The organism is Emticicia sp. SJ17W-69 (genome assembly GCF_051209875.1).
GTDB lineage: Bacteria > Bacteroidota > Bacteroidia > Cytophagales > Spirosomataceae > Emticicia.
The window spans coordinates 1-230,686 of record NZ_JBNTQY010000001.1; the positions used below are offsets into that span (position 1 = coordinate 1).

Genomic DNA, 230,686 nt, shown 5'->3' on the forward strand with positions numbered 1-230,686 from the left:
ATTGAGACAATGCAACGGCTTATTAAATAGTTGTATCACAAAAAAAATATTTGGCCAATTTTCTAAAAATTATAGCTAAATAGTACTAAATGATAAAACAAAAAATATTTTTATTAGTATGCTTGCATAACAATTTAAAAATTCTTTATATTTGCAACAGTATGCACGCATACCATTTTTAACGCTCATATTCAATTCAAAATACCATGACAGCAACCGAAAACAAAGCATCGATAAAAGGTGGCGAATTTTTGATAAAAGACGTAGAAGCTCACCAAATTTTCATTCCAGAAGAATTTACTGAGGAGCAACAAATGATTGCCACCACTTGCCGTGATTTCTTGAGAACAGAAGTTCACCCACATCTCAACGAAATTGATGCAGCAAAATCTCCAGATTTTATGTCATCTTTAATGACTAAGGCTGGCGAATTAGGGCTTTTGGGCGTAGCCGTACCAGAAGAATATGGTGGATTCGGAATGAACTTCAATACCTCAATGTTGGTTGCTGAGGCTCTCGGAACAGGTCATTCGTTCTCGGTTGCTCAATCAGCACATACGGGTATCGGAACTTTGCCCATTGTTTATTATGGAAATGAAGAGCAAAAAGCTAAATATTTACCACTTTTGGCTTCGGGCGAATGGAAAGCTGCTTATTGCTTAACAGAGCCAGATTCTGGTTCGGATGCAAATGCTGCGAAATCGAAAGCTGTTTTGTCGGAAGATGGCAAAAGCTATATCATCAACGGTCAAAAAATGTGGATTACCAATGGTGGTTTTGCAGAGTTGTTTATTGTTTTTGCAAAAATTGATGATGATAAAACGTTGTCGGCATTTATCGTTGAGAAATCTTTCGGTGGAATCACAATGAATGAGCCAGAGCATAAATTAGGTATCAAAGGTTCAGATACTCGTCAAGTTTTCTTTAACGATTGTCATGTTCCTGTCGAAAACTTGCTTTCAAGTCGTGGGAATGGATTTAAGATTGCTGTAAATATTTTAAATATTGGTCGTATTAAATTGGGTATTGCGGTGATTGGCGGTTCGAAAGGTTCTTTGGAATATGCTATTAAATATGCCAATGAGCGTAAACAATTTGGTGTTTCTTTGGCAACTTTCGGAGCAATAAAATACAAATTGGCAGAAATGGCCACTCGTATTTTTGCATCAGAAACAGCCAATTATCGTGCAGGACAAAATATTGATGATGCCATCGAAGACCTAAAAGCACAAGGCTTGAATGATGCAGAAGCAAAATTAAAAGCATTAGAACAATTTGCCATTGAATGTGCCATCATGAAAGTACATAGTTCGGAGGTTTTGGATTATGTAGTTGACGAAAGTTTGCAAGTGTATGGAGGTATGGGCTATTCGGCAGATGCTCCGATGGAGCGTTCTTACCGTGATGCACGTATCAACCGAATTTTTGAAGGCACAAACGAAATCAACCGTATGTTGATTGTAGATATGCTATTGAAGCGTGCCTTAAAAGGTGAAATCGACTTGATGGGGCCAGCAATGGCAGTTGGCAAAGAAATTATGTCGATTCCAGATTTTAGTGCTTCTGATGACGAAACAATTTTTGCAGCAGAGAAAAAAGTATTGAAAAACTTGAAAAAAGCAGCTTTGATGGTTTCGGGTGCAGCAGTTCAGAAATTTATGATGACGCTTTCAAACGAACAAGAAATTTTGATGAATGTGGCCGATATGGCAATAGAAATATATGTAGCTGAATCAGCATTATTAAGAGTAGAAAAATTAATAGGTATCAAAGGTGAAGCGGCTTGTGAATTGCAAAAAGATATGGCATTAATTTATTTGAATGAAGCTGTAACTAAAGTAAATAACGCAGGACGTGAAGCAATTACATCTTTTGCTGAAGGCGATGAACTAAGAGTAATGCTCATGGGCTTGAAAAGGTTCACGAAAATTGAACCGATGAACCTCAAAAATGCACGTCGTCGTGTGGCTGATGCTATGATTGAGGAAAACAAATACATTTTTTAATGAATATGGTAAATTAAAAATGGCTTAGAATCAACAACTAAAAATCAATAAACCGTCTTTCTGCTTTGAGAGGCGGTTTTTAATTTTACTTCAAACTTGGCACAAATTGCCAAAAATCAGAAACTCCAATATATTTTTCAGTATTTATATTGGTTTTAGCAACGTAGTAGCCCATTCCTATATATACTTTTCCTGAAACTAAAGCCGTAGAAACTTTGATATTTCCACTGCCTGGGTAGGTGGCAAAGTTAATCCATTTATCGGTTTGTGGGTCATATTGCCAAATATCTCTAAAGCCCTTTGCCTCAGTTTTGCTCTGTCCAAGTCCGTAATATACTTTGTCATTGATTCCAAAAATTACACCTTCATAGCGGTCTTCTCCCGGGAAATTGGCTTTTCGGAACCATGTATCTGTTACTGTATTATACTGGTAAAACTCTTGTGACTTAACTTTTTCATCTTGACTTTCAGAAAGTAAATAACCATAGTCCTTTCCATTGATTTTAGCCGATGTGGTAGCAAATCTACCAAGAAAATTACCTGAGAATGGTTTCCTCTTTTCATAAATCTGACCATTGTTGATAAACCAAAGTTGTTTTTTAGTGTCATTCTCAAGGAAATAACCTGCATTATTGGCCATAAAACCCGTCAAGATAGCATCATTTACAATATCCCCTGTTTGGTTAAAATTAGACTGCAACCACCAATCCTTAATAAATTTAAAGCCCGAAGGATAGCTTTCATCAACGGAATAACCAGAGCCTAACAGAGAGAAATAGTTAACAATGCCAAATCTACCTTCGGCGGCAAATGGACCTAATAAAATTGGTGAATATCGAGGAGTTGATTCTGTTTTATTAACAACCCAATAATTATTTTCAGGGATGTATTCTCCTGAAATAATTGTTTGAGCATCAATATTTCCCATCATACTGATATGACTAAAATTATCAACTTTTAAATGGTCGTTTAGCGTATCTATTCTAACCATTACACAAGAATAGAGATTTTCTTGTTCTGTCTTTATCACACCATTATTAAATCGTGTGTTTGATGGGGAAACTAACTTCTTCCACATTGGCGAATCAGGCGTATATGTAGGAGCTGTTTCAGAAGGCGTTGTTATATCAACGAGTTCAACTCCGTTTTTTTGGCAAGAAAAAACGAATAAACAACTGATTATAAGTATTTTAAAGAAAGTTTTCATAAAAACATTTTATTTCCAATCTATCGGAGGTGTACAACCGAAGCTTGGATAGGTGGTTTGACAGTTTGTATTTGGTTTGGTTGTAATTACAGCTGGCGGGCGAAGGTCAATACTTACTTCTTCTGAAAAAGGTAAACTTGCTGGGTCAACTTTCAATCGTTTGGTACTTACCCCCGAAACACCAAAAAAACCAAGAGCAAAGTCTTTGTCATTGGTTTCATTCACCACATTGCCAATGATTGTTGAAGGCAAAGGGTCGAAAATGCTTCCTGTACGAGTTTTTTGTTCCTCATATTGTTGCCAAAATAAATACGCTTCTTGCGAAATAGACATTTGTTTTACCTCAACATAATGCAGTGAAAGTGGAGCAGCAGCATCAATAGGCGAATACTGAACCAAACGCTTTTTGATTTCTTTACCATTGATATATTTATCCGAATAAATATTTGCTGCATCTTCTCGATTATATGTCCAACATGAGAAATTACACGTGCCATTGCCACCAGAAGCACTTCCACCAGTTGTTTTCAAAGAAATAGAATAACTTTTCCACCGATAAAAATCTGCCGAATTTTCGGGGTCTTTAGTATCTACATAAAAACGAATGAAGTATTTGTTTTTATCAGCAGAAATAGAAGAAATAGGTGCGATACCTTTCATCAGTTGGGGCTTTGTAATATATACTTTTCCATCGGGTAGTTCTATTCGTAAGGAATAAGAGCGACCAATTTCACATTTATAATTAATGTCCGTTTGATAAAGAGCAGGTTCAAAAATATTTTGACGAAAACGAACAGAAGTACCTTTATCATCAGTCAAAATAACTCGTGCTCCATTGACTGCCAAATTAGAGGTGATAATACTACCAGAAACAAACTTTCCTGAATAACTCAACCTAAGACTATAAGGAGGTGCTTCATTAGTAATTTCTCCATCAACGACTAATTTAGGTTCTTCGTTACGGTAAGGTAACTCTACCTGTTCAACGCAGGAAATCAAAAACACAAAAGCAATAAAAAGTAATAAAGTATATTTTTTCATAATAAATTTTATCTAATCAAGATTTTATATGTTTTATTTAAAATCTTGGTAATTTCATCAATCTTTTAAATCGTGCTAAAAATTGTATGTGACAGATATGGCAGGAATGATGTTTCCAAAAACCGATAAACGATACGAACGAATAGAATTATTATAGCGTACGAAATAAATAGAGTAGGGGTTTCGACGACCGTAAACATTGTATAATGAAAAAGCAAAGGTTTTATAGCGTTTTTGGTCGGTAGTTTTTCGAGTATCTTTTAGCAATGCCATGTCAAGGCGATGATAATCTGAAATACGGTCGAGGTTGCGAGAAGAATAATCAATGACTGTTTTCCCCAAAAGTCGATAAGTGCGGTCGGGATAAGTAGCTGGGCGACCAGAAGCATAGACAAAATTGGCTGAGAAAGTCCAGCCATTATTAATAAAATGTTGAATAGAAAGAGCTAAATTATGTGGTTTATCAAATGTAGAAGGAAACCACAGTCCACGATTGATTTGCTCGGTTGGAAAATCGGACGCTACACGAGCCAAAGTTCTGGAATAAGTATAAGCCAAACTACCTTTCAAACGCCCTTTATTTTTTTGAATACTTGTTTCAATGCCATAAGCAATACCCTTTGCTGCCAAAAGCTCAGTTTCGAGATTTGGATTGAAAAATAACCTTGCTCCGTTTTTATATTCAACCAAATTTTGAATGTCTTTATAATAAGTTTCGATAGATGTTTCGTACATATTTTCTTTGAAGTTTTTGAAAACCCCTAAGGCAATTTGGTCAGCGATTTGGGGCGGAATATGCGTATCAGAAACTTTCCAAAAATCAATAGGGGAAATGGCAGTAGTATTTGAAATCAAATGAACATATTGTCGCATTCGATGATAACTCAATTTTAGGGCTGTTGTTTTTGTGACAGCAACCCGCAACGAAAGTCGAGGTTCAAGTCCACCATATTTTTGAATCGTTTGATTTTTGGTAAAAGAAACACTATCCTGAATGGTTTGAGTAGTTCGAGATTGACCTTCGGCATAATTGTAAACTAATTTAGGGCCTAAATTCTGAAAAGTAGAATATCGAATTCCTGCCTGTAAACTAATTTTTGAATTAATAGTATAGTCAAAACTCAAATAAGGAGAAACTTCACGAGCAAACTCATTAGGTAGTTTTAAATGAATAATATTAGAGGTTGGTTTATCTGGCTGTAAATCGCCTTGGTTGATATTATAATTGATCGCATTGATACCAATTTCAGTTTTTAACTTTTCGTTTGGGGTAAAAAGTGCAAAAGCTCGTAACTCAGCATGTTTGATTCCAGAGTTTAAAGTAAATTCATATTCATTTTTTAAGCCTTGTGTACCAAATTGATAGCCACAATAAACTCCTTGAAAATTGAGTGAAAGTTTTTTGCTGATATTGCTACTATATTGCAAACTAAGCGTCTGCGTTTTGCTGAAATAGAGCGTATCATCAGCAAATTTGAAATTATCATAACTGCCATAACTATTGAGCGTCAAGATATTTTTTGTGTTGATTCTATATTGAATTTTTCCATTCCAGTCATAGAAAAAAGCTTTGCTGCGGTCGGAAGGAGTAGGAAATTGCTTAATCATAAAATTAGGATAGGCAATTCTTCCCGCCACCATGAAAGTAATTTTGTTTTTTAGAATCGGGCCTTCCAGCACAACTTTACTCGTAATCAAACCAACACCAACCGAACCTGTGAGTTTTTCAGCATTTCCGCTTTTTGTATTCATTTCTAATAAAGATGATAAACGACCACCATATTGGGCGGGAACGCCAGCTTTATAAAGAGAAACACCAGCCAAAGCATCTGAATTAATACTACTTAAAAAGCCCAAAAGATGAGAAGTATTGTAGATAGGCATACCATCAAGAAGCACCAAGTTTTGGTCAACTCGTCCACCACGAACATTGAAGCCCCCCGCACCTTCGCCAACTGTTGTAATCCCAGGTTGCAAAGTAAGGGCTTTAATAATATCAGATTCGCCAAAAACTACTGGAATTTTCTTGAGATTTTTCATTTCAAGTTTTACCACGCCCATTTGGGTTTCCTTGATATTTCGGTCTTCTTTAGTCGTTTTTATTTCGACCTCAGCAAGTTCGCCCACACGAGTAGAAAGCTGCACAGATTTTGAAACATTTTGAATCAAATCAACATTAAAAGTCTCAACTTTATAGCCCAATGAACGTATAGTGACAGTATATCTTCCTTTGGGTAATCTTGCAGAAAACTTCCCAGCACTATCTGTTTGCATTCCACCTGATAAACCTGAGAAAAAAATACCCGCTCCTTGCAAAGCTTGCCCCGAAACAATATCCGTTACCGTTCCAGATAAAGTAAATTTACTTTGGGCTGCAATATTGAAGGAAATAATAAAGACTAGAAAACCATGTAGCGTAGTTTTCATAAGGAGGGTTGATGCGAGTTATAGGTGAAAGTATTTATTCAAAAATACGAATAATAATTTCTAAAATCAAAACAGATTAGACCACTCTTGTAGAAGTGAAGACCAACGGTTTTATTTTTGGAAAAGAAGAAGTAATAAAACAGCAATTTTTTATTTTTTAGAAAATAGTTACCTTTGAGCTTCAAATACAAAAGTGAGCATACAAGAATACACAGATTATTCGTAAATCGTAAATCGTAATCGCACGGGCGACCCCGTAGTAAATTCAAAATCATGGCATACGGACTCCTTAAAGGTAAAACAGGCATCATTTCTGGTGCATTAAATGAAAAATCAATCGCTTGGAAAGTAGCTTTGAAAGCACATGAAGAGGGAGCAAAAATAGTTTTAACAAATGCTCCAATAGCAATGCGTATGGGCGAAATCAATAAATTGGCAGAGGTTTGTGAAGCCCCAATCATTGCTGCTGATGCTACTTCAGTTGAAGACATTGAGAATCTTTATAATAAATCAATGGAACATTTTGGCGGAAAAGTTGATTTTGTGTTGCACTCAATCGGAATGTCTCCAAATATTCGTAAAGGAAAAGCTTATGGAGATTTAAACTATGATTGGTTTTTAAAAAGTGTTGATATTTCTGCACTCTCATTCCATAAATTTCTACAAACAGCAGAGAAATTAGATGCCATCAATGAATGGGGATCAGTAGTTGGTTTGTCCTATATGGCAGCACAGCGTACTTTCCCTTTTTATACCGACATGGCTGAAGCAAAAGCGATGTTGGAATCCATTGCTCGTAGCTATGGCTACCGTTATGGAAAATTGAAAAAAGTACGTGTAAATACTATCTCTCAATCTCCGACCGAAACTTCGGCTGGCTCAGGTATTGGTGGTTTTGATAAATTCTTTGACTTTGCAGATAAAATTGCTCCTTTAGGTAATGCTTCAGCTGAATCTTGTGCAGATTATTGTATTACTTTATTTTCAGACCTTACTCGTATGGTGACAATGCAGAACCTTTTCCACGATGGTGGTTTTGTAAATACTGGTATTTCAGAAGATGTAATGGCTTTGATGGAGAAGTAAAAAATATTCAAGTAAAGAAAAACCACCTTGTTTAAAGGTGGTTTTTTTGTACAACAAGTTTCCAACTTGTTTAATAGAGTCGTTCCGCGTGAACAAGTTGGAAACTTGTTGTACGAAGTTAAAATCCAACAGATTTCATCTTCAAGCCAGCCGATTCTTCTAAACCAAAAGCTAAGTTTAAATTCTGTACAGCTTGTCCCGATGCACCTTTTGTTAGGTTATCTATGATGCTGCTGATCAACAAGTTATCACCATGTTTTTCTAAGTGTAAAATACATTTATTGGTGTTAACCACTTGTTTCAAATCAATTTCTTGGTCGCTTATGTGAGTGAAAGGATGTGAAGCATAATAGTTTTTGTATAATTCTTTAGCTTCTTCGAGCGTTCCCGAAAACTTAGTATAAACATTAGCCATGATACCACGAGTGAAATTCCCTCGGTAAGGAATGAAATTTATCAAGTTTTCAAAGCTTGGTTGTAAACCTTTGATGCTTTGATTTATTTCTTGCAAATGTTGGTGGGTAAAGGCCTTATAAATCGAAATATTATTGTTTCTCCAACTAAAATGTGTTGTTGCCGAAAGTGATTGTCCCGCACCCGTGCTACCTGTAATAGCACTTACATGAATATCGTCTTTAATTAATCCTGCTTTTGCTAAAGGCAAAATAGCCAACTGAATACTCGTAGCAAAACAACCAGGATTGGCTATTTTTGTAGCATTTTTGATGGTTTCTCTTTGTAATTCTGGTAAACCATAAACAAAGCCATTGCTTTCATCACGAAAGTCGGTGCTGAGGTCGATGATTTTTACATTTGTAGGAACATTGTTTGCGGCTAAAAACTTTTTTGATTCGTTATGCCCTGAGCATAAAAAGATTGCATCAACCTTATCAAAAGATTGTTCATCTGAAAATAACAAATCTGTTTCACCTAATAAATCGCCGTGTGTGGAATAAACAGGTTTTCCTACTTGACTTTTTGAATTAACAAAATTGATGTTTACTTGTGGGTGATTGAGCAATATACGGAGCAATTCGCCTCCTGTATAACCTGCACCGCCAATAATTCCTATATTTATTTTCATCTGCAAAATTTTGCCGTAGCAATTGGTTCTTTTAAATTTTAACAAAAATTTTCATAAAAAAAGTTAAAAAATCAGCTTTTATATGAGATTTTTAACAATGAGCAACAAAATTACGCAAGCTATCAGATAAAACTCATATTTTTGAGGAAATTTCAAATCCAAACGTTAAATGATACTTTTAGAAATCCCTTGGAATGTCAATCCAATTATTGTAAAGTTAGGTAGTTTTGAACTACGCTGGTACGGACTACTTTTTGCTTCTGGATTTTTGCTTGGTTACCAAATCATGGCAAATATCTTTAAAAAAGAAGGAAAACCAGAAAAAGACTTAGATACACTTTTGTTCGTAATGATTATTGCAACCGTTATTGGAGCAAGATTTGGACATTATTTCTTTTATGAATTTGATAGTTTTCTAAAAAACCCAGGTACTTTTCTTTTAGAAATGATTACGCCTCCTTATTCTGGGTTGGCAAGCCATGGAGCGTTGGTCGGAATTGTTACAGCATTGATTATTTATGCTCGTAAGCATAAGGACCAGCCTTTTTTGTGGGTAGCCGATAGGATTGTAATTACAGTAGCTTTGGCAGGTTTTTTTATCAGGTCAGGAAATTTAATGAACCACGAAATTGTAGGCAAAGAAAGTAACCTGCCGTGGGCGTTTCGATTTAATCTTTTTAGTTTAAATCCCGATGGCTCGCTTAGAATGACTCCTGAAAGTTTTACTCGCCACCCTGCACAATTATACGAAGCACTTTCTTGTTTAGTTCTGTTTGGTATTTTATTTTATTTATGGAATCGTTTCAAAGAAAAAACGCCACAAGGACTTTTACTTGGTATCTTCTTGATTTGGGTTTTTGGTTTACGTTTTTGTTATGAGTTTTTGAAAGAAAACCAAGAAGCATTTGAAGACAAAATGGCATTGAACATGGGGCAAATTCTAAGTATTCCTGCCGTTTTGCTTGGAGTTGGTATATTAGTTTATACTTTTACCAAAGGGAAAGAAAAGAATTTAGCATAAAAATATCAAAATTGTTTCCCGCGTAGTCGCAGGAAACAATTTTAATTTATTGGTTTCCACCTATTGAATAAGCACCAGTATCGTACAAAGAAATCAAGTTAAGGTGCAAACTATCCGCTTGATGCTTGAGGTTTTCTACAACATAACGTTTGTTTGAATCATCTACAATTATCATACTTGTTTGAAATTTTGTAAATGCAGGACTAAGTTTTCTAATCGCATTATTTGAAAGCAATACATAATCAGCATTTCCTTCCAAATTCCCTTTGAATTTTTGCTGTAACCACAAAATTCGTTTCCCTTCAAAATCTACAAAGCTGATACCTTGCTTGTTGGCATATTGACCAGCATTCAAGAAGTTCTTGTTTGAAATACCATGCTTATCATAGTAGTTTTTAAGATGAAAATTATAGATTTTTGGACTTTCGAGTAGTGTTGAATCTGCAATGAAAGTAGCTGATTTTCCATCAATAATACTCATTCCTGATTTTTTGGGAATGAAATGAAAAGTAAGCGTTTTCTGGTTACTTTGTTTGTAATCTTCAAAAATATTGTAACAAGCTAAAATGGTGATAATCAATAAAGTAAATCGCAGATATTTTATTTCGGAGCGGAGAAAAAACAAAACACCCAAAAGAATAATGGCATAAAGCATAAACATTTCTACGATAGAAATAGAAAAACCTGTTAGTGTGGCAAAGGGCAGTTTTTCTACAATAAAAATGCTTTTATTGAGCCAAAGTAAAGAGTATTTTAAAATAAAAATAATGATACTTGACAAAATCGGAATCTTTGCAAAAAACAACAACGCCAAACCTGCAGGTAATACCGAAAAAGAGAAAAACGCAACAAAAGGGTTTGCAATAAGAAAATAGGCAGGAAATTGATGAAAATAATAAACACTTAGCGGAAAAGTAAACAATTGTGCAGAAAAGCAAACAACCGACCCTTCCCACATGTTTCTAACAATTAGATTATTGGGCGTAGCCAATTGATTCAAGTACGGATGTAAGAAAACAATGCCGATAATTGCTAAATAAGACAATTGAAAACCCACATCAATCAACCAATAAGGATTCCAACAAAGTAATAAAAGTGCCGAAATAGCCAACGTATTATAAATGTTTTGGCGACGGTCAAGTGCTGTTCCGAGTTGAATAAATGAAAACATTACTGTTGCCCGAAGTACCGTCGAGGAAAGTCCAGTGAAAACGGCATACGCCCATAAAATGCTGATAATCAAAGCAGTAAAAATTTGTTTGCCGTATTTTCCACGCTTTTTTATCCAACCGAAAATCCATCCAAGAAATAAAAATAAGATTCCAACGTGCATTCCTGAAACAGAAAGTACATGAATTGCTCCTGAAGCAGAATAGGCATTGAGCAAATCACTATCAATATCATCTCGCAAACCCACAACCATCGCATTGGCTACGGCGTATTCATTGGGTGTTTGAATACTTGCTTTAAAAACACTATCTGCATACTGATTGGCTTTGTAGGCAATAGCTAGAATTTTAGAGGGCGGTTCATGCCCGATTTTGATATATTCTTTTCCCCACAAAAAATGATGAGCATAAATACCTTTGTATTCCAAAAAACGACGGTAATCAAATTCTTCTGGGTTTTTGGGAGCTTCTACCTCACGAGGCATATTTTTCAATAAAAAAATATCGCCATATTGGGGCTTTTCTGAAGCTTCTCGATTAAAATAAAGCAAAACTTTTCCAGTCGAATTTTGCCATTTTCCATCAATTTTTATCGAATTTATTTCTGCTTCTACTTTATAAGTTTTGGGCTTTACTTCAACATTTGAAGTAATAATGGCTTGATAATGAGTAAATGTTGGAAGGTTTGTAAAATGTTTTGGCTGATTGATAGCTGTTTTTTGATAAGTCAATGACCAACCAGCCAAAAATAGAATAAGCATCAAGATAGTCCCCCGAAGTAGGGGAATGCTGCCCATCGACTTCCGAAAATTAATAGAAATACCAAAAAAGAGTAATAAGATACCAATCAAGTAATTGATATTTTGGAAAAACAAACGTGTTTGTAAATACACAGTTATTCCCAAAATAAAAAACAACAAATATCTGACTACAGGAAAGGCGTTAAACTTCATTTTTTAATAAGCTTGTCTAATAACCAATTCGTAACAACTTCATTTTCTTCTGGAAAAGTCCAATGACCAGTTTCTTGATAAAGTTTTAGTTCTTTTGGCGAAGAAATTGAATTATAAGCTGCCCACATAGATGTTGGTGGACAAGTTTCATCATTGAAGCCCATCGAATAAATACAAGGGATTTTCATTATTTTAGCAAAATTGACGACATCGTAATAAGACGCAGTTTTGATTTTTGCTTCTGTATTATTCAGGGCATTATTTTTATCAAAAATATGCGGCCAACCACCAGCTCTGCCTTTTAAATAACCAACCATATCGGCCATTGCAGGATAAATTGGTGCGGCCCATTTTACACGAGAGTCAAGACCTGCCGTAACAATTGACAAAGCTCCACCTTGGCTTCCACCTGTTACAGCTAAGTTTGTACCATCAAATTGTGGCATGCTCACCAAAAAGTCATTGGCACGAATACAGCCTAAAAATACCCTTTTATAATAAAAAGCATCACGGTTGTCTAAATTGTAAGTCCAATAACTACTCAAAGCCCCAGCCCCCAAATCAGCATAAACACTTGCATCCATCGTTACAGGAATGCCATGAATACCAATTTCTAAGGTAATAATGCCCTTTTCGGCAGTTCTAACATCACCACCGTAAGGTCGCACACCAGCCCCAGGTACACGTAGTAAGGCGGGATATTTTCCATCTTTTTTAGGTACACATAAAATTCCATAAAGTCGAACAGTACCATTTTCACGGTAATTTTGCAGATTGAGGTGATAAACATTCACCGTTTCAGTACAACGCTCAGGAAGCAAAGTCATTTTGGCATCGATAGGTACTTTGGCAAGGTTTGCTTTAGCTTTGTTCCAAAACTCAGCAAAATCACTTGGCATCTCCACGGCAGGTTGAATTTTTTCAGGCTCAAAAGCTGCAGTTGCCAAATTTCTATATTCTTTACCATCAACTTTCGCTATGACAGTACATCTTAAAAAACCCGAAGTTGTCATTGTTCCGCCATCTAATTTGATAACACCATCTTTTAACATACTGCTATCTTTTTTTGTCTCAAACTTTTCAGGGCCTATTTGGTAAGTGATTTTAGTGTTTTTTAGTGGATTTCCCCATTTTAAAACTGTTACCGAAAAAGTTACTTTTTCGCCAATTTTGTAAGTCCAGTCATCATGATCTGGAGCCACAATTACTTTGATGAGTTGGGTAGTTGGTTGAGAAAAGACCAAACTTGAAAATAGTAATAAGGGAATAAAAAAGAGTTTCTTCATTAGATTATAAGCTTTTAAGGTTGAATATTTGATATGATGGTGTTTAATCCATTAAAAGACGGAGTGGGAACTCCATCGTACTTAGTTAATAGTTTTTCAAGAGAATCGGTCTAATGATTTTTGTCCATTCAGCATAACCACTTGGTTTCATGTGAAGGCTATCACCTACAAAATAATCGCCATTAATACTTCCATTTGGGCGATACATGGCTGGGCGAATATCTACATAAGTGAAGTTTTTATGTTTTTTGATATAATCATTTATCAACTCATCAGCTTTTTGTACTTTAGACCAATCCGCTTTTCTTGAAATCGAAGGTTTCATCGAAATATAAAAAATCTTGGTTTTTGGTAAACGATTTTGAATGAAAGTTGCCAACTCTCCAAATGCGTCCATTACTTGTTCGGACGACTTTTGCGGTTTTCCCATAAAAAGGTCATTTTCACAGTAAAGAACTAAGATTTTTGGATTGTACGGAACAATCATGCGGTCGGCATAATAGATCATTTCGGGAAAAGTTGAAGCACCAAAACCATGATTGATGACAGGAAGTGGAGCAAAATCTTCCTTTAAACTCTTCCAAAGGCGAATACTCGAACTGCCATAAAATACAATCTGCCCTTGTAGTTTGTTTATACCGATAGCAGCATCTGCTTTCTCATAATTGACGATTTCATTTTCGAGTCGGTCTAATTTATAATCAGGAATATATCTTTCTGCTAAAGGTGTATAAGTCAAAGTTTTCTGGCAGGCAAGAATGATTGCTAATAGTCCAATTGTGAAGAAAAAATACCTTTTAAACATGGTTGAATAGATGATTGATGATTGAAATAAATATTGGATATTCAAAAATAGTAAAAACTTGTTAGATTTTAGATTTATTATCAATCATAGTATGTTTGCTTAGAATAGATAATTTAGTATAAAGACCTAAATTCAGTAAATCGAGCAAATCGTTTTTAATCGCATCTAAAAGGTTTAAATTTGTCGGAAAAATAAGAATATGAATAAAAATATCGACAACCTTTATAAAATTGCTAAAAAAGAAGAACGATTGATTATTGGTTTAATGTCAGGAACATCAATGGATGGCCTTGATGTAGCTTTATGTAAATTTAGGGGAAGTGGTGGTGAAACCGAAGTAGAAGTCGTTGCTTTTGAAACAGTAAGTTTTGAAGACGCCATAAAAGACGAAATAAGAAAAATATTTGCTAAAACAACGATTGATTTTCAACAATTATGTGTTTTGAATCCTTGGATTGGCAATCTTCATGGTCAAATTGTCAATGACTGTTTAAAAAAATGGCAGATTTTATCCGAAAAAGTTGATTTGATAGCCAGTCATGGACAAACCGTTTTCCATGCTCCCAAAATCTTACACAAACTTGAAAAATTTCCGAATGCAACACTTCAAATAGGTGATGGTGATCATATTGCAGTAAAAACAGGTATTATCACATTTTCAGACTTTCGGCAAAAGCATTGTGCTGCAGGTGGTGAAGGGGCTCCATTGGCAGTATATGGCGATTATTTGATTTTCTCGAAAAAAGGCGAAAATCGTATTTTACTCAACATGGGAGGAATTGCAAACTTCACCTATCTTGCTGGAAACCTTGATGCCAATGAGGTTTTTGCAACAGATACGGGCCCGGGAAATACCATAATTGATGCTTATGTGAAAAAACACTTTGGATTGGCTTATGATGAAGATGCTAAAATCGCAAGTCAAGGAAAAATCAATCAAGAATTACTAAAGGCATTAAAAAGAGATGTGTTTTTTGGAAAACCATTCCCTAAAACAACTGGGCCAGAGTTATTTAATTTAGAATATTTGATTAATGCTCAAGATCAGAGTCATACAACAGAACTTTCGCATGAAGCTATTTTAGCCACCCTTTGTAGATTTTCAGCAGAAACAATTGCCGAAGCAATCGGTTTTTTAAAACGAGAATCATTTAGTATTTATGGAAGTGGGGGTGGAGTACATAATCCTTTGATTATGAATTATTTGAGAGAGTTGTTGCCAAATTTTATATTTAAAAAAACAGACGAATTAGGGATTTCTGGTGATGCCAAAGAAGCCGTTCTATTTGCAACACTTGCTAATGAAGCAGTTGCTGGCGGGGAAACAAATTTTGGTTCAAGAAAGGGGGTGCCTAGTGTAAGTATGGGTAAAATTTCTTTTCCTGAATGATTTTTCTCAAATTTGTTAGTTATTTAGAAGTAAAATTTAGCCTTTAATAAATAGTAGCCAAAAAAGAATAGATAAAATAGCTATGAAAGTAAACAACGTATTAACCCTTCTTAGGGTATTTTTTGTTGTGTTTTATTTTGAGGTCTCAGCTCAAATTTCAATAACACACCCATTGGAACGAATGATTTTTCAAAGAAATAATTCTAATCAAGCAAATATTAATATCGCAGGTACATACTATTCTACAATTGATAGAGTTGAAGCAAGAGCAGTAGCTTTACAAGGAGGTTCAACGACCAATTGGACTGTTATTCAAACAAACCCGAGCAATGGTTACTATTCAGGAACACTTTCTGTGACAGGGGGCTGGTATCAGTTGGAAGTAAAGGCATTTTTAAATAATGTATTAATTGATACAAAAACACTACAAAAAGTAGGTGTTGGTGAGGTGTTTGCTATTGCAGGACAATCGAATGCACAAGGAGGAGCGGGTGTTAGCACACCCGCTACAGATGACCGAGTTAACTCGGTTAACTATGACAACGCTCTATCGGATTACAACAAACTACCTATTGGATTTACACAAATGGGTGGAGACTCAAATAGTATTGGGCCATTTCATTATGTGCCATGGGCATGGGGGAAATTAGGTGATTTATTAGCAACAAGATTAAATGTTCCAATTCTTTTTTTTGGAGCTGGGCATGGAGGAACGTCGAGTGAGCAATGGAGTAAATCATCACAAAACTTACCTTTTGATGGGCCAAGTTGGATGCGTCAAGATTTAGGAGCTCCTTATCGTGCATTGGAAAATAGTATTGCATACTATGGTAGTTTAACAGGAATTAGAGCGGTACTGTGGCATCAAGGAGAAAGTGACCAAAATACAGATTTAGCCACCTATTATAATAATATAAAAAATGTCATTAATAAGTCAAGAGAGAATGCAGAACATAATTCTTTAGCGTGGATGATTGCAAGAGTTTCGATGAGTAATTCAGCCACCTATGAAGGCCCAATATTTGGCCAAAATGCTTTAATATCGGGCTTCAATAATGACCCTAATTATCTACCTGTTCCTATGGTTTTTGCTGGCCCCAACACCGACTTGATAAATGGTTCTGCTAATCGAACAGATGGAACACACTTTGATACTTATGCTGGTCAAATAGAATTTGCCAACGCTTGGAACAACAATCTTAATGCTACCTTTTTTTCAAACTCAATCCCAATGATGGCTTCACCATTGATTTCTGTTTCATTAAGTTGTACGCCATCAACCCCATCGAGCCCAATAACGCTTAGTGTGCCAACAGGTTATAGTAAATTTGCATGGTCAAACCGACAAAATACACTACAAGAGTCTTTGGGTTTTAATTATAGTGGCTGTTGCCAATATACAAATATTTCTCCAGTAGGGTACGAAAACTTAAATTGGCGAACATTAGACAGTTTATCTACAATCACGGTAAGTGCTGCACGTTTTGCTGCAAATGTTAGAAAGTCTTCTATGAAAACACTTTTTAGTCCAATTATTGATTTAACAGTATTTTCTTTACCAACAACGCCAAACTTCACCGCTTCGGCAACACAAGTTCGCCCAAATGATAGCTTAACGCTTACAGGAGCGAATTGCAATGGAAGTTACCTTTGGTCAACAGGAGCAAATACAAACCCACTGACTTTTACACCTGTTTCAACAAATATATATACTGTTCAATGTAAAACGCTTCATTGTATCAGTCCAAATTCTTTGTCTCAAAATGTTATTGTTTCTTCTTGTTTCCCTAATAGTTTATCATTAAACGGTTCTGTTACTAATACAGAGTCATTATATGCAAGTAAGCAATCGATTCAAAGTATTCAGAAAGTGCAATTAAATGGTAAAATAGATTATAATGCCAAAACAAAAGTTGAACTTTTACCAGGTTTTGAAGCAAAATCTGGAGCAGTTTTTCGGGCAATTATTTTAGATTGTAATTAATAAAGTAGAAGGCATACCTATAAAAAAAGCAGTTTCAGAATATGAAACTGCTTTTTTATATAATTGAATGAAAATCTATGCGGTCTTAATCATTCAATTTACTTTTATTACGACTGTAAATGAAATAAACTACCAAGCCAACAATCATCCAAATGATAGCAAACTTTTGTGCTTTACCATCTAATAAGGCCATAAGAGCAAAATTTGTAATGATACCTAATGGTGCTACAATATTTAGTAATGGCGTTTTGAACGGACGGTCACGGTTTGGTTCTCTAAATCTAAGAATTAATACCGCTAAGCAGACCATAGCAAAAGCAAAAAGTGTTCCAAAGCTTGTCATATCACTCAAAATACCAATAGGAGTAAATGAAGCAACAATAGAAACCAAAATCCCAACTAAAACGGTACTTTTCCAAGGTGTTTGGAAAGTTGGGTGTATTTCTTTAAAGAAGTTTGGCAATAAACCATCTTTTGCCATTCCTAAAAATACACGTGTTTGACCCAACATCATTACTAACATTACTGAAATCAAACCAGCCGTTGCAGCAGCCGTAATAATAAATACTGCCCATGGTTGACCAACTTTATCAAAAGCATAAGCAACAGGAGCCTTCAAAGCATCACCAGTAATATCTTTGTAATTTAACATTCCTGTTAATACCAACGAAACCATGATATATAAAACAGTACAAATCAAAAGAGAAGCGATAATCGCAAATGGCACATCTTTTTTAGGATTAATTGCTTCACCCGCCGAAGTAGAAACAACATCAAAACCTATATAGGCGAAGAAAATAGCCGCCGCACCACTAAAAATACCTTTGATGCCATAAGCTTCTTTTGCAATACCATCATCGTGCATAATCATCTCTGGCTGTGGAATAAATGGATGCCAGTTGTCGAAGTTAACAAAAAATACCCCAACAAGGATTACGAAAATAATAGCCGCCAATTTTAAAATCACAATTAGATTATTAGTATTTGCCGCTTCTTTAATACCTTTTACTAAAATCCACGTTACCACCCAAGTGATAATAAAAGCAGGAAGATTTAAGGCAAAAGAAGACGGTTCAATGTTGTTGGCTTGAGCGTAAGTTGCTGCTGACCAAGGGTCGTTGCGTAAATAATAAGGAATTTCTATTCCAAATAAATGTAAAAGTTTATTAAAATACCCCGACCAACTAACCGCAACAGTCATAGCACCCATTGCATACTCTAAAATAAGCCCCCAACCAATTATCCAAGCGAAAAGCTCACCAATTGTACCATAAGCATAGGCATAAGCAGAGCCTTCAACAGGTAGCATAGAAGCAAATTCAGAATAGCAAAGTGCTGCAAAAACGCAACCAATACCTGCTATGATAAAAGAAAGTGCCAAAGCTGGGCCTGCATGATAATGAGCAGCTGTACCCGTTAGTACAAATATTCCACCGCCAATAATACCACCAATACCAATTGCAGTTAGGCTCCATTTGCCCATTACTCGTTTAAGTTGATTGTTTTTAATATCTGCTTCATAAGCGGACATCGGCTTTTTTCGCCAAATACTTTTTTCCATAAAGTTTTAGAGTTGGTTTTTAGAATGTTTACGAATTATATTGCAATATAACGCAAAAAAGGCTTGGATAGCCAAACCTTTTAGGTAAAAAACAAAATATTCTTTTTATAAATCAATATTTTGGACAAGATAATTCTTTTTTGTTTCTTCTTTTTCGTTGACCGTCCCTTTCAAGTGGGTCTAATTGATAGGCAATTGAAATTTCATGAGAGCCTCCAGTCGAGAATCCTAAACTCGAAATGGTTACGTCATAACTATATCCAATCGAGAAATTATCTTGACGAAAACCAACCAAAAACACTAAGGCATCATTATTGGTACGAGTAATGTTTTTCTTTTTAATAGGAATACCTCTATACCAAACCCCAGCAGTCAAAGGCGAATAAGTAGCATAAAAACCTAAATCTAATTGGTCAAATTGCCCTTGTCGTTTATATAAAAAAGCAGGCGAAATATTAAACTCTTTATCGGCATTTGCTGCTCCAGAATAAGGATTTGCTAAAGGAATTTTTAAACCACCACTTACGCTCAGTTTTCGAGGTAAACAATCGCCTGTTGGGCAACCAGGAACAGTTGAATTAGTTCCTGATGTAAGAAATGAATAAGCTGGTCGATTGATGTGGTGTACACTAACTCCTAACCAGCTTTTGCTGTTATAAAATAAAGCACCACCACTAAAATCTACGAATTTTATAGGAGTAAGATTGTTTTTGTCAGCAAAAGGGTCATTGGATGGATTTCCAGTAAAACCTGTATTTCTGTATTGGTCACCAAAAGTCAGGCCTAAATAGTCTAAACTTTTATTGGAATAAGTACCTTGAGCTCCCAAACGTAGGAAGTTTTCTTCTCCGATTTGAATCTGGTAAGAATATAAACCACTGACATCGGTGCTTTTTAGTCTTCCTGGTCCTTGCGAGTCATTGACTACCATCACCCCAATTCCACTATTGAGCCTCTCTATATAATGGTCAACCGAAAAGGCTGCCGTTACAAAGTTGGCATTGATAGAAGGCCATTGATTTCGATAATTCGCAATCAGACGAGGAGCATAAGCTCCTCCTGCAAATGCAGGATTCTGATACATAGGTGCCGCATAAAATTGCGAAAATTGTGGGTCTTGAGCCATGCTATTCAAGCAAACCGAAGACAACAGGATAATTCCTAAATAAAGTTTTTTCATTGCCTATATTAAAAGCATCTAACGAAATTATTTTTAAGCAAATTTCATTCCAAATCAATCTTAAATAATTATTAAACGGATTTAACCATCAATTCAATACTTTTTGTAACGTTTGTTTGTAAAATTCCGTCTTTGTAGTGTTATTGGTCTTATTATTGATAAAATTTGAATCCGATGTGTAATTTTATCGTTTGATTCAAATAATTTTATTTCAAAACACGTTAATTTTAAAACCAACACCTTAACTTATCCGTTTATCTAATTGCCTAACAATTAACGAATTATGCGGGGTCGTATTGGCAACAAACTTAAGATTTTTTTTCTAATTGCCACATTTTCATATAGCTCTCTCGAAGCTTTTAGTCAGTTTTATGTGGGTGGCAAGCTCTGTGTCGGTTCTGCGACACCGACTACACCTACTTTGCCCAATGCTCAAAGTACTGATTGTAGTGAGCCTACGGCATTTTTTGATACTGAAAAAGATGCTACTGCTTGGCTTTGGGATTTTGGTGATCCAAGCACAACATCAGACGTCTCTACTATACGTAATCCAAGATACAATTATGCAACACCGGGAAAATATATAGTTACCTTAACTCGCACTGTAAAAGGTATAATTCAAGCTCCAGTAACAAAAGAAATCACGATTAGCACACCACCGAAGCAACCTTTGTTTTTCAAGAAAAAGAAAGCTGATACTACACTTTGTGATGGGAAAACCCTAAAACTAGACCCGTATCTTTTACAATCGCCACCACCAGGTGCAACTTTTCTTTGGTTTCCAAAAGGCCAAACAACTCAAACAATTGATGTAGATTCGGCAGGATGTTATTCGGTTGAAGTTTTTGATGCTTCTGGGGGTTGTTCACGAACTGCTCAAATCAATGTTAAGTTTTGTTTACAAGAATCGGGAGGCGGGGGTTCTGAAAAATGGTATTTTGGAAAAGGTGCAACCTTAGATTTTCAGACACAAGGTTCGCCAGCTATGCCCAAAGATACGCTTGCCGATTCGGGTGATTTATTTGGCGACCCAGAACAACCAAGCCCAATATTTCTTCCTGCGGATGCAACAAAAAGCAATCCGATTGACTCTCCTGAAGGTGCAGCAATGGTGTATGACCCATTCGGTTCATTATTATTTTATACCGATGGTGTAAAAATTTATGGCAAAGATGATAATCCATTGGCTGCATTTCCACCATTGACAAATAGTGATTTGGGGGGAACAAACGATGCAACCCAATCATCAGTCATTATTCCTAAAAGTTCATGTAATGAATGTCCACATCATCTATATTATGTTTATACTATTAATAGAACAACAGGACTGCTTTCATATAGTATAATAGATTTACGTCGAAACAATGGCAATGGGGCTGTGGTGGAAAAAGATATTCCTGTAAACTTCCAAACATCTCAACGATTGACAGCTATCAGAACGCAAGATGAAACAGGGTATTTTATTTATTCGCATGATTCAGGAACAAATACTTTTAGAATTTTAAAAATAGATTCGACAGGAACAACAGAAATAGTGCAGAAGGTAGGAATGGCTTTTAACGATGCTACCAGTGAAAAAGGGTATATGAAACTTTCACTTACAGGAGCTAAAATGGCAGTTGCTATTTCGGTTGGTGGTAAAAATTATATTGAAGTATATGATGTTGACCAAACAACAGGACGTTTGGGGAATTCACCAACGACTATCGACTTGGGTGCTGCCCCTCCAAATGTTTATGGTGTTGAGTTTTCGGAAGATGAGCAAAAACTTTACGTTACGCTTCGTGGAGACCCCAAAAAAGGAGAAACTTCTTATTTATATCAACTTAATTTAAATCTAAAAAATCCTGTTGATATTGCTAATAAAAAAATAGAAATAGATAAATCAAAAACGCAAGCGTACGGAGCATTGCAGATGGGACCGATAAGCGGTGTTGGAAAAAAATTCATTTATATGGCCGTTGATGGAAGTACTATTCTTCCATATATTTCAGAACCTGATTTTGTAGGAAATGCCAGTATTGTTGGCTATCAACCAATCAATTCTGGTTTTGGTGCAGAAGTATTGGGAACCAGTGCTTTTGGATTTCCAAATGTCATTCAAGCAAAACCAAAACAAGATGGTGAAGGTCTTAGTGCAACATATCAAGGTACTTGTCAAGGATTACCAACCGTTTTTTCAACAGAAGGAATATGTAGCCCGATGAAAGGAGAAATAACATGGGATTTTGGTGATGGTACTGCCGGTTCGGGAAAAAGTACATCTCATACCTATGAAAAATCAGGCAGATATATCGTAAAGCTAAAAGTTGTTGTTTATTCCGAAACAGTTGTAAGTAAAAATGTAAACATTCCGATTTTAAAAAATGCTTTAAAAGAAAAATGTAAAGAGTTTAACGTAATAGACACACTTTATATCAAACCATCTCCAATCATAAATCTGCCAGATTCGGCTTTTGTCTGTGTCATTGAGGGAGGTACATTATTGCTTGACCCAAAAGTTCAACGAGCATATAATCCAGCATATCTTTGGAGTCCTACAAAAGAAACAACACCAACGATTACAATAAGTGCCTTAGGTAATTATAGTGTCAAAGCGACAAATCGTTTTGCAAATAATACAAGTTGTGCTGCCACCGACAAAATAGAAATAAAAGAAGGCTGTGAACCTCGCCTTTTTGCTCCCGAAATTTTTACAGCAAATAGAGATGGACTCAATGATGTTTTTGAACTTCCAAATGCACATATTACTGACTTTGAATTGAGAATATTTAATCGCTGGGGTGAAATAATTTTTGAATCTCATGACCCAGACACTCTTTGGGACGGTACTTATCATGGTAAAGTGATGGCTCCAATGATGTATGCTTTTGTTGTCAGTTATAGGAGTAAATATTTTCCTTATCGAGAAAAGATTACTCGCCGAGGTGGAATAATGTTGGTGAATTAAATCTCCCAAAAATTCGTATATTTGGCTTCTAAACAAAGAAGCAAACTTCTCTTTCCTTCATGCGACAAGATTATATCACAGGCGATGCCGAACCACTTTCACCCATCGAAAAAGAAATCGAAAAAGCATTGCGTCCGCTTTCTTTTGATGATTTTACAGGGCAAGATAAGATTTTAGAAAACTTAAAAGTTTTTGTTTTGGCGGCTAAACAACGAAAAGAAGCCCTTGACCACGTATTACTTCATGGCCCTCCTGGCTTAGGAAAAACAACACTTTCTAATATTATTTCTAATGAGTTAGGTGCTAATATCAAAATAACTTCTGGTCCAGTTTTAGATAAACCCAGCGATTTGGCTGGACTTTTGACTAATTTAGAACCTTTTGATGTCCTTTTTATTGATGAAATCCATCGCTTAAATCCTGTTGTTGAGGAGTATTTGTACTCGGCAATGGAGGATTATAAAATTGACATCATGCTTGATTCTGGTCCTAATGCAAGGAGTGTACAGATTGGCTTGAATCCTTTTACGCTTATTGGTGCTACAACTCGCTCAGGTTTACTTACTTCGCCTCTGAGAGCAAGGTTTGGTATTAACTCACGCTTGGAATATTATGATGCTGTCTTGCTTACCAAAATCGTGAAGCGTTCAGCCTTTATTCTGAATATGCCAATTGAAGAGGAAGGTGCGTATGAAATTGCTCGTAGAAGTCGTGGTACGCCACGTATTGCTAATAACTTATTGCGAAGAACACGAGATTTTGCACAAGTAAAAGGCGATGGTCGCATAACGATTGCGATTGCAGAAATGGCACTTACGGCATTAGATGTTGACCAAGATGGTTTAGATGATATGGATAACAGAATTTTGTTGACAATCATTGAAAAATTTAAAGGTGGGCCTGTTGGGTTAACAACGATTGCAACTGCTGTGGGCGAAGAGGCAGAAACGATAGAAGAGGTTTATGAGCCATTTTTGATTCAAGAAGGCTATTTGAAACGTACGGCAAGAGGGAGAGAAGCAACAGAAAAAGCCTATAAACACTTGAATATTTTGCCTAAATATAGAACAGGAGAGTTATTTTAGGTAGTCTATTGACTATCAACTAAAAAAAAGCATCTTCAAATTGTATAATTTCAAAGTTTTCACCGACCGTAATAGCAATAATATCAAATCGGACATTTCCATGCCAATCTTTCTGATAAATGTAGTTTTCTGCCGTTTTGATGATAAGATTGGCTTTGTTTTTTGAAATCGTTTGTTCAGGAAAGCCATGGGCTACTTCTGACCTCGCTCTCACTTCTACAAAAACCAACCAACCGTCTTTTAAAGCAATTATATCTACTTCTCCTTTGCCGAAGGTATAATTTTGATCAAGGATTTGATAGCCTTTATTCGCCAGAAAATAAGCAGCCATTGCTTCGGCTTTGTTGCCAGTGTCGTTGTGTTCGGCCATTTATTTATCAAGCGTTTGACTTTCTTCTTTGATTCTTCAGATAGCTTAAGAAGTTGTTCTACTATAACTCTGCAATAACCGTTTCTCCACCCACAGGCTTGTCATCAATATTTACTAAAATTTTGGCATCTAATGGTAAGAAAATGTCAATTCTTGAGCCAAATTTAATAAAGCCAAATTCTGAACCTTGTTCAACCGCTTGTCCTTCTTTTACATACCAACAGATTCTTCGTGCCAAAGCACCAGCAATTTGTCTAAACAAAACCTCTGTTCCATTGTGATGTTTGACTACAATCGTTGTACGTTCGTTTTCAGTACTTGATTTAGGATGCCAAGCAACTAAATATTTTCCAGCATGATATTTGACATAGGTAACAATACCCGCAATAGGGTTGAAGTTGATATGTACATTGAGTGGTGACATAAAAATAGACACTTGTCTGCGAGGTCCTTTGAAATACTCGGTTTCGATAACTTCTTCAATCACAACAACTTTTCCATCGGCAGGTGCAATCACATGTTTGGGGTTTATTGGTGTTGTTCGAATTGGTTTACGAAAAAATTGGACCACAATGACAAATAAAAATATACTTACAATTAGTAATAAAACATGTAGTAATTCTTGTTCGGGTAAAAAATACCTCAAAATACCATTGGCAACCAATAGGCCAATAATTGTCAATGAAATCGTCCCAGTACCTTCTTTATGAAGCGTCATTTTCTAAGATGTTTAGTTTTTTAGAACCGCAAATATAATCAAACAATGTTTTTACGTTATCTTCACAGCTCAAATATTTATCATGTATGTGAATAAACTGTGGATAAGTAGGTGTTTCACGTGGAAAAACTCTTAATATTTTTATGCAAAAACTCTTTTTTTGGCAAAACTGGCTTAAAACCGAACGATTTAACTTTCTTTTTTTCTTAACTTTTCTAATTATTTCAATCATCATCTTAGGAATATATTGGGTTCGTGGACTCGAAAATGTGCTGCATTGGGACATTTTAAGTGAGCTTGATGAAATACCTACAGTTTTGGATACTTTTTCAGATGGAAAGCTGAAGTTTACTGTAAATGGTAATGCATATATAATAAAGGAAAGGTTTTTAGCTTCAGGAATGTCGATAAATGTACTGGCTAATTATATGTTTTTAGGCTTTTTTATTTTAGGACTGAATCTACTGCTTGCTGCCTTTTCGAGTATGAGTCGTTATTGGTTTTTGGGAGGAATGATTGTTTTGGCAGGAGTGTTAATAACTTTTCATTTGGAAAACATATTTAATATTACCAATCAAGTGGCATTTCTTGGTGCATTTGGCGTTTTTGCAGGTTTAGCTTTTTACTTTAATACATTTGCTCCCCAAATCAACTTTTTAAAAAGATTACTATTCTTCGCATTTCTGACAATAGTAATCATTGTTTTGGTTGCTGTATTTACTAAAATTCAACAACCAGCCGTAGCCGTTGCTTCTTATGGTCTGCTTTCGGCTATTATTTTGACAGCTACTTTTATTCTTTTTATTTCACATGAGATATTGGCAGGGTTGGTTTGGGTCGTCTCAAATTCGGGCGTGAAAAATCGCAATCACTTGCCACAGTTTCTATTTATCTCAAGTATTTATCTATTAAATGTATTGTTAATTTATCTCGAAAAAGCTCAATATATTGATTGGAATATTCTGCCCATAAGTCCGATATTTTTGTTTGTTGTTTCTCTAATATTAGGTATTTGGGGATTTAGAGATTATTGTGAACAAGCTAATTTTGTCAATTTCCGAACGATTGGTTCGTGGTTTTATGTAGGATTTGCTATTATTTCAACGGGCACCATTGCTTATGCCTACGGCACAGCCAATGATCCTCTTATTGAAGCAATCGAAGATTTTATTTCTTATGCTCATTTAGCGATTGGATTAACTTTCTTTTTTTATGTTTTAGTAAATTTCATTCAACCATTACAAAAAGGTCTAACCATTCATAAAATAATATATAAACCAAAGTTTATAGAATTAATGCTTTTCCGTTTGGCAGCAATTGTGCTTGTTTTTATATTAATTTCAATTAAAAACTACAACAATTATTTCCAAACAAAGGCGGGCTATTATAATGCGATTGGAGATTTTTATGTAGCCGAAACAGATGTACAAGCGGCTGAAACATTCTACAAAGAAGCATTGCATTTTGATATTAGAAATCACAAGTCCAATTATGCCTTAGCATCATTGGCAATGAATGCCAACGACAAAGAAAATATAGGTATTTTCTTAAAAAATGCTTTAGAGAAAAATCCAAGTCCTTTTGCTTACATTGGTCTAAGTAAGGTTTTACAAGAAAAAGACATGTTTTTTGATGCTTTGTTTACCATTCGTGAAGGAGTCAACAAATTTCCTAAAAATCAACAATTGTTAACTAATTTGGCTTTTTTGTATGAAAAAACAAAAGTAACAGATTCAACGCTCCACTATTTAACATTAGCGAAAACAAACTGTACGCAATGCGATTTAGCAGAATCAAACTTGTTGGCATATCATTTGAAATATGGTGGTTCTGGTTTAGAAGAAGTGAAAAAGTTGACATTGAAAAATGAAAAAACCGATTACGAAAGTTTAAGAGCAAATAGAGCAGCAGTAGATAAACAATTAAGGCGACATGCCTCAACCAATATTGAATTGTCGAAAGATTCTGCTTTAAATGTAAGTCAGTTTGCATTATTGTATAATTTAGCTTCTTTCAATAACTATCAGTTTCCTTATACAAGTGCTGAATTACAAAAAATTCAGCGAAAAGAAGTCAATAATTCTTTTTATGAAGATTTGGAGTTTGCTGTTTCAGCGAGAAATTTTTTTAAAGAAAACAAAATAGATGGTTTGAAGCAGCTTTCTATTTTAGCAAATGATTCGACAAAACATAAAGCCTTATATAATCAAGTAGCAGGAATGTGGTTTTTGCAACAAGGTGTTTATGACAAAGCAATTACATATTTGAGTAGAGCGGGGGATCTCTCTTCGGTCGCAATTTTACAACAACAAGATTATCATAAAACAATAATTGATTTTCAAGAAGCTCAAGCTTCGGAGTTATTGGCAAATACCAAAACAAAAGCAGATTTTGATAAAGTTTTAGCAGAAAACCCTTTAAACCCAATTATTCTAAGCAAAACGCTTGATTTTTATAATACGAATTTAAAAAAGCCCAATGATGCTTATAATATCATTTTTAAGGCGATAGAACTGAATGATAATTCGGTAGAATTATGGAAACTTTATACACTACAATCGCTTAAAATTGGTATGGCTGATTATGCCGAAGATGGCATATTAAAGTTAAAACAATTGGCTACCCCTGCCGATTATCAAGCATTTCTTTCCACCTATCAAGCCCAAAAAGCATTGATGGAAAAAAATAAGCAAGGTTTTAATTGATTCTGTAATTTAGCCCTTAAACCGTAATAACGGTCTGCTCCAAAGGGGCTTACACTTTTCCATTCAAAGGGTTTATTTTTTATCACAATTTAATCTAAAGCCCCATAGGGGGTTTGGGGCAATGAAAATTATCGAAACAACCAATATTTCAAAACGCTACATCATGGGTAGCGAAATTATTGATGCCTTAAAATCGGTCACGATTTCGGTTAATAAAGGTGAATATGTAGCATTTATGGGGCCATCAGGTTCTGGAAAATCTACTTTGATGAATATTATAGGTTGTTTGGACTCACCTACGGGCGGACGATATATTTTGAATAACAATGATGTAAGTGGAATGAGTGAAAACGAATTAGCAGAAGTTCGTAACAAGGAAATTGGCTTTGTGTTTCAAACGTTTAACTTACTTCCCCGCCAATCGGCACTTGAAAACGTAGCTTTGCCATTGATATATGCAGGTTATACTAAATCACAGCGTACAGAAAAAGCAATGCAGACCCTCAAAAGTGTAGGCTTAGATAACCGAGCTCATCACAAACCCAATGAGCTTTCTGGGGGGCAGCGACAACGTGTAGCCATTGCCCGTGCATTAGTCAATGACCCAAGTATATTGCTTGCCGATGAGCCAACTGGTAATTTGGATACAAAAACCTCCTACGAAATCATGGAGCTATTTGACCAACTTTATTCTAAAGGAAATACAATTGTGATGGTAACGCACGAAGAAGATATTGCAAAATATTCACATCGAATCATTCGTTTGCGTGATGGCTTGGTAGAAACTGATAAAATTAATATCGAACCAACAAATCCACGAGAAATGGCAAAGATTTTTGCTGAAAAAGTGAAAGAATAATAAATACAAATGTCGATAAATTTGTAGTGATTCATCTCTCAAAAAAAACAATTTATCATTTAACCATTTAGTTTTTTTGATAAAAGTGCAATTTTGGCAAACTAAAATGCAATTTGTATCGTTTATAACTAAAATGTCTCAACAAAATCTAACTTTTAATGAAAAAAGGATTATTATTTTTAGCTTTAATGCTGTCAATCAGCTCATTAACATTTGCACAAAGCCCAAGAGCTTTTGCAGAAAGTGCCAATGTGAAAGTTTCTTATGGACAACCATCTAAAAAAGGACGTGTAATTTTTGGAGGTTTAGAAAAGTTTGGAACGGTTTGGCGTACAGGTGCAAATGAAGCAACAGAAGTTACTTTTAAGAAAGATGTGAAATTTGGTGGTAAATTTGTGAAAGCAGGAACATATTCACTTTTCTCGAAATTAGGAGAAAAAGAATGGACAATTATTTTAAATAGCGAATTGAAACAATGGGGTGCTTACGGATACGAAAAAATCAAAGATAAAAACGTAGCAGAAGTGACAGTTCCAGTAAAAGCATTAAAAGACGTAGTAGAGAAGTTAGCAATCACTACGGACGACAAGACTTTAACCATTTCCTGGGATACGACAAGTGTTGCCGTTCCTATGGAGTTTTAGGGTTTAGGTAAGTGTAGTAATAAAAAGCCGAGGCACTTGCCTCGGCTTTTTTTGTGACCCCTCCCAAGTTCAGGGAATGGCTTTTACTTCTTTCCAATAAATCTTTCAAAAAACTCATAAATGCGTAGCATACGGTCGATTCTTTGGTGAACGTTTCCTGTGCGAGAAAGTTCGTGTGTTGCCCCAGGCATTCTTACATATTCTACTTCTTTACCCATTATCTTCATTGATTTATACATCATCTCACTTTGAATTGGGCCTGTACGCAAGTCGTTTTCTCCGTGTTTGATAAGTAATGGTGTACGAATTTTGTCAACAAAAGTATAAGGAGAGTTTGATTCTAAAACGCCTTCCGTTTTGTCGTTCCAAGGAAAATTAAAATAACTTGGAATCAATCTCCACGCATTTCCTTCGCCCAAAAATGTTGTTAAATCATAGACACCACGTTGAGCAAATGCAGCTTTAAAGCGATGATCGTGTGCAACAATCCAAGCGGTCAGATAACCAGCATAAGAGCCACCAGTAATTACCTGACGAGCAGTATCGACCCATGCCAATCTTGCAGCATCACTTTCTGCCGCCAAAACGTCTTCTGCAGGGCCTGTTCCCCAATCTTTAATGTTGGCACGTAAGAAATCTAAACCATAACCGCCCGAACCACGTGGATTGGCATAAACTACACCATAGCCTTGCGAACAAAAATATTGAAACTCATGCCACATCGAAAACTCTCCTGGTCCCCACATGGCAGTTGGGCCACCGTGCATATTGAGTAAAAGTGGATATTTTTTACCAGTCTCAAAATTACTTGGTTTCATTATCCAATACTCAACTTTTTGCCCTTTTGTATTCGTATAAATACGTTTTTCTGGGAAACTCAAAGCTTTATTTTTTACCCAATCATTAATAGAAGTCAGTTTTACAGCGTTTTTCATCTGTAAATCTGCCACATAAAGTTCATTTGGGTTTGAAACCTCTGTTTTTGTATAAAGAATTTTATCGGCTGAAATGTCAAAACCAAGAATTCCAGATTCAAAATCGGTCAATTGTTCGATTTTTTTAGTTTGAGCATCAATTTTGTAAATTGGTTGTCCACCATTCGACTGTGCTGTAAAATAGATGCTTTTCGAGTCTTTTGTCCAAGTAAGTCCACCTACTGAGCGATCAAATTTGATAAGCTGAGGATTCGTACCATCAGCATTGGCTAAAAATAGCTCGCCAATATTTACACCTTGAGAGGTAGATTTTAAATAAACCATACTTTTCCCATCGGGTGAAAAAGTTACGCCGCCAAAAGATTTGCCTTTTTCTGATAAAAGTACTTTTCGACCTGAACCATTAGCATTGACTGCAATGATTTTATTGTCTTGCTCACGGTCTGGGTGTTGAAGCGAGTCTAATACAGTAGAAATAACAATTTTACCATCTTGAAGCCAAGCTCCGCCACCGTAACTATTGAAACCAAAAGTAATCGGCGTGGCTTTTGCTCCTTCACGAGCATCAATTACATAGATATGTGAAAAATTTAGCTCCGGTTGCGTAGTGGCTTCACCTTGAAAAGTGAGGCGATTGAAAACCTTTGCTTTTTTATCCTCTACGTCTTTGTCTAAATAGGCACGAATTTCTTCAATTGTACCATCAGGATTAGGTTTTACTCCTTTTGGAGGCTTTAAAAATTCATTATTCTTGAAACCTGGTTTTTCTAATGACCATGCAGGAACACCTTTTGTTGGATTAAGCAGAGAATCTTTTAAAAGTTCTGTTAGTGAAAGACTCACACTAAACGAAATTTTCGAGCCATCTTTCGACCAATTGGGGTTTGATGCACCATATTTGGAATCAGTTAATTGATACGCTTCACCACCATCAAGCGGCATAATAAAAATTTGCGACTTTCCTTTCACATTTCGGGCAAAAGCAAGTTGCTTACTATCGGGCGACCACGAAGCACTATTCACACTTTCTACACCTCTTGTAATTTGCTTAACTGTCTGAAAATCAGTTAGATACATATGCGAGCGATAATCGTATTCAAGCTTGTTTTCTTCGCTAACATCGGTTGTTCGTAATGAATAAATAGCTTTTTTTCCATCAGGAGCGACGCTAATACTACCAATTTGCTTGATTCGAGTAAGGTCGGTTACGACTACTTTTTCTTTGCCATTTTGGGCAAAAACTAAGTTTGAAATGAAGATTAAGGTTAGGAGAATTCTCATATTTGTTTGTTTAGAAGATTACGAGGTAAAAGTACAAAAAGCTAATCAATAAAAAATGAATTGGTGTTGTGCCAATTCATTTTTGTTTATCAAGATTTTTTTAAAAACATTTATACTAAATCACCATACAAGTCAAATTCTTCGGCATTGTTGATTTTTACATTAGCAAAGTCGCCAAGTCGAACATATTGTGACGCAGGAACAAGCACTTCGTTATCTACTTCTGGCGAGTCAAATTCTGTGCGACCGATGAAGTAACCGCCTTCTTTTCTATCAAATAACACTTTATAAGTGTTGCCGATTTTTGCTTGGTTCAGTTCTGCTGAAATACCTTGTTGTAATTCCATGATAATGTCTGTCCTTTCTTGTTTTACTTCCGCAGGAATATCATCAGGCATTGTGAATGAATGGGTATCGTCTTCATGAGAATATTGGAAAACGCCGAGTCTATCAAATCGCATTTTTTCGACAAACTCATACATTTCTTCAAAATGCTCTTCGGTTTCGCCAGGATGTCCCGCAATAAGTGTTGTACGAATAGCCATTTCTGGTACTTTTTCACGAATCGTATTTATCAAGGCTTCCGTTTTTGGGCGGTCAATGCCTCTTCTCATGATTTTCAACATTTCTGATGAGCCATGTTGCAAAGGCATATCTAAATATTTACAAACATTTGGGCGATTTTTAATGACGTCTAACACATCCATTGGAAATCCTGACGGATAAGCATATTGCAAACGAATCCAGTCGATACCTTCAACATCAGAAAGTTTATCTAAAAGTTCAGCTAAGTTTCTCTTTTTATAAATATCTAAGCCATAATAAGTCAAATCTTGGGCAATCAAAATCAGCTCTTTTGTGCCTTTCTTTGCTAAATTTTGTGCTTGCAAAACCATCTCTTCCATCGGACGACTCACGTGTCCACCACGCATCAACGGAATTGCACAAAAACTACATGGACGATCGCATCCTTCGGCGATTTTCAAATAGGCGTAGTGAGCAGGTGTTGTCAAGAGGCGTTCACCAACTAATTCGTGTTTATAATCAGCTTTTAGCGTTTTGAGCATTCTTGGAAGTTCATTTGTACCAAACCACGCATCAACCGTTGGAATTTCGACCGAAAGTTCATCTTTATAACGATGAGATAAACAACCAGTTACATATACTTTATCAACAATTCCCGCATCTTTTGCATCGACATAACGGAGAATGGTGTCGATAGATTCTTGCTTGGCATTGTCAATGAATCCACAAGTATTTATGATTACAATATTCGCATCATCTTTTTTCGACTCGTGTTCAACTTTTATACCGTTGCCTTTGAGTTGAGTATAGAGGACCTCTGAATCAACAAGATTTTTCGAACAGCCGAGTGTGACGATGTTGATTTTATTTTTTACTATTCCTTTTGTTTTCATTTTATCAATTTAAACGATTCAGGAGAATCGTTCTACATAATTTTTGCAAAGTTCGACAAAAATACCTTGTTTACCTACAACGATAAAAGTAAATAAAAAAGTCCCTCATTTTTCAACGAGGGACTTTTTACTATAAAAATTAGTCCAAAGACTATTCTTTTGATTTTTTAACGATACCGTCAGCAATGTTTTGAGGAACGATTTCGTAGTGGTCAAATGTCAAGTTGGCAGTTGCACGACCAGATGACATTGTACGAAGGTCAGTTACATAACCGAACAATTCTGACAAAGGCACATCAGCCTTGATAACTTGCGAACCAGCTTTTGTATCCATACCTTTCATCATACCACGACGACGGTTTAAGTCACCAGTGATAGGTCCAGTATATTCGTCTGGAGTAATTACCTCAACAGCCATGATTGGTTCAAGAATCTTAGGACCAGCTTGACGTGCAGCTTCTTTAAAGCCCATACGTGCAGCTAATTCGAAAGACAATGAATCTGAATCGACATCGTGGTAAGAACCGTGGAACAAACGAACTTTCATTGAGTCAACTGGGAAACCAGCCAAAGGCCCATTTACCATTGCTTGCTCAAATCCTTTCTGAACAGCAGGGATAAATTCTTTAGGAATAATACCACCCACAATATTGTTTACGAACTCTAAACCTTGTTTGTCATCTTCTCTTGGCCCGATTTCGAATACGATATCGGCAAATTTACCACGACCACCCGATTGTTTCTTGTAAACCTCACGGTGTTCAACCGTTTTAGTAATTGTTTCTTTGTAAGCAACCTGTGGAGCTCCTTGATTCACTTCCACTTTAAACTCACGACGCATACGGTCGATGATGATTTCCAAGTGAAGCTCACCCATACCACGGATGATAGTTTGACCTGTTTCTTCGTTAGATTCAACTGTAAGAGTTGGATCTTCTTCAATAAGCTTAGTGATAGCTTTCGAGAAGTTATCTTGGTCAGCTGTTTTCTTAGGCTCAATTGCATACCCGATAACTGGCTCAGGGAATACCATTGATTCTAAAACGATAGGGTTTTTCTCATCAGATAAAGTATCACCAGTTTTGATGTCTTTAAAACCAACTACCGCACCAATATCACCAGCACCCAATCTTGGAATTGAGTTTTGCTTATTAGCATGCATTTGGAAGATACGAGAGATACGCTCTTTGTTTCCTGAACGGTTGTTCAAGACATAAGAACCAGCATCCAAACCACCTGAATATGCACGAATAAAACACAAACGACCAACATAAGGGTCAGTTGCGATTTTAAATGCCAAAGCAGAGAATGGCTCGTCTTCAGAAGGCTTACGAGTTACTTCTGCACCTGTATCTGGGTTTGTACCGATAATTGCTTTTTTGTCTAACGGAGATGGTAAAAGAGCCATCACATAGTCAAGCATTGTTTGTACACCTTTGTTTTTGAATGAAGAACCACAAAGCATCGGAACAACTTTCATGGCAACAACTGCTGCACGAAGAGCGGCTAAGATTTCAGCTTCTGTAATTGAATTTGGGTCTTCAAAATATTTTTCCATCAAAGTGTCATCGAATTCAGCAACAGCTTCGAGTAATTTTTCACGGTATTCAGTTGCTTCTTCCATCATATCATCAGGAATTGGCACTTCAGTGAAAGTCATACCTTTGTCGTCTTCGTTCCAAACGATACCACGGAAGTTTACTAAATCAACAACACCCTTAAAGTTTTCTTCTGAACCAATTGGTAATTGTAATGGCACAGCGTAGCTTCCCAACATTTCTTTTACTTGCTTACACACGTTCAAGAAGTCAGCACCCGAGCGGTCCATTTTATTAACGAAACCTAAACGAGCAACATGGTAATTGTTTGCTAAACGCCAGTTAGTTTCAGATTGAGGCTCAACACCATCAACCGCACTAAATAAAAACACCAAACCATCTAATACACGTAACGAACGGTTTACCTCTACAGTAAAGTCCACGTGACCAGGGGTGTCAATGATATTAATATGGTATTTATCACCACGGTAGTTCCAATCTACTGTTGTTGCTGCCGAAGTAATTGTGATACCTCTTTCTTGCTCTTGCTCCATCCAGTCCATCGTTGCTGCTCCGTCGTGTACCTCACCAATTTTGTGGCTAACACCAGCATAGTAAAGGATACGCTCGGTAGTAGTAGTTTTACCCGCATCAATGTGGGCAGCAATACCGATGTTTCTTGTGAATTTTAAATCGCGTGCCATTTTTTTGTTTTAAATTATTTTTGATTTGTATTGTCTATCAATGAAGGTTTTTTATTAAAAAACACAACCTTTCTAAATTAGGGTGCAAAGGTAAGACTTTTTTCTTTTAATCATTAGTTTTCTTGAAAAATATTCGTAATAGTCGTCATACTCAAGCTAAAAATAATATTAAGTAAATGTTGAGTCGTTGAAAAAAGGGTATCTAATCGTAAATAAATTTTAATAGTCATGCTTAAAGAAGAATACAGAAACAAAAATCCTCACCAATCGTGAGGATTTTGAAACTATTAAAGCATAATGTTTCTTCTTGAAAATGTTATGAACCTAATTTCTTTATTTTGATTAATTGACGAATTAAGTAGATGATTGTACCCCACACACCAATAATGATGGAATAGGCCATGAACAATAACCAATAAGGGGTCTTAAAACGAGTTGTCCATAAAGTACGTTGCTCAAAGAAATTGTTATCAATTTTGGTTGCGATGCCCCATTTGACAGGTTTTTCAATGATCAAGTTTCCAAAAAACTCATTTTCATCTGCTTGAGCAATCAAAGTAATATTTCCCTTTTGGTCGCCAGGAAGGTTAAGTTTTTTAAATTCAGCCGTAATGGAGCCACTTGAGTCAGTAGTATATGTTTCTTCATCTCCTGCTGAAAGAACACCACCGTGACGTTGAATACCCACTTTCAGCTCTACATCTTTTGCAGGTACCCATTGATTATTTTCTAGCTTAAATACAGTAGCAACGATACTTCTTGCACCATCGGTATTCACAGTATCGAGGGTAATTTTTGCTTTTGTGATGATAAAATCAGAAATAATTTCCTCATCCTCCGCTTTTACAATAAATGTATGTTGAGGAGAAGCATCCCACGATTTTTTAAGAGCTGGCGGCAAAAATACTTTGCCTTTCCCTGTTGTGTCAGTTTTGACTTTCGCAATGAGATTTGTTCCTGAACTGTCAAGATAAACTTCATAAGTTTTATCTTTTTGAGGGGTAAAAACCTTGTTCTTTTTTAAAGTGCTTTCCAATATTAAATATTGTACACTGTTATTAAAATTATAATAATGTAGTTTGACAATTTCTTGTCCAGCATCTTGTGCAAACCCCCTGTTTTCAAACAACATTAATGAGAAAATGAAAAACAGGAGTATATATCTATTTTGATTTATCTTTTTCATGTTGTTCGGTGATTGTTTCGTGAATAGGAATGATTGGAAATATCCTTACAAAAAAAGTTACGATAAGTAATGCTCCTGCAAGTGAACCCAATGTAATGGCCCATTCTTCCCAACTTGGAAAATAATGTTTATAGTTTTCGGGAACATTCTGCATGGGTAAAAAAGGGTGTAGCAAGGTAGGAGTAACAATTAAGTACCTCTTGAACCACGCTCCAACAACAATCATGATTCCCGTTATGAACATAGGAAGTGGTTTTCTGCCACTTTTGAATAACATAATGAAGATTGGAATAATCATGCCGATCATGATAGCAAACCAAAACATGATGGAGAACTCACCCGTAAATAATTCAACTAAGTGAGCGGCCTCCGATTTTTTCATTTTGAAAGCAGGAACAAGGTATTCGTTGATGTTGAAATAAAGATAAATAAGCGATAGCATGACTGCGATTCGACCCATTTTTTCAAAATGTAGTTCGGTAATATATTTTTCGAGATGGTAATGTTTTCGAAAAACATACATCGCTACAATAACACCACCAGCACCCACTAAAAACGCCCCTGAAATGAAATAGGCACCAAAGTTTGTACTATCCCAGCCTGGTCGATAAGTTGTTGCAAACAGCCAAGAAGTAACGGTGTGGATACAAAAAGCCACTGGAATAATCATAATACAAAGGATATTGATGATTTTATCGCTTATTTTGACTTGTTCGCTATTGCCTTTCCAATATGAACCTAAGAAAGTATAGATTTTGTTTTGCCAAGCACTGTTTTTGCCTTTTTGCTGATTCATGATTTTCAAATCAGGCAAAAGAGGAACGTATAGCAGAAAAAGACTAATAAAAAGATAAGTAGTAATGACAATTACGTCCCAAGCAATGGGTGATTGCAAACGACCATGAGTAAATAAATTAAAAAGCCGTTCGGGGCGACCCATATCAACGATGATAATGAGAGATGCAAAAGTAATGGCAGAGACAGCAATAATTTCAGCGATACGTGTCAGAGGTGTACTCCATTCAACATTTGCCAAGCGAAAAATAGCCGTAATGAGTGAGCCTACCAAACTGATAGCAACAAAGAAAACGAAGTTCGATATATAGATTCCCCACGAAACATAGTCTCGCATGGAAGTAACACCTAATCCATAACGCAATTGTCGGTAATAAGCATAAGCTCCAATCAAACAAATGGTAGATAAGATACCCACCCAAATCATTCCGCTTTTGCTAAACTTTTGGGGCATCAAATCTTCTGTGATTTGTTTATCTTTAGAAGAAGTATTCATGGTTCAATATTTAGAGTTAAATAACATAAGTAGCTTTTTAGAGCTGAGTTTTTGTGAAATTCACAAACGATCAAAAAGTACTTATTTTTTTGTTTCTTCAGTGTTCTCACTTTCCAAACCAACTTCATAAGGGAAGTTTCGGTTGACAGGTGGTAGGTAATAAACACTTGGTTTTGTACCTAAATCTTCCATCAAGCGGTAGCCAGCTCTATCTTTTATCAAATCACTGAAACGGAATGTTTCGGCACCATTAGTTACTGAATCTTCATTCAAATCACCAAACATAAATACGCCATTGGGACAAGCCGAAACACAGTGAGGCAATTCACCTTTGCGAGTCATATCGGGACAAAAATCACATTTACCGACAGTTCCTTTCTTTTGAGGCATACTTGTTTCGCAAGAGTAGGGCTGTGCGGTCACTTCTTCTGTCAAAACAGGTTCTTCCCAGTTAAAAACACGAGTTGAATAAGGACATGCTGCCATGCAAAAACGACAACCAATACAACGGTCGCTATCAATTAACACGATGCCATCTTGGCGTTTAAAAGTAGCATCTACTGGACATACCTTTACACAAGGTGGCTCGTCGCAGTGCATACAAGTGGTTGGTTGCCAATAGGGAGCCGTATGGTCTGCATCTTCCATGCCAAGTACTTTAATCCAATTTTGATCAGGGTGTACTTGGTGCATGTGATTACAAGTACTTTGGCATTTTTTTAAGTTTTTACAGCGAGCAAGGTCAATAACCATGATAAACTTTTTGCCTGCAACACCTTGTCTTTCTTCTGCATTTGATAAATGAGGTACATCGGGAACTGGCTTTAAGAAAGCCCTGTCAATTTCTATTATTTGGCCGTCAACCGAAAGTAGTTTTACTTTTTCGCCAGTCAGCACCACTTCATCTTGAGCAAAGGGATTTTTATCTTGGCTACATCCTGCTAAAGCTGCTGTACTAAGTAAACCCCCCAGTAAAAAATCTCTTCTTGGTATATTATTATTGTCGTTCATGATTTATTAGGCTTAGTTTTTACCCATTTTTGCAACTCGGCGTTAGTTATTGTACCTCCGCATTGCGTAATGAGTTTTGTATTTATTTCAACCAAAGTGCCGTCTTGGGTAAGCATTTTTACAGTGTCACCCTCGTCTTTTTTCTTAGTTTCTCTTGTGAAAAATTTAAGAACCGTTGCCGAACACACGGCGGCAACACTCCATAGGATAAATTTTTTCCTTGTAGTATTTTCAGAATTATTTTTCATTATTTGGCTTGTATGATATTTTTTAAAATTAGGGCATTTCCCTGAAGTTGATTATCAATACAATCATCAGATTATATGATAACTGTCATTTATTTTCGAAAGTAAAAGTCTAATGCCGTATCAATATTCATCATATCAATGAGTAATGGGTCTTTTTTTTGATTAAAAAGAAGGATACCACAAATATCATTTTTAGTATTTAGGTCGATACAAACACTCGTATTATCGTCTTTTTTAAAGAGTAAATATTGATATTTTGACGATTCGATAATTTTAATTTTTGGCCAATATTGCTTCAAAACCATTCGTGCATTCCGCATTTGGTAGAAACAATCGTGTTTTAAACTCTCAAAAACCATTTTTTCATTGATTTTCTCAATTTTGATGAGTTGAACCGAATCAGGGTTATAAAAAACCGCAGATGGTTTATCAATTAGTAAAGTATCAGAATAACTTGATTGTGGTTTTTGCAAGTTTACAGCGAAGGGTATCTTCTTTTTTTCGTCAGAATCTTTGGGTTTGCTTTTACAAGCAATAACACAAACTAAGAAAAGAATGCTTATAATTTTTATAATAGGGCTGTTTGTTAGATTCATGGCAATCATACATTTATAAATAAACAGGATTGGTTACCCCAACCCTATTTATTAGAATTATATTCTTGTAATATTAAATCCTATCAAAAATTTACTACCAGTAACTTTGGTCCCTTTTTCATCTTTGGTATAACCAAAAGGATTGTTAGTATTATACAAACTATTACGTTGAGGACTAAGTAAATAGTAGTTGGTGAAAAATAATTGAAAACAGTGTCCACTTGTACCCAGCTCTACACCAAAGGAAATATTTGGATTTGGATTATTGGTTGCATGTTTAGTTATCGGTTGTTCATAGTTACAGATGAGCGAGGTACTTTGAGAAACCTTTAATCTTCCAGAAAATGCTACCGAAAAGTGATTGTTTTTCATATTTTTAAAAACCTCTTTTCCTGTACTATCATTTTTAGTGTAATAACCACTCACGGCATTTTGGTGAGCTAAACTAGGTGCTATTTGTAAAGATAGTTTTTCAGAAACTTTTCTGGCTATTAGCAACTGATTGAAGAAAGAAAATCTATCGGTACTGTGTGAAAAAATAGTTTTATCCACATCTTTTCTTGTATCATATCCTATGTTTGTATAGTACGAGATACTAACAGGGTAAACACCTTTTGTTTGAGTGATAATAGAATACTTTGCGTTAGCGTCCCATAGTAAATTACTTTTTGTAATACCAACACCAACAAAAAGCTTGTTGATTGGTGAATAGCTGACGCCAAGTCGGATGTTTGATGGAGCAAAAAAGCCCCAAAAATCCTTATATCCGTTGTTTACAACACCAAAACGGTGCATGATATCCATTTCAACGGTTCCTTTTACAGGTACTAAAACCGTTTGATTATCAATAATCCAAACACTTTGAAAGGTATTTTTTACTGGTTTTACCTTTGCGTGAACTTTCACAATCTGTGTTGCATCAGTAGTGTCATTTTGAGCTTTGCCGACTAAGTTGATAAAAAATAGGCAGACAATTAATGATACACTGAATGAAATTCGACGGAGTATATTAATTTTCATTGGAATGTTTTTTTAAATTATTAATTGTTTTGTGCCCCATTTCTTATCCAGTCATATACTTTTTGTCTATCAACAGCTGAAGGAATGTATTCTCGCATTTCACCGTTAATCATAAGGTATAAAATACTTTGTTTCGGTAGAGATGTATTTACAAAACCACCGTTAGTAATCTGACCGAAAGATACATCAGAAGCCATATAGGGTTTGTGTGCACCCGAAACATGGCAACCAGATAATGCACAACTTTTGTTGAATAATGGCATCAAATCGGCTTTAAAACTTACGGGTTGTGGAGGGCCATCGGGGTCAGCAGCGGCCGTTGGAATAACAACATCATTATAACAACTTGATAAAACCACTGCGAAATAAACTATTAATGCCAGAGATATTTTTATACGTTTCATTTCTTATCCAGTTTTGAATGTTTATTTATTATTGAAATTCATATTACATTGAATTTCTATTTTATCAGAAATACTAGTACTTGTGATTCCAAAATCTCGGCAATTGAATTGAAATGATAATTGTAAACCAAATACATCGTAAGTAGAGGCTGTGCCTGCACCAATTGTTCCTTTTGAAATATATTTCAATTTTCCTACAATTGTCTTTGTCAAAGGAGCGGCCAAGTTACCTTTCCAAGTGAGTTCAATAGTTGCGATATAATCAGACGTTAAAGGGTCGAATTCAACTTTAGTACTTCTAATTTTTGCAAGATTTGTAACAGTTAAGTTTTGTGTTCCAGCCACAATTGGAGTAGTTCCTAAAGCTGTGATATTACAGCCAGCATCCCTTCCTGGTTCCCCAGTATTTGAAGTATTCATCTGAACATAACCATTAAAATATGTTTTAGCAGGTTCGCTTTCGTAAAATGCCCATGAAGAGTCGGCTAATGGCTGGCCTGTAGTAGTGTAAGAAGTCATTCTCGCATTTTCCACATTATGCATACCAAATTGATTGAAACGACCAGTCAATAAACCAGCTGCACCAACGTAGTTTGTTTGCCACAAAACGCTTGAGTGTGCTTTGTCTAATTTCCATTCATTTTTATTTCCAACTGTAATCTTACCAGGTAAGTGTATATTTGTTCCCCTTGTAATTACAGGTTTAGTTGAAACGGGTTCTGGCGGGGTAATGTCTTCATGAGTACAACTTGAAATGTACCCATATCCACTCAATATGACAAATGTTAATAATAGTGACTTACTGATTAAAGTTTTCATAAAATATATTTAATTTAAGTGAATTTTTAGAATAGTGAACCAAATTATAGTGCTAATAATGGTAATTAGTTATAAGGGCTTAGGTTTATAAAGTGTCACTATCCATCTTTTAGAAGTATAGAAGCATTTCTAAATGATGGGTCAAAACTATTCTTAGAATGCTTTAGAAATTATGACAATGCAGAGTAATAGATATGATTATGAATAGGATTTTGAGTTAATAAATAGCAGATAAACAATAAAGACTTATTGAGCGGATACAAACTCAAAATACATCATACACAGGAGATTTTATTTTACTTTGATAAGACACTTAAATAATAAATTAATTAAAAATAGAAGAAGAAGACAGACGGAATTTATCAGTAAACTGATAGTGTAGATTTTCATATCATTCCTAATTATGTCATTTGTGGCCGAAAAAAAATCTTTTAATAATAATGAAAAGAAAACAAGGCTGTGTAATAAGCTATAAATAGGACGTTTGTTTAAAAAACCAATACAAAAAATAAGAGAAGAGGAAGCCCAAAATGTAAGGTATGGAAACTTGAATTGCTGGAAAAAGTTATTGACAGAATAATCAGGAAAAAGATTTTTAAAAACAAGGCCGACGAATAAAAGACCTAATAAAAAATAAGAACTTGGAAGAAGAGTATATAAAGTATGAAGAAAATGATAAAACGTGGATTCTTTAGAATTTTTGAAGGAATATAGAAAAGTAAAAAGTAATGGATAACCCAGAAAAAAAATCATTAGCTGAAGTTTTTCAATAAATAAGATAATATCAGTATCCATAAATGATCAGTTTAAAATTCAGAGAGGCAATAAATATTTTATTGCCCCTCTAACAATTATTTTTTCAATGTTCTTATGAAATATATTAGACTCCACCTGTCATCATCATCTGGGATTTTCTTTTTGAACGAAGGCATATCGTCTCTTCCTTCAGAAATTTTGTAAAATAAAGCACCATCGGTTTGAGACTGTGTTGCTGCTTGTGAAAAGTCGCCAGGCTCTGTCTTTAATTGTGCCGCTTTCGATCCGTCACCCAAACCTTTTGCTCCATGACAAGATTTACAGTGAGTACCCCATAATGTCTTAGCAGTAGCAAGAGCTTCAGCATCATTTGCAACAGGATTTTTCTTGCTTTTGGAGGCGTCTGGCACTGTCCAAGGCTTGCTTTGGGCAGTAGCATTAAAAGATAGACAGATAGTCATAATTCCAGAAATTAAGACTAATTGTAACAATTTTGCTTTCATTTGTATGATATAATTAAGTAAAAAATTAAATAAAAAGGGCTAAACAGAGATTTTTATCTTTGAATTTTTAGGCAAGTACGTTATTGGCATTTACATAAAATATGATGAACCCAAATGGAAAATATGACAGAAAACATATTTTACTACTAATAGAGGTAAGTTAAAAAAGCTGTTGAGCTGTTTGAACAAATCAAAGGAGAAATAGTAAAAAAGCAATAGATAATCAATTGATTTACAATATTTGACGAAAAGATTGATTACTATTTTTTATTTTTTCATTTTTACTGTTTGTATTAACAATTATCTTCAATCAACCACCTTAAAATTATGAAAAGACGGGATTTTATCCAGTTGTCGGGTATGGGTTTGGGAGCAATGATGGGAGCTTCGATTCCAGTTCTTGGCAACGAAGTGTCAATCGAACAATTGCTCAATCCAGTGGCAGATAATGCCATGAAAAAGAAAATGGCAGATGTGGCTCTCAATGCCGCTAAAGCGAAAGGTGCAACCTATACCGATGTTCGTATCGGCAGGTATCTTCAACAATTTTTATTTACCCGTGAAAAAAATGTACAGAATATCGTCAACGCCGAATCTTACGGTGTCGGTATTCGAGTAATTGCCAACGGCACATGGGGTTTTTCGGCCACGAGTGATGTGAGTAATGATGGCATTGCCAAATGTGCTGAAACAGCAGTAGCGATTGCCAAAGCAAATGCCAAAATCCAAAAAGAACCAGTTATTTTAGCTCCACAAAAAGGTGTTGGCGAAGTTGTTTGGAATACACCCATCAAGAAAAACGCCTTTCAAATCCCAATCAAAGAAAAAATAGATTTATTGATGAATGTAAACGGCAAAGCTATGGAAAATGGAGCAGGCTTTGTTACATCAAATTTGTTTTTTGTGAATGAGCAAAAGTATTTTGCCTCAACTGATGGTTCATACATCGACCAAGATGTTCATCGTATTTGGCCTACATTTACTGTAACTGCCATTGATAAAGCTGCAGGGAAATTCAAGACGCGTGATGCTATCAGTTCGCCAATGGGCATGGGTTACGAATATTTAGATGGCTTAGCAAGCGAAAAAATTGCTGGACCTAATGGCTTAGTTGGTTATCGTAACTCTTATGATATGGTGGAAGATGCTATCACGGCAGCCAAACAAGCAAAAGAAAAGCTAACAGCAAAGTCGGTGGCAGCAGGAAAATATGATTTAGTACTTGATCCAAATCATTTAGGCTTAACCATTCACGAGTCAGTTGGACACCCAACTGAACTTGACCGAGTTTTAGGTTATGAAGCAAATTATGCGGGAACAAGTTTCTGTACTTTAGATAAATGGAAAACCAAAGCCTTTAATTTTGGTAGCAAACAAGTAAATATTGTTGCAGACAAATTACAACCATATACTTTGGGAACTGTCGGCTATGATGACGAAGGTGTTCCTTGCAAAGAGTGGGATATTATAAAAGATGGTATTTTGGTAAATTATCAAGCTATTCGTGACCAAGTAAATATCATAGGAGAAAATGCTTCTCATGGTTGTTGCTATGCCGACAATTGGAACTCGGTGCAGTTTCAAAGAATGCCAAATATATCGCTTCGCCCAGGAAAAGAAAAGTTGAGCGTACTTGATATGATTAAAGGTGTGGAAAAAGGGATATATATTGTTGGACGAGGCTCTTATTCGATTGATCAACAACGCTACAATTTCCAGTTTGGTGGACAACTTTTCTACGAAATTAAGAATGGAGAAGTGGTAGGAATGTTAGACGATGTAGCATATCAATCAAACACGCAAGAATTCTGGAACTCATGTGTACAAATATGTGATAAAGATGATTACCGAACTTTCGGGTCGTTTTTTGATGGCAAAGGGCAACCTTCGCAAGTAAGTGCTGTTTCGCACGGAAGTGCCACTACTCGTTTCAATGGAGTGAATGTCATCAACACAGGTAGAAAAATTTAACCCAACCCTCCTCAATAGGGAGGGCTTTAAAATTACTTTCAACAATGGCTATATTAACAAAAGAAGAAGCTAAAAAGATAATAGATAAAGTTTTGGCATTTTCAAAAGCAGACGAAATGGCTGTAACATTAAGTGGCAGCCGTACAGGAAATATTCGTTATGCCCGAAATTCAGTTTCGACAAGCGGTGTTTCCACCGATATGTCTTTGGCGGTTACAGCGGTTTTTGGAAAAAAATCAGGCACGTCAACTATCAACGAATTTGATGATGCTTCCTTAGAAAAAACTGTTCGGAGAGCAGAAGAAATAGCAAAACTTGCTCCTGAAAACCCTGAATATGTACCAATGCTTGGACCACAAACGTATTTAGAAACCAATACTTTTGCCGAAAGCACAGCTAATATTGACCCAGATTTTAGAGCAAAAGCAGCATTTGATAGTATAGACCCTTGTTCAAAAAAGAACTTAACGGCGGCGGGCTATATGGAAGACTTTTCGGGTTTTACCGCATTTGGCAATTCAAAAGGGCTTTTTGGTTATAATAAATCAACAAATGTAGATTTTACGATTACCGTAAGAACAGCTGATGGTTTAGGCTCAGGATATGCTATTCATGATTATAATGACGTTTCAAAGTTAAATACAAAAGCAGCCACTGAAGTAGCCATCCAAAAAGCAATGGCCTCAGTCAATGCTCAGGCATTAGAGCCAGGAAAATATACTGTGATACTTGAACCAGCCGCATCAATTGATTTACTTCAAAATATGATGCGAAGCATGGATGCTCGAAGTGCCGACGAAGGTAGAAGCTTTTTGAGTAAAAAAGGTGGTGGCACTCGTTTAGGCGAAAAACTTTTCGATGAAAGAGTAAATATATACTCCGACCCAAGCAACTTAGAGATACCTAATGCTGGATTTGCTGCAGGCGGCGGTGGTGGTGGTGGTGGCCGATTCGGTGGTGGAGGCATTGATGGCAGACCACAAGAAAAAATAGCTTGGATTGAGAATGGGGTAGTAAAAAACATGACTTATTCTCGTTATTGGGCTGAGAAAAAAGGTGTGAAAGGAACACCTCCACCATCGGCGTTCATAATGGCAGGAGGCACACAGTCTTTGGCCGACCTTATTAAAGGTACAGAAAAAGGCATTTTGGTTACCCGTTTTTGGTACATTCGTGCCGTTGACCCTCAAACATTACTCTACACAGGACTGACCCGTGACGGAACTTTTTATATCGAAAAAGGAAAAATCAAGTTTCCTGTAAAAAACTTCCGATTCAATGAAAGTCCAGTTATTATGCTTAATAATTTAGAAGCAATGGGTGTTCCAACACGTGTTGGTGGATGCTTAATTCCCCCATTGAAAATCAGAGATTTTACATTCAGTAGCTTATCGGATGCGGTTTAAGATTTAAAATGAAGCACGAAAAGTATAAATTTTCATAAAAGAACTTTTTGAAAACTGATATTTTTCGTGCCATTTACATAAAGTTCAACCATTTATCTCCACAATTTACCCATTCATCAAAATCACCCATAAAGGGTTATTTTTGAATGGCTTTTAATGCTTAATTTTATATTTCAACAAGTAGTACCTATTCTTCATTATAAACAAAATAAACTGAAAAAGCTTTGAAAAGAAGAGATTTTATTCAATTATCCAGTTTAGGTTTTGGGGGGCTGATGTTACCCAATATGCCTATGGGGGGCATTCCGATTATTGGAAATGCCGTTTCGCAAGAGGCGATGCTTGATGGTGCGATTGATGTTGCTATCAAAAAACGCCTTGCTGATGCAGCTCTTAATGCCGCAAAAGCCAAAGGTGCAACCTATACCGATGTGCGTATCGGTCGCTATCTCAACCAATTTGTCGTTACTCGTGAAGACAAAGTACAAAACATCGTTAATACAGAATCGTATGGTGTTGGTGTACGTGTAATTGCCAATGGTTGTTGGGGGTTTGCGGCAGTTGTAGATGCAAAAAGCGAAGCCGATACGGCCAGAGCTGCCGAAGAAGCGGTGGCAATTGCAAAGGCCAATGCAAAATTAATGAAAGTACCCGTACAATTAGCTCCTCAAAGTGGCTATGGTGAAGTAAGTTGGAAAGCTCCTATTCAAAGAAATGCCTTTGAAGTGCCAATCAAGGAAAAAGTTGATTTGCTATTAGGAGTAAATGATGCTGCTTTGAAAAATGGTGCTAATTATGTGAACTCGGTGCTATTTATGGTAAATGAGCAAAAATATTTTGCTTCGTCAGATGGCTCATATATTGACCAAGATATTCACCGAATTTGGCCAATTGCAGCTGTAACTGCCATTGACCCAAAATCAGGTAAATTTGAAACTCGCCAAGCATTATCTGCTCCTGTCGGCATGGGTTATGAATATTTGCAAACCAATCCAAGTGATAAAGTTTCAGGTATTACCACTCGTTATAATAAAGGCTACGATATGCTCGAAGATGTAACTGCGGCAGCTAAACAAGCCAAAGAAAAATTGACAGCAAAATCAGTAGAAGCAGGCAAATATGACTTGGTACTTGACCCATCTCACTTATGGCTCACCATTCATGAATCTGTTGGACACCCACTTGAACTTGACCGTGTTTTAGGCTATGAAGCCAATTTTGCAGGAACATCATTTGCAACTTTAGATAAATGGCAAAGCAAAAACTTCAATTATGGAAGCAAAGAAGTAACACTTTTTGCTGATAAAACACAAGTTGGTTCGCTCGGAGCAGTTGGTTGGGACGACGAAGGAGTTAAAACCAAGCGTTGGGATTTAGTAAAAGACGGTACTTTAGTCAATTACCAAGCCATTCGTGACCAAGCACATATCATTGGTGAAAAAGAATCTCATGGTTGTTGCTATGCCGATAGCTGGTCGTCAGTTCAGTTTCAACGCATGGCTAATGTGTCGTTGGCAGCAGGAAAAACACCACTTTCGGTAGCCGAAATGATAAAAGATGTGAAAAAAGGTGTTTATATTATTGGTGATGGTTCGTTCTCGATAGACCAACAACGCTATAATTTCCAATTTGGTGGACAGTTATTTTATGAAATAAAAGATGGTCAAATCGCAGGAATGTTGAAAGACGTAGCTTATCAATCAAATACGCAAGAGTTCTGGAATTCTTGTGTAAAAGTTTGTGATGAGCGTGATTATCGTTTGGGTGGCTCATTCTTTGATGGAAAAGGGCAACCTTCGCAATCAAGTGCAGTGTCGCATGGTAGCTCAACGGCACGTTTTAACGGCGTAAACGTCATTAATACTGCACGTAAAGTCTAATCATTTCCTAACAATTAATCTCGAAAAAAAATGTCTGTAATATTAAATGAAGAAGAAGCTAAAGCCTTACTAAAGAAGGTTTTAAGCTACTCGAAAGCAGATGAATGTGAAGTAAATCTGCTGGGAGAAACACGTGGAAATCTTCGTTATGCTCGCAATGAAGTTTCTACAAGTGGAGCATTGACTAACCAAAATCTTCAAGTACAATCTTCTTTTGGTAAAAAAGTAGGTGTTGCCACAATTGATGAGTTTGATGATGCTTCTATCGAAAAAGTAGTGCGTCGTTCGGAAGAATTGGCTCGTCTTGCTCCCGAAAACCCTGAATACGTAGGTATTTTAGGCCCACAAGAATATATCAAATCAAATGGGTATTTTGAATCAACAGCAAATGTTTCGCCCGATACTCGTGCTGAAGCAGTTTATAAAAGTTTAGTGCTAACCCGTGAACAAAAATTGGTGGCAGCAGGCTTTTTGGAAGACCAAAAGGGCTATAATGCCATGATGAATTCAAAAGGGCTTTTTGCCTATTACAAAAGTACCAATGTCAATTTTTCATTAACCGTTCGCACCGAAGATAGTACTGGCTCTGGCTATGTAATCAAAGGATTTAGTGATGTAAATAAATTAGATACAGTAGCAGCAACAAAAATTGCTATTCAGAAATCTCTTGGTTCAAAAGATGCAAAAGCTCTTGAACCAGGTAAATATACGGTGATTTTAGAACCAACAGCAGCAGTAGTTTTGCTCGAAAATATCTATTTTGATATGGATGCCCGCAGTGCTGACGAAGGACGCTCATCTTTCAGTAAAGCAGGTGGAAAAACTAAATTAGGCGAAAAAGTAGTTGATGAACGAGTAACTTTTTATTCTGACCCCACTCATCCAGAATTGCCAGCTGCTGCATGGTCGGGAGATGGTCAAGCTCAGAAAAAGATGTTTTGGATTGAAAAAGGTGTAGTAAAAAACCTTTCTTATTCACGCTATTGGGCAGAGAAAAAAGGTGTTAAGCCTGTGCCAAGTCCAAATAATATGATTATGGAAGGCGGTACAGCAACTTTAGACGAAATGATAAAAAGTACGAAGAAGGGCATTTTAGTGACAAAATTGTGGTATATACGCACAGTTGACCCACAAACGCTCTTGCTCACAGGGCTTACTCGTGATGGAACTTTCTTAATCGAAGACGGTAAAATTAAATATCCAATCAAAAACTTCCGCTTCAACGAAAGTCCTTTGATTATGTTAAATAACCTTGAAACATTAGGAAAGCCAGAACGTGTTGTTAGTACAGAGTCAAATCAAAACTATATGGTACCACCGATGAAAATTCGGGAATTTACATTTTCAAGTTTATCGGATGCAGTATAAAATCAGTGTTCAGTTATCAGTAAACAGTTATCAAAATTTTCTCGGAATTCAGTTTTAATAACTGTTTTTAAAGAAACGCATTCTAAACTGTTTACTGATAACTGATAACTGTTAACTGATTATAATGAAACCATTTATTTTCACACGAATACAATACAACTCTGGAGATTGGGACACCGACCAGCGAATGCCTGCTAATATCTTGAATTCATTGGTAGAATATACGACGATTCCGATTGATGAAAAAGAAAAGGTAGTGCTTTTGAGTAGTAATGAAATATTTAAAAGTCCTTTTTGCTATTTGAGTGGGCATAAATTGGTAGAGTTTTCGAGTCAAGAAAGAGACCATTTTCGCAAATATGTCGAAAATGGCGGTTTTGTATTGGTGGATGATTGTAACCACGACATTGATGGGCTTTTTGCAAAATCATTTGAACAAGAAATGGCTCGTACTTTTGGAGCAAAAGCTTTGCAAAAAATACCCAATACACATGAAATTTATAACTGTTTTTTTAAGTTTGAAGGCCCTCCGACTACCAGTTTTGAATTAAATGGTTGGGGCGATGACCTTGTGCATGATTATTTGAAAGCAGTACAAATCAATGGAAGAATTGGCGTTTTATATAGCAATAAAGATTACGGTTGCGAGTGGGACTACGATTTTCGGAATAAACGCTTCTTGGCCGAAGACAATACTAAGTTTGGAGTAAATATTATTAATTACGCATTAACAGTATAGATTTTGTTCTACGGAGTAGGATAGGAACTCCGTCGTACATTTTTTATATAAGCATATAAACAAACTTTAACACTTCTTAGACAATTGGAAACCAAAGAACTTACACATTATAAATCATTGGTAGCAAAATTACCACACTTAAAAAATGAAATTGGCAAAGTAATCATAGGGCAACACGAGGCAATCGATGAGATTCTGATTGCCCTGTTAGCGGGCGGTCATTGCTTGTTAGAAGGTGTTCCAGGATTAGCTAAAACGCTGATGGTAAGCACATTGGCAAAATCTCTTGATATGAAGTTTAAGAGAGTGCAGTTTACGCCAGACTTAATGCCAGGAGATATTATCGGTACTGAAATTTTAGAAGAAGACCACGAAACTGGTAAAAAATTCTTCAAGTTTAATCAAGGCCCTATATTTGCTAATATCGTTTTAGCTGATGAAATCAATCGAACTCCTCCTAAAACACAAGCGGCTTTGCTCGAAGCCATGCAAGAATATAAGGTAACTTATGCAGGTACAAATTACGCTTTGCCGCTTCCTTTTTTAATCATTGCTACGCAAAACCCCATCGAGCAAGCAGGCACATATCCTTTGCCTGAAGCTCAATTAGACCGCTTTTTGTTGTATATCAAGCTAAATTATCCTTCGGAACAAGAAGAATTAGAGGTTTTGAAAAGCACTACAGGTACAAGCAAACCAGAACTGCAAACGATTCTGACCGATAAAGATATTATTGATTTACAAAAACTTACTCGTCAAGTTCATATAAGCGACGAACTGATTTTGAAAGTAAATCAATTAGTAAGAGGTAGCCGTCCAGCCAATTCTAACTCTGCTTTTGTGAAACAATGGTGCGAATGGGGAGCTGGCCCTCGTGCAGGGCAAGCTTTAGTGCTCTGTTCAAAGGCAAGAGCAGTGCTGAATGAACGTTTTGCGGTCATTCCAGAGGATATTGAGACTTTGGCGTATCCAATTTTAAGGCATCGCATCGCCCTAAATTTCAGAGCAGAAGCAGAGAATATCACCACTGATAATGTGATTAGAGACTTATTGAAGAATAGTAAATAATCATGCTCTCATCAGAACTCATTAAACTTAATAACCTACAACTCGCTGGAAAATTAGTCAGTGATGAATTATTGTTGGGTATTCATAGCAGCAAACGATTTGGACTTGGAACAGAGTTTGAACAATATCGCCATTACGAACCTGGCGATGACCCCAAAAGAATAGACTGGAAACTCTTTGCTCGCACACAAAAACATTTGGTTCGAGAATCTGCCACCGAAAGTAATTTTCAAATCAGGTTGGTTTTAGATTTATCAGGCTCAATGAATTATGCTGAAAAAGACGTCAATCGCCTGCAATATGCTAAAATTTTGTTGGCTTCATTGGCATATTTAGGTTATCGTCAGAGTGACCTTTTGAGCTTGTATTCATTACAAAATGGTGAAATTCAAACACTTGTTCCATCAGGAAAAAAGGCTTTTGAACGAATTTTATACTCACTCGAAAAAGCAGAAGCAAGTGGAACTTGGCAAAATGCTAATCCTAAATTTGCCGAGTTTCAACAAAAACAAAAAGAGTTGGTCATCATAGCTTCTGATTTTCTTCAAGTAGGAGAAGAATGGCTAAAATTGATTCAAAATATAGCAAATCCACGCCGTGATGTGGTTATTTTTCAAATATTGGGTAAGGAAGAACTTAATTTTAACCTAAAAGGATTCTATCGTTTCAAAGATTTGGAAACAGGAAAAGAGATAGAATTGGAAGCCGAATCAGTCAAAGATGATTTTAGAAAATCAGCAGAAAAATATTTGACAAATTTAGAAGAATCGCTCAGAATACCCAATGTTCATTTGATAAGGGCAACTTTACAAGACCCAATTGCAAGCGTAATTACAGAATCATTGAAGAAAAGACGACTATAAAATGGAATTTATAAACCCTTTCATGCTTTGGAGTACTTTGGCGGTTGCGATACCGATAATACTCCATTTTTGGCATCAAAAGAAAGGAAAATTGCTCAATTGGGCTGCCACTTCGTGGCTAATCGAAAAGAACCTCCAACAATCAAGAGGCATTCGATTAGAGAATATATTGCTTTTATTACTTCGGTGTTTATTACTCGTTATTTTAGCTTTCTTTTTGAGTAAACCAATATTTAATTGGCTGAATAATAACGATTTAGCTAAAAAAGTACATTTGGTTCAAGCCAATCGCTTGCTTGTTAATAATTATAAATTTGAGTTAGAAGAAGCACAAAAAAAAGGAGAAAAAATCTATTGGATTAACTCAAAAACGGAGCAAATAGATGATATTTCTAAAATGCCATCGTCGCAAGAATTTAATACTTTGATGCTTCAAGCGTCTATTAATAAGGTTTTTCAAAAAAATCTAAAAGAGCAATTTGAACTGTATTTTGTCAATAATGAAAGTTTGAATGAAGTACCAAATATCTTTGTTCCGAACAAGTTTTCGCTTCATACAATTATTGATTCGCTGAATTTTCCTGCAAAACCATATTTGGATTTTTCAAATAAGAGAAAATTATATATTAATGCTTCCAATCAATTGAGTAGTAGTTTTGCTTTAGACGCAAATGGAAAGTTTGAACAAAAACCAGCTCATTCGGGAGTAATAAATTTCCTTGTCGAAAATCAAAATAAGGTAGAAAAACAAGCAATAGAAGCAGCTTTAAAGGCTTTAGCAGAAGTTTATCAGATTGAAATTGCCATAGATTTTGAAAAAGTCTTAGGAAAAAAATATGACTTTAATTTTAATGAAAATTTTGCAGAAGAGGTTTCAACCTTAGTTTTCAGCGGACAGCTTCCCGAATATTTAGGTGAAAAATTAATCAAACATTATCAATTAAAAACCGTTCAAAAGCCACTCAGTCAGCAACAATTGAATTCATTATTTAAAATATCACAGCATCATTCTAAATTATCGGAAGAAAGTGGGTTTTCAAAAGTCATTTTATTGATTTTTATTATCATTTTAGGAATTGAACGCTGGGTTGCACTAAAGAAAAACGCATGAACCAAGTACGTAAAATAATTTCTTGGGTAAATTACCAATTATACGCCACTGCATTTCTAATGTGTCTGTTGGTAGCAGGGGCTATTTATTTATTAGTTTCGACTTTTTCAACTGTATTTTTTCTGCCAACTTTAGGAGCAATTGTCGGTTTTGGAATAATGGCATATAAAACGCAACTTTTCCAAAATAAACGTAATACAGCCCTTCAGTTGATTCACCAAAAACTCAATAATACCGAGTATAGCCTTCAATTATTAGATATTTCAAAACCTAATATTGCCGAACAATTACAATTAGAAAGATTATTATCGAGCATCGAAACGCAGCCCATACCCAATGTTATTTCTCCAAAATTGGGCATTTATTTAATGATTTTTTTAGCAGCTTTAGGGATAAATTTTGCGTATCCTTTTTTGAAAAAAAACATAATCGCAAAACCAACTGAAATACAAAGCAAAAAAAACTCAGAACTCATAATTCAGAACTCAGAACTTCAAACAGCAAAGCTCACAATTATTCCACCGAGTTACACAAAGTTTCCAATCAGAGTTGTGTCAGATTTGAATGCTTCTGCCATAAGTGGGTCTATTTTGAAATGGCAGTTGAATTTTACAAATTCTACTGATTTGGTTGTAAAATTGGTAAATAATAGAGCAGAAGAGTTGAATTTTAAGAAAATCGGTGATGCTTTTGAATATTCTGACCAATTATTGAGTTCGGGCTTATATGCTTTCAAAGCATATCTTAAAGACTCACTTATCTATCAATCAGATTATTATAGATTAGAAGCTATTCCAGATTTCGCTCCTAAAATTGAACCTAATTCTAAAGAATTATATACTTTTCATTATCTTAAAGACCCGAAAAACATTTCAATTGCTGCCAAAATCTCAGATGATTTTTTGGTAAATCAAGCGTTTATTGTAGCAACCTTGGCAAGAGGGTCGGGCGAAAATGTTAAATTTAGAGAAGTGAAATTTCCAATCAGTCAAGCCAATTTTAAAGAAGCCACTGTTTCTAAAAATATTGACTTAAAAGCCTTAAACTTTTCTCCTGGCGATGAACTTTACTACTATTGGGCGGCAATTGATAATAAAAGACCAGAACCCAATTTTACAAAATCAGACACCTACTTTATTGTTTATAAAGATACGGCCAATGTTGAAGAAGCCGAACTTTCGACAATGGCAATGAATATTGTTCCAGAATATTTTAGAAGTCAGCGACAAATAATCATAGATACAGAAAAATTGATTGCTAAACGCAAAAAAACACCGCCTCAAGAGTTTAATAGTGCGTCTAACGAAATTGGTTTTGACCAAAAAGCCCTCAGACTGCGATATGGGCAATATTTAGGTGAAGAATTTGAAAATACGATTGGTGGAGCAAACGCTTTGCCAAGCGACGTTGAGACAGATGGTGATTTTTTGAAAGGCTACGTGCATGACCATGACGGTGGCGAACACGAAACCGAATCAAGCGGACATAAAGATGAGCATCAACATGAAGGAAGTAAACAAGAAGGAAAAGACCCTGTTGCCGAGCTTTTGGCAGATTATGTACACTCGCACGATGATGGTGAAGCCAATACATACTACGAACAATCAACTCGAAGTTTGTTGAAAATGTCTTTGGAACAAATGTGGCAGTCGGAGCTACATTTGAGATTATATGAACCCGAAAAAGCTCTTCCTTTCGAGAAAAAGGCCCTCGAATACTTAAAATTAGCTCAACAAAAAGCTCGAACTTTTGTAAAAAAGACCAGTTATGACCCACCGCCGATTAAAGAAAAAGAGAAACGTCTAACGGGTGAATTAACAAAGTTTAATGAAGCATTTAGTAGTGAAAAAAAATATTCACAACAACAATTACAAAACCTGATTGCCGAAGTACTGGGTATTATCGATGCAAAAATAGGCTCACAAAAGCTCAATTTTGTTCAGAAACAAAAATTATTGAAACTTGAAAATGACCTCAGTGGTAATACAATAAATAACAAAATCTCGAATTTGTCGATTTTGAGCTTATTACAAAAAATTATCAATGATAAAGAGCTTTCAGCCAATGAAAAGAGCGAGTTAAAAACCAAGCTTTATCAAATAGTTGGTAGCACTTTGCCAAATAAAAATAGTACAGGTAATAAATCATATTCGAGCGAAAAAAGTTTAGAAAAGGCATTTTGGAAAAACCTTCAAAAATAAGCGTTTTTCATACATTTTATTATAAAAATGACTCTATTAGCAAGCATATTAAGCATATTTTCAAGTTTCGACTGGCTCATTTATTTGGCTTTGATTGTCATTTTAGGACTTCAAATTTGGTTGATTTCAAAAGCAAGTTCCATAACAAAACAACGCAAAAAAATAAGATTAGCACTTAATTTATTGCTTTGGATAGTAATTTTACTTTTTGTTATTCAACCTCAGTGGAAGTCACCAGTCAATACTGGTAGAGTATTGCTGATAAGTGAAAATGTTCCCGCTGAAAATATCAAACATGTCAAAGATAGCCTTAAAATTACGGAATCATTTTCTACTAAAGATTTTCAACAAAGACTCTTTGACGACCCCACTTTTGTTGAACATTTGGGAAATATCTATCTTTTAGGAGAAGATTTTGAGCCAGAAGTTTTAAGTCAATTGAGACAAAAACAAGTGATTTGGTTGCCATTTTTTGAGAAAAATGAGTTACAAGATATTCGTTGGAAAGGAATTGTCAGAAAAGGAGACATACAAGAAATTGCTGGAGAAATAGAGCTTTCAGAAGAAAACACGCTTAAAATAAATTACGAAAATCAAATTTTAGATAGTGTTCTGTTGAAAAAAGGGTTAAATCGTTTTAAATTACACTTTCCAATTTTTTCTATCGGAAGAACAGAAACAGCGTTAAAACTTGGTGAAAAAGCACTTCATAAAATCGTTTTTTTTTCAAGGAAAAATACACCGATTGCTATTCAATTTATTTTAGAAAATCCCGACTTTGAAAGTAAATCTTTGGCAGAATGGTTGGGGAAAAATGGTAATCATGTAGAAATAACCACAACCGTTGCCAAAAACACTCAAAATCAAACCTCAATAAATAAACTAATATCAAAAGAAAAATTTGCCCCAAATATTGTCATAACTGACCCAAGCAATGCCTCAAACCCAATTGTGAAAAAGGTAATATCAGAAGGAAAATCTATTTTATTTTTGAATTTAACAAATCCAGAGCAAGAATTGAAAACCATTAACTTGACACTTGGTTCTCATTATTTTGCCAAAAAAACTACGAACGAAGATTTTATCAAAATCTCAGAAAACTTAACAGCATTACCCTATCGTTTCGAAGAAAAGCCCAATCAAAAAAATGTTTTAGACTATCCAGTAGCTATTCAAAAAAATGTTGGAAAAGTTGGTGTTAGTTTATTAAATGAAACTTTTCCATTAAAACTAAGCGGGGATAGTTTGACTTATGGAAAACTCTGGACAAGTATTTTTCAACAATTATATCCATCTTTTCAAGATAATATTGAAGTTTTGTCACCCATTTTTCAAGACACAAAAGCAACAATTTCTCTAAATAATCGTTTGATTGCTGCAAATGATTTGAAAATCTCTAATGATACTATTTCATTAGAAACTTCGGCAATGAACTCGCTTTCAAGTGAAACAGATTTTGTTTTTAGAAAAACAGGTTGGCAATCACTGCAAGACTCTTTGGAGATTTATGTAGAAGAAAATCCAACAATTTTGTGGAAAAGTAAGCAAATTGATGCATTTTTGACGAAAAAATCTAAAATGAATGCCCCAAATTCAGAAGAATTATCTCATATTTTAAATAGAAATTTGCCAGATTGGGCGTGGTTTCTTTTGATTTTATTCTGCTTAACGGCTGTTTGGGTAGAGCCTAAGTTGTAGATAAAAATTTTTTATATTTTTTGGGAAGTATTGTATGATGCTTCGCATCGAGCCACTGACCAACTTTTTAGATATTTTCATAAAAACAAAAAAGCCTCAGATTTCTCTGAAGCTTTAGTGGGAATTACTGGGTTCGAACCAGTGACCCCCTGCTTGTAAGGCAGGTGCTCTGAACCAGCTGAGCTAAACTCCCAAGTTTATTTTGTACTCTCTTTGTGTTTGGGACTGCAAAGATGCAGGTCTATTTTTTTATTTCCAAATATTGACATAAAAAAAATTGAAAATTTTTAATTTTCTTTTTTTTATCATATATTTCATTTGTTAGGTACAAATATTAAAAGCGGTTTTTAGCAAAAAAAGCTCTATTTGTCAAAAAAGTATTTATTCCTGTCAAAATATTTTTGGAGGGGTAGGTTGTAAATCCTAATTTTGTGTATCATTAATTCAACCTATATTTATGGCTCTCGAACAAACTTGGCGTTGGTTTGGCCCGAATGACCCCGTTAGCTTATCAGATGTGAGACAAGCAGGGGCAACAGGCATTGTTTCTGCACTTCATCAAATACCCAATGGACAAATTTGGTCTAAAGAGGCTATTTTAGAACGCAAATCTATCATCGAAAAAGCAGGTCTTGTGTGGTCTGTGGTTGAGAGTGTGCCTGTACATGAAGATATTAAAAAGGCTTCGGGTAATTATAAGCAATACATCGAAAACTATAAAGAAAGTTTGGTCAATTTGGCTGCTTGTGGCATAGATACTGTTTGCTATAATTTTATGCCAATTTTGGATTGGACTCGAACCGATTTAGATTTTGAGTTGGCTGATGGTTCAAAGGCCTTGCGTTTCGATATGACGGAATTTTGTGCATTTGAAATGTATATTTTAAAAAGACCTAATGCCGAAAAATCATATTCTGAAATAATCCTTGAAAAAGCGAAGAATTGGTTTGAGAAGGCATCTGAAGATGATATAAAACGGTTGACTAAAAATATTATCGCGGGTTTGCCAGGAAGCGAAGAAAGTTTTACAATTGAGGCCTTTAGAGAAACACTGGATACGTATAAATATATTGGTGATAAAGAATTACGCCAAAACCTTTACTCATTTTTGAAAGAAATAACGCCTGTTGCCGAAGAAGCGGGTATTTTGTTGGCAATTCACCCTGATGACCCACCTTATCCAATTTTAGGCCTACCACGAGTGGTAAGTACAGAAACAGATGCAAAACTACTTCTTGAAGCTGCTGAAAGCAAATATAATGGACTTTGTTTCTGCACAGGAAGTTATGGAGTAAGAGCAGATAATGATTTGGTTGGAATGGTTGAAAGATTGGGTGATAGGATAAACTTCATACATCTACGAGCTACAAAACGAGATACTGAAGGAAACTTTTACGAAGCCGACCATTTAGATGGTGATGTTGATATGTATGGTGTAATGCACGCTCTTGTTTTGGAACAAAAAAGAAGAGAAAAAGAGGGTAGAAGCGATTTTAGATTACCTTTCCGACCAGATCACGGACATAAAATGTTGGATGATTTGAATGCCACTAAACGTACAAATCCTGGCTATACTGCTATTGGACGCTTGCGTGGTTTAGCAGAATTGAGAGGTTTAGAATTAGGAATTAGAAGGTCATTGTAAGTTGTAAAACCTGCAAGGTCTGAAAAGACCTTGCAGGTTTTTTTACGTAGAAAATAAAAAAAGCAAATATGCCAAAAATAGTAACATTCGGAGAGGTGCTACTTCGCCTTTCGACACCAAATTTTCAGAAAATCGAACAAGCTACTTCTTTCAATGCCACTTTTGGTGGAACAGAGATGAATGTTGGTGCTTCTTTGGTCAAATTTGGCTTTGAGGCTTCTCACGTGACCACGTTTCCCAATAATTTGATGGGACAGAAAGCAAAGGCATTTTTACGACAATTAGATGTTGATACCTCACATGTTATTCTGGAAGGTGATAGAATAGGTGTTTTTTTCTTGGAAACAGGTGCTGTGATGCGTGCAAGTCAAATTGTTTATGATCGTGCCGATTCATCTTTTGCTAATATCAATCCTGATTTGTTTAATTGGGAGGAAATATTGGCTGGAGCAGATTGGTTTCACTGGTGTGGTATTACGCCAGCAATTTCAGAAGGTGCAGCAAAAGCTTGCTTAGAGGCGGTAAAGACGGCAAAAAAATTAGGGATTACCGTTTCGTCAGATATTTATTATCGTAGTAATTTGTGGAAATACGGTAAAACACCACAAGATATATTACCAGAATTGGCGTCCTACTCTGATATTATTTTGGCAAGTCGTAAAAATATTGAAGAAATTTTTGGACTTAAAGTTACGGTCGAAAAAGGAAAGTTTATCGAAGCTTGTAAACTGTTGATGGAAAATTATCCAACAATCAAAAAAGTAATTGATACTGAAAGAATTCAAGTAAGTGCTTCACATAATCAATATAGTGCCAAAATGTGGAATGGCGAAGAGTTGTTAGAGACTGACTTTCAAGATATTACACATATTGTTGATAGAATAGGTACTGGCGATGCTTTCTTGGGTGGATTTATTTATGGGCAAGTGATTTTGCAAGATGATTTGAAATCTTTGCAGTTTGGTGCAGCAGCAGCAGCACTGAAACATACGATAGAAGGTGACCAAAACATGGTAACCGTGACAGAAGTTGAGGCCGTAATGAGCGGTGATAAATCAGGTAGATTGAGAAGATAAATAAATTACGATTTACGAATTTTCTATAGAGAATTTTTCTAATAATCTGAAATCGTAAATCTGAAATCGTAAATTTTAAAAAAATGGCAAGATTTGATAAAAATATAACCTTAGCACAAGTTTCAGCGACGGGTTTAGTACCACTTTTTACACATAATGATTTTGATTTGTGTTTGGGAGTGTTGCGTGCATGCTATCAAGCAGGTGTGCGAGTATTTGAGTTTACAAATCGTACCGAAAACTCATATAATAATTTTGCCGAACTTGTTAAAGTAGCAGAAACTGAAATGCCTGAAATGATTTTAGGAATTGGGACAATCTACGATGCAGATACTGCTCAAAAGTTTATCGAGGTAGGAACAAACTTTATTGTTGCTCCAGTAATGAACCCAGAAGTTGGTAAAGTTTGTCAAGCCGCTGGAATTCCTTGGATGCCTGGGGTAATGACAGTAACTGAAATTTATAATGCCCGTGTAGCTGGTGCTGAGTTTATTAAAATTTTTCCAGGAGATGTATTAGGGGCTGGTTTTGTAAAAGCTCTCAAAAGTGGTCCAATGCCTGATGCACAAATTATGGTGACAGGTGGCGTTTCGCCAACAGACGAAAGCTTAAAACTGTGGTTTGGAGCAGGCACTACTGCTGTGGGTATTGGTTCGCAATTAGTTCCAAAGGATGTTTTGGCTGCTAAAGACTGGTCAAAGGTTACAGAAATCGTTGGTAATGCTTTGCGTATTATTCAATATTTGAAGAAATAGTTTTGTAATACAATTCTCTGAATTGTTCACCTGTAACAATTCAGAGAATTGTGCTACCTTTAAGCATAAACATTCAAAGCCGAAACGACTTCTCTTACGCCAATCACCATCATATTTGATAAATGTGTTGTCACATTTTCAGTAAAATCCTTCAATTTTGTTAAATCTGCTCCCCAAAGTTCTTGGTTAGATAATACTGCTTCTACAACTTTAGTAGCATCATGGGCATCATGGTTTTGCCAAACATCATAGAAATAGGCAGCCGAATCGCATTGAATAGGGTAAGATTCACCGTCTCTTTCACCAAAATATTTGCCATTTTCAACCTTTACCGCTTTCATAAATAGCAAATAAGCAGCAAAACCTCTCGTAAAATACTGCGGAACGGTATTAAATTCTTTGTAGTAATTTAATAACAATGGAATATTACGCATTTGCATTTTCATGGTGTATTGTAACGTAATACTTATCCATTGATGGTCTAAATATGGATTCCTGAATCTATCCAATACATCTCTTCCGTAGCGTTGAGCTACTTTGGCATCTATCTTATATGGTATTGCTGGAGCAATTTCACTCATCATCAAATTTGTAGTGAATTTTTCCATCATATCATCTGCCAAAGCTTCCTTTACAGTTTGAAAACCCGAGAGATAAGCCATTCCACAAAGAAGAGTATGGGTGCCGTTCAACATTCTAAGTTTCAACTCACGAAATTGTTCGATATTTTTTGCAATTTTCACACCGCTATCGGCATTAGCAAAACTCAGAATATCTTTTACTTTTTCGTTACCTTGAATTGCCCATAAACGGTAAGTTTCAGCAACAGCAACTAATTCATCTTCATATCCTAGTGATTTTTGGAGTTCAACCAAAGCATCACCTTTAGGTTTTCCTGGAACAATCCTATCTACCAATGAATTGCAAAAACTATTTTCATTTTCAAGCCATTCTACAAAACGAGCTGGAAGTTGATTATATGCACATAGTTTAAGAACAATCTCTTTTAATTTATCTCCGTTTCCAACGATGAGTTCGGTTGGAATAATTACTACACCATCTTGTTTTGCCTGAAATCTTTCGTATAACCAAGCTGTCAGTTTTGCAGGGAACGAGGTGGGTGGTGATTGGCGAATACTTTCTTCAACATATTGTAAACCAACTTCGGTTGTGTTTGATATGACCACTTCAATATCAGCACTTTGTGCTGTTTCAAGAATAGCGTTCCATTCGCTTTGAGCAGAAAGTACACGACTGATGGCAGAGCAGATAATGTTTTCTTCGGTCGGAACACCTTTGTCGATGCCTCTGACACACAAAGTATATAAATTATCTTGTTCTGTAAAAGCATCAGCTCCACCCGAATCAGTTGATTTTACGACTACAATTCTGCCATTGAAGATCCCTTCTTTATTGGCTTTATCAATAAAATAATCACACAAACCACGAAGCAGAACCCCAGTACCAAATTGGAGAACTTTTTCAGGAAGTTGGAGTGTTGATGTTTCGGTTAGTAAATTTTTGGAGAGTCTCATTAAAAAAACAATATGGATAGATTGAATGTAACAAAAGTAGGTACTTTCTTGACCTTCATCAACTAAAATTTAGTTAAATTATGATACTTTTTTGTGAATTTAAACTTTTTTTAGGACAAAAAGTATTAGTCTTATCTACCCTCTCTTTTTCTTATACTAAAAACAGCAAATTTCGTCACAAAATTTAACGATAGAACCTACTTAATTTTTCCGTTTATCTAATCTGGATTTGGCAGAAAGGCTTAAAAAGGATATTTTTGCTCAATCATTTAAACTTACTAAACCTTCAATGGAACAAATTTTTACAACCGCAGCTTTAACAAGCATCATATCGTTGACACTCTTAGAAATTGTATTGGGGGTGGATAATATTATTTTCGTTTCGATTATTTCTTCAAAACTTCCTCACGCAGACCAAAAAAAGGCTCGAAGAGTTGGACTAATTATGGCAATGTTTATTCGTATTGCCTTGCTATTTGTGTTAGGTTGGATTTTAGGATTACAAACAGATTTATTTAATTTAAAAGACATCGGATTGCCTTTCGATTTAGGTTTTAGTGGGAAAGATATTATATTATTGATGGGTGGTCTTTTCTTGTTGTATAAATCAACTTCTGAAATTCACCAAAAATTAGAAGGACATGAGGAAAATGTGAGTGGCAAAAAGACTGCTTCTAAACTTTCAAAAGCTGTTTTTGATATTGCTATTATTAATATTGTCTTTTCAATTGACTCTATTATTACAGCCATTGGTATGACTGATAATATTATCGTAATGGCAGTTTCTGTTGTACTTTCGACTTTTGCGATGTTGGCTTTTGCTGGAAGTGTAGGCGATTTTGTGGAAAAACACCCAACAATCAAGATGTTAGCTTTATCTTTCCTTGTAATGATTGGTACTTTACTTGTGGCAGAGGCTTTCAAGGTTCATGTGCCTAAAGGTTATGTTTATTTCTCAATGGCATTTTCATTTTTGGTGGAAACACTTAATATCAAAATGCGTAAAAATTCAAAACCAGTTAATTTACACGATGAGATTAAATAATGAGTGAATGAGTGATTGATAGAATGAGTGATTATTAATTTTTTGATTATCAAGAAGTTATCACTGTTAGTTGATTATTGTTCACTATTAATAGAATGGGTTTTTATGAAGGTATTTTCTTGGATATATACTGGTTGGTGTGCTTTTTGGTTTTTGTTGATTTTTTTGCTTTTGTTTCCTATCGTTTTTATTGCGTTGCAACGAGAAGAATGGAAGCCCGTGGCTCATTATTGTAATCGAATTTGGGGAAAAACTTTCTTCTTTTTGGTTGGAATGCCAATAAAAGTGACCTACGAAGTAGAGCTTGATAATAAAAAAGCTTATGTTTTTTGTGCCAATCATTTTAGTTATCTTGATATTGCGATGATGGGCGTGGTTATCAGGAATTTCTTTGCTTTTATGGGGAAAAGTTCAGCAAAAAACATTCCTTTGTTTGGCTATATGTTTGCCAAACTTCATATACAGGTTGATAGAGCAGATAAAAATAGTCGAATAAAAGCACTGACACGCTCCATAAAAGCGTTAAAATCTGGAAGGAGTATCATGATTTTTCCAGAAGGTGGTATTCTTTCAACAGGTATTCCTGAAATGGCACAACCATTCAAAGACGGTGCTTTTTCGATGGCAATTGAAAACCAAGTACCGATTGTTCCGATTTCGCTGTTGGATAATTATAAGGCAATGCCCGATAAACTTATTTCTTGGCATCGTTTACGTGTAATTATTCATAAACCGATTGAAACTATCGGCAAAACAAAGTCAGATATTGATGCTTTGAAAAAACAAGTTTATGAAATAATTCAACCAACATTGAATCAATACAAAGATTAATAACCCTACAATTTTTAAGTTGGAGGTGACAGTTTAAAAACCTAAAATAATAGAATAAATTTATTTTCTTAAAAGCAAAAAAGATGCTATCGACCACTGTCAATAGTTTATCGACTAACAAATATGGAAATTGACAAAAAAACAGTTGAAAAGATGGCACATTTAGCACGTTTAGAACTGAGCGAGCAAGAAAGTGTAAAAATGGTAGAAGATTTATCAAAAATCTTGAATTGGATGGATCAATTAAAGGAACTTGATACGACTCATGTGCAGCCCCTCACACACATGAGTGAGGAGGTAAATGTTTTTAGAGAAGATATTGCAAAAAATGAGCTTTCAAGAGAAAAAGGTTTGAAAAATGCTCCAAGCCAGAATGGTGAATATTTTCAAGTACCTAAAGTTATAGAATAAAAGGCTAAAACCTGTAAGGATTGCGAATCGTCGAACCGTTTCAAATCCCTGCAGGTTTTTTTATGGTGCTACGCAATTTGATGTTTTGAGGCTCTGCCGAAACAAAATAAACTAATAGCTAATAAATAATGATAGACATCAGTTGGATAAGAATCGTATTAGGCATAAAGCTTTTGTTATAGGTAGCTAAAACTAAGGACAAAACAGCTAAAACCATCCAAGAACCTACTGCCGAACGACCTTTGATTAATCCAAAAATACCAATCAATAAAACCAAAGGAATCGCAATCATTGATACATATTGCAATACTTTGAGATTGTTGGTAAATTGTACAAAAGCAAAAACCACAAAACCAATAGCTATAATAAGATAAGCAATATTTTTTTCGACAGGTTTGCTTAGTACTAAATAGATACTAACTAAAACCAAGCAAAACGCCCCAACAGTGCCTGCTAAATGTTGAAAAAACTCAGAAATAGGAATGGCTTGAGAATAACCTAAAAAGCGAATAACTCCGAAAAAAGCAGCAGCTGTAACTGACAAAATGAATGCTTCCCAAAGTAAACAAGTTGCTAATTCAAGTTTAAGTAAATATTTGAAAAATACAAAAGCTCCGACGAGTGTCAGCACGGCGTCGGAGATAACATGGGAGAGTTCCATTTGTTTAAAGGCTTAGAGTTGAGTAAAATATCTTCGAGAAATATTCTCAAATCCTGTATCTGAAATCTCGCATCTCAAAAACACAAACTGGCTGCACCCAATAAGCCTGCATCATTTCCAAGCGTAGCTTTTTTGATGATTAGCGTATTTAAGTAGTAAGGTGTCAACCAATATTCTAATTGTTTATTGATGGCAGGCATGATATAGTCAAAAGAAGCTGAAAGACCACCACCAACTAAAATAGTTGTAATATCTAAAATTCGAATCATCGAAACCAAGGCATTGCCTAACATTTCGCCAACTTCATCAAATATTTTTTGAGCTAATTCATCACCTTCTGCTGCTGCTGCTACCAAACCTGTTGTCGAAATAGTACCATCATCAGGGAGTTGCGTTTTGCCAGTATATGATTTTCTCATCGAATTGGCTAAGTCAAGCAATTCATTTTTGCCAATATTTCTTTCTAAAACTTTACCATTTTTAGAAGGAACATGGCCTGGTTCCATGGCATTTCCGCCACCGCCTTTGAATACTTGTTTGTCAATAATGGCTGCACCACCCACGCCAGTTCCAAGCGTAACCATGATATAATCTTCTGGAATCGAATCGTCTTCACCAAAATAATACTCGCCTAAAGCAGCAGCGTTTGCATCATTTTCTAAGAAGAAATCGCATTTTGGGAAGCGTTCCTTTAAATAAGGAATAATTGGTGTGCCGTTGATTTCAGGAATTGCCGTAATCTCCACAAGCGTTGAGCGGTCACGGGTAATAAGTCCAGGAACACCAATACCACATTTTTCGACATTTTTGTTTTCAATTAACTGAATTGAAATAGCATCGCCCAGGCGTTCAACAAAATGCCCTGATTTTCGCCAACTTGCGGTATCGTGGCTATAAAAATTTGAAAGCTTACCTGTTTGGGCTTCAACAATGCCCATTTTGACGTTTGTGCCGCCCACATCAATTCCTAAGTATTCGGTTGCCATTTAGCGTAAAATTATAGTTTTTAATAGGTCAAATATAAATGTTTTTCAGGAATTAGGAATTAGGTTTGTAGGAATTAGTCTAATTATTTTCTTTAAATGGGTTTTTAACTCGCAAATCTAATTTCTAAAACCTACTTCCTAAGAGCTAAAATCAAATATCTCCTTCTTGTGGTCGCATAACAATATCTTCAATAACGGCATTTTTTGAAAGAGAAAAGGCACTCCAAATGGTTTGAGCAACGTCTGTTACTGTCATAAACCTTTCTTTTGGAATTCCAGCTCCAGCCCAACTATCGGTATATACAGCCCCGGGCATAATTGAAGTTACTTTTACACCAAAAGCCTTCATTTCTTCACGTAAAACTTTGCTGAATCCTAACAAAGCAAACTTTGAAATGCTATATGAACCACCATTAGGATAAGCTTTTAAACTTGCTACTGAACAAATATTAAATATATGACCGCTTTTTTGTTCAATCATTTTTGGCGTTAAACCACGAGTAAGATAATAAGCACTATATAGATTAGTTTCGATGAGTTGTTCTAAAATACCATCGGCCTCTTCGTGTACATTTCCTGGAATGAAAGCACCTGCATTATTGACTAAAACCCCAATTTCTTGATTGAGGGAAAGAATAAAATCTGTAAAAGCAAAAACTTGAGTTTTTATTGATAAATCTGCTTGCTTAATAAAGCATTTTACAGCATATTTTTTTTCGATAAATACTTTTAAATCAAGTAAATCTGCTTCTTTTCGAGCAGAAACTACTACGTCAAAACCATTCTGAGCAAATATCTCCACTATTGCTTTACCTATGCCTCTTGTTCCGCCAGAAACTATCGCTAATTTTTGCATGATTATTGTTTAATCTATTTTATTGATTCAATATCGAGGCTTATTTTGTGAAAAACCTTCAATCTTGAACCTTCAACCTTGAACAAATCGTTATCTTTGCAAATAACGCAAATTTTTAGGCAAAAACTATGTTATCAGTCGTAGGAAGATATTTTATATTTCTCGGGAAATTGTTTACCCGACGTGAAACTTTCAAAGTTTATTGGGAGCGATTTATAGATGAATGTATAGGCATTGGTGTCAGTTCAGTCTTTATTGTAGCAATTGTAGCCGTTTTTATTGGTGCGGTGGTTTGTGTACAAACAAAGGCGAACTTGGTTAGCCCGTTTGTGCCAGTATATATTGTAAGTAATATTGTACGTGATATGACTTTGCTTGAACTGTCATCAACATTTATGTGTGTGGTTTTGGCAGGAAAAGTTGGCTCAAATATCGCAGGAGAATTAGGTACAATGAAGATAACAGAGCAAATTGATGCCCTTGAAGTGATGGGAATCAATTCAGCATCTTATATGGTTTTACCTAAGTTATTAGCTGCGGTTTTTACATTTCCTTTATTAGCTATTATTTCAGGTTTTTTAGGAATTTTGGGAGGCTACTTAGCGGGTACACTTTCGGGCATTATTACTCCCGAAGATTATATTTATGGGATTCGTTTTTCATTTATTCCATTCAATGTCTTTATTGCCATTATTAAAGCCATTGTTTTTGGTTTTTTAATTTCAACTATTTCTGCCTTTCAAGGCTATAATACACGTGGTGGAGCTTTGGAAGTTGGGCAAGCCAGTACGTCAGCAGTAACAAATAGCTGTATTGCCGTCTTGATAGCTGATTATCTTTTAGCAGAGCTGTTAACCTAATTTTAAATGAGCCAATGATAATGAGTAAATGCAAAGCCATTTTTCATTATCCATTATCCATTTTTCATTAAAATTCTTAAAATGATTGAAATAAAAAATATATCAAAATCTTTTGATGGCCGTCAAGTTTTAGACAATGTGAGTGGCATTTTCAAAAAAGGAGAAACAAGTTTAGTTATCGGAGCAAGTGGTACAGGAAAAAGCGTTCTCTTGAAATGTATGCTTGATTTGGTGCGTCCAGAAACAGGGGCAACACTTTATGATGGCCGAGATTTTTATATTGGTGAGGAAGATGATAAAAAGGATATTCGCCGAGAAATGGGCGTTCTTTTTCAAGGTGGAGCATTATTTGACTCGAAAACAGTTCACCAAAATATCCAATTCCCTTTAGATATGCTCACCACAATGGGTGAAGGAGAAAAAAAAGACCGTGTAGAATTTTGCTTACATCGAGTTGGCTTGGATGGAACAGGAAGTAGAATGCCATCAGAGATTTCGGGCGGAATGAAAAAACGTGTAGGTATTGCCCGAGCTATCGTAATGAATCCAAAATATTTGTTTTGTGATGAACCAAACTCTGGTCTTGACCCTCTGACTTCTATCAAAATAGATGAGTTAATCAAAGAAATTACAGATGAATTTAATATTACGACGGTTGTTATTACACATGATATGAATTCTGTACTTTCAATCGGCGATTATATAATGTTTTTATATAAAGGAAAAAAAGTATGGGAAGGCAATAGTCAAACAATTTTAGGCGAGACCGTTCCTGAATTAGAAGAATTTGTATTTTGTAATAAAGCTCTTAGCTTGATGCGAGCGAAGGGGGGTACAAATAAAAAGGCTTAGAAAATCATTTTCTAAGCCTTTTTATTTACCGAGAAATCTTTAAAATTAGAAAAAACTTTAACAAAAATTGAAAAGACTAATATTTTGGGGCCATACAAAACGCTACAAAAATATTTTTTATATCTTCGTAGAAGCATCAATCAAACTACAAACCCTATGCCTTCTCGCCGTAACTTTTTAAGCAAAGCCGCCTTTGTAGCTGGCTCTTCGTTGATTCCAACATTGAAAGCATTTTCGATGGATGATTTATTGAAAATCGAACATTTAGGTCGAAATAAAACTGCTTTTGAACTCGCAATCGATGAAGATTATTGGTGGCAGATTCAGCAAGCTTATACTGTTTCTCCGCAAATTATCAACTTAAATAATGGTGGCGTAAGCCCTTCGCCTTCTGTTGTGCAGAATGCTGTTGAACGCTACAATAAACTCGCCAACGAAGCACCAAGCTATTATATGTGGCGAATATTAGATCAAGGGCGAGAACCTTTGCGTGAAAATTTAGCAAAATACTCAGGCGTATCTCCCGAAGAAATTGCTATTAATCGTAATGCTACTGAGGCTCTTGATACTGTAATTATGGGTTTGCCTTTGCAAAAAGGCGACGAAATTATCATGTCTCGCTACGATTACCCTAATATGCTTCATGCTTGGAGACAAAGAGAACTAAGAGAAGGGTTGAAAATAAACTATGTTGAACTTGATTTACCTGCGGAAGATAATGACCTGATATTGAAAAAGTATGTTGAACAAATGACTCCACGTACGAAAGTTGTTCATATCACTCATATTATTAATTGGAACGGACAGATTTTGCCTGCCAAACGTATTGCAGAAGAGGCTCATAAACGGGGTATTGAAGTTTTGGTTGATGGAGCTCATTCGTTTGCTCATTTAGAATATAAAATTACAGATTTAGATTGCGATTATTTTGGCACGAGTTTGCATAAATGGCTTTCAGCTCCCATCGGTTCGGGAATGCTTTGGGTAAAAAAAGAGAAAATCAGCAAAGTTTTTCCATTGATTCCCAATGATAAACCTAATTCGGATAATATTCGCAAGTTTGAAAACCTCGGTACTCGTCCCTTTATGATTGAGCAAGCCATTGGACAAGCACTTAATTTTCAGCTCGCTATCGGGAATGCTCGAAAAGAAGCACGTTTACGCTTCTTGAAAGATTATTGGGCAAAAGAGGCGGAGAAAATGCCAAAAATAAAGATGAATACTTCGCTAAAGCCAGAGTTTTCGGGAGCGTTGGCTCATTTTGGTGTGGAAGGCTTAGATGCAGGAAAGATAGAAAACGAGTTGTTTTCAAAATACAAAATTCATACCTCGCCTATTAAATGGGAGAAATTGGATGGTGTGCGAGTTACGCCACATGTTTATACATCTTTACGAGATTTAGACAGATTATTGGAGGGTGTCCAGTACTTATCTAAACTATAAATAATTGAAAGTTAGTTGTTTTTTATTATTGGAGCTTTTCATCTTGAAATATATAAATAAGGGCGAAAAACTTTCGCCCTTATTTGTATAAAACTCATACTTTAATTACATATTTTTAAATTATTGCCCCACAATATCGGCTTTCATACCACCTAAAGCAGTCAATAATTCTATTTTGGCTTTCGACTGAACATTGTATTTCACCAATGAAGCAGTTAAATCTTGAACCAAAGCATTGAAATGAGCTTCGCTGATATTCATGCCTTTGTGAGCTGCTTTCATTGATAAACCCGTGTATTTTTCAGTTCCGCCAGAAGCTGCTCCAACTTGATTGATCAAATTATTACGTAATCTCATTAAACGAGCAGGGTCAGCCGCAGCTGCAGCAAAGAAGGAGTTAATACGAGTATCTGCAGCAACTTTACCAATGAAGTCATCAATTACAGCGGAGATACCTGCATTCATGCCCAAGCGTGCGTAAAGTGGTGTATTACCCTCTACAATGTCGCCTTTCATCGCTGCCAAAGCACCTAATAATTGACTTTTAGGTTTTGGTAAAACTTTAAATTTATCTAATGATTTTACTAAGTCTTCCACCAAAGCATTAAAATCAGCTTCGCTAACTCCCATTCCTTTATGTGCTGTTTTCATGTCAAGACCCGTGTATTTTTCAGTTCCACCAGTAGCCATACCCACTTGATTAATCAAATTATTACGTAATTTCATCAAACGAGCTGGGTCGGCAGCAGCATCTGCGAAAAATGCGTTAATTCTTGCATCTCCCGCAACGTTTGTAATAAATTGGTCAATTACAGCCGAAATAGCAGCATTCCCGCCTAATTGAGCGTACAATGAAGCACTTGGCTCAACGATGTCATTTTTCATTCCGCCTAATGCAGTCAATAGTTCATTTTTCTCAGTCATTGGCACACTGAATTTATCCAAAGATTTTGATAAATCATCAACCAAAGCATTGAAATCTGCTTCTTGAATGTTCATGCCTTTATGAGCCGTTTTCATGTCAAGACCAGTATAAACCTCAGGCCCACCAGTAGCAGCACCAACTTGATTTACCAAGTTATCACGCAATTTTTTCAAACGAGCAGGGTCAGCAGCGGCATCAGCAAAGAAGATATTGATACGAGTATCAGCAGCCACATTTGCGATAAATTGGTCAATTACGCCTTGTATGGCAGCATTTCCCCCCAGACGAACATACAAAGACTTTGGTGGTTCTTCCTCAGTCTTTTTGCAAGCAGTAAAGAACAACGCTCCCGCAAGCAATAAATAGACACTTTTTTTCATGATGAAAAATTGATTATAGTTAAAAAAATAAAAAATGAACACGTAATGCACTGATAATCAGTGGTCTAAAGATTTTTTAGGCAAAAAAATACCTTCTCGCAAAAATCGTTGTTTGCGAATTATTTAATAGAAAAAAATTCTTGTGAATATAAAATGCTGTATTTCAAGCATTGACGAAGTAGGGCAAAAGCAGAAAGTTTTTATAAAAAAACTTCTTATCTTAAACAAAGTGTTTGCTTCATATTAGTAAAAAAGTCAATGTATTCCATCGGAATGGGGCATTTGGGCCCTTCCATTTTGGCAAAATTGATTTTTGAAGCAATATAATTTTTTTGTTGAACAACAGCTTTCAAAGCATCTTCCGAAACTTGGTCGTCGTAATATGTAACGCTTACAGTCTTGAATTCTGGGTTTACTGTACAAGCGGTTACACCAAGCACAGCACTTAATTTGTTAGAGATTAAGGTACTATCTGCGGCGTCAACTTGTTTGTCAAGGTCGAAAACGGCGAGATGAATTGGTTTGAGATCAAGTTTTTGAGAAAGAGGTGGCTCTTCCCAGTTTGCCCAAACAAGCATTGATACAAAGAAAGTCAAGGTTAGAAAACCTATAGCTTTGGCGGATTTGAGGAGAATAGTTTTCATTGTTGTAAAATTTTGATTTGCTGTCTATCAGCATTTACGAGCAAACTGAAAACTTGGATTTATTTTTTTAGAAAGTTTTTTTAAACAAAAAGCAAGTCTCAACGACTTGCTTTTTGTTTGAATATATATATTGGTGTAAATCGAAAATTATTTTTCAACATCGACACTCACTATGAGCAAAAACTCATCCATTTCAATTTCAACAGTATTGGTAGGTTTTTCTTCAAAAATTTTCAAAGAAAGTGCTTGAACTTCTTGGCTGATGTATTCACGATTTGCTTCAATAGCATCGGCAAGAGCTGTGTTATTATTGAAAAGTTGGATTCTGATTTTGTCAGTCACTTCAAAACCATTGTCTTTTCTATAATTTTGGATACGATTGACAAAATCACGAGCGATACCTTCTTGGCGAAGTTCGTCAGAAATCGTAATATCTAAAGCAACTGTAATTCCATTATCAGAAGCAACTAACCAACCTGGCACATCTTCTGTTTGGATTTCGACATCTTCTAAAGCAATTAAGAATTGAGGATTCGGAATTAGGAATTGTTTTTCTTTCTCTAAAACCTTCAAATCTTCTGCACTTAATTTATTAATTCCTTCTGCAATTAACTTCATATCCTTACCAAATTTCGGCCCTAAAGTCTTGAAATTTGGTTTTATTTTCTTTTTCAAAATTCCTGAATCATCATCAAGGTATTCGATTGACTTAATATTTACCTCAGACTTGATGATTTCTTCTACATGGCGAATCTGTTCACGAACCTCTTCAGACAACACAGGAATCAAAATTCTTTGCAAAGGTTGGCGAACTTTAATCTTATGTGTTTTACGCAATGAGTGAACCAAAGATGAAATACTTTGAGCCAAATCCATTGAAGTCTCTAAGTTTTTATCGACCCAATTTTCATCATAAGTTGTCCAATCTGTAAAATGCACAGATTCGTGGCGAAGCGGCGTGTTTTTTTCGATCGCTTCTTCACGAATACAATCGGTCAAGCTTTTATAGAGCCAATCGGCATAAAAAGGTGCAATTGGCGACATTAATTGTGCAACAGTTACTAAACAATTTTGAAGTGTTTCGTAGGCTGCACGCTTATCTTGTGTCAATTCTCCTTGCCAAAAACGACGGCGACACAAACGCACATACCAGTTTGACAATTGGTCACAAACAAAATCTTGAATCAAACGCCCAGCTTTGGTTGGATTATAATCATCAAATTGCTCGCCTACTTCTTTAACCAAAGTATATAATTTCGACTGAATCCAACGGTCAAGCTCGGGCAATTGATTGTAAGGAACTCGGTCGAATTCGGTCATTTTATAATTGTCCAAATTGGCATAAAGAGCGTAGAAATTATACGTATTTGAAAGTGTTCCGAAGAATTTTCTTTGTACTTCGCCAATACCATCAATATTAAATTTCAAATTATCCCAAGGCTCCGCATTTGTAATCATGTACCAACGGGTTGGGTCAGCACCATATTTGCCCAAAGTTTCAAATGGGTCAACAGCATTGCCAAGACGTTTTGACATTTTATTGCCATTTTTGTCAAGAACAAGTCCAGTAGAAACGACATTTTTAAACGCAACCGAATCATACAACATACCCGAAATGGCATGAAGTGTAAAGAACCAACCACGAGTTTGGTCAACACCTTCTGAAATAAAATCGGCAGGATAATTAGCTTCAAAAATTTCTTTATTTTCAAATGGATAATGCCATTGTGCAAAAGGCATTGCTCCCGAATCGAACCAAACATCAATCAAATCTGCCTCACGTTGCATGATTTTCCCACTTGGCGAAATCAGATAAACTTCGTCCACGTAAGGGCGGTGGAGGTCTTCAATGCCATCTTTCAGCAAATCTAAAAACCTTTGGTTTTGCTGACGTTGTTCATCAGTTAAAACAGTATCGTTCAAAGCATGAAGAATGCCATTTTTCAACTCTTCTAACGAACCAATACAAACTTCTTCGCCGTCTTCCGAACGCCAAATAGGCAGTGGAGTTCCCCAATAACGACTGCGACTTAAATTCCAGTCAACGGCATTTTCAAGCCAATTGCCAAAACGTCCAGTTCCAGTACTTTCAGGTTTCCAGTTGATGGTTTTATTCAATTCTACCAATTTATCTTTCATGGCTGTTGTACGAATAAACCAACTATCCAAAGGATAATACAAAATAGGTTTATCTGTTCTCCAGCAATGTGGGTAAGTATGCTCATATCGCTGTACATTGAAAGCTTTGTTTTCAGTTTTTAACTTAATCGCAATGCGTTCGTCCACCGAAAGGTATTTATCTCTGTCCTGTTTGATGCGTTCAGCTTCTTTTTCTTCATCAGATAAATAGGCTTCTTTTACATATTCTAAAGCAAAATCAGTGATTTCTTTCACAAAACGACCTCTTTTGTCAACAATTGGCACATCTTTTCCTGTTTCATCTTTAACCATGATTGACGGAATACCGTGTTGCTGAGCAACTCTAAAGTCATCTGCACCAAAAGTTGGTGAAGTATGCACAACCCCTGTACCATCTTCAGTCGTTACAAAATCACCAATAATTACTCTAAAAGCGGCCGTTTCTGGTTGAACATAAGGCAATAGTTGCTCATACTCAATTCCGTCTAAATCAGAGCCTTTGCACTCGGTAATGATTGTCCACGGAATAATTTTTTTATCTGAATTTGCGAAACCATCAAAATCTCCATCTTTGCCTTTTTCAGTAAAATATTTTCCTACTAAATCTTTTGCCAAAACTACATTTACGGGCAAATAAGTATAAGGATTAAAGGTTTTAACCAAAACATAAGTAATGTTTTTTCCAACGGTCAAAGCCGAGTTTGCAGGAAGCGTCCACGGCGTGGTTGTCCAAGCTAAGATGAAAACATTACCTTCACTTGCTTTGAAAAGAAACTCCGATTTATGATTTTCTATAACTTTAAATTGAGCCGTTAAAGAAGTGTCTTTCACGTCTTTGTAAGTTCCAGGCATATTTAGCTCGTGCGAACTTAGTCCTGTTCCTGCAGCTGGCGAATATGGTTGAATGGTATAACCTTTATAAAGCAATCCTTTTTTGTAGAATTCTTTTAATAAATGCCAAATACTCTCAATATATTCGTTTTTATAGGTAATATAAGGGTTTTCTAAGTCAACCCAATAACCCATTTTTTCGGTCAGGTTGTCCCATTGGTCAGTAAAACGCATAACCGTTTCACGACATTTTTGGTTATATTCTTCTACACTTATTTTCTTGCCAATATCTTCTTTGGTAATACCCAATTCTTTTTCAACTTGTAACTCAACAGGCAGGCCGTGTGTATCCCAGCCACCTTTACGCTTTACTTGGAAGCCTTTGAGGGTTTTATAACGGCAAAAAATATCTTTAATCGAACGAGCCATTACGTGGTGAATACCAGGCGTTCCATTGGCTGAAGGTGGGCCTTCAAAAAATGTAAAAGCGGGTTGTCCCTCACGTACTTCTATTGATTTTTCAAAGATTTTTTCTTCTTTCCAAAACTCCAGAATCTCGTCGGCAATAGCGGCGTAGTTGATTGATTTATATTCTTTGTAGTACATAATAAATAAAAAAATAGGACAGGATTAAGCGATTTTAAGATTATAACATTCTTGATTTGTTTTTGTGTTTGAAAGAAAATTCTTGGAAACAAATCGTGTCTATCTTATTATCTTTTTAATCCTGTTAAGATTAAGGGTGCAAAGATAAGGATTTTTTACCCTTCAAAGAATATAATTCCAATACTGATTAAGCGGCTATTGACTTTTTTGTATGAAGAGGTTAGACATTAAGATAAAACAATAGTGTAGAAGCCAACTTCAATACCATCCATATAGGGAGAAGCTTAAACGAATAAAAGCCTAAAGTAGGCTACTAATCGAATAGATTTAGAGGAAGTGTGGTTGAATTTTTTTAATAAATTAATATTAAATTTTCAGAATTGGTTTAAAAGTAGGTAATAAGATTATTTTAGGAAAAGCGTTTAAAAGTTTAGTTTTACTTTAAAAAATGTAGCCAAAGATTCATAATTCAGAACTCAGAATTTAGAACTAAAAAAAAATAGCCATTAAATAAAAAAATAGAGAAAATAAGAATTATTAATAAAGAAGTACGTTATTTATATGCAATTTTGTAGTGATAACTGGCCATTTAACCTCTATGCGTATTCATTCAATTGTATTTCTTTTGGTTTTATTTTCGACTTCTGTATTTGCACAAGATTTGTGTAACAAAACAGGTGTCGAAAAAGGAGGCTTTACTTTTGAAACACCATCAACCGTTTGCGTCGGACAAGAAGTAAGAATCAAAGATAATTCGGGTGGAACGGAAGTAAAATATATCTATGGTTATAGAGGTGAGGCAGCTTCAAAGCTCGCAAGTCTTAATCCAACGACCGATACCAAATGGACATTTCTTGCAGCAGGGCAATACTTTATTTTACAATATGGGAAAAAGAATGGGAAAGAAATGTATTATTGTAATGTAGTTAATGTGCGTGAAAATAATCAACCTAGAGCATCATACTCAACATGTAATAATGATGTGATTGAGTTAAATATCCCCAATGATATTAAAATTAATAATTTTGACTTCTACCAGATTAGTTGGGGCGATGGAAATGCACCAGAAGTAGTTAATAAAAGTCAGCTACCGTATAATAAATCAAGAACATTAACATTACCTCGGACAATTAAAATTGAGGGTTTTTTCACAGCGGGTAGTAATTGCCCATCACCAAGTGCCATCATACTCCCGATTTTATTGCCAAGTGCATTCCCATTAGGTTATACGCAACCTTTCTACCCAAATATTGAAAAAATAGAACTTGAGACAGCTCAAACAGCTAAGTTAGAAATCAAAGGAGGGTTTCAAGAGAATGGTTATGATTTATTTATGACACCCCAAGGACAAGCCTATTCCTCAGATCCTATCTCAAAAAATATTAAGCCAGGTAGTTTTACTGTAAGTATCCCAGACAGTAGCCAATCGTATTGTTTTTATATACAACGAAATACAAACTGTGGATTGGAGCAATCTGCTGAAATTTGTACAGTCGTTTTATCAGATGCAAAGGCTGTTGATAAGCAAAATATTATTTCATGGGATGAGTATCCAACTACAATGACAGGAATTTCAAACGAAGCTTCGTTTGGTAGGTATATGAGTAGAACACAAACGCTACAAAAAAAAGAAAATGGTGTTTTATTGTCACCAATATCTGTTAATTCAAACAATGGAAATTTTATAGAAACAGTAGATTGTGCAAAAAAATATTGTTATCGAATTATTGCTGAAACTCAAGGACAATTTTATTATAATGCTTTTAAAGGACAAAGTATTTCCAAAGAAATATGTTTGGATCGAAAAGAAGTTCATCCAAACCCAATTACCGATGCTTTTGTAACAGTTAACAATGCGAATAATGTAGAAATTAAACTTAATGATAATAGCTCATGGGCTTTAAATCGTAAACGATATATACTTTATAGAGATAATGGAACAGCATTTGTAAAAATAGATAGTAGCACAACAAGTAAACAATTTACAGATACAACAATTGATGCTTCACAAAAATCTTATTGCTATAAAGTTGCGTTTGTTGATGAATGTGAAAGTACTTCAGAAGCTTCCCCACCTTTTTGTAGTACAAACCTGTCAGAAGGGGCTAATGGGTTTTTACAATGGACGAGTCAATCTCCTTTTGCTAATAGCACTATTAAAGCTTTTGAAATTCAGTCTTTTGATGAAAATTCTGGTTTACCAGTAACAGAGACAACACAAACAATAACAACGTTTGAACCTAAATTAGATAAGTTTGAAGAAGAAGCAAAGTTTCGTATAAAAGCTATTGCAACAGATGGAAAAGAGAGCTTTTCTAATATTTATTCTATACCTGTTAAAGTAAAGTTTTTTATACCTGAAGCATTCTCTCCCAACGAAGACGGTATTAATGATGATTTAGCGATGAAGGGTAGTTTTAAGCGATTTACGACCTTTCAAATAGAAATATATAATCGGTGGGGAGTTCCAGTTTTTATATCTACAGATGTAACAAATACATGGGACGGTAATTATCAAAATACAATCGCTCCGATAGATATCTACACCTATAAAATTTATGCAAAGCTCAATGATGGGCAGGAGTTCAATAAATCTGGAAAATTTTTGCTGTTGAGATAAAAACTCAAACTTTTATGAATAGATGTTTCCGTGCAACTTTGTTCTTTTCCTGTCTTTATATTAAAACTTGCTTTTCGCAATCGCTATTTTCTGATATAAAATATCAATTAGAGGCAGGTACTTATTTTTCTTCATCAAAAGCAACCCCATTTTGGCAACGTACCAATCAATATGGTATTGTACCTTTGCAATCTCCCATTATTACTTTTCGCGGGGCGGCTCACCTGGAATATGACTCTACAAGAAATGAGCAGCAAAAACTAAAGAAGTTTGGTATTGGTTATGGCTTATGGGGTGTTGTTAATATCGGTAATCAAAGTAAAGTTTTTTTGCCTGAATCCTATATAAAGATTCGCTATAGAACGGTTGAATTGTATGGAGGAAGAAGAAGAGAGGTAATAGGTTTGGTTGACACTACACTTACTTCTGGATCATATATTTGGTCTGGAAATGCTTTGCCTATACCAAAGATTCAGCTTTCTGTACCTAACTATTCTCAGATTGGTAAAAGTTCGTTTTTTTTTAAATTAGGAATAAGTCATGGGTGGTTTGGAAACCAAAGGGGTGTTAAAAACTTTTTTTTACATCAAAAATGGGTTTATGGGCGATTAGGTAGAGAAGATGCCAAATTTAAGTTTTATGCTGGATTTAATCATCAGGTGCAGTGGGGTGGGATTTCTGAAAACAAAGACCCTTCTTTTTCAAAAGATGGACAATTAGCACCGTATCCATGGTATAGTTATCAATTTGTATTAATTCCATTTTTACAAAAATTAATTAAACTAAATCCTGATAAATTAACAACATTTGATAGAGGCTTAGCAATCGGTAATCACTTGGGTTCGGCAGATATAGGATTTGAGTTTGACAATAAAAATGTTAAATTATTATTTTATAAGCAACAGCCCTATGATTTTGCTCGGTCTTTATATAATTTTAATAATATTGAAGATGGATTATATGGTTTGGGTATTAACCTCAAGCGACATTATTATGTTAAAAAAATACTAATAGAGTATCTTTATACCTTAAGCCAAGGATTGTACCGTTTTGGAAAATATCAAACATCCAATTATATTGAAAATGATGACTATTTCTCGCATGGACAATACACTGCATGGGAATATAATCATTTTATAATAGGGACTCCTTTTATTTTAGCTAATGAGAGTGGAATTAATAACAATCGGATAAAAGCTTTTTCCACATCTATAAATGGCTCATTATTTAAGCAAACCTCATACATTTTGGGCGGAACTTTTAGCTCTAACCTTGGCACTTACGCTTCAAAACTATCAAAAAAGCAATTTTCAGGAAAAGCTAATATTAACTACCCTTTAAATAATAACACATCATTATTAGGTCAAGTTACATTAGATATTGGTACACTTTATTCAAAAAATATTGGTTTTTCATTAATTTATAGAAAACTTTTGTAAGTTCGCATATATAATGACAGTGATTAATAAAAAAATACTTTCCGTGAATTGTTATTTATACCGTATCTCTTTATGTTTTTGGTTTCTTTGTGGTAAAATATGTTTTTCACAAACGCTTCTATCTAATGTAAAATATCAAGTAGAATCAGGGGCTTTTCTATCTACCTCAGGAAAAACACCATTTTTATTGCGATCAAATCAATATGGAGTAGTGCCAATGGAATCGGAATATCTAACCTTTAGAGGGGTTGCGTATAAAGACTATGATTCAGTTTCACTAAAAAAACAAAAAAAAATTGCTTATGGTTATGGCTTAAATGCCGTCATTAACGTGGGTAAAGCGAATCAAATTCTTTTTCCTGAAGCTTATGTAAAGATTCGTTATGGTGCATTTGAATTTTATAGTGGGCGTAGAAAAGAAATCTATGGAATAGTTGATACTTTACTAACATCAGGGTCATATATTTGGTCTGGAAATGCCTTACCATTACCCAAAATACAAGTTTCTATTCCAAATTATACTTCAATTATTGGACATGGCATACTATCCATAAAAGGTGGATACGCTCATGGCTGGTTTGGCCGTCAAGGAGATGTAAAAAACTATTATCTTCATCAAAAATGGTTGTATGGTCGCATAGGAAAACCTACTTGGAAGATTAAATTTTATGGTGGATTTAATCATCAAGTACAATGGGGAGGGCATCCAATTAAACCGTATATAGAAGATCAGACAGGCAGACTTATAACAAATTTTGGTAATGATTTTAAAACATATTTAAATGTAGTTACGGGTGTCAGTTTAAATACAAAGGGTGGGCTTGCTTTAGATGGAGTACCTCAAAATGAGGCATGGAATCGGTCTGGGAACCATTTGGGTACTGTTGATATTGCTACCGAAATCAATTTAAAGAATAATAATTTACTTATATATCGACAAAATATATACGAAGATGGGTCATTATTTTATTTAAATAATATAAATGATGGCTTATTTGGATTTTCTTTTGTAAGAAAGAATGTTGAGAATGGAATTATTAGGTTTTGTTTTGAGTATCTTAATACCACAAGTCAAGGAGGAAAGCCAGAAGAACGACACGATGAGATTTTTCAATTAAGAGGGGCTGATAATTATTTTAACAATGGGATTTATAGTAATGGGTGGACTTATAGAAATAATATCATTGGAACACCATTAATGACACAATTGAGTCAAATAAAAAGTACACTTATTAGTAAATATAACCTTTCTGAACTACCCTATATTATTAATAATAGATTAAGAGCATATAATTTTTCTTTAACAGGGAGAATGTTAAAAACGAGCTTTACTACGAAATTTATATGGAGTAATAATTTAGGAGTCTATAGTAATCCTTTTTCAGCTAAACAATTCTCTTTTATTCAACAATTGAGTTATGAGCGTCCAAAGTATATAGTAGTTTCAAGCTTGTCAATTGATAGTGGAAAGTTAATAGCTAACAATTTAGGGCTTTACTTCGGTGTACGGAAAGCTTTCCTCTAATTCGTCTAAATGCTCGTATATTGAATTATTACTAATATATTCTGGTATTATTCTTTTTAATTCAGTAACAATTTCAATATTATCCATCTTTGCTAATATATACTCCAATTGCTTTAAGGAGGCTGATAATATATCGAAATCTTCCGCCATTACCTTAGCAATCATTATTTTATTATGATAGGTTGGTATTGTATTTTCATTACTATGTAATAGTTCTTCAAAAAGTTTCTCACCAGGTCGCAACCCTGTAAATTTTATTTCAATATCTCTGCCTAAAGATAAACCAGATAATTGAACCATTTTTTTTGCTAAATCAATAATTTTAACTGGTTCGCCCATGTCAAACACATACACTTCGCCACCTTTTCCCATTGTACCTGCTTCTAATACTAATTGGCAGGCTTCAGGAATAGTCATAAAATATCGAATAATATCTGGATGAGTTACTGTAATTGGCCCACCAGATTCAATTTGTTTTTTAAATAATGGAATTACTGATCCATTTGAACCCAACACATTACCAAATCTGGTGATAATGAATCGAGTATTGTTACCATGATGTCTATTTAATCCCTGAACATACATTTCGGCTAAACGTTTAGTTGCACCCATGACATTAGTCGGATTAACAGCTTTATCGGTTGAAACCATTACAAATTTTTCAACACCATATTTAGATGAAAGGTTTGCGATTATTTTAGAGCCAAAAACATTTACTTTCACTGCTTTATAAGGGTTTTTCTCCATCAAAGGGACATGCTTATATGCAGCGGCATGAAAAACTACTTGTGGTAATTCTTCTTTAAATAATTTTTCGATTATTTTTTCATTCGTTACATTCAGAACCTCAACTCTAATATTTGGTAATAAAGTCGCTGAACCCATTCTTATTAATTCAGTCTCTAGATCATATAAAGCTGACTCGGCTTGATCTATAAGAATTAATTTACTTGGAGAAAATTTAATTAATTGTCTTACTAATTCACTACCGATAGAACCAGCAGCACCAGTGACCAATACTTTTTTATTTGTAATAAATTGTTTAACTAATTTATTATTAATAGAAATAGATTCTCTTTCTAATAAATCTTCAATTTTAATATTTTGAATCTGATTAATATTCAGCTCACCATCCATCCACTGACTTATAGGAGGAACCGTCTTGATAGTTACATCATGAGACAGAAATTCTTCAACAATTTTAGTTTTTCTTACAGGTGAAATAGATTGGATGGCAAAAATAACTTCTATATTTGAACCTGTAATTGCTTTAATATAGTTACCAATCGCTTCTTTTTTTGAAAGAACTTTTATTCCCTCTATAGTTTTGTTTATTTTCTGAGGATTATCGTCAACAAAACAAAGTATATCATATTTCTTTTTTTTGTCTTTAACCAAGGTATTTTTTACCATTAATCCTAAGTACCCAGCCCCATAAATAATTACATTAACGTTGGTTTTAAAAGAACCTAATATATTTTCATATATACTTTTTACTAATAAACGACTAAATATGAGGGCAAACGAAGAAATGAAGTAGTCAATTAATAAGATAGAGATAGGAATATGCAAGAACATATTAGCGTTACCACCCCAAGCAATAGTATGACAAAATAACAGTGAACCCAAAGCCAATGTATTAACTTTAAATAACATTTTAGCATCTTCAATAGATGTGTGTCGAACGATGCCGGTATATGATTTTAAATAGATAAAAGCGGCAAACTTTATTATTAGAACAAAAACTAAATGATATTTAAATAAGTTGGGGTTTATATAAATGAGATCGAAGTTAAACCTTAATAATGAAGCTAATGTGAATGTAACACCGCAAATAAATATATCTAAGACCAAAATGAGCCATTTCGATACAAACTTATCTGCATATTTTTGTAAAAATTGAGTCATATATAAAGCATTCAGATTATAACACAAGCAAATTTAACATGAAAGAAATACATGCCAATAATTAAAGAAAATAATTTAACAGAAATTTATTCATCGGTAAAATTATTAAGTTAAAAAAACCTTCGACTATTAATCGAAGGTTTTTTCGTAATCAAATTGATTAGTTAATCAAAATTATTTTTTCAATTTAGCATTTTCTTCTTTTAATGCTTTAATTTCTTTATTCATTTCGATCATATAGAGTGTAAGCTCTTCGATTTTTTCCATCAATTTAGCAGAAGTTTGCATAACATCTAAGCCATTTTTTGACATTTCCTCAGCTGATGGTACGTTTGGTAAATGTTTGTTTTCTTTTACGAAAGATTCAACTTTATCTAATGATAACAATTTATACGATGGTTCGAAAACATAATCAGCCCAGTCTGCTGTTCCAGCTACCGCAACTTTAATTTTTTCAGTAATCATACCACCTTTAACCAATAAACGGTAGCCACCTGAAGTAGCAGCAGCACGGTCTGCAGCAGCTACCTCACCAACAGCAAGATATTTTGTTGCAAAATCACCATAAACTAATGGAGTTGGAGTAGATGAGTTTGAGATGTAAAGTTTATCACTACCAGTTTCACTACTACCAGAGCTATAACCAATGAATACGTTATTTGAACCAGCGTATGCTGCTGTACCTCTACCAGCCCATGTACCTACGGCAGTGTTTTGGCTACCAGTAGCAAATCTAAGAGATTCAGTACCAATACCCATATTATTACTTCCTGTGCTATTTGAATATAGCGAAGCGAAACCAATCGCCATGTTATATACCCCAGCAGTATTTGCTCTTAGGGCATCTACACCAACAGCCACGTTATTAGATCCACCTACATTTGAAAACATAGCCGAGGCACCCACTGCTGTATTACTTTCACCAGTTGTATTAGAGAATAAAGATGCAGACCCAACTGATGTATTTGCTGCTGCAGTAGATAGTTTCTGGGAGTTGGCTCCTAAAGCTGTATTATTGTTTGAAGTTGTAAGGGCTCCTAATGTATTTGTACCAATACCTGTATTTCCAATACCCGTTATACTTGAAGCAGGAGTAGATGCTCCTAAAAAAGTATTAAATGCAGCTGGCAACGATATAAAACCACCTGTACCATTAGAAACTTTAAAAACGAGAGGCACTGCGTTTGTTGTACCTAAAAAACTACCAGCCGCAGGAGCATTTCCTGTAAAAGACCAGTCATTTGGATCTGCAGCAATAGAGTTAACCCCAGTAGCAGATGCCATTGATTTCCACTCTTTTCCATCAAAATAATAGAATCCTGAAAGAAAATCTGTTTGATAAATCATCAAACCATTTGCTGGGTTTTGAATAGTTCCTCTTTGTTGCAAACTCATGCGAGGAATTAATAAACCTTTTGTCTGTGAAGATAGGTCTAACAATGCTGATTGATCGGGTTTAGCTGTACCAATACCGACGTTATCTTTTTGGGCTTGAGCTGTAAGGCTTCCAATTATGGTCGCAACTAACAAAGTTGTTTTAAAATAAATTTTTTTCATTGTTATTGAATTTAAATATTTATGACGATTTTTATGTAACGAAATTAACAGCTTTTAATTTACAAAAAAAATAGTATTACAATTTTTTATTTAATGGTAAATGCGTTTTTATACTCTTTGCCGAGTAATGAATAATCTAATGCCCCAGTAAACACTAATAAGCAAGATTGTTAAACAGCCAATTATTAGATATTCATGAAATAAATCTTGTTTCATTGACCAAATAATTATTGTATTTACAGCTAATTGTACTGTAGAATATGCTATAGAAATATAAAGGGCATTGATCCCCAACTCATTTTTCAATAATTGGAAAAGGTGTTGACGATGAGGTTCAAAAATATTTTCTTTGAGATAAAGTCTTCTTGCAATAGTCATAGAAGTGTCAATACCATAGACAATAAAGAAGAATAAATAACCTAAATTTTGTGTTTTTAGGCATAGAACAAATAGAAAGAAAATTAAAATAAAAGCAAGACTCACGCTGCCAACATCACCAGCGAAGCATAAGGCTTGGTTTCTAAAATTAAAAATACTGAGTACTAAAAGACTAATAGCAGTGATTAGTAATAAGTCTAAGGGAATAAAATTATCATGAAAAATGTTTACCCAAATCAAACTTATGACAATAGTTAGCCCATAGGAGACCGTAATCCCATTGATGCCATCCATAAAGTTAAACGTATTGATGATTCCAATACAAATAAACACAATGGCTGGTATCCACCATGTTAGTGTTATCCAAGAATTTATTTCTTGAAAAATAAGCAAGACCGCAACAAGGTGAGTAAGCATTCTGATCCGTTTCCCCACCGTTTTAATATCATCAATAAAACTAATGCTGGCAATGCTTATTAGACCTAAAACAAAATAAGGAAATTGAAAATCGTTGATAAAAAAATAGAAAAGAATAGCGATTGGAAAAATGATTCCTCCTCCACGAATAACAGGTTTTTGGTGGGAACTACGGTGGTTAGGTATATCTAATATTTGATATATTCTTGCTATTTTAAAATAGATAAGTTCTATTAAAATAAGTAAAACAAAGATTATTAAGTAATAAGAAGTAGTCATTAGATTAAGTAGGTTTTTCCCTATTGATAAATAATTATCATGTTTTTTCGAGTATTGATTAAAAATTAATACTTAGGCTTATAATGGTTTAATATACTCACAGGATTCCAACCTAAATTTTCACGAGCTAAGGTATCTGAGAACGTTAGACTACTTGTAATTTTTTCAAGTTTATTAGAGTTGAAAATGAAAGGTTTTTTTGTAATTTTTTCAATCGAATCGCCTATATATGCCAGCACCTTTGCAATAGGCATTGGGATAGATTTAATACGCCTTTTGATGTGATAACTTAATAGTAGAATGTTTTCTAATTCACCAAAAGTTGGATGATGTCCATCAGTTAAGTTATATATACCTCCTTTAGTAGCTACTATTGGAATTACTTTTGCAACATCTTTCCCTAAGACCATACTTCTTTTTGCTTTCCCATCTCCAATACGGAAGTAGTATCCTTTTTTGATAGCATTAAGCATATTTTTGAGATTTCCAGGTGGATTTTCACCAACAACTAAAGGTAAACGCAAAATAGCAATGGTAATATTATTTTTGAGTCCCCATTCCCACACAAGTTTTTCAGCCTCAATTTTACTTTGTCCATAAGGGTCTTTAGCCGCTAATATGGTCGTTTCGGGCAACAAATTTCCAGAAGATATACCATATACAGCTACTGAACTAATAAAAACAAATGCCTTCGGTTTAATGGTTAATGTCTCAATACCTAATAGTAAATTTTTCGTTCCTTCTACATTAACAGTATAAAATGATTGTTTTTCTTCTAAAGTTTTCGGTATTATATGTGCTTTTCCAGCACAATGAATCACCAAATCAAAAGATAGATTTTTCAAATTTGGTATTTCTTTTGATAGATCAACATGAATACTTCTTTCTAATTCTGTCTTAGTTCTACTAATTTTCCAAACAAAATCCTGAATAGTGTTTTCAAAATATTGTGATATTATACTTCCTAAAAAACCACTACTACCTGTTATGAGAAGGTTCATTGATAATAACTTGTTTTAACTTAAAAACTAATCGTTTCAGATAAAAAAATAATGGCACATTAATATGGTTCATCTGCCATGATTGATATATTTCCTTATTCCCGAGCAAAATATTACGCCAATTCTTGGTGCTTTCTCCACCCATTCGCATTTTTACTAATACTTCATTGATATAATATGGACGATATTTATTTACTTTAAATGCTCGAAGCATCCATTCATAGTCAGAACTTATTTTAAAACCTGAATAATACAGGCCGATTTTTTCATAGACTTGTTTTCTTACAAAAAGCGTAGGATGGGGGATGACAAAACCATCATCAAAAAAAGAAGGATAATATGCCTTTGATTTCCAAAATCTTACACTTTTTGTTGGGTTTTCAGTGTTGAAATAGAATAAATCACCATAAATAGCATCAATATCAGTGTTGTTTTTAAAAGTATTGGATACGCAAGTTAAAACGTTTTCATGGTTAAATAAATCGTCAGAATTCAGAATCCCAACTATATCCCCAGTGGAGAGCCTAATTCCCTTGTTCATAGCATCATAAATCCCCTTATCAGGCTCACTAAGTAGTTGAGCAATCTTGTCTCGATAGTCATTAATAATAGACAAAGTGCTATCATTTGAACCACCATCAATAATGATATACTCAATTTCATTTATGTTATGAGTCTGCTGACTAAGTACAGATTCAATTGTTTCTCTGATCGTTTTTTCAGAATTAAAACAGACTGTAATGATACTAATTTTCATCAAAAATATTTATAAAACCGATGGCAAATTGATTAACTCTTTGTTCAAAGTCATCGAAAATAGGTAAAGGTTGCGTTTCTTTAGTTAGTAATTTGATTAATATTGACGCTAATGAGGTGCTATCATTGGGATTAAAATAAAAAGCCTTGTCACCCATTTGTTCATGATGTACTGGAATATCAGAACAAATAACTTGCTGTTGAAGTGTTTTTGCATCCTCAATACTCGTATTCCAACCTTCAAAGAAACTGGGTTGAATGGTTGCAATTGCTTTTTTAAAAAGAGCAAGTTGTTCATTACGAGGAATAACGCCTAAAATTTTTATATTCGACTGTAATTTATTGTCTTCAATATATTTTTCAATTTTTGGATAAAAAGTTTTATCTCTGTAATCTTCTTTTTTTCCAGTAAAAACAATATTAAAATCGGTATAACCTTTATCAAGCAGGTGTTTTACAGATTCAAGAACAACCAGATGATTTTTATGTTTGTAGAATTGGTTAGAAACGATAAAATAAGGTTTTTGAATATCATATTTTAATTTTATTGTTTCGCCGTCAGGACAATCAATCTTATTAGCATGTGAAACAAAATTTAACACATGTAGCTGAGCATTAATTTCACTATAAAACTGTAATAGATGAGACTTGGCATCATTGCTTGATAAGATTACATGATTTGTATTTTTGAAGGAGTTTTTAAATCGAAACTCTCGAATAATACGATTGATTCTTCCAAAAAAATGTGGGTAAAACTTATGCTGGAAATCTGTAACCCAAGCGACTGTTTTTTTGCCTTTTACTGGACTTTTAAATAGGATATCATTGACCGGTAAGGCTGCATCAAGCTGATATTGGCTCAATAAATTATTGATAAAATAGTTTTCTCTTTTGATACAGCTCCAAAAATACAACTTTAATACATGAGGGTAATCAAGTTGAATTGGCTGAATATAAGGATACGTATTAAAGATATTAATATACTTCTCGGTTGACGAATCATAAAATAAGACAATAAAAGGTTTTTTAATATCTTCTAAGTAGTGTAATGATTGTACAATATTACTTAGGTAATATACTACACCCAAATCATCATTATTCATCAAAAATCCAATTCTTTTTCTATTTGTTTCAGCCATGTGCAATAATCATTTAACCCTTTACTTATATCTATTTTTTTTTGGTAACCAATAGATTTCAACCGATCTATATCTGCCTGCCAATTTTGAGGATCGCCCTCTCGTGGTTTACCTTTGAATGTAATACTTATTTTTTTTTGTAATGCCTCAAAAAAATGAGTTGTTATATTTTTAATCTGGATTTCTTCCCCATTAGCTACATTGAGTATTGAAAATGGAAATTTTGTGGGAATAATCAATAGTTTTACTATTTCAACGATATCTCTTACCTCAATAAAGTCTCTTGACTCATTGCCCGTTCCCCATAGCTCGATATGGTCTAAATTTCTACTTTTATTAAATAAATCCCAAAATAATTGCTTACGAAGGCCAGCACCGTAAGCTGAAAAGACCCTAAGTGAACAAGTATCTATGCCATAAAATGCCCTAAATTGTTCACAAATCTGTTCGGCATATAATTTGTGCTTGCCATAGGGAGATAATGGTGATAGGGAGTGAAGCTCGGAAATAGGGAGAGTGCTTGGATTGCCATAAACTGCAGCACTTGAAAAGTTGATAAAGCGACATGTTGGGCAAAAGCGATGAATAGCCTCTAAAACTTTATAAACATTTACAGTATTTAACTGAAAGTCTCTTAAAGGGTTAAGTATTGAATCTGGTACACTTGCGGCTCCAGAACAATTGATACAAACATCAAACTTGTGTTCTTGAAAAATAATAGCAAAATCAGCATTAGTTGAATCAATCACATAGTAATTTGGTGTGTTGTAATCTTGTATCACATCACAACTTACCACAAAACAACTGGAATCATGAACAAACTCACGATAAATATATGAACCTATAAAACCTTTTGAACCTATAATGAGAATATTCATAATTAGTTTTTAATAGCAATAAAGCTATATAGTTTTCCAGGTAATGACTCTAATCTGTACTTGTTTACGACCCAAAGTAAGTTCACAGTTAAGGAATTATTGAAAGCTTTACCTAATTTATTTGAAATGATATTTGCTATTTTTTCTTTGTTCCAAGGAGAAAAATTAATAGCAGATTGACTTGGTGTAAGTATTTTTTTTATTGCTAAATTTGATTGTTCAATAGCTTCTTTATATTCATTGAATAGAAAAGCATTTTCTCCACCATAATACTTATGTAAAGGGTGTCTTTGCAAGAAGCTTTTTTTGTCTGTTTCATCTTTTATTACATGATCACGAACAGTCATTAAAATTCCATCTTTTTTTAAAACCCTTGCGGCTTCCTTCACAAATTTATTAAGATTATAAGCATGATGCATAACCTGTCTACCATAAACAATATCAAAACTTTCATCGTCAAAAGGTAAGCTTTCACCAAAAGCCTCTACAACCGTAATGTTTTTTAAATTATAATGACTTGTAAGAAATTTAATAGCTCCACTGCCTACAGTATTGCTTTTATCAGGTTCTAACGCGACAACGTCATACCCTGCTAAGGCAAATGCAAGAGATGAAATACCATTACCCGCTCCAATATCTAAAATTTTGATAAAACTTTTTTTAACGAAAGGTTGGAGTTCTTTTATTGTTTCAGACCATTCTTCACTATTCCTAAACCGTTCAATGTTTTGAATTAAATCTTCTTCTAAATAAGCATCTCTGGTAATTTGTTTATTTTCTGGTTGTGAGCGAAAATGAATCACCGTTTCTTCCCAAGTCATATTATTCGTCTTTATTGATATATTTCACTATTTTCGCAGGATTGCCAGCTACAATAGTAAAAGGTGGAACATCTTTAGTTACTACACATCCTGCGGCAACAATGGCCCCTTCTCCAATAGTAACACCTTTTAATATAATAGCGTTGAATCCAATCCAAGCGTTATTTTTAATCTGAATAGGTTTTTCCTGTAAATCTATATTTTTAGGGTGACCGCTATTATATATTTTTGAATAGTGTTCTTGTCTTTCACGTGAATTTATAGGATGAGAATTATTATCATGGATATTAACATTATGGGCTATTAAAACATTATTGCCAATAATAATTTCTGAAGAAGACCATATTTTAGTTAGTTCTCCAATATAACAATTATTACCAATAATAATTTTTCCACCATGTCCAAAAATAAACAACTCTCCTCTTAATGTAGTAAACTCTCCAATTTTAATACATGATTTATCACCTTGGGCATTCAATATTTTAGTAGAACTAAAAAATTTAACGCCTTTTCCTGCCTCTACAAGAGAACGATACATAATTGTTTTACTTGTATCACGAATTTTTTCAAAAATTCTATATATAAAGTAAAGGAATCTCCCCATTCTAAACAAATTTAATAAAAGCCCTAGCAATCGCATTCCAACTTAACTCTTTTTTAACATACTCAATGCCATTATTTCCCATTTCTTGCCTTAAATTTAGATTTAGTATCAAATTTGATAAAGCATTTTCCAATTCTATAAGATTTCCACCGTTAATCAAAATACCGTTTTTATATTTTACCCTTTCAGGCATGTGATGACTACAGATAATAGGGCAACCACAGGCCGAAGCATCTATGGTACTATTGGTTGTATGGTCGGGCCATACAGCAATATCGGCTGCGTTATATATGGCTGGAAGTAGAGGAATAGGTACTGCTTTCTTTATAATAACTTTATGCTTACTTTCTTTGATAGCATTATTGAGTTTAATTTGATACTTTTCGGCAACATCACCTACTAAAAGCACCACAATTTTATTATTTCCTACTACTTTTTCATCATTTAGGGCCTCAAAGATAAGATGAACTTTTTTATCTTCATACATTTTGCCTGTATAAATGACTAAGATTTCATCGTTTTTGATGCCAAGTTCGTCCCGAAAAGAAGTTCGGAGTTGGTCGTCTTTTCTAAAAATATCGGTATCTGTACCAAGAGGTATCATTACAACCTTATTACCCGTAAGACCAAATTCATCACGCATGACATCAATACAAGTATCTGATATCCCAACTAGTTTGTTGGAAATACGCATAAATCGTTTAGCAAATAGTGTTCGAAAGAACCAAAAGACAATTTTAGCTATCTTACCTTTACGGCTAAGATTTGTAGTAGTATGGTCATCAAAAATAATAGGACAACCCATTTTTTTATACATAAACAGCAAGCGAATAGACTGCCAAGTAAAAATTCCATGTGATACAATTAAATCGGGCTTCAATTCGAGGAGTTTTTTTCTAAACCCTCGGAGCCAAATAAGTCCTACATATTTTCGAGCAATACCTTTTAGTCGATGAACAGGAACATTATAACAATTCAAAAAAGTACCAACTCCCACATATTTATCTCCAATAATGTGCTTAACGGTATTATCATAGTCTGGATAGTCAAAATGAACATCAGAAGATATAAAATGAACTTCATGCCCCAGTTTTTTCCATTCAAGACCCAAGTAATAATCTTGATAGCCCAATCCATCTTGATAATGTACATTTATACTTATTATCTTCATATTTTTACACGTAAATAAACTCACCCCTCATTCCACACAAGGGAAGAAGTAACCAAAGTTAATCTGCTATCGCTTTTGATTCTTTGTTTTTTACTAATATTTTAAATAGAACAGGAAGGATAATTAATCCCCCTGTCAAAAAAGCAGTAAGTAAGGCATTTTCTATTAAGGTAAATAAAGACCCTACTAAGGCTGCAAAGAGAGCTGCTCCATACGAGTTTTTATAATATTTCAAAAAAACATCTATAAAACGGAGGGTAAAACCAACGATGATTGAAAATAGGAATACTCCAAAATAAGAAAAATCTACCCAAGCATCAGCTATAAAGATCGCTGGCCATGTTCCAACAAGCATATTTAATTCATCCGATGGAACATACTGATAAACAACTGTTTTATAAGCAGGTTCAAATTCTCCATTGCCCAAAATCGCATGAATAGGACGAATATTTAATCCATGTTTATGAGGAAAATGATCTGGCCACCAAATAAAATATTCTCGTAGTACTCTATTAGGTTCTGCTGTTATTCTTTCTAATGCTGCTGTAGCTGCATCCCCTAAATTATCATCACTTGTAAGTAACATATAAATAGGAATAATTAAAACGAATACCACAATAGAGGATATTAAAACAATTTTAGTATTCCACATCCAGTCCATGTTATTAAGTAAATAAAAGAATAACAGTAACTGAATTATATAAAAAAAGGCGATGGCTTTATGGAGTGTAGATGCCCCCCAAAGAATTATTAGAAAGCAGAAAATAACATTCAAGAATAAAAGTAATTTTCGGCGTTTTTGTATGGTATAAGAAAACATTAACATAGAGATTAATATCCCAATGGTTTCAAAATAACCAATAATTGAACCTACCCACCCATCTACTTTAAAGTCAAACCTAAGCCCTTTTAAATCATCTGGTGTTAAATCACCACCAGAGCTTAATACAATCAGCATATTGTTGATTCCTCCATACTGAAATAAAGCCAAGTAAAATAATAGGAATGTTAAAGCAAAAAGTAACAACAAAGCGTTGGGGTTAATAAAAGATTCTACTGTTTGATTAGAAGAAATTAAAACATTTTCTTGTCTTGGTTTGTAGATAACACTGTTGCACAAAATGCTACCGCCAAGTAATGAAATAACAGTTAATGTTAAGCATAGAGCTTCTGTAGTACTTACATCATCAATAGTTGAATTAAAGATAAAAAATGCGGGACCAAAAAAAACAAAGAAAAGCATCAAAAAAATATTGAATAACTCTATTCTCTTACCATTTTTATATAAATAATAACTAAGGAGTATTAATGATATGCCATAAGTAATATAAAACACCATAACTATTAATATTTATTTATCAGAGCTAATTAATAACTTAGCTTTTCTGAAGATGTCGAGAACGTATTTATTATTAGGATAATTCGAAAATGGGTTAGGTTTAGCATCCAAAATTTGTTGATATTCTAATTCTGTAATATCCAATTTTTTCATAACATATCTCTCTAATTCTTTTATATTCTGTGGGTCAAGGGGTGGCTTTTTTAGTTCATCCAAAGCTTCCTCTCTTGTGATTTGCCCAGACAAAATCATATCAGATAGATGTAGCCTTCGTTTATCATAACCAAATTTATGAGGAAGGTATTTTACCTGATGCCATTTCGTATATAAAGATTCGTGATGTTTGGCCCCATAAGACCGCCAACCTAATTTCTCAATCAGAATTTCTTTGGCTTGCTCTTTGTTATATGATATATAATTTAATATACTAAATTGTTTGATTTTTACAATTGATCTTAAAAAAAACTTTTTCGATATACTTAATGAAGGGTAAGTTTTTAGGTCTTGGTTACCAAAAATTCGATGAATACCTATGATTTGTTTCAAATCATCATAGCGATAGCCAGCAGCCGTTGTGGTTGGGCGACTGAATTCGGTGGCATTATTTACACCATCAATAATCCATTTAACTTTGTACTTTATTGCCATTTTGTATAACAAAGCAAAAATAGCATGATCAGTCGGAGCTTCTGCATTGGCAACTGAAGCTTTTAAAAATGATAGCTGTAAATCTTTGAACTCTTCCCAATTTATAACATGTGTATAAAGGTCAATATCCAATATTTTACAGATATTCTCAATGTTTTTAACGGCTAATTCGTCGTCCCAGCCATTATCTAAATGGACAGCTAATGGTCGTAATCCATATTCTTTTACTAAAAGAGCCACATAGCTGCTATCAACACCGCCACTTACGCCAATTATACAATCATACTCTTTACCTTTTCCATCTTTTCTGATTTGTTCTATAAAAGATTGGAGTTCTGCCTTTTTTTCTTCTATTGATTTTTCTTCAGCGACTATATGTTTGTCAAAATCATTACAAAAATGGCAAACACCATTCTCATCAAAAGTAATTGTAGGCTCACTCGTATCTAAAACACAACGATTACAGATTTGGTAGTTGTTATTCATAAATTCTGTAATGAAGATATCTCTTCTTTATTTGGGTAATTAATTAAAACAGCTCTATGTTTCCCATGGAAAACAAACATACTTCCTGCGGCAACGGCATCAACATTTGCTTTTTGAAGAGCATCTCTTAAATCGGTAATCTTGCCAGCTCCACCACAAGCTACTACAGGAATACTAACATTTTTGCAGATTTCTTGTAATAGTATTAAATCATAACCAGTCATCATGCCGTCTAAATCAACAGAGTTAATAAAAAGTTCTCCTGCTCCAAGTTGTTCGGCCTTTTGGGCTAGTTCTACAGGTGTATTATCAATAATTTTATTCTGTATATGAGTAAATCCTCGATATTTTCCCCAAAGATTCTTTTTAACATCTATTGAGACAACTGTACTCGAACTGCCGATGTATTCAGATACCTCTGTAATAAAACTTGGTTTTTGAAGGAAAGCAGAATTAATAACTACTTTTTCGGCACCAGCGTACATGATTTTCTTCACATGGCTAATCTCAGAAATACCCCCCCCATAAGCAAATGGAACGAATGCTTCTGACCCAATTTCTGCTATTAAATCAAAATTAGGTTCTCTCTTTTCTTTAGAGGCATTAATATCTAACAACACAATCTCATCAACCTCTTTTTCATTGAAGATTCTAACGGCATTAATAGGATCTCCTACATAAGTAAAATCTTTGAACTTTATAGATTTAACCAATCCTTTATTCTTGAGTAATAAGACTGGAATTATACGAGTTTGCAGCATTACTTCTAAGAATTAATGTAAAAGTTTTTTATGTTTTGAGCGATATATTGTATTTGCTCTTCAGTCAGTTCAGGATAAATAGGGAGTGAAAGTATCGTTTTTTGGTTCTCAGCAACTACCCTAAAATCATTTCTATCAATCTGTAAATAGTCATAAGCAGGCATAAAAGGTAGCGGTGTTGGGTAATGAATTTCACATGCAATACCATTTTTTTGCAAAAAAAGCCTTAATTCATCTCTTTGTTCGGCTTTAATGACATAAAGATGATAGCTATGCTTGGTATTTGAACGGATTTTAGGTAATTCAATACCTTTAATACCAGATAAATATTTGTTATACATCTCTGCTTTATTGTTACGCTCTGCCGTCCATTGCAAAATGTAAGGTAATTTGGCTGATAGTATTCCTGCTTGTAAGCCATCTAATCTACTATTAATACCTTCCATTAAATGAGTATGTTTTACCAATGCTCCATGCGTAGAATACATTCTGCATTTCTCAGCCAAGGCATCATCATTAGTAAGAATACATCCTGCATCCCCATAGGCTCCTAAATTTTTCCCCGGGAAAAAACTGAAAGTAGAAGCGATACCAAATAAGCCTGCTCTTGTCCCTTTATATTCCGAAAAATGTGACTGTGCACAGTCTTCAATTAAGTGTAAATTATGCTTTTTACAAATTTCTTGTATTTTATCCATTTCTGCCATTTGCCCATATAAATGAACAGGAATAATGGCTTTCGTACGATTGGTTATTTTATTTTCTATTTTTGAGGCATCAATCGTAAAATATTCGTCAACATCAATGAATACAGGTTTTGCTCCTGTTTGAGAAATGGTTTCAGAAGTTGATATCCAACTGTTGGCAACAGTAATAACCTCATCACTGTCTTTGATACCCAACATCTTCAATATTATATAAATAGCGTCAGTTCCATTGGCTACACCAATGCAATGTTTTACACCATAAAGTTCAGCGAATTGTTTTTCAAATTGTTGAACATATTTTCCTTTGATAAAGGCTGTTTCTTCTATAACTGAAGCAATAGCATCATCAATATCTTTTTTTATAGATTGGTATTGTGCTTTTAAGTCAACAAAAGGGATATTCATTAAAATTTTTAGTTTTTATATTCTGCAAAATTTTTTAATACAACCATACCGTGCTTATGGCTTTTTTCGGGATGAAATTGCACACCAAAAATATTGTCTTTTTCGATTGCTGAAGTGAAATTTCCACCATAGTCAGTATCGGCCGCTTTTATATTTGGGTCATTACATTTTACAAAATATGAATGTACAAAATAAAAGCGATGATCATCTGAAATTCCTTTGAAAAGTGTTGCTTTTTGGGTGTTTTGTAGTGTATTCCATCCCATGTGTGGAATTCTAATATTGGTGTTATCAAACCTAAATTTGATGGTTTCAGCATCTATCCATCCCAATCCAGGTTCGATGCCACCTTCCTCACTATTTTTAGATAGTAATTGATAGCCAAGGCAAATACCCAAAATAGGGGTTCCATTTTGAACTTTTTGATTTAAAACTGGTATTAGACCTAATGATTTCAAATTTTGCATTCCTTTGTCAAATGCTCCTACACCAGGTAATATTAACTTTTCAGCCTTGTTTACATCTTCTATTTTATTGGTAATCAGAGAGTCATATCCCAGTTTACGGAGCATATTTTGGATAGACCCAACATTACATGTATTATAATCAATAATGGTAATCATGAAATTAAGCCTTTAGCAGCGATTTTATGAGCATTAATAAAAAAGAGCATAAATTTAACCAAAGATGATAACATTAATACTATAGCTGCCCCAATTATTCCAATTTTCGGAATTAGCACCCAATTAAATACGATAATAAAAACACTAATGATAAAATTTAGTAATGTTGCTTGGTATGTTTTTTCTGTTACAATAAAAAAATTATTATAAAACTGTGTAAAAATATCGAAAGATTTAGAAAGATAGATAATGACGAATATCCATACTATTGAATGAAGTTGGACTGGGTTATTCGTTAATTTTAGATAGAAATAAATTAAAATCAAAAAAACGGGTAACATCAATAATAAAACAAAGGATAAGTTGAGAGTTACTTTATTGGTTTCATCAATATTAATTTGCTTTTTATTATCATTAAAAAACTTTGGCACCCAATAAGAATCGAAAAAAGATGTAAATAATAAACCAATAGGCATTATCAAAAATAAGGTTAAATTATACGTAGCCAATGCACTATAATCAATAAATTTTTGAATAAAATACTTATCAGATATGTTATAAGCTATCGCAATAATTCCCCCAATCATCATTGGTGTACCCAATTCAAACACCCGACTCATAATTTTAAAGTCAAGTTTAAACTCAAAATGATTTGAGTAAAAGTAGATATATAGAGGTAAGATTATAATTAAACTAAAAAGAGCTTCATAAAAAATTCTTTGAGCCGCATTGATAGTTGAGTTGAATAAAAAATAGGCTATCAGTATTACGAAAGCGTTTACAAAAAAAATTTTAATAGTGTTCCAAATTTGATAGGTTAAGACTTTATTGGTTAGAGTTAAATGTTTCATCAACAAAGTGATCACCGCATTTATTAATATTAGAGACAAAATAGAGAATTCAAAACTAAAGCCTTCTTGGAGAGGCATATTCAGTAGATGTGTAGAAATAATTTTAAATTTTAAATCGATGATAACTATCGCAAGAAAGAGTAATCCCAAAAAAAAATTCATGCTGAAAAGCATACGCCCACGTTCACGGGCATCGTATATAAAATATAACTTAGATTTAGCTGTTTCAAAACCAAACTGAAAGACATAAGCTCCTGTTGTTATGATGTAAATGATAAAAGTATATAGTCCATATTCAGTAAGCGGCATTAGTTTTAAAAAAAGAGGCAAAAATAAATAAGGTAATCCTTTGGATAGTGCATCCAATAATATGGTACGTCCTAACCTCTTTTCATAGAAAAGAACCTTAAACGATTGTATATTATTTGCTGAGAAGAATTTTTTTATTTGCAATTTTTTAAAGTTTTTTAGCGGGATTTCCTATATAAACACCAGGTTCGGTAATATCTTTTGTTACCACAGCACCTGCACCAATTACTGTATTATCACAGATAGAAATTGGTAGGATAGTGGCATTACTTCCAATTGAAACATTATTCCCTATTGACGTTGACTTCCATTTTGTTTTATCACCCCTTGCAGGCCCCCCTTCTGAAAATAAGTCATTAATAAACATGACACCGTGTCCAATAAAACAGTCATTACCAATCGTAACTAATTCACAAATAAAAGTATGAGACTGTATTTTACAGCTACTACCAATTTTGACATTTTTTTGTATCTCTACAAAAGGGCCAATAAAGGTATTATCTCCGATTTCACATCCGTAGATATTACACGGATTAATAACAGTAATATTTTCACCAAATACAACGTCTTTTATTCCTATCTCAAGAATTTTTGGACTCACGGGCTGCTGCATTATATATTTTGTCAATAATTTCTACTGTTTTTAAGCCTTCAAAAGCATTTGTTGAAATAGAAGCATTATTTAATAATACGTCTATAACATTTGCATAAATTTTATCGTGATTTGACATTGACCCAAAATAAGTGCCATAATTATTGGGTTTATTGCCTTCTGCAAGGTTTTCAATTTTGAAATTGTCGATATTTTGATATTCCAATTCGTTCAGATATTGTCCACCAATTTTTACGGTTCCTTTTTCACCAAAAATAGTGAGAGACCCTTCCATATTTTTTTGGTAACTGTTTACGGTGTAATTGACAGTACCTATTGCACCATTATAAAACTCTAATATGGCAACACCTGTATCATCAAATTCAATGATTCCTTGATGGGCATAGTTATTATTAAAAGAGTAAACGTTCCTTACATCACCAATCATCCAATATAAAAGATCTATAAAATGGCTAAATTGGGTGTAAAGTGTCCCTCCGTCCATTAATTTGGATCCTTTCCATGAGTTGGCATAATAGTCTTCGTTTCTATTCCAAAAGCAACTCAATTGTACACTAAATATTTTTCCTAATTTTCCAGTATCAATAGCATTTTTTACAGCCTCAATTGGTGGATTAAAACGATTTTGTTTAATTACAAATAAACGTTTATTTGCTTTTTCAGCCTCTTTTATCATTTCACCACAATCATGTACATTGATTGCCATGGGTTTTTCACATAATACATGAAACCCCTTACGAAGTGCCTCAATCGAGTGTTGTGCATGTAATCCATTAGGGCTACAAATGGAAATAACATCAATTGTTGGTTCGTGTGTTAGTAATTCTTCAAGTGAATAATAAGCTTTGACACCATATTTTTTTGCTAAATCGTCTGCTTTAGAAGGAACAACATCACAAACGGCAGTAAGAATTCCTGTTTTGTGTATATGTTCAGCATGACGTTGAGCAATACGGCCACATCCAACAATTCCAAACTTGATTGAAGACATAATTTTATTTAAAAGATGTGATTAATCTATTTTAACGAGTTTATTTAGACTCACGTTGATTCAATATAAATCAACGTGAGTTATTGATAATTTAGAGTAAACCTTAAATTTGTATTTGTCATTTATATATTAAGCAAATATCTTCCGTATCCACTTTTTACCAATGGTCGAGCGATTTCTTTTAATTGTTCGGAGTCAATAAAGCCCATTCGATAAGCAACTTCCTCAATACAACCTACTTTTAAGCCTTGACGCTCTTCTATTACCTGTACAAACTGACCTGCTTGCATCAAAGATTGAAAAGTACCTGTATCTAACCAAGCAGTTCCTCGATTCATTATACCAACACTTAATTTTCCTTTTTCAAGATACACACGATTGATATCAGTAATCTCCAACTCACCTCTTGGAGAGGGTTTAATGTTCTTAGCAATTTCGACAACACTATTGTCATAAAAGTATAAACCAGGAACAGCGTAACTTGACTTGGGTTGCTCAGGTTTTTCTTCTATTGAAATTGCTTTTAAATTTTCATCAAACTCTACTACACCATATCGCTCAGGATCGTTTACTTGATAGGCAAATACAACACCACCATCAGGATTAGTACTATTTTGCAATAATTTACTCAAGCCACTACCATAAAAAATATTGTCACCTAAAACCAACGCTACCGAGTCATTACCAATAAAATCAGCACCAATGATAAATGCCTGTGCTAATCCATCGGGACTTGGCTGTTCGGCATAGCTGAAACTACAACCAATTCGAGTTCCGTCACCCAATAATTTTTGGAAATGAGGCAAATCATGAGGTGTAGAAATAATCAATACCTCTTTAATACCAGCTAACATCAATATTGATAGCGGATAATAAATCATTGGCTTATCATAAACAGGCATCAACTGTTTGCTGACTGCCAAAGTAAGTGGGTGTAAACGTGTGCCAGACCCACCGGCTAATATAATTCCTTTCATGGTAAAATAGCTTATAAAGCAATTGGCTTTAGGTAAATAAATAGTTGTTTATAAATATTTGGCTATCAGTAGATTATATGAAATAGGAGTAAGGGCTTAAACAACGAAATCTAAGTCAACATGTTCTTTAATCAATCTTCTTAGACTTTCAACTGTTTCCCATTCCGTATTTTCGGCTGAATTATATTTGAACCCAATCGGCACTTTTTGTGCATTGAAAAAATGTATAAACTCATCCAATTTCCATTTGTGAGTCGAAGGTAAAATTGTATAGTATTTACCTAAATCATAAGTAAGAAATGAATCTGACTCAGTAATCATCTCTTCATGGACTTTCTCGCCAGGTCGGATGCCAATAGTGGGTTTATCACACTCTGGTCCTATTGCTTCCGCAATATCCATAATTCGGTAAGAAGGGATTTTAGGAATAAAGATTTCTCCTCCCCAAGCATGTTCGAGTGCGTGCATCACCATATCTACACCACCTTGCAAAGAAATATTAAAACGAGTCATGTTAGGGTCTGTAATGGGCAATACCCCTTGTTTTTTCTTTTTTATAAAAAAGGGAATAACCGAACCATTTGAACCCATCACATTTCCATATCTTACTACTGAAAACTTGATAGGGTTCCAACCTTTGATATTATTAGCGGCTACAAATAGCTTATCAGAAGTTAGCTTGGTAGCACCGTATAAATTAATAGGGGCACACGCCTTGTCTGTAGATAAAGCAATTACTCGTTCTACTTCGGTTTCTAAGCAGGCATTTATTACATTTTCTGCACCTAAAACATTAGTTTTGACACATTCCATAGGGTTGTATTCTGCAATATGGACATGTTTCATAGCAGCAGCATGGATTACATAATCAACACCTTTAAATGCTCTTTTTAATCTTTCAAAATCTCTCACATCTCCTATGAAATATCTCATCTGAGGATATTTATTTTCAGGATATTCTTGAGCCATCTGAAATTGTTTCTGCTCGTCTCTTGAAAAGATAATAAGTTTCTTTATTTCAGGATATTTGGATAATATATGTCCAGTAAGGGCTTTTCCAAGAGAGCCAGTACCACCTGTGATAAGAATTGATTTATCTTTTAATGTAAACGCCATGGTAATTTTCTGTCAAAATTTGTTTTAATTATCGTAAAATTTGTCGATAATTTTTCTTTCTAAAAAGGGCAACAATAATTCCAGTAATTCCACCTAAAAAAAGGCTTAAAATTGCAATAATTGCAATCTTGGGTTCACTTTTCTTGTTTGGTACTACAGGAGGTTCTAAAATTTTTAAAACAGGTGTTTCTTGTTGAATCTTTAATTTTGCTTCTTCGTATTTTTGTAATAAGGTATTATAAAAAGATGAAGAGATTTTATACTCAGATTCTATTCTCTCACGCTGTAAATCTGCTGATTGTAACTTCATCATTGATTGCTGATATTGGTCGCTATATTGAGCTTTTTTGGCTTGAGTGTTATAATATTTGCCTTTTGCAGCATCTAACCTCTCAGCAAGAAAATCTAAGTCTTTTTTTGCTTTTTCTGTTCTATAATTTGTGATATAGTTAGTCAAGTAGTCCATACTATATCTTGTAACAAGTGTTGATACAATAGGGTCAGGCATTTTTACAGTTACAGTCAATAATCCCGTTTTTTTGTCAATTGATGCACTGATTCTTTCACGTAAGTCTTTTAAATTTTTCTCAGTTTGATAACTGACTGCAATATATTGATTATTGATGGGGAATTTAAGTTTCTTATTTTCTTCTTTAATATCATTATCTAAGACATATTGGTCATAAAATTGACTAAATAAAATTTCCTTATTTTCTTTAGTTTTAACCTTGAGTTGAAATAAATCTAAGAAAAAGGGCGTACTTTTCAAAACATCAGGGTATAAATCTGGTCTAATAGCATCACCACCACCAGCTGCTGCACTTCCTAAATCTACTCCAGCCAAACTTGCCAGACCTGCAAATTGCCCAAGCCCACTTGTTTTTGATTGATATTCTGGGAGTATTTTGCCACTTGAAATAAACTCTTCTCGCAAAGAAAATGCATATACAAGTCCTAAAGTTGTGAATATAAATATGAATAGGATTATCCGAACTTTTTCTTTCCAAAGAATTTTGAAAAATGCCTTCAAATCAATACTAATTATGTCCCTTTCTGCTTCCATTTTTGATGTAATTATTGACCTAATCGTATAACGGTTACTAAAATTGTTGTTATCGAAACCAATGCCGAACTGACAGCAATTCTTTCAGCGGCAGTCCATTTATACTTTCTTCTTACAGGTACAAATATTTCTGAACCATTTTCAATTTTAGGATAGACTTTTATTCCTATAAAACTCCTTGTACGATCAAATTTCCCATTGCCATATTTTACGTATGTCTTTTTTACGAAGGCACTGTCTGTAGCTCCACCAGCTAAATTAATATAATCTTTTAATTTCAAATTAGGCACGAAAGGAACGGTTGTCGGATTATATACTTGTCCATTAATAGTTACAGTTTCCTTTTTTCGAGGAATATCCAATATATCTCCCGAATTAAGCACTAAATTATTAATATCATTACGATCATTTAAAACTTTAGTTAAATCAACACCAATTATTTTTCCAGCTCTGATAAATTTAGCACTTCCCAAATCAGCTTCACTTCGGGTTCCACCAGCTTTTAATATTAAATCAGAAATTTTTTCTGTTTTATCTCGCAAAGCGTATGGCCCAGGGTAAAAAATTTCTCCACTGATGGCAACTGTTTTTTGTTCTTCATAACGAGGTAACTTTCTTACATAAACCTTATCAAAAGGATTTAAAGTCACCTTTTTATCAGATGTATTTAATTGTAGATTTCTATCTATGTCGAGAAATTGTATTTTAATCGACTGTTCTTTTGAAATTCCAAGTGTATCTCCTTTTATTCTTCTTGCAATTTCTATCTTAGCTGCACTTGCACCATCAGAAAACCCTCCAGCCAGAATTACTAAGTCAGCAACAGTCATATTGGTTGCATATTCATATATCCCAGCTTTATTGACAGCCCCATCAATAGAAACAGTGAGTCTTTCTCTTAAATCTTTATAAGATTTGATAAATAATGTGTCTTTTAGTCGCAAAGAGACGTCTTCTGATTCACCTTTCAAAATTTTATTGAGATCCAATGCTAAAATTTCAGGATCTAAATTTTGTCGCTCTCTCTTAATAAGAATACGGTCTTTAAAAGCATCTTGTTTTAGCCCTTCAGCTCGACTTATCAACTGTTTGACTGTCATATTAGGTTCTAGTTCATAATTCCCCTCTCTATAGACAGATCCTTTGATTGTAACTACATTTTCAAAACGATTGAGTATTTTTCCAATGGTATAAATATCACCTTTTTGCGGAGTAAAAGTGGCTATTTCATTTTGTTCAATAGTAACAATTTTTTTTTCAATAGCAGTTGTTCGCTCTAAAGAAATTGACTTAGTATAAGCTAAATCACTGAACCCACCAGCAAAAGCTAATATATCTTTGAAAGTTTCACCTTTCTTCATTTCAAAAATCTTGGGGTTACGTACTTCTCCCTTCAATGTTATATGGGTATCTACATAAGGAATATGGATAATGTCTTGGTCTTGCAATAGAATATTGTCTTTTAAATCTCCACGTAATAGAAAATCATAGATATCTAATACTCTAATAATCTTTCCATTACGAAGAACTTCAATATTACGTAAAGAACCAATCTCAGATGGCCCACCTGAAGCATTCAAAACATGAAAAACGGTGGCTAATGATGGCACTGTAAAAGTTCCTGGTTGAACAGCTTGCCCGATAACAGTAACAGAAATACTGCGAATATTACCTAAAGTAATATCAACATATAATCCACCGCCATTACTATTTAATCCTGCAAATCTACTCTTGAGGCGATTAATAATTCGTTCTCGGGCTTGTTCAATTGTTAGACCACTGACATAAATTGGGCTAAGAATATCTACTTGAATTGTCCCTTCAGGAGAAACTTTTGACTTATAGGTTTGTGTTGAAAATCCAGTGATAGCAATGGTTATTTCATCATCAGTGCCTAAAATATAGTTTTTGGGTGTTGGGATTCTTAAATTTGGTTCAAAAGAGCCTTTTTTATTATTAAATAAATTTAAACCAAAATATTTATTTCTTTTAATAACAAGACTATCATCATCTACTTCTTTTTCATCATCATCTTTTTTTAGTAGCTTTTTATCTTTAACAGAAGTAGAATCATTGTATTTTCTTTCAACATTAGTATTACCATTATTTCCTCCCCCTTTTTTATCTGATTGAAGGCGAGTCATTCTTTCTTTAAATTTGGTAATATCACTCGCACTAAAGCCTTTCGCTGCAGCGGCTATCATTAACTGTTCTTCAGTCAAGCCACTTTCTTGGGCTTGTTTTATGAACTGCTGAATTTGGTCATCTGATAGGTCCTCGACAACTTGAGCAGATACACCACCTATTCCAAAAAGAAAAATAATACAAATAAAATAAACTTGTTTTATTAAACGTAACCTGTTTTTATTAAGAAACATTTTGTTATTATTGGTAGATTAAAAGCAAAAATCAAGTGCAATATTACTCATTTTCCTCTAAAACAGAATACTAATGATTCATTTATTTATTTATTGGTAGTTTTGAGATACTCATAAAACTTGACATTGAACGCTCATTCTTCAATAGAATAATGTAAAAGGGAGGAGCAAAAAATATAGCAAATAGAAACAAAAAGAGGTAAGATTTTTAAAAATCTTACCTCTCAAATATAAGTTAGCTATGACTATTCATTAGGAATAACTCTTTTTGCATTTGAATAACGCTTTTGTACTGCATCCCAGTCAACAATATTCCAAAAAGAATCAATATAATCAGGGCGTTTGTTTTGGAATTTTAGATAATAGGCATGTTCCCAAACATCTAAACCTAATACAGGAATGCCTTTTTTATCAGCAACATCCATTAAAGGATTATCTTGATTAGGAGTTGAAGTGATAAATAATTTCTCTTGGTCATCAACACAAAGCCATGCCCAACCCGATCCAAAACGACCAATTGCCGCTTTTTTGAATTCATCTTTGAAGTTTGCTAAAGAACCCCAAGTTTCATTAATAGCTGCTCCAAGCGTACTTGCAGGTTCTCCTCCCCCATTTGGTGAAAGAATATTCCAAAATAAATCATGGTTGAAATGACCACCACCATTATTACGTACGGGTGCTGGATATTTACTGATATTTGCCAATAATTCTTTCAAAGATAAACTTTCCAATTCAGTACCTGCGATGGCATTATTGAGGTTAGTTACATAAGCTTGATGATGACGGTCATGGTGAATTTCCATTGTTGTCTTGTCGAAATGTGGCTCCAAAGCATCACTTGCGTAAGGGAGCGGGTCGAGTGTATATGCCATTTTTAGAAATAAGTTTGAGTATGTGATACAAAGTTTAGCGTTAGCATTAATACCAACGACTAAAGGCTAAACGCTAACAACGAAATTTATGTTCGCAAACCCTTGAAAAAATTCTTTAAAATCATTTCACAGTCTGTTTCTAAGATATTTTTTACAACTTGAGTTTTGGGGTGAAGGATAGATGGACTAACTCTACTAAAACCCCGTTTTAAGTCAGAAGCCCCATAAACAATTCGTTCGATTTGTGACCAATGTAATGCTCCAGCACACATCACACAAGGTTCAAGAGTGACATAAAGTGTACACTCTTTTAAATACTTTGCTCCAAGAAATTGTGCAGCAGCAGTTATTGCAAGAATTTCGGCATGAGCTGTTACGTCATGGAGCTGCTCGGTTTGGTTACTTCCCTTGCCTATGATTTTGCTTCCACCCGCTACTACAATTGCTCCCACTGGAATTTCTCCTGCTTCGCCAGCTTGAATGGCCAAATCAAGAGCTTTTGCCATAAAATATTCGTGCGAGTATAAGGGGAAATTCTTCAGCGTGTTTTATCAATTAATTATAAACAATAATTATCTTAATCTATGCCATGAGTTTTATAAAGTATTCAATTCGCTCAATCACTTACTATTTATAATCCAAACTTTGCAGAAAGATCTAACATTCTTTCGATTGGTTTACGAGCGTCGGCGAGCATTTCGTTTGGCAAAATTATCTCAGGTGTTTCATCACGCAAACACAAATAAAGCTTTTCCATTGTATTCAACTTCATGTGTGGACAGTCTGAACAAGCTTTACACGCATGGCCATTTTTTGAAGTTGGAGCAACATAAAACTTTTTATCGGGAGCAGACTTACGCATTTGATGCAAAATTCCCGACTCAGTTGCGACAATAAATTCCTTTTGTGGACTATTAATAACATGTTTCAAAAGCCCAGTGGTAGAGCCAATGTAGTCGGCCAATTTCAAAACTGATTCTTCGCTTTCTGGGTGTGCGACTACTTCGGCGGCAGGGTGTTTCGCTTTCAAGTCGGTGATCATTTTTCCTGAAAAAGTTTCATGAACCATACATGCACCGTCCCAAAGTACCATATTACGCCCCGTTACACGATTGATGTAGCCTCCCAAGTTTTTATCAGGAGCAAAGATAATTTTTTGCTCTTTCGGAAAACTCTCAACAATTTTTACTGCATTGCTACTTGTACAAACAACATCTGTCAAGGTTTTTAATTCTGCCGAACAATTGACATAAGAAATAACAATATGGTCGGGGTGCTGGGCTTTGAATGCTTTAAATTCTTCATAAGGTGCTGATTCTTCAAGCGAGCAACCTGCATTCATATCAGGAAGCAAAACCTTCTTATTGGGTGAAAGAATCTTTGCTGTTTCAGCCATAAAACGAACACCAGCGAAAACAATGATGTCGGCATCTGTTTTTGCTGCTTGTTGCGAAAGCCCTAAGCTATCACCGATATAGTCAGCAATATCTTGGATTTCAGCAACTTGGTAGTAATGAACTAAAATAACTGCGTTTTTTTCTTTCTTCAACCGAGCAATTTCGGCTACATAATCAATTTTTTCAGCGACCATTTTTAAGAATTTAAGATTTTAGAACGGGCGGCGAACCGCTGACGATTTACGAAGGGTCAATTATTTACAATCAAATGCCCAAACTTTATACATACTTATATTTCCTGTTCTATCTAAGTATGACTCTTTTATTTTGTTGCCATTTGTATCATATTCAAAGGTACGAATACTCATGACTTGGTTGTTGTAAAAGTAATTTTCTTTGATCATATTTCCCAATAAATCATATTCATAAGTGAAATGATAATCAACTTGGTTTTGGGCATTTAAGCGAGTCTTTTTTATGAGCTTTCCCGCTAAATCATACTCGTTTTTTGTTTCAGCAAGTATAATATTATTACGAAAAGTTTTATCGTTTAGTAAGTTTCCTTTTGCATCATATTCATAATTAGTCGAAAGTGTTACTTGATCAGCGGCGTCAAAGTGGGTGTTTTGAGTGATATTTCCTTGCAAATCATAGCTTTTTATTTCTGACATCATCAAAATGCCATTTGCCGAGCTAAGTTCTTTTTTTACTAATTGCCCAGCTTTATTGAAAAGCGACTTTTCTTTTGATAACTCAGTTGTGCCATCTTGTGCATAAAAAACTTGTGTTTTTTCTCCATCGTTTGTGGTGAGTAGTGACAATGGTGAAACTTTACCATCTGCCGAAATAGATTCGCTCAGTAATTTCCCTAAACCATTATAGCTTTTCTTAGTAACTTTTTTTATTTGCCCGTTTAACTTATATACGATTTGACTATTATTACCATTTGCATCATATTCATAAGTATATTCATTGGTATAATCGCCCGTATTTCGACTAGAAAAAGTATCAATTTGACTCAAAAGGTTCCCTTTTTTATCATAGATTTTAGATGATTGCTGCTCCTGTTGTCCTTGACGGAAAAATTGATAATTGGTTTCTCGACATTTATTGGCTGCTTGAATATCAACTTGTGCAGCAGCAAATAAGGGCGAAAAAAGAAAAAGTGTTTTGAAAAAGTTCATATTTATAATTTTTGTGGGGCGATTTCAAAAATCGCAGTTTTTCAAAATATACTTTTCAAATCATTACTTATGATTGACAAATGACAAAAATTAGCGTGATTTGTAATTAATAAGACGAAATTACTACTTTTCGACTAAAGAATGCAATTGAATATTATTCAACGGCAAACTTTAGACGGTTTTTGTAGTTGATGTAACATAAAACAAACGAGTATGATGACAACAAATTTTCTAAAACGATTTTTTTTATATACAATTATTGGAGTTTTACTATGGGCTTGTGGTGAAACGGTTACTAAAAAAGAATACAAATCGCCTGATGAGGAGTATGGTGAACTCTTTAGAGAAGTTCAATTAAAATCAATTTTTCCAGATTCAAAAACTTTTCCAGATTGTACTCCAAAAATCGCTGCTTCAGAAATTTTGATTAAGTATGAAGAACAAAAATTAAAAAAGAATTTCGATTTGAGAGCCTTTGTTCTGGAAAATTTTAAGCTACCACAAAGATTAAATGTTACTTATGTAAGTAACAAAAATAATTCTCCTGAGCAGAACATTGATGAATCATTAAAGTTTTTGACCCGACAACCAAAGGATGAGGGCGGAACACTCGTACCTCTTTTAAAACCCTACATTGTTCCAGGAGGAAGGTTTGGCGAAGCTCATTATTGGGATACTTATTTTGTAATGTTGGGCTTACAGGCCTCAGGTAAAGATTCGTTAATGTCAAATATGGTATTAAACTTAGCTCAGTTGATACAAGATTTTGGGCATATTCCGAGTGGAAATCGAAGTTATTATTTTAGTCGTTCACAACCACCTTTTTTTGCTTTAATGGTGAAGCTATTGTCTGAAATGAAAGGACAGGAGCAGAAATATGTGCAGTATTTACCACAAATTCAGCGAGAATACCAATATTGGATGGCTGTTGAAAATGGGGGAGAGGATGCTCAAAAACAAAATGAAGCTCGAAAAAAAGGTGATAAAGCATATAGAAAAACTGTGTTCATAGGAAAAGACGATATCCTCAACCGTTATTATGATGACAAAAATACCCCTCGCCCAGAAGCATATCGTGAAGATATTGCAACAGCCAGTAAATCAGGTAGAAATAAAGATGAAATGTATCGACATCTTCGCTCTGGAGCTGAATCGGGTTGGAAGTTTTCGAGTCGTTGGCTAAGTGATGGACAAAATCTTACGAGTATTCATACAACTGATATTTTGCCAGTGGATTTGAATGCACTACTTTATAATCTTGAAATAACAATTGCTGAAATCTATCGAGCAAAGGAAGAACCAGAATATGCTAAAAGTATGGAGATTTTGGCAAACAAACGAAAAACCATTTTTGATAAATACTTTTGGAACGAAACCGCTGGTTTTTATTTCGATTATGATTTTGTTACTGGAAAACAAACAGATGTTTATTCTCTAGCAGCAGTTTATCCTTTGTTTTTTAAAATGGCCACGCCTGCACAAGCTCAAAAAGTTGCTCAAATCATAGAAAGTAAGTTTTTACAAGCTGGTGGGTTGATGACAACACTTAATAAAACCAATCAGCAATGGGACGGTTCTAATGGATTTGCTCCTTTACAGTATTTAGCAATTCAAGGACTTCGTAATTATGGTTTCAATGATTTAGCTAATAAAATTAAGAAAAATTGGGTTGCTAATAATTTACAAGTGTATAAAAACACAGGAAAAATGATGAAAAGTTATAATGTTTATGATTTATCACAAAAAACTGTTGGCGGAGATTTTTCCGCACAAGAAGGATTTGCTTGGACAAACGGTGTTTTATTAAAATTACTTTCTGAAAAATAATATATTAGACGTTGAAGCAATACCAAAAAGAGTATGAGTTTATCAAGAGCATCTATTTTTCTAAGAGGATTTGTAAAATACTGATAGAAATACCCGTTTTAAGCAATTAGAAGGATAAAGAAATATGATTTGGCATAATTTTTATCAAACTATATTAAAAAGTTCAAAATCAATTTCATAACTTTGCAGTCCGAAAAAAAGAAGTGTATCGGTAAAAATATTAGTTTTGAAAATAATTACTTGATTGTCAAGTATTTAATCAAGTTAATCAGATAAATAAAAGCGGTAGTCGCACTATCTAAAAATGGCAAAAAAAGAAAAATCAGGTCTTGAAATTATTGAAAGCCCAGAAGCATTACAACAAGAATTTAACAAAGCTGAAGGTTTTTTAAAAACCAATCAAAAATTATTTACTATTATTGGTGGTGTAATTTTAGCAATTATTTTGGGCGTTGTGGGTTATAATTACTACACAAAGTCACAAGATGAAGAAGCACAAGCAGCCATGTTCAATGCTGTTTATGCTTTTGAAGCAGATTCATTAAAGCAAGCTTTAAATGGTACAGGTGGCAATGAAGGCTTATTAGCAATTGCTGATAATTATGGGGCATCAAATGCAGGTAATTTAGCAAATTTTTATGCAGGTGCTGCTTTGGTAAAACAAGGTAAATTTGATGAAGGCATTGAGCATTTGAAAAACTTTAGTTCAAGCGACTTACTTGTTCAAGGACGTGCGTATGTATTGATTGGAGATGCTTATATGGAAAAGAAAAGTATTGAAGATGCAATTACTTACTACAAAAAGGCAGCAGAATATAAGCCGAACAAAACTTTTACGCCAGCCTATTTGATGAAATTAGCTACTGCTTACGAAGCGGCTAAAAATCCAAAAGAAGCATTGGCAGTTTATAGTGAAATTATAGAGAAATACCCAGATTCGATTGAAACGGGTAATGCCAAGAAATATAAATCCAAACTCGAAGGCACTGTCGGCGAGTAAGATTTGGTTATGTATTAAAAATATAATCAAAGGGATAAGCCGAGCAAGGTTTGTCCCTTTTTTAATTTTGAATGATTGAGGAATAAAATTAATTATTTTGAAAGTTTTTCTATCACTCAATCATTCTATCACTCAATCATTGAAAGAATGTCAAGTCAAAATAAAAATCTAAGCGAATTCAGTACCGAAAACTTACCAGATGTAAGTGAAAAACGTTTTGCTATTGTTGTAGCCGAATGGAATGAAGAAGTAACTGAAGCTCTTTTTGAAGGGGCTTATAAAACACTTTTAGACAATGGGGTAAAAGCTTATAATATCATAAGAGCGAATGTACCAGGAAGTTATGAGTTGAGTTTTGGCTCGCAAGTATTTGCCCAAAAAGCTGATATTGATGCTGTCATTGCTATTGGTTGTGTAATTCAAGGCGAAACAAAGCACAATGATTATATCAATCATGCCGTAGCACAAGGTTTGACTAATGTTTCATTGAAATATAATAAACCTGTAATTTTTGGCGTACTAACACCAAATAACCAACAACAAGCCCTCGACCGTGCGGGTGGAATTCATGGAAATAAAGGTGATGAAGCAGCGATAACAGCGATAAAAATGTTAGGATTAGCATAAGGAAATGCAAAAACCAAGACCAAACATATCGAAAACAGCTTTTTGGGATGTCAATTTTGAAGAAATTGATTTTGATAAGAATACTCGTGATGTAATCAATCGAGTTTTAATGAATGGGAAGCTATCAGATTGGAAGGAAATAAATAGTTATTACGGTATTGAAAAAATAAAGGAAGAGGTTGTTCAGATGCGGTATTTGTCAAATATTACCTTAAACTTTTGTAGTTTCTATTACCAAATTCCAAATGAAGAATTTAGATGTTACACACTCAAACAGTCTATCCCGAAACTTTGGGACTTCTAAAAGCATTAATGCAAGAACCATTGCTTAATGATTTTTATTTGGTTGGAGGAACAGCTCTTTCATTACAAATCGGGCATAGAATTTCGGTTGATATTGATTTGTTTACAAATACCTCTTTTGATTCTACTATACTTTCAGCCGAATTGAGACAAAAGTATAATTTTAAAGAAAAATTGAATAGAGGTTATTTCTTGTAAGGTGAGATAGATGGAGTAAAAGTAGATATTTTGAAATATCCATACAAACCATTAAACCCTATTATTGAAGTCGAAAAAGTAAGAATGGTCGTCGCTGCTGACATCTCAAGTATGAAAGTGGCAGCCATTACAAACAGAGGTATAAAAAGGGATTTTATATACTTATTCTTTTTGTTAAAGCAATTTTCGCTAAAGCAAATCATTGATTGGTATCAACAAAAATATGATACCGAAATTTTTATGCTTCTCCAAAGTCTTGTGTATTTTGATGATGCCGATGGAGATATTGATTTGAATATGATTGAACCATTAGATTGGGAAATGATAAAAAAAGAAATAGCTAAAGAGGTAAAAAAGTATTTGAAAGAGAGCTGATGTCGAAAATTATTATTGAAACCCAAATTAATGCTTCAATTCAAATCTGTTACGATTTGTCTTTAAGTGTAGATTTGCATCAACTTTCAACAGTACAAACAGGTGAACATATCGTAAGAGGAGTAAAATCGGGTATAATGAAATTAGGTGAAAGTGTAACTTGGCGAGCAAAGCACTTTGGTATTTGGCAAGAGTTAACGAGTAAAATTACAGAAGCCCAACGTCCTTATTATTTTGTAGATGAAATGCAAAAAGGCATTTTCAAGTCTTTAAGGCATGAACATCATTTTATAGAAGGAGGGCAAAATGTTTTAATGAAAGATACTTTCATATTTGAATCCCCACTTGGTATTTTGGGTACAATAGCGGATAAGTTATTTTTGAAAAGATATTTAGCACATTTCTTAAAGCAAAGAAACCAGATAATAAAGGAAATAGCGGAATCTGGAAAATGGGAAGCTATTTTAAAAAGATAAATTAAAGAGAAAAGTATAAACAAAACCAACCAAAGATTAAAAAAATGCAAGTTTGGAAATTTGGCGGGACTTCAGTAGGTAAGCCCGAGCGTATGCACTCAATCCGTAATCTTATTACTGAAGATGGCGGCCGTAAAATCGTAGTTTTGTCGGCACTTTCAGGCACAACAAACTCACTTATTTCTATTGGTGAATCACTTAAAGCCAATAATGATGCAGAAGCTATCGAAAAAATAGATGCTCTTTATGCACATTACGAAACATTTATCAAAGAATTATACAAAACTCAAGAAGGATATACAAAAGGTAAAACTATCATCGACAATGAGTTTAATTTCATTCGCTCGTTGGTAAATATCAAACCTTTTACACTCAAACAAGAAAAAGAAATCGTTGCCGAAGGAGAATTACTTTCGACACAAATGTTTGAAGCATATTTACAAGAAGAGGGTGTGAGTTCTGCTCTTTTACCTGCATTAGATTTCATGTTGATTGATGCTGACAATGAGCCAGTATTGAGTTTTACAGAAGAAAAACTAACAGCAATGCTTTCGCAACTATCTGATAAACAGATATTTATCACACAAGGGTTTATTTGTAGAAATCCTCGTGGTGAAGTTGATAACTTGAAACGTGGTGGTTCTGATTATACAGCATCTTTGGTAGGTGGAGCCATTCGTGCCGAAGAAATTCAAATTTGGACAGACATCGACGGTATGCACAATAACGACCCAAGAATTGTGAAACGTACCTTCCCAGTACGTGAATTGACTTTTGAGGAAGCGGCAGAACTGGCTTATTTTGGAGCAAAAATCTTGCACCCAAGTACCATTACACCAGCCAAAATGCGTGGTGTACCTGTGCGTTTGAAAAACACAATGGAGCCCAATGCTTATGGAACACTCATTGCAGATAAAACAACAGATTCTGAAATCAAGGCAATTGCTGCGAAAGATGGAATCACAGCAATTTATATTCACTCCACTCGTATGCTGAATGCTTACGGTTTTATGAGAAAAGTTTTTGAGGTTTTTGAAAACTTCAAAACGCCAGTAGATATGATAACAACATCGGAAGTTTCGATTGCTGTTACGATTGATAATGCTGAAAATTTAGATAAAATCACGGCAGTTTTGGGTCAATTTGCAGAATTGGAAGAACATGATCGTAATCAATCAATTATCTGCATTGTTGGAAATTTCATGGCTGATAAAGCAGGAATTGCTCTGAAAGTAATGGAAGCCATGCGTGATATTCCAATCAGAATGATTGCCTACGGTGCATCGGAGCATAATATTTCGCTTTTAGTTGATACAAAAGATAAAAACAATGCTTTGAATGCATTGAATGAAGGATTATTCACTTTTTAATCTAAAACCTTACAGGTTTTTCAAACCTGCAAGGTTTAACTATATCATGTTACAACTCAATTACATAAAAGAAAACAAGCAAGCCACCATTGATAGCTTGAAGCGTAAGTATTTCAAAAATGCAGAGGAAACGATTGAAACGGTCTTAAGCATTGACCAAAAACGCCGTGAAACTCAAGCCGATTTAGATACAACTTTGGCAAGAGCGAATGCTTTAGCAAAAGAAATCGGAGGTTTGATGAAAGCTGGTAAAAAAGAGGAAGCTGAAGCTGCAAAAGCTGAAACAGCCGAATTGAAGGTAAAGTCAAAAGCATTAGAGGAAGACTTAAAAGTTTCAGAATCAGAACTTTACGATGTGATGGTGACGATTCCGAACCTTCCACATGTAAGTGTACCTGAAGGTCGTACGCCAGAAGAAAACTTGAATGTTTTTCAAGCAGGAGATATTCCTGAATTGCATGAAGCCGCATTGCCGCATTGGGAATTGATAAAGCAATATGATATTATAGACTTTGATTTAGGTAATAAAATTACTGGTGCGGGTTTTCCTGTTTATAAAGGTAAAGGGGCAAGAATTCAGCGAGCAATGATAAATTTCTTCTTGGATGAAGCTTTATCCGCTGGTTATTTTGAAATTCAACCACCAATTCTAATAAATAAAGATTCAGGCTTTGGAACAGGGCAATTACCTGACAAAGAAGGTCAAATGTATCATTCAACAGTTGACGATTTATATTTAATACCAACAGCCGAAGTACCAGTTACGAATATCTATCGTGATGTCATTTTGTCTGAAAATGATTTACCAATCAAAAATGTAGCTTATACACCGTGTTTTCGTCGTGAAGCAGGAAGTTGGGGAGCACATGTGCGTGGTCTGAATCGTTTGCACCAATTTGATAAAATTGAGATAGTCCAAATCAGAAAGCCAGAAGAATCTTATCAGGCTTTGGAAGAAATGGTGGCACACGTGAAATCTTTGCTCGAAAAATTAGAATTACCTTATCGTATTCTTCGCCTTTGTGGAGGAGATATGGGCTTTACTTCAGCTCTCACGTATGATTTTGAAGTGTATTCGGCTGCTCAAAAACGTTGGTTAGAAGTGAGCTCTGTATCAAATTTTGAATCATATCAAGCCAATCGTTTGAAACTTCGCTATAAAGCAGAAGGCAAAACACAGCTTTTGCATACGCTCAATGGTTCGGCTTTGGCATTACCAAGAATTTTGGCTTCTATAATAGAAAATTTCCAAACCCCCGAAGGTATCAAAATACCAAAAGTATTAGTTCCTTATTGTGGTTTTGATATAATTAGCTGATAGTGAATGATTTATAAAAAAATAGGCGAAACAAATCAATAGTTTCGCCTATTTTTTTTGTATTATAGCTAATTTATTTCAAACCTGCATTTGCAAGGTCTTTATAACCTCCACCTGTAAGATTATAGATTTGTTTAAAACCTGCTGCTTGTAAAATGGGTGCTGCTTTGCTGCTTCGCCCACCTGCAGCACAATAAACAAAAACGGGTTTATTTTTATCTAATTTTTCAATTTGTTGCTTGAAGTCGGCATCGTTGAAATTCATGCAATTAGATGAAGTGATTTTGCCTGCTTGCCATTCTTGTGGCGTTCTTACATCAAGTAATTGAGCGTCTTTTGTTGTTTTGATTTTAGTTATAAAATCTTGCGGAGCAAGGTTTACACTTTGTGCTTTTGTACCTACATAAGAGAAAAATAAGATTGCGAATACCAAAAAAGTGATTTTTGACATGATACCAAACATTTAAGGGTGAATAAGTTTACACAAAACTAATGATTTTGTATAAACTTACACATCATGGCAATACTAAAACTGCACTTACAGGAAAATGGTCGGAAGGATATAGTCCTTCCCAAGCCTCAGAATGCGAAGCATGACTTAAACACTTAATGCCATTTTTGACGAAAATATAATCAATATGAGAATCTGGGATTTCTTCTCCTTTGAATCCATTGAAGGTACTATATGGCCCATAATGAGGGGTTTTACTTATTTTTTCAGTATCTGTTAGGTGCAAAGGGTCGTTTTCTTGTGTGATAATTTGAATAGGCTCAGAATCTGGTTTTGCATTAAAATCTCCAGTGAGAATGGCTGGTTTCTTTCCTGCAATTTCAGCTATTTTCTTTAAAACTAATTTTGAGCTTTCTCTACGAGCCACTTGCCCTTTGTGGTCGAAATGCGTATTAAAAACATAAAATAATTTACCAGTTTTATTTTCTTTAAAATACCCATAAGTTACGACTCTTCGGCAAACAGCATCCCAGCCAAAGCCAACTTTTTCGCAACTATCACTCAGCCAAAAGGTATGTGATTTTAGTAGCGTAAATTTCTTTTTTTGATACATAATTGGCGAAAACTCACCTGCTTCTTTCCCATCATCTCTTCCTTTACCAATCCATGCAAAATCAGGAAGTTGAGCAGATAAATCTTTAATTTGGTTGATAAGTGCTTCTTGCATGCCTATAAAATCGGCACCATGAAATTTGATTAATTCTGCCGCATGCTCCTTGCGATTCGACCATTGATTGATGCCATCTTCTTTGTTGTCATAACGAATATTAAATGTCATTACTTTTATTTGTGCTTTTGACTCGAAAAAGCAGGAACTGAGAATCAAAAAAGAAAAAAGTACATTTTTCATGTAGATATAAGGTTGAAATATTGGTTAAAAGATAAAAGTAAACTTACTAAAAATATCAGTAAATTTACTTTTATTGATGAAGTACATGCTAATAATTTATCATATAAGGTTTTGGAACTATTAATATTTGAGTAGTATAATTTTTGAACAAAAAAGAGCAGAAACCATTGGCTTCTGCTCTTTTTATATGATTCAGACGATTTAAAAATCGAATTATCTTAATTGGAACTGAATACGAGTGTTTGATTTTTTACCATCAGGAGTCGTATAATCAGTAGTTGGATCTTCATCGCCTTGACCATCATAAGTCATACGTGCTTTGCTGATACATTTTTTCTTCAAGAAATAAGCGTAAATCGCACATGCACGAAGTTTAGCAGAACGAAGGTTAGTTGAAGTACTTGCTCCATCATTAAATGCAGAGATATTTAAGATACTATCTGGACATCTTTGCAATAATGCACAAACGCGGTCAAGTTTTTTGTATGAAGTTGGTTTTAATTTATTTGTACCGCTGTAGAATTCGACTCCTTGTGCTGCTAAGCTCAATTCGTCTAATTCAGCTTGTGAAATCTCACAACCACTTGCTGTTCTATAACCTTTAGGAACCAATTTACCATTTACATATCCTTCTGGGCAACCATCATTTGAAGCTAAACCAGCCAAATCTGGACATTTATCTTTTGCATCAGCTACTCCGTCGCCGTCACGATCAGGACAACCTTTTGCAGAAGCTACACCTTTGATAGTAGGACAATCATCATCTTTATCAGCAATGCCATCACCGTCAGTGTCAGGGCAGCCATTCAATGAAGCAGGGCCTGCTTCATTTGGACAAGCATCATCTTTGTCAGCAATACCATCACCATCAGTATCAGGACAGCCTTTTAATGCTTTTACACCAGGAACATCTGGACAAGCATCATCTTTATCAGCTACACCATCTTTATCACGGTCAGGACAGCCTTTTAATGCTACCGTACCAACTTGTGTTGGGCAGTCATCATCTTTATCAGCAATACCATCGCCGTCAGTATCAGGGCAACCTCTCAAAGCCATTGGACCAGCTTGTGTAGGACAAGCATCATCTTTATCAGGAATACCGTCACCATCAGTATCAGGACAACCTTGGAATTTGCGTAAGCCTTTTTCAGCAACACAAGCATCACATCTATCAACCACACCATCTTTGTCGCTATCTTTATCACCAAAACGATAAGAACCAAGTAAGTTTGCTACTAAATAACCATCGTTATATGCTTTTCCGTTTGGAGCAAGGGCAGTACCCGTTCCCAAAGCAGTAGTCGAAAGTTTGGTTCCATCAAGGTAATCAGAGAAAGCATAACGGTAGCCCATTTCTGCACCAATAGTCCAACGTTCAGCCACATTATATTTCAAACCGACACCAAATGGTAAAACCAAAGCAGCTTTTTTTCTATTGGCAAGATCTTGGTCATATAATTGAGCCATTACATATTTTCTTGGATCATCATCTTGCAAAGCTGCATTTTGAGCTTTTACAGTAGGATTTGTAAATGCTACACCAATTCCACCAAAGAGATATGGGGTAAGTGTCTTTTTGAAAGTACCATCACAAGTATATCTTCTTTCTCTTAATGGATAAAATTCACCCAATAGAGATAGTTCAGTCAAAGGAGATGAAAATTTTAAGCGACGGTAATCCCAACGTCCATCAGGTTGGTCGAGGTCATTGCCTGCTAATTTGCCTAATAGCACTTGGCCACGTAAAGCAAAATAGTCGTTTAGATGTCGGCGAACAAAAGCACCAACCATGATACTGTTTGCGGATGCATAAGGCAAGCTACAATGCATATCACCAAAATATTGGTTGATACCAATAGGAAGGCCCACTTCCCATTTATAGGGTTTACAAACCTTACAAGAATCTTGTGCCTGAGTTGCTAGCGATAAAGTTAATAAAGCTACAAAAAGGTATGTTACTTTTTTCATGTTGGGGGAATTTATTGTTTTCTTCTAAGAAATAATATTAAAATTGGACTAATCACAAGATTTCAAGTCACAATTTAACTCTAATCATTAGCAAAGAAAAAAAAAATTGTTAGAATTTTCTACAAAAATACGCATTATTTTGTTAAAACTGATTATTCGGTCATTATTTATGCGTAATTATTTCTGCTAAATCAATAATAAAGGCATATTCCATTGCAACTTCTTTAAGTGAGGCGAAACGGCCAGAAGCTCCCCCATGCCCTGCCTCCATATTAGTGTGCATTAGTAATAAGTTATTATCTGTTTTCATTGTACGAAGTTTGGCAACCCATTTGGCAGGTTCAAAGTATTGAACTTGCGAATCATGTAAACCTGTAGTTATGAGCATATTGGGGTAGGCTTTTTTCTCTACATTATCATAAGGAGAGTAGGATAGCATATATTCATAAGAATCTTTGTTCTTAGGATTGCCCCATTCTTCAAACTCGCCCGTTGTTAATGGAATGGTTTCATCAAGCATCGTTGTTACTACATCGACAAAAGGCACTGCTGCTACAACGCCTTTATATAGTTCAGGTTTGATATTAACAATCGCACCCATCAAAAGCCCCCCAGCACTTCCGCCCAAAGCAAAAAGTTTGTCAGAACTACAATATTTGTTTTTAATCAGAAATTCTGAGCAATCAATAAAATCATGAAAGGTATTGATCTTCTTAAACATTTTACCGTTATCGTACCATTCACGCCCCATTTCTTGTCCTCCACGAATGTGGGCAATGGCATAAACAAACCCTCTGTCTAAAAGACTTAGTCGCACCGAACTAAATGTTGCATCAGTTGAAGAACCATATGAACCATAAGCATATTGTAATAAAGGAGCAGTGCCATCAAGTTTTGTGTCTTTTCTATAAGCAATCGAAACAGGTACTTTTGCTCCATCACGCACAGTTACAAAAACTCGTTCTGATGCATAATTATTTTTGTCAAAACCACCCAAAACAGTTTGTTGTTTCTTCAACTCTTTTGTCTGGGTATCCATATTATAATCAAAAGTTGAGCTTGGCGTTGTTAGAGAGGTATATCCATAACGTAAAATAGTTGTTTCAAAATCAGGGTTTGCTCCAATGTTAGCATCATAGGCAGGTTCGCCAAAATTCAAATAATGTTCGGTTTTAGTAGTTTGGTTAATGATTCTGATTTGTGTCAAACCTTGATTTTTTTCTTGAACAACCAAATGATTTTTAAAAACCTCAATCCCTTCTAAATATACCTCTTTTCTATGCCCAATTACGACTTTCCAAGTCGATTTGTCGGCAGTATTGCCCTCTTTTACTTCCATCAACTTAAAATTGATAGCATTATCAATATTGGTTCTGACATAAAATTTATCTTGAAAATGCTCGATATTATACTCATGTCCACGCTCACGAGGAGAAAAAACTTTGAATTCTCCCGTAGGATTTGATGCTTCTAACAAGCGATATTCAGATGAAATACCATTATGATCGCAACCAATAGCGATATATTTTTTAGATTTCATGCGATAAAGACCCATATAATATTGGTTGTCTTTTTCTTCATAAATAAGCACATCAGTTTTTACATCCGTTCCTAAAACGTGACGCCAGACCTGATAACCCAAAAGCGTTTGTTGGTCACGGACAATATAAAACAAGGTCTTATTATCGGCGGCCCAAGCATAGCTTCCGCCTTCAGTATTTTTGATTTGATCTTTGAATAATTTACCTGTTTTTAAATCTTTGAATCGAATTGTATAATTTCGCCGACTTACGGTATCAACACCATAGGCCATAATCTCTTCATTATCAGATATTTCGTATCCACCAATGTTGAAATATGCTTTGCCTTTACCTAATTTATTGCCATCCAATAAAACTTCTTCGGGAGCAGTTAAACTATCTTTTTTTCGGCAATAAATCGGATACTCGCCACCTTCAATATATTTTGCATAATAAAAATAATTACCATCTTTAACAGGAACAGACTCATCATTTTCCTTGATGCGACCTTTCATTTCCTGAAAAAGTTCTTCTTGAAAAGACTTTACAGGAGCCATAACAGCATCTAAATAAGTATTTTCAGCATTTAGATAATCAATTACTTCGGGGTTTTCACGTTCATTGAGCCAATAGTAATTATCCACACGAGTGTGGCCGTGAGTTGTTATTTCTTTTGGTTTTACGTGCACTGCTGGTGTTGTTAAACCAGTGTTTTTCATTGTCTGTCCGATACTCATGGTTGATGTTATTAAGAGAAAAAATTAAAGTAGTGTTTCATTGTATTATCGTCTAAGATTCTTGTAGATATATTTAGAAAGGTAGTAAATTTCAAAAGCCTTTAGAGGGTGATTATAGTTTGAATGATGATTGGCGACAAAAATAAAACAAATTCCTGATGAATTGAGAAGATAAGGCTTCGTTTTTAGATAAAAGACCCATGAAAATATTTGTACATTTTATTAAAAAATAACGATTTTTACATTTAATATTACAGTTTGAATAAATGCATTTCATCTATTAAGAAAACAACCAGTCATCAATCTAATGAAAAAACAGACTTTTGCACTAATAATAGCGGTAATTATAGTAACTTTTTCGGCTTTTACTATCAAAAAAGAACGTCTTGAGGATGTTTTTATTAAAATAAACCAAGAGGTTCTTTATCGAGGACGTTCCTACGAAACGCTTGGCGAAGCCACTTCAACAATTGGCCATCGTTTGACAGGAAGTGTTAATGGGAAAAAAGCAGAAGAATTTTCCTATAAATTATTGAAAGAATATGGTTTTGTTGATGTAAAATACTTGCCTTTTGAAGTTGAATCATGGGCGAGAGATACCGTGAGTCTTTCAGTTGTGCCACGTAATAGTGATAATTTTCATGATGTAGAGGTGGTTGCCTTGGCACACTCTCCTGTTTCGTCACATCTTAAATCGCCTATCGTTGATTGTGGCGATGGTGTAGAATCTGATTTTGAAAAAGTAAAAGAGCAAGTGAAAGGCAAAGTTGCTTTGTTTAATATCAATATTCAATCACCTGAGAATAAAGGTAAAAAGAACTTACACCGTTCTGAGAAAACAGCTTTGGCTATCAAATATGGTGCATCGGGCGTAATTATTGCCAATGCTGTGGAAGGTGGCGTACTTTTAACTGGAACAGCATCGGTCACAGGTGAATTGATACCAATACCTGCCGTTTGTATTTCAGTAGAAAGTGGAAAAGCGATTCGTAAATGGCTCAGTGAAGAGCCTAACCTTTTGGCTGTAATTGATATGAGAAATTTTAGCCGTCCAATTAGGGCAAGAAATGTGATAGCCACACTTCCTGGAAATTCAAAAAAGTATAAAAAAGAAAAAATAGTCATAGGAGGTCATTTAGATTCGTGGGATTTGGCAACTGGGGCGATGGATAATGGCATAGGCTCATTTACAGTAATGGACATAGCAAGAGTTTTTCAAGCCTTGAATCTTAGACCAAGGCGAACCATTGAATTTGTACTTTTCATGGGTGAAGAACAAGGTTTGCTTGGCTCAAAGGCGATGGTAAAAAAATACAAAGAAGAAGGGAAACTTGACCAAGTGCAGCTCATGATCAACCTTGATATGGTGAATAATGCCAAAGGTTTCAATGCTATGGGGCGACCAGAACTACGCAAGTTTTTTGATGAAGTGGGTAAAAGAATTAAAGGAATTGATTCGACTTTCACCAATGTAAATCCAAATGGAGCAGGCTTACACTCTGACCATCAGCCATTTATGATTGAAGGTGTGCCTGTTTGTTCGCCATCAGGTAGTTTTCCTGTGAAAGCTTATAATTGTTATCATGCCAATTGCGACCGTTTTGATTTGATTGATAAAAAGCAAATTACCAATAACGTACGATTTACAGCAATGATGCTTTACGCTTTGGCAGAAGCTGATGAATTGCCTGTAAAGAAAATGAATGACCAAGAAACAAAAGAGTTTTTGATTAAACAAAACCTCAAAAATGAATTGATTATTGGCAAAGATTGGCGTTGGGAGCAGTAATTGAAATTAAGAATTAAGAATGTAGAATTAAGAGGTTTGGCTTATATTTTAATAAATCAAAAACTAACTTAATTTGCTGATTACCAGCATTCTACATTCTTATTTATATTTTATCACACAATATAATATTTCTAAAACCACAAAAATTATAAATTTATGCTTTCAAAAACCTTCGGGGCTGCGGTCTATGGAGTAGATGCTACATTAATAACCGTTGAAGTGAGTGTTGTACAAGGAACAGGAATGGCCATTGTAGGTTTGCCCGATGGAGCTGTCAAAGAAAGTCAACAACGAGTAGATGCTGCTCTGAAAAATTGTAATTATCAAATCTCTCGTCAAAAAACAGTTATCAATCTTGCTCCTGCCGATATACGAAAAGAAGGTTCTGCTTATGATTTACCAATGGCCTTAGGCCTTTTAGCTGTTTCTGGACAAATAAAAGCTACAAAAAATTTAGAAGAATATGTGATTTTAGGCGAATTGGCTTTGGATGGAACACTTCGCCCAATCAAAGGAGTTTTACCCATTGCGATTGAAGCTCGCCGGAATAAATTGAAAGGATTTATTCTTCCTGCCGAAAATGCAATGGAAGCATCTATAGTCAATTCTTTAGATGTGATTCCTGTCAATACTTTGACCGAAGCGATTGAATATTTGACAGGACAAAGAGAAATTGAACCCTTGATTACCGATACAAGAGATATTTTCTTCAATTCGGTGAGTGAATATGAAGCAGATTTCTCGCATGTACAAGGTCAAGAAAATATCAAACGAGCTATGGAAATTGCAGCGGCAGGCGGTCATAATGTGATCATGATTGGCCCACCAGGAGCAGGAAAAACCATGCTTGCCAAGCGTTTACCTTCGATTTTACCACCACTCACACTCCATGAAGCACTCGAAACCACCAAAATTCATTCTGTTGCAGGAAAATTAGGTGTAAAAGCCTCTTTGATTGCTCGCCGACCTTTTCGTTCGCCACACCACACCATTTCTGATGCGGCTTTGGTTGGTGGCGGAAGTTTTCCACAGCCAGGAGAAATATCTTTAGCTCATAATGGTGTCCTGTTTTTGGATGAATTGCCAGAATTCAAACGAACGGTTTTAGAAGTAATGCGTCAACCTTTGGAAGAAAGAAAAGTGGTGATTTCTCGCACCAAACAAGCCGTTGATTTTCCTTCAAACTTTATGTTGGTGGCAAGCATGAACCCTTGTCCATGCGGGTATTATAATCATCCAGAAAAAGAATGTAGCTGTCCACCTGGCACAGTTGGGAAATATTTGAATAAAATTTCAGGGCCATTGCTTGATAGAATAGATTTGCATGTAGAAGTTACTCCTGTAAGTTTTGACCAAATTGCTTCTACAAGAAAAAATGAAACTTCGGCCGAAATAAGAGAACGAGTGATAAAGGCTCGTTTGTTACAAACAAAACGATTTGAAGATTTTCCAGAAATTCACTCTAATGCCATGATGCCACCCGAAATGGTAAAAGAGATTTGTGATATTGGCGAAGCAGGAAAAGCGTTACTCAAAAAAGCAATGGAACGTCTCGGACTTTCGGCACGTGCGTATGATAGAATCTTGAAAGTAAGTCGCACGATTGCTGATTTGGCAGGTTCAGAAGAAATCAGAATAGAACATTTAGCTGAAGCTATTCAATATCGAAGTTTGGATAGAGAGAATTGGGCGGGGTAAGTTTGATTCAATTCAGAGAATTGAACTACAATTTTGGTCTGAATTTTGCTTTTTCCACTATTAAAGAAACTAAAATCTTATGCTTGTACGTTAGATAAAATATTACTAATCACTCATTATATCATCAAAAATGAAGAAAAACTTATTGTTTGCCACTATCGGACTACTTTTTAGCTTATCTACCTTTGCTCAGCATGCAAGTAGTGCCACAGGGATAAAATTCAACGAAAGTTCGTGGAAAGAGATTGTAAAAAAAGCCAAAGCAGAAAAGAAATTGATTTTCATGGATGCTTATACTACTTGGTGTGGACCTTGTAAAATGCTTCAAGCAAGGGTATTTCCAAATAAGGAATTAGGGGCGTTTTTCAATGAAAATTTTGTAAATGCAGCCATTGATATGGAAACTGACGAAGGTGTTAGATTATCAAGTATCTATGAAGTACAGGGTTATCCATCGTTATTTTTCATTGACCCAAATACAGGAAAAGTAGTTAAAGTACTTTTGGGCTATCAAGAAATCGACCAATTGCTTGATACGGGCAAAAAAATAGTAGCAAAAAGAAAAGTATAATCATACTGTCTTGAGAATTAGCGGAAAAACTTTGAGAAATTCCGCTAATTCTTTGGGTAATTAAGCAGCCACAAAGTAATCCTGAATTTCGTGAGGTTTTACTTTTAATACATTGGCAAGTACCAAAACTACTAAAGTACGAGAAGCTATTTTTCGAGAAATGTTGGCAATGGTAGCATAAGTTTCAACGGTAATCTGTTGATTATCAGCCAAATATTTCATTAAAGTTTTTTCTTTTTCTCCATATTGAAAGCGAATATTAAGTCCTTTTCGCTCACCTTTTAAAATTTCACGCATCTCACGACTCGCTTGTACCGAGCGGTCGGCCACACGCACATAAGCTCTGCGATTTTCTAAAACACCATCTAAATCAACATAGTGAGGCTTAAAAGGACTTTTCGGAATAGTATAAATTAATACTTCTCGCTCCCCCTCCACAATGAGTCGATCGAGTGTATAATCAATGGCAGGATAAATGTATTTTTCGATGGCACGTTGAAGAATGAATTCGTCCTCATCAGGAAATTTAAGACCTTTGAGGCTTTTATCATCGGCAACACCCACAATCAGTCTGCCGCCATCTGTATTGGCGAATGCCACCATCTCACGGACGATTTTCTCAGGGTGGGTTGTTTTTAGCTTAAATTCTACGTACTTGTTTTCTCCGTGTCTAACAAGTTCTTTCAGTTCCCTTAGGTCAATTCTTGACTGCTGGATAGGTTGGTACTCCAATATCATTTCCCGAATGATTTGGTTTCCTAAAAATACATTGAGGAAAGCAAATTTGCAAAAATATTTGTGTGATTTTTACTTCAATAACGATAATCGCTGGAAAATGTTCAATAATATAGCTTAATGATTTTTTCCGAAATTCTTTTCGCCGGCTTCAATGGCTATTTTTAAATGATTTTCTTTTGGTGGAATCGGACAACTATAACCTTCACTAAAAGCACAATAAGGATTATAAGCTTTGTTGAAATCTAAATAAATCTTATCGCTTTCGAGTTGTTTCATTCTCAAATCAAGGTAACGTCCGCCGCCGTAAGACTCTTTTCCATTGGTCAAATCTTTGAATGGAATAAACAAATAATCACGGTATTGAGGAATTATTTTCAAACCAAGTGATTGATAAACAGCGAGTTTGTATTTTTTCTTGTCAATTTGGAAACGTAATTCTCCAAATTTAACGTACGTTTTTGTCTTTCCTGCTGAAGTTGGTAATTCAAAAGGTTCGCCTCTTTTTGTAGCAACAAATTTACATTCAACCTTGAACTTTTCATTCGGTTCATAAAAGCGTAAATATTCAAAATCTTCTTGATTCAAAGGAGCATTAGCCGATTTTAAAAATTCAGCTTTGTACTCTTCTCGGTGTTTTTCTATTTCTGCCTTAAAATCTTGTGCAAAAAGGAAAACAGGAAAGAAGATAAATAAACCTAAAAAAACATTTTTCATTGGGCAATCGGCTTAACAGTTTTGGCGATAAAAATACTGAAAAATATCATTATCATAGCAAAATACCCCACATAAGGATAGTTTTCGAGATAACCAGAGGCATTTTTGTGAATGATAAAACCACCAATATTAGTAGCAATTGCTTGTGCAAAAAGCTGTACCGAAGAATTTATCGCCATAAAACTACCTCTTTGTTGCGGAGTAACGACACTTGAAATAATCGCCTGCGTTGGAATCAAACGACCATTTGAAAAGACAAAAAATATTCCCGCAATAACCAAAACTCCCCACAAAACGCCAGAAAACATATTGGTTATCAAGAAAATTGGAATCATGGAAAGTAAGGCGAAAGTCACAAAAATTGGATATTTACCTTTTTTATCAGCTAATTTACCAACCATTGGTGCTGAAAATATAGTGAGCAAGCCACCCACGAAATAAATCAAGAAAATATTGTCTTGACTAAAACCAACATTTGCCACCAAAGTAGGTGAGATAAAAGGAATAATACTAAAATGCCCCAGCATAATAATAGTGGAAAGGCCTAAAGCTCGCAATTGGTTGGGGTTTTTAGTAATATCAGTAATTACAGCAAAAGGACTTTGTTTGGGTTGACGGTTTTTAAGGTGTTTGTCTAATTTTGGCACAAACCTATAAATCAAAAAAATCACAACGATCCCTAAGCTACCAAGTATCAGAAAGGGCGAGTGCCAACCAAATTTAGCAGCAAAAAATAGTCCCGCTGGAATACCAACAACAGCTGCTAATGAAAAGGCTGTGGTAATAAAACCCATTGCTGTTGCACGTCGCTCATATTCAAAAGTATCAGCTACAATTGACATTACTTGAGCTCCAATCAAGCCACCAAATGTACCAGCAATCGTTCGAGTTAAAATTAAAACTTCGTAAGTTGGGGCAAATGCACAAGCAATTGTGCCAGCCACAAAACCTGTATAAGCAAAAAGTACAACTTTTTTACGGTCATAATTATCAACGAAAAAGGCAGCTAAAAAGCCAGAAATACCAGCACTTAGACCATAAGCTGATACCACAAAACCAAATTGACGGGGAGAAATATTGAAAATATGCATCAATTGAGGCCCTAAAGGCATCATTATCATAAAATCTATGATATGAGTAAAATTAATACAAGCGAGTATAAAAAGTAGTAGTTTTTCTTTTTGAGTCATGCTGAAAAATAGGAATTGTACTATTTTTCAACGAAAGAGAACGGAAAATAATTCCTTTTAATCGAATGCCGAGGTAGTAAAAGCAAAAATAAAAAACCTCTTTTCAAGTCGAAAAGAGGCTTCAATCAAATTCGTTGATTAACAGTTAAATGACATAAAAGATGTTTTTTTAGTCTCAATTATCCATTTTACATTACCAATTATAATCCTTTACCAGTCGATGCCCAGTAAATACCACCATAAAGATGGTCAAGGAAAGTTTGGTCGCTATAAACCAACGGGATATGTCCTAAAGCAGTATAAAAAGCACGACCACCATCAAAATTATGGTACCAAGAAATCGGGTGGAAACCCATGCCTTTTCCTTCGTTGTCACCCCATTTGGTATTTGGGTTATATGATTTTTCATCAATCGAAACCAAAACTTTTAAATCATTGGCTGGAGAAGGTGTCTTAAATTCGTACCATTCGTCAGTCCAAAGTAATTTTTTAGGGAAACGCTCCATTCCTGGGAAATTGCTGTCTTCAACTTTCAAGTAAGCTGTTTGTTGCTGCGGGTGGATCTTGAAATAGTTTCCAACCAATTTTCCGTACCAAGCCCAATCATATTCTGTATCAGTAGCACTGTGGATACCTACAAAGCCTTTTCCTGCTTTGATAAACTTTTCAAAAGCAGCTTGCTGTTCTTCATTCAAGATATTTCCAGTAGTATTCAAAAAGATCACTGCTTGGTATCTTTCTAATGCTTTATCATTAAAAACGGAAGCATTTTCTTGCCAATCAACACTAAAAGTATGTCTTTCAGCCAGTTTTTTAATCGCAACGACACCTTCATTGATAGATTCGTGGTGAAAACCATCGGTTTTGGAAAAAAGTAGCACTCGAAATTGTGCTTGTGCAAAAGAAGAAATAGAGAAAATCAATGCCATCAATAATAACATTAAGTTTCGTGCGAAAACTTGTTTCATAGTTTTGAATGTGAGAGGTTGAATAAATAGAGAAAATTAGTAGTGTCAAAAAAACACTTATTAATAAGCAAATGTAAGTTTTTGAAATTTATCAACCAACAAAGAAGGGATATTTAAACTATTTTTTTAGTCTAAATATCCCTTCTTTATTTCCTGTTAACCGTCTCAATGGACGATTGACATTTAACTTAATAATTCATAAATCCCTGCCACACCTTGTCCACCACCAACACAGGCTGTGACCATACCATATTTTTTATTTTGACGACGAAGTTCGTTCAGAACCTGAACTGTCAAACGTCCACCAGTTGAACCAAGAGCGTGACCGAGAGCAATTGCACCACCATTTGGATTAATTTTGCTTGTATCTAAGCCTAATTCTTTTATAACTGCCAAAGATTGAGCAGCAAATGCTTCGTTCAGTTCAATAATATCAATATCATCTTGTTTCAAACCTGCTTGTTTTAAAGCAATCGGAATCGCAGCAACTGGACCAATTCCCATGATGCGTGGCTCGACACCCGCAGAGGCATAAGCCATCATGCGTGCAATAGGTTTTAAGCCCAATTCATTTACCATTCTTTCAGACATCACGATTACGAAAGCCGCACCATCAGAAGTTTGAGAAGAATTACCAGCCGTTACGCTTCCGCCCATTGAGAAAACTGGACGAAGTTTTGCTAAAGCCTCAACGCTTGTATCGGCACGTGGGCCTTCGTCTTTGGTTACTGTATATTCTTTGTTTTTCTTCTTGCCAGTGGCTTCGTCGAAATAGGTTTCTTTTACTGTAATCGGCACGATTTCAGCATCGAATTTGCCAGCCACTTGAGCAGCCAATGCTTTTTGGTGTGAATTGTACGAAAAAATATCTTGCTCTTCACGACCGATATTGAATTGTTGTGCCACTTGTTCGGCCGTAAGCCCCATTCCGATGTAATAGTCTGGATGGTGCGAGGCTAAACCATAGTTCAATGCCATTTTCCAACCAGTTGTTGGTACCATCGACATTGATTCTGTTCCGCCAGCTACGATACAATCGGCCATTCCTGCACTAATTTTTGCAGCAGCCATTGCGATTGTTTCAACGCCCGAACCACAATAACGGTTTACTGTTACGCCCGCTACGCTCTTGCCCAACGACAAAAGTGATATATAACGAGCCATTTGCATTCCTTGCTCAGCCTCAGGAACAGCATTTCCTACAATGAGGTCATCAACACGAGCAGGGTCGAGGTTTGGCACTTGTGCCATGAGGTGCTTGATTACATCAGCCGCCAAATCGTCGGGGCGAGTAAAGCGAAAAACTCCTTTTGGGGCTTTGCCGACCGCACTGCGGTAGCCAGCTACTATATATGCGTTCATGTTTTTGTCTTTTGTTTTTTACCACGAAGGCACTTTAGAACACAGAGTTACACTAAGGTTATTCTTTAGGTAATTTTGAAAATTCTTCTGTTACCAACGAGACTATTTGTTCTTTTAACAATACACTATTGAAATTTATGAGAAGACCTTTTGGCTTTTGACTTAATTTCAAATAAGAAAGTAATTGAGCTTTAAAAATTGGTATTAATTGCTCAACTGATTTTAATTCGACTACAACTAAGTCATTTACTAAAATGTCTAATCTCAATTCACTTTTTAAAACTTTATCACGATAAACCAAAGGCACTTTTTGTTGTGAAATCACTGATAATCCATTGATTCTCAATTCTTCCAATAAACATTCTTAATAAACAGATTCTAATAAACCAGAGCCAAGAACTTTATGCACTTCAATGGCACAACCAATCAATGCGATAAGTAATTTGATTGATATATTTCTGAGTAATCATCTGAGTGTAACTTAGTGTTTCTTAGTGCCTCAGTGGTAAAGAAATTAATTACGAGGAGGCTTTCCACCGCTCAAAAGTCCTTGCATTCTTTCCATTGTCTTTTTCTCAGCACAAAGCGATAAGAATGCTTCACGTTCTAAGTCTAAGAGATATTGCTCGGTAACCATTTGCGGATAACTCAAATCTCCACCCGAAATTACATAAGCCAGTTTATCGGCAATTTTTGCGTCGTGCTCGGTGATGTATTTACCCATTAACATACCTGTGATACCTGCCTTGAAAAGAGCAATTCCTGCTTTTCCTTGAACCTTAATATCAGTTCGTTGCTTTGGTTGAGTATAACCATCTTCGGCCAATTTGATGGCTTCTTCTTTTGCTTCAGCAATCAAACGACTACGATTCAATACAATTCTATCTTTATCGGTTTTCAAATAACCCATATCAAAAGCCTCTTGTGCCGAAGTCGAAACTTTAGCTTGGGCGATATTCATAAAGGCATTTTGTAGAATATTTAATTCTGGGTCACCAGTTTGATACAAATCAGAACAACGTAAAGCCATTTCTTTTGTTCCACCACCTGCTGGAATCAAACCAACGCCTAATTCAACCAAACCCATATAAGTTTCAGCATGTGCAACTACCCTATCAGCATGAAGATTTAGCTCGCAACCACCGCCCAAAGCCAAGCTATGAGCTGCTGTTACGACAGGAATTGAAGAATATCTCGCACGCATCATTGTTTGTTGGAATTGTGCAATCATCATGTTGATTTCATCGTATTCTTGCTCAATGGCAAACATAAATAACATCGCCAAGTTGGCACCTGCTGAAAACGCCTCGTTTGAATCATTTCCAACAACCAAACCTCTGAAATCTTTCTCTGCAATGCCATAAGCTTTATTCAAACCTTCAACCACTTCTGCACCAAAAGTATTCATTTTTGAGTGAAATTCTACACCTGCAATGCCATCTCCCAAATCGAAGATTGTTGAACCTGCATTTTTCCAAATCACATTAGTTTGACGGAGATTATCTAAAATAATGAACGATTCTGTTCCTGGAATTACTTTGTATGATTTGCTTGGAATATCGTAATATTTACGTTTTCCTGCCTCAACTTTATAGAAAGTCTCATTGCCAGATTCCAACATTTCATAAACCCAAGCGGCTGGTTTGAGGTTGAGGTCTTCCATGATTTTTATCATCGAACGAACCCCAATGGCATCCCAAGTTTCAAACATACCCATTTGCCAGCCAAAACCTGAGCAAATAGCGGCATCAATTCTATATAATTCGTCCGAAATTTCTGGAATACGATTCGTTGCGTAACGGAAGCCATCAGCAAAAGTTTTGCGATAAAACTCGCCTGCTTTGTCTTTACCTGCCAAAAGAATCGAGAAACGTTTTTTCAAATCGTCAATGCTTTTGGTGCTTTCAAGCGTAGCAAATTTTACTTTTTCGGAAGGTTTGTATTCAAAACTCTTTAAATCTAAAGCAAGAATGACAGTTTTGCCTTTTTCGTCTTTTGTCTTTTTATAGAAACCTTGACCAGTTTTATCTCCGAGCCATTTGTTTTCCATTAATTTAGCCATTGTTGGTGGCAAAATAAAGGCATCTTTCGATTCGTCAGTTTCTAAAACATTGATTAGGTTATTACAAACATTCACCGTTGTATCTAAACCAACAACATCCGATAAACGGAATGTGCCAGATTTTGGGCGACCTACAACCGTGCTTGTCAATTTATCAACTTCTTCCACTGTCAAGCCCATTTCTTCGGCCACTCTGATGGTTTGTACCATTGCATAAATTCCCAAACGATTGGCAATAAATGCAGGAGTATCTTTACACAAAACCGTAGTTTTACCAAGATACAAATCGCCGTAGTGCATTAAGAAATCAACCACCGATTTATCTGTTTTGTCGGTAGGAATGATTTCCAATAAACGTAAATAACGTGGAGGATTGAAAAAGTGAGTACCACAGAAATGTTTTTGGAAATCTTCTGAGCGGCCTTCTGCCATCAAATGAATCGGAATACCCGAAGTATTTGAGGTGATAAGTGTCCCAGGCTTACGGAATTTCTCAACTTTTTCGAAGATAATTTTCTTGATGTCGAGACGCTCAACAACTACCTCGATAATCCAATCATAGGCAGCGATTTTTGGCATATCGTCATCAAAATTGCCCAGTTTTACTCGGCTTAGTGATTTTTGACTGAAAATAGGCGAAGGACTTGCCTTTACAGCAGCTTGGAAAAGTTCGCTTACGATACGATTTCGCACGGCTGGATGGGCGGTGTCGAGTCCTTTAGCTTTCTCGGCGTCGTTTGGCTCTTTCGGAACCATGTCGAGGAGTAGCACCTCCACTCCGATATTAGCAAAGTGCAACGCAATACGGCTTCCCATAATGCCCGCACCCAAAACTACTACTTTTTTGATACTACGATTCATGGTTTTGTGTTTGATTTTTTTACTCAAAATCTCTTTTAAATATTTGAAGTATAGAACCGCAATGGCGGACCGTGCAGATGATTATGATTTTTATGATTGTTGATGATAAAAATCTTAATAAATCATCACAATCATCACAATCTGCGTTCTATTTGTTTCCTAAAATCATCTGACTCTGTAATCTTTTCACAAGCATAGTGATTATTCTTCGACTCAACTCTGTTTCCATCGAAATATAATCTTTATATTGCTCGGCCGAAAGTTTCCCGATTATCATTCCAACAAAATAATTGCGTAATTGTGCGTCTTTCTTGATGGTATTTTCGATGTAATTGGCTTGGTCTTCGGGCGAATATCTTTCAAATACAACTTTATGTTTGACCAAATATTGCTTAAAAACTGCAACCAATAACTCATTTTGTTCTTTCAAAATCGGCCTTAAAAACTCATTCTGAAAACCCTCTTCCGCTGAAATCATATTTTTAGTCGATGGTCAATAGACCACAGTCCATAGTGTTTAAAATTTTACTTTTTTTCAATAAACAATTACTAACGACCGTCGTCAGTGGACTGTTGACTAAAACTCATTTCTTCTTCAAAATCCACGCCCAAATCATTTCCGTTTTAACTATTTCTTCTTCCGTTTCATCTGTCACTTTTACTGACACATTTACTTCGCCTTTGTCTGTTTCTCTTATTTGTTTTATTTGGTCTTCTGTTAGCGTAGCGATGGCTTTTTGTTGGCCTTGACTTCTTTTGATGAACTTCACAGATAGACTTTTCATCAAGGGTAATTTGTCATCGGGGATATTCATGCCAACTACTATTCCAGAAGCGGTTTCGGCTAAAAGCGTGGTTGCAGCGGCATGAATTTGTCCGATGTGGTTTTGTACATTCGTCTTATTTGGAAGTGTTACTGCGACTTCGTTACAAGTCATTTTTTCAAAATGTATGCCTGCGGTGCCAACAAACTTTACAAATCGCCCGATGGCATAGTCTCGCATCCAGCTTTGCAAAAAAACAGGCACTTTTTGCAGTTTTGCTAAGGTTCGGTTGAGATTATTGTTGTATTCCATCGCTAAATGATTGAGCATTTAAGATTTAATAAAAATGTTATGCAAGCATAATTTTTTGACAAATATACAGCAAACATATTAGTATGCAAGCATACTAATATAAAATTTGTTTTAACAAGATTTTTTATAAAAAAAATGATAAAATTAAGACAGCATGATCTTGGTGAAACCAAATTTTATTTTGTGTGGTTTTAGGGAAAAAGCTGTCTGTATTGTCTTTATAACTGAGTTTTTTTTAAACAAAATCTACCAATAATAATATTATGGAACTGTTACCTATAGAACGACGCAGTAATTTGAGTCGTGAAGAATTCATTGAAAGCTATTTGAAGCCAAAACGCCCTGTTATCTTTACTGATTTGGTAAAAGATTGGCCTGCATTAGATAAATGGACTTTTGATTGGTTGCGAAAAAATTATGGCAACTTAGAAGTACCATTGTTTGATAACCACATCCATGATTCTAAGAATTATTTTCAAGCAGCTAAAACAATGCCTTTTGGCGACTATTTGACTTTAATTGAGCAGGGACCAACAGATTTAAGGATTTTCTTGTTTGATATTTTTAAGAAGGTGCCAGAGTTGGCAAATGATATTCGTTTCCCAACAATCATGGACGGATTCTTGAAAAGTTACAAATTTATGTTTTTTGGTGGGCAAAATTCAGTTGTCAATCTACATTATGATATGGATTGCTCAAATGTATTTTTGACACAATTTCAAACACGTAAACAGGCTATCTTGTTTGCTCCTGATCAAAGTGCTAATCTTTATCAACATCCGTTTACTGTACAGAGTCATGTGAATCCTTTGAATCCAGACTATGAACGTTATCCTGCAATGAAAAACTTACATGGCTACGAAGCAATTTTTGGACATGGAGAAACACTTTTCATTCCATCTTTATGGTGGCATTATATCAAGTATGTTGACGGAGGTTTCAGTTTGGCTTTAAGAGCAAATGACTCAGTATTTACGACAGTTCGTGGTGGTTGGAATGTAGTAAGACATACGTTTATTGATAAAGGTATGAATAAATTAATGGGAGAGCAATGGAAAAACTGGAAGGAGAAAAAAGCCATCGAAAATGCAAATGTAGTTTTAGATACAGCACCAGAATTCGTTTAATTGATTATTGTTTCAAGTAGTTAAAATTGAATTTAGCTTAATATCAGGTTGTTTAAGCAACCTAAAATATCGATGCAAAAGGAAAATTTAAGAAAAGAATTCTTGCAAAAAAGAAAAGCCCTCACAACCCAAGAAGTGCAGGGCTTTTCTAAAAAAATACATGATTGGTTTTTTAGAAGTTTTCCTGTGCATGCTTATGCTACAATTCATACCTTTCTTCCTATCAAACGAAATAATGAAATTGATACTTGGCTTATTATCAATACACTACAAAAGGGTTTTGCTACTGATATTATTATTTCAAAAAGTCATGAAGATGGTACAATGAGTCATTATTTACTTACAAAAGATACTGTTTTTGAAGAAAATATATGGAAAATTCCAGAGCCTGTTTCCAATATTCAGCATCCAACATCTGATATTCAATTGGTATTGATTCCATTACTATGCTTCGATAAAAAAGGTTACCGAGTTGGCTACGGGAAAGGTTATTATGACCGATTTTTAGCTGATTGCCGCCCAGATGTTTTGAAAATTGGCCTATCTATTTTTGAGCCAGTTGATGAAATAAGCGATGTTGATACATTCGATATTCCTCTTGATTATTGTATCACACCAAATAAAATTTGGCAATTTTCATAACTTTTGTACTATTCCAAGATTATTGAACCAATTTTTAGCTTATCTTTGCACTTTAAAGTTTTCTGCCCCAGAAAACTTTAAAATATTTTATTTTAACTTAAAAATCACTCCTCTTTTGGGGCTGGAGGTGGACAAAAAAAATGAAAATTGCAGTAGTGGGTGCAACTGGCTTAGTTGGCACTGAAATCTTGAAAGTATTGGCGGAAAGAAATTTCCCCGTTAGCGAAATTATTCCCGTTGCTTCCGAAAAATCAATTGGTAAACAGGTTGAATTTAAGGGTAAACAGTTTACGGTAGTAGGCTATGAAGATGCCATCAAGATGAAACCTGCAGTTGCGATTTTCTCGGCAGGTGGAAGCTCTTCGTTGGCTTTGGCACCTTTATTTGCCGAGGCAGGTATTCCTGTAATTGACAACTCTTCGGCGTGGAGAATGGATCCAACTAAAAAATTGGTTGTCCCAGAAGTAAACGCAAATGTGATTACAGCAGCTGATAAAATCATTGCAAATCCAAACTGTTCGACTATTCAAATGGTAGTGGTAATGAAGCCATTACACGATAAATATAAAATCAAACGTGTGGTAGTTTCAACTTACCAATCGGTGACTGGAACAGGAAAAGCCGCAGTTGACCAGCTTTTTGCTGAGCGTGTAGGTGATGAGAGTGTGAAGAAAGTGTATCCTCACAAAATCGACCTTAATGTATTGCCTCATATTGATGTTTTCTTGGATAATGGCTATACCAAAGAAGAAATGAAAATGGTAAACGAAACCAAGAAAATCATGGGTGACGATAGCATCGCAGTAACAGCAACTACTGTACGTATTCCAACGGTTGGTGGTCACTCAGAAGCCGTAAATATTGAATTTGAAAATGATTTTGATTTGGATGAAGTTCGCAAGATTTTGAGCGAAACAGAAGGTGTTATCGTACAAGATGACCCTAAAAACTTTATTTATCCAATGCCGATCAATTCGCATGGAAAAGATGAGGTTTTTGTTGGACGTATCCGTCGTGACGAATCTCAAAAAAATACTTTAAACCTTTGGGTTGTAGCTGATAATCTTCGCAAAGGAGCTGCTACTAACGCTGTTCAGATTGCTGAATATATGTTGAAAGCAAATTTATTGTAAAACAACTCTCAGAGTTGTTAGTTGTGAAAGGAGGACATTTCAAATGTCTTCCTTTTTTTGTTTTTAAATTTATACTTTTGTCATAATCAAGCAATTTCAATTCAACCCTATAATGAAAAAACTATTCTTCTGCTTATTTTTAAGTCAGCAATTATTTGCTCAAATAAACCCTGATAATATCAAAATTGCCCGTGATAAATGGGGTGTTCCACACATTTTTGCCAAAACGGATGCCGAAGTCTCGTATGGCTTGGCATGGGCAAATGCTGAAGATGATTTCAAAACTATGCAGCTTACACTTTTGGCAGGAAAAGGTATGGTGGGTCGTATTAAAGGAAAAGATGGAGCAACAGTTGATTATGTAGTTGCTCTTTTACGTTGCCGTGAAGTAGTCGAAGAGCAGTACGACAAAGTATTATCACCTGAGTACAAAGCACTTATTGAAGGTTATGTAGCGGGTTTAAACGCCTATGCCGCCAAGCATCCCGAAGAAGTGTTAGTAAAAGGCTCGTTTCCGACTAATACTAAAGAATATACTACCAGTACAGTTCTTTCACTTTCAATGATTTCTGGAGTTGATGCTGTTTTGCAGAAAATATTCAAAGAAAAAGTAAAAACGCTCGAAGATTTTAAGGCGGCTGGCTCAAATGCGATTGCGGTTAGTAGTTCGAAAACCAGCGATGGAAGTGCTTATTTGGCAATTAATCCGCATCAACCACTCGAAGGTCCAGTGGCTTGGTATGAAGCTCATTTAAATAGTGAAGAAGGATTAAATATTTTGGGTGCATTGTTTCCAGGTGGACCAGTAATTTTTGTAGGTGTAAATGAAAATTTAGGCTGGACACACACTGTCAATTACCAAGATAAAGTAGATGTTTTTCAACTTGAAATGAATCCTACGAACCCAAGACAGTACAAGTTTGATGGTAAATGGGAGACTTTGGAGGAGAAAACAGTAAAACTGAAAGTAAAAATGGGTGCTTTTACGATTCCTGTTAAGAAAGTGGCTTTGTGGAGTAAATATGGAGCAACAATTCAAACCAAACAAGGTACTTTTTCGGTCAGATTTAGTGCTAATCAAGATATTCGAGGCATTGAGCAATGGTATAAGATGAATAAAGCTCGTAATTTTTCGGAGTTTTATAAAGCTATGCAAATGACCGCAATACCTGGTTTTAATACCATTTATGCCGATAAACGAGATACCATTTTTTATGTAAGTAATGGAAAAATTCCATTTCGTACTGAAGGCTATGATTGGAAAAATACACTTCCCGGAAATATTTCAAAAACTCTTTGGACGAGCTTTCATCCATTAAAAGATTTACCTCAATACATCAATCCAGCGAGTGGCTATTTATTTAATGCTAATCATACGCCATTCAACGCAACTGGTATGAAAGATAACCTACAAGCGAAAGATTTCGACCAAACAATGGGCTACGAAGTTAAAGACAATAATCGAAGTATCCGTTTTCAGGAAATGTTTTCGCAGTACGATAAAATTAGTTTTGATGAATTCAAAAGGATCAAATACGATGGACAATTACCGCAAGGAAAATTACATTTTCCTGCAAATACCGATGTTTTATTTCAGTTAAATCCAAGCGAATATGCTGATATTCAGCCGCTTATTGAAAATCTAAATTCTTGGGACAGAAAAACCAATGTTGAAAGCAAAGGGGCAGCTATATTTTTAGTTATGCTCAATTATTTTACAAATGAGTTGGGCAAAAAAGAAGAAATTGCTGATCATGTTATTTCAACAGATGAAGCCGTTGCTGCATTTCGCTATGTGAATACATATATGAAACAACATTTTGGAAGAATAGATATTTCACTTGGAGATTTACAAAAATTGGTGCGTGGTGATATAGAAAAACCATCTTGGGGTTTGCCTGATGTCATCACTGCTATGCACACTCGACCGTATAAAGATGGAAAATTGAAAGTCGTTCAAGGTGAGTCGTATATTGGATTAATTAAATTCCCGAAAGTGGGTTTACCAGAAATCGAAACAGTGCTGAATTTCGGACAATCAACCCATGCCGACAGTCCACATTTTGCCGACCAAATGGATTTATATTTAAGCCAAAAAACAAAAAAAATGACTCTTGATAAAGCAGAAGTACTAAAAACAGCAGAAAAGGTTTATTCGCCGAAGTAATCAATAAAAATCTTGTTTTTTGAAATGTTTTGAGTTTTTTATACATTTATTGCAAAATCTCTCAAATAAACGTTAGCAATCATGAAAAAGATGCTCATACTCACAGCTTTATTCATTGGTTTGGGTTTTTCCAATGTCTATTGCCAAATGCTTAAAGATCCAATCGGCCCAGTTTTTTATGCTTATGCTTCGAAGAACATTGATTATCCTATAGGTGCAATCAGAGGGAGTGTTTATGGGAGAATCTATGCGGCTTTTGAAATCAACCCCAATGGAGAAATCAAAAATGTTAATGTAGTTTATCCTTTGGTTGGCAAAAAAATAAGTCAAAAATTAGGCTTTGAGGCAGAAATTGTGAGTGGCTTATCCAAAATACCTAATCTGACACATGTCAATGCAGGAAAGTACATTTTACCAATCGCATTTGTTTATAAAAACATTTATTATGGTGAGGAAAATTATCCAACCAATAATGTTTCAGAAGGATTCTTTTCAAAAGATTATCAATTGTTAGAAGAAATTAAGGTGACGGCACGTAGTGACCAATATCGCTCTCTTCGTCCATTTTCTGGTATTCCACCAATGAGCCGACAAATTGTTGAATATTAAAAAAAATGGTACTAAAATTTCTCTTTTAGTACCGTTTTTTTTACTCATTTAAAATTGCTTATATCCCTGTATAATTAAAAGGAGAAATTCGTCGAAGTTCATATTTCACTTTTTCACTAATATCGAGTGTATCAATAAAATCTTTGATTCGTTTTTCGGTGATTTTTTCATTTTTCCGAGTCAATTCTTTTAAAGCCTCATAAGGCTTAGGAAAACCTTCACGGCGTAAGACAGTCTGGATTCCTTCAGCAACAACCGCCCAGTTTTCTTCCAAATGATGGTCGATTGCTTCTTGGTTTAGCTCCAATTTACTCATGCCTTTCAATAAAGAATTTAAAGCAATAACGGTATGCCCGATCGGAACACCTAAATTTCTTAATACTGTTGAATCAGTTAAATCCCTTTGCAGACGAGAAATAGGTAATTTTGCTGAGAAATGCTCAAAAAGAGCATTGGCAACTCCTAAATTTCCTTCGGCATTTTCAAAGTCAATCGGATTTACTTTATGAGGCATTGCTGATGAACCGATTTCACCTGCTTTAATTTTTTGTTTGAAATAACCCATTGAAACGTAAGTCCAAACATCACGAGAGAAATCAATCAAAATTGTGTTGAGGCGTTTGAGATTATCAAACATAGCCGCCAACATATCATAATGCTCAATTTGGGTAGTTTTTTGACTACGAGATAGTCCTAACCAATTATTAATAAAATTATTGCCAAAATCTACCCAATCATTTGTTGGATACGCTACATGATGAGCGTTGAAATTTCCAGTAGCACCACCAAATTTAGCAGCATAAGGAATAGCTTTCAACATTTCGAGCTGTTTTTCGAGTCTTTCGCAAAAAACCAAAATTTCTTTGCCTAAGCGAGTGGGCGAAGCAGGCTGTCCGTGTGTATGAGCAAGTAAAGAAACTTCCTTCCATTGCTCTGCCAGTTCATGCAATTTTGTCAAAACGTCATTAAAAACTGGCAAAACTGCTGATTCCATTGCTTCTTTTAGCGATAATGGAATAGCTGTATTATTAATATCCTGTGAAGTGAGTCCGAAATGAATAAACTCTGAATGTTGACCAATTCCTAAGACTTCAAAAGCGTCTTTAATAAAATACTCAACGGCTTTTACATCATGGTTGGTTATTTTTTCGGTTTCTTTGATTTTGAGTGCATCTTCTTCCGAAAAATTTTCATAAATCGCACGTAAATTACTATATAAACCTTTATTAAAACCTTCAAGTTGAGGCAGTGGCAATTCACAAAGAGCAATAAAATACTCTATCTCGACTCTTACACGGTAATGTATCAGTCCAAATTCAGAAAAATATTGTGCAAGGCTTTCGATTTGTCGGCGGTATCGACCATCAACAGGAGAAATTGCAGAAAGGGAGTTCAAAAGCATGATTTTTAATTAAAATATCTTTGGAAATTGGGAGATAGCAATTGAATGTTAGAATTTTAACCTAAAATTTTAAGGAAAGATTATATCTCTAACTTCTAAATTGAAAGTACAAAGTTAAGCCTATTGTGTGTTCTGACAAAATAAATTAACTTGCCAAACAATTTCAACCCTAAAATAAATCAAATCAGCATGCAAACTTCAAATTTTATTGGTGAATTATTAGGTACGCTCGTACTCATTCTTCTTGGCGATGGTGTTGTTGCCAATGTATTATTAAAAGGTTCAAAAGGGGAAAATGGGGGCTGGATAGTCATTACGGCTGGTTGGGCTTTTGCAGTGATGTGTGGTATTTTTGTTGCACAAAAATTTGGTAGCCCCGATGCTCATTTAAATCCAGCAGTTACGGTGGCAATGGCAGTAAAATCTGGAGATTATTCAAATGTACTCCCTTTTATATCAGCTCAGTTAATAGGTGCTTTTTTAGGTGCAACGCTCGTTTGGTTGGTATATTTACCTCATTGGGCAATTACTGAAGACAAAGGAGCAAAATTAGGCATTTTTGCAACGGCACCAGCCATTAGAAATCCGGTAGCAAATATTATTTCAGAAGCAGTAGGCACGATGGTTTTAATTGTTGTATCAGGGTCGTTTTCTGCAAATCTTCCAGGTGGTTTTGCTCCTTATTTAGTTGGCATGTTGGTTTGGTCAATTGGTTTATCTTTAGGAGGTCCTACTGGTTATGCTATCAATCCAGCTCGTGACTTAGGCCCTCGTATTGCACATGCAGTTTTACCAATTTCGGGAAAAGGAAAAAGTGATTGGGCGTATGCTTGGATTCCCGTTGCGGGGCCAATTGTGGGAGCAATATTGGCAGCATTATTATTGACTGCATTCAATCTTTAGTTTTAGACTTTCTTTTTGGAGGCCGTAAGTAAGTTATTTTTAGTGCTAAATTTCAACAAATCAATATGAAAAAACTAATTATTATATTCTATTGTCTTATTTCGACTGCATGGGGACAGAATATTTATAATATCATTCCTCAGCCAGATTCGCTGATTGCGAAAAGTGGCGTATTTGTCATAAACAATGAAACCCGAGTAATTTTGCAAACCAATGAAGCTCCAGTATCGGCCGTTGCAAAGTTATTAACGAGTCAAGTTGCGTTAACAACAGGGATGAAACTTTTTACTGAGGTTTCTTTACCAAAAATTGCTAAAGTTGACCCTAAAACTAAAAAAGCTATCCCTTCTGCTCCATTAACGAATGTGATTTTATTTGCAAGGCCGACTATCCCTATGCCAGAAGATCACTATGAGCTTTTGGTAGAGCCTAATCTAATAACAATCACTGCCAGTGCTTCGCAAGGTTATTTTTATGCTCTTCAAACTATTTTTCAGTTGCTTCCGCCTGAAATCTATACAGCCAATAAAGTCACAGGACTTCAATTGACCGTACCTTGTGTGAATATTATTGACAAACCACGCTTTGAACACCGAGGGCTTATGGTTGATGTGGGAAGACATTTTATGCCTATTTCATATATTAAAAAAACGATTGATTTATTGGCAATGCACAAAATGAATGTATTGCATTGGCATTTAACAGATGACCAAGGTTGGAGAATAGAAATTTCGAAATATCCTCGTTTAACTCAGGTTGGTTCAGTACGTGCTGAAACTGTTGAAGGGAAAATGTCATATAATCAGCCACTTAAATTTGATGGAAAACCGCATAGTGGCTTTTATACACAAGATGAAATCAGAGACATCGTAAAGTATGCTCAAGAAAAGTATGTAACCGTTATTCCAGAAATTGAAATGCCTGGACATGCACTTGCTGCTTTGGCAGCATATCCAGAATTAGGTTGCACAGGTGGCCCTTATGGTGTTGCAAAAATTTGGGGGGTAATAGAAGATGTTTATTGTCCAACTGAAAAAACATTTAAATTCATCGAAGATGTTTTGACTGAGGTGATAGAGCTTTTCCCAAGCCAGTATATTCATATTGGCGGGGATGAGTGTCCAAAAACATCATGGAAGCAAAGTAAATTTTGCCAAGATTTAATGAAAGCACAAGGTTTGAAGGATGAACATGAACTTCAAAGCTTTTTTATCAAACGAATTGATAAGTTTTTGACAGCAAAAGGGAAAAAGTTGATGGGATGGGATGAAATCTTAGAGGGAGGGCTTTCGCCCAATGCAACAGTAATGTCATGGCGTGGAATTCAAGGTGGTATTGAAGCAGCAAAGCAAAAACACGATGTTGTGATGACTCCCACATCTCATGTGTATATAGACTATTATCAATCGCACCCAGCTTTTGAACCATTAGGAATAGGTGGTTTTTTAACGCTCGAAAAGGTTTATTCTTACGAACCAACTCCTACCGAACTAAAACCTGATGAAGCTAAGCATATTTTAGGAGCTCAAGTAAACCTTTGGACAGAATATGTGTCAACACCCGAACATGCTGAATATATGACTTTCCCTCGTGCTTGTGCTTTAGCAGAAATTACGTGGACTCCATCGGCTAATAAAAACTTTGCAGATTTTAGTCGTAGAATAGAAGCTCACTTCAAACGATTGGATGTGTTGAAAGTAAATTATGCTAAAAGCATTTTTGACGTAAAAGAAACAGCTACACCTAACAAAAATACACAAACAGTTGAGGTAAAATTAGAACCTTATGTGAGTGGTGCTCAAGTACGTTATACGCTTGATTTTAGCAAACCAACAACTAATTCACCTGTTTTTACTGGTAGTCAAACATTCAATAAGTTGACTACTATTCGAGCGGCAACATTCCGAAATGGACAAGAATTGGGTAAGGAGTTTAATAAAACGTATAGAATGCCTGAGAAATAAATGAAGAATTGAAAATGTGGAATTGAGAATGCTTTTTGTGTATGATCATATTAATTTTTATACGATATGATAGTAATATACTACATCCTCAATTCTTCATTGTGTTTTTAGCATTTAAAGCCATAAGTTCACCAAAGCTGCTTTGCCAATATGCGAAGTAGCTTTGGCTGAATCATTCAAAATGATCGTTGAACCGTCAGCTCCTAAATCCCAAATATTTCCTTGCAAAAAAACATTTAATCCTTTTTTTACACCTGCTTCTGTTTTTGCTCTTTCGGCCATTGCGTGTTTTACCCATGCATCTCCCAGCGTTAGTTTACCAATACTTGCTTTTGCATCAGCGGGGGTTTCAGCTCCAGAATAACCAGTCCATTTTTTATTCCAATTGCCATAGCCATTTGAGTAAGAGGGTGTTACGATGAAATCAACACCTTTGCCTTTCAAAACTTTATAAGATGCTGAAAACCAAGCATCAGCACAAACCAAAACGCCCATTTTACCAATTGGCGTTTCAAAAATAGGTGTTTCTTCAGGTTTTGCAGAGCAAACAAAAGATAATTCATCAGCCGTAGGAAATGCTTTTTTGATTAGATTTGAATTCAACTTACCATTATTGTCAAACACCATCGAAGTATTAAAGAGCAAACCGTCATTTACTTTCAAGATACCGTCTTCAACACTCGGGTTTGGCAATAAGATTGAACCTGCAACAATCGTAACTTTGTACTTTTTTGATAGTTCAGCAAAAACATTTTGATAAATTTTTGCCATCTCTTGGGCTTTCATGGCAAATGCTGCATACTTTATTTTATCTTTTACTTCTTTGGGAGTAGTTAAGTAGGTTTTCAAAAATTGCCCAATATTACTAAAAACCATCGTTTGGAGGCCTTCTTGCAAAGTTTTAGCTTCATAAAGACTGTTTTTTTCATTGGTAGCAACCAAAAAAGTGCCTATATATTCTGGAAAAACCACCACAGTTTTGTTTTCAATCAAAAAATGCTTTTGATGGGCTTGCTCTAAGTAAAATTGTATTTTTCTTTTAAAGTTTTCTTCAGAAGCATAATCAATAGGCTCCATAAATGCTTGAACCCCAAGAATATTTGCCTTTTGAGTAGAATCGCCATAAGACTCAGAAACATCAATTTTTAATGATTGAGTTAGATGTGTGGTTTTACCCATATTTATCCAAACTAGATAAAGTAGTATAAACGAAAATAGGGTAATAAAGGCATTTTTTAGTGTATTTTTCACAGGATGATATTTTTATCGGCAATTTCACAAATATTTTATAAACAATACTAAGCCTTTTCGTAATTTTGTGGTAAAAATTGCACCAAGCTTACTTCATAAGACAAAATCAACAACAGAAATATTTTAAAAGCAGATTTGGCAAAATAAGGAATGATAAAACCATATATCGTTGGCATCACGGGCGGGAGTGCGTCGGGAAAAACTTACTTTTTACATCAACTATTAGAGGCCTTTTCAAAAGAAGACGTTTGTCTTATCTCGCAGGATAATTATTATCGCACGCAAGAATTCGTGCCTAAAGACCAAAATAATATTGAGAACTACGATTTGCCAGCGGCGATTGATTTTGAGCTTTATGCCCAACACATCGAAGATTTGAAAAATGGTAAGACAGTTCAACATAAAGAGTATGTTTTTAATAATCCTAATATCATACCTAAAACCCTAACTTTTAAGCCTGCCCCAATTATCGTTGTAGAAGGTATTTTTGTTTTTCATTCACAAGAAGTTTCAAAACTGCTTGATTTAAGGGTTTTCATTGATGCCAAAGAACATGTCAAAATTAAACGCCGCATTATTAGAGATAATAACGAACGTGGCTATGATTTGAATGATGTACTTTACCGTTGGGAAAATCATGTAGCCCCAACTTATGATAAATTTATTGAACCAACCAAGTACGAAGCTGATATCATCATCAATAATAATACGCATTTTGAAAAAGGCTTAGAAATTTTAACAACTTTTTTGAAATCTAAGTTAGTTTAGTATGACGGATTTCCTAATCCGTCGATTTAGGCTATTCATTTTTGACGGATTTCCTTATCCGTCGTACTACAAATAGGCACGTTTTTTGCTCTAAATTAAGTGTTTAGCTATTGGAATATCAAAACAAACACTTATGAAACGCATCATTTCCTTCGCTTTGATTGCTGTTTTTGCGAGCGTAATTTCTTGTAAAAAAAGTAATAAAGACATATCGCCTCAGCAATTGGAGCAACTGGCAAAATGTCCGCTGAAAAATATCAATACAACTACAGGTACGCCACTCTATTCATTTGAATATACACTCAGCCGAATCAAACGGATTGTCAATAAAGAAGGTGAAGAAGTAGGCACTACATTTACCTATAATAATAAAAATCAAATCGAAAAAATGGAGATTTCTACTCCAAGGCCTGAAGAAACCTATACCGTTCTTTTTCAATATGATGCTGCTTCTGGCAAAATTATTAAAGCGAAGACTTCGGTGAAAGGATATGAATTTCAGATAAATGATTTTGTTTATGCAGGAGATAATATCACAAGCATTAATACCAGTTTAGATATTTTTGGCTATAAACTAAAGGCAACCACAAGAGTTGAATATACTGGGGGAAATGTATCAAAAGTTTTCACCAAAATAGAAGGAGAGCCAGAGTTGTTGGTATTTGAAGGTGTAAGTTACGACACAAAAGCTCAGTTTTATCCAGACGGTTATCAGACAATGGCTTTGGGGTTTGTAGGTTTGGCCAATAATTTCTTTGCTTATTTTGGAAAAAACAACCCAACTTCAGTAAAAGTTTATGACGATAATGGTAAACTCGATGAAGCCACTAACATTAGCTATGAATATAATAAATATGGTTTGCCATCAAAAGGAGTAAAAACCGTCACAAAGGGAGAAAAGAAAACTGTTTTAGATGTAGCATATCAATATACTTGTAATTGAGTTTAAAATCTTAAACAAAGTCGCAAGAAAAACCGTTAATTTTGCAACAACATTAATTCGATTTTATGCAAAATATTATTTTCTGGTTCAGAAACGACTTACGATTACACGACAACGAAGCATTATTAAAAGCTACAAAAGCAGGAAATGTGATACCTGTTTATATTTTTGATGAAAGGCAGTTCAAAGAAACCCCTTATGGATTCAAAAGAACAGGGGCATTTCGAGCAAAATTTCTATTAGAATCTGTTGAGGATTTACGAAAAAATCTACGTAAAATAGGCTCGGATTTAATCATACGAGTTGGAAAACCAGAGGAAATCCTAACAAAAATGGCCGATGAATGGCAAGCTGCGGCCGTATATGCCAGTAAAGAGGTTACACAAGAAGAAACTACCGTTGAGGCGAAATTATCAAAAAGAATCAAGCCACTCAATATCGAAATAGAGCTAATTTGGATTGCTACACTCTATCATGCCCGTGATTTACCTTTTCAAATCAATTATATACCTGATGTTTTTACTGATTTTAGAAAAAAAGTAGAACTTTCAGCAAAAATTCGGACTACGTTTGCTGCCCCTGAGCAGCTTCCTGCATTGACAAATGAAAGTGACTTAGGAGAAATACCTACTTTGAAAGATTTAGGTTTTGATGAAGAAGTAAAACATGACAATCGTACAGTTTTAAATTTTGAAGGCGGAGAAAGCAATGCTCTGAATAGGCTTAATGAATATATCTGGCAAAAAGATTTATTGAGAAACTATAAACAAACCCGCAATCAACTCATTGGAGGAGACTATTCTTCCAAGTTTTCAGCTTGGTTGAGCTTGGGGTGTATTTCACCTCGTAAGATTTATGAAGAAGTTAAAAAGTATGAAAAAGAAGTTGTTTCAAACGAATCAACATATTGGCTGATTTTTGAATTAATTTGGCGAGATTATTTTCACTTTGTTGCCTTAAAATATGGGACAAGAATTTTCAAAATAAGTGGTGTAAAAAATGATTTGCTATCGGAGTGGAAGCAAGATAAACCTAATTTTGAAAAATGGATCAATGGCGAAACTGGTGTGCCATTTGTTGATGCAAATATGAAAGAGTTACAGTTGACAGGTTTCATGTCGAATCGTGGTCGACAAAATGTGGCAAGTTATTTAACAAAAGATTTGGGTATTGACTGGACTTGGGGGGCAAGCTATTTTGAAAGTCAACTAATCGACTATGATGTATGTAGCAACTGGGGAAACTGGAACTATATAGCTGGGGTGGGTAATGACCCTCGTGAAAACAGATATTTTAATATTGAAACCCAAGTTGATAAATATGATAAAAACGGAGATTATGTAAATCTTTGGTTGGAAAAATAACGTTTTGATTTTTTATTTTTCGCAATAAAAGCACAAAAAAGACTAAAATATAATAAATTCGACATCAAATTTATCCGTTTGCCGAGTTTTTAATCCATTTATAACATTTAGCCACTTGCATATTATTTTCAAATCATTACATTTGAACAAAATTTTAAACAATAACAAAAAACCGCAATAAAAAAAATGAATAAAAGCACACTCATCATCGTTGGTATCTTACTAATTTTTGGTATGTACGGATGTAGCTCATACAATGGCTTGGTAGGAAAAGACCAAGACGTAAAAGGTAAATGGGCAAACGTACAAACAGCTTATCAACGTCGCTCTGACTTGATTCCAAATTTGGTAAACACTGTAAAAGGTGCTGCCGATTTTGAAAAAAGTACATTGACAGCAGTTATCCAAGCTCGTGCCAATGCTACAGCGGTAAATCTTAAAGCAGATGATTTGACTCCAGAAAATATTCAAAAATTTCAGGCTGCCCAAGACCAATTAAGTGGATCTTTGAGTAGATTATTAGTTTCTGTTGAAAAATACCCTGACTTGAAAGCAAATCAAAACTTCCTTGAACTCCAATCTCAATTAGAAGGAACTGAAAACCGTATAGCAGTAGCTCGAAATGATTTTAATGCTTCTGTACAAACCTACAACGCTTCGGCTTTATCGTTTCCGACCGTAATCTTTGCAAAGATATTTGGTTTTGCTGAAAAAGGCTTTTTCCAAGCATCAGATTCTGCTCAATCTGCTCCAGCAGTTAAGTTCTAAACTTTTAGAATAGGCATTTTAAATCATTGTATTGCATAGAAGTTTTTCTATGCAATACAATTTTAGAATCCATTTATTAAACAATTCTCTTATTTAGACTATCGTCCATCGTCAATTGATTGTGGACTAAATAAAATTACCCAAGAAATGTTTTTTTCAGAAGCTGAAAAGGAAAAAATTGTTGCTGCTATTAAGCATGCAGAACTCAATACTTCAGGAGAGGTAAAAGTTCATGTGGAAGAATCATGTCCCAAAACCGACCCGCTTGAACGAGCCAAAGAAGTATTTCTTTATTTAAGCCTTCATAAAACTGCTCAAAGGAATGGTGTTTTATTTTATTTAGCACACGGTGACCGAAAGTTTGCCGTTTTGGGTGATGTGGGTATTGACAAGGTTGTTCCTCCTAATTTTTGGGAAAGTACCCGTGATACTCTTCGACAATATTTCTTGCAAGGAAGTTTTAGCGAAGGTTTACAAATGGGTATTAGAGAGGCGGGCGAGCAACTGAAAAAATATTTCCCTTATCAGAATGATGATGTGAATGAAATTCCAGACGATATTTCGACTGAACCTATACCATAGTCTAAAAATTTACGAATTACGATTGACGAATTACGATTGAATAGTGGAAATTTACTTAAAATGTAATGCGTTTATAGTCAGATTGTTATACTGAGAAATCGTAGTCGTTAAGTCAAACAATTCGTAAGTCTTACCTCGTAAATCGTAATTCCTCTTGTCAATGCTCAAGAAACTTTTCATATTCCTTTTTTTCCTCCAGAATATTGCTTCTGCACAGGATATTCCCCAAAAACCAAATCCTGCCCGATTTGTTAATGATTTTGTTGGGGGTTTATTAAATCAAGGCCAAATAGACCAATTAGAGCAGAAATTGAGGGCCTATCAAGATTCTACTTCTACTCAAGTAGCTATTGTAATTGTTAAAAGCGTACAACCTTATGATATTAATGAATACGCCGTAAAGTTGGGTAGAGCATGGGGAATTGGTCAAAAAGACAAAAATAATGGGATTTTGCTTTTATGGGCCCCGAGCGATAGAAAAATTTATATTGCCACAGGCTATGGAGCTGAAGGGGGATTGACCGACGCTCGCAGCAAGCGTATCATAGAGCAAACGATAAAACCTCGTTTCAAGCAATTGCAATACTATGAAGGACTTAATGCTGCAATAGATGATATTATCAAATATGAATCAGGAGAGTTTGAGGCAGACCCTGCAGAGGATGAGGGTGATGGTTGGGTAGGGATTATCATCTTTTTGATATTAATCGCCGTAGTTATCTATTTTATGCGAAAAAGTGGTGGTGGAAGAGGCGGTCGTGGTGGTGGATTTGTACCTTATACTACTTACACAGGTTGGGGAAGTTCATCTGGTGGTTGGTCTGGCGGAAGTAGCAGTGGTGGAGGTGGAGGCTTCGACTTTGGTGGTGGAAGCTTTGGTGGAGGTGGTGCTGGAGGTGATTATTAAGTCAACTTATATAGTAATAAAAAAGGCTTCAAGTAAAATTTTACTTGAAGCCTTTTTTGTAAATACTTTATTATCAATATTTTATGATAAGTAGTAAGCGGCATTAACCAATGAAAAATATTATATCAACATTTGACATTAGTCCAAATTAGTCTGATTAAAACCAAATATGTTAGACTATATTATATCGAAAATTAAAAAACTCTTGCATTATTTTCCAACAACTCCTATCATCTTAAAATTTTTTTTCTGCCCAATAAACAATTCTTGCCAGCCTTTAATTTGGTAGTTTTTTAATTGTTTTTTGTCCAAATCCATCGAAAGGTTCTTCTCAGATTTGTATAAATAGTTTGCTACTTGTATCAATGCATCGATATGTTTGGGTGAGTTTTCTTGGTCAAATTCAATTTTCAAAACTTTTACAGGCAAATTTTCTCCCTTTTTTAGCTGATAAACAACTTTGTTTTGGGTACTATCTTTAGTATAGCTCAACTGATACGATTGCTTATTGAGATCAGCTTGCAAGAAAAGCTCCAATTCTTTTTTCCAATCAATATCTTTAGTTTGGATACTTTCAGTTTTTTCTCCAATCAAAAGATTTTTCCATGTAATTGGCTGATTTTTAGATAGTTGAGAGATTTGTTGATTAATAAACCCTGCTAAATCATAGTAATATTTTGGGGTATTTTCATTACTGGATGATTCATTGCATCCAAATAATAATAGGCTAATGAAGAAAAGTTTACGCATGTGAAATAATGTAAAAAAGACAGATAAAATTTGGACGTATTTTATGATAACATTATTCGGTAGGTTTGACGTTCCTATACCCCCTAAAAAAACTTGACCCCACCGCCAGAAGCAGTGGGGTAAGCGTCCATCTATTCAACCCTAACCTATTAAACTATGAAAACTTAATATTCTCTTTAAAATTGAGTCTTATCGACCTAACATTTCGATAACGGCTGGCGTTTCTACTTGTTCAGTTTCAATCGACTCAACGTTTGATTGGTAATTCCACAAAACTTTAATTACAGCGGCGGTTGTTGTTACCTTTTTCTTCCAAACTTTCGCTTCCTCGCCGCGTACTTTATTTAATTTTGCTTCAATACTTTTGACAGCTTCATTGAATGCTTCTTTTTTCTCTGCATTTACCGACATAAACTTAGACGGTGATACATTATATAAAGTAACAATTTCTGTAAAAATATTCCAATCTTCGGTCTTTACAAATTTTTTCGCTTTTTTAGACATAAAGTCTGCGAAATTTACTTCAGCACCTCTTACCAATATTACTTCACTCTTGGCTGAATCACGGTCATTTGCTTTAACAATATTTGCAGAAGTCATGAATGACCCGAATACTAATGCAAATATAACGGTTTTTAATGAATGTTTCATTGTTTTGTTCTATTTTCTTTGTGGATAACGATACAAATGTATAGCAAAAAATAATACAATCCAAATATTGTCTATGGTCGTCAGCCAAATATTGTTCTTAAAAAGTTTCGATATTTTAACATAAATCAAAATATAAGTATGTTTTTAATGTATATTTCCAAATAAAATATGTATAAAAAAAGTGCAACTTATACAATGTTCTAAATTTGATAAAAGTAAAAATTCTTGAAATAATACAATCATTCGTTGTAAAAATTCATTGTTCTCTCTACACCAATTGTGCAAAAATTCAAAATTATTTCGTCAGCACGGTCTAATCTTGCGACCAACTGAATCATTTCGTCTTCATCAAAGGGTTTTAGGACATAATCGACTTGTCGACCACGAGCAAAATCATTACCAATACCAAAGCGTAATCGTGTGTAGTTTTGAGTGCCTAATTTTTCTTCAATATTACGTAAACCATTTTGTCCACCATGCGAACCTTTGGTTTTCATACGTAATTTACCAAATGGCAAGGCCAAATCATCGCAGATAACCAAAAGGTTTTCAACAGGGATTTTCAACGCTTGTAACCAGTAATTGATGGCGTTTCCACTTAGATTCATATAAGTAGTAGGCTTGATACAATAGATTTGTTTGCCTTTATACTTGAATTCACCAATATAGGCGAGCCTCTCCATTTTAAATGAAAACCCTTGTTGAGCAGCAAGACGGTCGAGTGCCATAAAACCTACATTGTGGCGAGTAAAAGCATATTCGGGGCCAATATTACCAAGCCCAGCAATTAAATATTTCATGATTTTAGGAATTAGGTTTTAGATGATAGACATGTCGTTTTTGACTAAAATTGCTGTTTCAATAATTGATAATCAAAGCCGATTGCTGAAAACCTGTTATTTTAAAATAATTTTTTCTGCAAAGTTCTTAATTTTTATGCAATTAGCACATCTATTGCTTAGTTTTACAATTTAAAACTTGAACCAAAGTATTTAGATTTTGAATATACATGGCATTTGCCTCATTCGATTTTAAAGTTGATCGAATCATTCAACAATTTTCATTCAGCATTATTTAGGGTTATGAAACGACTTATTCTTAGCAATCCGCTACTTGACATTACACTCAATCGCTTATGTCAACAGTTGATTGAAAACCATGGTGATTTTACAAATTCAGTCATTTTGGGGCTGCAACCAAGAGGAATTTTCTTGGCAGAGCGTATCACACAAAAATTAAAAGCTGTTACAGGTGTTGATATAAAACTGGGCTATTTGGATGCAACATTTTTTCGAGACGATTTTCGTAGAAGAGATACCCCCCTCAAGCCTAATGAAACTAAAGTTCCTTTTGTAATTGAAAACAAAAAGGTAATTTTAATTGATGATGTATTGGCTACTGGACGAATGGTGCGTGCTGCTATTGATGCCATGCAAGCCTTTGGAAGACCTGAAAAAGTAGAGCTATTATGCCTCATCAATCGTCGTTATGAACGAGATTTACCCATTCAACCCGATTATACAGGTATGAAAGTAAATACGCTCGATACACAGCGAGTCTTGGTAGAGTGGAAAGAACAAGGTCATGAAGAAGATATGATTTGGCTGATTGGCTAAATTTTTTGTACGACGGAGTGCCTACTCCGTCTTTTCGTGTTCTCAGCTAGACGGAGTAGGCACTCCGTCGTACAAAGAAGATACTTTGCTTACTATTAAGTATTTATAAAATGTCAAAACAACATAAACCCACTAAAAATCTTACTTCAAAGCCAACGATTCAACCAAAATCAACAGCAACTGTTTCCTCTGGTATTAATCCAACTATCTTACTTGTGGCTTTGGCTTTTCTCACTTTTATCGCATACATTGGTGCTTTCAAAAATGGTTTTGTTGAATGGGACGACCAGCACTATGTCACAAACAATGGTTTGGTGTTAAATCCTACAGTAGCAAATCTTAAATTGATACTTACTCGCATTGTGGCACTCAACTACCATCCAATTACAATGCTTTCATTGGCGATGAATGTGCTTTTGTTTGGTAAAGGGGCGAGTTCTTTTATCATAACAAATGTTATTATTCATACAATAAATACTTTGTTGGTTTTTAGATTTATTCAAAAACTGACGGATGGAAATAAAATTGTCGCTTTTTTGACTGCTTTGATATTTGGCTTACACCCAATGCACGTAGAATCAGTAGCATGGATTGCCGAACGAAAAGATGTTTTATATGTTTTTTTCTTTTTACTTTCTTGTATAAGTTATTTAAAATTTCGAGAAAATAGTCAAACTAAATGGTTGATAATAAGTTTATTACTGTTTGTTTTTTCATGTTTGTCGAAAGCAATGGCAGTGCCTTTACCAATCGTTTTGTTACTGATTGATTATTGGAAAGGAAGAGAATGGCTGTCACCTAAAAATCTTTTAGAAAAAATAAGCTTTTTTGCTATAGCTTTGATTTTTGGTTTAATTTCTGTCAATGTACAAGCAGGCGGTGATTTCTACGGCTTACTAACAATGGAACAAAAGAATCAGGCATTATCAATTCCCCCGTTTTCAGTTTTGGAAAGAATTGCATATCCATTATTTGGCTATTTAAAATATCATTTAATGGCAATTTTGCCTTTTGGCTTGTCGAATTTACATCCTTATCCGGTCTCTGGAAGTGCAACTAATCCAAAATATTTTTTAGCAATTGCTTTTTTTATGGCTTCCATAGCCGTAATGCTTTGGTCTTATCGTCGTAAAAGATATATTTTCTTTGGTTGGGGTTTCTTCTTGGCAACAATCATTTTGGTATTACAATTTTTATCAGTTGGAAAGGCCTTTATGGCCGAACGATATGCCTATTTGCCATATATTGGCTTATTTTTCATGATTTTTTATGGATTGGACGAATACCTCAAAAAACCAACACTTTTATTAATTATAGGTAGTACTTTTGGTATTTTTTGCATGTTTCTAACTACGCAACAAATCAAAATTTGGAAAGATAATTTTAGCCTTTGGAGCAATGCTTACAAAAATTACCCCAACGATAATAGTATTTTAGAATCAATGGCCGATGAATATGGCCGACAAGGACAGTTTGATAAAGTACAAGAATTTGGAGAAAAAGCATTAGCGATAAATACAAACAGCTATCATACGTATGAAATTTTGGCGAATGTTTATGCTTTAAAAAAAGATATTAGTCGCTCGCTGCAAATGTATGATAAAGCTATTTCGCTTGATTCTACCGTTGGAAATGTTTATTATAATCGTGGTGTTACACTTGTCGAAATTAATCCTGAAAAAGCTATTGAGGATTATAATAAGTCAATGTCTTTGCCATCGCATGATAAACTTTATAAAATCAGAGGCTCACGAGCCTACGCCTTTCTTAAAATGAAAAGATTTAAGGAAGCAATTGAAGATTATACGTATGTGATTGAAAATACAGACGGAAATCCTGGTTCGTATTACGCCGATAGGGGTATTGCAAAATTTAATTTACAAGACAAAGCTGGGGCAATTGCCGACCTCAAACAAGCGGTTGCACTTGACCCAAGCAATCAAATAGCACAAGAAAATTTGAGCTTGATTTTGAATGCAAAATAAAAGTTTAATCGCTTTATAGTCAATTAGATACATTTGGATTTGAGTGTATTGAACTTGTGGCATGGTTGTTGAGAAAGTGTATTTATCACGCTTTCGATACATCTATGAAAAAGATATGCTGTTATCTCATATTTTGTTTGCTGCCATTGTTGTCGCTGGGACAAGAGCCAAATGAAAAAACTCTTTTATGGGAAATTTCAGGGAATGGCTTGCAAAAGTCATCTTATCTATATGGTACAATTCATGTCATTTGTCCCGATGATTTAAAAATATCAGCTACTACGAAAACAGCCTTTAATAAGACCGAACAATTATATCTTGAATTAGATTTAGATGATCCTGAGCTTTCTGCCCAAATGCAACGCTCAATGGCAAGCAATACACATTTAAAGAATCTTCTAAAAGCCAATGATTACGAACAATTAGCAAGTTTTTTCAAAGATCGTACGGGCTATTCGATTGATATGTTGGGTATGATTAAGCCTTTTTATTTGCTATCATATACTTATTCTCCAATGATTGGTTGCAATCAACCGATTTCTGTTGAAAAGCATTTTGTGGAAATGGCATATAAGCAAAATAAAAATATTTTTGGTTTAGAAACACTACAAGACCAATTATCAGTTTTTGAGAAGATTTCTCAACGCAAACAGGCAGATATGCTATTAGGTTACATCAAAGATTTTGAAAAAATGCAAGAGTCTTTTCAAGTGATGTTGAAAGAATATAAAGAGGAAAATATAAACGCCTTGGTAAAATCTTCATCAAATGCTTACTCAGAACGTTATGAATACCTATTGCTTGATAGAAGAAATAAATATTGGGTAAAGAAAATACCTAAAATTAGTCAGGAAAAATCTACTTTTTTTGCTGTGGGTGCAGCTCATTTAGCTGGAGAGAGGGGAGTTATTAATCTACTCCGTCAAAAAGGTTACACTGTTACAGCGGTCATAAATGAGTAATTATTAATCTTTATTTGGAATAAATTCTTTACATTTATCAGCTAAAAAATCAATTTGCTCTTCTTTGTGCCAAGCACTCAATACAATTCTGGTATTGGGTTTTCCTGTTTTTATCGGGTAGGCGAAACTATAAATAAATATACCCTCATCGAATAAAAAGTTATACAAATCATCTTTTAAAGTATAATAAACTGGGTAGTTAGGAAGATAGTGAAAGAGCTGATTATCGGAATTATTCCCAACCACACCCATTTGTGAGTTAAATCGGTGAATATTTGACCGTAATTTTATCAAATTTCTTTCGTAAATTTTGTCCGCATACATATACGCATACAAATATGCTGGAGCAATGGGTGAGCATGATGCAAAAAAAGCTGTATGTCGCAATGCTTCAATAAAATCATAATCACTACAAACTACACCGCCCGCAATGCCCATTGCCTTATGTAGTGAACTGACAACCACTAATCTAACATTTGAGGTATTAACTATTTGCTGAAATATCCCTGAGCCATTTTTACCTGTAATTCCCAAGCCATGTGAATCATCAATGATTAATGTAATTGCCTGACTGATAGGTAGTTGAGCCACCCAATCAAAGTGATAAGGACTTAATTTGAGGGCATCGCAAGAATTACAAACGATTACTGAATGTGGAGCATTTTTCTCGAAAATTTGTTGCCTGATTGTTGTGGCCCATGCTTCAAAACTAAGATTTGGAAGAGTGATATTAGGTTCATGAAAATTGGCTGAGTGGCTGTGTGGTGCATAAAAAAAAGTAGCATTTTGTGTTTTTAAATATTGTGCAACAACTTGCCCCGCCAGCATTCCCGATGATGTTGTAAGTGCTTTTTCAGCTCCAACCCAGCGAGCCATTTTTTCTTCGGCTTGATCGTAAATATCTAATTGTAAATTACCGTTACGTGAACTGCCAAACGACATTCCGTAGTGATTCATTCCCTCAATTATAAGCTTTTTGAAGTCTTCGTCTTGATTCATACCTAAATAAGAAGTACCACTAAAAAAATGATATTCTTTACTATCAAGCAAGATTTTATTGGATGGTAATTGGTTGATTATAAACTCGTTAGGCATTATAAAGTACTATTCTGTAAATTGTAAATCACGATTGTAATTTTCTGTTATTTGATTGATTGCCCACAAAGCTATACCAAAAATAATAACATCTAAAGTAAGTAAAGTATAAAGGTAATTATTAAAAACTGCTTTATCGAATATGGGAATAAGAATCGAAAAAATAACGACCGAAGATCGACCAATACCAAACACTAATGTAGTTGCCAATGCCCTATAATTAGTACCAAATTGCTCCATTGTGATTGTCAATAATTCAAAAATATAAGAAGCAAAAAGACCAATAGCAACATTTAGTATTGGGATAATATAAGGTAATTTAAAACTATTTAAGGCAAAAATAGTTGAGCAAATCATCATAGAGATAATACAAATGGTTACAGTTTTTTTTCGACTTTTTAGGTATTTACTCAAAAAAGATAGACCTATAAACCCCAAAAAAGAACCGATTGAAAAATAGACAATCATCGTACTACCATCGAATACCAAATTGTATTTTTTTATGATAAAGGTGCCAATAAAAATAGAGCCTGCAGTGATCAAATAAGTAGGTAAAATGCTCAAAATTAGGTATTTGAATTTTTTGTTTTTTAAAAGATGGAAGATGCTTACTTTATTTTTATCTTCATTTTTTATTGCTAAAAAAATATCAGACTCAAAAGTGCCAAAACGAAATAACATGATAAGAAAACTGATGATTCCACCTACTAAATATAGATTTCTCCAATAAAAATGACGTGCTAATGCTGCTACTAAAAACATACCCAAAAAGCCCATTAAAGCAATGAAAAGTACAGCAATACTACGTTTTTCTTGAGGGAATATTTCACTGATTAGTACTAAACCAATACCAAGTTCAGCAGCAAGTCCCAAACCAACGATAAATCTAAAACCAACAAAAATATAATAATTGTGAGAAAGGCCGCCGGCCAAAGTTCCGATTGAATAGACAAAAACAGAGGTGAAAAGTAAAAATAATCTCCCTTTTTTATCGGCCATCATACCAAAAACTACGGCTCCAATTAAAATACCTAAATGCTGAAAAAATAAAATATTCGCATTTGCCTTAATAAGTTCGACTTTACTGAAGCCAAATTCGATCAAAGGGCTGTCTTTCAGGACGTAGGGTAAATTTACGGTGAATACATTCGATAAATATGCTAAACCAGCAGTAATTAAGGTTAAATATTTAGGTGGTATTTGGGACGTGGTCACTTTAATTATAGATTTTTAGTGTTTAGTGATATGCAACTTATCGATTCATTTCCTTCTCAATGCTTTCTTTATAGGTAAAAAAGTCAACTTGTAGCGTATGTCGGGGTGATTGTTTGTAACGTTTGATTAACTTTTGTTTGTCTTCTTCAATTGATTGGAGCATGGTTTCTTTAGATGGCAATTTACTTTCGCCTTTGATGATTTTAGCAATCCATTTTGCTTGGATTTCGGCTAAAGGCATAATTGCACCCAATGGCTGAATCAGTGCTAAAAAAAACAAGTTTTTATAATCAGGATGAATTACTTTTTTATACAAACGTATATCATTCGACTCTTCTACATCAAATGTTGAATACTGTTTGAGAAAAGGAAATGTAACTTTATAACCTGTAGCGTAAATAATTATATCAAAATTTTGCTCTGTGTTATCTTCAAAAACTACCGTTTTTCCACGAAATTCTTTGATATTTGGCTTAAATTTTATCAAACCACGTCCCGCAAGATTCAATAAATCTTGCGACAGTGTAGGGTGTTCACTCAATACTGGGCGATTAGGTTTGGGCACACCATAATCTTCTTGTTTACCACGAGCCAACCAAAGTGTTGCATTTAGCAAAGAACGTTGTAACCAAAGTGGCAATTTTGCTGTCAGCGGATTGGCCAAATTATCGAAAGGTATACTCCAAATCCAATTGGGTGTAATATACGCTCCACTTCGAGTCGAAATGACCACTTTTCCAGTATGTAGCCGAGCTGCTTCACATGCAATATCAACTGCTGAATTCCCAATTCCAACAACCAAAACATCTTTGTTTTGAACCTGCTCAGCCTCTCTATAATAATGTGAATGCAAAATCTCACCAGTAAACTCTCCCTTAAAAGCAGGACTCGGTAAGCGGGGATTCCAATGATGACCATTGGCTACAATAACGTATTGATAATCAAATGTTTGTCTATTGTCAAGCGAAACTTTATATGTTCCATCTGCATTTTGTATGACATCAACAACAGAGGTATTAAAAGTAATATTCTCTCTTAATTTGAAATATTCAACATACTTTTCAAAGTATTCGATGATATTTGAATGGTGTGGAAACATCGGGTAATCGTCTGGCATTGGGAAATCGGAATATGCCATTACAACACGGTTTGTATTGATATGCAAACTTCGATAAGCCGACGATAAGCCATTGTCGTTATTGAATCGCCAAACACCACCAATATTTGAGCCTTTTTCAAAACAATCAAACGAAATACCTTTTTCCTTCATGGCTTTTGCCGCTGTAATTCCAGAAGAACCAGCACCAATAATACAAACTTGCTTCATATTTTTATATCTAAATTTCTATAAATAATTCCATGTATGCCACATCTCAAAGATGTAGCACATTTACTCTGAAAGATAAAGGCTGGGTACGGTTGATATGACCAAATCTCGAATCATCCCACCGGCAATTGAATTTTGATGTAAATTATCGGGAGTTAGTTGAAAACCGTGTTTTGTGGTTATTTCGTCCCAAGTTTTGCCTAATAAATAATAGCTGATAACCGAAAAATTGAGCAATTCATAGGTTTTTTCAAAATGATATTTCAGCGGTTTTTGGTTTTTAAGTAAAAATTCCTTTTGTTTTTCACGTAAAGGAATGTAGCTTACTTGCTCGTTTGTTGCCAATTGCTTAATAAAAGCACTATATTTATCAGCTCGAAGATTAGCTTCATGAGCTAAATCTTCGCCCATTACAGGTAATGACATGATCGCAATTTTTGCTTTTGTCTTTTGTTTAAGTTGATGAATAATTTCAGTATAATTTTTCTGGAAATCTTCAAAATTTGGAGAAATATCCTTGCCAATTCTACCTAATTGCTGATAACGCTTTTCCATTTTGATGTGCATTGTTGAGTTCACATCATTCGTTCCTATTAAAATTGCTATAAAATCTGGTTTACAGGCTATTACATCATCTATTCGGCGAAGTAAAGTATAAGTTAAATCAGAGTTGATTCCAGCATTAAATATTTGATAATCAAGTAATTGTAAACTTAAATCATTCACCCAATTATAGCTTACATTGCCATGTGTATTGCTGTCACCAAAGCAAACAAGCACCTTTTTTGAATGGTCTATTTGTTGTCGATTTTTCTCATTAGGATAGTTTTCGGGAATATGTGCAGAAACTTTTCGATAAAGCCAAACATAAGTAGCCCCCAAGATGAGTAATAAACATAATAAAAGGGCTATAATCATGATTTTATAGATTAAGGTTTTGTTGAGAAGTTGTAAAGTTAGTAAATTGTTTGGTGTTAAAAAGTGTTAAATAAGGCATAATTTAGATTTTATGGCGTTATTTTCGTGGAAGAATTAAAGTTTGCGGTGGGCGGCGTTCCACTTTGCAACACTCAGATTTATTTACAAGTTTTCAAATTTTCAAAATAGAAAGTAATAATCCTGTCTGTCTTGAAAATCTTTAAAAATCCTGTCATGAATTTCCGTAATATTATCATTGTCATGTTGCTTGCTTTGATTGGTTTGATCGCCTTTCAATGGTATTGGATTGAAAATGCTATTTCAGTCAAAAAAGAGCAGTTTGATCGTGATGTAAATGATGCTTTGCAATCAACAGTCAAGCAAATTGAAAAACAAGAGGTAATGTTTTTGGCAAATCAGCAAATGAAGGCTCAAGAACAAAAACGCCTTTTAGCTATTACAAAACATCAAAATCAGAAAAAAAGAAATAGGAAATTCCAAATTCAAGATGCAACTCAGACATCTTTGAGTGATGTTTTGGCAAATGTTGAGCCCCAAGAAAGTGAACAAGCACAAGTCATTCGTTTACCACAAAGATTTAAAAATCAAAGTATTACGATTGCACCATCGGATATTTTCTTAGCCGAACCTGTTTTTGAAATCCCAACAAGGCAGATGGATTTGATTAGAGAAATGTTAGAAGAGCAAAACTTAGCTTGGGATGAATTGAATCAACCCACTCGTTCTTTGTTGATGCGTCAGCGTAGTGTTGAAGATTTGATTCAGGCAATCAATCATCAAGTTGTTCAACTTAGTCGAGCAAGACCAAGCCGACCAAGCAATAATATGCAGTTAAAAGTTGATAACGAAAATGGCATCGTCACATATAATTATTCCTTTGAAAATAATCAGGCTGCCGATTCGCTAAATTTATTTACGAAGAAAAACAATAAAATAGACCGAGCCATAGAAATGCCTCGAAAAAGACAAGAACACAATATTCAAACAAGTTATGAGCGTACCCAAAATAAGGCGGAATTAGTGAGAAATGTTTTTAGTGATGTTATTCAAGGCAGCCGAGATATTTATGAACGTCTCGACCGACAAACGTTAGATACTTTGTTAAAAAAAGAATTACGGAGTAGAGGTATCACGATCCCTTATCAATATGGCGTAAAGAATGGCTCGAATATGATTTTTTCATCGTTTGCGGTCAATTATAGCCCTGAATTATTGAAAAAAGCTCATAAAATGCTCCTTTTTCCGAATGATTTACAGCCACAAAGTCATTTTTTATATGTTTATTTTCCAAATACACAAGACTTTATTTTGCGGAATATGTGGACGGTTTTTTTGAGTTCCATTCTACTAATTTTGATGATTGGTGGGGTGTTTTATAGCTCGGTAAGCACCATGTTGAAACAAAAAAATCTGGCAAATATCAAGAATGATTTCATCAATAACATGACGCACGAATTCAAAACTCCAATCTCAACGATTTCGTTGGCGGTGGAAGTGATGAAAGATAGCGAAGTGAAAAAAGATGGCAATAAAATGAATCGTTATTTGAATATCATTCAAGATGAAAACCGCCGATTGGGTACACAAGTTGAGAAGGTGCTACAAATGGCTTTGCTCGATAAAGGAGAGGTAAAACTGCGTTTGGGAAGTGTAGATGTGCATGAAACAATTGAGCAAGTATTGACAAATTTAAGTGTGCAAATCGAACAAAAAAACGGTATTGTCAATCTTGAATTAGAGGCAGAAAACCCAGCAATTGAAGCGGATGAAGTGCATTTGACCAACATTATTTATAACTTACTCGACAACGCCAATAAATATTCGCCCGAAAATCCAGAAATAACTATTCGCACCGAAAATGTAGATAACTTGTTGAAAATCAGCATTGCTGATAAAGGAATTGGCATGACAAAAGAGCAAATTTCTCGTATTTTTGAACGTTTTTATAGGGTTCCAACAGGAAATTTGCACGATGTAAAAGGCTTTGGCTTGGGGTTAAGTTATGTCAAGAAAATGGTTGAATCACACAACGGACAAATTTTTGTCGAAAGTAAATTAGGCGAAGGAAGTAAATTTGAAATTATATTTACACGTAGAGACGCATTGCATGCGTCTTAATTGCATGCGTCTAAAATTGCATGTGTCTGAAACAAGAAAAAAATGGCAAAAATCCTTTTAACAGAAGATGACCCAAATTTGGGAATGTTGCTACAAGAATATTTGGAAGCAAAAGGTTTTACGACCGATTTGGCCAAAAATGGCGATGAAGGTATCAAGTTTTTCTTAGAAAAAGGCGGCTATGATATGTGTATTTTTGATGTGATGATGCCAAAAAAAGATGGTTTTTCGCTAGCAAAAGAGATAAGAATGAAGGATAAAGAGATTCCGATTATCTTTCTCACAGCCAAATCAATGAAAGAGGACACGATTCAGGGCTTTAAGGTTGGAGCTGATGATTATATCACTAAGCCATTCAGCATGGAAGAATTATTGATGCGTATGAAAGCGATTTTGCGTAGAATCAATAAGCAAGAACCTGATAATCAGGTGCATAACTTCCAAATTGGGGCTTATGAATTTGATGCCCAAACCAATAGTTTGAGTATCAATCATTTGGGCGGCACTCCGATACAAAATAAACTCACGACCAAAGAATCAGAGTTGTTGAAACTACTTTGTCAAAATAAAAATCAGTCGGTTAGTAGAAGTTTGGCATTAAAACTTATTTGGGGCGATGATAGCTATTTCAACGCTCGCAGCATGGATGTTTATATTACAAAACTAAGAAAACACCTCAAAGAAGACCCAAATTTGCAAATTATGAATATGCACGGAGAGGGTTTTAAGTTGATTTGTTAGAGTTTCAAACTAACGTCCAGAGTTATAAACTCTGGACGTTAAAAACCTTGACTATTGACAGCACTAATTATCTCATTCTATCGGCATCTTTAACCTTCTTCTCATCATTACGAATAAGGCGATTAGCTACCCAATTAAGCACCAAAGCCACGAATACCCCCCAGAAACTAATACCAAAATTACCTTGGTCTTCTGGAGCGAAAAGTTTGTTAGCATCAAATTGAATATGATAAACCGTTGCACCCAATAAACCTGCTCCAATAAGTGAATTGAGAGCAACAAAAAGCATTTGACGAACTCGGTTTTTATATTGGAAAATAGTGAAAACCGCTAAGCCTGCCGAAAGAATCGCCATTAAAGCTAAATAATAAACTGGTTTATTTTCAGCAACCAAGCTACCTTTCATGTGCGTAAGATAATACGGACTGAGAGAAACTGACTCACCAACACCTACTTTATGCCAAGTTTGAGTAGCTAAAAAGAAAACCATGCAAACCGCAACGAGTAGCAATAATAAAGATTGAGGACGTTGTAACATTTCTATAAAAATTTAAAATTGATTGCAAAAATACAAATTCTATCATTCAGTTCCACAGTGCCACTCATTCATTCATTCAAAATTATTCATGCGTAAGCATTTCAATGATTACATGATGCTGAGGAAATGCTTGCAAAAGCATTTGTCGGGTAGGCATTTCAAAATCAGCAAAATCAAATCCTGGAGCAACTGTACAACCAACCAACGAATAAGTATTATCTAAAGTAGGTTTGCTCCCAAACCAAACTCCTGCAGGTACAACTGCTTGAAAAACTTCACCATTTTCGGGATTATTACCAAGCCGTATTGTTTGCATAACTCCTTGATTATCAATATAGTATATGTTTAGAGCATCTCCAGCATAAAAATGCCACATTTCGTCTGATTGTATGCGATGAAAGGCAGAAAAATGATGACTTTCTAATAAAAAATAAATACCAGTACTGTAATTTCTATCGCCTGAAAAGCGTTTATGAAGAGAGTTTTGTGCAATAATTTCTGTCGAACGATAAGTTTCAGCAAAGTAACCTCCTTCGGGATGATTTTGCATTTTTAACTTTTCGACCCAATATTTGGCAGGAAACATAGAAAAATGAAGTATAAATAAATGTAAAGTCTTATTTTTGAGCAAAATTACTGGAAATTCTTGGCTGTTAGCGATTAGCACTTAGCTTTTAGCAAAAAAGGAATCTTAAAAGATTATAAATTACTATTTTTAAAGCTAATCGCTAAAAGCTAACAGCTAAAAGCATTGCAAAATAAATAAATGAAAAATAAATTTGTCGTAACCCTGCTCGTCATTGGTGGAATTGTCCTGTTGAATGTTTTAGCTTCTTTTGTTTTTTTTCGTCTCGACCTCACCGAAGAAAAACGCTATTCGATTTCTGATGCAACAAAATCTTTGCTTGAAAATTTGGCAGAAAAAGATTCAAGTGATGTTTTTGTGAAAGTTTATCTGGATGGCGATGAACTTCCTGGTGGTTTTGAACGTCTCAAACGTGCCGTTACCGAAACACTCGAAGAGTTTAAGGTTTATGGCGGAACAAACATTAATTATAAATTCATCAATCCAAATGCCGAAACTGACTCAAAAAAACGTGAAGAATTTTATGTAGAGTTAGCAAAAAAAGGCATGAATCCCACTCGAATTGTTGACAATAAAAATGGAAGGCAAGTCGAAACGATAATTTTCCCTTATGCATTGGTAAGTGTGTCAGGGAAAGAAGTTCCAGTTTTGTTACTGAAAGGCACACAAGGAAAAACCGCCGAGGAAAAACTGAACCAATCGTATGAAAATGTGGAGTATGAATTGGCAACGGCCATTAGAAAATTGACTTTGCATGAACGTAAAAAAATTGGACTTTTGGCAGAGTTTACCAAATTAAAACCGCTTAATTTTTCTGATTTAATTGCTTCACTACAAGAGCGTTATGATTTATTTATCATTGACGCTAAAAGCTCACCAACTTTTCAGGGGCTTGATGCAATGATTTTACCAAAACCTGATTTTCCAGTAGATGATAGTACCAAATATAAAATCGACCAGTTTGTGATGAGTGGTGGACGAATGTTATTTTTTGTTGATGGATTAAAAGTCGATTCTGTTGGTTTAGAAGGAAATTATGCTCAGCCTTTAGAATTAAATTTGACCGATTTATTGTTTAAATACGGAGTTCGGGTAAATTCAAATATCATTAAAGATGCAGGAAGCTGTGCCATGATTCCAATGGTGGTTGGCGATATGGGCGATAAGCCAAATATTCAACCAATCCCTTATCGTTATTTTCCATTGATCAATAATTTTGGTAAAAGCTTGATAACCAACAATATAGACTTGGTTTTTAGTCGTTATGTTGCCTCTATCGACACAGTGAGAGCAGATGGAGTTGTAAAAACACCATTATTAATGACGACGCCTTATACCAAAGTATTGAATGCCCCTGCCTTTGTCACTTTCAATGAAGCTCGTACAGAGGCCGACCAAGCCGAATACCAAGGCGGTGTGAAAACGATAGCTTATTTATTAGAAGGCAAATTCCAATCATTGTTTAAAAACCGTTTGTTGCCAAACGATCCAAAATTTGCCGATTTCAAGTCAGAAAGCTTGCCAACAAAAATTATTGTTTGCTCTGATGGTGATTTGATTGTCAATGAAGTAAGTCAAAAAACAGGTAATCCCTTGCCTTTGGGTTATGATAAAATCTCAAAACATACATTTGGTAACAAAGATTTTATGCTCAATGCCGTTGACTATTTAATTGATGAAAATGGCGTGATACAAGCACGTGGGAAAGAAGTAAAACTACGTCCACTTGATAAACTTCGCAGCCGTGACGAGCGAACTTTCTGGCAAGTATTAAACATCGGTTTACCTGTTGGCTTGGTGCTTGTTTTTGGTTTTATTCTGCAATGGTGGAGAAAAAGAGAATATGGCGTTTAGTTTGGAATGTCGAATTTGGAATGACGAGTTATGACGGGGTCGCTTATGTGATGGCAAGCTAAGAATTATTGTTTTTGAAATACATAAGTATTTGATAATCAATATTTTTAAAAATTAGCATTCCTAACTCGTCATTCTAAATTCGTAATTATTTTTAGTCAATTCCCTCGTAAATAATCCCAGCTTTTTGACGAATTTCGTCTAATAAGCTAATTAGTTTTACACTCATGGAAAGCGGCATTTTGTCGCTTTCTTTTTTGCCTTCTCGTAAACAATTATTTACCTCCTCAATCTCAAAATTATACCCAAAAGTTTTTCGAGGGAAATTATAATTGACAGGCTTTTTATCAGTTTCATAAAGTGTAATTTTCTTCGCTTCCATAAAACGACCGCTAATATGGATATGTCCATTTTCGCCATAAATTATTGCTTCGGTACGAGTTCGGGCGTTCAAAGTACAGTTCAAAACTGCGGTTGCTTCGTTTTTGTACCCCAATACAAAGCTAGTTGTTTGGTCAATTCCAGTTTCCCCAAAATTACTAACAGCTTGAATATAAGTAGGATAACCTAAAAGAAGTAGGCTTAAGTAAGCAGGATAAATACCTATATCAAGCAAAGCACCACCACCAAGATTTGGATTTAATAACCTTTTTTCGGGAAGTTGTGGAGCCACAAACCCAAAATCAGCTTGAATGGTTTTAATTTTTCCAATGCGTCCTTCGGCTATTAAGTCTAACGATTTATTGATGGCTGGAATAAATCGAGTCCACATAGCTTCCATCAGAAAGGTGTCGTTTTCACGAGCAGCCTCTACCATTTTTTGAACTTGTTTCAAGTTCATGGCAAACGGTTTTTCACACAAAACAGGCATTTGATGCTTTAAGCACAAAATCGTATTTTCGGCATGAGATGTATGAGGCGTTGCGATATAAATGGCATCCAAATCAGGCGTTTCAAAAATACCTTTATAAGAGTCATAAAAATAAGGAGCTTTGTAGCGTTCGGCAAAATCTTTGGCTCTTTCGAGCGAATTTGAAGCCACAGCATGTAGTTCGGCATTAGCTACAGCAGCTAAATCAGTTGCAAATTTTTCGGCAATTTTGCCAATACCAATGATTCCCCACTTGATATTTTTTTTCATCTTAATTTCGTTTCGATTAGAAAGCGAATTTAAGGAAAAATCCGGTTTATCGAATGATTATTTTTTCAATGATTTTGTTTTCTCCTGAATCTAAAAGAAGAAAATAGATACCCGTATCAGGTGTATTTTTTAAGAAAATCTGAGCTTGATTATTATCCAAAGTTTGAATATCAATTGGAATGGGAAGCCCGATTAAATTGAAGAGTTGAATGCTTTTTGGTAAAGGATGTGTAGTTTTGATAAAAAAAGCTTGTTCTTCAATAGGATTGGGGAAAATTGTTAAAAGCTTCTTTTCAATTTCAGGCTCTGAGGCAAGAATAGAAACATTGACAGTTAGCGTTTTATAAATAACTTCTTGCCCTGCATCATCATAAAATTTTAGTCGATAATAATTTTTACCTAAAATAGGTTTTTGGTCTGTCAAAGAATAGTTTTTTTTTGTTGAGGAAGAAACAGAAGCAGCTACTTGGCCTAAAGGATTAAATTTTATTTGGTCAATACTTCGCTCGACAACAAAGTTTTTTGAACGAGTTTCTGCATTAGACTCCCATGATAATTTCACATATTGCTCGGGTGTGATACTTGCTGAAAAATCTTTCATTTGCACTGCCAATGGGCTACCTATTTTGACTGCCCAAAAGTCAGTCCCTCCTTTATTTTCATCTAAATCACCATCAACTGAGTCTGAATTTCCAGCAATAATAAAACCACCATCATTTGTCGGGAAAGCTCCACGAGCAATATCAGAATCTGCCCCACCAAACATTGTATGGCTACTTATTATGCCTGATGTTTCAATATTTACCAGCCACATATCACCAACTGGGCCTTTGGGTTTTACTTTACCAATATCAGAACTGCTTATACCCATGGCAAAAAGTCTTCCATCGTTTGATTTTTTGATGGTATAGAGCCCATCAATTTCGGTACCTCCAGCCAATAGTTTCCATAAAACCTGTCCATTATTTGTAATTTTTACTAAAAACCCATCTTTCTGACCGAAATTACTAATCATATCGCCATTGCTTGAGTTTGTTTCTCCAACAATAATAAAGGCATTATCAACTGTTTCGATTGCTGAAAAAGCTATATCTAAGTTTGTTCCACCTAATGCCTTTTGCCAAATAACATTACCATTTGCATTGATTTTTATGGCATAAAAATCAATAAACCCTTTTCCTGCACCTGCAATTTCGATATTAGAAGCCTCAGTGCCACCAACCATTAAAAAGCCACCGTCAGAGCAGATAATTACTTCATTCATCCAATCATTTTGAGAACTTCCATACGTTTTAGTCCATTGAATTTCTCCAGTGGCATTGAGTTTTGAAATCCAAAAATCCGAGGTATTGATAGGAGTAATACTTGCCCCAAGTATGTAGCCACCATCAGAGGTTGGCTTGATAGTGGGTTTTGAATTGGCATCAGCTTTGGCAAAAGCAGTTTCTCCCGCATTATAACCACTGGCAAAAACTTTTCGCCATTCAATTGATCCATCAGTTTTTAATTTCAGCAAAATTATGCCGCCACGAGTGCCATTTCCTGCTGCATCACCATCGGATGAGTTTGTAGTTGCTACCACTAAGATTGCTTTGTCTTTTGTTTCTAAAACATCGGTAGCAACATCGTCTTTTGTTCCTCCGAATGTTTTTGACCATAAGACTTCACCCCAATTATTCAATTTTACAACCCAAATATCGCTTCCACCAGCACCACTAAATGCTTTTGATGTGGGTACATCTCCTTCTTTATTATTATTGGTTGAACCTACAATCACGTAACCACCATCTGAGGTTGGTGTCGAAGCATACGCAAAATCACTGTTTTTGCCACCTAAACTTTTCTGCCAATGTATGGCCATGTTTTGGGCAAACAAAAATGAAGAAAAAGTTGTGAATATGATTATTAATAAGAACCGCATTTTTTGGAAAAATGATAGCAAATATTTGTCTAAATGAATAATATGAGAAAACATCTGAAACTTAAATTGCTAATAGGAACGTTTGATGGATTTTAGCAAAAATCAAATGAAAGACCAGCATAGTTTTCTGTCAAAATGCCTTTTGTAAAAAATGATAAACAAACTTCGTACCATAAGTAAAAAAAACGCCCCAACCATAATAGTTGAGGCGTAGGGTTTTCATAGGGTTTATTAATTATTTTGCTGCTAATTTGACCTTTAAGTTTTCGTCAATTGCATCTAAGAATTCTTCTGTATAAAGATAATGGTCGCCGTGACTCACTTTATTTCCGTGAATACAAACAGCTAAATCTTTAGTCATTTTACCTGATTCAACTGTTTCAACGCAAACTTGCTCTAAAGCTTGGCAGAAATCAATTAATTCTTGGTTATTATCTAATTTTCCACGGAACTCTAAGCCACGAGTCCAAGCAAAAATAGATGCGATTGGGTTTGTTGAAGTTGGTTTTCCAGCTTGGTGGTCACGGTAGTGGCGAGTTACTGTTCCATGAGCAGCTTCTGCCTCCATTGTTTCGCCGTCTGGTGTAACTAATACCGAAGTCATCAAACCTAAAGAACCAAAACCTTGAGCTACTGAATCAGATTGAACATCACCATCATAATTTTTACAAGCCCAAACAAATGATCCACTCCATTTCAAAGCAGAAGCTACCATGTCGTCAATCAAACGGTGTTCGTAAACGATTCCCGCTGCTTCAAACTTAGCTTTATAGTCAGCTTGATAGATTTCTTCAAAAATATCTTTAAAACGACCATCGTATTTCTTCAAAATGGTATTTTTTGTAGAAAGATAAAGAGGCCATTTTTTGTTTAGTGCTACATTGAAGCATGAGTGAGCAAAACCACGAATAGATTCGTCGGTATTGTACATACCCATTGCTACACCACCACCTTTGTAATTATAGATTTCATATTCTTGTACTGTTCCATCAGCACCTTCATACTTCATTGTTAGTTTACCTGGGCCTTTTACAACGAAATCAGTTGCACGATATTGATCTCCAAAAGCATGACGACCAACGATGATTGGTGAAGTCCAGTTTGAAACTAAACGAGGAACGTTTTGGCAGACGATAGGCTCACGAAAAACAGTACCATCCAAAATATTACGGATTGTCCCATTTGGTGATTTCCACATTTGTTTTAAGTTGAACTCTTTTACACGAGCTTCGTCAGGTGTGATAGTAGCACATTTGATACCTACACCGTATTGTTTGATAGCGTTTGCGGAATCAATGGTTACTTGGTCGTTTGTTTCATCACGATACTCGATTCCAAGGTCATAATATTTTATGTCCAGATCAAGGTAAGGAAGAATCAATTTTTCTTTGATAAAACGCCAAATGATGCGAGTCATTTCATCGCCATCTAATTCAACTACTGGATTTGCAACTTTAATTTTTCCCATTTTTCCAAAAGCTCTCCGCCCCAAAGGAGAGACTAAGTTTTATATTTATATTCATTGTCTTGGGGTTTTTAATGATGAATAATAAAAAGACTAAAAAAGCGAGCGATAATGGATCGGAGTTACCTTTAAAAGTCTCACACTATTTCTTAAATGACATGAATAATTGTTTACAAACACAAAGGTAAGTGTTTTATAGAAATATTCTAAGATTTGGGCAAACAAAAAAAGAGCCTCCAAATGGAAGCTCTTTTCTGACTTAAACCAAAGAAAATTATGAAAATTAATAAAATTGTTTTGGTCAATAATCAATCTATTGACTATCGGTTATTGACACCGATTATTTGTTCAATAATTGGTCGAATGTGAGAGCCACATAATACATTGAGCCCACAGCAGCACTACCAAATGCTTGAATATATGGTTTTCCACCGATGTTAGTACCACCAATTTTGATGATAGATTTCATTGCGGCTAATTTGTAACTTACTTGTGCATCAAAAGTAGTAATTTTTGGTACTGTAGTATTACTAAAGAATCCAATGCCTGAGGTAGTTGGTTGATTGAAACTTGCTTCCCATAAATAAGAATCTTGGTGTCTTAGGTTTACATTGAAACCAAATTTATCACCGCTATTTAAGCGTTTTCCAAAGCTCAAGTTATAACGATTTTTTGGTGTGTTATAACCTGCATACTGCTGCTCAGGACTTGAAGTAAATCCTTTTAAGTTATTTTGAGCAAAATTTACGCCAACATTAAAACCTTTGGTTAAAGAATAATTAGCACTGATCGCAAAACCATTAGCAGTAATTTTTTCTTTTGTATTTGATGGACGAGAATAACCCAAACGAGTTGATGCTCCAGCAGCACCTGATTCGATTGGTAAGCCTGGAGCAGCCGCTGCAATAGGAACAATGATAGATGTTCCTCCAATGAAGTTGGTATATTTACTTGTATAGAAATAAGAGTCAACAAATAATTTTTTAGCAATTAAGCCTTTGTAACCAATTTCATACGATTCGATTTTTTCAGGTACTAAAGGTGTTGATTTGTATTTTGGTAATGCCGCTAATCCATAAGCTGGAGCAACTTGGGCTACTACACCTGGAACATTGGCTGCCAATGCTTTTTTCAATTCAGAATCGAATGCTGGTTGGAAGTTTGCTGCAAGAACACCTGGTAAAGTTGCAGCTACAGCAGGAGCCAAGTTTGTAGCCAAAGCACCAGGTAAAGTAGCTGCTACGCCTGGAGCTAAGTTTGTAGCCAAAGCACCAGGTAAAGTGGCTGCTACGCCTGGAGCTAAGTTTGTAGCTAAAGCACCTGGTAATGCTGCTGTAACACCTGCTTGAATAGCTGCTGCTGCTGCTTCTGCTGCTAGCTGACCTGCTGCAACTGCTGCATTTACTTGTGCTGTAACACCAGCCGTTACTTGTTGAGTAATAGCAGCTGTAACACCAGCTGTTACTTGTTGAGTAATAGCAGCTGTAACACCATCTGTAACTTGTTTAGTAATAGCAGCCGTAACACCAGCCGTTACTTGTTGAGTAATTGCGGCAGTCACACCAGCTGTGATAGCTGGAGTCGCCTGTGCTGTAACCGCTGCTGTAGCATACGCTTGTGCTTTAGCTAAAACATCAGCAGTGATATATTTTGATGGGTTTTTTGAAAAATCAGTTAAAGTAGCTAATGAAATACCACTTCCTAAATTATATCTTGCGTCAAACTCAGGTTGCCCTCCAATCAAAGTTCCTGCCGGAGTTTTCAAATCAATGTATTGGTTTTGTGTCGTTGGAATACGGTAACCAGTTTGATAAGAAATGCGGAAGTTTTGCTCTCCAAATGTTGCCACTGCTGATAATCTTGGTGTATAAAAGCCTTTAAAGTTTTGGCTTTTATCATAACGAATCGAAGCAGATAATTTCAAATGATCGTTAAACAAACTTTTAGCGGCTTGTAAAAATGCACCATATTCATTGATCGGAATAGTACCCGTACGGCCTTCTTTTTTATCAGCAAAAAGCGTTCCGTTAGATGCTAATTGATATTGACGAACGTTAGCTCCTCCTAATAAATCAATAAATTTAATTTGATTTTTAAAATTATAAATACCTTCAGCATGGTAAAGGTTGGTTTTGTCCAAGAATCCACCACCACCATCTACAATTGCAGCATCACGGAATTTATTCAATAATGTAGTATATTCAGCAGTTCCTGGAACAGGCATTCCTTTGTCAGCTACTCCTCTTGCGGCCAAGTGAGCTGCTTCTTCTGATTGCCCTGCACCTCGTGCTGCTGCAAATGCTCCTACGTATTCACCAAACCAAGTAGCGTGCGGTTTGATGCTATTCAACATAGCTACAGCTGCTAAACCCGCTGTATATGATTGTCCTGAACGTTCCTGAGTTGTATAAGCTCTTAATGTAAAGTTATCACCTCTTAGTTCAACTTTAGCTTGTGTCAAATTAAAGTTTCTTAGTGAGTATCTTCCTGTTCCAGTATAAACAGTTGTTCCGTATCCGTAATTAACTTGCCCAACTAATTCTATTTTGTCATTTATACGATAATGAGCAGCCAAATTAGTTTTGAAAGACTTGGTATTATAATCTACCATATCTTTTTCCAAAAAGCCTGTTCTACTAACAGTCGTACTTGGAATTAAACCCAATGCTGCTGATGGTAATAATTTGGCTGCAATCAATCCATTCGCTACGGTAGTCATGTTGGCTTGTACTTCATCACCATAAATGTTCATACCATCATAATCGGTTTTAACTCCTGCTCCTCTGGTACCATTTTGTACACCGCCAGTATTCAAGTTAGTATAGTCGGTTGCTTGCCAATCTTTAGCAGTAATATATGCTAAGTTAACTTTGAATGCAAATTTGTTGTTTTTCGATGCTTTTGCATAACGCATTGAAAAATCTGCCATTGGTGTCGTTGGCTCTGTTCTGTTGCTTGCACTCATTACACCTGTTTTTAAGGTTGCACTTAAACCTTGATACAAGAATGGGCTTTTGCTATTCATCAAAACTAATCCGTTGATTGCATTCGGGCCGTAAAGAGCAGAAGCTGCACCAGGAAGCACCTCAACGCTTTCTACATCTAACTCAGGCATACCAACGATGTTATCAACAGGAAAATTTAAGCCCGGAGCTTGGTTATCCATACCATCAATCATCTGAACAGTACGAGGATTTCCCGTAGCACCAAAACCACGCATATTAATTGATTTGAATAATAAACCTTGTGTAGTCATATCAATTCCTTTCATGTTGGCAAGTGCGTCATAAAAAGATGGTGAAGCTGTTTCACGAATGGTACGAATATCCATTTTTTCAATGGCAGCAGGCGACTTCAACACAGATTCTTCAACTCTTGATGCAGAAACAACAACCTCTTGACCTAAAACAGCTTGCTCTTTCAATGAAATATTGATAGAAGCATTATTTCCAGAAACAGCCATTTCTTGACTTTCGTATCCCACAGAAGATATAAGGAGTGTGAATGGCGGTGCAGATGATACACTAAAAGAAAACTCCCCTTTGGTATTAGTGATGGTTCCTACTACTTTGCCCTTTACTTGAACACTAACACCAATCAGTGGCTCTTTGGTTGAAGCGTCCGTAATTGTTCCAGACACTTTTGTTTGTGCAAAGGAAAGCTGTACAATAAGGAAACAGCAAATTCCAAGCAAACATTTTTTTACGGAAAGTTTGTACATGAGAATATTGGTTAGTGGTTAACAAAACGTAATTTTGTGTCAAACATAGAAAAGAAAATAATAATATGCAAGCATACTATTATTAGTTTGTATTAAAATCTTACAATTTTACCAAAAAATAATTATATACAATGCGAAAGGCGATTTTTCTATCCATTTTTTCTTTAATAGGACTTTTTTCATTAGAAGTGAGAGGACAAAACTCGGTTATTCTTAAAATCCATTTCGATCCATCAAACTCGCCTAAAGCACCTGATTATGGTTTGAATGAGGCTTGGGCAGCATTACCAACCAAAGATGATACCGCAGACAAAACCCCACTGAAATCAAACATTTCTGATAATCAGGCCAATGCAAAAGCAGATGTGTTTTTTTTACACCCCACTACTTTTACTTATGAACCCCAAAATCAGTATATCTGGAATGCAGATGTAGGTGATGCAGAATTAAATCAAAAAACAGATAATTCAACGATTTTGAATCAGGCATCGGCATTCAATGGTTCTGGCAAGATTTATGCACCTCGTTACCGACAAGCACATTATTATAGTTTCCTTACACCCGATGTTGATGACAAGAAACAAGCTTTAGATTTGGCTTATTCAGATATTAAAGCTGCTTTTGAATATTATCTGAAAAATTGGAACCAAGGTCGTCCGATTATAATTGCTTCTCATAGTCAAGGAACAGTTCATGCCAAACGCCTATTAAAAGAATATTTTGATGGGAAGCCGCTTCAGAAACAATTGGTAGAGGCATATTTAATAGGAATTGCCACACAACCTGATACTTTTGAGTATATTAAACCAAGTCAATCGGCAGATGAAATCGGTGGATTTGTTTCTTGGAATACGTTTGCTCGTAATTACACGCCAGAATATTATAAAAATGGACTCAGTACAGCCGTTTGTACCAATCCACTGACTTGGAAATGTAATGAAGATTTTGCTTCTAAAGAACTCAACAAGGGTGGCGTTGGTCTTAAATATACTTTTGTGAAAGAAGCTGCTGACGCACAAAGTCACCAAGGAATGTTATGGATAAACAAACCTTATGTGCGAGGAAGGCTTTTTTTGAAAACAAAAGTTTGGCATATTGCAGATATAAATCTTTTTTGGATGAATATCAGAGAAAACGTAGATTTACGGGTTGAAAAATATTTAGCTACTAATCACCCATAAATCCCAATATATTGGACTTAAAAACGATTTTAAATTCTATCACAAATAAAAAATTAGAAGAATGAAAGAAAATAGCAACAATATAAATACTCCTACTGAAGGAATGATTGACAATAATTATGTAATAATAATGGCTGGTGGAGTTGGAACAAGATTCTGGCCTTTTAGCCGTAGTACAAATCCTAAACAATTTCATGATGTTTTGGGTATTGGAAAAACAATGATTCAACAAACGGTTGAACGTTTTGAAGGTGTTTGCCCTAAAGAAAATATATATATTGTTACGAGTAAAGAGTATTATGACATTACTAAGCAACAATTGCCATACCTCAGCGATGACCAAATCTTACTTGAACCCAATCGCCGCAATACTGCCCCTTGTATTGGTTATGCTTGCTATAAAATTGCTACTCAAAACCCTAATGCCAATATTGTCGTTGCTCCTGCAGATCACATCATTTTAAAAGAAGAAGAGTTTCGTAAAAGAATAAATATTGCCTTACATTTTTCAGCTAAAAATGATGTTTTGGTGACACTCGGTATCAAGCCAACTCGCCCTGATACAGGCTATGGTTATATTCAATTTACAGAATCAGAAGGAGATATTAAGAGAGTACGTACTTTCACCGAAAAACCGAATGCTGAATGGGCAGTAAAGTTTGTTGAAAGTGGTGAGTTTGTATGGAATGCGGGTATTTTTATTTGGAATGTAAATGCCATCAAGAAGTGTTTTGAGGAGTTTTTACCAGAAATGTCTGAGGCATTTGAGGAAATTAAGGGTGATTTTTATACTGAAAGAGAAGAAGAAGCTTTGAATAGAGCCTATCCTCAATGTAAAAATATTTCGATTGATAATGGTGTGATGGAAAGAGCTGAAAATGTATATGTTGTTCTTTCGGATATTGGATGGTCAGATTTAGGAACTTGGAAATCATTATACGAAATTTCTGAAAAAGACGAAAACCAAAATGCCATTGATGGACATGCCATGATTTATGATACCCAAAATTGCATCATTAAAACACCGAGAGAGAGATTGGTTGTTGTAAATGGTTTGGATGGGTATATAGTGGCTGAATTTGATAATGTATTGATGATTTGTAAAAAAGAAGATGAGCAAAAAGTAAAAGAATTTGTGGCTTCGGCAGGAACGAGAGGTAAGGAATTCGTGTAGGCTTTTCAATAGAAAAATAAAATAAAAAAATAGGTCTTCAAATTTTTGAAGACCTATTTTTTTGAACCAAATTATTCATTCATGGGTTTATTGATTCAAACAATTACATAAAAAATGAATAATAAATTGCAGATAGATATAGTCTCCGACGTGGCGTGTCCATGGTGTTATATTGGAAAAAAACATTTAGAAAAAGCCCTTGAAAGCTTTAATAGTCAGCCAGTTGAAATTACTTGGCACCCATTTCAACTTGATCCAACAATTCCTGTGGAGGGCATTGCTCGTGATGAATATTTTGCTAATAAATTTGGTAGTATCGACCGAATTGAGCAAATTTTTGAAAGAGTTGTTGGCGTTGGCAACAAAGCAGGTATTGACTTTAAGTTTGATAAAATGCCAAAAGCTGTCAATACGATTCCGTTGCATCAATTATTGCATATTGCTCGTGAAGAAGGCACACAAATAGCTTTGGAAGAGAAATTATTCAAAGGCTACTTTACTGATGGCGTAGATTATTCGGATAAAGAACAGTTGGTTGCTTTCATGGAAGATTTTGGTTGGAATCGTGAGAAAACTGAAAGTATTTTGGCTAACGAAGAAATTGCTTATCATGTAAAACAAGAAATTAAGCATTTTCAGAGCTTGGGGGTTTCGGGCGTACCGTTTTTTATCTTGAATAATAAATATGGCATCAGCGGAGCTCAGCCAACAAGCGTTTTCCTTGAAACTTTAGAAAAAGTTGCTCAAGAAATGCAGCCTGTAGAAGCTGTTGGTGAGGTTTGTGATGTTGATAGCAAAAATTGTTAAAAATAGATACGAGATGCGAGATTGGAGATACGAGAAAAAAAATCTCAAATCTCGCATATTCAGCTATCTCGCATCTCAAATTTCCATCAACTTCTTCAAGTTATCACCATAAGTTGAGCCTGTTTCGATTTTTGAGGTTTTTAAATCTCTCATAATTACCAAATATTTTCCACTAAAATATTTTTGTAATTCTTTGATTAACAGTGAATTAACGATTGATGAACGACTTACACGAACAAAGTTTTCGGGCAATTTTTCTTCTAAAGCTGCAATCGTGTAATTGGTCAAATATTGCTTTCCTTCGGTGGTATTCATAAAAACATATTTGTCTTCCGCTTCAAAAAAACTGATTTCATTGAGTGGAATAAACAAAATTTTCTCGCCTGATTTTACCGAAATCGAATGAATTTCCTTTTTTGGCTTAAACTGTTCGATAAGCTTCAACAAACTCGAATTCATTGAAGTATTTGTCGAATTCTCATTGAGTTTTCGTAGTTTTTCGACCGTTTTTTCTAATCTATCAGCTTCGATGGGTTTCAATAAATAATCAATCGAATTTTCTTCAAAAGCTCTTATGGCGTATTGGTCGTAAGCAGTGGCAAAAACCACCAATGGCATAAATTCGAGGCGAGCGAGCATTTCAAATCCTGTCATTAACGGCATTTCAATATCAAGAAATATTACATCAGGTTGATGAAATTCTATTTTTTCAAGCCCTTCTTGTCCGTTTTTTGCTTCGTCAATGATCTCAAAGTCATCATATTTGCCCAGAAGTCTTTTTAGTCGCCCAATTGCCAAAGGCTCGTCGTCAATAAGTATGGTTTTCATTTTTTCTTAATCGTAATTATTACGGCTTTGTATATTTCATCGTTTTGAATTTCTAAAACAGCATCGTCTTTATATATCAATCGGAGTTTCTCTTGAATGCTTCTTAGACCATAGCCCGATGCCATTTCCTCAGGAAAAGGTACGCCTGAATCATGTACCGAAAGTATTACATTTCCGTCTTTTTCAAAAATTTTCACCTCAATTTTGCCGTCTCCCGAAATTTTAGAAACACCATGTTTGATGGCATTTTCGACAATCGGTTGCAGCAAAAGGCGTGGAATTTGAAAATCTTCGAGGTTTTTGTCGAGTTCTGTTGAAAACTTCAATCTATCGCCAAAACGTACCTGCTCGATTGAAAGATAGGTTTTTACGATTTCTAATTCGTCGGCAATACTACTAAAATGTTCGTTGTTGCGGTCGGTTGTATATCTAAAAAGTTTTGATAAAAGTATAGTCATTTCTTCGGCCTTATCGGGGTCGGAATGAACCAAACTAGCAATGCTATTGAGCGAATTGTATAAAAAATGTGGATTTATGCGAGCTTGTAAGGCCGACAAATCGGCACGAGTTTTAAGTTTTTCGAGGTTGAGCAATTGATATTCTTGTTCTGAAATTTTTCGGGTGATTTGGCTGGTACGCCGCCATGAATAATAATAGACACTGCTTACAATAAGTGGTAGCAAAAAATATACTTTACTAACGCTGTTTTCTTCTCGTTGTATGGAAGCTATATCAACTTTACTCCAATAAAAAATCCCTACAAGTGCTTGAAAAAAACTACCAACAACAAAGGTTAAAGCAATGATAATTAGGTATTTAGGCAAAGTTTTTCGAATTTTATTTTCCAGTGAAAATATGAAAATATACACCGATAAAAGTGAAGCTATGCCATAAGCGACATTTGACAAAATAACACCTTTTGAAACAATACTTGAGAGATTTTGTGGATTGATAATTTCAAGTGAGAAGTACACAATGCTACTGAGTCCATAAGTCAATAAAAGACAAAAAAACAAAGCAAACAAAAAATCAAAAAAACGGTTGGAAATATAATCGCTTGAAGTAATTTGAGTGTCTGATTTTGAAAATGATTTTGGATATTTCACTTCTTGTTTTGGTAAGAAATCTTCAAAATCTTTGCTCGTATTTGCTGAATTTTGCTGGTTTTTTTCTACGAAATCAGTTTTTTTTTCTTGAAAATCAGCTTGTTTTTCTTGAAAATTTGTTGGTTTTGACTGAAACCCTGCATGATTTAGGCGAATTCGGCCGCCCGAAGTTTTAATTTTCACGCTTGGGCCATCTCCATTGATTTTTCCATTGATTTGGCTGCGTGTACGATAGCCTTCAAAATTTTGTAAAGTAGGCACCACAAGTCTTTGACCTGACAAATCAAGATTTAGACCTTGATTCAAATTCAAACTTACATTGATATTTCCACCTCGTGTGTCGAGCCAAAGGTAGTCTTTCACCGACCTCATTTCTACCGAAACATTGCCACCCATTGTGGTTGCACCGATATTCCCTTCCGAATCAAAAAAACGAATATTTCCCCCTGATGTAATACATTTCAAATCGCCCAAATTTCCACTTCCTGTAATGTTTCCGCCAGCTGTTTTTACATAAATATTGCCTTTGTTATTGCTAACATTGATGTTTCCGCCCATCGTTTTAAGGTTGATTTCTCCTTTATTTTCTATCAGCGAAATATTGCCTCCCATGGTTTTTACATCAATTTTTGCTTCACAGTTATCAATTTCGACTTTGCCGCCCATTGTTGTACCCTTCAAAGTGCCTTTCGAGTCTTTGATGAGTATATTGCCGCCCCAAGTCGTAAATTGATGCACGCCATCGACATTGTTCAAGAAAATATTTCCACCAGATTTAAAGTTAGTATTGATGGTTTTTGGAAGAAAAACTCGGAAAGAAATTTTATGGTAATTGAACCAATTATAAACATTAAAAAAAAGCGGTCGCCCAGATATTTGAAGATTTGGACCATTTTGCTTGAATTTTAGGTAAATTACTTCATCATCCAATTCAAAATCGGCTAAAAACTCTTCTGTCAAAAAAAGTGTACTCCAACGGCGAACCGACACCATCACCTCTACTTTGATGATGTTTTCGTCATGCCCGATGAGTTGAATATCTCCCGCAGGAGTTCCGAGTTGAAGGTTGTTTAGTCCTTCAACTGAAAACTCTTTGCTGGTTGTTACTGGTTGATTCATTATTTTTTGAATTTAATAAGTGTCGGAATTAAATATTTCGACAAATGCTTATTTTTATTTATAAACTTATATCTGAGAAAGCGTCCATTTGGCAACTGATTCACCCCAATTTGGTGAAATGCTGGTTGCAGGTTTGAATTTAGTAAATTTTTCGATGGCCTCCTCAAAAAGTGGTTTTGACTTCTCTTTTCCTCCGCCAAATGCTTCGGGTGTATAAAAAATGCCTTGTGCTTCTAATAATTTTGCTCTTGGATTTTCAGGATTGATTTTAAAGGCCGCTTTAAGGGCTTTTCCAGAAATAGCTCCATATTTTTGCCAGCGGTCTTGTGGCGAAACAGCCATTCTGGCACTGGCAATATTTGCTTTCAAGACCTCAATTTCATCATTGTTGGGCATGATATTTTCTGCATTTGCGATTAGTTTTTCAGCTTTTTCTAGCAAAATGTCTTTTTTATCAGGATTTTGTTCGGTATAAGAATTCATCATCAAACAATACGCCGACCAATAATTTGGCAACCACTCTTTTGGTTCTGCCGCAGCAATTCTTTCAAATTGATTGGCATTTTGACTTAAATCTGTGCCAAATGGAGCCGCCTGTACTGCCGAAACAGCTTCTTCCATTACTTTCAAATATTCTGAACTTTGAGCGAAAGTTTTTGTAAAAACTAAAGATAAAATGCTGATTACTAATAAAATACGTTTCATTTTAATGAAGGTTTTGAATGTTTAATAATGCTTTTTCTGATTGGATGATTCAAAATTAGGCAAGATTTGAAGACAAGAGTAGGAGTTTCTGACAAAGGCCTAGTTTAGCGGAGTGAAATAGGGTTTTATAAGGGCAGAATTTTTTGATAAAAATCATTAATTTTGGAGGTAATAAACTTCCTCTCTGAAAATGAACCGTATTGATAGACTCATGGCGATTGTAACGACGCTGCAATCAAAAAAATACGTTACGGCCGAGCATATTGCTGAAAAATATAAAATTAGTGTCCGAACCGTTTATCGAGATATAAAGGCTTTGGGCGAGTTGGGAATTCCCATCGGTTTTGAAAATAATAAAGGATATTGTGTGGTACAAGGGTATTTTTTACCACCAGTTTCGTTTAGCATGGACGAAGCCAACGCTCTTTTGCTGATGGAAAGTGCTACGCATGGCTTCTCTGATAAATCAATCCGAAAGAATTATTCTTCGGCATTGAACAAAATAAAATCGGTGCTTCGCACGAAGGAAAAAGAAAACATAGAGATTTTGAGCGAAACCATCAGAATGCAGGTGCCTGAAAGATTGAACAATGATTTTGAATATTTGTCGGTGCTACAAAATGTAATAACCTCTAAAACCATTATTGAGATTGGCTACACAAATAATAAAGAAGAGGTTAGCAAAAGACACTTAGAGGCAATTGGCTTAGTATTTTATGCTTTTAGTTGGCATTTAATAGCGTGGTGTCATGCTCGCCAAGATTACCGTGATTTTAAACTTTCACGTATTATTTATATTAATAGAACCGACAAACCTTTTCAGAAAAACGACCATATTAAGCTCAATGATTATGAGCTGCCTGTGAAATATTAAATAAAGTAGAACGGAGTCCCTACTCCGTTCTGTTTCCACGCAAGGATGGGCAGGAAATCCGTTCTACAAAAGTTTAATTATTATCCAAATTCGCTTCTTTGGGTTTTGCTAATTGTTTTGATAAATTCATAGAAATTCCAACGAAAAAAGTACGATACATCGGTGGAATCACCTCAAAACGTTGCTTGCCATCAGCCGAATAACGATAGCCAAATACATTTTTTCTGCCCAAAACATTGTCTAATGAAGCATAAAATACCATAAAGTTTCCTTTGACAACTTTGATATAACTTGCCGAAAGGCTTAAATTCTCATAAGGCTTTGTATAAGTTGGTGCAAATGATGTTGTGGCAAAATCATAGTTTGGTCGCCCGCTTGTATGCGAGAATGTTACTCCAACATTGGTATTGATTTTTGTTAAAAATTGCTTGTAAACTACACTGAAATTATGTTTTGAAGCAAAAGTAGGCGTAGCTTCTTTCTGATAATTTTTGAATAAACGCTCAGTATCTAAGAATGAATAAGTTACCCAAAAATCACCATTTTTGATGCTTTTTTTATCTCTAAAAAATACATCGAAACCTTGTGCATAGCCAAAACCACTATTGTCTGTTTTTCCTGTAGGAAAACGATAGGGATTTGGGTCATAATAAGTGGTATATTCTCGCACCAAATCTTTGTAAGTTTTCTTGAAACCCTCCACACGGAAGGTGCGGTCGTTTTTGATAATCTGATAATTCAAAATTAAGTGATTGGCCAACTCAAAATTTAAGTTTTGATTGAGGTACAAATAATTTTTTTCGGGAGTTTGATAAAACTGTCCAGCGGCTAATGAAACTTGACTATATTGACCAGTTTTATACGCCAACGATAGGCGAGGAGCAATATTTGCCTTATCAATCACACTCGTATATTCCCCACGGAGTCCGAATCTTCCTGCCAGTTTTGGCGTAATATAAAGCTCAGTTTCTACAAAAGCCGCACTATAATTATCGTTGAGTGTATAATTGAATTGATTATAAATATTGCCAACTTTGATGGCATGAAACTCGCTTCCAAACAAAACAGAACTGGCATTATTTCGGCCAAAAAGCCTTGTCAGCACAGCACGGACTTGTGTACGTTCATCAAGACGGTCACCTGCAAAATCGCCAATTTTAATCTTGTCAGCATTATGGCTGTACGAAAGCCCTGTTTGTAAAATCCAACGACCTTCATCGAAGTTTATTTGATAGCTTCCGTTTGTAAATAAATTACGATTATTTAGATCGAAACGATAGTTTGTACCTACATTTTCGTAGGAAGGAAACGAAATTGCCGACTGATTATCAGAATAAGTGCCGTACAATTTCAGGGTACTGTTTTTTGTAGGATTTTCATTGACAGTCAGTGATGTATTGAAACCTTGTGGCACTTTATCAAATAAAACATTCGATTTCATTAGTTTGAAAAAAGGCGAAAGGTTGGTATAATAAAGTGAGCCAGTAATGCTTCCTCGGTGAGTATAAGTTGCACCAACGCCAGCCAAATTTGCACCAAGATTCCAACCACTGGCATCATCTGTTTTGTCATTGGTCTGTAACAAAAGTACTGATGAAAGAGCTTGTCCATATTGTGCTGAATAACCACCTGTGCTAAAGGCAGTACCTTTAAACATAAAAGGTGTAAAACGTCCCCGTTGAGGTACATCAGGCGTACTACTAAAAAATGGATTTTGAACAATCATGCCATCAATCACCGTTTTTGTTTCATTCGCCGAGCCACCACGCACAAAAAGCCCTTCTTGCTCGCCCACTCGTTGTGAACCTGGCAAAAGTTGCATTACGGCCGTAATATCTGCACCACCACCAGCCGTCGTAACAATATCCAAAGGTTTGAGCATGACCATTTTTTTGCTATCTGATGCCTCAAAAGTCCCTGCCGTGATGGTAACAGTATTCAGCACATTCATGGCTTCTTGCAATTTGATTTGAATTTCAAGAGTGGCATTATTTAGTATAATTTTCTTCTCAAAAGGTTCATAACCAACAAAACTTGCTGCAATTGTAACGGTGTCTTTTTTGTTGGTTTTGAAAGAAAAATTGCCCTCTAAATCGCTCGAAGCACCGTCGTAGCTACCTTTAATGAATACATTTGTACTTGGCAATGCTTCACCTTTTTTGTCGGTAACCTTACCTTTGATAGTCGTTTGAGCAAAAAGTTGGGGAATCAATAGCAATTGAACAAAAAGAAATGGTAAAAGCTTTTTCATTGGTTTGTGTTTGATTATGCAACAAACTTATTTGAAAAGGCAATGAGACAGTAGGTTTTTCAGACGAATGCTTGTTTTTGGAGAGTAAACTTGGGGGTTTAGGGAGTGGAAAATTCGGGATTTCAATAATTCCCTTGTTCATAGCCAAGAAATTCCGAACTTTACGATTTATCTTGTACAGCAATTTTCTAAGATTGCCCAAAACTAATTTTCAGTGGATACTTATATCGAACTTTCTTTACAAATTGACCCAGATTTTGCCGAAATTATGATGGCAGAATTGGCCGAACTTGGCTTTGAATCTTTTGTCGAAACTGACGAGGGTTTAGAAGCATATATTCAAGAAGACATTTTTAATGATTTGGACATTAAAAGAATGCTCGAAGGTTACGCCGATCGAACAGCTCTCTCATATTCTTTCAAACAAATTGCCAAACAAAATTGGAATGAAGAATGGGAAAAAAATTTCCAACCGATTTCTATTGGAAATGATATTTATGTTCGTGCCGATTTTCATGAGGCACAGCCCAACTATCTCTATGAAATCATCATCACACCCAAAATGTCATTCGGAACGGGGCATCACGAAACTACTTCAATGGTGATGGAACATCAATTGACTATTCCTCATCAAGACAAAAAAGTATTGGATGTAGGCACAGGTACAGGGATTTTGGCAGTTTTAGCTTCAAAATTAGGGGCATCGCATATCAGTGCTTTTGATATTGATGAGTGGTCGGTTGAAAATACGATAGAAAATATTACATTAAATAATGTCAATAATATTGCAGTGAGGTTAGGTACAATTGAAGACGAACCACAGGAAAAATATGAGATTGTTTTGGCAAATATCAATCGAAATATTTTATTGCAACAGATTCCAACTTATGCAACCTTTATGGCCGAAGGGGCATCATTAGTCATAAGTGGTTTCTATGAAGCTGATATTGCTGATATTCAAGCAGTTGCCGAATCTGTTGGACTAAAAAAAGTAGCTCAATTAAGCAAGAATCAATGGGCTTCGGTCGTTTTTAAAAGTTAAGCCATAAAACAATATATGCGGAAGCTAAAAATTATTCTTATTTTATCAGTTTTTTTACTGTCTTTGTCATCAAAAGCACAGTTAATACGACTTTCTGAAAAACCAGAGACTTTTATTACAGATATTCAAACTGTAATGGCAACCGACAATAATGCAGTAGCAATTGCAACGGGAAAGAAATTTGAAACATATTGGACAAGTCGCTTTAATAATGAGCAAAAGACAGCCCTCATTGCTACTTGTCGAAAAATGGGTACTCGTGGACATAAAATGGCTCAGTTTTATTACTTTTTTACGATTCTTGATAAAGCCATCGAACAGGAAAAGTTTTCGGATGATAAAGTAAGTAACCTGATCGATATTACTAATAGTTTTGTGGATGCTTATGATATCAAAACTTCAACTAAAATGTTGGAGATTTTGAAAGATTTTATAGAAAAACGCCGCCTTTATGCTTCTAATTTTAATCGCTTATATGCTTTGGGTGGAAGCTATGAATTGAAATTTTTAGATAAAAAAACGGATACTAACGCTGCCCCAGCAACTTCAACGACACCTCAAAATACAGTAACAACACAAGCTCCAGTCGAACTCCAAGAAAAAAAATATTTTGATGATTGGGACACGCCCACAACTGCAGAGCCGGTTATCACTTCAGCGGGTGGCGTTTCGTCTCAGTCGCTTTTTGAACCAGAGAAAAAAGTAATGCCAGTTTTAGGTGGACTTGCAATTCAGTTGGACAATGTTGACTTAATCATGGCCACTTCGAGTGACTCGGTTTGGATTAAAAAAACATCAGGAACAGTTTCATTAAAAGATGGTATTTATGTGGGAAAAGGGGGCCTCTTTACTTTTGAAAGTGCAAAATTACCACAAATTTCAGTCGTTTTGACTGATTTTGCTTTTGAAATCAGAAATCCCAAATTCCTTGCTGAAGATGTTACACTGACTTATACGGACCGATTAACCGCCCCAATCAAAGGTGTTTTTGAATATAAAAGCGAGAAACGTAATAAGGGTGTGCCGCCTACTTATCCACGTTTTATGTCTTATCAAAGCGATGCTTTTATTAAAAATATAGCACAAAACATCGAATACCGAGGTGGGTTTTCTATGTCGGGAAGTAGAATTTATTCCTCGTCAGTTCAAAATAGGTATTCTAATATTACTGTTAAAAAAGAAGGGAAATATTTTTTCAAAGCCAGTAGCACACGTTTTGAATTAAGTGACTCGCTTATTACGTCTCAATTAGCAAATTTTGTAATGTATATAGATAAAGATTCTATTTATCATCCAGCCGTAAAATTTAATTATAATCAAAAGAAATATGTTCTTCGCCTAAATAAAATAGATGTAGGAGGTTTTAAAGAATCCACCTTTTCAGATACTTATCATCAAATGAATATCAAATGTGATGCCATGCGATGGAGTTTGAATGATGGGAAAATGGATTTTTATATTGTTTCTGCCAGAACCCAAGTACCAGCCGTTTTTGAATCGTTTGATTTTTATGATTCACAACGCCTAACAGGACTTAATAGTAGTGCTGGTTTCAATCCGTTGTTGATGGTTGGAAATTTCACACAAAAAAATAATAAACTCTCTTTTAGTCTTGATGAAATAGCTGCTTATAACAAAGTTCCTGCTCAAAATATACGTGGTGGATTGATGGTAGCTGTTCAACAAGGTTTTGTAGATTATAATCCTTCGGCTGATATTTTTAAAATTACAAGTAAGGGACAACATTACCTTTCTGCTTTTGCAGGGAAAAGAGATTTTGATGACTTCTTGATTCCATCTATTTATGGAAACAGTAAAGATTCAACTTCAAATGCTACACTTAATCTGAATGATAAAGTGTTGATTATCAGAGGTATAAGACGCTTTAATGTGAGTGATTCACTCAGAATTTATGTACTTCCTTATGACCGAACTATCAAGGTTATTAAAAATCGTACCTTTACTTTTAGTGGACAGTTTAAAGCAAAGAATTATCGTTTTTCGGGTAAAGATTTAGTATTTGATTATGAAAAATTTACGCTTGCTCTCAATAAAATTGATTCTGTAACTTTCACTCCACAAGCTGTTTATGCCAAAGGTGGGCGACAAGAAATTGGTGGACATATCACATTCTTAAAACCTGGGACACTTTTTCTCAATCGACCTGATAATAAATCAGGAAAAGTGTATTTACCTCAATACCCCCGACTGAAAATTGATGAAGGTGTAATTGTTTATTTTGATGAGCCAGCTCGTGGTTTGCGGAAATATAGCCGAGATGTACGTTTTGATGTGCCAAAAATTGATTTTGATAGTTTGGCGATTAAAGATATTGAGTTTGATGGTACATTTTATTCGGGAAATATTTTCAAGCCTTTTAAAGAAGTACTGCGAATTATGCCCGATACCACTTTAGGTTTCTTGCATAAAGTGCCAAATGGGAAATACAACGTTTTTGGAAATGAGACTTCAGTCAACTTCTCATCAGCCTTGGCAATGGATGGAAATGGGCTTCATTCGGAAGGAAGTATTAACCATTTAGCAGCAAATATCACAGCAAAAGAAATTCTTTTCATGGCAGATTCATTGACGGCATCAGGACAGTTAGGTAAAATCAATGAAAGTGTATTGAAAGGTTCTTATTTTCCTCAAGTTGCTATCAACGATTATACCCTGAAATGGATGCCAAAAGTAGATAGCATGATTATTTCATCAAAAGCAGGGTTTAACTTTTATACAGGAACATCTTCTCTCAAAGGTAAGTTGGTTGTGCGTGCAGGTGGTTTGTTTGGAATAGGTAAGTTGATTCGTACCGACTCCGAAACTGCTTCTGAGCAATTTAAGTTTAATAAAGAGGGTTTTATAGCTGATAGGTCACAATTTAATATAAAATCGACACAGGCTACTGCAAAATCCGTGCTTTTAGGTAAAAATGTCAACGTCAATTTTAACGTCAATAATAGTATTGTCAATATTGCAACTAATCAAGGAAACTTCAATGACAGCACAGGCTCAACACTCGAATTCCCTTATGCCGCCTATAAAACCAATATTGATAGAGCCGAATGGAATATCAAAAATAAGAAAATTAGCATGAAAGGTGATGTCGAAACGTCGGTGTTTACCTCAACAAATGCTTCGCAAGAAGGTTTGGCATTCAACGGTAACTCGGCTATTTATGACATCGACCAAATGACATTCAATATTGGTGGCGTGCCATTTATCAAATCGGCCGATGCCAAAATTTTGCCAGATAAAGGACTCGTTTCTATTCGCCGAGACGCTGATATGCTGCCTTTCAAAAATGCTCGTTTGACCATTGATACGCTCAATGGCTACCATAATTTAAGAAATGGAAATATTCAAATTGTATCAAAAAATAAGTTTACAGGAGATGCAACTTATCAATTTGTGAATGTGAAGAAAGATACATTCAATATCAAAATGGGTAATTTTGAACTGCGTGATATAGCAGATGGAGAGGCAAAAAGAAGTAAAAACAAAAACCTTTCAACGGTTGCTCGTGCAACGGTGATTGAGCGTGACAGCATGTTTTTATCACCAAAAATGCTCTATAAAGGCGAAATAACGATGCTTGCTCCTATAAAAAACCTCTCTTTGGATGGATTTATTATTCCTGAATTAAAAAAATATCCTAAACTTGGAGGGTATTGGATTACTTATAAAGGAGATAAATCAGAAGAGATTAGAATTGTGGTTGATAAAAATTTGAAAAGTGGGAATTCGCCTATTTTTGCAGGACTTCATTTCCGAACTACCACTTCATCAAATGGGCTTTATCCAACATTCTTGTCGGCCAAAGAAGCTCCCGAAGACCAAAATGTATTTTTAGCCAGTGGTATCTGTCGAAGAGATGAACCTAACAAATTATTCAGTATTATTCCCGAAGAAGGCCGAACGCTGGCAAGCAATAAATATGAAATTCTTGACGAAAAAGGCATTATTAATCTTGAAGGACGATTCGATTTATTGAGCGAAAAAATCTCCCAGTATGTACAAACCTCAGGTTTTGCAAAAGTTAGGTTAGATACTGCTAATCATGAGTTTAATACAATGATGCTCATGAATTTCCCGATGGCACAGCCATTATTGACCAATATGGCTGAGAAAATTGTAAAAACTAACCTTGATTTAGGTATAAATGAGGCTGCCATTGAATTAAACTCGCCCGAACTTGTATCAAAAATTGCACATTTTGTTGGTGATAAAGACATCGAAGAATACAAAAGCAAATCGGCTCGTGAATATGTGCCATTGTTCAAGTTTTCACCAAAATTTGTTAATACAATTGTATTCAGTGATTTAAAACTTTTGTGGTCGCCTAAATACAATAGTTATAGAAGTGTAGGGAAATTAGGTATTTCAAACATTGGAGCAACTGATATTAATGCCAAAGTAAATGGATATGTAGAAATTCGTAAAAACCCTATCACGGGCGATGAAATGTATATTTTCTTAGAGCTTTCTGGTGAAAACTGGTACTACATGGGTTATAAAGATGGGCAAATGGGTTTAATTTCATCGGATGATAATTTCAATGCTTTGATTACTGCAAAAGCAGATAAGAAAAAAGTAAAAGATTATCAAGTGATTCCTGTTGACTTTGCCGAAGCCTTAGTTTACCGCAAAAACTTCTTGGAAGTTTATCAAGGTATAAAAGAAAAGCCTAAAACACCAGGACAAAAACCAGCTGATGCCAAAAAATTAGCAGAAGTCCCGAAAGATGCAGCTCAGAAAAAAGACGAGAAAAAGAAAAAAGCTGAAGACGAAAAAGACGGATTTTAAGATAAATTTGTGATTTAAGAATGGTGTTTATGTATGAATTCTTACCGAGATTTTGAATTAAACGCCATTCTTGGTATCCAATTGGCAAAGAAATTGCTATATTCGCAATGATAACCCAACCTCATGGAATCATGGCAAAAAACAAACAAAAAACGAATCAAAAGACAACTTTTCAAGCACCAAAATCTGCTCATACAGAAGCGGCTGTCCTCAAAAATCCCAACAATAATGATTTTTCTATTAGCCCAACGCTTGCTTATATTATTTTAGGCGTTTGTGTGATAGCAGCATTTGCAGGAGGCTTTTCCAATGGTTTTGTCAATTGGGACGACCAAATGTATGCCACTGAAAATATAATGATTCAAAATCCTACATTTGCGAATCTTATCAGACTTTTAGGCGTGGAATGTGCCTTAAACTACCACCCGCTTACAGTTGCTACGCTTTGGCTTAACTCTGCTCTTTTTGGCAAAGAAGCCACTTCTTTTATTGTGGTTAATGCACTTATCCATTTATTCAATACCATTCTTGTTTTTCGTTTTTCACAACAATTGACAAAAAACAATGTTTTGGTAAGCTTTTTAGTTGCTCTTTTTTGGGGAATTCATCCTATGCACGTAGAATCGGTCACATGGGTTTCTGAGCGAAAAGACGTACTATATTCTATGTTTTTCTTTTTAGCTTGCATTCAGTATGTGAAATATTTAGAAAAAAACGAGCGTAAAATGCTTATTTATTGCTTCGTTTTCTTTGTTTTATCATGTTTGTCGAAAGCAATGGCGGTGGTGTTGCCACTGGTACTTTTACTAATTGATTATTGGTATGATAAAGGATTTCTAACAGTTAAAAATATCACCACAAAAATACCATTTTTCATTGTAGCCTTATTATTTGGAGCTTTGGCTGTTCATGTACAAGCTGGTGGAAACTTAGGGGGAAGACTCGAAAAAATGACTTTGGATGTGGCTCTAAGTAGTGCTTTGAGTCTTGGGGATAGAATAAAGTTCGGCTTTTATGGCTTCTTGGTCTATATTTTCAAACTATTTATTCCGATTAATCAGCATAACTTTTATGCTTATCCAAATCTCGACCAATATGGTGCGATTCAGTACGTTACAGCCCCTATTTGGTCTTTGTTGATTTTAGGTGGGGCAGCTTTTTTCTTTCGCCGAAAAAAAGAAGTCTTTTTTGGAATCATGTTCTTTTTCTTTACCATTGTGTTGGTATTGCAATTCCTTTCGGTTGGTGGAGCAATTTTAGCAGAACGCTATACATATATTCCCTATTTTGGTGTCATTTTCATGCTTTTTTATTGGCTAAATCAAAAAGTACAATCGAAAAACATGCTTTTAATTGGTAGCGGAGTAGTAGCTGTTGTTTTTATGTATCTTACTTATAAACAAACACTTACATATAAAGATACAGGTACATTATTTGAAAATTCGTACAAGTACGAGCCCAATTCACCTGTGGTCAATGAAAACTTAGCAAATCATTTTGGACGTTCAGGAAAAATAGATCAAGTTGTGCGTTATGGTGAATTTGCTGTTTCAAAAGGTGTACAATCTTATGCTTTGATGGGAGCTTTGGCAAATGCCTATTATTTAAAAGGGAATATGGCAAAGGCTTTAGAATTGTATCAAAAAAGTATTGATAATTCACCGAATCACAGAAAATTTATAGCATACTATAATCGTGGAATTGCTAATCGTGATGCTGGGAATTTCGCTCAGTCGGCCGATGATTTCACTAAAGCTATGGAACTTGGGCAAGATAAAGTGGCTTATTTGCCATTGAGAGCTTTTGCTAACTTGAAAGCCAATAGGTTTAAGGATGCCTTCGATGATTATTCTAAAATGATAAATATTGGAATGGCTGTTGATACGGCCTACAACGACCGAGCTGTAGCTCGATATAGTTTAGGTGATACTCAAGGAGCAATCAATGATTTGAAAGAGGTGATGAAGCGAAATCCGAATTATGTTGATGCACGAAATAATTTGATAAAATTAGGTGTAAAACCTTAGAATTTAAATATTTCAAACCAATGAAACGTGGCACATCCCAAAGATTTGCCACGTTTTTTTTGATATTTCTCATTTAAAATCAGTCACTAAGACAGAGCTAAAAATACAAAAACAGACAATATGTCATATAAAATTATCCAAAAACAACTAAAATAAGACAAAAAGTCTTGAAAATAACATTGGTACACAAATTGTTAAAAAGTTTAGCGTCGCCACAACGTAGTGGCAAATCAAGAAACAAACATTTAAAACAATAAAAAACCATGGCAACATTAGTAAGAACATTCGCACCATCATTTCCATCATTATTGGAAAATCTTTTCAACGATTTTGAGCGTGTAGCACCGACTCATCAACAATCATTTCCAGCAGTAAATGTTTTGGAAAACGACAATGCTTTGAAGATTGAATTGGCGGCACCAGGCTTGAAAAAAGAAGATTTCAAAGTAAACGTTCACGAAAATACATTGACAATTTCGACTGAAAGTAAAGCAGAAACGGAAGAAAAAGTAGGTAAATATACTCGCAAAGAGTTTAACTATACTTCGTTCAAACGTTCATTTACTTTACCAAAATCTGTTGATAGCGAGAAAATCGTGGCAACTTATACTGATGGCGTTTTAGGTTTAGAATTACCTAAAAAAGAAGAGGCAAAGCCAAAAGAACCTCGTTTGATTGAAATTGCGTAATGTTAAGCGGGTTTGTATAACCCGCCTATCCGCCTAACAAAAAGGGCAAAATACAAAGTAAAATTTGCATTTTGCCCTTTTTAATGGGTTGTTTTTGAAAGGAAAAAATTCTGTGTAATAACCGTTCATAACATGATATCACTAGCTTATCAAAACCAATACGCATTTTCCGTTAAAATTTGTTAAATTTCATAAATTACTTGAATTTTCAATCACACTTTTGCGTTAAATTTGCATCAAACAAATACTCTTTTTTTTCGTTATAACGTTAAAGCATTTTGACAAAACCTTTTACTAATAATCGAGAATTCGCTTAGGTAAATAAACATAACATTTAAAATTAACAGTCAATAAAATGAATAACACAGTAAAAACCATCGGAATTGCTGTTTTTAGTAGCATCGCCACCATTGCAGGCTATCGTATGCTCGGACTTGAAGGAAAAGATGTGATTTTTAGCGAAGCATCAAGTCCTTCTATCAATCGTTTGGCAAACTATGAAGGGCCAGTTGGAGTACCAGGAGATTTTACTTATGCCGCTGAACTTTCTACCCCATCAGTTGTGCATATTAAAGCAAAATCTTCAAGAATGGTTTCTCAACAACGTACTATTTTTGATGACTTTTTTGGTGGAGATAGCCCATTTGGTTCGCCTCGAAACCAGCAACAAGAGTCGTCAGGTTCGGGTGTAATTATCACTGCCGATGGCTACATTGCTACCAACAATCACGTAGTAGAAGGTGCCGATGAATTGGAAGTTGTAACGTCTGATCATAAATCTTACAAAGCAAAAATTGTAGGAACTGACCCATCAACTGATATTGCTGTTATTAAAATCGAAGGTGGTGCAAAGCTACAAGTAATGACTTTTGCCAACTCTGACAATGTGAAAGTTGGAGAGTGGGTATTGGCTGTAGGAAATCCATTTAATCTTGAATCGACTGTTACAGCAGGAATTGTGAGTGCAAAGGGACGAAATATTGGTATTTTAGCAGAAAAACAACAAATGTTCCGTCGTTATGGAGATGATGGCCGTCAAGCAAAGACAAGCGATGCCATTGAGTCATTCATTCAGACTGATGCTGCTGTAAACCCAGGCAACAGTGGTGGGGCATTGGTAAATCTTAAAGGTGAATTGATTGGAATTAACACGGCAATCGCCAGTCCAAATGGAGCTTATGCAGGTTATGCCTTTGCTGTTCCGTCTGAAATTGTGAAAAAAGTAACAGCAGATATTGTTAAATATGGTAATGTACAACGTGGATATTTAGGTATAAATCTGGTTGAACTTGATAGCAAGCGTGCTGATGAATTTAATACTAAAGTCTCGGAAGGAATTTATGTGGGTGATGTGCTTGAAAATGGTGCAGCGAGAGCCGCAGGTATTAAAAAAGGAGATGTGATTGTAAAAGTAGATGGTATTGAAACCAAAAGTGGACCAAAATTACAAGAAATGATTGGCCGTAAACGCCCAGGTGAATCAACCAAAGTTACTGTTAATCGTGATGGCTCAATCAAAGAATTCGAAGTGACGCTTCGTAACCGTGATGGAGGCAAGGATATTGTGAAAAACAATATTGTTTCGGATAATAAAATATTTGAACAATTAGGTATTGAGTTGGCTGAACTTTCATCGGCAGATAAGCAAAAAATGGGTTTGCCAAATGGTGTGATTGTAAAGAAAATTTATGATGGAGATGTAGCAGATTATACTCAAATGCGTGAAGGTTTCATCGTATTGAAAGTTGGCGACCGCAAAATAAATACTGTAAATGATTTTAAAGCGGCAATTAAAGAAGTAAAAGAAAATGGAGATGATGGCGTAATGATTTGCGGAACGTATCAAAGTTTATCTCGTACATCTTGCTATGGCTTAACGCTTGAGTAAGCTTTAAAATAAAATTCAAAATAAAAAATATAAACGCACTTATGAAGATAAACTTTTATCTTTGTAAGTGCGTTTTCAATTAGAATCAAATTGAAAAACAGTAAATAAAACTACTCAGAACTTAGCATCACACGGGTGACTCCGTCATAATTTAGAACTTAATTGATGATTTTAGACCGAACCATTGCACCTCCTTCCAAGAAGATAGAACATATAAATATTCCAAAAGCTGAAATAATATTTTTGGATAATCAAATTCCAGTTTATGCCATTCGGGCAGGCGAACAAGCAGTCAGTCGTTTAGAATTAATTTTCGAAGCAGGAAGCCGTTTTGAAACTAATACAGGTGAGTCGTTATTTACCTCCAAAATGCTTGCAGAAGGCACAAAAAACAAGAATGGAACCGAAATAAGTGAGTATTTTGACCAATTTGGGGCTTTTCTTGAAATCAATCAATCGGCTGAAAGATTAGTGATGACAGTGCATGGCATGACAAAGCATTTACCTAAGCTATTGCCAATGCTTCAAGAAATGATTTCAGAATCAGTGATTCCTGAAAAGGAATTGTTGATGCAAAAAAATATAGCCTCTCAGACACTAAAAGTCAATTTAGAAAAAACAGCTTATATAGCAGGACAGGTTTTTAGAGAGCAAATTTACGGTGCTACACATCCTTATGGTAAATCATTGACCTTGCCCTTAATTGAAAATATTAATCGAGATTCAATTCAAGAATTCTACCAAAATCAAATCCAAGCAAGGCAATTTAAGATATTCATTTCAGGCAAATTTGACGATGAAGCAATCAAAGCATTGAATCAGACTTTTGGTCAAATTGCACTGAAAAATGTAGGTAGAAAAGGCCATGAGACAGACTTTTTACCAGCAAAAATTGAAAATATGTTGATTGAAAGACCAGAAAACTTACAATCATCTATTCGTTTAGGTCGAAAGTTATTCAATCGCTCACATCCTGATTTTTTCAAATTTCTTGTAACAAATACCATTTTTGGAGGCTATTTTGGCAGTCGTTTAATGAAAAATATTCGTGAAGACAAAGGTTTTACTTATGGCATTTCATCATCATTAGTACCGCAAAAAGATGGTGGATATTTGGTAATGGGAACAGACGTGAAAAAAGAATTTACGCAACAAACCCTTAACGAGATTTTCAAAGAAATCAAGATTTTGCAAACGGAAAATGTCGGAGAAAATGAATTAGAAACGGCAAAAAATTATATGATTGGCTCATTTGTTGGTTCGTTGAATACGCCTTTTGAGGTAGCTGACCGCCAAAAAATCATACTTTTAGACGAATTACCATCAGATTATTACGAAAACTATATCAAAAATTTAAGAGCAGTTTCGGCGAGCGAAGTAATGGAAATCGCCAATAAATATTATAATCCAGAAGATATGTGTGAGGTTGTTGTAGGTGGAAAATAAGAATCACCACTGAGGCACGATTACTTAGATTTTCACAGAAAAAACTCTGTGCAAATTCGTGTAATTCGTGCCTCTGTGGTGAATTAAAATCCAACTCCCACCGTTTTGGTTTGAAGTCGTAGCAAATACATGTCTGCAGTGATATAGAGTGTTGAACCATTATTGCCAAAAGCACAGTTAGCAGTTGCTTCATCCGTTTCGATTCTTCCCAACAATTTCCCTGCTGGAGAAATCACTAATATTCCGCCTGGACCAGTTGTAAAAATATTGCCTTTTTTGTCAATTTTAAGTCCATCGGGTAAGCCTTTCAAGCCTTCTTTTACCATAGGAGTTGCATCAAACAGAATTTTTCCTTTGCCTACTTTTCCATCAGTAAGTACAGGATACGACATCAAATAGGCTCTGTCAGGGTCTGATTGTGCCACATAAAGTGTTTTTTCGTCAGGCGAAAAAGCTAATCCGTTGGGGCGAGTTAAATCTTTTATAATGAGTGAAACTACACCATTTTTACCAATACGATAGACGCCAAAAAGCTCTGTTTCACGACTTGGGTCTTTATCTTTTTGAGGCATTCCATAAGGCGGGTCGGTAAAATAATAATCACCATTTGATTTCTGGACAATATCATTGGGACTATTGAACCTTTTGCCCATATAATTATCGGCCAATGTTCGTTTTCCTCCAATGTTCAATGGCATTGCTGAAATGCGACGGTCACCATGCTCGCAAGATACCAATTGACCTAAATTGTTGATAATCAGACCATTGCTACCAGGCTCATCGCCATAAGGCATGATGCCCGTATAGCCAGATGGTTTGATAAATTCAGTAATTTTCTCACCTTCCTTCCATTTATAAACAGTATTGGCAGGAACATCTGAAAATAGCAAATAACCACCATTTTTTACCCAAGCAGGGCCTTCAGACCAAACAAATCCTTCTCCCAATACTTCAATTTTAGCATCTTTTTCAATTAAATTATCTAAAGCAGGGTCAAGTCTAAGTATCTGACCGATGGTTTTTTGTTGGGCAAATGTTACAATGCTCATAAGTAAGAAGGTTGAAAAAGTTAAAAGGGTTTTCATAGAAATAGCGTTATATTTTTTTCGCAGGATTGCCAAAAACTGTACTTCCATCGGCAACATTTTCAACCACAACTGAACCAGCTCCCACACGAGCATTCTTGCCAATTTTTATTCCCGAAATAATCACGGCACCAGAGCCAATAAATGCCCCTTCTTCGATTTCTGCATCACTGTTGATGATGGCACCAGCTCCAATTTGAACATAATCACCAACTTTTGTATTAATATCAACAATCGCCGAAGCATGAATGACACAATGATTACCAACAGTAGCATAAGGGTTGATGACAGCACGAGCAGCAATCAAATTGCCATGTCCGATAATGGCATTTTCCGAAACTACTGCTGTATTATGTACCGCATTGACAGGCATTACTTTTCGGCGATTAATGAGCATTTCGACTACTTTTTTACGCTCTTTTGTATTTTCCAAAGCCACAAATGCTTCGGTTTTTTGTCCAATTATTTTCAAAAAACCGTCATCATCAGTATCGCCTAAAACAACTATTTCTCCAATTTCTTTGCCGTGTAATGTTTTGTCATCATCTAAAAAACCAAAAACTAATACATTATTTCGATTAAAAATATCTAAAACTATCTTGCCGAGATTTCCAGCACCAAAAATTAAAATAGGATTTTCCATTAAAAAATGTAGAATTAAGAATGTAGAGTGTAGAATTAAAAATCATGTTTTTTTCTAATTCAAAAAATTATACAAAATTACTAAAAAAAATATTCATTTAATCATCCGCCGCTCACAGGCGGAATTAATACAATTTCATCATTTTCTTTGAGAGATGTTTCATCATTGGCATATTCTGAGTTGAGAGCTATTCGCAATGATTTAAGTGCTTGAAATTCAGGAAATTGCAATGAAAGCTTTTGTTTCAAGTCGGCAACAGTCGCACCGCTTTCGAGCGAAGTAGTATATTCAAATTGTCCAATAATATCACGGGTAATGCCGAAGCATAAAATGCGTAAATTCATAAAAAATAGTATTACGTAAAAATCAATTTCAAACAAGCAATGATTAGACCGCCTGCAAGGGTATAACGCAAAGTCGGAACATTAAATTTCTTACTACCAAAATAAGAGCCACAAAGCCCAGCAGCAAAAGCAACCGCCAGCCAAGTATAAATCTGAGCATTAGGTTGAAAACCTTTTGAAACTAAACCTGCAAAACCTGCCAGTGAGTTGACGAATATAAATAAAGCTGAAATCGCTGCAGTTTGCTTTAGATTTGCCCAATTCAATAAAATCAAAATGGGACTTAGAATAATTCCTCCGCCAATTCCCAACATTCCTGATAGTAAGCCTATGGCTCCGCCAATCAATAAACTTCCTGCAAACGATGCTTCTTTTTGTGTGTTGTCACTTTGGGGTTTCATTAACATTCTGAAGATTGCCAAAATCAAGCAAATTGCCAGCAATTTCTTATATAAACTATCAGAAATAACCATCGTTCCGCCTAAAAATGCCATTGGAACACTTGCCAATGCTAAAGGATAAAATAATTTCCAACGAAAATGACCTGCTCGATAGAATTGAATAAAAGAAGTAATAGAAACAAAAATATTCAATATCAAAGCCGAAGATTTCATCAATGAAGGCTGAAAACTGAAAAGTGCCATCAAAGCTAAATATCCACTTGCTCCGCCGTGTCCGACAGAAGAGTATAGAAATGCAACAATACCCAGAAGAATAAGAAAAGATAAATCTTGCATAAAAAAATGATTAATTTTGAAGCAAAGCATAAAGATATAAAATTAATGATAAAATTCAGCGAAGTAAGCATCCAAAAAGGCGACCAAACAGTTTTAGAAAATATCAATTGGCAAGCAAATTCCAATGAAAACTGGGCAATTGTTGGCGGTAATGGTGCTGGTAAAAGTACATTCTTAGATGCCATTGCAGGAAAAATATTTCCGATGAAAGGTACAATTACGAAGCCTCATTATGATGAAATCGCTTTTGTGGCGAAAGATTATAGTTTCAATCGAATTGTACAGGCGGCTACCCAATATTATCAACAGCGATTTAATTCACAGGATGCCGAAATTGCTCCAACAGTAAGAGAAATTTTACAAAATCAAATAAAGCCAATTGGTACGATTGATGAGAAATCAATTAGTCTTTCACCGCCAGAATTCTCAAATCAAGCACTGGAAGAAAAAGCGAATTTATTAAAAATTTCACATTTGTTAGACCGACACATTGTGACGCTTTCTAATGGTGAAACTCGTCGAACACTTATTACTTTGTCTTTATTACGAAAGCCAAAAGTGCTTTTGCTTGATAATCCTTTCGTTGGTTTAGATGTCGAAAGTAGAGAAACTTTGCACGAAGTTTTAAATCAAATCGCTAAATCGGGCGTACAAATTATTTTGGTAGCACCACCAAATGAAATCCCGTCTTGTATAAATCATATTTTAGAGTTGAAAGATGGCAAAATAAGTAGGTTGTCCACACAAGCGGCTGACTTTCAACAAGTTATCCACAATTCAAACGCAAATCTTCATTCTGAAGTTTTAGATAATATAAAACAGTTTCCCGCTCGGAATGATTTTGAGTTTGCACTGAATATGAGAAATGTAAGCGTTACTTATAAAGGTGTAAATGTGGTTGACGGCGTGAGTTGGCAAGTGAAGCGTGGTGAAAAATGGGCTTTGATGGGACCCAACGGTTCGGGGAAAAGTACAATTTTGAGTTTAATCACTGCTGATAACCCACAAGGGTATCAAAATGATTATGATTTGTTCGACCGTAAGCGTGGATCGGGAGAAAGTATTTGGGACATCAAACAACGCATTGGTTATGTTTCGCCTGAGTTGCATTTATATTTCAACCGAAATACGGAGGTTTGGAAAGCCACAGCATCAGGATTATTTGATTCGGCGGGTCTTTTCAAAAAACTAACTGACGAAGAAAGAGAATTAACGGAAAAATATCTTAAATTATTGAATATCAATCACTTAGCTGAAAGAAAAATTTATCAGCTTTCTACGGGTGAGCAGCGACAAGTTTTTTTATCAAGAGCATTAATAAAAAATCCACCTTTACTTTTATTAGATGAACCTTGTCAGGGTTTGGATTATAATCATCTCGTATATTTCCGAGATTTGGTTAATGAATTGGTACAAGAACTTGACAAAACGCTCATTTATGTCACGCATTACGAAAACGAAATTCCACCATGTGTAGATAAAAGATTAAAATTGGAAAAAGGCAAAGTAATAAGTTTAGAGAAAGGGATTTAGATAGTCCCTTTCTCTAAGAAACCCTAATTTTGCTTATCGGCAAAGATTTCTGAGCCTTGAATTTCCATTTTTAAGCCTGTTACTTTTTTATCGGCATTGCGAGTAAAGGTAATAATTGAGCCATAAGAACTGGTTGATTGAAATTTATCAACACCTTCTTTTTTAACCAACTTGTTTGCACCATAACTATCAGCTTCGCCCGAAATTGAACCATCGGCAAAAGTGATTTTGTATGTCTCGAAAGGGCTGCCATCTTTCATTTTATAAGTACCAACATATTGCTTCAATGAGTCGGATGAGGCGGTTTGGGCAAAAGAAATATTCGCACAAAAGCAAGAAATAAAAAGTAGTAAGATAAGTTTTTTCATTGTTTTATAGGTTTTGGTTGATTTGTGATTGCTAATTACGTACTTTAAAATAAATTTACAGAATACTTTGGAAATAAATGTGAAAATATTCAAACTATTACTCATAATTGTTTGTCTATCAGGTAATTATGTAGTTTCTGCTCAAAATCCGATTGAAATTATAAAGTTTACCGATTTAGATAAATTGATGCAAAAAGATGATGGAATTTATGTCATTAACTTTTGGGCATCGTGGTGCCGACCGTGTGTTGCCGAAATGCCTAATTTTGAAACTGTGGGTAATAATTTTCGTTTAAATAATGTAAAAATTATTTTTATTAGTCTTGATTTTAAGCGAGATTTGGAGAATGTAAAAAAGTTCGTAGAAGACAAAGGAATTAATTCGCCCGTTTATTTATTGGACGAACCAGATTATGACAGTTGGATTGATAAAGTAAGTACAAAATGGTCGGGAGCGATTCCAGCTACATTAATTAGCCAAGGAAATCGAAAAGAATTTTATGAACAAATATTTGATTATCAGACACTTACTGAAAAAATTAAGCACTTTTTTTGAAATATAATTGTTTTCAATGCGTTAGAAAGCAAATTGATTTTAGGATTTATACCGTTGCTTCCGATAAGTTTAAAAATTAAAAAAAGAAATGAAAACTAAAATTTTAATTATTGTAGAAGTACTGTTTTTTAGTGGCTTATTTTCAACGTTTTCTTTCAAAAAAGTTGATGCAGCCGAGCCTGTGAAGTCACCCAATGTTGCACTTGGGTATAATATTGGTGATGTTGTAGCTGATTTTAAACTTAAAAATATCAATGGAAAAATGGTTTCCTTGTCAGATTTTACTGCTGCCAAAGGATTTATTGTAGTTTTTACTTCAAACCATTGTCCGTTTTCAAAATCGTATGAAGATCGAGTCATTGCTCTTGATAGTAAATATGCCTCGCAAGGCTTCCCAGTGATTGCCATAAATCCTAATGACCCAGATGCTTACGAAGAGGATTCATTTGCCAATATGCAAGCACGGGCCAAAGAAAAAGGTTATACATATCCTTATTTAGCTGATGATACGCAAACAGTATCGAAATTGTTTGGTGCGATGCGTACACCTCAAATTTATGTCTTGAAAAAAGAAGGTGGTAAACTAATTCTATCTTATTTAGGTGCAATTGACGACAATGCACAAGACCCATCGGGCGTTACGAAGCGTTATGTAGAAGATGCAGTAAATAATCTTTTGGCAGGAAAACCAGTCGTGACAACCACAACAAAGGCTGTTGGTTGTGCAATTAAGTGGAAAAGCTGATCCAGTTTGCAGTAAGCAGTTTTTAGTTATCAGATATAAAATTTGCCATTTGAGAAATCAAGTGGCTTTTTTGTTTTGCCTTTGTCTGTCTTTGCCCTTGTCAGTGTCCTCACTGATAAAAGGAATTGTAATCATTTCAGAAATCAGGTGGCTTTTTTGCTTTTATTTGCCGACCTTTGTGAGGCTTTCCAAAACCAAAAATAATGAAAAAGACGAGTGCTTTTCTGTTGCTATTTATTTGTATTTGTAATATTTCTTATAGCCAAACGATGGCGAAGTTTGTAGATAGTGTAAGAAAAGTTTATCATATTCCTGAGTTAAATTATGCAGTAATTTCTTCTGAAAAAGCAATAGAAATACAGGCACTTGGCTATAAAAAAGCAAATTCAAATTTAAAGGCCGAACTTAGAGATAAATTTAGAATTGGCTCAAATACCAAAACGGTTACGAGTTATATAGCAACACTTTTAGTAAAAGAAGGGAAAATACAGTGGAATACCCAATTCTTTGATTTGTTTCCAGAATTGAAATTTAAAAGTAATCCTGCTTATTATAGTGTGACCTTGCAAGATTTTCTGACTTTTCGGGCAAATCTTATCAAATGGTCTTATGGCAATGAAACGCCAACGAAAAAAGAAATAAAAGGTAACGAATGGCAGCAACGTTATGCGTTTGTATCTTGGATTTTACAGCAAAATCCTGTTGTTGAGAAAAATGAAATTTATTGGTCAAATCCAAGCTATGTGGCAGCAGGTTTGATGCTTGAAAAAGTAACAGGAAAAGATTATAAAACATTGGTGACAGAATTGGGTGAAAGTTTAAATATAAAATTTGATTTTGGACAGCCAAACGTTAAAAATGTCAAGCAAACTTGGGGGCATGATGAGAATTTAGAGCCAGAAAAACCTGCTGAAAATTTTAAGTTAAATTGGTTATCTTCAGCAGGAAACATCAATGTGAGTTTGCCTGATTATACCAAATTTATTCAATTGCAATTACAGGGACTTTTAGGAAAATCGAAAACATTAACCGCAAAAGATTTTGAATTCATGCACTACGGTTTTCCCGAATTTGCGTTTGGTTGGAAATGGTACGTTGATGAAAAAAGTCAACTAAAATATTCCTTTCATGAAGGAAACCCAGGTACATTTCTTACGAAAGTGTATCTTTGTAAAGATAGAAATAAAGCATTTATCTTGTTTGCCAATGTGCAATCTGATGAAGCTGAAAATGGTTTAAAAATAGTATTTGAAGAGCTAAAAAAGAAATATGAGTAACAAACTTCCTCCAATATTCCCTCCGCAACGCATGGAAAAACTCATGGCGTTTGACCGTTTACTGACTATTATGGACGAACTTCGTGAGCAATGCCCGTGGGACAAAAAGCAAACGATGGATACCCTTCGCCATTTGACAATTGAAGAAACTTATGAACTTTCAGATGCGATTTTGGAAAAAGATTTGCCCGAAATAAAGAAAGAATTGGGTGATATTATGCTTCATTTGGTATTTTATTCAAAAATTGCCTCTGAAACTGGTGAATTTGATGTGGCAGATGTGCTTCATGCCATTTGTGATAAATTGGTTTCTCGTCACCCACATATTTATGGAAATGTAATAGCCGAAACAGAAGAAGAAGTGAAACGAAATTGGGAGCAGTTGAAGCTAAAAGAAGGCAATAAATCAGTTTTGGGTGGTGTACCGCAATCGCTTCCTGCCTTAGTAAAAGCCATGAGAATTCAAGAAAAAGCTCGTGGGGTAGGTTTCGATTGGGAAGAAAAAAGCCAGGTTTGGGCAAAGGTTGAGGAAGAAATGGGTGAATTTAAGGAAATGTTTGATGTTGAAAACGATGTAGCTATTGACAAAGAAAAAGCCGAAGCTGAATTTGGTGATTTATTGTTTTCTTTGGTAAACTACGCTCGTTTCATTGATTTAAACCCCGAAACTGCTTTGGAACGTACCAATAAAAAGTTCATTAAGCGTTTTCAATACCTCGAACAAAAAGCCAAAGAAGCCAACAAAAATCTAAAAGATATGACATTGGCAGAAATGGATATTTTTTGGGAAGAAGCAAAAAAACTATAACAAAACCCAAAGGGCTTTTTTTACTCAATAAAACTATGGTCGGTTATAAAAATCGACATACTTATGCCAAGAATCCTTGCTATTGATTACGGTGCTAAACGAACAGGTTTGGCAGTAACTGACCCCTCCAAAATTATCGCTTCGGCATTAGAAACTGTGCCGACAGAAAAATTGTTGGAATTCCTTAAAAAATACGCTCAAAATGAGCCAATTGAGGCTTTTGTGGTTGGAATGCCCAAAAATTTAGACGGAACAATTACCGACGGAACAGCTTATGTTGAGCGATTTATCATTGAACTAAAAACAACTTTTCCCGAAATTCCTGTAAATCTTCACGACGAACGATTTACCTCAAAAATGGCTGTTCAAACCATGATTGCTGGCGGAATGAAGAAAAAAGACCGTCAAATCAAAGGTAATATTGATAAAATCAGTGCCGTGATTATTTTGCAGAGTTTTATGGAAAGTAGGTTTTAGTCCACAGTCCACGGACGACAGTCGATAGTAAAAACTAAGAAAATCGGTGGACAGTGGACTGTTGTCTATGGACCTTTTCAATCATCATCGTCGTCGTCGTCATCACCTTTTTTTGCAATCACTACAAACGCACTTCGGCGAGGAGCGGGCATTTTGCTATTTAGTCCACGAACGGTTTGCCAAATAACTTCATTGAAAGCAATATCAGGGGCAGCATCTTCTTTACTTAAATCCCACATCGAAGATTTTTTAGAATTGATATTAACAGCAACATTTTTTTCATCCAAGTCCACTCCTGCTGCTAATGCTGTAAAGCCTTTACTATTAGGCTTTTGTGAAAAACAACGCCATAAAGGCTTGGCAGCGGCATCATATTGACTCATCGGTGGAAGCCCTAAAATCAATTCCATTGTTCTTAATACTGAAGAGGTTGAGTAGGCCGTATGGTCAACAAAACTACGTTTCACAAAACCTCCAACTACATAACATGGTGAACGGTGAGCATCCACATGGTCGGGTCCATTTTGAGCATCATCTTCCAAAATAAAAACAACCGACTCGTTCCAAATTTTTGATTTTGATAAATGTTCAACAAATTTACCAACCGCCAAATCATTGTCTGCTACGGCGGCCTCTGGAGTTGGCATGCCGATTCTTGCCCCTGATGTATGGTCATTGCCCATGCGTAACGAATTGAACTTTGGAACGGCATTAATGGCAATCAAAGAATCCAAATCTTTTTCCCAAACGCTTTCACGGTCAATATCTTTGTAGTCTGTACCATAATCTCTAAAATTTTTGCAATAATGCCCTTCCAACGTTGCTATACTTGCTTTTCCGTTAGATGTAAATTCGCCGTAAGTGCGGTAACTTAGATTGGCTCTTTTACAAAAATCCCAAATAAAACCATTTTTTGGATGGGCAATTTTTCGACTTCCCTCAAAATCATAATTTCCACCACGACCACCGTAGCTATTTACCCAAGTTTTTTCTACAAAATCATTGGCGTAGGCGGCTGTTGACCAATTATGTCCATCGGCACTTACTTCGGCATCTACATAAAAATTGTCTAAAAGCACAAATTGTTTAGCTAAAGCGTGTTGATTGGGGGTGATTTTTTCTGGAAAAAGACAAAGTGAAGCATCACCATTACCTTCTTTCATATCGCCCAAAACTTGGTCATACGTGCGGTTTTCTTTGATGATATAAAAAACATATTTGATTGGGGACTTTTCTCCTAACTTTGTTGGAATCGGATTGCCTTTTTCTCCTTCTGCTTGGCGTTCTACGTCTTTGTTATAAGGTGAGTTTTCATAAACCAATGATGAATATGCTGCCAACATTCGTTCATCAGGCATATCAATAATCGAGACAGTACCTTTAAAAAGCCCCCCAATATATTGTGAGCCTCGATTTGCTTCTGGATTAGCTCCTTTCACTTGTGAAGCTTTTGAACTCACTGGGTTCGGCCCTTTGGGGTTTGGCAAGGATGAAAAACCTTTACCATTGGTTACAAAAATTTTATCATCAACCAATTTGACTGCTGTGGGGTACCAGCCTGTGGGAATAAAACCCAAAGATTTACTTTTACCTTTTTCAGTAACATCAAAAACCGCCAAACAATTATTGTCGGCGTTGGCAATGAAAAGTTTGGTTTCGTCATTGTTCAAAGCCAAGCCATTAGGCGTAGTGCCAATAGGGGAGTTGGGGTAAAGTGATGCCGATAAACTTTCGATTTTTGTCTTGGTAGCAGTTTCAATCAACGAAACGGTATTGTCATTTCCATGAGCCACAAAAAGGTATTTGCCATCTTTGCTTAAAAGCAAGTCATTCGGGTTTTTATCAACCTCAACTTCTGCTGTAATTGCTTGATTATCAATGTTATAATACAAAACTTTTGCCCCGCCCCAAAGCGAAATATATAAGGTTTTTTTGTCGGGAGAAAGCAAACAGGTATATGGCTCGGCAGGCAATTGTACTTGTTTGACAATTGATTTATCGGCTAGGTTGCAAACATAAAGCGAGTTGTTTTCTTTAGAAACGACAAACAAATTTTTGTCTGTGACACATAAGCCCGCAGGAGATATTGGCACTGGCCAAGGCTTTCCTAAAACGATTTCGGAATCATCTATTAATTTGCCATTTTCGAGGCGATAAATCAAAATTTTATTGTCATTTCCACCCGAAACATAAAGTTTTTTCTCATCTGGACTAAAAGCCAAACCAACCCATGATTTTTCTATTGGTTTATCGTCTAAAATTTGCTCAGTTTGGGCATCAATAAGTGTAATACTTTGTTTTCCTTGACCATTATTAGTAATTGCTAAATACTTTTTTGAAGGCGAAACAACTAAATTTAAAGGCAAATCATTGGCTAAATTTACACTTCTTCCTGCTGGTGTAAGCGACCAACCATTGGGTAATTTTACTCGTTTATTAGCAAAATCTTTGAGAAGTTCATTGATTTGACTATCACTGGAAGATGGGTTTTTACGGCAAGAGGTTAAAAGGATTATACCAGAGAAAATTAGCCAAAATATTTTTTTCATAGTTGAAGAGTTTATGGCATCAAAGATAAAAAACCTTTTGATGAAAGACTCTTGACCATGAAAAAAATATTGTTATTTTTTTAGGTAATTCTTAACAAATTCTACCCAATCGGCTTCATTTTCTCCAATTTTGACATCAGGAGCAATACCTACATTGTCAATTGGTTTTTGGGGTAAACGTGGACTTTTTGCTAATGAAAAAGCCACTCTCCAACCATAGCAAGGTAAACCCCAATCTCGCACTTCAATATAGTCGGCTAAACCTTTAGTATTTTCTCCAAAAACCACTGTTTTGGTACTTTGTTTGGCTTCTAAAATAAATTGTTCGGCTGTACTTGCTGTATTTTTATTGACCAAAAAAGCTACTTTTTTAGGGTTAGTCATTATAGCTCCAGAAGCAAATTCTTTGTCTGGGCCATTGACAAATTTACCTTTATTTACCTCCATTTGTTGTAAAACACGTTGTAATTTAGGCGTAAGACGTTCTCTATAAACAGGATATTCTTGAATCGCCTCTAACTCATGTTTAAGTGAAATAATGTTTTCATCGGTTGCCCTGAAAAGTCCTCCTTTTCTTATAATCGGGCTGGTGGCAATATAGGGGAATAATGAAGTGAATGCTGCATCATCGCCTCCTGGGTTGTTGCGTAAATCAATGATTAAGTTTGGTGTGTTTTTTAGTATTTCTTCGTTGGCAGTTAACATTTCCTGTATGAATTCAGGGGCATTGGGTAGTGTAAAAGGAGGCAAAACAATCAAGGCTGTTTCGTTATCTAATTTTTCAATGCGATAATCGGCGATGCGGTGTAAAATGTCATCATTGCTGATTTCTTCTTTTGGGAAAGGAAAAATCTTATTAAATTTATAGATATTTTCCATCACCAAAAAGTTTTTCACTTCCCTTGTAAAACTTTTTTCACTCGAAAAATCGGCATAGTAATAATTGGTTACATATTTCATTGGAGCTACTTGTAACATTTCAAACTTGGCCTTGCCAGCTTTCCAAGTAGCACTTCTGTCGGCTAAAAGGAATCCGATAAACTTTTTGGGATTAACTTTATCTTTCAAAATGCCTACTTTGTAAGCTTTATCGTCGCTTTCCCAAATACCTTCTATTGATGAAAGTTTTGCTTCATTTTCTTTTAAATATTGAGTGAAACTGGTTTCATTGAATGCTAATTGTGGCACTTTTGTAGCTCGACTTGCCACAACTTCGGGAGAATCATCAATTGTGTATGGCGTAATTGGACTAATAAAAAGGTGACCATCGTGAAAATAATCAAACCATTTTTTTTGTAGAAAGTAACATTCTCGTTCGTTAGTGATTTTTTTTGCAGCTTCCCGAATTTCTTGCGTGAGTTTATCAAATTCAGCTTGGTTTTTTGGAGTGATTTTATCGCTCCAACCAGCATAATTATCTTTGATTTTTTGATAAGAAAAATCGAAATTTTGAGAGCAAAGACATTCTTGTTGAGAAAAGCTTGAATAGTGAGTGATCAAGCAGATAAGTAATAATATTTTTTTCATTGGGTTTGAGTGCTTTTTAAAAGCATTTAGCTAAAATCGTGCCTAAAGTTAGATTTTATTCAAAGAATTATAAGTGAGTTTTGGGTGATTTTAAAGGCATATTTTTAAATTATAACTTATTGATAATGAACGATATAAATGCAATTTGAATGGTGATTAGATATGCGTACCGTTTTTCTCTCTAAAATGACAAAAAACTTTGTAAATGCGGATATCAACTGTTTTAAAACATCATACTTTTGATTCAAAATGAGATATTTATAATTGTTCTTAGAATTATATTCATAATTATTTTGTCATTAAATATTTTCTCAATAAATTGCTAGTGCTGTGGCTAAATGTTGAAAATATTTGGTGAATCCTTAAGACTGTATTTTCATTTGCTCCCCCCTAAAATAAGGTTATTCTATTTTTTAATAAGTACTTTACTAAAGCTCCAAACGAATTATTTTATTAGTTTTTAAGCAATTTTATAAATGAATTCACTGACTCATTTGTTTTCTAAATTGAGCTTTTTTTTGTTTATTTCAAACTTTTGTTTTGCTCAGTTAGTAAGTTCGAATCTTCCAATAATTATCATTGAAACCAATGATGATATCATTGTAAATGATCCCAAGATCAAAGTTGGATTCAAGGTTTTGTATCATACAGATGGTAGTCAAAACTATTTGACAGACACTGACTATCATTATAATGGATATGCTGGAATAGAATTACATGGGACATCGTCGCAAGCCGCCCCTAAAAAATCTTATTCTTTTGAGTTAAGAAATATTCTTGATGAAAGTGTAAAATTTGGTTTATTGGGTTTCCCAGAAGAATCTGACTGGGTACTTATTGCTAATTATGATGATAAAACCCATATAAAAAATGCATATATCTATGATTTATGGAAAAAAACAAATGAGTATTCTCCACGAACAAAATTCGTAGAAGTAGTGATCAATGGAGAATATATGGGGCTATATGTATTTACCGAAAAAATAAAGCGAGATACCAACCGCATAAATATTAAAAAACTGGAGGAAAAAGATACCACTATTGCAAAAATTTCGGGTGGCTATATTATTGAAGCATCAAGGGAGACAGATGTCCTTAATGTACCAAATATTTGGGTGTCCAACTATTTATCTTCGCCTGCATCGAATTATAAAATGAGTTTTGAATGTAAATACCCGAAAAAACCTAATACACAACAAGCAAATTATATCAAAAACTATATAAATGATTTTGAGACTTCTTTAAAAAGCGAAAATTTTAAAGACCCGATTTTAGGATTTAGAAAATATGTAGATGAAAATAGCTTTGTTGAAAATTTTATTTTCCAAGAATATGCGATTAGTTATGATATTTTTTCAAGAAGCCAATATCTTTATAAAGAACGAGATAGTAAATTGAAGGCATCTCCAATATGGGATGTAAATCCTGGTTTATTTGATAATTATGCTACAAGTTGGCGGTTTTCATGCAATAATTGTGACCCACGTTTCTTTTGGGTGGAAAGAATGATGCAAGATTGTGCTTTCAAAAGTAATGTTATTGCTAAGTATAAGGATTTTAGGTTATCGTTTCTGTCGATTGAGAAAAGTTATCGCTTTATTGATAGCTTGGCAAATATTATTCAGGATGCCGCTGCCAGAGATAGCAAGAAATGGTTTCCAACGGACAATGTAAGTTTTAGCAATGAAATACAAAAACTAAAAAACTTTGTATCTATTCGCCTTAATTGGATGGATTTAAATATTCATGATATAGTGGATGATGGTGAAGATCTTGTAAGTTTAGGTGACAATGCAAAAACTAATCAAATGATCACTTTAATAACTGGCTGTAGTAATACAAACCCTATTAAATGGAGGTTTGAAAATAGTGATGGTACAAGCGGGACTTTTGTTGGAACAAATATCATTAATGTTTTAATTTCACAATCTGTTACTTACAATGCCATTTGTCAAGTAGATGGTTGTACAAGGTATTCTAATACTCAGCATATCACCTTCAATAATGATTGTTTAGATGAAATAGATTTTACATCGCACTATATATACCCTCCTGTGCAACAGTTTGATACCAAATATATAATTAATTCAAGTGCAAAACTGAATCCGTCTTCAAAAATCAATTATGCTACCAATAAATCAATATTTCTAAATCCTGGCTTTCAAGTATCAAGTGGTTCGGTATTTACAGCTAAAATTGGTGGATGCCAATAATATCTCAAAAAAAGCTCTGTTTTCAAAAAACAGAGCTTCTCAATAAATATTTTGCTTATTCTTTAAGCATAAGCCACCGCAGTTTGCTTTTGTGTACCGAGGTTTTCTATGCCTAATTCTACCATATCACCTGCTTTGAGATAGCGAGGTGGTTTGAAACCTAACCCAACGCCCGCAGGGGTTCCTGTTGAAATCACATCGCCAGGAAGTAAAGTCATGAATTGGCTTAAATAGCTTAAAATCGTTGGAATATCAAATATCATATCGTCAGTATTTGAATCTTGCAAGATTTCATCGTTTAGTTTTAGCCATAAACGTAAGTTTTGCGGGTCGCCTACTTCATCAATAGTTGCTAAGAATGGCCCAAGTGGAGCAAAAGTATCACAACTTTTACCTTTTACCCATTGTCCACCACGTTCTAACTGAAACTCACGTTCACTATAATCATTGTGTAAGCAGTATCCTGCAATATAATTCATAGCCTCATCCTTTTCAACATAACTTGCTTTTTTGCCTATAACAAAAGCTAATTCAACTTCCCAGTCGGTTTTGACTGAGTTTTTAGGAATAATTATATCATCATTTGGTCCACAGAGAGCAGTTGTTGATTTAAAGAAAACTACTGGCTCGGCAGGAGCAGCCATGCCTGATTCGGCAGCGTGCTTGGCATAATTTAGGCCAATACAAATGATTTTAGATGGACGAGCAACGCATGAGGCCAAACGTACATCGTCGGCTACTTCAGCACAATTGTCTAAATTGGATTCAAGCCAATCAGCCAGTCTTGGAATACCATTGGTAGCAAAGAAGTTTTCGTTATAGTCTTCGCCGAAGGCTGATACATCTATTTTTTTTCCATCGGAAAGAATAACGCCAGTTTTTTCATTGGTTGGTTCGCCAAAGCGGAATAGTTTCATCGTTAAATTTTGAATGAATGTTAAAGATTTACGATTGACAAATGATGATTTATGAATAAAAAGAATTAGAAAGTTGGTAGTAAAATGATATTACTGCAATCATTCGTAAATCGTTATTCTAAATCCGTCATGTTTTTTTATGCTAATTCATTGACCATCAGCAGTATATCATCTAAGTATTCTCTTGAATTGCTCAGACGAGGCACTTTGTTTTGTCCTCCTAATTTACCTCGTTTCGACATCCAGTGGTAGAATGTTCCATTCTCGACAAAATGTACTTTAGGTATTAATAATGCCATGTCTTTATAACGTTTGGCATCATAATCAGAGTTGATTTTCCGAAGTGTGCCATCTAAAGTTTTAATAAATAGTTCTTCATTATCAGGTTTTTTAGAACATTCGATTATCCATTCATGGCGACCTTTACTACCATCTCCCATATAAACTGGGCCAGCAGTATAATCGACAATACTTGCATTGGAGGCTACACATGCTTCAGTGATAGCAGCATCTGCGTTTTCGATTACAACTTCTTCGCCAAAAGCATTGATAAAGTGTTTGGTACGACCACTTACCTTGATTCGATAAGGGTCAAGCGAAGTGAATTTGATGGTATCGCCAATTTTGTACCGCCATAAACCAGCATTGGTCGAAATTACCAAAGCATAGTTTTTATCTAACTCTATTTCCTCTAATGTGAGGGTTTTGGGGTACTCTTTGTCCCATTCCTCCATTGGTATAAATTCGTAAAAAACACCGTAATCCAACATCAAAAGCATTTCACCCACTCGGCTAAGCTCATCTTGTATGGCGAAAAATCCTTCAGAAGCATTATACGTTTCAAGATAGGTTACTTGTTCAGAAGGAAATAGCTTGTTTTTGAATAAATCTCGGTAAGGTTGAAAAGCAACGGCACCATGTACAAAAACCTCAAAATTTGGCCAAATTTCAAGCATATTTTGTTTACCAGAGCGTTCCAACATATTTTCGAGTAGTACTACTGTCCATGTTGGTACACCCAAAATGCTGGTCACATTTTCAGGGGTACAAATGGCTATCATTTGTTCCATTTTTTGCTCCCAATTATCCAACAATGCTATTTCACTTGGAGGGGTACGAATATAATCAGCCCATGCAGGAAGGTTTTTGGTGATTACTGCCGAAATATCGCCTGCTTGGGTTTCAATATTGTAAGGATTTGGGTGTAATGTTCCACCAATCGAAAGTCCTTTTCCTTCATATAGTTTTGCATCAGGGCGATTGTGGAAGTAGAGAGTCATCATGTCTTTACCTCCTCGGTAATGACAATCTTCGAGCGATTCTTCAGAAACAGGAATAAACTTGCTACGAGAATTGGTTGTGCCAGAAGATTTTGAAAACCACTTAATATCTGATGCCCAAAGGACATTTTGTTCGCCTTTTAAAACTCGCTCAATATAAGGAAAAAGTTCTTCATAGGTTGAAATAGGCACTCTTTCCTGAAAATCCTTGATTGTATCAATGCTATTGTAGTCGTATTTTAAACCCCATTCGGTATAACGAGCATTTTCAATAAGTTCATGAAAAATCCGATGTTGCGTTTCAATCGGGTGTCGCAAAAACTCTTCAATGCGTTCGATGCGGCGTTTGATAAAAAAACTAAGAACGTCGTTTAGGAGTGCCATTGGATTTGAAATATTACTTACATAAGGTTGAATTATGCGGAAAATTAAGGCTTTTTTCTGAATCTCACAAACCTTTTGCACGGTCAGGATAGTCGGTGATGAGTCCATCACAACCCAAAGCCTTTACTTTCTCCATTTCTTCACGCTTATTTACTGTCCAGGGGATAATTTTTATACCTAAATCATGTAATTGTTTCACACGAGCAGCATTTAATTGCATATAATATGGACTCCAAATAGGTGGTTTAAAACCTAATTTATCTAAATTGAATTGAATGTCATTATTGTCCATTGGTTCAATCAAAACAGAAAGGGCTACTTTTTTGTATTTCCCAGCTTCCATTTGTTTTTGCCAATATTTCAAAACATTAAAGTCGAAACTTTGTAAAATAACCCTTTCAGGGGGGAGCTGTTTAATGATAATATTATAAACCAAATCCGAAAATTCAGCAACTTGAGGTTGAGATTGATCGTATTCTTTCTCTTCACTTTTTATTTCAATGTTATATTTTACTGGTGGAACTCCTTTAGACTTCGCATATTTTTCGCTTTCACGAATCATCTCTTTTAGTAAAGGTTTATAAACACTTACTTTTTGTTGTTCAGGAAAGTTTTTATTACCTCTTGAGCCCACATCATATTTTTTAATTTCCTGATAATCAAGCAAATATAAGTTTCCAGATGTTTGTTTTGTAATAAAAACACCATTAGGGTCTGTTGTACAATCAGGGTTAAAAAAAGGGTCATGCGAAACAACCACTTGCTTGTCCTTAGAAATAACAACATCAAGTTCAAGCGTTTGAACACCCAAATCTATTGCTTTTTTGAAAGCAGGAATCGTATTTTCGGGCATCAGTCCACGACTACCACGATGCCCTTGAATCTCAAAAGTCATTGTTTGAGCAAAGGTGAATGCTGGAAATAAAAATAATAATAGTGTTTTCATTATTTACGATTTACGAATTGTATGATCAAATTTTCATAAGTGGTTGATTATAAATGGCTTACAGGGCATTTAATCGTAAATCAAAAATCATAAATTGTTAAACGTTCCACCAATAAGTAAATTTCAATACTAAAGACCTATTTCTAACTTGAAAAGTATCAGAAATATAATTATCGGTATAAACCAAAAACAAATCAGATGCAGGACTATAACGCCATTGTAAACGAGTGTTAAGATTGATGTTTTTGTTTTGATTGTTGAATTGAACAAAATTTGTAAAAAACAATTTATTTGTAAAAGTAACATCAATTCTTGGCCCTACAAGCCAAAAATTGTATTGTCTATTGACAAATTCTTTTGGTAAAATAGGGTCGGTTTTAAAATCTAAATGATTATAATTGGTACTCATGGTAATGGCAACATAAGGTTGAAAACGATAACTGAGGTCGGCATTTAAACGCAAACGAGTACCATTGGCATAGTAGCCACCATAGCGAGAAGAAAGCAAATAGGTAAAACGTGATTGGGGTTTTGACGTATAATCTACTCCAAATGAGTTCCACCGATGTTCGCTTCCTTTTGGAAGAAAAACACCTGCATAATTAGTTGGGTCAAATGGATTGAGCAATAATACATAATTATGTGCTACCCAGCCCATTAAGGTGCTTGTTCTTCTGAAATTGACTCGGTAGGCAAAAAGTTTTTCATTTTCAGTTTCTTTAGAGAAATCTTTGGTTAAAAAATGTGTAAAACTTACTAAAGGCCCATGACTTAGTACAAATTTTGAGGTAGCACTCGGAAAAAATAAATAGCCAATTTGAGGGTTTAATTTGCCATAATTAATACGTGGAACGTAACCCACTTCTGCGGTGTAATTATTGCCCACACGCTCGGCCTGCATACTATAAGTCCACTTTTTGTTGGTATATAGTAGATTTCCTGCCAATGCACCGTCGTCAGTTTTTGAGCTTGGGGTAAAAGCCTTTAAATACATTAATTTACCATTCCAAGCATTATTTTTTGAAAACAAATTATATTCAATAGCTACATTACGATTAAACTCAGCAATGTTTTTTGTGTCGGTAACTGATTGATAATCAAGGGTTTGTTTGTTTACGAGCATTATGGCAATATTTGAACGGGCAAAAACTCGCCTTTGAAGTGCAATTACACCAAAATTTTGAGCATTCAGATTGTTTTCATTTTTACCTGTTTGCATATCCATGAAACCGATTCGCCAATCTTTGTTTAGCTTACCACTAACCCTTGCTCCAAAACGAATGGGAGCATTTAACCCAATGCGACGAGAAAAAAATGGTCGAATATTTTGATAACCAAAGTTTGAAAATAAATCTCCATTTTCCAGAAAAAACTGCCTTTTTTCTGGAAAAAGCAATTCAAAACGATCAAGATTCGTTTGTTGTTGATCAACTTCGACTTGTGAAAAATCTGGGTTTACTGTCAAATCTAAATTAAGCGAAGATGTCAAGCCAACTTTTGCATCGAAACCAAAATCGCCTCTCCAGTCAGTTGGCGTTTTTTTCTCATGATTTCGATTTACACCACCTAAAACGAATGGAATAATCGAAATATTTGAACCCGTTTGTGGCGGGGCTTCGTCCCAAATCAAAGAAGCAGCATAAGCGAGCGAAGCCGTTGGAAATTGACGAGGAACAGGAGCCCAAGCTGATTTTTCAGTAGTTTTTAAGTCTAAACGACTAAAATTTACCCCCCAACGAGTAATCCCTTTTTTGTAACGTAATGTTTTGAATGGAATGGCACATTCCCAAACCCATTTATCGTCATCATACTTTACTTCTGATACCCACTTGTTATCCCAAGTGGTTGTAATGGCTGCTCCATTCGACATCAAGCCGTCCCATTGAGCTCCCATAGCACTTGCTCCGAAAGAAAACCCATTGGTTTGGTCATCGAATGTATCTAAAAATAGCAAATCGTTATCGTTTTTACCAAAAGCAAAATCTCGTTTGAGTGATTCAACAATGTATGGCCCTGGAAGTTTGTCATAATTTATGAAAACAACATAGAGGTTTTTGTCATCATACGACATTTTTACATCAGTACGCACTTTTGCATAACTGGTATCCATTGGTAAAACTTGGTAAAAATCAGTCGCTAATTGGGCATCAGTCCATGCTTTTTCATCAACTATTCCATCAATTTTTATAGGAGATGATGCTCGGTGAATGTGGTATTCAATTTTGTCGTTTTTCTTTTGTGCGAAAGAAAAAATGCTTAGAAATAATAGAGTAGCGGTCAGAAGGGTTTTGAACATTATAATTTAAGGTTATCTAAATTTAAGGGCATGGTCATATTCTAACAAATTTAGTTTTTTTTGGTCAAACTCATTAAAATATAAGTCCAAATATCAAAAATATGCGACCAATTGAAAAAAAAACGTCGGCATGATTTTAAACCATGCCGACGTTAAGACGATTTTTGATAATATTAATTAATTATCTGTACTTTCAGAAGGATTACTCACCTTTTTGGCTTCCATATCAAAAATCAAAGAAACACGCCAAGTGTTTGCCAGTGGGCTGCCTGTTGTAGTCGGAACTAAGTAAGCCAAGTCAATACCATAACTGTTTTTAATTCTAAAGCCTAAACCCATTGTTGCATATTTTCTTCCACCTTTAGAATTGCTTTCTGCAAAATATCCACCACGAATAGCAAATATATTATTATACCAATACTCCATCCCAAGTGAAGCTGTAACTTCGCTAATCTCTTCTTTGAATCCATTAGGAGCATCGTTGAAAGAACCAAAAATTCCCGAAATAACACCTGTTGTGAGCGGGTCTTTGCCTTTGATAATTGCTCCTGTATTATCTCTCAAAGGAGGAGTAGGTACTAAAAGTTTATTTACATCAACCAAGAAATTAAATTGATTGTGGGCATCTATTTTAAAATTCAATCCACCGCCTAATTTAAGATTAGTAGGTAAATAATAAGCATCTCTGCCGTAGTTTACTTTACCACCAAGGTTTTGAATAACGGCTCCTGCCGAGTAGATTATTCCTTTATCTTTATTGGTTGAGCTTGGTTTTTCTTTGACATAATAAAAAGAAATATCTCCTGCAACGGTATTGGCTGGTTTACTCGAAGAATTATTGACAACTTGAGAACCAATAAGGTTTGAATGGATATATTTCAAATTCAGACCCATAGAAAAATCTCTACCCAACCTTGTACTATACCCTCCTGCAATGTTAAATTCTCTTGATTGAAAAGTTCCATTGGGCTGGCCTGTATTAGTAGTAAACTCTATTTGCCCTTGATTAAAGTACGTCATAGAAAGGCCTAATGCCGAATTCTTAGCTGTTTTTTTATAAATAGCCGCATGTAGCAAACCCATGTCATCAACCAAATCACGTAACCAAGGAGTATAGGACACTGTTGAACCAACACTTTTATCAATAAAAGCCAATTTCGCAGTGTTCCAATACATTGAGTTAGCATCTGGTGTTGACGCTACGCCAGCATCTCCCATGGCAGCTCCTCTCGAATCTGGTGAAATTGTGAGAAAAGGTACAGCAGGAACGATAACTCTTTGTTGACTTTTATTATTTACTTGTGCTTGGCTCGTCAAGGTATTCATCAAAACTACACTTGCCAAAGCGGTTAATAATTTACTTTTCATGTGAGATTTTTTAGTATTCTACCCTTCAATTAAAGGTTTTTAAATGGTTTGTACGTATTTGATTTACGATTAGTATGAATGGCCGAAGTAAAGAATATCAATATGTTGATGACTCTAAAATCCGTAATTAGTCACATATAATTCGTAAATTTCTAAAAACAAGGTCAAATATAACAGATTTTCTTAATTATTTCCAAAAAACCATTTTCCCAGATGCGGTGCTTGAAGCATTTTCAGAGGAAGAATTGGCTGAAATTTGATAAAAATAAACACCTTTTATCCAATTTTTTGACTCAATATTCATGCCAAGGTTTACCGTTTTATCACAAGAATAACAGGTTTCTTGCTTTTCAAAAACAACTTGCCCCGAACCATTAAAAACAGCTATTTTAAATATCAAATCTTGGTTTTCGGCATTGTGTTCAATATAAAAATTAGTTGATTCTTCAAATGGATTTGGAAAGTTATAAACGCTTAGAATCTTGATTTTTTGGTTATCAACTATAAACTTTAACGACACTTCGGAAGAATTATTATAGGTATCCCAAACTTTTAATTTAACGGTATATTCGCCTGCTGCTAATTTACCAAAAGGATATTTTAATAGGCCTTTCGTATAGTCATTTTCACTTGTAAAGTATTGATTAACAGGTATTTGCAAAGTGTCATTGAGCGTCAATATCATCTCATGTCCAATGCCAGCCTGTGAAATATTAATGCCGTTTTCGTCAGAAATAAGAGCTGTTAGTAGATTATTGTTATCAACAGAAAGACTTATTTTTGGGGCTTGTGTGTCGGTTTCAATATTGATTTCACTGCCGCCAATTAGTAACTCATTATAGCTGCCAATCGCATCAATAGTACTGTCAGTTGATACCGCATAGAAATTCACTCTCCCTTGCCCTAATTGGTAGTTTATATCTTTTGGTACAATGAAATTAACCTTAAAAATGCCATTTTTAACATCTACTTTTCCTTCAAAAATCTGATTTCGATAAACTTTATACAAAAACTTTCCATCATTTTTTTGATTTAAAGTGCTGACTTCTGAAGGTTTATCAAAAACAGAAATAAGTATTTTTCCATTAAAATCTATCTGGAGATTATTATTGGCAGCGTTTAAAACTTCGCCTTCTAATTGTATTTTTGATAACGCTTTTAATGTTTGTTTGTCTGGACTTTGATTATTGATTTTAGTCAAAATAACCTTGTCTTGTGGATAGGCTAATTTCATAGAAGGATCTCCCAAAAGAGAAAAGTTTCTATTGATCACACCACTAAAAGAATTATTTTTTGTTTGTTTCAAAATATCCCCTAATCGCCCCGAATGAGTACTATTTTTTGTTGCAAAAGCTTTATAAAATGCGGAATTCAATAAATAATTGGTATTTGAATAAACAGGTCGAGTGGTGGTAAGTAAGCCAATCGCTGCTCCACGAGGACTTAACATGGCCATTTCTGCTCCCGAAACATTCCCTGGGTCGTCAAAACGCCCAAATGAACAAGTGGCGGTCAAGAAAAGTGGCATATTATTCAAATTCCTCCAATTTTGAATTTGTTCTCTCGTCAGAATCTTTTCTTCTGTCCAGCCATCTGTGCCACCATGCCCACTATAATTAATGATCAATGAACCCTCGTTGACGGCCGCGTTGAGTGTTTTGTTTACTTGTGGAGCAATAGCACCATTGGCGGTAGCTATTTGAGGAAAAGCATCAACGTATATTTTGTTGATTAACAGATCTTTACTTGTTTCCGCCGTTAATTTTGAAATATCATCAGCATCTTTTTGATGAATATTTCCATCACCATCATCCGCTACAAAACTTATTTTTTCTCGCCAATTGCCAACCGTTTTTGGGTTGTTGGCATAGAAAATAAGTTTATCAACTACATTCTTTGCTTCATCTTCTGTTTTTACGGGAAGGCGTCCAATACCAATTTCAAGCGTATGATTTCCCTCGAAATTCTCTGTCCATTCGCCTTCATTTTCCTCAAAAAATCCAAAATAATCATCTGATGCGTAGCTTCTTACTGGGTCGAGTGACTCACGACTTTCGTAAGTTGGAATCATCAGGTTGGTGTTGATTGATGAGTATTGGATGAGGTTTTTATAGTCGAAGGTGGCATCACTAAAAAGTAATAAATACTTGAATTTTTGAGGGTTTTGTAACCATAAAAAACGGCCAAAATCTCGAATAGCAGTGAGATCAGGTTTTCCCGAAGAAAACTCATTATAAACTTCATCAACATTGACTACCAAAACATCTAAACCGTCATTTTTTTTACGAAAATTGGCTAATCTTTCGGCTTGTTCTCTCCATTTTTTTATTGTAACTATCAATAAATCAGGTGTTTGTGATTGTCTAATATTTTGATTAGCTATTTTTTGTATCGTATTTGGTTCGATTAAGTTATTCTCAGAAAAAAGTACAAAAGTTTTTAACATACCATTTGTTTCTGTTCCAAAACTTGCTTCAGAATTATTTAATTGAAACAATATGTTTTCAGGAACAAGAGGATTGCTAATATTCCATATTTTTTGTTGAGAAGATGCCTGTGAAACGATAAAATTGGTCGTTTTATTTGCTAAACTTTCTATCGAACGAGCAATGGTTTGCTGTTCATAAAATTGCAATTTTCGTTTAGTTTGAACCTCGAAATAATTCAAATAGGCAACAGATGATGTTTGACCGTTTTTATCGAAAATAAAACTAAGTTTTTGCGTATTTTTACCATTAGAAATACTTGAAAATGATTGAATGTTTTCATTGCCTTTGACGTCGTAAGTACCTGCACCAATTGTTCGTAAATTTTGAACGCCAACTAAGGAATCAGTGTTTAATTTCACACTTACTTTAGTTGAAACAAAGGAAGCTCCCAAAATAGCTGAAGTGATTTTAATAACAGAATTTGGTAAAAGCCCTTCAGTTTTTAACTCAAAACTTTGTTCACTGCTTAATCCAAAAGATTCACCGTACCATTCACGTCCCGAACCCCCTAAATCTTTACCCCCTAAACTCACGATATTTCGTTGGTCAATTTCATGAAAGATAAAATCATCGAAACTATTGACCGATTTTGTGGCAGCAACCAAGCTCTGATTTTTGATGCGTAAACCCTTTGTATCAGCGATATTTAGGAAGTAAAATGTAGAATCAGAATACGGATTGTTTTTGTGTGTAAGTAATTGATTATCAGTGTTATAAAATACTTGGTGTGGATTATCAGCAAAGAAAATTATATAGTCGGAAGTGTCAAATTTCCCATCAGTTTCGCCAATAACTTCAATAGCATTTTCAACTAAATCTATTGGACGAGGAATATAATTGGCCTGTGGTAAAATACCCCCGACATTGCCATAAATTCTTATATTTTGAGGATTGATTTTTGAAACATCAATACCTGCATTTTTCAAAAAATTAGCATCAATTTTATGTACACCCGTTCGTGTCGTAGCAATTTTGTACCATTCGCCTTTAGAAAGTACGGAAGATTGTGCGTGCGAGGTGAAATAGGAAAATAGAAAAAAAAGCAAGAATATTGGTGCTTGCCGAATTTTCGATTTCGATATGTTTTTTAATTGATTCAAATATTTTTTTGACAGATAACAGTTAATTGTAAAACGATTTATTCAATAAGTTTTACTCTTGCGGTGGCTAAAATAGTATATCGTCTTTTAGAAGTTTTTTCTAAACATAAAACTCTGGTACGACGTATCTCTAATTTCTGAAAAACAGTATTTCTAAATAAAAACCATTGTTTATCAGTTACTTCTGATAAAGAAACTTCATTTTCATCTGCCACATCAAAACTTCGCAACGCTTCAAATAATGGTGCATAACTCACTGAAGATGCAGCAGGATTTTGCATATATTGACTCAATGGAATGAGAACCCTTTCAGGAAAAACGTTTAAATTGAGGATTGGTGTCATCAAATCCTGAAATTTTTTTTTCCACTCTTTGCCATGAGGTTCAATTTTACGCCTGCTTTTTTCAAGCCAAGCTCGTTGGTGAGCTATTTCATGAATGTACGTTATCAAAAAAGCATAATGATGAAGGTCGTTATTAATAGTAATCTTATGGTGGCCGTCACGGAAAATATAATTCCCAAAGCAGCTACTACGTGTACGAGAGATTTTAAAAGAAAAAGGTTGCTCCTGCCATAATTTGAAGCAATACTCAACCGCTGTTTCGGGTACATGTTTTGCCAAAATCTCTTGTATTTTTTTCGCAACAGCAGGTTTTGGTGGGTCGAGCTTAGATACAGTAGGTTTTGCCTCTATAACATTTTGAGCTTTTTTAAAGAAATCGGAAAGAGACATAAATTAAAAGAAATGGACTTATAATAATGCCCAAATTTAGCATGATAAAAGCGATTTATAAGATTTAGAAGGTTGATTTTTTAAGATTTAGCTAATCGGTTATTTTTCTATCCCAATATTTACAAAGTAATTCGCTTGAAATCTAAAATCTTTTGTAGGAAAATTTGGAAAACATCTCCCCAAAAACACCTAACTTGCTTACCTCAATATTCAACACTAAAAACCTAACATGAAAGACTTAACTCACTTCCGTACTTGCAATCTTTGTGAAGCCATGTGTGGACTCGAAATTAAAGTTGAAAATGGCGTCGTGACAAAAATTGAAGGAGATAAAAATGACCCTTTCAGTCGTGGTCATATTTGTCCCAAAGCTGTCGCTTTAAAAGATATTTATGAAGACCCCAATCGCCTAAAATTTCCAGTGAAACGTACTGAGAGTGGTTGGCAACAAATATCTTGGGATGCTGCTTTTGAGGAAGTTGTAAGAAAAATTAAAGAAATTCAAGCAAATTATGGCAAAAATGCTGTTGCAATGTATCAAGGGAATCCTTCGATTCATAATTTAGGGACTACCATGAATTCACCACTTTTTGCCAAATCTTTAAAAACCAAAAATATGTTTTCGGCCACATCAGCCGACCAGCTTCCGCACCATTTTGCTGCATGGCAAATGTTTGGTCATCCAATGCTCATGCCAATTCCTGATATTGATTTTACTGATTACATGCTAATCATTGGTGGAAATCCAATCGCATCCAATGGTAGTATAATGTCGGTGCCAGATGTTGCCAATCGCTTGAAAGCTATTCAAAGACGAGGAGGGAAAGTTGTTGTGATTGACCCACGTTTGACAGAAACTGCTGCCAAAGCCGACCAGCATTTTTTCATTCGCCCAGGAACAGATGCTTTTTTACTTTTGGCCATGATTCAAATACTTTTTGCTGAAAACTTAGTGAATTTAGACAGATTAAGCGATTTTACAGATGGAGTGGAGCTTTTAAAAGAAATTTCTATGGAGTTTACACCTGAAAAAGTTGCCAAACAAACAGGTATTTCTGCTGAAAATATTCGACAATTGACGCATGATTTTGTCAATGCTAAAACAGCCGTTTGTTATGGAAGAGTAGGGGTTTCAGTACAAACTTTTGGTAGTATTGCTCAATGGCTTATCAATGCGATGAATGTTTTAACAGGAAATCTTGACCGAACTGGCGGAGCAATGTTTACCGCTCCAGCAGTTGATTTTCTGGCAAGAGCTAAAACAGATAATCGTTTTAATCGTTGGCAAAGTAGGGTCAGAGGTTTGCCCGAATTTTTGGGTGAATTGCCTGTGGCTACACTTGCAGAAGAGATTTTGACCGAGGGAGAAAATCAAATAAAATGCTTGATTACCAGTTGCGGCAATCCAATTTTATCAACGCCTAATGGTGGTCAACTCGATAAGGCTTTTGAAGCATTAGAATACATGATTGCGATTGATATTTATATTAATGAAAGCACGCAACATGCTGATATTATTTTGCCCCCAGCCACAGGTTTAGAAGTGCCACATTATGATATGACATTTCATGTGTTGGCGGTTAGAAATACGGCCAAATTTTCGGAAGCACTTTTCCCAAAAGCCGAAGGAGCAAAATACGATTGGGAGATTTATCAAGAATTAGCTTATCGCATGAATCACCCCGAATCAAGCAATGAAGGTTTTGTTTCAGAAATGCCAGAAGTGAAATTAGATTTAGGTTTGCAATTTGGTCCTTATGGACTTTCGCTTCAAAAATTGAAAGAAAATCCACATGGAATTGATTTGGGAGCGTTGAAGCCGTGCTTGCCAAGCCGACTTTTTACGCCCGAAAAAAGAATCAACCTTGCTCCAGAAATATTGGTAAATGACATTGAAAGACTACGTAAATCATTGAATATGAGCAGTTTACAAAATGGATTCGAGTATTTATTGATCGGAAGAAGACATTTAAGAGACAATAACTCTTGGATGCATAATTCGGAAAGATTAGTAAAAGGCCGTAATCGTTGTACTTTAATGATTCATTCGGAAGATGCAAAAAGTTTGAGTCTTGAAGCCAATTCTTTGGTGAAAGTAACTTCAAGAGTTGGTACTATTGAGCTTCCTATCGAAATAACCGACCACATGATGCGAGGCGTGGTGAGTATGCCTCACGGCTATGGTCATGCACGAAAAGGTGTCCAATTAGATGTGGCTACCCAACATGCAGGTGTGAGTATCAACGACCTTACTGATGAGTTAGTTTTGGACGAACTCACTGGAAATGCTGCTTTCAATAACGTAGCTGTAAGAGTAGAAAAAGCATAAATTTTTAAAATAATTAGAAATCCTATAATCCAGAAATCGTTTAATCGTGTCTATTTTTCTTGCTTGTTTGGCTGCTTTTGTAGCAGGTTTTATTGATTCAATCGTTGGAGGAGGAGGCTTGGTGCAAGCTCCAGCATTGTTTATTTTATTCCCGACTTATGCTGTTCCACAAATCATAGGAACGAATCGTTTTGCCTCATTTATGGGAACTGGGGTTGCGGGTTATCAATATTCAAAAAAAGTGAAAATTCCTCTTAAAACAGTACTTTATGCAGGAATTGGAGCAGGAATCATGTCATATTCTGGGGCATTGATTTCGAGTTTGATGAGCGAACGCATCTTGAAACCTACGATTTTAATCTTGATGACTTTGATAGCGATTTATACCTACCGTAAAAAGGATTTAGGTCACGAAGAAAAGCATCGCTTTGAATTGGACAAAGTTCCCCTTTACGGACTATTAATTGGCATGACAACAGGCTTTTACAATGGATTTGTAGGGCCTGGCACTGGAAGTTTATTGGTTTTTGGCTTTGTAAGTATCATTGGTTACAATTTTCTTACAGCTTCGGCAATTTCGAAGGTTGTCAATGTAGTAGCTGATATTTGTTCACTAATATTTTTTGTGGCGAAAGGTTATGTGATGTTTAGCATTGCATTGCCAATGATGGTCTGTAATATGGCTGGCTCGTATGTAGGCAGCAGAATGGCACTTTTACGAGGCAATGGTTTTATTAGAATTCTCTTCTTGGTAGTAGTTTTTGGCCTAATTCTGAGGTTTGGCTATGATATCTGGAAGATGTATTGAGAGCAGAGAGTAAAAACCTCATAGGTTGTAAACGGTGCGACGCTTCGCAACCTATGAGGTTTTAGAGATTTATATGTCTGAAAAGTCAAAATCTTCCAAGAATTTGGTAGTAAATTTACCAGATTTGAAAGTTTCATCATCCATTAATTTGATATGGAACGGAATCGTAGTTTTGATACCTTCTATTACAAATTCTTGCAAAGCACGCTTCATACGAGTCAAAACTTCTTCTCTTGATTGACCTGTGATAATCAATTTCGCAATCATTGAATCATAGTTTGATGGAATAGTGTAGCCTGCATAGACATGGCTATCAATTCTTACACCATGTCCACCAGGGAAATGCAAGTTAGTGATTTTTCCTGGTGATGGGCGGAAGCCATTGCGTGGGTCTTCAGCATTGATACGACATTCCATTGCGTATAATTTCGGGAAATAGTTTTTACCCGAAATAGGCACACCTGCGGCTACTTTGATTTGTTCTTTAATCAAGTCAAAATCAGTAACTTCTTCAGTAATCGGATGCTCTACTTGAATACGAGTATTCATTTCCATGAAATAGAACTTTCCGTGTTTGTCAACCAAAAACTCAATCGTTCCTGCACCTTCATAACCAATAGCTGCCGCTCCTTTGATGGCAGCTTCTCCCATTTTCTCACGTAATTCTTGTGAAACGATTGGCGAAGGCGTTTCTTCCACTAATTTCTGGTGACGACGTTGAATCGAACAATCACGCTCTGAAAGGTGGCAAACTTTACCATATTGATCGCCCACAATCTGAATTTCGATGTGGCGAGGCTCTTCAATGAATTTTTCTAAATATAAACCATCGTTTCCGAAAGCAGCACCCGATTCCATTTTGGCATCGTCCCATGCTTTTTGAAAATCTTCTGATTTATGGATAATTCTCATGCCTCGTCCGCCACCACCAGCAGTTGCTTTGACGATAACAGGATAACCCATTTCTTCGGAAAGTTTAATGCCTTCTTCAACCGATTCGAGCAAACCATCTGAGCCTGGAATAACAGGAACACCAGAATCTCTCATAGTAGCTTTGGCAGTTGCCTTATCGCCCATTGAGTTGATTTGGTCAGCAGTTGCTCCAATAAATTTAATGCCATATTCGGCACAAATTCTCGAAAACTCAGCATTTTCTGACAAAAATCCATATCCTGGGTGAATAGCATCAGCATTGGTGATTTCAGCCGCCGAAATGATATTCGGAATGCTCAAGTATGATTGGCGACTGGCCGCTGGGCCGATACAAACAGCTTCATCAGCAAATCTTACGTGCAGACTTTCACGGTCGGCAGTAGAATAAACCGCAACTGTTTTGATGCCCATTTCACGGCAAGTTCTGATAATTCGGAGGGCGATTTCGCCTCGGTTGGCGATTAATATTTTTTTAAACATCTTTTCAGTTATCAATTATCAGTAATCAGTAATCAACAGAAAACTTAGTTTTTGTTTATTCTTGTTGATTTCAGAATCGAAAACAATATTTTACCTAATTCATCAGCATCTTCATGAATACTAACAAATGTTTTTTCGTCAATGTAATCGGTATCTTTCAAGAGTGATAACCAATATTTGGTTTCTAAACATTCTTTATATGCGATTGATACCTTTGCAGAGAATTCGGCTTTAGAAATCGCTCCATTGGCTTCAGCAATATTCGCTCCAATAGATGTCCCACTTCTCAGTAACTGCTTCGATAATATAAACTCTTTTTTGGTATTACTAAGGTATTCGTAGACTTTTACAATTCTAATTGCAAATTTGGAAGCTTTGTTATACAAGTTATTGTTATCAAAAAACATTATTTATCAAAGATTGTATTTTTAATAAATAGATTTCTGTTCACTGTTTATTGATAACTGTTCACTGTTTAAGGTTCAACCAAGAACAAAGGCTGGTCAAACTCAACTGGTGTTGCATTCTCAACTAAAACTTTTACAATTTTACCAGAAATTTCAGATTCAATTTCGTTGAAAAGTTTCATGGCTTCAATGATACAAACAACTTTTCCAGTCGAAACATCATCACCAGCATCTACAAAATTTGGTTTATCTGGCCCAGCCGAACGATAGAAAGTACCAATCATTGGAGATTTAATTGTAATCAAATTACTTGCTTCGGCAACTGGTGCAGCCGCAACGGGAGCTGGTGCCGCAACTTGTGGTGCTGCAGGAGCAGGTGCAGCCGCAACTGGAGCAGGTGCAACATAAGTTGGCTGTGACTGAACCGCCACTGGAGCAGCATTAGAATAACGCTTAATAGCCAGCTTCAATTCCGAAGTTTCGATATTTACCTCGTCTAAGCCTGATTGAGATATAAAATCTATTAATTTTTGAATGTCTTTTGTTTCCATGAAGGGTAGAGATTATTCGTGGTTTTTTAAGTATTTGTCTTACAAATGTATAAAGAAAGACGATGCCTACAAAGAAATTTGAAAAAGGCAAAGTATGATTTTGGAATTATTAATTCCGAACTCTTTTATGCTATTTCCAAAATCTCAAAAAGATATCGTCTTCAAAGATTTTTCAATTATCTGCCTTCTTTTACTCTTGAGTCGTATTCATACGTATTTGTATTTACACGAATCAGCTCATCGTTTTCGATGAAAAGAGGCACTTTAATAGTTGCTCCTGTTTCTACTGTTGCTGGCTTGCTTGGGCTGGTACTTGTATCACCTTTCAAGCCTGGCTCAGTGTATGTAACTC

The 230,686-nt window shown here is 35.2% G+C and carries 187 protein-coding genes, 1 tRNA gene and 1 pseudogene (1 of these 189 cut by a window edge); 82 read left to right on the forward strand and 107 right to left on the reverse strand.

The features are described from left to right. The first annotated feature begins 206 nt into the window (after window positions 1–206). Complete coding sequence (locus ACQUQZ_RS00005; protein WP_435352465.1) at window positions 207–2,006, forward strand: acyl-CoA dehydrogenase family protein; 1,800 nt, start codon at window positions 207–209, stop codon at window positions 2,004–2,006. 85 nt (window positions 2,007–2,091) lie between these two features. Here ACQUQZ_RS00005 and ACQUQZ_RS00010 read toward each other — a convergent pair whose 3' ends face one another. The 3 genes from ACQUQZ_RS00010 to ACQUQZ_RS00020 form a co-directional block, all read right to left on the reverse strand. After that, window positions 2,092–3,213 carry a hypothetical protein gene (locus tag ACQUQZ_RS00010; protein ID WP_435352467.1) on the reverse strand — a complete coding sequence of 374 codons (1,122 nt, stop codon included), beginning with the start codon at window positions 3,211–3,213 and terminating at the stop codon, window positions 2,092–2,094. Between the two features lie 9 nt (window positions 3,214–3,222). Next, on the reverse strand, window positions 3,223–4,254 hold the full coding sequence (locus tag ACQUQZ_RS00015) for a DUF4249 domain-containing protein (protein WP_435352469.1): 1,032 nt from the start codon (window positions 4,252–4,254) through the stop codon (window positions 3,223–3,225). 75 nt (window positions 4,255–4,329) lie between these two features. Beyond that, window positions 4,330–6,681: a TonB-dependent receptor gene (locus tag ACQUQZ_RS00020; protein ID WP_435352471.1), complete on the reverse strand. Its 2,352-nt coding sequence runs from the start codon at window positions 6,679–6,681 to the stop codon at window positions 4,330–4,332. Window positions 6,682–6,954: 273 nt separating this feature from the next. Here ACQUQZ_RS00020 and ACQUQZ_RS00025 point away from each other — a divergent pair, with 273 nt between their 5' ends. Further along, entirely contained in the window at window positions 6,955–7,767 is an 813-nt protein-coding gene (locus ACQUQZ_RS00025; protein ID WP_435352473.1) for an enoyl-ACP reductase FabI, read from the forward strand. Between the two features lie 118 nt (window positions 7,768–7,885). On the opposite strand, the gene argC is transcribed toward ACQUQZ_RS00025, so the two are convergent. Next, window positions 7,886–8,851, reverse strand: a complete 966-nt coding sequence (gene argC / locus ACQUQZ_RS00030) for an N-acetyl-gamma-glutamyl-phosphate reductase (protein WP_435352474.1) — start codon at window positions 8,849–8,851, stop codon at window positions 7,886–7,888. Window positions 8,852–9,020: 169 nt separating this feature from the next. On the opposite strand from argC, the gene lgt reads away from it, so the two are divergent. Continuing rightward, on the forward strand, window positions 9,021–9,872 hold the full coding sequence (lgt, locus tag ACQUQZ_RS00035) for a prolipoprotein diacylglyceryl transferase (protein WP_435352475.1): 852 nt from the start codon (window positions 9,021–9,023) through the stop codon (window positions 9,870–9,872). A gap of 46 nt (window positions 9,873–9,918) precedes the next feature. Here the strand turns inward: lgt and ACQUQZ_RS00040 are convergent, their stop codons facing one another. From ACQUQZ_RS00040 to ACQUQZ_RS00050, 3 genes are all read right to left on the reverse strand, one after another. Beyond that, window positions 9,919–11,994, reverse strand: coding sequence for a ComEC/Rec2 family competence protein (locus ACQUQZ_RS00040; RefSeq protein WP_435352476.1), 2,076 nt, complete (start codon window positions 11,992–11,994; stop codon window positions 9,919–9,921). Next, window positions 11,991–13,280, reverse strand: a complete 1,290-nt coding sequence (locus tag ACQUQZ_RS00045) for an acetylxylan esterase (RefSeq protein WP_435352478.1) — start codon at window positions 13,278–13,280, stop codon at window positions 11,991–11,993. Before ACQUQZ_RS00045 ends, ACQUQZ_RS00040 begins: the two co-directional genes overlap by 4 nt. A gap of 85 nt (window positions 13,281–13,365) precedes the next feature. Beyond that, window positions 13,366–14,085 (reverse strand): GDSL-type esterase/lipase family protein, encoded by a 720-nt coding sequence (locus tag ACQUQZ_RS00050; protein ID WP_435352479.1) that lies wholly within the window; start codon window positions 14,083–14,085, stop codon window positions 13,366–13,368. Between the two features lie 199 nt (window positions 14,086–14,284). Here ACQUQZ_RS00050 and ACQUQZ_RS00055 point away from each other — a divergent pair, with 199 nt between their 5' ends. Both ACQUQZ_RS00055 and ACQUQZ_RS00060 read left to right on the forward strand, forming a co-directional pair. Next, window positions 14,285–15,475, forward strand: a complete 1,191-nt coding sequence (locus ACQUQZ_RS00055; RefSeq protein ID WP_435352481.1) for an anhydro-N-acetylmuramic acid kinase — start codon at window positions 14,285–14,287, stop codon at window positions 15,473–15,475. Between the two features lie 181 nt (window positions 15,476–15,656). Beyond that, window positions 15,657–17,459, forward strand: a complete 1,803-nt coding sequence (locus ACQUQZ_RS00060; protein ID WP_435352483.1) for a 3-coathanger stack domain-containing protein — start codon at window positions 15,657–15,659, stop codon at window positions 17,457–17,459. An 85-nt stretch (window positions 17,460–17,544) separates the two neighbouring features. Here the strand turns inward: ACQUQZ_RS00060 and ACQUQZ_RS00065 are convergent, their stop codons facing one another. Together ACQUQZ_RS00065 and ACQUQZ_RS00070 are read right to left on the reverse strand one after the other, a co-directional pair. Next, a complete protein-coding gene (locus tag ACQUQZ_RS00065; protein ID WP_435352484.1) occupies window positions 17,545–19,020 on the reverse strand; it encodes an APC family permease in 1,476 nt (491 codons plus the stop codon). A gap of 112 nt (window positions 19,021–19,132) precedes the next feature. After that, window positions 19,133–20,200: a PorP/SprF family type IX secretion system membrane protein gene (locus ACQUQZ_RS00070; protein ID WP_435352485.1), complete on the reverse strand. Its 1,068-nt coding sequence runs from the start codon at window positions 20,198–20,200 to the stop codon at window positions 19,133–19,135. Between the two features lie 283 nt (window positions 20,201–20,483). Between ACQUQZ_RS00070 and ACQUQZ_RS00075 the strand changes: the two genes are divergently transcribed. Both ACQUQZ_RS00075 and ruvB read left to right on the forward strand, forming a co-directional pair. Beyond that, entirely contained in the window at window positions 20,484–23,150 is a 2,667-nt protein-coding gene (locus ACQUQZ_RS00075; RefSeq protein ID WP_435352486.1) for a PKD domain-containing protein, read from the forward strand. A 59-nt stretch (window positions 23,151–23,209) separates the two neighbouring features. After that, entirely contained in the window at window positions 23,210–24,235 is a 1,026-nt protein-coding gene (ruvB, locus tag ACQUQZ_RS00080) for a Holliday junction branch migration DNA helicase RuvB (RefSeq protein ID WP_435352487.1), read from the forward strand. A gap of 19 nt (window positions 24,236–24,254) precedes the next feature. Here ruvB and ACQUQZ_RS00085 read toward each other — a convergent pair whose 3' ends face one another. Both ACQUQZ_RS00085 and ACQUQZ_RS00090 read right to left on the reverse strand, forming a co-directional pair. After that, window positions 24,255–24,605 (reverse strand): YraN family protein, encoded by a 351-nt coding sequence (locus ACQUQZ_RS00085; protein ID WP_435352488.1) that lies wholly within the window; start codon window positions 24,603–24,605, stop codon window positions 24,255–24,257. Window positions 24,606–24,666: 61 nt separating this feature from the next. Continuing rightward, window positions 24,667–25,323, reverse strand: coding sequence for a phosphatidylserine decarboxylase family protein (locus tag ACQUQZ_RS00090; protein ID WP_435352489.1), 657 nt, complete (start codon window positions 25,321–25,323; stop codon window positions 24,667–24,669). Between the two features lie 143 nt (window positions 25,324–25,466). On the opposite strand from ACQUQZ_RS00090, the gene ACQUQZ_RS00095 reads away from it, so the two are divergent. From ACQUQZ_RS00095 to ACQUQZ_RS00105, 3 genes are all read left to right on the forward strand, one after another. Further along, complete coding sequence (locus ACQUQZ_RS00095) at window positions 25,467–28,028, forward strand: tetratricopeptide repeat protein (protein WP_435352490.1); 2,562 nt, start codon at window positions 25,467–25,469, stop codon at window positions 28,026–28,028. Window positions 28,029–28,149: 121 nt separating this feature from the next. Next, entirely contained in the window at window positions 28,150–28,887 is a 738-nt protein-coding gene (locus tag ACQUQZ_RS00100; RefSeq protein ID WP_435352491.1) for an ABC transporter ATP-binding protein, read from the forward strand. Window positions 28,888–29,045: 158 nt separating this feature from the next. Further along, complete coding sequence (locus tag ACQUQZ_RS00105; protein ID WP_435352492.1) at window positions 29,046–29,531, forward strand: DUF2911 domain-containing protein; 486 nt, start codon at window positions 29,046–29,048, stop codon at window positions 29,529–29,531. Window positions 29,532–29,614: 83 nt separating this feature from the next. On the opposite strand, the gene ACQUQZ_RS00110 is transcribed toward ACQUQZ_RS00105, so the two are convergent. The 12 genes from ACQUQZ_RS00110 to ACQUQZ_RS00165 form a co-directional block, all read right to left on the reverse strand. Further along, on the reverse strand, window positions 29,615–31,747 hold the full coding sequence (locus ACQUQZ_RS00110) for a S9 family peptidase (protein ID WP_435352494.1): 2,133 nt from the start codon (window positions 31,745–31,747) through the stop codon (window positions 29,615–29,617). Between the two features lie 110 nt (window positions 31,748–31,857). Then, on the reverse strand, window positions 31,858–33,165 hold the full coding sequence (gene rimO / locus ACQUQZ_RS00115) for a 30S ribosomal protein S12 methylthiotransferase RimO (protein WP_435352495.1): 1,308 nt from the start codon (window positions 33,163–33,165) through the stop codon (window positions 31,858–31,860). 151 nt (window positions 33,166–33,316) lie between these two features. Then, window positions 33,317–35,407, reverse strand: coding sequence for an elongation factor G (gene fusA / locus ACQUQZ_RS00120; RefSeq protein WP_435352497.1), 2,091 nt, complete (start codon window positions 35,405–35,407; stop codon window positions 33,317–33,319). A gap of 316 nt (window positions 35,408–35,723) precedes the next feature. Continuing rightward, window positions 35,724–36,593 carry a hypothetical protein gene (locus ACQUQZ_RS00125; RefSeq protein WP_435352499.1) on the reverse strand — a complete coding sequence of 290 codons (870 nt, stop codon included), beginning with the start codon at window positions 36,591–36,593 and terminating at the stop codon, window positions 35,724–35,726. Beyond that, on the reverse strand, window positions 36,571–37,884 hold the full coding sequence (nrfD, locus tag ACQUQZ_RS00130; RefSeq protein WP_435352500.1) for an NrfD/PsrC family molybdoenzyme membrane anchor subunit: 1,314 nt from the start codon (window positions 37,882–37,884) through the stop codon (window positions 36,571–36,573). Before nrfD ends, ACQUQZ_RS00125 begins: the two co-directional genes overlap by 23 nt. Before the next feature lie 81 nt (window positions 37,885–37,965). After that, entirely contained in the window at window positions 37,966–38,895 is a 930-nt protein-coding gene (locus ACQUQZ_RS00135; RefSeq protein ID WP_435352501.1) for a 4Fe-4S dicluster domain-containing protein, read from the reverse strand. Further along, window positions 38,892–39,143, reverse strand: coding sequence for a hypothetical protein (locus ACQUQZ_RS00140; RefSeq protein ID WP_435352502.1), 252 nt, complete (start codon window positions 39,141–39,143; stop codon window positions 38,892–38,894). The genes ACQUQZ_RS00135 and ACQUQZ_RS00140 overlap by 4 nt, the downstream gene beginning before the upstream one ends. An 89-nt stretch (window positions 39,144–39,232) precedes the next feature. Then, window positions 39,233–39,739: a hypothetical protein gene (locus ACQUQZ_RS00145; protein WP_435352503.1), complete on the reverse strand. Its 507-nt coding sequence runs from the start codon at window positions 39,737–39,739 to the stop codon at window positions 39,233–39,235. Window positions 39,740–39,796: 57 nt separating this feature from the next. Further along, entirely contained in the window at window positions 39,797–40,759 is a 963-nt protein-coding gene (locus tag ACQUQZ_RS00150; protein WP_435352504.1) for a DUF5777 family beta-barrel protein, read from the reverse strand. 20 nt (window positions 40,760–40,779) lie between these two features. Further along, on the reverse strand, window positions 40,780–41,163 hold the full coding sequence (locus ACQUQZ_RS00155) for a hypothetical protein (RefSeq protein WP_435352505.1): 384 nt from the start codon (window positions 41,161–41,163) through the stop codon (window positions 40,780–40,782). Between the two features lie 21 nt (window positions 41,164–41,184). Beyond that, entirely contained in the window at window positions 41,185–41,982 is a 798-nt protein-coding gene (locus ACQUQZ_RS00160) for a YceI family protein (RefSeq protein ID WP_435352507.1), read from the reverse strand. An 851-nt stretch (window positions 41,983–42,833) separates the two neighbouring features. Continuing rightward, window positions 42,834–43,241, reverse strand: coding sequence for a c-type cytochrome (locus tag ACQUQZ_RS00165; protein ID WP_435352509.1), 408 nt, complete (start codon window positions 43,239–43,241; stop codon window positions 42,834–42,836). Between the two features lie 327 nt (window positions 43,242–43,568). Between ACQUQZ_RS00165 and ACQUQZ_RS00170 the strand changes: the two genes are divergently transcribed. From ACQUQZ_RS00170 to ACQUQZ_RS00215, 10 genes are all read left to right on the forward strand, one after another. After that, a complete protein-coding gene (locus ACQUQZ_RS00170; RefSeq protein ID WP_435352510.1) occupies window positions 43,569–45,212 on the forward strand; it encodes a TldD/PmbA family protein in 1,644 nt (547 codons plus the stop codon). A gap of 44 nt (window positions 45,213–45,256) precedes the next feature. Continuing rightward, window positions 45,257–46,618: a TldD/PmbA family protein gene (locus ACQUQZ_RS00175; RefSeq protein ID WP_435352511.1), complete on the forward strand. Its 1,362-nt coding sequence runs from the start codon at window positions 45,257–45,259 to the stop codon at window positions 46,616–46,618. Between the two features lie 224 nt (window positions 46,619–46,842). After that, window positions 46,843–48,498 carry a TldD/PmbA family protein gene (locus ACQUQZ_RS00180; protein ID WP_435352512.1) on the forward strand — a complete coding sequence of 552 codons (1,656 nt, stop codon included), beginning with the start codon at window positions 46,843–46,845 and terminating at the stop codon, window positions 48,496–48,498. A 30-nt stretch (window positions 48,499–48,528) separates the two neighbouring features. Beyond that, window positions 48,529–49,866: a TldD/PmbA family protein gene (locus ACQUQZ_RS00185; protein WP_435352514.1), complete on the forward strand. Its 1,338-nt coding sequence runs from the start codon at window positions 48,529–48,531 to the stop codon at window positions 49,864–49,866. 124 nt (window positions 49,867–49,990) lie between these two features. After that, on the forward strand, window positions 49,991–50,605 hold the full coding sequence (locus ACQUQZ_RS00190; protein ID WP_435352515.1) for a DUF4159 domain-containing protein: 615 nt from the start codon (window positions 49,991–49,993) through the stop codon (window positions 50,603–50,605). Window positions 50,606–50,689: 84 nt separating this feature from the next. Then, window positions 50,690–51,673 (forward strand): AAA family ATPase, encoded by a 984-nt coding sequence (locus ACQUQZ_RS00195; RefSeq protein WP_435352516.1) that lies wholly within the window; start codon window positions 50,690–50,692, stop codon window positions 51,671–51,673. A gap of 2 nt (window positions 51,674–51,675) precedes the next feature. Beyond that, entirely contained in the window at window positions 51,676–52,536 is an 861-nt protein-coding gene (locus ACQUQZ_RS00200; protein WP_435352517.1) for a DUF58 domain-containing protein, read from the forward strand. 1 nt (window position 52,537) lies between these two features. Continuing rightward, entirely contained in the window at window positions 52,538–53,647 is a 1,110-nt protein-coding gene (locus ACQUQZ_RS00205) for a BatA domain-containing protein (protein WP_435352519.1), read from the forward strand. After that, window positions 53,644–55,848: a hypothetical protein gene (locus tag ACQUQZ_RS00210; RefSeq protein ID WP_435352520.1), complete on the forward strand. Its 2,205-nt coding sequence runs from the start codon at window positions 53,644–53,646 to the stop codon at window positions 55,846–55,848. Before ACQUQZ_RS00205 ends, ACQUQZ_RS00210 begins: the two co-directional genes overlap by 4 nt. A gap of 27 nt (window positions 55,849–55,875) precedes the next feature. Further along, a complete protein-coding gene (locus ACQUQZ_RS00215) occupies window positions 55,876–57,546 on the forward strand; it encodes a hypothetical protein (protein WP_435352521.1) in 1,671 nt (556 codons plus the stop codon). Between the two features lie 118 nt (window positions 57,547–57,664). Here ACQUQZ_RS00215 and ACQUQZ_RS00220 read toward each other — a convergent pair. Then, window positions 57,665–57,739, reverse strand: a tRNA-Val gene (locus ACQUQZ_RS00220). 264 nt (window positions 57,740–58,003) lie between these two features. Here ACQUQZ_RS00220 and uxuA point away from each other — a divergent pair. The 3 genes from uxuA (at window position 58,004) to ACQUQZ_RS00235 (ending at window position 61,022) form a co-directional block, all read left to right on the forward strand. After that, a complete protein-coding gene (gene uxuA, locus ACQUQZ_RS00225; RefSeq protein WP_435352522.1) occupies window positions 58,004–59,191 on the forward strand; it encodes a mannonate dehydratase in 1,188 nt (395 codons plus the stop codon). 68 nt (window positions 59,192–59,259) lie between these two features. Continuing rightward, on the forward strand, window positions 59,260–60,267 hold the full coding sequence (locus ACQUQZ_RS00230) for a PfkB family carbohydrate kinase (RefSeq protein WP_435352523.1): 1,008 nt from the start codon (window positions 59,260–59,262) through the stop codon (window positions 60,265–60,267). Between the two features lie 83 nt (window positions 60,268–60,350). Further along, the gene (locus ACQUQZ_RS00235) at window positions 60,351–61,022 is read left to right on the forward strand and encodes a bifunctional 4-hydroxy-2-oxoglutarate aldolase/2-dehydro-3-deoxy-phosphogluconate aldolase (RefSeq protein WP_435352524.1); all 672 of its coding nucleotides are present in this window, start codon (window positions 60,351–60,353) and stop codon (window positions 61,020–61,022) included. 59 nt (window positions 61,023–61,081) lie between these two features. Here the strand turns inward: ACQUQZ_RS00235 and ACQUQZ_RS00240 are convergent, their stop codons facing one another. Beyond that, window positions 61,082–62,557, reverse strand: coding sequence for a tagaturonate reductase (locus ACQUQZ_RS00240; protein ID WP_435352526.1), 1,476 nt, complete (start codon window positions 62,555–62,557; stop codon window positions 61,082–61,084). A gap of 289 nt (window positions 62,558–62,846) precedes the next feature. Between ACQUQZ_RS00240 and ACQUQZ_RS00245 the strand changes: the two genes are divergently transcribed. From ACQUQZ_RS00245 to gatC, 3 genes are all read left to right on the forward strand, one after another. Then, window positions 62,847–63,602, forward strand: a complete 756-nt coding sequence (locus ACQUQZ_RS00245; protein WP_435352527.1) for a TerC family protein — start codon at window positions 62,847–62,849, stop codon at window positions 63,600–63,602. A 105-nt stretch (window positions 63,603–63,707) separates the two neighbouring features. Further along, on the forward strand, window positions 63,708–64,433 hold the full coding sequence (locus ACQUQZ_RS00250) for a lysophospholipid acyltransferase family protein (RefSeq protein WP_435352528.1): 726 nt from the start codon (window positions 63,708–63,710) through the stop codon (window positions 64,431–64,433). 123 nt (window positions 64,434–64,556) lie between these two features. Continuing rightward, on the forward strand, window positions 64,557–64,844 hold the full coding sequence (gene gatC / locus ACQUQZ_RS00255) for an Asp-tRNA(Asn)/Glu-tRNA(Gln) amidotransferase subunit GatC (protein WP_435352530.1): 288 nt from the start codon (window positions 64,557–64,559) through the stop codon (window positions 64,842–64,844). 118 nt (window positions 64,845–64,962) lie between these two features. On the opposite strand, the gene ACQUQZ_RS00260 is transcribed toward gatC, so the two are convergent. The 3 genes from ACQUQZ_RS00260 to ACQUQZ_RS00270 all read right to left on the reverse strand — a co-directional run bounded on the left by ACQUQZ_RS00260 (window position 64,963) and on the right by ACQUQZ_RS00270 (window position 67,347). Then, a complete protein-coding gene (locus ACQUQZ_RS00260; RefSeq protein WP_435352531.1) occupies window positions 64,963–65,505 on the reverse strand; it encodes a DUF6962 family protein in 543 nt (180 codons plus the stop codon). Window positions 65,506–65,579: 74 nt separating this feature from the next. Next, on the reverse strand, window positions 65,580–66,491 hold the full coding sequence (locus ACQUQZ_RS00265) for an ROK family protein (protein ID WP_435352532.1): 912 nt from the start codon (window positions 66,489–66,491) through the stop codon (window positions 65,580–65,582). A gap of 151 nt (window positions 66,492–66,642) precedes the next feature. Then, window positions 66,643–67,347 carry an SDR family oxidoreductase gene (locus ACQUQZ_RS00270; protein ID WP_435352534.1) on the reverse strand — a complete coding sequence of 235 codons (705 nt, stop codon included), beginning with the start codon at window positions 67,345–67,347 and terminating at the stop codon, window positions 66,643–66,645. 128 nt (window positions 67,348–67,475) lie between these two features. Between ACQUQZ_RS00270 and ACQUQZ_RS00275 the strand changes: the two genes are divergently transcribed. The 3 genes from ACQUQZ_RS00275 (at window position 67,476) to ACQUQZ_RS00285 (ending at window position 70,502) form a co-directional block, all read left to right on the forward strand. Beyond that, window positions 67,476–68,207: an MlaE family ABC transporter permease gene (locus ACQUQZ_RS00275; RefSeq protein WP_435352535.1), complete on the forward strand. Its 732-nt coding sequence runs from the start codon at window positions 67,476–67,478 to the stop codon at window positions 68,205–68,207. A gap of 81 nt (window positions 68,208–68,288) precedes the next feature. After that, window positions 68,289–69,059 (forward strand): ABC transporter ATP-binding protein, encoded by a 771-nt coding sequence (locus tag ACQUQZ_RS00280; protein WP_435352537.1) that lies wholly within the window; start codon window positions 68,289–68,291, stop codon window positions 69,057–69,059. Window positions 69,060–69,215: 156 nt separating this feature from the next. Then, the gene (locus ACQUQZ_RS00285; RefSeq protein ID WP_435357623.1) at window positions 69,216–70,502 is read left to right on the forward strand and encodes an aminotransferase class V-fold PLP-dependent enzyme; all 1,287 of its coding nucleotides are present in this window, start codon (window positions 69,216–69,218) and stop codon (window positions 70,500–70,502) included. A 120-nt stretch (window positions 70,503–70,622) separates the two neighbouring features. On the opposite strand, the gene ACQUQZ_RS00290 is transcribed toward ACQUQZ_RS00285, so the two are convergent. The 3 genes from ACQUQZ_RS00290 to ileS form a co-directional block, all read right to left on the reverse strand. Next, a complete protein-coding gene (locus tag ACQUQZ_RS00290; RefSeq protein WP_435352538.1) occupies window positions 70,623–71,807 on the reverse strand; it encodes a group I truncated hemoglobin in 1,185 nt (394 codons plus the stop codon). A gap of 215 nt (window positions 71,808–72,022) precedes the next feature. After that, window positions 72,023–72,451, reverse strand: a complete 429-nt coding sequence (locus ACQUQZ_RS00295; protein ID WP_435352539.1) for a heavy-metal-associated domain-containing protein — start codon at window positions 72,449–72,451, stop codon at window positions 72,023–72,025. 147 nt (window positions 72,452–72,598) lie between these two features. Next, window positions 72,599–76,027, reverse strand: coding sequence for an isoleucine--tRNA ligase (gene ileS, locus ACQUQZ_RS00300; RefSeq protein WP_435352541.1), 3,429 nt, complete (start codon window positions 76,025–76,027; stop codon window positions 72,599–72,601). A gap of 598 nt (window positions 76,028–76,625) precedes the next feature. On the opposite strand from ileS, the gene ACQUQZ_RS00305 reads away from it, so the two are divergent. The 3 genes from ACQUQZ_RS00305 to ACQUQZ_RS00315 are packed head-to-tail and all read left to right on the forward strand — an operon-like array spanning window position 76,626 to window position 81,611. Then, window positions 76,626–78,647: a gliding motility-associated C-terminal domain-containing protein gene (locus ACQUQZ_RS00305; RefSeq protein ID WP_435352542.1), complete on the forward strand. Its 2,022-nt coding sequence runs from the start codon at window positions 76,626–76,628 to the stop codon at window positions 78,645–78,647. Between the two features lie 14 nt (window positions 78,648–78,661). Continuing rightward, complete coding sequence (locus ACQUQZ_RS00310) at window positions 78,662–80,086, forward strand: capsule assembly Wzi family protein (protein ID WP_435352543.1); 1,425 nt, start codon at window positions 78,662–78,664, stop codon at window positions 80,084–80,086. Window positions 80,087–80,129: 43 nt separating this feature from the next. After that, window positions 80,130–81,611, forward strand: a complete 1,482-nt coding sequence (locus ACQUQZ_RS00315; RefSeq protein WP_435352545.1) for a capsule assembly Wzi family protein — start codon at window positions 80,130–80,132, stop codon at window positions 81,609–81,611. Here ACQUQZ_RS00315 and ACQUQZ_RS00320 read toward each other — a convergent pair. The 26 genes from ACQUQZ_RS00320 to ACQUQZ_RS00445 all read right to left on the reverse strand — a co-directional run bounded on the left by ACQUQZ_RS00320 (window position 81,573) and on the right by ACQUQZ_RS00445 (window position 109,240). Continuing rightward, window positions 81,573–83,519, reverse strand: coding sequence for a polysaccharide biosynthesis protein (locus tag ACQUQZ_RS00320; RefSeq protein WP_435352546.1), 1,947 nt, complete (start codon window positions 83,517–83,519; stop codon window positions 81,573–81,575). The two genes, ACQUQZ_RS00315 and ACQUQZ_RS00320, sit on opposite strands and share 39 nt — an antisense overlap. Before the next feature lie 174 nt (window positions 83,520–83,693). Then, window positions 83,694–85,076, reverse strand: coding sequence for a hypothetical protein (locus tag ACQUQZ_RS00325; RefSeq protein ID WP_435352547.1), 1,383 nt, complete (start codon window positions 85,074–85,076; stop codon window positions 83,694–83,696). A gap of 108 nt (window positions 85,077–85,184) precedes the next feature. Beyond that, complete coding sequence (locus ACQUQZ_RS00330; protein WP_435352548.1) at window positions 85,185–86,150, reverse strand: MraY family glycosyltransferase; 966 nt, start codon at window positions 86,148–86,150, stop codon at window positions 85,185–85,187. Between the two features lie 65 nt (window positions 86,151–86,215). Further along, entirely contained in the window at window positions 86,216–87,151 is a 936-nt protein-coding gene (locus ACQUQZ_RS00335; protein ID WP_435352549.1) for an NAD-dependent epimerase/dehydratase family protein, read from the reverse strand. Next, on the reverse strand, window positions 87,129–87,908 hold the full coding sequence (locus tag ACQUQZ_RS00340; RefSeq protein ID WP_435352550.1) for a glycosyltransferase family 2 protein: 780 nt from the start codon (window positions 87,906–87,908) through the stop codon (window positions 87,129–87,131). Before ACQUQZ_RS00340 ends, ACQUQZ_RS00335 begins: the two co-directional genes overlap by 23 nt. Next, on the reverse strand, window positions 87,898–89,046 hold the full coding sequence (locus ACQUQZ_RS00345; protein WP_435352551.1) for a glycosyltransferase family 4 protein: 1,149 nt from the start codon (window positions 89,044–89,046) through the stop codon (window positions 87,898–87,900). The genes ACQUQZ_RS00340 and ACQUQZ_RS00345 overlap by 11 nt, the downstream gene beginning before the upstream one ends. After that, window positions 89,010–89,924 (reverse strand): NAD-dependent epimerase/dehydratase family protein, encoded by a 915-nt coding sequence (locus ACQUQZ_RS00350; RefSeq protein ID WP_435352553.1) that lies wholly within the window; start codon window positions 89,922–89,924, stop codon window positions 89,010–89,012. The genes ACQUQZ_RS00345 and ACQUQZ_RS00350 overlap by 37 nt, the downstream gene beginning before the upstream one ends. 2 nt (window positions 89,925–89,926) lie before the next feature. Next, on the reverse strand, window positions 89,927–90,745 hold the full coding sequence (locus ACQUQZ_RS00355) for a class I SAM-dependent methyltransferase (protein ID WP_435352554.1): 819 nt from the start codon (window positions 90,743–90,745) through the stop codon (window positions 89,927–89,929). Between the two features lies 1 nt (window position 90,746). Beyond that, on the reverse strand, window positions 90,747–91,385 hold the full coding sequence (locus tag ACQUQZ_RS00360) for an acyltransferase (RefSeq protein WP_435352556.1): 639 nt from the start codon (window positions 91,383–91,385) through the stop codon (window positions 90,747–90,749). Continuing rightward, window positions 91,351–92,520: a glycosyltransferase family 4 protein gene (locus ACQUQZ_RS00365; RefSeq protein ID WP_435352558.1), complete on the reverse strand. Its 1,170-nt coding sequence runs from the start codon at window positions 92,518–92,520 to the stop codon at window positions 91,351–91,353. The genes ACQUQZ_RS00360 and ACQUQZ_RS00365 overlap by 35 nt, the downstream gene beginning before the upstream one ends. Before the next feature lie 58 nt (window positions 92,521–92,578). Beyond that, on the reverse strand, window positions 92,579–93,859 hold the full coding sequence (locus ACQUQZ_RS00370) for an O-antigen polymerase (protein WP_435352560.1): 1,281 nt from the start codon (window positions 93,857–93,859) through the stop codon (window positions 92,579–92,581). A 12-nt stretch (window positions 93,860–93,871) separates the two neighbouring features. Then, the gene (locus tag ACQUQZ_RS00375; protein ID WP_435352562.1) at window positions 93,872–94,993 is read right to left on the reverse strand and encodes an N-acetyl sugar amidotransferase; all 1,122 of its coding nucleotides are present in this window, start codon (window positions 94,991–94,993) and stop codon (window positions 93,872–93,874) included. Continuing rightward, window positions 94,990–95,754, reverse strand: a complete 765-nt coding sequence (locus ACQUQZ_RS00380; RefSeq protein WP_435352563.1) for an AglZ/HisF2 family acetamidino modification protein — start codon at window positions 95,752–95,754, stop codon at window positions 94,990–94,992. Before ACQUQZ_RS00380 ends, ACQUQZ_RS00375 begins: the two co-directional genes overlap by 4 nt. Window positions 95,755–95,759: 5 nt before the next feature. After that, window positions 95,760–96,866: a DegT/DnrJ/EryC1/StrS family aminotransferase gene (locus ACQUQZ_RS00385; protein ID WP_435352565.1), complete on the reverse strand. Its 1,107-nt coding sequence runs from the start codon at window positions 96,864–96,866 to the stop codon at window positions 95,760–95,762. 8 nt (window positions 96,867–96,874) lie between these two features. Continuing rightward, window positions 96,875–97,489 carry an imidazole glycerol phosphate synthase subunit HisH gene (gene hisH, locus ACQUQZ_RS00390; RefSeq protein ID WP_435352567.1) on the reverse strand — a complete coding sequence of 205 codons (615 nt, stop codon included), beginning with the start codon at window positions 97,487–97,489 and terminating at the stop codon, window positions 96,875–96,877. Continuing rightward, window positions 97,486–98,793 carry a lipopolysaccharide biosynthesis protein gene (locus ACQUQZ_RS00395; RefSeq protein ID WP_435352569.1) on the reverse strand — a complete coding sequence of 436 codons (1,308 nt, stop codon included), beginning with the start codon at window positions 98,791–98,793 and terminating at the stop codon, window positions 97,486–97,488. The genes hisH and ACQUQZ_RS00395 overlap by 4 nt, the downstream gene beginning before the upstream one ends. 4 nt (window positions 98,794–98,797) lie before the next feature. Further along, complete coding sequence (locus ACQUQZ_RS00400) at window positions 98,798–99,250, reverse strand: acyltransferase (RefSeq protein WP_435352571.1); 453 nt, start codon at window positions 99,248–99,250, stop codon at window positions 98,798–98,800. Then, window positions 99,231–100,253 carry a Gfo/Idh/MocA family protein gene (locus tag ACQUQZ_RS00405; protein ID WP_435352573.1) on the reverse strand — a complete coding sequence of 341 codons (1,023 nt, stop codon included), beginning with the start codon at window positions 100,251–100,253 and terminating at the stop codon, window positions 99,231–99,233. The genes ACQUQZ_RS00400 and ACQUQZ_RS00405 overlap by 20 nt, the downstream gene beginning before the upstream one ends. Window positions 100,254–100,375: 122 nt before the next feature. Beyond that, window positions 100,376–101,230, reverse strand: a complete 855-nt coding sequence (rfbA, locus tag ACQUQZ_RS00410) for a glucose-1-phosphate thymidylyltransferase RfbA (protein ID WP_435352575.1) — start codon at window positions 101,228–101,230, stop codon at window positions 100,376–100,378. Between the two features lie 96 nt (window positions 101,231–101,326). After that, window positions 101,327–102,346 (reverse strand): UDP-N-acetylglucosamine 4,6-dehydratase (inverting), encoded by a 1,020-nt coding sequence (gene pseB / locus ACQUQZ_RS00415; RefSeq protein WP_435352576.1) that lies wholly within the window; start codon window positions 102,344–102,346, stop codon window positions 101,327–101,329. A gap of 28 nt (window positions 102,347–102,374) precedes the next feature. Further along, window positions 102,375–103,409: a Wzz/FepE/Etk N-terminal domain-containing protein gene (locus ACQUQZ_RS00420; protein ID WP_435352577.1), complete on the reverse strand. Its 1,035-nt coding sequence runs from the start codon at window positions 103,407–103,409 to the stop codon at window positions 102,375–102,377. A gap of 11 nt (window positions 103,410–103,420) precedes the next feature. Further along, window positions 103,421–105,787, reverse strand: a complete 2,367-nt coding sequence (locus ACQUQZ_RS00425) for an SLBB domain-containing protein (protein WP_435352578.1) — start codon at window positions 105,785–105,787, stop codon at window positions 103,421–103,423. Window positions 105,788–106,032: 245 nt separating this feature from the next. Further along, window positions 106,033–106,659, reverse strand: coding sequence for a superoxide dismutase (locus ACQUQZ_RS00430; RefSeq protein ID WP_435352579.1), 627 nt, complete (start codon window positions 106,657–106,659; stop codon window positions 106,033–106,035). 86 nt (window positions 106,660–106,745) lie between these two features. Continuing rightward, a complete protein-coding gene (locus ACQUQZ_RS00435; RefSeq protein ID WP_435357624.1) occupies window positions 106,746–107,201 on the reverse strand; it encodes a nucleoside deaminase in 456 nt (151 codons plus the stop codon). A gap of 89 nt (window positions 107,202–107,290) precedes the next feature. Continuing rightward, the gene (gene nadA / locus ACQUQZ_RS00440) at window positions 107,291–108,250 is read right to left on the reverse strand and encodes a quinolinate synthase NadA (protein WP_435352581.1); all 960 of its coding nucleotides are present in this window, start codon (window positions 108,248–108,250) and stop codon (window positions 107,291–107,293) included. 60 nt (window positions 108,251–108,310) lie between these two features. Further along, window positions 108,311–109,240 (reverse strand): hypothetical protein, encoded by a 930-nt coding sequence (locus ACQUQZ_RS00445; protein WP_435352583.1) that lies wholly within the window; start codon window positions 109,238–109,240, stop codon window positions 108,311–108,313. A gap of 216 nt (window positions 109,241–109,456) precedes the next feature. Here ACQUQZ_RS00445 and treF point away from each other — a divergent pair, with 216 nt between their 5' ends. The 9 genes from treF to serS all read left to right on the forward strand — a co-directional run bounded on the left by treF (window position 109,457) and on the right by serS (window position 116,734). After that, a complete protein-coding gene (gene treF, locus ACQUQZ_RS00450; RefSeq protein WP_435352585.1) occupies window positions 109,457–111,067 on the forward strand; it encodes an alpha,alpha-trehalase TreF in 1,611 nt (536 codons plus the stop codon). Window positions 111,068–111,371: 304 nt separating this feature from the next. Further along, window positions 111,372–112,067: a tetratricopeptide repeat protein gene (locus tag ACQUQZ_RS00455; RefSeq protein ID WP_435352586.1), complete on the forward strand. Its 696-nt coding sequence runs from the start codon at window positions 111,372–111,374 to the stop codon at window positions 112,065–112,067. 147 nt (window positions 112,068–112,214) lie between these two features. Further along, window positions 112,215–112,694, forward strand: coding sequence for a 6,7-dimethyl-8-ribityllumazine synthase (gene ribH / locus ACQUQZ_RS00460; protein WP_435352588.1), 480 nt, complete (start codon window positions 112,215–112,217; stop codon window positions 112,692–112,694). Window positions 112,695–112,698: 4 nt separating this feature from the next. Next, window positions 112,699–112,998 (forward strand): DUF6922 domain-containing protein, encoded by a 300-nt coding sequence (locus ACQUQZ_RS00465; RefSeq protein ID WP_435352590.1) that lies wholly within the window; start codon window positions 112,699–112,701, stop codon window positions 112,996–112,998. A gap of 8 nt (window positions 112,999–113,006) precedes the next feature. After that, the gene (locus ACQUQZ_RS00470; protein ID WP_435352592.1) at window positions 113,007–113,195 is read left to right on the forward strand and encodes a nucleotidyl transferase AbiEii/AbiGii toxin family protein; all 189 of its coding nucleotides are present in this window, start codon (window positions 113,007–113,009) and stop codon (window positions 113,193–113,195) included. A gap of 30 nt (window positions 113,196–113,225) precedes the next feature. Continuing rightward, window positions 113,226–113,570, forward strand: a complete 345-nt coding sequence (locus tag ACQUQZ_RS00475; RefSeq protein ID WP_435352594.1) for a hypothetical protein — start codon at window positions 113,226–113,228, stop codon at window positions 113,568–113,570. Further along, complete coding sequence (locus tag ACQUQZ_RS00480; RefSeq protein WP_435352596.1) at window positions 113,570–114,046, forward strand: SRPBCC family protein; 477 nt, start codon at window positions 113,570–113,572, stop codon at window positions 114,044–114,046. Before ACQUQZ_RS00475 ends, ACQUQZ_RS00480 begins: the two co-directional genes overlap by 1 nt. A 44-nt stretch (window positions 114,047–114,090) precedes the next feature. After that, window positions 114,091–115,416 (forward strand): aspartate kinase, encoded by a 1,326-nt coding sequence (locus ACQUQZ_RS00485; RefSeq protein ID WP_435352599.1) that lies wholly within the window; start codon window positions 114,091–114,093, stop codon window positions 115,414–115,416. 46 nt (window positions 115,417–115,462) lie between these two features. Further along, window positions 115,463–116,734, forward strand: a complete 1,272-nt coding sequence (gene serS, locus ACQUQZ_RS00490; protein ID WP_435352601.1) for a serine--tRNA ligase — start codon at window positions 115,463–115,465, stop codon at window positions 116,732–116,734. A 73-nt stretch (window positions 116,735–116,807) separates the two neighbouring features. Here serS and ACQUQZ_RS00495 read toward each other — a convergent pair whose 3' ends face one another. From ACQUQZ_RS00495 to ACQUQZ_RS00510, 4 genes are all read right to left on the reverse strand, one after another. Beyond that, window positions 116,808–117,185 (reverse strand): rhodanese-like domain-containing protein, encoded by a 378-nt coding sequence (locus ACQUQZ_RS00495; RefSeq protein WP_435352603.1) that lies wholly within the window; start codon window positions 117,183–117,185, stop codon window positions 116,808–116,810. A 64-nt stretch (window positions 117,186–117,249) separates the two neighbouring features. Next, a complete protein-coding gene (locus tag ACQUQZ_RS00500) occupies window positions 117,250–118,095 on the reverse strand; it encodes an endonuclease/exonuclease/phosphatase family protein (protein WP_435352605.1) in 846 nt (281 codons plus the stop codon). Between the two features lie 213 nt (window positions 118,096–118,308). Then, window positions 118,309–120,066 (reverse strand): DUF6089 family protein, encoded by a 1,758-nt coding sequence (locus tag ACQUQZ_RS00505; RefSeq protein WP_435352607.1) that lies wholly within the window; start codon window positions 120,064–120,066, stop codon window positions 118,309–118,311. A gap of 163 nt (window positions 120,067–120,229) precedes the next feature. Further along, complete coding sequence (locus ACQUQZ_RS00510; protein WP_435352609.1) at window positions 120,230–122,323, reverse strand: S9 family peptidase; 2,094 nt, start codon at window positions 122,321–122,323, stop codon at window positions 120,230–120,232. A 307-nt stretch (window positions 122,324–122,630) separates the two neighbouring features. Between ACQUQZ_RS00510 and ACQUQZ_RS00515 the strand changes: the two genes are divergently transcribed. From ACQUQZ_RS00515 to ACQUQZ_RS00525, 3 genes are all read left to right on the forward strand, one after another. Beyond that, the gene (locus tag ACQUQZ_RS00515) at window positions 122,631–124,112 is read left to right on the forward strand and encodes a M20/M25/M40 family metallo-hydrolase (RefSeq protein ID WP_435352611.1); all 1,482 of its coding nucleotides are present in this window, start codon (window positions 122,631–122,633) and stop codon (window positions 124,110–124,112) included. A 156-nt stretch (window positions 124,113–124,268) separates the two neighbouring features. Next, the gene (locus ACQUQZ_RS00520; RefSeq protein WP_435352612.1) at window positions 124,269–125,810 is read left to right on the forward strand and encodes a YifB family Mg chelatase-like AAA ATPase; all 1,542 of its coding nucleotides are present in this window, start codon (window positions 124,269–124,271) and stop codon (window positions 125,808–125,810) included. Between the two features lie 130 nt (window positions 125,811–125,940). Further along, window positions 125,941–126,381: a thioredoxin family protein gene (locus tag ACQUQZ_RS00525; RefSeq protein WP_435352613.1), complete on the forward strand. Its 441-nt coding sequence runs from the start codon at window positions 125,941–125,943 to the stop codon at window positions 126,379–126,381. A 60-nt stretch (window positions 126,382–126,441) separates the two neighbouring features. On the opposite strand, the gene ACQUQZ_RS00530 is transcribed toward ACQUQZ_RS00525, so the two are convergent. The 9 genes and pseudogenes from ACQUQZ_RS00530 to ACQUQZ_RS00570 form a co-directional block, all read right to left on the reverse strand. After that, window positions 126,442–127,119 carry an AlbA family DNA-binding domain-containing protein gene (locus ACQUQZ_RS00530; RefSeq protein WP_435352614.1) on the reverse strand — a complete coding sequence of 226 codons (678 nt, stop codon included), beginning with the start codon at window positions 127,117–127,119 and terminating at the stop codon, window positions 126,442–126,444. Between the two features lie 114 nt (window positions 127,120–127,233). After that, window positions 127,234–127,833, reverse strand: coding sequence for a DUF1684 domain-containing protein (locus tag ACQUQZ_RS00535; RefSeq protein ID WP_435352616.1), 600 nt, complete (start codon window positions 127,831–127,833; stop codon window positions 127,234–127,236). After that, window positions 127,830–129,023 carry an MFS transporter gene (locus tag ACQUQZ_RS00540; RefSeq protein WP_435352617.1) on the reverse strand — a complete coding sequence of 398 codons (1,194 nt, stop codon included), beginning with the start codon at window positions 129,021–129,023 and terminating at the stop codon, window positions 127,830–127,832. Before ACQUQZ_RS00540 ends, ACQUQZ_RS00535 begins: the two co-directional genes overlap by 4 nt. Window positions 129,024–129,223: 200 nt before the next feature. Further along, window positions 129,224–129,991 carry a ThuA domain-containing protein gene (locus ACQUQZ_RS00545; protein ID WP_435352618.1) on the reverse strand — a complete coding sequence of 256 codons (768 nt, stop codon included), beginning with the start codon at window positions 129,989–129,991 and terminating at the stop codon, window positions 129,224–129,226. Window positions 129,992–130,174: 183 nt separating this feature from the next. Further along, window positions 130,175–131,353: an acetyl-CoA C-acyltransferase gene (locus ACQUQZ_RS00550; RefSeq protein ID WP_435352619.1), complete on the reverse strand. Its 1,179-nt coding sequence runs from the start codon at window positions 131,351–131,353 to the stop codon at window positions 130,175–130,177. Window positions 131,354–131,411: 58 nt separating this feature from the next. Then, window positions 131,412–131,762 (reverse strand): annotated as a pseudogene (locus ACQUQZ_RS00555) (GxxExxY protein). 105 nt (window positions 131,763–131,867) lie between these two features. Then, window positions 131,868–134,276 carry a 3-hydroxyacyl-CoA dehydrogenase/enoyl-CoA hydratase family protein gene (locus tag ACQUQZ_RS00560; RefSeq protein ID WP_435352620.1) on the reverse strand — a complete coding sequence of 803 codons (2,409 nt, stop codon included), beginning with the start codon at window positions 134,274–134,276 and terminating at the stop codon, window positions 131,868–131,870. A 148-nt stretch (window positions 134,277–134,424) separates the two neighbouring features. Continuing rightward, the gene (locus tag ACQUQZ_RS00565; RefSeq protein WP_435352622.1) at window positions 134,425–134,754 is read right to left on the reverse strand and encodes a glyoxalase; all 330 of its coding nucleotides are present in this window, start codon (window positions 134,752–134,754) and stop codon (window positions 134,425–134,427) included. A 106-nt stretch (window positions 134,755–134,860) separates the two neighbouring features. Then, the gene (locus ACQUQZ_RS00570; protein WP_435352624.1) at window positions 134,861–135,370 is read right to left on the reverse strand and encodes a DUF4442 domain-containing protein; all 510 of its coding nucleotides are present in this window, start codon (window positions 135,368–135,370) and stop codon (window positions 134,861–134,863) included. Between the two features lie 245 nt (window positions 135,371–135,615). Between ACQUQZ_RS00570 and ACQUQZ_RS00575 the strand changes: the two genes are divergently transcribed. From ACQUQZ_RS00575 to ACQUQZ_RS00595, 5 genes are all read left to right on the forward strand, one after another. Continuing rightward, on the forward strand, window positions 135,616–136,479 hold the full coding sequence (locus ACQUQZ_RS00575; RefSeq protein WP_435352626.1) for a cupin-like domain-containing protein: 864 nt from the start codon (window positions 135,616–135,618) through the stop codon (window positions 136,477–136,479). Window positions 136,480–136,551: 72 nt separating this feature from the next. Continuing rightward, window positions 136,552–137,121 carry a 5-formyltetrahydrofolate cyclo-ligase gene (locus ACQUQZ_RS00580; RefSeq protein WP_435352627.1) on the forward strand — a complete coding sequence of 190 codons (570 nt, stop codon included), beginning with the start codon at window positions 136,552–136,554 and terminating at the stop codon, window positions 137,119–137,121. A 140-nt stretch (window positions 137,122–137,261) separates the two neighbouring features. Then, window positions 137,262–138,254: an aspartate-semialdehyde dehydrogenase gene (locus ACQUQZ_RS00585; protein ID WP_435352628.1), complete on the forward strand. Its 993-nt coding sequence runs from the start codon at window positions 137,262–137,264 to the stop codon at window positions 138,252–138,254. Window positions 138,255–138,366: 112 nt separating this feature from the next. Then, window positions 138,367–140,421, forward strand: a complete 2,055-nt coding sequence (locus ACQUQZ_RS00590) for a penicillin acylase family protein (RefSeq protein ID WP_435352630.1) — start codon at window positions 138,367–138,369, stop codon at window positions 140,419–140,421. A gap of 81 nt (window positions 140,422–140,502) precedes the next feature. After that, entirely contained in the window at window positions 140,503–141,030 is a 528-nt protein-coding gene (locus ACQUQZ_RS00595; RefSeq protein ID WP_435352632.1) for a hypothetical protein, read from the forward strand. A 58-nt stretch (window positions 141,031–141,088) separates the two neighbouring features. Here ACQUQZ_RS00595 and purB read toward each other — a convergent pair whose 3' ends face one another. Then, window positions 141,089–142,432, reverse strand: coding sequence for an adenylosuccinate lyase (gene purB, locus ACQUQZ_RS00600; RefSeq protein ID WP_435352633.1), 1,344 nt, complete (start codon window positions 142,430–142,432; stop codon window positions 141,089–141,091). Window positions 142,433–142,621: 189 nt separating this feature from the next. Here purB and ACQUQZ_RS00605 point away from each other — a divergent pair, with 189 nt between their 5' ends. Next, window positions 142,622–143,335 carry an MIP/aquaporin family protein gene (locus ACQUQZ_RS00605; protein WP_435352635.1) on the forward strand — a complete coding sequence of 238 codons (714 nt, stop codon included), beginning with the start codon at window positions 142,622–142,624 and terminating at the stop codon, window positions 143,333–143,335. Window positions 143,336–143,400: 65 nt separating this feature from the next. Next, on the forward strand, window positions 143,401–145,299 hold the full coding sequence (locus ACQUQZ_RS00610; protein WP_435352637.1) for a beta-N-acetylhexosaminidase: 1,899 nt from the start codon (window positions 143,401–143,403) through the stop codon (window positions 145,297–145,299). Between the two features lie 114 nt (window positions 145,300–145,413). Here ACQUQZ_RS00610 and ACQUQZ_RS00615 read toward each other — a convergent pair whose 3' ends face one another. Then, window positions 145,414–146,550, reverse strand: a complete 1,137-nt coding sequence (locus tag ACQUQZ_RS00615) for a carbon-nitrogen hydrolase family protein (protein WP_435352638.1) — start codon at window positions 146,548–146,550, stop codon at window positions 145,414–145,416. A gap of 150 nt (window positions 146,551–146,700) precedes the next feature. Between ACQUQZ_RS00615 and udk the strand changes: the two genes are divergently transcribed. From udk to ACQUQZ_RS00645, 6 genes are all read left to right on the forward strand, one after another. After that, window positions 146,701–147,318, forward strand: a complete 618-nt coding sequence (gene udk, locus ACQUQZ_RS00620; RefSeq protein WP_435352639.1) for a uridine kinase — start codon at window positions 146,701–146,703, stop codon at window positions 147,316–147,318. A 133-nt stretch (window positions 147,319–147,451) separates the two neighbouring features. After that, window positions 147,452–148,261, forward strand: coding sequence for a hypothetical protein (locus ACQUQZ_RS00625; RefSeq protein ID WP_435352640.1), 810 nt, complete (start codon window positions 147,452–147,454; stop codon window positions 148,259–148,261). 65 nt (window positions 148,262–148,326) lie between these two features. Then, window positions 148,327–149,625 carry a DASH family cryptochrome gene (locus ACQUQZ_RS00630; RefSeq protein ID WP_435352641.1) on the forward strand — a complete coding sequence of 433 codons (1,299 nt, stop codon included), beginning with the start codon at window positions 148,327–148,329 and terminating at the stop codon, window positions 149,623–149,625. Between the two features lie 186 nt (window positions 149,626–149,811). Further along, on the forward strand, window positions 149,812–150,393 hold the full coding sequence (locus tag ACQUQZ_RS00635; RefSeq protein ID WP_435352642.1) for a LemA family protein: 582 nt from the start codon (window positions 149,812–149,814) through the stop codon (window positions 150,391–150,393). 147 nt (window positions 150,394–150,540) lie between these two features. Further along, complete coding sequence (locus tag ACQUQZ_RS00640) at window positions 150,541–150,975, forward strand: TPM domain-containing protein (RefSeq protein ID WP_435352643.1); 435 nt, start codon at window positions 150,541–150,543, stop codon at window positions 150,973–150,975. A 160-nt stretch (window positions 150,976–151,135) separates the two neighbouring features. After that, a complete protein-coding gene (locus ACQUQZ_RS00645) occupies window positions 151,136–151,882 on the forward strand; it encodes a TPM domain-containing protein (RefSeq protein ID WP_435352645.1) in 747 nt (248 codons plus the stop codon). 210 nt (window positions 151,883–152,092) lie between these two features. Here ACQUQZ_RS00645 and ACQUQZ_RS00650 read toward each other — a convergent pair whose 3' ends face one another. The 3 genes from ACQUQZ_RS00650 to pth all read right to left on the reverse strand — a co-directional run bounded on the left by ACQUQZ_RS00650 (window position 152,093) and on the right by pth (window position 154,083). Then, window positions 152,093–152,632, reverse strand: coding sequence for a hypothetical protein (locus ACQUQZ_RS00650; RefSeq protein WP_435352647.1), 540 nt, complete (start codon window positions 152,630–152,632; stop codon window positions 152,093–152,095). A gap of 189 nt (window positions 152,633–152,821) precedes the next feature. After that, window positions 152,822–153,283 carry a hypothetical protein gene (locus ACQUQZ_RS00655; protein ID WP_435352648.1) on the reverse strand — a complete coding sequence of 154 codons (462 nt, stop codon included), beginning with the start codon at window positions 153,281–153,283 and terminating at the stop codon, window positions 152,822–152,824. A gap of 239 nt (window positions 153,284–153,522) precedes the next feature. Further along, the gene (gene pth / locus ACQUQZ_RS00660; RefSeq protein ID WP_435352650.1) at window positions 153,523–154,083 is read right to left on the reverse strand and encodes an aminoacyl-tRNA hydrolase; all 561 of its coding nucleotides are present in this window, start codon (window positions 154,081–154,083) and stop codon (window positions 153,523–153,525) included. A gap of 282 nt (window positions 154,084–154,365) precedes the next feature. Here pth and pyrR point away from each other — a divergent pair, with 282 nt between their 5' ends. The 3 genes from pyrR (at window position 154,366) to ACQUQZ_RS00675 (ending at window position 157,846) form a co-directional block, all read left to right on the forward strand. Next, the gene (gene pyrR / locus ACQUQZ_RS00665) at window positions 154,366–154,899 is read left to right on the forward strand and encodes a bifunctional pyr operon transcriptional regulator/uracil phosphoribosyltransferase PyrR (RefSeq protein ID WP_435352652.1); all 534 of its coding nucleotides are present in this window, start codon (window positions 154,366–154,368) and stop codon (window positions 154,897–154,899) included. A 110-nt stretch (window positions 154,900–155,009) separates the two neighbouring features. Next, entirely contained in the window at window positions 155,010–156,884 is a 1,875-nt protein-coding gene (locus ACQUQZ_RS00670; RefSeq protein WP_435352653.1) for a glycosyltransferase family 39 protein, read from the forward strand. A gap of 104 nt (window positions 156,885–156,988) precedes the next feature. Continuing rightward, the gene (locus tag ACQUQZ_RS00675) at window positions 156,989–157,846 is read left to right on the forward strand and encodes a TraB/GumN family protein (RefSeq protein WP_435352655.1); all 858 of its coding nucleotides are present in this window, start codon (window positions 156,989–156,991) and stop codon (window positions 157,844–157,846) included. Window positions 157,847–157,849: 3 nt separating this feature from the next. Here the strand turns inward: ACQUQZ_RS00675 and ACQUQZ_RS00680 are convergent, their stop codons facing one another. The 4 genes from ACQUQZ_RS00680 to ACQUQZ_RS00695 form a co-directional block, all read right to left on the reverse strand. Beyond that, entirely contained in the window at window positions 157,850–158,941 is a 1,092-nt protein-coding gene (locus tag ACQUQZ_RS00680; RefSeq protein ID WP_435352656.1) for an aminotransferase class I/II-fold pyridoxal phosphate-dependent enzyme, read from the reverse strand. Window positions 158,942–158,950: 9 nt separating this feature from the next. Next, the gene (locus ACQUQZ_RS00685) at window positions 158,951–160,156 is read right to left on the reverse strand and encodes an MFS transporter (protein WP_435352658.1); all 1,206 of its coding nucleotides are present in this window, start codon (window positions 160,154–160,156) and stop codon (window positions 158,951–158,953) included. A 37-nt stretch (window positions 160,157–160,193) separates the two neighbouring features. Beyond that, window positions 160,194–161,483, reverse strand: a complete 1,290-nt coding sequence (locus ACQUQZ_RS00690; protein ID WP_435352659.1) for an NAD(P)-binding domain-containing protein — start codon at window positions 161,481–161,483, stop codon at window positions 160,194–160,196. Between the two features lie 63 nt (window positions 161,484–161,546). Further along, complete coding sequence (locus tag ACQUQZ_RS00695) at window positions 161,547–162,401, reverse strand: SGNH/GDSL hydrolase family protein (protein WP_435352660.1); 855 nt, start codon at window positions 162,399–162,401, stop codon at window positions 161,547–161,549. Between the two features lie 234 nt (window positions 162,402–162,635). On the opposite strand from ACQUQZ_RS00695, the gene ACQUQZ_RS00700 reads away from it, so the two are divergent. Together ACQUQZ_RS00700 and ACQUQZ_RS00705 are read left to right on the forward strand one after the other, a co-directional pair. Further along, window positions 162,636–164,540, forward strand: a complete 1,905-nt coding sequence (locus ACQUQZ_RS00700; RefSeq protein WP_435352661.1) for a sensor histidine kinase — start codon at window positions 162,636–162,638, stop codon at window positions 164,538–164,540. A gap of 42 nt (window positions 164,541–164,582) precedes the next feature. Continuing rightward, window positions 164,583–165,281, forward strand: a complete 699-nt coding sequence (locus ACQUQZ_RS00705) for a response regulator transcription factor (protein ID WP_435352663.1) — start codon at window positions 164,583–164,585, stop codon at window positions 165,279–165,281. Window positions 165,282–165,348: 67 nt separating this feature from the next. On the opposite strand, the gene ACQUQZ_RS00710 is transcribed toward ACQUQZ_RS00705, so the two are convergent. Both ACQUQZ_RS00710 and ACQUQZ_RS00715 read right to left on the reverse strand, forming a co-directional pair. Further along, window positions 165,349–165,819, reverse strand: coding sequence for a DUF4293 domain-containing protein (locus ACQUQZ_RS00710; RefSeq protein WP_435352664.1), 471 nt, complete (start codon window positions 165,817–165,819; stop codon window positions 165,349–165,351). A gap of 82 nt (window positions 165,820–165,901) precedes the next feature. Continuing rightward, window positions 165,902–166,405 carry a cupin domain-containing protein gene (locus ACQUQZ_RS00715; RefSeq protein ID WP_435352666.1) on the reverse strand — a complete coding sequence of 168 codons (504 nt, stop codon included), beginning with the start codon at window positions 166,403–166,405 and terminating at the stop codon, window positions 165,902–165,904. Window positions 166,406–166,585: 180 nt separating this feature from the next. On the opposite strand from ACQUQZ_RS00715, the gene gldG reads away from it, so the two are divergent. Next, window positions 166,586–168,259, forward strand: coding sequence for a gliding motility-associated ABC transporter substrate-binding protein GldG (gldG, locus tag ACQUQZ_RS00720; protein WP_435352667.1), 1,674 nt, complete (start codon window positions 166,586–166,588; stop codon window positions 168,257–168,259). A 154-nt stretch (window positions 168,260–168,413) separates the two neighbouring features. Here gldG and ACQUQZ_RS00725 read toward each other — a convergent pair whose 3' ends face one another. The 4 genes from ACQUQZ_RS00725 to ACQUQZ_RS00740 all read right to left on the reverse strand — a co-directional run bounded on the left by ACQUQZ_RS00725 (window position 168,414) and on the right by ACQUQZ_RS00740 (window position 176,507). Beyond that, on the reverse strand, window positions 168,414–169,400 hold the full coding sequence (locus ACQUQZ_RS00725; protein ID WP_435352668.1) for a Gfo/Idh/MocA family protein: 987 nt from the start codon (window positions 169,398–169,400) through the stop codon (window positions 168,414–168,416). Window positions 169,401–169,446: 46 nt separating this feature from the next. Then, window positions 169,447–171,321, reverse strand: coding sequence for a T9SS type A sorting domain-containing protein (locus ACQUQZ_RS00730; protein WP_435352669.1), 1,875 nt, complete (start codon window positions 171,319–171,321; stop codon window positions 169,447–169,449). Window positions 171,322–171,556: 235 nt separating this feature from the next. Beyond that, entirely contained in the window at window positions 171,557–172,789 is a 1,233-nt protein-coding gene (locus ACQUQZ_RS00735) for an isocitrate dehydrogenase (NADP(+)) (RefSeq protein ID WP_435352670.1), read from the reverse strand. A 337-nt stretch (window positions 172,790–173,126) separates the two neighbouring features. Further along, entirely contained in the window at window positions 173,127–176,507 is a 3,381-nt protein-coding gene (locus ACQUQZ_RS00740; protein ID WP_435352671.1) for a carboxypeptidase-like regulatory domain-containing protein, read from the reverse strand. A gap of 131 nt (window positions 176,508–176,638) precedes the next feature. Between ACQUQZ_RS00740 and ACQUQZ_RS00745 the strand changes: the two genes are divergently transcribed. The 3 genes from ACQUQZ_RS00745 to ACQUQZ_RS00755 all read left to right on the forward strand — a co-directional run bounded on the left by ACQUQZ_RS00745 (window position 176,639) and on the right by ACQUQZ_RS00755 (window position 179,669). Continuing rightward, window positions 176,639–177,688 (forward strand): DUF3089 domain-containing protein, encoded by a 1,050-nt coding sequence (locus ACQUQZ_RS00745; protein ID WP_435352673.1) that lies wholly within the window; start codon window positions 176,639–176,641, stop codon window positions 177,686–177,688. Between the two features lie 106 nt (window positions 177,689–177,794). Continuing rightward, complete coding sequence (locus ACQUQZ_RS00750) at window positions 177,795–178,862, forward strand: mannose-1-phosphate guanylyltransferase (RefSeq protein WP_435357625.1); 1,068 nt, start codon at window positions 177,795–177,797, stop codon at window positions 178,860–178,862. Between the two features lie 114 nt (window positions 178,863–178,976). After that, complete coding sequence (locus ACQUQZ_RS00755) at window positions 178,977–179,669, forward strand: DsbA family oxidoreductase (RefSeq protein ID WP_435352675.1); 693 nt, start codon at window positions 178,977–178,979, stop codon at window positions 179,667–179,669. Window positions 179,670–179,744: 75 nt separating this feature from the next. Here ACQUQZ_RS00755 and ACQUQZ_RS00760 read toward each other — a convergent pair whose 3' ends face one another. From ACQUQZ_RS00760 to ACQUQZ_RS00770, 3 genes are all read right to left on the reverse strand, one after another. Then, window positions 179,745–180,497 carry a LytR/AlgR family response regulator transcription factor gene (locus tag ACQUQZ_RS00760; RefSeq protein WP_435352677.1) on the reverse strand — a complete coding sequence of 251 codons (753 nt, stop codon included), beginning with the start codon at window positions 180,495–180,497 and terminating at the stop codon, window positions 179,745–179,747. Then, entirely contained in the window at window positions 180,494–182,722 is a 2,229-nt protein-coding gene (locus ACQUQZ_RS00765) for a histidine kinase (RefSeq protein WP_435352678.1), read from the reverse strand. Before ACQUQZ_RS00765 ends, ACQUQZ_RS00760 begins: the two co-directional genes overlap by 4 nt. A 66-nt stretch (window positions 182,723–182,788) precedes the next feature. Then, entirely contained in the window at window positions 182,789–183,427 is a 639-nt protein-coding gene (locus ACQUQZ_RS00770; RefSeq protein ID WP_435352679.1) for a hypothetical protein, read from the reverse strand. 190 nt (window positions 183,428–183,617) lie between these two features. On the opposite strand from ACQUQZ_RS00770, the gene ACQUQZ_RS00775 reads away from it, so the two are divergent. After that, window positions 183,618–184,301, forward strand: a complete 684-nt coding sequence (locus tag ACQUQZ_RS00775; protein WP_435352680.1) for a helix-turn-helix transcriptional regulator — start codon at window positions 183,618–183,620, stop codon at window positions 184,299–184,301. Window positions 184,302–184,374: 73 nt separating this feature from the next. Here ACQUQZ_RS00775 and ACQUQZ_RS00780 read toward each other — a convergent pair whose 3' ends face one another. Further along, complete coding sequence (locus ACQUQZ_RS00780; protein WP_435352682.1) at window positions 184,375–186,552, reverse strand: TonB-dependent receptor; 2,178 nt, start codon at window positions 186,550–186,552, stop codon at window positions 184,375–184,377. A 214-nt stretch (window positions 186,553–186,766) separates the two neighbouring features. Between ACQUQZ_RS00780 and prmA the strand changes: the two genes are divergently transcribed. From prmA to ACQUQZ_RS00810, 6 genes are all read left to right on the forward strand, one after another. Beyond that, a complete protein-coding gene (gene prmA, locus ACQUQZ_RS00785) occupies window positions 186,767–187,594 on the forward strand; it encodes a 50S ribosomal protein L11 methyltransferase (RefSeq protein WP_435352683.1) in 828 nt (275 codons plus the stop codon). 15 nt (window positions 187,595–187,609) lie between these two features. Further along, window positions 187,610–192,400 carry a hypothetical protein gene (locus ACQUQZ_RS00790; protein WP_435352685.1) on the forward strand — a complete coding sequence of 1,597 codons (4,791 nt, stop codon included), beginning with the start codon at window positions 187,610–187,612 and terminating at the stop codon, window positions 192,398–192,400. 131 nt (window positions 192,401–192,531) lie between these two features. Then, a complete protein-coding gene (locus ACQUQZ_RS00795; protein ID WP_435352686.1) occupies window positions 192,532–194,427 on the forward strand; it encodes a tetratricopeptide repeat protein in 1,896 nt (631 codons plus the stop codon). Window positions 194,428–194,690: 263 nt separating this feature from the next. Continuing rightward, the gene (locus tag ACQUQZ_RS00800; RefSeq protein WP_435352688.1) at window positions 194,691–195,116 is read left to right on the forward strand and encodes an Hsp20/alpha crystallin family protein; all 426 of its coding nucleotides are present in this window, start codon (window positions 194,691–194,693) and stop codon (window positions 195,114–195,116) included. Between the two features lie 355 nt (window positions 195,117–195,471). Then, the gene (locus tag ACQUQZ_RS00805; RefSeq protein WP_435352690.1) at window positions 195,472–197,004 is read left to right on the forward strand and encodes a Do family serine endopeptidase; all 1,533 of its coding nucleotides are present in this window, start codon (window positions 195,472–195,474) and stop codon (window positions 197,002–197,004) included. A gap of 165 nt (window positions 197,005–197,169) precedes the next feature. Then, entirely contained in the window at window positions 197,170–198,450 is a 1,281-nt protein-coding gene (locus ACQUQZ_RS00810; RefSeq protein ID WP_435352691.1) for a M16 family metallopeptidase, read from the forward strand. 83 nt (window positions 198,451–198,533) lie between these two features. On the opposite strand, the gene ACQUQZ_RS00815 is transcribed toward ACQUQZ_RS00810, so the two are convergent. From ACQUQZ_RS00815 to ACQUQZ_RS00830, 4 genes are all read right to left on the reverse strand, one after another. Then, window positions 198,534–199,499, reverse strand: a complete 966-nt coding sequence (locus ACQUQZ_RS00815; RefSeq protein ID WP_435352692.1) for an SMP-30/gluconolactonase/LRE family protein — start codon at window positions 199,497–199,499, stop codon at window positions 198,534–198,536. 46 nt (window positions 199,500–199,545) lie between these two features. Then, a complete protein-coding gene (locus ACQUQZ_RS00820; RefSeq protein ID WP_435352693.1) occupies window positions 199,546–200,178 on the reverse strand; it encodes an acetyltransferase in 633 nt (210 codons plus the stop codon). Window positions 200,179–200,279: 101 nt separating this feature from the next. Beyond that, window positions 200,280–200,522 (reverse strand): MoaD/ThiS family protein, encoded by a 243-nt coding sequence (locus tag ACQUQZ_RS00825; protein ID WP_435352694.1) that lies wholly within the window; start codon window positions 200,520–200,522, stop codon window positions 200,280–200,282. Window positions 200,523–200,533: 11 nt separating this feature from the next. Continuing rightward, window positions 200,534–201,259, reverse strand: coding sequence for a sulfite exporter TauE/SafE family protein (locus tag ACQUQZ_RS00830; RefSeq protein ID WP_435352695.1), 726 nt, complete (start codon window positions 201,257–201,259; stop codon window positions 200,534–200,536). A gap of 6 nt (window positions 201,260–201,265) precedes the next feature. Between ACQUQZ_RS00830 and ACQUQZ_RS00835 the strand changes: the two genes are divergently transcribed. Continuing rightward, entirely contained in the window at window positions 201,266–202,792 is a 1,527-nt protein-coding gene (locus ACQUQZ_RS00835; protein ID WP_435352696.1) for an ATP-binding cassette domain-containing protein, read from the forward strand. A gap of 23 nt (window positions 202,793–202,815) precedes the next feature. On the opposite strand, the gene ACQUQZ_RS00840 is transcribed toward ACQUQZ_RS00835, so the two are convergent. Further along, window positions 202,816–203,160 carry a DUF3471 domain-containing protein gene (locus tag ACQUQZ_RS00840; protein WP_435352697.1) on the reverse strand — a complete coding sequence of 115 codons (345 nt, stop codon included), beginning with the start codon at window positions 203,158–203,160 and terminating at the stop codon, window positions 202,816–202,818. 79 nt (window positions 203,161–203,239) lie between these two features. On the opposite strand from ACQUQZ_RS00840, the gene ACQUQZ_RS00845 reads away from it, so the two are divergent. From ACQUQZ_RS00845 to ruvX, 5 genes are all read left to right on the forward strand, one after another. Beyond that, a complete protein-coding gene (locus ACQUQZ_RS00845; protein WP_435352699.1) occupies window positions 203,240–203,716 on the forward strand; it encodes a TlpA disulfide reductase family protein in 477 nt (158 codons plus the stop codon). An 88-nt stretch (window positions 203,717–203,804) separates the two neighbouring features. Then, window positions 203,805–204,461: a thioredoxin family protein gene (locus tag ACQUQZ_RS00850; RefSeq protein ID WP_435352701.1), complete on the forward strand. Its 657-nt coding sequence runs from the start codon at window positions 203,805–203,807 to the stop codon at window positions 204,459–204,461. 203 nt (window positions 204,462–204,664) lie between these two features. Beyond that, window positions 204,665–205,738, forward strand: a complete 1,074-nt coding sequence (locus tag ACQUQZ_RS00855) for a serine hydrolase domain-containing protein (RefSeq protein WP_435352702.1) — start codon at window positions 204,665–204,667, stop codon at window positions 205,736–205,738. Continuing rightward, window positions 205,731–206,546, forward strand: a complete 816-nt coding sequence (gene mazG / locus ACQUQZ_RS00860; protein WP_435352704.1) for a nucleoside triphosphate pyrophosphohydrolase — start codon at window positions 205,731–205,733, stop codon at window positions 206,544–206,546. Before ACQUQZ_RS00855 ends, mazG begins: the two co-directional genes overlap by 8 nt. Before the next feature lie 63 nt (window positions 206,547–206,609). Further along, a complete protein-coding gene (gene ruvX, locus ACQUQZ_RS00865; protein ID WP_435352705.1) occupies window positions 206,610–207,023 on the forward strand; it encodes a Holliday junction resolvase RuvX in 414 nt (137 codons plus the stop codon). 77 nt (window positions 207,024–207,100) lie between these two features. On the opposite strand, the gene ACQUQZ_RS00870 is transcribed toward ruvX, so the two are convergent. Together ACQUQZ_RS00870 and ACQUQZ_RS00875 are read right to left on the reverse strand one after the other, a co-directional pair. Next, complete coding sequence (locus tag ACQUQZ_RS00870) at window positions 207,101–209,572, reverse strand: alkaline phosphatase family protein (RefSeq protein WP_435352706.1); 2,472 nt, start codon at window positions 209,570–209,572, stop codon at window positions 207,101–207,103. Between the two features lie 72 nt (window positions 209,573–209,644). Further along, window positions 209,645–211,099: a S41 family peptidase gene (locus ACQUQZ_RS00875; protein ID WP_435352707.1), complete on the reverse strand. Its 1,455-nt coding sequence runs from the start codon at window positions 211,097–211,099 to the stop codon at window positions 209,645–209,647. Between the two features lie 476 nt (window positions 211,100–211,575). Between ACQUQZ_RS00875 and ACQUQZ_RS00880 the strand changes: the two genes are divergently transcribed. After that, window positions 211,576–213,312: a CotH kinase family protein gene (locus tag ACQUQZ_RS00880; RefSeq protein ID WP_435352708.1), complete on the forward strand. Its 1,737-nt coding sequence runs from the start codon at window positions 211,576–211,578 to the stop codon at window positions 213,310–213,312. A 62-nt stretch (window positions 213,313–213,374) separates the two neighbouring features. Here the strand turns inward: ACQUQZ_RS00880 and ACQUQZ_RS00885 are convergent, their stop codons facing one another. From ACQUQZ_RS00885 to ACQUQZ_RS00915, 7 genes are all read right to left on the reverse strand, one after another. Continuing rightward, window positions 213,375–214,229 (reverse strand): fumarylacetoacetate hydrolase family protein, encoded by an 855-nt coding sequence (locus ACQUQZ_RS00885; RefSeq protein ID WP_435352709.1) that lies wholly within the window; start codon window positions 214,227–214,229, stop codon window positions 213,375–213,377. Between the two features lie 137 nt (window positions 214,230–214,366). Next, a complete protein-coding gene (locus ACQUQZ_RS00890) occupies window positions 214,367–215,893 on the reverse strand; it encodes a GH3 auxin-responsive promoter family protein (protein WP_435357626.1) in 1,527 nt (508 codons plus the stop codon). A gap of 64 nt (window positions 215,894–215,957) precedes the next feature. Further along, on the reverse strand, window positions 215,958–216,839 hold the full coding sequence (locus tag ACQUQZ_RS00895) for a glycerophosphodiester phosphodiesterase family protein (RefSeq protein ID WP_435352711.1): 882 nt from the start codon (window positions 216,837–216,839) through the stop codon (window positions 215,958–215,960). A gap of 97 nt (window positions 216,840–216,936) precedes the next feature. After that, complete coding sequence (locus tag ACQUQZ_RS00900) at window positions 216,937–219,135, reverse strand: DUF5916 domain-containing protein (protein ID WP_435352712.1); 2,199 nt, start codon at window positions 219,133–219,135, stop codon at window positions 216,937–216,939. 177 nt (window positions 219,136–219,312) lie between these two features. Continuing rightward, window positions 219,313–220,503, reverse strand: a complete 1,191-nt coding sequence (gene porV / locus ACQUQZ_RS00905) for a type IX secretion system outer membrane channel protein PorV (RefSeq protein ID WP_435352714.1) — start codon at window positions 220,501–220,503, stop codon at window positions 219,313–219,315. A gap of 187 nt (window positions 220,504–220,690) precedes the next feature. Beyond that, complete coding sequence (gene porU, locus ACQUQZ_RS00910) at window positions 220,691–224,038, reverse strand: type IX secretion system sortase PorU (protein WP_435352715.1); 3,348 nt, start codon at window positions 224,036–224,038, stop codon at window positions 220,691–220,693. Window positions 224,039–224,130: 92 nt separating this feature from the next. Next, window positions 224,131–224,826, reverse strand: a complete 696-nt coding sequence (locus ACQUQZ_RS00915; RefSeq protein WP_435352716.1) for a SprT-like domain-containing protein — start codon at window positions 224,824–224,826, stop codon at window positions 224,131–224,133. A 229-nt stretch (window positions 224,827–225,055) separates the two neighbouring features. On the opposite strand from ACQUQZ_RS00915, the gene ACQUQZ_RS00920 reads away from it, so the two are divergent. Continuing rightward, window positions 225,056–227,155: a molybdopterin oxidoreductase family protein gene (locus tag ACQUQZ_RS00920; RefSeq protein ID WP_435352718.1), complete on the forward strand. Its 2,100-nt coding sequence runs from the start codon at window positions 225,056–225,058 to the stop codon at window positions 227,153–227,155. Between the two features lie 46 nt (window positions 227,156–227,201). Then, a complete protein-coding gene (locus ACQUQZ_RS00925) occupies window positions 227,202–227,963 on the forward strand; it encodes a sulfite exporter TauE/SafE family protein (RefSeq protein WP_435352720.1) in 762 nt (253 codons plus the stop codon). A gap of 69 nt (window positions 227,964–228,032) precedes the next feature. Here the strand turns inward: ACQUQZ_RS00925 and accC are convergent, their stop codons facing one another. From accC to efp, 4 genes are all read right to left on the reverse strand, one after another. Further along, on the reverse strand, window positions 228,033–229,376 hold the full coding sequence (accC, locus tag ACQUQZ_RS00930) for an acetyl-CoA carboxylase biotin carboxylase subunit (protein ID WP_435352722.1): 1,344 nt from the start codon (window positions 229,374–229,376) through the stop codon (window positions 228,033–228,035). A gap of 44 nt (window positions 229,377–229,420) precedes the next feature. Further along, window positions 229,421–229,783, reverse strand: coding sequence for a four helix bundle protein (locus ACQUQZ_RS00935; RefSeq protein ID WP_435352723.1), 363 nt, complete (start codon window positions 229,781–229,783; stop codon window positions 229,421–229,423). Between the two features lie 68 nt (window positions 229,784–229,851). After that, a complete protein-coding gene (gene accB / locus ACQUQZ_RS00940; RefSeq protein WP_435352724.1) occupies window positions 229,852–230,334 on the reverse strand; it encodes an acetyl-CoA carboxylase biotin carboxyl carrier protein in 483 nt (160 codons plus the stop codon). A gap of 176 nt (window positions 230,335–230,510) precedes the next feature. Then, window positions 230,511–230,686, reverse strand: partial view of an elongation factor P gene (efp, locus tag ACQUQZ_RS00945; RefSeq protein WP_435352725.1) — the end only. Its footprint extends 397 nt past the window's final position; 176 of the gene's 573 nt are visible here — the last part of the coding sequence; the start codon falls outside the window, past its right edge; its stop codon occupies window positions 230,511–230,513.

Coding starts and splice junctions, on each gene's coding strand:
- ACQUQZ_RS00005 (WP_435352465.1), top strand. CDS start 207: ATGACAGCAACCGAAAACAAAGCATCGATAAAAGGTGGCGAATTTTTG.
- ACQUQZ_RS00010 (WP_435352467.1), bottom strand. CDS start 3,213: ATGAAAACTTTCTTTAAAATACTTATAATCAGTTGTTTATTCGTTTTT.
- ACQUQZ_RS00015 (WP_435352469.1), bottom strand. CDS start 4,254: ATGAAAAAATATACTTTATTACTTTTTATTGCTTTTGTGTTTTTGATT.
- ACQUQZ_RS00020 (WP_435352471.1), bottom strand. CDS start 6,681: ATGAAAACTACGCTACATGGTTTTCTAGTCTTTATTATTTCCTTCAAT.
- ACQUQZ_RS00025 (WP_435352473.1), top strand. CDS start 6,955: ATGGCATACGGACTCCTTAAAGGTAAAACAGGCATCATTTCTGGTGCA.
- argC (WP_435352474.1), bottom strand. CDS start 8,851: ATGAAAATAAATATAGGAATTATTGGCGGTGCAGGTTATACAGGAGGC.
- lgt (WP_435352475.1), top strand. CDS start 9,021: ATGATACTTTTAGAAATCCCTTGGAATGTCAATCCAATTATTGTAAAG.
- ACQUQZ_RS00040 (WP_435352476.1), bottom strand. CDS start 11,994: ATGAAGTTTAACGCCTTTCCTGTAGTCAGATATTTGTTGTTTTTTATT.
- ACQUQZ_RS00045 (WP_435352478.1), bottom strand. CDS start 13,280: ATGAAGAAACTCTTTTTTATTCCCTTATTACTATTTTCAAGTTTGGTC.
- ACQUQZ_RS00050 (WP_435352479.1), bottom strand. CDS start 14,085: ATGTTTAAAAGGTATTTTTTCTTCACAATTGGACTATTAGCAATCATT.
- ACQUQZ_RS00055 (WP_435352481.1), top strand. CDS start 14,285: ATGAATAAAAATATCGACAACCTTTATAAAATTGCTAAAAAAGAAGAA.
- ACQUQZ_RS00060 (WP_435352483.1), top strand. CDS start 15,657: ATGATTTTTCAAAGAAATAATTCTAATCAAGCAAATATTAATATCGCA.
- ACQUQZ_RS00065 (WP_435352484.1), bottom strand. CDS start 19,020: ATGGAAAAAAGTATTTGGCGAAAAAAGCCGATGTCCGCTTATGAAGCA.
- ACQUQZ_RS00070 (WP_435352485.1), bottom strand. CDS start 20,200: ATGAAAAAACTTTATTTAGGAATTATCCTGTTGTCTTCGGTTTGCTTG.
- ACQUQZ_RS00075 (WP_435352486.1), top strand. CDS start 20,484: ATGCGGGGTCGTATTGGCAACAAACTTAAGATTTTTTTTCTAATTGCC.
- ruvB (WP_435352487.1), top strand. CDS start 23,210: ATGCGACAAGATTATATCACAGGCGATGCCGAACCACTTTCACCCATC.
- ACQUQZ_RS00085 (WP_435352488.1), bottom strand. CDS start 24,605: ATGGCCGAACACAACGACACTGGCAACAAAGCCGAAGCAATGGCTGCT.
- ACQUQZ_RS00090 (WP_435352489.1), bottom strand. CDS start 25,323: ATGACGCTTCATAAAGAAGGTACTGGGACGATTTCATTGACAATTATT.
- ACQUQZ_RS00095 (WP_435352490.1), top strand. CDS start 25,467: ATGCAAAAACTCTTTTTTTGGCAAAACTGGCTTAAAACCGAACGATTT.
- ACQUQZ_RS00100 (WP_435352491.1), top strand. CDS start 28,150: ATGAAAATTATCGAAACAACCAATATTTCAAAACGCTACATCATGGGT.
- ACQUQZ_RS00105 (WP_435352492.1), top strand. CDS start 29,046: ATGAAAAAAGGATTATTATTTTTAGCTTTAATGCTGTCAATCAGCTCA.
- ACQUQZ_RS00110 (WP_435352494.1), bottom strand. CDS start 31,747: ATGAGAATTCTCCTAACCTTAATCTTCATTTCAAACTTAGTTTTTGCC.
- rimO (WP_435352495.1), bottom strand. CDS start 33,165: ATGAAAACAAAAGGAATAGTAAAAAATAAAATCAACATCGTCACACTC.
- fusA (WP_435352497.1), bottom strand. CDS start 35,407: ATGGCACGCGATTTAAAATTCACAAGAAACATCGGTATTGCTGCCCAC.
- ACQUQZ_RS00125 (WP_435352499.1), bottom strand. CDS start 36,593: ATGAAAAAGATAAATCAAAATAGATATATACTCCTGTTTTTCATTTTC.
- nrfD (WP_435352500.1), bottom strand. CDS start 37,884: ATGAATACTTCTTCTAAAGATAAACAAATCACAGAAGATTTGATGCCC.
- ACQUQZ_RS00135 (WP_435352501.1), bottom strand. CDS start 38,895: ATGAACGACAATAATAATATACCAAGAAGAGATTTTTTACTGGGGGGT.
- ACQUQZ_RS00140 (WP_435352502.1), bottom strand. CDS start 39,143: ATGAAAAATAATTCTGAAAATACTACAAGGAAAAAATTTATCCTATGG.
- ACQUQZ_RS00145 (WP_435352503.1), bottom strand. CDS start 39,739: ATGAATCTAACAAACAGCCCTATTATAAAAATTATAAGCATTCTTTTC.
- ACQUQZ_RS00150 (WP_435352504.1), bottom strand. CDS start 40,759: ATGAAAATTAATATACTCCGTCGAATTTCATTCAGTGTATCATTAATT.
- ACQUQZ_RS00155 (WP_435352505.1), bottom strand. CDS start 41,163: ATGAAACGTATAAAAATATCTCTGGCATTAATAGTTTATTTCGCAGTG.
- ACQUQZ_RS00160 (WP_435352507.1), bottom strand. CDS start 41,982: ATGAAAACTTTAATCAGTAAGTCACTATTATTAACATTTGTCATATTG.
- ACQUQZ_RS00165 (WP_435352509.1), bottom strand. CDS start 43,241: ATGAAAGCAAAATTGTTACAATTAGTCTTAATTTCTGGAATTATGACT.
- ACQUQZ_RS00170 (WP_435352510.1), top strand. CDS start 43,569: ATGAAAAGACGGGATTTTATCCAGTTGTCGGGTATGGGTTTGGGAGCA.
- ACQUQZ_RS00175 (WP_435352511.1), top strand. CDS start 45,257: ATGGCTATATTAACAAAAGAAGAAGCTAAAAAGATAATAGATAAAGTT.
- ACQUQZ_RS00185 (WP_435352514.1), top strand. CDS start 48,529: ATGTCTGTAATATTAAATGAAGAAGAAGCTAAAGCCTTACTAAAGAAG.
- ACQUQZ_RS00190 (WP_435352515.1), top strand. CDS start 49,991: ATGAAACCATTTATTTTCACACGAATACAATACAACTCTGGAGATTGG.
- ACQUQZ_RS00200 (WP_435352517.1), top strand. CDS start 51,676: ATGCTCTCATCAGAACTCATTAAACTTAATAACCTACAACTCGCTGGA.
- ACQUQZ_RS00205 (WP_435352519.1), top strand. CDS start 52,538: ATGGAATTTATAAACCCTTTCATGCTTTGGAGTACTTTGGCGGTTGCG.
- ACQUQZ_RS00210 (WP_435352520.1), top strand. CDS start 53,644: ATGAACCAAGTACGTAAAATAATTTCTTGGGTAAATTACCAATTATAC.
- ACQUQZ_RS00215 (WP_435352521.1), top strand. CDS start 55,876: ATGACTCTATTAGCAAGCATATTAAGCATATTTTCAAGTTTCGACTGG.
- uxuA (WP_435352522.1), top strand. CDS start 58,004: ATGGCTCTCGAACAAACTTGGCGTTGGTTTGGCCCGAATGACCCCGTT.
- ACQUQZ_RS00230 (WP_435352523.1), top strand. CDS start 59,260: ATGCCAAAAATAGTAACATTCGGAGAGGTGCTACTTCGCCTTTCGACA.
- ACQUQZ_RS00235 (WP_435352524.1), top strand. CDS start 60,351: ATGGCAAGATTTGATAAAAATATAACCTTAGCACAAGTTTCAGCGACG.
- ACQUQZ_RS00240 (WP_435352526.1), bottom strand. CDS start 62,557: ATGAGACTCTCCAAAAATTTACTAACCGAAACATCAACACTCCAACTT.
- ACQUQZ_RS00245 (WP_435352527.1), top strand. CDS start 62,847: ATGGAACAAATTTTTACAACCGCAGCTTTAACAAGCATCATATCGTTG.
- ACQUQZ_RS00250 (WP_435352528.1), top strand. CDS start 63,708: ATGAAGGTATTTTCTTGGATATATACTGGTTGGTGTGCTTTTTGGTTT.
- gatC (WP_435352530.1), top strand. CDS start 64,557: ATGGAAATTGACAAAAAAACAGTTGAAAAGATGGCACATTTAGCACGT.
- ACQUQZ_RS00260 (WP_435352531.1), bottom strand. CDS start 65,505: ATGGAACTCTCCCATGTTATCTCCGACGCCGTGCTGACACTCGTCGGA.
- ACQUQZ_RS00265 (WP_435352532.1), bottom strand. CDS start 66,491: ATGGCAACCGAATACTTAGGAATTGATGTGGGCGGCACAAACGTCAAA.
- ACQUQZ_RS00270 (WP_435352534.1), bottom strand. CDS start 67,347: ATGCAAAAATTAGCGATAGTTTCTGGCGGAACAAGAGGCATAGGTAAA.
- ACQUQZ_RS00275 (WP_435352535.1), top strand. CDS start 67,476: ATGTTATCAGTCGTAGGAAGATATTTTATATTTCTCGGGAAATTGTTT.
- ACQUQZ_RS00280 (WP_435352537.1), top strand. CDS start 68,289: ATGATTGAAATAAAAAATATATCAAAATCTTTTGATGGCCGTCAAGTT.
- ACQUQZ_RS00285 (WP_435357623.1), top strand. CDS start 69,216: ATGCCTTCTCGCCGTAACTTTTTAAGCAAAGCCGCCTTTGTAGCTGGC.
- ACQUQZ_RS00290 (WP_435352538.1), bottom strand. CDS start 71,807: ATGAAAAAAAGTGTCTATTTATTGCTTGCGGGAGCGTTGTTCTTTACT.
- ACQUQZ_RS00295 (WP_435352539.1), bottom strand. CDS start 72,451: ATGAAAACTATTCTCCTCAAATCCGCCAAAGCTATAGGTTTTCTAACC.
- ileS (WP_435352541.1), bottom strand. CDS start 76,027: ATGTACTACAAAGAATATAAATCAATCAACTACGCCGCTATTGCCGAC.
- ACQUQZ_RS00305 (WP_435352542.1), top strand. CDS start 76,626: ATGCGTATTCATTCAATTGTATTTCTTTTGGTTTTATTTTCGACTTCT.
- ACQUQZ_RS00310 (WP_435352543.1), top strand. CDS start 78,662: ATGAATAGATGTTTCCGTGCAACTTTGTTCTTTTCCTGTCTTTATATT.
- ACQUQZ_RS00320 (WP_435352546.1), bottom strand. CDS start 83,519: ATGACTCAATTTTTACAAAAATATGCAGATAAGTTTGTATCGAAATGG.
- ACQUQZ_RS00325 (WP_435352547.1), bottom strand. CDS start 85,076: ATGAAAAAAATTTATTTTAAAACAACTTTGTTAGTTGCGACCATAATT.
- ACQUQZ_RS00330 (WP_435352548.1), bottom strand. CDS start 86,150: ATGACTACTTCTTATTACTTAATAATCTTTGTTTTACTTATTTTAATA.
- ACQUQZ_RS00335 (WP_435352549.1), bottom strand. CDS start 87,151: ATGAACCTTCTCATAACAGGTAGTAGTGGTTTTTTAGGAAGTATAATA.
- ACQUQZ_RS00340 (WP_435352550.1), bottom strand. CDS start 87,908: ATGAAAATTAGTATCATTACAGTCTGTTTTAATTCTGAAAAAACGATC.
- ACQUQZ_RS00345 (WP_435352551.1), bottom strand. CDS start 89,046: ATGGCTGAAACAAATAGAAAAAGAATTGGATTTTTGATGAATAATGAT.
- ACQUQZ_RS00350 (WP_435352553.1), bottom strand. CDS start 89,924: ATGAATATTCTCATTATAGGTTCAAAAGGTTTTATAGGTTCATATATT.
- ACQUQZ_RS00355 (WP_435352554.1), bottom strand. CDS start 90,745: ATGACTTGGGAAGAAACGGTGATTCATTTTCGCTCACAACCAGAAAAT.
- ACQUQZ_RS00360 (WP_435352556.1), bottom strand. CDS start 91,385: ATGCGATTGCTAGGGCTTTTATTAAATTTGTTTAGAATGGGGAGATTC.
- ACQUQZ_RS00365 (WP_435352558.1), bottom strand. CDS start 92,520: ATGAAGATAATAAGTATAAATGTACATTATCAAGATGGATTGGGCTAT.
- ACQUQZ_RS00370 (WP_435352560.1), bottom strand. CDS start 93,859: ATGGTGTTTTATATTACTTATGGCATATCATTAATACTCCTTAGTTAT.
- ACQUQZ_RS00375 (WP_435352562.1), bottom strand. CDS start 94,993: ATGAATAACAACTACCAAATCTGTAATCGTTGTGTTTTAGATACGAGT.
- ACQUQZ_RS00380 (WP_435352563.1), bottom strand. CDS start 95,754: ATGCTGCAAACTCGTATAATTCCAGTCTTATTACTCAAGAATAAAGGA.
- ACQUQZ_RS00385 (WP_435352565.1), bottom strand. CDS start 96,866: ATGAATATCCCTTTTGTTGACTTAAAAGCACAATACCAATCTATAAAA.
- hisH (WP_435352567.1), bottom strand. CDS start 97,489: ATGATTACCATTATTGATTATAATACATGTAATGTTGGGTCTATCCAA.
- ACQUQZ_RS00405 (WP_435352573.1), bottom strand. CDS start 100,253: ATGTCTTCAATCAAGTTTGGAATTGTTGGATGTGGCCGTATTGCTCAA.
- rfbA (WP_435352575.1), bottom strand. CDS start 101,230: ATGAAAGGAATTATATTAGCCGGTGGGTCTGGCACACGTTTACACCCA.
- pseB (WP_435352576.1), bottom strand. CDS start 102,346: ATGGCGTTTACATTAAAAGATAAATCAATTCTTATCACAGGTGGTACT.
- ACQUQZ_RS00420 (WP_435352577.1), bottom strand. CDS start 103,409: ATGGAAGCAGAAAGGGACATAATTAGTATTGATTTGAAGGCATTTTTC.
- ACQUQZ_RS00425 (WP_435352578.1), bottom strand. CDS start 105,787: ATGTTTCTTAATAAAAACAGGTTACGTTTAATAAAACAAGTTTATTTT.
- ACQUQZ_RS00430 (WP_435352579.1), bottom strand. CDS start 106,659: ATGGCATATACACTCGACCCGCTCCCTTACGCAAGTGATGCTTTGGAG.
- nadA (WP_435352581.1), bottom strand. CDS start 108,250: ATGGTCGCTGAAAAAATTGATTATGTAGCCGAAATTGCTCGGTTGAAG.
- ACQUQZ_RS00445 (WP_435352583.1), bottom strand. CDS start 109,240: ATGAACTTTTTCAAAACACTTTTTCTTTTTTCGCCCTTATTTGCTGCT.
- treF (WP_435352585.1), top strand. CDS start 109,457: ATGACAACAAATTTTCTAAAACGATTTTTTTTATATACAATTATTGGA.
- ACQUQZ_RS00455 (WP_435352586.1), top strand. CDS start 111,372: ATGGCAAAAAAAGAAAAATCAGGTCTTGAAATTATTGAAAGCCCAGAA.
- ribH (WP_435352588.1), top strand. CDS start 112,215: ATGTCAAGTCAAAATAAAAATCTAAGCGAATTCAGTACCGAAAACTTA.
- ACQUQZ_RS00465 (WP_435352590.1), top strand. CDS start 112,699: ATGCAAAAACCAAGACCAAACATATCGAAAACAGCTTTTTGGGATGTC.
- ACQUQZ_RS00470 (WP_435352592.1), top strand. CDS start 113,007: ATGCAAGAACCATTGCTTAATGATTTTTATTTGGTTGGAGGAACAGCT.
- ACQUQZ_RS00480 (WP_435352596.1), top strand. CDS start 113,570: ATGTCGAAAATTATTATTGAAACCCAAATTAATGCTTCAATTCAAATC.
- ACQUQZ_RS00485 (WP_435352599.1), top strand. CDS start 114,091: ATGCAAGTTTGGAAATTTGGCGGGACTTCAGTAGGTAAGCCCGAGCGT.
- serS (WP_435352601.1), top strand. CDS start 115,463: ATGTTACAACTCAATTACATAAAAGAAAACAAGCAAGCCACCATTGAT.
- ACQUQZ_RS00495 (WP_435352603.1), bottom strand. CDS start 117,185: ATGTCAAAAATCACTTTTTTGGTATTCGCAATCTTATTTTTCTCTTAT.
- ACQUQZ_RS00500 (WP_435352605.1), bottom strand. CDS start 118,095: ATGAAAAATGTACTTTTTTCTTTTTTGATTCTCAGTTCCTGCTTTTTC.
- ACQUQZ_RS00505 (WP_435352607.1), bottom strand. CDS start 120,066: ATGAAAAAAGTAACATACCTTTTTGTAGCTTTATTAACTTTATCGCTA.
- ACQUQZ_RS00510 (WP_435352609.1), bottom strand. CDS start 122,323: ATGAGTATCGGACAGACAATGAAAAACACTGGTTTAACAACACCAGCA.
- ACQUQZ_RS00515 (WP_435352611.1), top strand. CDS start 122,631: ATGAAAAAACAGACTTTTGCACTAATAATAGCGGTAATTATAGTAACT.
- ACQUQZ_RS00520 (WP_435352612.1), top strand. CDS start 124,269: ATGCTTTCAAAAACCTTCGGGGCTGCGGTCTATGGAGTAGATGCTACA.
- ACQUQZ_RS00525 (WP_435352613.1), top strand. CDS start 125,941: ATGAAGAAAAACTTATTGTTTGCCACTATCGGACTACTTTTTAGCTTA.
- ACQUQZ_RS00530 (WP_435352614.1), bottom strand. CDS start 127,119: ATGATATTGGAGTACCAACCTATCCAGCAGTCAAGAATTGACCTAAGG.
- ACQUQZ_RS00535 (WP_435352616.1), bottom strand. CDS start 127,833: ATGAAAAATGTTTTTTTAGGTTTATTTATCTTCTTTCCTGTTTTCCTT.
- ACQUQZ_RS00540 (WP_435352617.1), bottom strand. CDS start 129,023: ATGACTCAAAAAGAAAAACTACTACTTTTTATACTCGCTTGTATTAAT.
- ACQUQZ_RS00545 (WP_435352618.1), bottom strand. CDS start 129,991: ATGAAACAAGTTTTCGCACGAAACTTAATGTTATTATTGATGGCATTG.
- ACQUQZ_RS00550 (WP_435352619.1), bottom strand. CDS start 131,353: ATGAACGCATATATAGTAGCTGGCTACCGCAGTGCGGTCGGCAAAGCC.
- ACQUQZ_RS00560 (WP_435352620.1), bottom strand. CDS start 134,276: ATGAATCGTAGTATCAAAAAAGTAGTAGTTTTGGGTGCGGGCATTATG.
- ACQUQZ_RS00565 (WP_435352622.1), bottom strand. CDS start 134,754: ATGATTTCAGCGGAAGAGGGTTTTCAGAATGAGTTTTTAAGGCCGATT.
- ACQUQZ_RS00570 (WP_435352624.1), bottom strand. CDS start 135,370: ATGCTCAATCATTTAGCGATGGAATACAACAATAATCTCAACCGAACC.
- ACQUQZ_RS00575 (WP_435352626.1), top strand. CDS start 135,616: ATGGAACTGTTACCTATAGAACGACGCAGTAATTTGAGTCGTGAAGAA.
- ACQUQZ_RS00580 (WP_435352627.1), top strand. CDS start 136,552: ATGCAAAAGGAAAATTTAAGAAAAGAATTCTTGCAAAAAAGAAAAGCC.
- ACQUQZ_RS00585 (WP_435352628.1), top strand. CDS start 137,262: ATGAAAATTGCAGTAGTGGGTGCAACTGGCTTAGTTGGCACTGAAATC.
- ACQUQZ_RS00590 (WP_435352630.1), top strand. CDS start 138,367: ATGAAAAAACTATTCTTCTGCTTATTTTTAAGTCAGCAATTATTTGCT.
- ACQUQZ_RS00595 (WP_435352632.1), top strand. CDS start 140,503: ATGAAAAAGATGCTCATACTCACAGCTTTATTCATTGGTTTGGGTTTT.
- purB (WP_435352633.1), bottom strand. CDS start 142,432: ATGCTTTTGAACTCCCTTTCTGCAATTTCTCCTGTTGATGGTCGATAC.
- ACQUQZ_RS00605 (WP_435352635.1), top strand. CDS start 142,622: ATGCAAACTTCAAATTTTATTGGTGAATTATTAGGTACGCTCGTACTC.
- ACQUQZ_RS00610 (WP_435352637.1), top strand. CDS start 143,401: ATGAAAAAACTAATTATTATATTCTATTGTCTTATTTCGACTGCATGG.
- udk (WP_435352639.1), top strand. CDS start 146,701: ATGATAAAACCATATATCGTTGGCATCACGGGCGGGAGTGCGTCGGGA.
- ACQUQZ_RS00625 (WP_435352640.1), top strand. CDS start 147,452: ATGAAACGCATCATTTCCTTCGCTTTGATTGCTGTTTTTGCGAGCGTA.
- ACQUQZ_RS00630 (WP_435352641.1), top strand. CDS start 148,327: ATGCAAAATATTATTTTCTGGTTCAGAAACGACTTACGATTACACGAC.
- ACQUQZ_RS00635 (WP_435352642.1), top strand. CDS start 149,812: ATGAATAAAAGCACACTCATCATCGTTGGTATCTTACTAATTTTTGGT.
- ACQUQZ_RS00640 (WP_435352643.1), top strand. CDS start 150,541: ATGTTTTTTTCAGAAGCTGAAAAGGAAAAAATTGTTGCTGCTATTAAG.
- ACQUQZ_RS00645 (WP_435352645.1), top strand. CDS start 151,136: ATGCTCAAGAAACTTTTCATATTCCTTTTTTTCCTCCAGAATATTGCT.
- ACQUQZ_RS00650 (WP_435352647.1), bottom strand. CDS start 152,632: ATGCGTAAACTTTTCTTCATTAGCCTATTATTATTTGGATGCAATGAA.
- ACQUQZ_RS00655 (WP_435352648.1), bottom strand. CDS start 153,283: ATGAAACATTCATTAAAAACCGTTATATTTGCATTAGTATTCGGGTCA.
- pth (WP_435352650.1), bottom strand. CDS start 154,083: ATGAAATATTTAATTGCTGGGCTTGGTAATATTGGCCCCGAATATGCT.
- pyrR (WP_435352652.1), top strand. CDS start 154,366: ATGAAACGACTTATTCTTAGCAATCCGCTACTTGACATTACACTCAAT.
- ACQUQZ_RS00670 (WP_435352653.1), top strand. CDS start 155,010: ATGTCAAAACAACATAAACCCACTAAAAATCTTACTTCAAAGCCAACG.
- ACQUQZ_RS00675 (WP_435352655.1), top strand. CDS start 156,989: ATGAAAAAGATATGCTGTTATCTCATATTTTGTTTGCTGCCATTGTTG.
- ACQUQZ_RS00680 (WP_435352656.1), bottom strand. CDS start 158,941: ATGCCTAACGAGTTTATAATCAACCAATTACCATCCAATAAAATCTTG.
- ACQUQZ_RS00690 (WP_435352659.1), bottom strand. CDS start 161,483: ATGAAGCAAGTTTGTATTATTGGTGCTGGTTCTTCTGGAATTACAGCG.
- ACQUQZ_RS00695 (WP_435352660.1), bottom strand. CDS start 162,401: ATGATTATAGCCCTTTTATTATGTTTATTACTCATCTTGGGGGCTACT.
- ACQUQZ_RS00700 (WP_435352661.1), top strand. CDS start 162,636: ATGAATTTCCGTAATATTATCATTGTCATGTTGCTTGCTTTGATTGGT.
- ACQUQZ_RS00705 (WP_435352663.1), top strand. CDS start 164,583: ATGGCAAAAATCCTTTTAACAGAAGATGACCCAAATTTGGGAATGTTG.
- ACQUQZ_RS00710 (WP_435352664.1), bottom strand. CDS start 165,819: ATGTTACAACGTCCTCAATCTTTATTATTGCTACTCGTTGCGGTTTGC.
- ACQUQZ_RS00715 (WP_435352666.1), bottom strand. CDS start 166,405: ATGTTTCCTGCCAAATATTGGGTCGAAAAGTTAAAAATGCAAAATCAT.
- gldG (WP_435352667.1), top strand. CDS start 166,586: ATGAAAAATAAATTTGTCGTAACCCTGCTCGTCATTGGTGGAATTGTC.
- ACQUQZ_RS00725 (WP_435352668.1), bottom strand. CDS start 169,400: ATGAAAAAAAATATCAAGTGGGGAATCATTGGTATTGGCAAAATTGCC.
- ACQUQZ_RS00730 (WP_435352669.1), bottom strand. CDS start 171,321: ATGCGGTTCTTATTAATAATCATATTCACAACTTTTTCTTCATTTTTG.
- ACQUQZ_RS00735 (WP_435352670.1), bottom strand. CDS start 172,789: ATGGGAAAAATTAAAGTTGCAAATCCAGTAGTTGAATTAGATGGCGAT.
- ACQUQZ_RS00740 (WP_435352671.1), bottom strand. CDS start 176,507: ATGTACAAACTTTCCGTAAAAAAATGTTTGCTTGGAATTTGCTGTTTC.
- ACQUQZ_RS00745 (WP_435352673.1), top strand. CDS start 176,639: ATGCGAAAGGCGATTTTTCTATCCATTTTTTCTTTAATAGGACTTTTT.
- ACQUQZ_RS00755 (WP_435352675.1), top strand. CDS start 178,977: ATGAATAATAAATTGCAGATAGATATAGTCTCCGACGTGGCGTGTCCA.
- ACQUQZ_RS00760 (WP_435352677.1), bottom strand. CDS start 180,497: ATGAAAACCATACTTATTGACGACGAGCCTTTGGCAATTGGGCGACTA.
- ACQUQZ_RS00765 (WP_435352678.1), bottom strand. CDS start 182,722: ATGAATCAACCAGTAACAACCAGCAAAGAGTTTTCAGTTGAAGGACTA.
- ACQUQZ_RS00770 (WP_435352679.1), bottom strand. CDS start 183,427: ATGAAACGTATTTTATTAGTAATCAGCATTTTATCTTTAGTTTTTACA.
- ACQUQZ_RS00775 (WP_435352680.1), top strand. CDS start 183,618: ATGAACCGTATTGATAGACTCATGGCGATTGTAACGACGCTGCAATCA.
- ACQUQZ_RS00780 (WP_435352682.1), bottom strand. CDS start 186,552: ATGAAAAAGCTTTTACCATTTCTTTTTGTTCAATTGCTATTGATTCCC.
- ACQUQZ_RS00790 (WP_435352685.1), top strand. CDS start 187,610: ATGCGGAAGCTAAAAATTATTCTTATTTTATCAGTTTTTTTACTGTCT.
- ACQUQZ_RS00795 (WP_435352686.1), top strand. CDS start 192,532: ATGGCAAAAAACAAACAAAAAACGAATCAAAAGACAACTTTTCAAGCA.
- ACQUQZ_RS00800 (WP_435352688.1), top strand. CDS start 194,691: ATGGCAACATTAGTAAGAACATTCGCACCATCATTTCCATCATTATTG.
- ACQUQZ_RS00805 (WP_435352690.1), top strand. CDS start 195,472: ATGAATAACACAGTAAAAACCATCGGAATTGCTGTTTTTAGTAGCATC.
- ACQUQZ_RS00810 (WP_435352691.1), top strand. CDS start 197,170: ATGATTTTAGACCGAACCATTGCACCTCCTTCCAAGAAGATAGAACAT.
- ACQUQZ_RS00815 (WP_435352692.1), bottom strand. CDS start 199,499: ATGAGCATTGTAACATTTGCCCAACAAAAAACCATCGGTCAGATACTT.
- ACQUQZ_RS00820 (WP_435352693.1), bottom strand. CDS start 200,178: ATGGAAAATCCTATTTTAATTTTTGGTGCTGGAAATCTCGGCAAGATA.
- ACQUQZ_RS00825 (WP_435352694.1), bottom strand. CDS start 200,522: ATGAATTTACGCATTTTATGCTTCGGCATTACCCGTGATATTATTGGA.
- ACQUQZ_RS00830 (WP_435352695.1), bottom strand. CDS start 201,259: ATGCAAGATTTATCTTTTCTTATTCTTCTGGGTATTGTTGCATTTCTA.
- ACQUQZ_RS00835 (WP_435352696.1), top strand. CDS start 201,266: ATGATTAATTTTGAAGCAAAGCATAAAGATATAAAATTAATGATAAAA.
- ACQUQZ_RS00840 (WP_435352697.1), bottom strand. CDS start 203,160: ATGAAAAAACTTATCTTACTACTTTTTATTTCTTGCTTTTGTGCGAAT.
- ACQUQZ_RS00850 (WP_435352701.1), top strand. CDS start 203,805: ATGAAAACTAAAATTTTAATTATTGTAGAAGTACTGTTTTTTAGTGGC.
- ACQUQZ_RS00855 (WP_435352702.1), top strand. CDS start 204,665: ATGAAAAAGACGAGTGCTTTTCTGTTGCTATTTATTTGTATTTGTAAT.
- mazG (WP_435352704.1), top strand. CDS start 205,731: ATGAGTAACAAACTTCCTCCAATATTCCCTCCGCAACGCATGGAAAAA.
- ruvX (WP_435352705.1), top strand. CDS start 206,610: ATGCCAAGAATCCTTGCTATTGATTACGGTGCTAAACGAACAGGTTTG.
- ACQUQZ_RS00870 (WP_435352706.1), bottom strand. CDS start 209,572: ATGAAAAAAATATTTTGGCTAATTTTCTCTGGTATAATCCTTTTAACC.
- ACQUQZ_RS00875 (WP_435352707.1), bottom strand. CDS start 211,099: ATGAAAAAAATATTATTACTTATCTGCTTGATCACTCACTATTCAAGC.
- ACQUQZ_RS00880 (WP_435352708.1), top strand. CDS start 211,576: ATGAATTCACTGACTCATTTGTTTTCTAAATTGAGCTTTTTTTTGTTT.
- ACQUQZ_RS00885 (WP_435352709.1), bottom strand. CDS start 214,229: ATGAAACTATTCCGCTTTGGCGAACCAACCAATGAAAAAACTGGCGTT.
- ACQUQZ_RS00890 (WP_435357626.1), bottom strand. CDS start 215,893: ATGGCACTCCTAAACGACGTTCTTAGTTTTTTTATCAAACGCCGCATC.
- ACQUQZ_RS00895 (WP_435352711.1), bottom strand. CDS start 216,839: ATGAAAACACTATTATTATTTTTATTTCCAGCATTCACCTTTGCTCAA.
- ACQUQZ_RS00900 (WP_435352712.1), bottom strand. CDS start 219,135: ATGTTCAAAACCCTTCTGACCGCTACTCTATTATTTCTAAGCATTTTT.
- porV (WP_435352714.1), bottom strand. CDS start 220,503: ATGAAAAGTAAATTATTAACCGCTTTGGCAAGTGTAGTTTTGATGAAT.
- ACQUQZ_RS00915 (WP_435352716.1), bottom strand. CDS start 224,826: ATGTCTCTTTCCGATTTCTTTAAAAAAGCTCAAAATGTTATAGAGGCA.
- ACQUQZ_RS00920 (WP_435352718.1), top strand. CDS start 225,056: ATGAAAGACTTAACTCACTTCCGTACTTGCAATCTTTGTGAAGCCATG.
- accC (WP_435352722.1), bottom strand. CDS start 229,376: ATGTTTAAAAAAATATTAATCGCCAACCGAGGCGAAATCGCCCTCCGA.
- ACQUQZ_RS00935 (WP_435352723.1), bottom strand. CDS start 229,783: ATGTTTTTTGATAACAATAACTTGTATAACAAAGCTTCCAAATTTGCA.
- accB (WP_435352724.1), bottom strand. CDS start 230,334: ATGGAAACAAAAGACATTCAAAAATTAATAGATTTTATATCTCAATCA.